Source organism: Streptomyces neyagawaensis, from assembly GCF_023516595.1.
GTDB classification, from domain to species: Bacteria; Actinomycetota; Actinomycetes; order Streptomycetales; family Streptomycetaceae; genus Streptomyces; species Streptomyces neyagawaensis.
The window spans coordinates 1-230686 of record NZ_JAMGBG010000029.1; the positions used below are offsets into that span (position 1 = coordinate 1).

The following is a 230686-nucleotide window of genomic DNA, read 5'->3' on the forward strand; positions in this document are numbered from 1 at the left end:
TGCGTGGCCGCGTACGCCCGCAGCCCGAGGGACCGCGCGGCGGCGACCAGCGCGGCGGGCTCGGCGCGGGCGGCCTCGCCGCCGGTGTGCAGGACGAGCCCGGCCCCGGCGACGGCGCGGATCAGCTCGGCGGCGGGACGGGGCGCCGAGGCGGCCGCGGACGCCCAGTCCGTGGTGTCGTCCTTGGGCAGGGAGTTCACGATCCGGGCGAGGCCGTCGGCGAGGCTCTCCTCGGCGAGGGCGTAACGCTCCAGGCCGACCAGGACCCGCACCGGGCGCTCCGGTTCCTCCTCGTCGTCCTCGGCGTCGGTGGCCGCCGCAGCGGGCGGGGCGTCGTCGAGCGCGTCCTGGAAGATCAGCGCCTCGCCCTCGGCGACGGCGCTCTGCACGGCCTCGTCCGGGTCCGGCACCGCACGCTGCGCGAGCGCGGCGGTGAGGGCAGGGACCTCCAACGCGGTGTGCCCGGCGACGGCGGCCTGTTCCAGCAGCCATACCGTGACCGCCCGGCCGCGCCGCTCGTCGTCCGGGCCGCACTCCGCGCCGAGCAGCGCCCGCGCGAAACCGTCGGCCTGTTCGGGCCGGACCCCGACGACCCGCAACAACTGCCAGGGGTCCTCGCGCAGTCGGTCACCGGCGCCCTCGCCGAGCGCCTCGGCGACCTGCGGGGCCAGCGACTCCGGGGCACCGCCCTCGGCCAGCACCGCGCGCACCGCCCCGACGGTCTCGCCGGACGGAGCCGCGGCCACGGGGGCGGCCACCGGCTCCGGCCGCCGCACCGGTTCCGGCGCGGGCCGCCGAGGCACGGGCTCCGGCTCCGCGAAGACGGTGGCCGAGGGCTTCTGGCCGCCCTCCACGGCCCGTACGGCCGCCAGCAGGTCGGCCGCCGTGCCGCTGAGCTTGGCGCCCGCCGTGATCGGCGCCTTCTTCTCGGCCTTCCGCCGCTCGATCCGCTCCCGCTCCAGCTTCTGCGCCGCCAACTCGGCCTGGGCCTCGGACAGGTCGGACGCGCCGTCGGCGCTCTGCGCGTCGGCAGCCGCCTCCCCCGTGGCTCCCGTGGCCTCGGTGGTCTCCCCGGTCTCCCCGTCCTCCGGGGTGCTGTCGTCCGTCGCCGCGGTGGCCCCCGTACCCCGCTCGTCGGGGGTGCCCTCGGCCTCCGGGGTCCCGGCGTCGGGAGTTCCGTCGGCCCGGCCCCCCGGCTCGTCCGGCTCCGTGGTCGCGGGCTCCGTGCTCACAGCGTGCTCCAGTCGTGATCGGGATAGCGGTGCACGGGCGCCGACACGTCGTCGAGCGCCCGGCAGATCTCGTCAGGAAGACTAAGGGTCTCCACTGACAACGCCGCCGTGAGCTGGAGCGCGTTGCGCGCGCCGACGATGGGCGCGGCGACGCCCGGCCGGTCCCGGACCCAGGCGAGGGCGACCTGGAGCGGTGTCACGGCGAGCCCGTCCGCGGCGGTCTGCACCGCGTCCACGATGCTGGTCGCCGTGTCGTCGAGGTACGGCGCGACGAACCGGGCCATGTGCTCGGAGCCGCCCCGCGAATCCGGCGGCGTGGCGTGCCGGTACTTGCCGGTCAGCACCCCGCGGCCCAGCGGGGAGGACGGGAGCAGCCCGACCCCGAGGTCCAGCGCGGCCGGCAGCACCTCGCGCTCGACGCCGCGCTGGAGCAGGGAGTACTCCATCTGCGTACTGGCCAGCCGGGTGCGTATCCCCGGTGCGGCGAGCTGCCAGGTGGCCGCCTTCGCGAGTTGCCAGCCGCAGAAGTTGGAGACCCCGGCGTAGCGGGCGCGGCCGCTGCTGACGGCCAGGTCGAGGGCGTGGAGCGTCTCCTCCAACGGGGTCTCGGGGTCGAAGGCGTGCAGGTGCCAGAGGTCGACGTGGTCGGTGCCGAGGCGGGCCAGGGAGGCGTCCAGGGCGGCGAGCAGATGACCGCGGGAGCCGTCGAAGCGGCGGTCGGGGTCGGGGACGCTGCCGGCCTTCGTGGAGATGACCAGGTCACGACGGGGAACGAGGCCGTCCATGAGCTGGCCGAGCAGATATTCGGCCTCGCCGTCGCCGTACACGTCCGCCGTGTCGACGAGGGTGCCGCCCGCCTCCCAGAACACCTTCAACATGTCCGCGGCGTCATGCTCGTCCGTGTCGCGGCCCCACGTCAGGGTGCCGAGCCCGATCCGGGACACACGCAGGCCGGTACGGCCGAGATGCCTCTGCTCCATGGACGCCGACATTACTGTCCGGAGTTCGCCGTGTGGGGGCCTGTGGACGACCGATTTCCCCAGCGCACCGCGCGAACGGTCCCGACGCACCCCGCACTGGCCCCTCTGCCGCCCCTCCCCGGTAGGGTCGGCGCGACAAGGACGTTACCGATCGGTAAGGGGAAGGCGGGTCTATATGAAGCTCGGGATCAACCTCGGCTACTGGGGCGCCGGAATGGACGGGGACAACCTGGCCGTGGCCCAGGAGGCCGACCGCCTCGGCTACGCGGTGTGCTGGGCGGCGGAGGCGTACGGCTCGGACGCCGCCACCGTGCTCAGCTGGGTAGCCGCCAAGACCGAACGCATCGACGTCGGCTCGGCCATCTTCCAGATCCCGGCCCGCCAGCCGGCGATGACCGCCATGACCGCCGCGACCCTGGACTCGCTCTCCGGCGGCCGGTTCCGCCTCGGCCTCGGGGTCTCCGGCCCGCAGGTCTCCGAGGGCTGGTACGGCGTCAAGTTCGACAAGCCGCTCGCCCGCACCCGCGAGTACGTCGAGATCGTCCGCAAGGCCATGACCCGCGAGCGCCTGTCCCACGACGGCGAGCACTGGACGCTGCCGCTGCCCGGCGGCCCCGGCAAGCCGCTCAAGCTCACAGTGCACCCCACCCGCGAGCACATCCCGCTGTACATCGCGGCCATCGGTCCGAAGAACCTGGAGCAGACCGGTGAGATCGCCGACGGCGCGCTGCTGATCTTCCCGTCGGCCGCGCACCTGGAGGACACCGCCATCACGCACCTGCGCGCGGGCCGCGAGAAGGCCGGCAAGACCCTCGATGGGTTCGACGTGTGCCCGACGCTGCCGCTCGCCGTCGGCGACGACAAGGACGTCACGACGCTCGCCGACACCTTCCGCCCGTACACCGCGCTGTACGTCGGGGGCATGGGCAGCCGCAAGCAGAACTTCTACAACCAGCTCGCCCAGCGCATGGGCTACGAGAAGGAGGCCGCCGAGATCCAGGACAAGTACCTGGCCGGCGACAAGGCCGGTGCCGCGGCCGCGATCCCGCACGAGCTGATCGACCAGACGACGCTCCTCGGCTCCGTGGAGCGCATCGCCGACCGGATGAAGGCCTACAAGGAGGCCGGCGTCACCACTCTCACGCTGGCGCCCGCGGGCTTCACGCTGGACGAGCGGATCGCCTCGCTGCGGGCCGGCACCGAGGCCCTGGAGCGGGCCGGGCTCGCATAAATCGGAGGGGGCCGGCGCCCGCGCGCCGGCCCCGAGAAGCTCTACGGCCGTGGTGGGGGCTCGGGGGTCTTCCCCGCCACGGCCGTCACGGGACACAACGCGCCGGCGGCCCTCTCGGTTACGCGTCTTCGCCGCCCTGTCGTCCTTCGTTTGGCGGATTTGTCCGACACAGCTGTTGCCCGACTCCTGGTACCCCATTTGACTCGATTTTCAGGGTCCTGCAGAGAGGTGCCTCAGATGCTTTCGGCCAAGAGCCTGTTCCAGGAGATCATCGACGACGACGAGTCGTTCCGGCTGTTCTGCTCCATCGCCGCCAGCGGCGAGTCCCAGGGCGGCTGGGAGAACGCGCGCATCGCCGCGCTCGTCCCGCGGAGCGAGCGCGCGCTCGCCCCCAGGATCACCCGCCACGGCGCGGACGAGGACAAGCACGGACGGATCTTCAACGCCTTGATGAGGAGACGTGGCCTCGAACCCGTGGAGGTCCCGCCGGACACCGACTACACGATGCTGCTGGAGCGCAACGGCATCGGACTGGCCCACGAGAAACTCAAGGCCGACCAGGCCCTCACGGAGCGGGACATCATCGTCTACCTGTCCCACAGCCGCGTCACCGAACAGCGCGCCTCCGAGCAGATGGTGCTGCTCCGCAAGCACTTCGCCGACCACCCGGAGATCGGCAAGGCCGTCCGGATGATCTCCGACGACGAGGACAACCACCTCGCGTACACCCACGAGGAACTCCTGCGGTTCGCCGCCGCCGGGCACGGCCGCCTCATCCAGCGGACCCTGCGCGAGTGCGCCCTCGCCGAGATCGCCGTCTACCGGGACGTCAGCCTCGCCGTGATGGCCCACATGGGGCGCGTCCTCGGCTGGTCGAAGGCCAAGTCCGCCGTGCTCGCGGCGGGCATTCACGCGGTGTACGCCTACGAGCGGGCCTTCGGCTGGCGCCGCATGGTCACCCTGGAGATGCCGGAGCGCCGCGACGCCCTCGGCGGACCGGCGACCGCGGCACCCGAGTTCGCCTGAGCCGCCGGGCACGAAACAGCCGCACGCGCGCGTGGAGCACCCCGCTCCACCCGGCCTCCCCGCGCGCGGCGGCCGGAACTCACAGCCGTCACAGCCACCCGCGCCGCTTGAACAGCCGGTACACCAGCACCTCCAGCACGGCCGTCACCGCGATCACCGCCGGATACGACCACACCCAGCGCAGCTCGGGCATGTGCTCGAAGTTCATGCCGTAGATCCCGGCGATCATCGTGGGGATCGCCGCCATGGCCGCCCACGCGGAGATCTTCCGCATGTCGTCGTTCTGCCGGACGCTCATCTGCGCGAGATGCGCCGACAGGATGTCGGACACCAGCCGGTCCAGGCCCTCGACGGACTCGTTCACGCGGGTGAGATGGTCGCTGACGTCACGGAAGAAGGGCCGGGCCCGCTCGTTCACGAACGGCACCGCGGAGCCGGTCGCGCCCTGGCCGGAGAGCCGGGTGAGGGGCACGGCCAGCGGGCCGGTGGCACGGCGGAACTCCAGCACCTGGCGCTTGAAGGCGTAGATCCGCGACGCCGTGTTCCGCGAGCCGCCGATGTCCGGGGAGAACACCTCCGTCTCCAGTTCCTCCAGGTCCGTCTGGAGCTCGGTCGCCACCTCCAGATAGTGGTCGACCGTGGCGTCCGTGATCGCGTACAGCACCGACGTGGGTCCCTCGTCCAGCAGCTCGGGCTCCTGCTCCAGCCGCCGTCGTACGGCGTCCAGGGGCGAGCCCTCGCCGTGGCGGACGGTCACCACGAAGGCGTCGCCGAGGAACACCATGATCTCGTGCGTGCTCACCGTGTCCCCGGCCGGCTCGTACACGACCGGCTTCAGCACCATGAACAGCGAGTCCTCGTACACCTCCAGCTTCGGCCGCTGGTGCGCCTTCAGGGCGTCCTCGACGGCCAGCGGATGCAGTGCGAACTCCTCGGTGACGAGGGCGAACTCCTTCTCCGTCGGCTCGTGCAGGCCGATCCACACGAAGCCGCCCGAGGCACGCGCGGCGGCCAGGGCGTCGGAGAGGTCCTCGGGCCCCTCGGTGCGGTGGCCGTCGCGATAGACGGCGCAGTCGACGATCACGGGGAGTTCCTTTCTCGACGGTGGAGCCACCGGAGGGGCGTCTAGGCTGGGCCGCATGCCCACGTTGATCCTTGTCCGGCACGGACGGTCCACCGCCAACACCGATGGGGTGCTCGCCGGGTGGACGCCCGGTGTCGCCCTCGACGAGCGCGGCACCGCGCAGGCCGCGGCACTGCCCGGCCGTCTCGCCGGGCTGCCGATCTCCGAGGTCGTCACCAGCCCCCTCCAGCGCTGCCAGGAGACGGTGCGCCCCCTCCTGGAGGCCCGGCCCGAGCTGAGCCCGCACACCGACGACCGCATCGGCGAGGCCCACTACGGCGACTGGTCCGGCCGCAAGCTCGCCGAACTCGCCGACGAGCCGCTGATGCAGGTCGTCCAGTCGCATCCGACGGCCGTGCAGTTCCCCGGCGGGGAGTCGATGCGGGAGATGCAGCACCGGGCGGCGGAGGCGGTACGGGAGTGGAACGCGCGCGTGGAGCGCGACCACGGAGCGGACGCCGTGTATGTGATGTGCTCCCACGGCGACATCATCAAGTCGCTCGTCGCGGACGCACTCGGACTTCATCTGGACCTCTTCCAGCGGATCTCTGTCGAACCGTGTTCCATCACCGCGATCCGTTACACACGACTGCGGCCTTTTCTCGTCCGCCTCGGCGACACCGGGGACTTCGCGTCCCTGGCGCCGCGCGAGGAACCCCCGAACGGCGACGCCGCCGTCGGGGGCGGCGCGGGAGCACCGTGATCGTCAACCGCAGTAGGGTGAAGCGGTCGCGAAGGCGCTGAACCCGTCAGCAGCCGGAGCGACCGGTCCCGACGTCGATTCCAATGGAGACAGGACGTGTCCCGTCAGGTGTTCCTCTACGACCCCCCGGACCGCTTCGTGGCCGGTACGGTCGGGCTGCCCGGGCGCCGGACCTTCTTCCTGCAAGCCTCATCGGGGCAGCGGGTCACCAGCGTGTCCCTGGAGAAGACCCAGGTCGCCGCGCTCGCCGAGCGCATGGACGAGCTGCTCGACGAGGTCGTGCGGCGCAGCGGCGGCAGTGCCCCGGTGCCCGCCGTCGCCCCCACCGAGGTCTCGGACACGGCACCGCTGGAGACCCCCATCGAGGAGGAGTTCCGCGTCGGCACCATGGCGCTGGCCTGGGACGGTGACGAGCAGCGCATGATCGTCGAGGCCCAGGCGCTGGTCGAGCTGGACGCCGACTCCGAGGAGGACCTCGCCGAGGCAGAGGAGCGGCTCCTCCAGGACGAGGAGAACGGCCCGCCGATGCTCCGCGTCCGCCTCACCGGCGCCCAGGCCAGGGCCTTCGCCAAGCGCGCCCTGGACGTCGTCAACGCGGGACGGCCGCCGTGCCCGCTGTGCAGTCTTCCGCTCGACCCGGAGGGACACGTATGTCCGCGCCAGAACGGATACCGCCGCGGGGAGTGACCTCCGACGGGCGGACCTCGGCCGCCGTGCTGCTGGCCGAGGGCGAGCTGACCGTGCGCGGCCAGGTGCGCGAGGCGTCCAACGCGGTCCTGTACTGCTCGGTCTCGTACGAGGGACGCGAGGCCGCCTGCGTCTACAAGCCCGTCGCCGGGGAGCGCCCGCTGTGGGACTTTCCCGACGGGACGCTCGCGCAGCGCGAGGTCGCCGCGTACGAGGTGTCCGAGGCGACCGGGTGGGGGCTCGTACCGCCCACGGTGCTGCGGGACGGGCCGTACGGGGAGGGCATGTGCCAGCTGTGGATCGAGGGGGTGCCCGGATCGGAGCTGCTCGCCCTCGTGGACGGTGAGGAGGCGGGGGAGGGCTGGAAGGCCGTCGGCTTCGCCGAGGTCGGCGACGGCGAGACCGCGCTCCTCGTGCACGCCGACGACCGGCGGCTGCGCCGCCTCGCCGTCCTCGACGCCGTCATCAACAACGCGGACCGCAAGGGCGGCCATCTCCTGCCCGCAGCCGAGGACCGGCTCTACGGCATCGACCACGGTGTGACCTTCAACGTCGAGAACAAGCTGCGGACCCTGCTGTGGGGGTGGGCGGGGGAGCCCCTCACGGACGAGGCCGTCGACGTGCTGAAGCGGCTGCGGGACGCGTTGGGCGACGGCGGGGAACTGGCGGCGAGGTTGTCGTCCTTGATCACGGCCGCCGAACTGGACGCGACCAGGGAGCGGGTCGCCACCCTGCTGAGGACCGGCCGCCATCCGGAACCGAGCGGGGAGTGGCCGGCGATCCCGTGGCCGCCGGTGTGAGACGGCGCGGCAGGGCCGACCGGCTGGAAGGACGGCATCGTGGACTGCCGACCCGTTGGGCGCCCCCGGCTTAACCCCGGAGGGATCGGGTTAGGCTCGTGACATGTATGCCTGGCCCGCTTCTGAGGTCCCCGTCCTGCCCGGCAAGGGCAGCGACCTGAGGATCCACGACACCGCGACCGGCGGTCTGGTCACCCTTGACCCCGGTCCCGTCGCCCGTATCTACGTCTGCGGTATCACCCCGTACGACGCGACCCACATGGGTCACGCGGCGACCTACAACGCGTTCGACCTCGTTCAGCGCGTGTGGCTCGACACCAAGCGGCAGGTTCACTACGTCCAGAACGTCACCGATGTCGACGATCCGCTGCTGGAGCGGGCCGAGCGCGACGGCATCGACTGGGTGGCCCTCGCCGAGAAGGAGACCGCCCTCTTCCGTGAGGACATGACCGCCCTGCGGATGCTGCCGCCGCGGGAGTACATCGGCGCCGTCGAGGCCATCCCCGGCATCGTCCCGCTCGTCGAGCGGCTCCGCGACGCCGGCGCCGCGTACGAACTCGAGGGCGACATCTACTTCTCCGTCGAGTCCGACCCCGACTTCGGCAAGGTCTCCGGCCTCGACGCCGACGCGATGCGGCTGCTGTCCGCCGAGCGCGGCGGCGACCCGGACCGGCCCGGCAAGAAGAACCCCCTCGACCCGATGCTGTGGATGGCCGCACGCGAGGGCGAGCCCAGCTGGGACGGCGGCTCCCTCGGCCGCGGTCGGCCCGGCTGGCACATCGAGTGCGTCGCCATCGCCCTGGACCATCTCGGCATGGGCTTCGACGTGCAGGGCGGTGGCTCCGACCTCGCCTTCCCGCACCACGAGATGGGCGCCTCGCACGCCCAGGTGCTGACCGGCGAGTTCCCCATGGCCAAGGCGTACGTCCACGCCGGCATGGTCGCGCTGCACGGCGAGAAGATGTCGAAGTCCAAGGGCAACCTCGTCTTCGTCTCCCGGCTGCGCCGGGACGGGGTCGACCCGGCGGCCATACGGCTCGCGCTCCTCGCCCACCACTACCGGGCCGACTGGGAGTGGACCGACCAGGTCCTCGAGGACGCCGTCGCCCGGCTGGGCCGGTGGCGTGCCGCCGTCTCCCGGCCCGACGGGCCGCCCGCGGAGGCGCTCGTCGAGGAGATCCGCGAGGCTCTCGCCGACGACCTGGACGCCCCGGCCGCGCTCGCGGCGGTCGACCGCTGGGCCGCGCTGCAGCAGGAGCAGGGCGGCACGGACGAGGGGGCACCCGGTGTCGTCTCCCGCGCCGTGGACGCCCTCCTCGGCGTAGCCCTGTGAAGTAACGACTCTGCAGAGGCGACACGGCACCGCACAGGCGGCGCGACTCTGCACAGGCAGCACGGCTGGGCACCGTCGGCACGGCTTCGCACCGAAGGAACCGGGATGACCGGCCGTCACACGTGACACGGGCTCAGGGCGGCGCGATGGTGTCGCAGCGAGGGGGCGCCTTCTCCGTTCGGAGGGGGCGCCCCTTGCGCGTACACGGGTGCCCTCGCGAGGACGAGGTCCTTTCCTCCGCGCACGCGGGGGGCGTCGAGGAGGCTGTCGTGGGGCTGTCGAGGCCCTGTCGGTCGGTTGTCGAAGGCTGCGGGGCGGGGCGGCATGTGATGGGGTGACACACGTCAGTCGAAGCCGGACCGGCCAGCCGCCGGTCCCTTCGTGGAAGGGACGCACAGTGGCACCCCCGCACTCCTCCTCCCGCTCCTCCCTCTCCCCCCACCCCGCCCAACGCCCCGTCAGCCGACGCGGACTGCTCACGGCATCGGCCGCCACCGCGGGCGCCCTGCTCGTCGGGACGTCGGCCGCCGGGACCGCGTCGGCCGCCGGGACCGCCGCCGCGGCCGGGAAGACCTGGCCGGACGTCATCCCGCTCCCCAACGGCTTCCGCCCCGAGGGCATCGCGATCGGCGGCGGCCCCTACGCCTACCTCGGCTCCCTCGGCGACGGCTCCATCTACCGCGCCGACCTGCGCACCGGACAGGGCCGCATCATCTCCACCGGGCCCGGCACCCCCTCCGTCGGCCTCGAACTCGACGGACGGGGACGGCTGTTCGTCGCCGGACGCGCCCAGGGCGCCCGCGTGGTGGACGTACGCACCGGCGCGGTCCTCGCCTCGTACCGGCTCACCACGACGACGCCCAGCTTCGCCAACGACGTCTTCCTGACCTCGCGGGCCGCCTGGTTCACCGACTCGTTCCAGCCGGCCCTCCACGCGCTGCCGCTCGGCAAGCACGGCGAGCTGCCGCACGCGGACGAGGTGGTGACGCTCACCCTGCGTGGCGACTGGGCCCAGACGCCCGGCGAGACGGTCAACGCCAACGGCGTCACCGGAACCCCGGACGGCAAGGCCCTGCTCGTCGTGCAGTCCGGCGCAGGGGGACTGCACCGGGTGGACCCGCGCACCGGCGTCACCCGACTCGTCGACCTCGGCGACTCCGCGCCCCTCACCAACGGCGACGGCCTGCTGCTCCTCGGACGGCGGCTGTACGTGGTGCAGAACCGTCAGAACGCGATCGATGTGTTCAGGCTCGCCGCGGACGGCCGCTCCGGCATCTTCGAGGGCCGGCTCACCGACCCGGACTTCGACGTCCCGACGACCGTCGCCGCCCACCAGAACCGCCTGTACCTGCCCAACGCCCGCTTCACCACGACCCCGACGCCGGACACGACGTACACGGTCGTCGCGGTGGAGCGCTGACGGCGGCCGACGGACCAGCGCGCGAAACGGACCAGCACGCGATATGGAGGCCGCCGCGCTGCCCGCTCCCTGTGGCAGGGAGCGGGCAGCGCGGCGGTGACGTCCTCTTACGGGACGGGTCGATCAGTCTGCCGATCAGTCCTCCGACGACTCCTCGTCGTCGCCGCCCGCCCGGGGCGGCTTGGGCGGTCGCGCCCGGCCACCGGGGTTGTCCTTCGGGTTCCAGGCGCCGGGGCCGGTCTCGCCCCCGTCGGCCGTGGCGTGCCCGCCGGCCCCACCGGTGGGGCCGCCGTCGCGGCGCCGCAGATACCGCTCGAACTCGCGGGCGATCGCCTCGCCCGACGCCTCCGGGAGCTCCGCGGTGTCCCGCGCCTCCTCCAGCGTCTGCACGTACTCCGCGACCTCGCTGTCCTCGGCGGCCAGCTGGTCCACGCCCACCTGCCAGGCGCGCGCGTCCTCGGGCAGCTCGCCCAGCGGGATGCGCACGTCGATCAGGTCCTCCAGGCGGTTGAGGAGGGCCAGCGTCGCCTTCGGGTTCGGCGGCTGCGACACGTAGTGCGGCACCGCGGCCCAGAGCGACACCGCCGGGACCCCGGCGTGCGTGCACGCCTCCTGGAGGATGCCGACGATGCCCGTGGGGCCCTCGTACTTGGTCTCCTCCAGGTCCATCCGCTGCGCGAGATCCGGGTCCGACGTGACCCCGCTGACGGGGACCGGACGTGTGTGCGGGGTGTCACCGAGCAGGGCGCCCAGGATCACCACCAGCTCCACGCCCAGCTCGTGGGCGAAGCCCAGCAGCTCGTTGCAGAACGAGCGCCACCGCATCGACGGCTCGATACCCCGGACCAGCACGAGATCGCGGGGCTTGTCGCCGCCGACCCGCACCACCGACAACCTTGTCGTCGGCCAAGTGATCTTGCGCACGCCGCCGTCCAGCCACACCGTGGGCCGGTTCACCTGGAAGTCGTAGTAGTCCTCGGCGTCCAGCGCCGCGAACACCTCGCCCTTCCACTCCCGGTCCAGGTGCGCGACCGCGGTGGAGGCGGCGTCGCCGGCGTCGTTCCAGCCTTCGAACGCGGCCACCATGACTGGGTCGATCAGCTCGGGAACCCCCTCCAGCTCGATCACCCAGCGCCTCCTTCCGACGTGCCCTCGCGTACGCCCCAACCTTACGGCGTGCCCAGGGGGCCTTCGCAGCCCCCTTGCACGGGGGAGTGAACGGATCAATGCCCCGTTCGCGCGGCGGAAACACGCTCCGCCCGCCGGGCGCGAGTGATCATCGCCTCACAGCGACGAGCGCAGCCACTGCTCGATGCTCGCGATGTGGACCGTCGCCCAGGAGCGGGCGGCCTCGGCGTCGCGGTCGCGGAGGGCGGCGAGGATGGCGCGGTGCTCGTGGAGGGTGCGGCTGACGGCGTTCTCCTGGGTGAGGCCCCGCCAGACGCGGGCCCGGGTGGTGGGGCCCGACAGGCCGTCCAGGAGGGAGCAGAGCACGGAGTTCCCGGAGCTCTGCACGATGCCCTTGTGGAACTCCAGGTCGCAGGCGACCAGTTCCTCCACCGACGGATCGTCGCCCAGCTTGTCCAACTGGGCGCCCAGCGCGTCCAGTTGCTGCTCGCTGATGCGCAGGGCCGCCATCGCCGTGGCGGCCGGCTCCAGGATGCGGCGCACGGCGAGGAACTCCAGGACCGTGTCGTCGCGGTGGAAGTCGACGACGAAGCTCAGCGCCTCCAGCAGGAGCTGCGGGTCGAGGCTCGTCACATACGTGCCGTCGCCCTGCCGTACGTCCAGGATGCGGATCAGTGACAGGGCGCGCACCGCCTCGCGCAGGGAGTTGCGGGACAGTCCCAGATCGGCGGCGAGCTCGCTCTCCTTCGGCAGCCGGTCGCCCGGGCGCAGCGCCCCGGAGACGATCATGTCCTTGATCTTCTCGATCGCCTCGTCGGTGACTGCCATGGCGCCGCCCTCCCTGCCGTTCCCTGCTGATCAGACATCCGATGTCTCAGGTCATTATGGGCCACCGCCGGGGAAGCGTTCCCAGGTCGCCGACCGCGCCCCCGCCCGGCGCCCGGCCCGGGGCTCCTCCAGCTGCAGTTCTCGGCCGTTTTCGCAGGTCGGGTACGGCCACGGGACCTCGGAACACCGGCGGTCCTACGCTGATCACACGATCCGGAGTCAGGAGGCACGGGGGTGGCGATGCGGATCCGACCGGCGCGCACGGACGAGGCGGCGGCGCTGACCGAGCTGGTGCTGCGCTCGAAGGCACACTGGGGCTACGGCGCGGAGTTCCTGGCGGCGTGCCGGGAGGAACTCACCATCCGCCCGGAGGACATCCACCGCCGCCGCGTGGTCGTCGCCGAGGACGCCGACAGCGGAGTCGTGGGGGTGGCGTCCCTGGAGGGCACGGCCCCCGAGGGCAGCCTCGGTCTGTGTTTCGTCGAACCCGCCGCCATCAGCCGGGGCGTGGGCCGCGCCCTCTACTTCCATGTGACGGGTGCCGCCCGCGAGCTCGGCTTCGCCCGGCTCACCATCGAGGCGGACCCGAACGCCGAACCCTTCTACCGCCGGATGGGTGCCCGCCCCGTCGGCTCCACACCCGCCGGCTCCCTCGCGGGCCGTGAACTCCCGCTCCTCGAAGTGCGTCTCCGGCCCCGGACCGAGGGCTGGACCCAGGCGTGGACGGCGGGGCGCCGTGCCGTCCACCTCGGCAACGTCGCCGGGTTCCAGTCCCAGTTCGGCCCCGTCTCCCCGCAGGCCACGCACTACTCCTGCCTGGCCGCGTTCCTCTCGCCCCACCCGGCCGTCCTGGTCCTGCCCGCCGCGGTCCCGCCCGACTGGACCGACCTGATCGGCCGCCCCCTGGGCTGGGGCCCCGTGGAGGTCTACGACGGCCTGACGGAACCACCCGGCCGGCCGGGCGGCCAGCCGGACAGCCAGCCGGACGGCCCCATGGCACGCGCGACTCGGCCGGCCCCGGAGGCTCAGGGCGACACCCTGACCCGGGCCGTCCTGTCCCGCCCGGCCCTGCTCCGGCGGCTGAACTCCCTCGACCTGCCCCTCCTCCCCTGGGGCCGCACCCCCGCCGTCGCCGAGCTGACCGGCGTACCCCTGGACCCCGAAGCGCTGCGGTACGAGTCGAAGCGGGCCTCGCACGAACTGTTCACCCGGCTCGCCCCGGACCACCCGGAGATCCGGGTGCCCGAGCAGTGGCAGCCGGCCACCCGGCGGGAGACGGCACGTCTGCTGCGGAGAAGGGCCCGCGTGGGACTGACGACGGTCGTCAAGACCGAGCACGGCGCCGGGGGTTCCGGCACCGTCGTGGTCCGGGACCAGGGCCGCGGCGGGCTGCCACGCCTGAGAAGACCTCCGCTGCCCCGAGGGCCCGTCCTGCTGGAGGAGTTCGTCGCCGGGGAGACCGAGCCGCGGGACGTGACCTTCGACGGGCTGGTCGACGCGGACGGCCGCGTCCACGGGGTGGGCGTCGCCGTCATGGACGTCCTCGGCACCGCCTACCGGGGCGCCACCGTGGGCCCCGGAGTCGTACCGCCGGCGCTCGCCGAGGCCGTGGCACGGTTCGGCGCCGCCGTGGGGGAGCGGATCGCTGCGAGCGGCCACCGGGGCTGGTACGACGTCGACTTCGTCACCGGCTCCGACGGCCGCCCGGCGCCCACCGAGATCAACCTCCGGATGACCGGACCGTCCGTCGCCTTCATGGTCAAGGCGCGGCTGGACGAGACCCGAGGGGGCGACCACTTTGTCCGCAGCGTCGACCACGTCCCCCTCGGCGCCCGGCTGCCCGGCCCGGCCCTGTCCGCCTTCCTGCGCGAGACCACCGTGCGCTGCGCCGGGATCGAGGCCGTCCTGCTGCCCTCGATCCCCACCGCCGCCTTCGCGCCCGCCCCCTACCTGGGCGTCGTCCTGGCCGCGCACACCCGTGAACGCCTCGACGCCGCCGAGGCCCTGGTGCGCACGGCGGCCCACGACACCGGCCGCCTGTTCACGACCCAGGGGTGACCGCCGCGGGCTCCGGTCGGCGGGTCACGTACACCGCCACCACCACCGCCGCGATCATCAGCGGCACGTTGAAGGCGTACACCAGGGCCGCCTGCCGTTCCCAGTCGTTCTTCGCCGCCAGCCGGTAGAAGTTGTCCTGCGGCCACCACGAGACGAGCAGCCACACCACGGCCAGATGCGCCGCCGTCGTCAGTCCGCCGGAGCGGCCCTGACGGCGCATCAGCGGGCGCCCGGCGATCAGGAAGGCGAGGCCGACACCGAACGCCAGCAACTCGGCGGCGTACAGCCCCCGAAACAGCCACGACCACGGCGTGGGCACATAGCTGAGGTCGGTCGAGCCCGGCCAGAGGACGTCGGTGAGAATCGCGGCGAGCGGCAGGACCACGACGAGCACCGCGCAGCCCACCCCGTAGAGGAACCCGGCAGGGCCCGCGGCCGCACCGCCGCCCTTGCCGTTCACGGGCGCGGACGTCCCGTGCCGCGCGGGCAGCGGCAGCAGCCGGCGGTCGATCCTCCCGGCCGGGTCACGGGGCAGGGCCTCCAGGGTCACCACGGCCGCCGGGATCTCCTGGTCCGGCACCGTGCCCCGCAGCCGGGCGCGTATCTCGTCGGCGCCCGGAGCGGCCGTCGGGGAGGCCGGGACGACGTAGGCGACGAGCCGGTCCCCGTCCACGGCAGCGATCACCGACTCCCGTATGCCGGGATGCGCGCCCAGCGCCGTCTCGGCCCGGTAGGGGTCGACGGTACGGCCGCGGACCCGGACCCGGTGCGCCAGCCGGCCGCCGAACTCCAGCAGCCCGTCCTCCCGCAGCGTCCCCGCGTCCCCGGTGGCCACCGCGTCACCGCCGCCCGAGCCGGCAGAGCGATCCGACCCACGGGAGCCGTCGGAGCCGCCCGAACCATCGGAGCCCCCCGAGCCGTCGGAGCGATCCGAGCCGCCAGTGCCGCCGGTTCCGCCGCTGCCGTCGGCGACGCCGTCCGGGGGTGTCAGCCAGATCTCGCCCTTGCGGACCTCGACCCGGCAGCCGGGGAAGGGGCGGCCGAGGAGGCTGACCCGGCCGGGCTCGGCGACCGGGCCGGTGAGCTGGTCCGTCTCGAACCAGGTGCCGCAGCCCGCGACCTCCACGGTCCCGTAGACGTTGAGCAGCCGCGCCCCCGGCGCCAGCCGCCCCTGGAGCCGTACCTGCTCGTCGAGCCCGAGCCGTTCTCCGCCGACCGCCACCAGCCGCAGTCCCGCGGGCGGCGCCGCCCGGTCGAGCAGCAGCCGGGCCGCGTACGGATCGGTGTCCAGCACTGTGACGCCCTCGGCGAAGGGCCGCTCCCACAGGGCGGGCCCCGTCTCGTCCTCCGGCAGCACCAGCGTGCCGCCGGAGCACAGGGCCCGGACCCAGCCATAGGTGAAGGCGGCGGTGTCGGCCGGCGCGGTCACCAGATGGACGTCGGAGGGCCGCAGCCCAAACGTTTCGGCCCAGGCCCGGTAGGCGTCGTGCAGCCGTTGGTGGCCGACCTCCACCGCCCGCCGCTCGCCCGCGGTACCTGCCGAGAACAGCACCGCCGCCGTCACCCCGCAGGGCGCGGCGGCGGGCTCGGGGGAGTGGGCGTCGATCAGCGCCGCGTCGGTGTCCAGGCAGACGACGGGCCGGCCGGTGCCGTCGTCCACGGCCGGCGCGTACCGCGCGTGCGTGAGGACGGTGCGCGCCCCGGACTGCTCCAGCGCCCGCCCGATGTCCCCCGTCGACTGCCGCGGGCCGATCAGGGCGAAGGCCCCGCCCGCCTTGAGCACGCCCAGCACGGCGACCAGGACGTCCGGTGTCCCGGAGGCGCACACGGCGACGGTCTCTCCGGTGGCGAGCCCCGAGTCCAGCAGATGCCGGGCCAGTCGGTTGGCCCGCCCCTCCAGCTCCCCGTACGTCAGCCGGGCCGTCGCGGTGGTCACCGCGGGCCGGTCGGGCGTCAGCCGCGCCCATGCCTCGAACAACCGATGCAGTTCGTTTGCCCCGTTCATGACCATTGATCATGGCAGAGGCAGGGCCCACCGGGTAGAAGGTGCGACCGGATGGAAATAGAAGGTGCCCAGGGGAAGAAGATGCCACCGGGCGGAAGGTGCCACCGGAAAGAAGATGCCACCGGGAGAAGATCAGACCGGGGCGAAGACCCGGCACAGGCCGAGGGGGCGGTCCCACCGATGTGGTGGAACCGCCCCCTCGATGTCCGGCCCCGGAGCGGCAGGGGCCGGTTCCCGGCCGTCCGGCCCCGGTCAGGGGAGAGGCCGGACCGGCAGGCGGGTCTACTTCTTGTCGAGCAGGTCCTGGACCTTCGTACGGACCTCGTCCGTCGCCAGACCCCGGATCGTCAGCGTCGTGCGGCGGCGCAGCACGTCATCGGCGGTCTCCGCCCACTCGGTGTCACGGGCGTACACGACCTGCGCCCAGATCTCCGGCGCGTCGGGGTGGACCCGCTCGGCCAGCTCGGGGCTCTCGTTGGCGAGACGGGCGATGTCGAAGGCCAGCGAACCGTAGTGCGTGGCCAGATGCCGCGCGGTGTCGGCACCCATGCGGGGGCCCGGCGCCGGGCGGTCGGTGAGCAGCCGGTGCGCGACCGCCCGCGGGTTGGCGATGCCCGGCAGCGGCAGCTTCCGCGGCAGCGTGGCGACCGGCTCGAAGTCCTCGCCCAGCGGGTGGCCGGGCAGGCTCTCCAGCTTCTTCATGATGGTGCGGCCGATGTGCCGGAACGTCGTCCACTTGCCGCCCGCGATGGACAGCATGCCGCCCCGGCCCTCGGTGACGACCGTCTCCCGCTTGGCCTTGGCGGTGTCGCCGGGGCCGCCCGGCAGCACCCGCAGACCCGCGAAGGCGTACGTGATCAGATCACGGTCGAGCTGCTGGTCCCGGACGGAGAACGCGGCCTCGTCCAGGATCTGGGTTATGTCCTTGTCGTTGACGGCGACGTCCGCCGGGTCGCCCTCGTACATCTCGTCCGTGGTGCCCAGCAGGAGCATGTCCTCCCAGGGCAGCGCGAACGTGATGCGGTACTTGTCGATCGGGGTGGCGAGCGCGGCCTTCCACGGGGAGGTCCGCTTCAGCACCAGGTGCGCGCCCTTGGACAGCCGGATCGAGGGGGCCGCGTTCGGGTCCTCCATACGGCGCAGGTGGTCGACCCACGGGCCGGTCGCGTTCAGCACCAGCCGGGCGCTCACGCCGAACTCGTCGCCGGAGAGCCGGTCGCGCAGCTCGGCGCCGGTCACCCGGCCCTTGGTGAAGCGCAGCCCGGTGACCTCGGCGTGGTTCAGGACCACCGCACCGGACTCGACGGCCGCGCGGACCGTCATCAGCGCCATCCGGGAGTCGTTCATCTGGCCGTCGCCGTACACGGCCACGGCCTTCAGGTTCTCGGTGCGCAGCTCGGGCACGTCCTGTGCGGCCTTCGCCGGCGACAGCAGATGCCCGACGCCGTCACCGAACGCCGACAGCGCGGAGTAGGCGAAGACGCCCGCCCCGAGCTTCGCCGCGCCGTGCGGCCCGCCCTTGTACACGGGGAGGTAGAACGTGAGCGGGTTCGCCAGGTGGGGGGCCACCTGGCGGGAGACCGCACGGCGCTCGAAGTGGTTCTCCGCCACCAGCTTCACCGCGCCGGTCTGCAGATAGCGCAGACCGCCGTGGAGCAGCTTGGAGGAGGCGGAGGAGGTGGCGCCGGCGAAGTCGCCGGCGTCGACCAGCGCCACCCTGAGCCCGGACTGCGCGGCGTGCCAGGCGGTGGAGATGCCCAGGATGCCGCCGCCGATCACGAGGAGGTCGTACGACGCCTTGGAGAGCTGCTCCCGGGTCTCGGCGCGGCTCGGGTTCGAGCCGGACGCCGGGCGCGTCCCCAGGGCAGGCAGGGCTTGCAGGGTGGACTGACTGGTCATGTCGGGTTCTTACTCCTCATCAGAGCCGGTACGGAGGCTTCGGGCCCCGGCTCAGCTCTCGTCCTCGAGCCAGCCCATGGTCCGCTCGACGGCCTTGAGCCAGCTCTTGTACTCACGGTCGCGGGTGTCCGCGTCCATGCGGGGGGTCCACTCGGCGGCCCGCCGCCAGTTGGCGCGCAGGTCGTCGGTGCTGGTCCAGAAGCCGACGGCGAGACCGGCGGCGTAGGCGGCGCCGAGGCAGGTCGTCTCGGCGACCATCGGGCGCACCACGGGAGCGTCCAGGAAGTCCGAGAGGGTCTGCATCAGCAGGTTGTTGGAGGTCATGCCGCCGTCGACCTTGAGGGCCGCGAGCTCGACGCCCGAGTCCTTGGTCATGGCGTCCGTGATCTCACGGGTCTGCCAGGCGGTGGCCTCCAGGACGGCGCGCGCGAGGTGCGCCTTGGTGACGTACCGGGTGAGACCGGCGATCACACCGCGGGCGTCGGAGCGCCAGTACGGGGCGAACAGACCGGAGAAGGCCGGCACGAAGTACGCGCCGCCGTTGTCCTCGACCGAGAGCGCGAGCGTCTCGATCTCGGCGGCGGTGGAGATGAGCCCCATCTGGTCGCGCATCCACTGCACCAGTGAACCGGTGACGGCGATGGAGCCCTCCAGCGCGTACACCGGGGCCTGGTCGCCGATGCGGTAGCCGACGGTGGTCAGCAGACCCGAGTACGAGTTGATGATCTTCTCGCCGGTGTTCATCAGCATGAACGTGCCGGTGCCGTAGGTGGACTTGGCCTCACCCTCGGAGAAACAGGTCTGGCCGAACAGGGCCGCCTGCTGGTCGCCGAGCGCCGAGGCGACCGGGATGCCGCCGAGCAGGTCGCCCAGTCTGCCGCCGGTGACCTCACCGTAGACCTCGGCGGAGGAGCGGATCTCCGGGAGCATCGACAGCGGCACGCCGATGGACTCGGCGATCTTGTCGTCCCACTCCAGGGTGTGGAGGTTCATCAGCATGGTGCGGGAGGCGTTGGTGACGTCGGTGTAGTGCTTGCCGCCGTTGACACCACCGGTGAGGTTCCAGATGACCCAGGTGTCCATGGTGCCGAAAAGGATGTCGCCGGCCTCGGCGCGCTCCCGCAGGCCCTCGACGTTGTCCAGCAGCCAGCGGGCCTTCGGACCGGCGAAGTACGAGGCCAGCGGCAGACCGGTCTCACGGCGGAAACGGTCCTGCCCGACGTTGCGGCCGAGTTCCTTGCACAGGGCGTCGGTACGGGTGTCCTGCCAGACGATGGCGTTGTGGACGGGCTCGCCGGTGTTCTTGTCCCAGAGCAGCGTGGTCTCGCGCTGGTTGGTGATGCCGATGGCCTTGATGTCGTCGCGGGTGATGCCGGCCTTCTGGATGGCTCCGGCGACGACTTCCTGGACGTTGGTCCAGATCTCGTTGGCGTTGTGCTCGACCCAGCCCGGCTTCGGGAAGATCTGCTCGTGCTCCTTCTGGTCGACGGAGACGATACGGCCGTCCCGGTCGAAGACGATGCAGCGGCTGGAGGTGGTGCCCTGGTCGATGGCGGCGATGAACGGGCCGGCGGTGTGGGCGTCGGTCACGGTGTGCTCCTGAAAGTCAACTGGTCGAAGGGCGGTACGTACGGCGCGTGCCGGGAGTCGGGTGACATCTGCGGCTCGTCGCTCGTAGGCGGCTCTTAGGCGAACGCGACGTTGTAGATGCCCGCGGCGATGGCGGCGCCGACCAGCGGACCGATCACCGGGACCCAGGCGTAGCTCCAGTCGGAGCCGCCCTTGTTGGGCAGGGGCAGAAGGGCGTGCACGATGCGCGGACCGAGGTCACGGGCCGGGTTGATCGCGTAACCGGTCGGACCGCCGAGGGACAGACCGATCGAGACCACGACGAGCGAGGTGATCAGGGCGCCGAGGGTGCCGAGGCCCTTGCCGCTGTCGTTGAGGCCCTGGGTGAGGACCGCGAGGACCAGCACGATGGTGCCGATGACCTCGGTGGCGACGTTCTGCACCGCGTTGCGGATCTCGGGACCGGTGGAGAAGATGCCGAGCACCGGACCGGCACCGGTCTCACGGGCCTCGACGGCCTTCGCCTTGGTGGTCTCCGCGCCCGGACCGCCGACGATCTCCTTGTCGGTGAGGTGGGCGTGGAACTGGCCGTAGTAGGCGACCCAGACCAGAGCGGCACCGATCATCGCGCCGAGCAGCTGCCCGCCCCAGTAGGTGGGGACCTGGCTCCACTCGATGCCGTTGTCCTTCAGCGCGAGCGCGAGGGTCACGGCCGGGTTCAGATGGGCGCCGGAGAGCGGCGCGGAGGTGTAGACGGCCGTCAGAACGGCAAAACCCCACCCGAAGGTGATGGCGAGCCAACCGGCGTTACGGGCCTTGGAGGCCTTCAGTGTGACGGCGGCACAGACGCCACCGCCGAGCAGGATGAGTATGGCGGTACCGATGGTCTCGCCGATGAAGATGTCGGAGCTGGACACCCGCGACTCCTTTGTCCTTCGTCCAGGGGAAGGCGAACCCCGGGTCCCATTCCGGGGGTCCGCGCCCTCGGGGGTGAGAGCAGTACCGGCCCTTGGCGTTGTCACACTCTAGCGCGTATTGCCGGTAGGTGTTCGACAATGCCGACCGATGGACGGGAGTCTTGCTGTGGCGTGAGTGGCTCGTCAAGGGTCCTGTTATCGAAAACCCGATCGTTATTGATCGAACTGCCTGATCGATCGCGCGTCGGCTGCTATGGGCGCGCACACCGAGACCGCCACGACCGCGTACGGCGAGGGCCGGGACACTCTCGGTGTCCCGGCCCTCGAAGGATCGGCGGCCGCCGCACGGCACGCGCACGGCGGCGGTGGGGCGCGGCGTCAGAAGCGGGCGGCGCCCAGGTCGCGCGAGACGGCACGCGCGCAGTCCCGCACCGCCGCGATCAGCTCGGACCGCAGCTCGCCGTCCCGGCGCAGCCGCTCCACGGCGCCCGTGATGCCGACCGCGCCGACGGGCATGCGCCGCCGGTCGTGGATGGGGGCCGCGATCGAGGCGACGCCCTCCCAGGTCTCCTCGACGTCCGCCGCGTACCCGCGGGCACGGGTGAGGTCCAGGACGCCCTCGAAGTCGTCCAGTTCGCACACGGTCCGCTCCGTGAACGGCTTGCGGTCGGTCTCCAGGACCTCGCTGTGCGCCACCGGGTCGTAGGCCGCGAGGACCTTGCCGAGGGCCGTGGAGTGCAGGGGCTGCATGGCCCCTATCTCCAGCACCTGCCGGCTGTCGTCGGGCCGGAAGACGTGGTGCACGATCAGCACGCCCTGCTGGTGCAGCACCCCCAGGTGGACGCTCTCGCCGCTGGAGCGGGCCAGGTCGTCCGTCCACACCAGCGCCCGCGCCCGCAGCTCGTGCACGTCGAGGTAGGTGGTGCCCAGGCGCAGCAGCTCGGCGCCCAGTTGGTAGCGCCCGGATGCGTCGTCCTGCTCGACGAAGCCCTCCTGCTGGAGGGTGCGCAGTATGCCGTGGGCGGTGCCTTTGGCGAGGCCCAGCGACGAGGCGATGTCCGACAGGCCGAGTCGTCGCTCGCCGCCCGCGAGCAGCCGCAGCATCGCGGCCGCCCGTTCGAGCGACTGGATGTTCCGTGCCATCGCCGTCCTGCCTCCGTCCCCTTCGACCGCCGCCCGCACATGAACTTCCAACGTTCGGCAATGTCGAACACTACCGGTCGTTGCCGACCTCTCGCTAATGGCCGGCAGCACCTTTTCGGCCGAACGGGCCCGAGCGGCGCCCTTCCGGTGCCGGTCCGGTGTCCGTCCGGTGCGCATCCCGTGGACACCAGGTGTCCGAGCGGTGTCGCCGTTCGTCCGTCGAGGGAGTAAACCGCACTCGACCGCTCACGCCACGCCGGTCCGCCCCGTGGACGCCCCTGACCTCGCCCGGCGCTCCGGGCTACCCTGACGGCGTGCGCCTTCCGTGGGAAGACGCAAAGCCGACAGCCGTCGCACTCCAGGGAGCACCTTCATGGCCTCGTCGCCGAATCCGTCCCTTTCGTCCGCCGCCGCAGGACGGGCCCGTTCCGACGCCCTGCGCGAGGCCCTCGCGACCCGTGTGGTTGTCGCCGACGGCGCGATGGGCACCATGCTCCAGGCCCAGGACCCCACCCTGGACGACTTCCAGCAGCTGGAGGGCTGCAACGAGGTCCTGAACGTCACCCGCCCCGACATCGTCCGCTCGGTGCACGCCGCCTACTTCGAGGCGGGCGTCGACTGCGTCGAGACCAACACGTTCGGCGCGAACCTCACCGCCCTCGGCGAGTACGACATCCCCGAGCGCACCGCCGAGCTGTCCGAGGCCGGCGCCCGCATCGCCCGCGAGACCGCCGACGAGTTCACCGCGCGCGACGGCCGGCAGCGCTGGGTCCTCGGCTCGATCGGCCCCGGCACCAAGCTCCCCACCCTCGGCCACACCACGTTCACCGCCATCCGCGACGCCTACCAGCAGAACGCCGAGGGCCTCCTCGCCGGCGGCGCCGACGCCCTGCTCGTGGAGACCACCCAGGACCTCCTCCAGACCAAGGCGTCCGTCCTCGCCGCCCGCCGCGCCATGGCCACCGCCGGCTACGACGTCCCGCTGATCGTGTCGGTCACCGTCGAGACCACCGGCACGATGCTCCTCGGCTCCGAGATCGGCGCCGCGCTGACCGCGCTGGAGCCGCTGGGCATCGACATGATCGGCCTGAACTGCGCCACCGGCCCCGCCGAGATGAGCGAACACCTGCGCTACCTCTCGCGGCACTCCCGCGTCCGGCTCTCCTGCATGCCCAACGCCGGTCTGCCCGTGCTCACCAAGGACGGCGCCCACTACCCGCTGACCGCACCCGAGCTGGCCACCGCCCAGGAGAACTTCGTCCGCGAGTACGGCCTCTCCCTCATCGGCGGCTGCTGCGGCACCACCCCCGAGCACCTGCGCCAGGTCGTCGAACGCGTCCGCGACCTCACCCCGGCCGAGCGCCGCCCCCGCCCCGAGCCCGGCGCCGCCTCCCTCTACCAGACCGTCCCGTTCCGCCAGGACACCTCGTACCTGGCCATCGGTGAGCGCACCAACGCCAACGGCTCGAAGAAGTTCCGCGAGGCCATGTTGGAGGGCCGCTGGGACGACTGTGTGGAGATGGCCCGCGACCAGATCCGCGAGGGCGCCCACATGCTCGACCTGTGCGTCGACTACGTGGGCCGCGACGGCGTCGCCGACATGGCCGAACTCGCCGGCCGCTTCGCCACCGCCTCCACCCTGCCCATCGTCCTCGACTCCACCGAGGTCGACGTCATCCAGGCGGGCCTCGAGAAGCTCGGCGGCCGCGCGGTCATCAACTCCGTCAACTACGAGGACGGCGACGGCCCCGAGTCCCGCTTCGCGAAGGTCACCCGTCTGGCCCAGGAGCACGGCGCCGCGCTGATCGCCCTCACCATCGACGAGGAGGGCCAGGCCCGCACCCCGCAGAAGAAGGTCGAGATCGCCGAACGGCTCATCGACGACCTCACCGGCAACTGGGGCATCCACGAGTCGGACATCCTCATCGACACCCTGACCTTCACCATCTGTACCGGTCAGGAGGAGTCCCGGGGGGACGGCATCGCCACCATCGAGGCGATCCGTGAACTCAAGCGCCGCCACCCGGACGTCCAGACCACCCTCGGCCTGTCCAACATCTCCTTCGGCCTCAACCCGGCCGCCCGCATCCTCCTCAACTCGGTCTTCCTCGACGAGTGCGTCAAGGCCGGCCTCGACTCGGCGATCGTGCACGCCAGCAAGATCCTGCCCATCGCCCGCTTCGACGAGGAGCAGGTGCAGACCGCCCTCGACCTCATCTACGACCGCCGCGCCGAGGGCTACGACCCCCTCCAGAAGCTCATGGAGCTCTTCGAGGGTGCCACCGCGAAGTCCCTGAAGGCGGGCAAGGCCGAGGAACTGGCCGCCCTGCCGCTGGAGGAGCGCCTCAAGCGCCGCATCATCGACGGCGAACGCAACGGCCTGGAGGCCGACCTCGACGAGGCACTTCAGACCCGCCCGGCCCTCGACATCGTCAACGACACCCTCCTCGACGGCATGAAGGTCGTCGGTGAACTCTTCGGCTCCGGCCAGATGCAGCTGCCGTTCGTCCTGCAGTCCGCCGAGGTCATGAAGGCCGCCGTCGCCCACCTCGAACCCCACATGGAGAAGAGCGCCGACGGCGAGGAGGCGGGCAAGGGCACCATCGTCCTCGCCACCGTCCGCGGCGACGTCCACGACATCGGCAAGAATCTCGTCGACATCATCCTGTCCAACAACGGCTACAACGTCGTCAACCTCGGCATCAAGCAGCCGGTCTCCGCGATCCTCGACGCCGCCCAGGAGCACCGCGCCGACGTCATCGGCATGTCCGGGCTCCTGGTCAAGTCCACGGTGATCATGAAGGAGAACCTGGAGGAGCTGAACCAGCGGGGCCTCGCCGCGAACTACCCCGTCATCCTCGGCGGCGCCGCCCTCACCCGCGCCTACGTCGAGCAGGACCTGCACGAGATCTACGAGGGCGAGGTCCGCTACGCCCGCGACGCCTTCGAGGGTCTGCGCCTGATGGACGCCCTCATCGGCGTCAAGCGCGGCGTCCCCGGCGCCAAGCTGCCCGAACTGAGGCAGCGCCGGGTCCGCGCCGCCGCCACGACCGTCGAGGAGCGCCCCGAGGAGGGCCACGTCCGCTCCGACGTCGCCACCGACAACCCCGTGCCCACCCCGCCGTTCTGGGGCACCCGCGTCAGCAAGGGCATCCAGCTCAAGGAGTACGCGACCTGGCTGGACGAGGGGGCCCTCTTCAAGGGCCAGTGGGGACTCAAGCAGGCCCGGACCGGCGACGGCCCCAGCTACGAGGAGCTCGTGGAGACCGAGGGCCGGCCCCGGCTGCGCGGTCTGCTGGACCGCCTCCAGACCGACAACCTCCTCGAAGCGGCCGTCGTCCACGGCTACTTCCCTTGCGTCTCCAAGGACGACGACCTCATCATCCTCGACGACGCCGGCAATGAACGCACCCGTTTCTCCTTCCCCCGCCAGCGCCGCGGCCGCCGCCTGTGCCTCGCCGACTTCTTCCGCCCGGAGGAGTCCGGCGAGACCGACGTCGTCGGCCTTCAGGTCGTCACCGTCGGCTCCCGCATCGGCGAGGAGACCGCCAAGCTCTTTGAGGCCAACGCCTACCGCGACTACCTCGAACTCCACGGCCTGTCCGTGCAGTTGGCCGAGGCGCTCGCCGAGTACTGGCACGCCCGGGTCCGCGCCGAGCTCGGCTTCGGCGGGGAGGACCCGGCGGCCATCGAGGACATGTTCGACCTCAAGTACCGGGGCGCCCGCTTCTCCCTGGGCTACGGCGCCTGCCCCGACCTGGAGGACCGCGCCAAGATCGCCGAGCTCCTGGAGCCCGAGCGCATCGGCGTCCAGCTCTCGGAGGAGTTCCAGCTCCACCCCGAGCAGTCCACCGACGCCATCGTGATCCACCACCCCGAGGCGAAGTACTTCAACGCGCGATAGGTCGTGCCAGGCGTCGCGGGGCAGGCGGGACCTCCCGGACACGGCCCAGGGCCACCGAACACCGCCGCGCCCCTGCGGCGACCCGGACGAAAGGTGTTTCGTCGCGCGGCGTCGTACACTGGTCGGTCCACCGCAGGCCGGTTCCCCACCCGGGAACCGGCCTGCTCGTCCCACAAGGAGGTGCGCCGGATGACCACGACGATCCCCGCGCTAGGAACCCGGACGGCCGAAGGCTCCGCCCTGCAGGCCGTGCTCCTCGACATGGACGGAACCCTGGTGGACACCGAGGGTTTCTGGTGGGACGTGGAGGTCGAGGTCTTCCGCTCCCTCGGCCACACCCTCGACGAGTCCTGGCGCCATGTCGTGGTCGGCGGCCCCATGAGCCGCAGCGCGGGCTTCCTGATCGAGGCCACCGGCGCCGACATCACCCTCGCCGACCTGTCCGTGCTGCTCAACGACGGCTTCGAGGCCCGGATCGGACACGCCCTGCCGCTGATGCCCGGTGCGGCGAGACTCCTCGGCGAACTCGCCGCGCACGGCGTCCCCACCGCCCTGGTCTCCGCCTCCCACCGGCGCATCATCGACCGCGTCCTGACCACCCTCGGCCCTCAGCACTTCGCCCTGACCGTCGCCGGCGACGAGGTGACCCGCACCAAGCCCTTCCCCGACCCCTACCTCCTGGCGGCCGCCGGGCTGGGCGCGGAACCGGGCCGGTGCGCGGTCATCGAGGACACCGCGACCGGTGTCGCGGCCGCCGAGGCGGCGGGCTGCCACGTCGTCGCCGTGCCCTCCGTGGCCCCCATCGCCCCCGCCGCCCGGCGTACCGTCGTGACCTCGTTGGAAGAGGTCGACCTGCCATTCCTGCACGGCCTGATCACGCTCTGACGGCGACGGAAATGGGTCCGCTCATGCACCCAGCGTGAACAATTGAAAGCGCAATAAAAGCCCAAGATCATTAGCGGGCTCCCCGTGTCAGGCGCCCGGAATTCCGGCCGGGAAAAACCTAATTCCCGCCATCGGGAAGCCCCTTCAGCCTGTGACGTTTACCACTCGGACCCGGCCCCCGCGGCCGGGTCCGGCACGTCCAAACCCCGCTTTCAGGGGCGATTGACGCGCCCATGTGTCCCGATTGGTGCAGGGTGCACCAAACATTCCGCCGACGCCCTCATCCGTGCGTCCACACCCGGCTCCACAGCGTGAGGGGAACTCAACTCCGGTGCGCGCGGGCGCCTTACACGGGGCGGGCTAATCTCGACGCGGAAACATCGCCGTACCGCCCGGGACCCGCCCGCACCACCCCGCAGGCACCCGCCCCGGAATTGAGCTCTGGAGAAACTCGAGCATGAACCGCAAGACCCTGGTGCTGCCGGCCGTCCTCGGCCTGCTCGCCCCGGTGATCGCCGCCTGCGGCGCCACCGACGGCGCGAGCAGCGACGGCGACGCGATCGTCGTCGGCACCACCGACCGGTTCACCGCCTCGAAGGAGGCCCCGGCCCCGATCGACCCGGCCTACGCCTACGACGTCGGCACCTGGAACATCCTCCGCCAGACCGTCCAGACCCTCCTCGTCCAGCCCAGCGGCGACGGCGAACCGGAGCCCGAGGCCGCCTCCCGCTGCGGCTTCACCGACACCGGCAGCGAGCGCTACGTCTGCACCCTGCGCGACGGCCTCAAGTTCGCCGACGGCAGCCCGATCACCGCCGAGGACGTCAAGTTCTCCATCGACCGCGCCCGCTCCATCAAGGCCGACAGCGGTGTCTTCGCCCTGCTGTCCACCATCGACCTCGTCGAGACCAAGGGCGACAAGCAGGTCATCTTCCACCTCAACGGCCCCGACGCCACCCTCCCGTACAAGCTGTCCACCCCCGTCGCCGGCATCGTCAACCCCGCCGACTACGACAAGGACAAGCTCCGCGACGGCTTCAAGGTCGACGGCTCCGGCCCCTACACCCTGGACGCCGAGGTCGAGAACAACGAACTCGTCAAGGCCGTCTTCACCAAGAACCCCCACTACCGGGGCCACTTGGACCCGAAGAACGACCAGGTCGAACTGCGTTCCTTCGCCGACCCCGACGCCATGGGCAGCGCCCTCGAGAACGGCGACATCGACCTGATGACCCGGACCATGACGCCGGCGCAGATCGACAAGTACGCCAAGTCCGAGGACAAGAACATCGACCTCGTCGAGTCCTCCGGCCTGGAGATCCGCTACCTCGCCTTCAACACCGACGCGGCCCCGGTCAAGAGCACCGCCGTCCGCCGGGCCGTCGCCCAGATCATCGACCGCGGCGCACTCGTCTCCAAGGTCTACGGCTCCCAGTCCGAGCCCCTCTTCTCGATCGTCCCGGCGGGGATCACCGGCCACTCCAACTCGTTCTTCAACAAGTACGGCGAGCCCAGCGTCTCCAAGGCCACCGAGATGCTGAAGCGGGCCGGCATCACCACGCCGGTCAAGCTGACCCTGCACTACACGACCGACCACTACGGCGCCGCCACGAAGACCGAGTTCGAGGTCCTGAAGAAGCAGCTCGAAGACAGCGGCCTGTTCGACGTCACCCTCAAGGGCGCCCCCTGGTCCACGTTCCGCCCCGCCGAACAGAAGGGCGAGTACGCCCTCTACGGCATGGGCTGGTTCCCGGACTTCCCGGACGCCGACAACTACCTCGCGCCCTTCCTCGACAAGGACAACTTCCTCAACTCGCCGTACGACAACAGCGAGATCCGCAGCAAGCTGATCCCCGAGTCCCGCCGCGAGGCCGACCGGCTCACGGCCTCCGAGAGCCTCACCGGCATCCAGGACATCGTCGCCGACGACGTTCCGATCCTCCCGCTGTGGCAGGGCAACCAGTACGTCGCCGCCCGCGACGACGTCACCGGCGCCGAGTACGCCCTCAACTCCGCCTCCACGCTCCAGCTGTGGCAGCTCGGCCGCGGCATCGGCGACTGACCGTCACTCTTCACCACGCGCGCCGACACCCGGGGGAGCCCGGCGCGTCCCGACACCCGACGACGACACAAGGCACTCACACGTGAACATGCGCACCCAGTGGTCCGTCCTGACCATCGCGACAGGGCTGGCCGCCGGCCTGCTGACCGGCTGCGGCTCCGAATCCGGGGGGACCGGGGACTCCGGCTCCAACGTGGTGCTGGGGATGTCCGACGACGTCCTGGCCACCGACCCCGCCTCCGGCTACGACCCGGGTTCCTGGCTCCTCTTCAACAACGTCTTCCAGTCGCTGCTGAGCTTCCCCAACGGCGCCACCGAGCCCGAGCCGGACCTCGCCGACGAGTGCTCCTTCGCCGACTCCAGGACCACCGTCTACGAGTGCACCCTGAAGAAGGGCCTCAAGTTCAGCAACGGTGAGGACCTCACCGCGAAGGACGTCAAGTTCTCCTTCGACCGCATGCTGAAGATCAACGACGACGCCGGCCCGGCGATCATGTTCCCCATGCTCGACAACGTCGAGACACCGGACGACACCACCGTCCGCTTCAACCTGAAGTACGCCGACGCCACCTTCCCCAGCAAGATCGCCTCCGGCGCCGGCGCCATCGTCGACGAGAGCTCCTACGACGCCGACGGCCTCCGCAAGGACGGCGAAGCGGTCGGCTCCGGCCCCTACAAGCTGGAGTCCTTCGGCAAGGACGAGGCCGTCTTCGCCGTCAACGACAACTACAAGGGCCCCGCCGAAGTCGACAACGAGGGCATCACCCTCAAGTTCTTCCACGGCAAGCAGGACGCCTTGAAGAAGGCCCTCCTGGAGGGCGAGGTCGACGTCGCCTTCCGCGGCCTCAGCGCCGGAGCCATCTCCGACATCGAGACCGACACCTCCACCGCCAGCGGCGTCGAACTCGTCGACGGCACCGGAGCCGAGGTCCAGCACCTGGTCTTCAACATGAACGACCCGGTCACCGGCAAGATCGGCGTCCGCCGCGCCATCGCCCACCTCCTCGACCGCGAGGCCCTCGTCGACGAGGTCTACCAGGGCACCGCCACCCCGCTGTACTCGATCATCCCGGCGGGCATCACCGGCCACAACACCGCCTTCTTCGACACCTACGGCGCCCGCCCCTCGAAGGCCAAGGCCGAGGCCGCCCTGCGCGCCGACGGCATCACCGACAAGGTCGAACTCACCCTCTGGTCCACGCCGTCCCGCTACGGCCCCTCCACCGACCAGGAGCTCGAGGCCATCGCCAAGCAGCTCAACGACTCCGGCCTGTTCGACGCCAAGGTCAAGTCCGTCCCGTTCACCCAGTACGAGAAGGACATAGCCGCCGGCAAGTACGGCCTCTACGTCAAGGGCTGGGTCCCGGACTACCCGGACCCCGACAACTTCACCAGCCCCTTCTTCGGCAAGGGCAACGTCCTCGACAACAACTACACCAACAAGACCATCACCGGTGATCTCCTGCCGAGCACGGCCGCCCAGAGCGACCGCTCCGCCACCGAGCAGGAATACGCCGAACTGCAGAACCTCGTCGCCGAGGAGGTCCCCCTCCTCCCCGTCTGGCAGGCCAAGCAGTACGCCGTCATCCGCCAGAACGTCTACGGTCTCGAGTACTGCCTCGACGCCTCCACCGTGTTCCGCTTCTGGGAGATCAGCAAGGACTGACGGCCCATCTCCTGACGGCCCATCAGCCGTCGACGGCGCACCAGCCGTCGACGCCCCCCGTCAACACCCGAGGGCGCCCCCTTCACCACGAAGAGGGCGCCCTCGGCGCGTCGTCGACCCCGCGTCCGCTACTGCGCTCCGGGACGCACCAGCCCGCTCTCGTACGCGTACACCGCCGCCTGCACCCGGTCCCGCAGCCCCAACTTGGTGAGCACATGCCCCACATGCGTCTTCACCGTCGTCTCGCTGACGAACAGATCGGCCGCGATCTCCGCGTTCGACAGCCCCCGCGCCACCAGCTTCAGCACCTCGACCTCACGGTCGGTCAGCGTGTGCAGGGTGTCCGGCACCGGCTCGTCCCCCGACGGCAGATGCTCCGCGTACTTGTCGAGGAGCCGGCGCGTGATGCTCGGCGCCAGCATCGCCTCACCGCCCGCGACCACCCGGATCGCCTGCACCAGCTCATGCGCGGGCGCGTCCTTCAACAGGAACCCGCTGGCCCCCGCCCGCAACGCCTCCACCACGTACTCGTCCAGATCGAACGTGGTCAGCACCAGCACCTTCGCCGGACCGTCCCGCCCGGGACCGGTGATCTGACGGGTCGCCTCCACCCCGTCCATGCGGGGCATACGAATGTCCATCAGAACCACATCGGGCTGCAACGCCCGCACCTGGTCGAGCGCCTGCAGGCCGTCTCCGGCCTCCCCGACGACCGCGAGATCCTGCTCCGCCTCCAGAATCATCCGGAAACCGGTACGCAGTAGCGGCTGGTCGTCGACCAGTAGGACGCGGATGGCCACGAAAATCTCCTTCGCTAGTCCGGGCCCATTCTGCCCTGCGTGTCAGCGGGAGACTCCGGCGACCTCACCTGCAAGGGATACGGCGGGGGAGTACCCCCGAATTCCGGGCACACCGCCTGGTGGTCGCACCAGCCGCACAGCTTCGTCGGCCGCGGCCGCCACTCACCCGTCTCCGTCGCCAGCCGGATCGCCTCCCACAGCGCGAGCAGCTTGCGCTCCACCCGCTCCAGATCCGCCATCACCGGGTCGTACGTCAGCACATCGCCACTGCCCAGGTACACCAGCTGCAGCCGACGCGGCACCACCCGCTTCAGCCGCCACACCACCAGCGCGTAGAACTTCATCTGGAACAGCGCGCCCTCCGCGTACTCGGGCCGCGGCGCCTTCCCCGTCTTGTAGTCGACGATCCGCACCTCACCCGTGGGCGCCACGTCCACCCGGTCGATGATCCCGCGCAGCCTGAGCCCCGAATCCAGCTCCGCCTCCACGAACAACTCCCGCTCGACCGGCTCCAACCGGGTCGGGTCCTCCAGCGTGAACCAGCGCTCCACCAGCCGCTCGGCCTCCGCCAGCCACCCCGCGAGCCGCTCGCCCTCCGGGTCGTCCGCGAACAGTTCGACGACCTCCGGCCGCGACTCCCGCAGCCGGTCCCACTGCGCCGGCACCAGCGACTTGGCCTTCGGCGCCGTCCGCTCCGCCGCCGGCGCGTCGAACAGCCGCTCAAGCACCGCGTGCACCAGCGTGCCCCGCGTCGCCGCCTCGCTCGGCTTCTCCGGCAGCCGGTCGATCACCCGGAACCGGTACAGCAGCGGACACTGCATGAAGTCACTGGCCCGCGAGGGCGACAACGAGGCCGGGGGCGCCGCCTCCCGCGCAGGGCGCGCGCCCTCTTCGCCGGTGCCGTCCACCGCGCCGGAGGGGGCGGTGTCGGCGCCGGAGCCGTCGGTGCTGGTTTCCATGACGACAGACCATACGGCCCACCACTGACAGTGACCGCCACGGGGCCGCAGGCGACGGACGCCGACCCGCCCGCACGTACCCGGACCGCCCCCGCCCACGGACAGGGCCGTGTGCCTGCTGCGACGCGGGGAAAACTGAGGGGGTGCCGGGGCGGAACCCATGACGGCGACCGCATAGCATCGACCACAGACCCTTCCGCCACTGGACACAGGCGCGGAAGACGCTTCGAACGAGGGGACATCGTGGAGACGAGCGGCGGGAGCGGGCAGCCGCGGTCGGGCAACGACGACGCGACCGAACACACGGACGGCGAGACCACCCACACCGCCGACCTCGCCCCCACCAACCCTGTCGAACCGACACCCGAGGGCACCCCCGCCCCCCGTCGAGACCCGCAGACCACGGAGGGCACCGAGGGCGCCGAGGGCATCGAACCCTCGGACCTCACGGACGAGTCCGGGGCGGACGCGAAGGCCGCCGGGGGAGCCGAGAAGCAGGGCGCCACCGAGGCCGCCCGGACGCCGGAGCCCGCCCGGACGCCGGAGCCCGCCGGAGGCACGGAGGAGCCCGGTGAGCCGACCGCTCCCGAGAACCCCCAGTCGCCCGCCGACGCCCAGCAGCCATCCGCCGACGCGCAGCCCTCCGGGCACCCCTCGCCCTCAGCGGACACGCAGCCGTCCGAGGAACCCCGCCCGGCCGACGGCCCCCGGCAGCCCGCGGACACCCTCCTTCCGGAGGACCACCCGCGAGCCGCAGACACTCCCTCCTCCGAGAGCCCTCAGCGGCCCGACGTGCCCCACTCGTCGGACGGCCCCGCCTCTCTCCGCAAGGACCCCTCGGCCGAGTCCTCCGCCGGCCCCTCCGCCGGCTCCGAGGACACCGCCAGTACCCCTCGGCCCTACGCACACGGCGGCGGACCCAAGCCCCCCGAGCGGCCCAAGGAGCCCGGGGGCGGCATCCTCATGGGGCGGCCCTTCGGCGTCCCCGTGTACGTCGCGCCCAGCTGGTTCCTCGTCGCCGCCCTCATCACCTGGGTCTTCGGCGGCCAACTCGACCGCGTCCTGCCCGAACTCGGTGCCCTGCGCTACCTCGTCTCCCTCTTCTTCGCGGTCGCCTTCTACGCCTCCGTCCTCGTCCACGAACTCGCCCACACCATCGCCGCGCTCCGCTTCAAACTCCCCGTACGCCGCATCCAGCTCCAGTTCTTCGGCGGTGTCTCCGAGATCGAGAAGGAGTCCGAGACCCCCGGCCGCGAATTCGTCCTCGCCTTCGTCGGCCCCCTCCTCTCCCTGATCCTCGCCGGCGTCTTCTACCTCGCCCTCCTCGCCGTCGAACCCGGCACCGTCCCCGGCGTCCTGCTGGCCGGCCTGATGATCTCCAACCTCATCGTCGCCGCCTTCAACCTCCTCCCCGGCCTCCCCCTCGACGGCGGCCGCATGCTCCGCGCCGTCGTCTGGAAGATCACCGGCAAGCCCATGAGCGGTACCGTCGCCGCCGCCTGGGTCGGCCGCGCCCTCGCCCTCTCCGTCCTCATCGGACTGCCCTGGCTCACCCAGTCGGGCCTCCTCGGCGCCGAAGCCACCGACAGCGTCGGCATGGACACCGTCCTCGACGCGCTGCTCGCCGCGATCCTCGCCGCCATCATCTGGACCGGCGCCGGCAACAGCCTCCGCATGGCCCGCCTGCGCGAACACCTCCCCGAACTACGCGCCCGCGCCCTCACCCGCCGCGCCGTCCCCGTCGAGACCGACACCCCCCTCTCCGAAGCCCTCCGCCGCGCCAACGACGCCGGCGCCCGCGCTCTCGTCGTCGTCGACGCCGACGGCGAACCCCTCTCCCTCGTCCGCGAGGCCGCCATCGTCGGCGTCCCCGAACACCGCCGCCCCTGGGTCGTCGTCAGCGGCCTCGCCCAGGACCTCACCGACGGCATGCGCGTCTCCGCGGAACTCGCCGGAGAAGAACTCCTCGACGCCCTCCGCGCCACCCCCGCCACCGAATACCTCGTCGTCGAGGAGACCGGCGAGATCTACGGCGTCCTCTCCGCCGCCGACGTGGAACGCGCCTTCGTCAAGGCCATGGCCAGGCCCTCCTGACCCGCACGACCCCCTCCACCACCCGGGCACAGCCATGGTCTCCGGCCCCTCCGGGGACCGGTAGGCTGGTCACATGTCCGAACCGACCGGTGCCGCCCGCCGACGCGGGCCCTTCAAGGTCGGGGACCAGGTTCAGCTGACCGACCCCAAGGGCCGCCACTACACGTTCACGCTCGAAGAGGGAAAGAACTTCCACACCCACAAGGGTTCCTTCCCGCACGACGAGCTGATCGGCGCACCCGAGGGCAGCGTTGTCCGCACCACCGGTAACGTCGCCTACCTCGCGCTGCGCCCCCTGCTCCCCGACTACGTCCTGTCCATGCCCCGCGGCGCCGCCGTGGTCTACCCCAAGGACGCGGGGCAGATCCTCGCCTTCGCCGACATCTTCCCCGGCGCGCGTGTCGTGGAGGCCGGCGTCGGCTCCGGCTCGCTCAGCAGCTTCCTGCTGCGCGCCATCGGCGACCAGGGCATGCTCCACTCGTACGAGCGCCGCGCGGACTTCGCCGAGATCGCCCAGCAGAACGTGGAACGCTACTTCGGCGGCCCCCACCCCGCCTGGCAGCTCACCGTCGGCGACCTCCAGGACAACCTGTCCGACACCGACGTCGACCGCGTCATCCTCGACATGCTCGCCCCCTGGGAATGCCTGGAGGCCGTCTCCAAGGCACTCGTCCCCGGCGGCATCCTCTGCTGCTACGTCGCCACCACCACCCAGCTCGCCCGGACCGTCGAGTCCATCCGCGAGATCGGCTGCTTCAACGAGCCGACCGCCTGGGAGACGATGATCCGCAACTGGCACATCGAGGGCCTCGCCGTCCGCCCGGACCACCGCATGATCGGCCACACCGGCTTCCTGCTCACCGCCCGCCGCCTCGCCGACGGCGTCGAGCCCCCCATGCGCCGCCGCCGCCCCGCCAAGGGTGCCTACGGCGAGGACTACGCCGGCCCCAACGCCGACGGCGGCAGCGCCCGCTGACCCCACCGGCAACCCACCCTTGCCGTGGCCGAGTTCCCCGCAGAGCCCGGGAACTCGGCCACGGCGCTCTCGCGTTGACACGCCACCGGAGAGCCCCGCGAACCCCGCACCCCGCCGTTCCACCCGGCTGTGACGTGTGGCACCATGCGGGCATCCCAACCGCCACAGCCCTCCCAGGAGACGCTCCTAGTGCAGCAGCCCGCGGTCCCGGAACTGGCACACGCGCACACCCGCCCGATCCACTGGCTCGCCACGGCCACCGCCCTCGCCGGAGTCGTGGCCCTGTCGTCGGCCCTCCAACCGGACGCGGCGAGAGCCGCCCAGCCCGGCCCCGGGCCCAAGCCCGCCCCCGTGGCGGTCGCCGCCCCCGACCCGGCCGACGTCGACCTGCCCCTGGACTGCGGCCCCGTCGACGTCGTCATCAAGGAGCAGGCCTCCGCAGACCTCGACGGTGACAGCCGCCCCGAGACCGTGGCCGTCGTCCACTGCGACGCCGCTATGGGCACCCCGCCCGACGCCGTCTACGTGCTCACCCGCTCCACCGACGCCGCACGGCCCCGCGTCGTGGCCACCCTCGTCGCCCCCAAGGACCGCATCACCGTCACCGACTTCGCCGTCCGTGACGGAGCCGTCACGGCCACCCTGCACGGCTACTCCTCGCGCAACGTGCCCAATTGCTGCCCCGACGTCACCGACGACGTCGAATGGCAGTGGAGGAACGGGGCGTTCGTACGCTCGACACCCGCAGGCACCCAAAGCGTGTGACACCCCGCCCAACGGGATGTGATCACCCGGCAAACCCGGTGTGAGAAAGCTGACACGGCATGGCGCGGAGTGGCCGCCCGGTCACTCCGCGTCCGGGCCGTACACCTCGACCCTGTCCGAAACCCGACGTACGTGGATGCACTCGCCCGGACACTCCTTCGCCGAGTCCACCACGTCCGTCAGAAGCGGCAGCGGAACCGGTGCCGTCGCCCCCGGAGCCTGCAGCAACTCGTCGTCCACGCTCTTCACATACGCCAGCCCGTCGATGTCCAGCTCGAACACCTCGGGCGCGTACTGGGCGCAAATACCGTCACCGGTGCACAGGTCCTGGTCGATCCAGACCTCGAGCGCCTCGCCCACGGTCCCGGACTCCTGTCGCACGGACATCTCTCCTGCCATTCCTCTCGCCACGGTCGGGAACCAAGCAGGCCCTGACGGGTGTTGAACACTTCGACCCTACCCGGACCGGCTTCCGAATCATGTTCCGTGGGTATTCCCCTGGCGTGAGGGAGAGCGCAAGGGTGAAGATCGGACACACCCCGACCGTCTTTGTGATCTAGGGGTTTCAATCGACACCCACCCAGGTAGGGTCTGGAAGCGTCCAGCTCCCCTTGGAGGAGGTGAGGACCGTGGCAGCCCACGACGACGACATGAACCGCGGCATCCGCCCGGGACGAGGGTCCGACGACCCGGCCGGGCAGATTGCCTACCTTGAGCAGGAGATCGCCGTCCTGCGACGCAAGCTCGCCGACTCTCCGCGACACACGAGGATTCTCGAAGAGCGGATCGTCGAGCTGCAGACCAACCTGGCCGGCGTGTCCGCACAGAACGAGCGGCTCGCCAACACGCTCCGTGAGGCCCGCGACCAGATCGTGGCCCTCAAGGAAGAAGTCGACCGGCTCGCACAGCCCCCGGCCGGCTTCGGTGTCTTCCTCACGGCGAACGAGGACGGCACGGCCGACATCTTCACCGGAGGCCGAAAGCTCCGCGTGAACGTCAGCCCGAGCGTCGACCTGGAAGAGCTCCGGCGCGGCCAGGAAGTCATGCTCAACGAGGCGCTCAACGTGGTCGAAGCCATGGAGTACGAGCGCGTCGGGGACATCGTCACCCTCAAGGAGATCCTCGAGGACGGCGAGCGCGCCCTGGTGCTCGGGCACACCGACGAGGAACGGGTGGTACGGCTCGCCGAGCCGCTGCTGGACGTCACCATCCGCCCCGGCGACGCCCTGCTGCTCGAACCCCGCTCCGGCTATGTCTACGAGATCGTCCCCAAGAGCGAGGTCGAGGAACTCGTCCTCGAAGAGGTCCCGGACATCGGCTACGAACAGATCGGCGGCCTCGGCGGCCAGATCGAGGCCATCCGGGACGCGGTCGAGCTCCCGTACCTCTACCCCGACCTCTTCAAGGAGCACGAGCTGAGGCCGCCCAAGGGCGTCCTCCTCTACGGGCCCCCCGGATGCGGCAAGACGCTCATCGCCAAGGCCGTGGCCAACTCACTGGCCAAGAAGGTCGCCGAAGTGACCGGCCAGGCCGCGGGCAAGAGCTTCTTCCTCAACATCAAGGGACCCGAGCTCCTCAACAAGTACGTCGGCGAGACCGAGCGGCAGATCCGCCTCGTCTTCCAGCGTGCGAGGGAGAAGGCCAGCGAGGGCACCCCCGTCATCGTCTTCTTCGACGAAATGGAATCCCTCTTCCGCACCCGCGGATCCGGAGTCAGCTCGGACGTGGAGAACACCATCGTCCCCCAGCTGCTCGCCGAGATCGACGGCGTGGAAGGCCTGCAGAACGTGGTCGTGATCGGCGCCTCCAACCGCGAGGACATGATCGACCCCGCCATCCTGCGCCCCGGCCGACTCGACGTGAAGATCAAGATCGAGCGTCCCGACGCCGAGGCCGCCAAGGACATCTTCGGCAAGTACCTCACCGAGCGCCTCCCGCTGCACTCCGACGACCTCGGCGAGCACGGCGGCAGCAAGGCCACCACCGTCCAGAGCATGATCCAGACGGCAGTGGAACACATGTACGCCGAATCCGAGGAGAACCGCTTCCTGGAAGTCACCTACGCCAACGGAGACAAGGAAGTCCTCTACTTCAAGGACTTCAACAGCGGCGCCATGATCGAGAACATCGTCGGCCGCGCCAAGAAGATGGCGATCAAGGACTTCCTCGAAAAGAACCAGAAGGGCCTCCGCGTCTCCCACCTCCTCCAGGCCTGCGTGGACGAGTTCAAGGAGAACGAGGACCTGCCCAACACCACCAACCCGGACGACTGGGCCCGAATCTCCGGAAAGAAGGGCGAACGGATCGTCTACATCCGTACCCTGATCACCGGAAAGCAGGGTGCCGACACCGGACGCTCCATCGACACGGTGGCGAACACCGGACAGTACCTGTAAAAGACAGGGCGGCTGCGGGTGCCCTCAGTGGGTACCCGCAGCCGACTGTTTTTCGGGTCACGGCTGGAGCAGTCAATGACGCAAATGATCTCCCCACCAGCGCGAAGCCGTTCTAGGCTCGTTCGTACCGCCGAGTCGCGCAGTGCGGGGACGGGCACCGCACACGCACCGGAGCGCCAGCGGTACTTGAGCAGCGTCCCCGACCGAGGGCGCCGCCGGGCAAGGAGGGCCGCATGACCGTACGGCGAGTAATGGGCATCGAGACGGAGTACGGGATCTCCGTCCCCGGCCACCCCAATGCCAATGCCATGCTCACCTCGTCCCAGATCGTCAACGCCTACGCCGCGGCGATGCACCGGGCCCGCCGGGCCCGCTGGGACTTCGAGGAGGAGAACCCGCTGAGGGACGCGCGAGGCTTCGACCTCGCCCGTGAGGCCGCCGACTCCAGCCAGCTCACCGACGAGGACATCGGCCTGGCCAACGTCATCCTCACCAACGGCGCACGCCTCTACGTCGACCACGCACACCCCGAATACAGCGCCCCCGAGGTCACCAACCCCCGGGACGCCGTCCTCTGGGACAAGGCCGGCGAACGGATCATGGCCGAAGCCGCCGAACGGGCGGCCCAGCTCCCCGGCGCGCAGCCGATCCACCTCTACAAGAACAACACCGACAACAAGGGCGCCTCCTACGGCACGCACGAGAACTACCTGATGAAGCGGGAGACCCCCTTCTCGGACATCGTGCGCCACCTCACGCCGTTCTTCGTCTCCCGCCAGGTCTTCGCCGGCGCCGGGCGCGTCGGCATCGGCCAGGACGGCCACGAACACGGCTTCCAGCTCAGCCAGCGCGCCGACTACTTCGAGGTCGAGGTCGGCCTGGAGACCACCCTCAAGCGCCCCATCATCAACACCCGCGACGAACCCCACGCGGACGCCGAGAAGTACCGCCGCCTCCACGTGATCATCGGCGACGCGAACCTCTCGGAGATCTCCACCTACCTGAAGCTGGGCACCACCGCCCTCGTCCTCTCCATGATCGAGGACGGCTTCATCGCCGTGGACCTCGCCGTCGACCAGCCCGTACGCACCCTCCACCAGGTCTCCCACGACCCGACGCTGCAACGGCTGATCACCCTCCGCAGCGGACGCACGCTGACCGCCGTGCAACTCCAGATGGAGTACTACGAGCTGTCGCGCAAATACGTGGAGGAGCGGTTCGGGGCGGACGCCGACGACCAGACCAAGGACGTCCTCAGCCGCTGGGAGGACACCCTGAACCGTCTGGAGAACGACCCCATGAGCCTGGCCGGAGAGCTCGACTGGGTCGCCAAGCGGGAACTCATGGAGGGCTACCGGCGCCGTGACGGCCTCGACTGGGACGCCGCCCGGCTCCACCTGGTCGACCTCCAGTACGCCGACGTACGGGCCGACAAGGGCCTGTACAACCGTCTCGTGGCCCGCGGCAGGATGAAGCGGCTCCTGGACGAGACGGAGGTCGAGCGGGCCCGTACGAAGCCGCCGGAGGACACCCGCGCGTACTTCCGTGGCCGCTGCCTGGAGCAGTACGCCGACGACGTCGCGGCCGCCTCCTGGGACTCCGTGATCTTCGATCTTCCGGGCCGGGATTCGCTCCAGCGGGTTCCAACCCTCGAACCCCTTCGCGGAACGCGAAATCACGTCAAGGAGCTCCTGGACCGCTGCCGCACGGCAGAAGACCTGGTCAAGGTCCTGTCCGGCGGCTGAACCGGGGTTCGAACCCGATCAGCCGGGCAGGGTGGAAACAGCGCTGTCCGGGAATCATCGAGGTGGTTCCCGGACGTTGTCGAAACAACGGGGCCAATGTCAGATCGGGCTTGTAGGGTCTGATCATGACCGATCGGCAGGAAAGCCGACCTGCCGACCATGTCGGGCGAACTGAGCGGGGTGAGGGTTATGGCGACCAAGGACACCGGCGGCGGACAGCAGAAGGCCACCCGTTCCACCGAAGAGGTCGAGGAGCAGGCGCCCGAGGCGCAGGCCGGCGAGGACCTCAAGGAACGACACGAGAAGCTGAGCGACGACGTCGACTCGGTTCTGGATGAAATCGACGATGTCCTGGAAGAGAACGCCGAGGATTTCGTGAGGTCCTTCGTTCAGAAGGGTGGAGAGTAGCTTCACCTTTGATTCGAAGGTGAAGTGGGAATCGTTCGGTGGAGGAGCAATCGGGGGTGCGGCGCTGTTCGCGGTGCAAGGAGTACTTACCGCGGGTGGCGTTCGCCAGTAACAAATCCATGTCTGACGGCCTTCAGGCGTACTGCCGGGAGTGCTCGACCGAGTACTACCGGCAGCGTCAGGAGGCCAAGGGTAAAAAGGTCCGGCCCAAGGTGCCGGTTCCTCGTGGGCACAAGCGATGCCCCCAGTGCGAACAGGTCAAGCCGCACTCCGAATGGGAGCCGAACAAGTCCGCGTCCGATGGGTGGGCGAGCTACTGCCGGAAATGCCGTGCGGAGCGTAATCGGATCAGCTACTTCAAGCGCAAGTACGGCCTCACCCCAGCCGAGTTGGACGCCATGGTGGCCGAGCAGCACGGCATCTGTTGTATCTGTCTCGCTGGTCCGGCCGAGCATGTGGATCACTGCCACCAGACGGGTAGGGTCCGAGGCGTACTGTGCTTCAGCTGCAACGCGGCGCTGGGGCAGTTCAAGGATCGGCCCGACGTCATGAGGCGGGCTGCGACATACGTGGAAGGAAACGCGTGGAAGCCAACACTCGTAGCACCGGGCGTCTACCAGCTGCCTTCCTGACGCCTGGGTCGTCGTCCTTCATGGACTTCCTGTCGGAGCACCAGCCGGAGCTGCTGCCCGGCAAGCGGCAGCTGCCGCCGACCCAGGGCGTGATCGAGGCCCCGCACGGCACGACGATCGTGGCCGTGACGTTCCCCGGCGGTGTGGTGCTCGCCGGCGACCGACGGGCCACGATGGGGAACATCATCGCGCAGCGGGACATCGAGAAGGTGTTCCCCGCGGACGAGTACTCGGCGGTGGGAATCGCCGGTACGGCCGGTCTGGCCGTGGAGATGGTCAAGCTGTTCCAGCTGGAGCTGGAGCACTTCGAGAAGGTCGAGGGGGCGCAGCTCTCCCTGGAGGGCAAGGCGAACCGTCTGTCGACCATGATCCGTTCCAACCTCGGCATGGCGATGCAGGGTCTGGCGGTGGTCCCGCTGTTCGCGGGCTACGACGTGGACCGGGAGAAGGGCCGCATCTTCTCCTACGACGTGACGGGTGGCCGTTCCGAGGAGTCCGGTTACGCGGCCACGGGTTCCGGCTCGATCTTCGCGCGCGGTGCCATGAAGAAGCTCTTCCGTGAGGATCTGACCGAGGAGCAGGCCACGACGCTCGTGGTGCAGGCTCTGTATGACGCGGCTGACGACGACTCGGCGACCGGTGGTCCCGATGTCGCCCGCCGGATCTACCCGATCGTCACCGTGATCACCGAGGACGGCTTCCGCCGGCTCACCGACGAGGAGTCGTCCGGGATCGCCCGCTCGATCCTGGAGCGGCGTCTGGAGCAGCCCGACGGTCCGCGGGCCGCGCTGCTCTAGCCGGTCCGGCGCAGACGGCCCTCTTATCAAGGTGATCCAGTGACTTCGACAGAAAGGGACGGATAACCGGTGTCGACGCCGTTCTATGTCTCACCCCAGCAGGCCATGGCCGACCGGGCGGAGTACGCCCGCAAGGGCATCGCCCGTGGCCGCAGCCTGGTCGTGCTGCAGTATGCCGACGGCATCGTGTTCGTCGGCGAGAACCCGTCCCGTGCGCTGCACAAGTTCAGCGAGATCTACGACCGGATCGGTTTCGCGGCCGCCGGCAAGTACAACGAGTACGAGAACCTGCGGATCGGTGGTGTGCGCTACGCCGACCTGCGGGGGTACACCTACGACCGTGACGATGTGACCGCTCGCGGTCTCGCGAACGTCTACGCCCAGACGCTGGGCACGATCTTCTCCTCGGCGGCCGAGAAGCCGTACGAGGTGGAGCTGGTCGTGGCCGAGGTGGGGGAGACGCCCGAGGGCGATCAGATCTACCGTCTGCCGCACGACGGCTCGATCGTCGACGAGCACGGTTCGGTGGCGGTGGGTGGTAACGCCGAGCAGATCAGCAGCTATCTGGACCAGCGTCACCAGGACGGTATGTCCTTGGCGGAGGCCCTGAAGCTGGCGGTTCAGGCGCTGTCGCGGGACACCAACGGCACGCAGCGGGAGATCCCCGCCGAGCGGCTGGAGGTGGCGGTTCTGGACCGTACGCGTCCGCAGCAGCGCAAGTTCAAGCGCATCGTCGGCCGTCAGCTGGCCCGTCTTCTGGAGACGGACGGCGCGTCCACGGAGGCCGAGAGCTCCGAGGAGGAGTAGGCCGGCAGTCCAGCGTCAGTCCGCCCGTAGTGCGCCCCGGCCGATCATGGCCGGGGCGCGCGGCGTTGGAGGGGGTGTGCCGCTCAGGGTGTGCCGCTCACCCCGATGGCGTGTTCAGGCCCGTGCGCGGGCCGTGGAGCCCCGTACGACGAGTTCCACGGGGATGTCTCCCTCCTGGGGTGTGCGGCCCTCCAGGACCGCCAGGAGGGCGGCCATGCCGCGTTCCCCGAAGGTTTCGGCGTCGAGGCGCACGGTCGTGAGCTCGGGGTCGAGTGCGGTGGCGAGGCCGAGGTCGTCGACGCCGGTGACGGAGATGTCGTCGGGGACCCGGAGTCCGAGGCGGCGCAGTGCCTTGTAGGCGCCGGCGGCGAGTTTGTCGTCGTCGCAGACGAGTGCGGTGGGCCGGGGGCCGTCGGGCCCGGTGAGCGCGGCTTCCGTGGCGGCCAGGGCGCCCTCGATGGAGATGGGTGCGGTCACCGTCCGCAGGGTGGTTCCGGCGACCGTGGCGACCCGTGTGGCGAGTTCCTGGGCGCGTACCTCGAAGGTCCAGGAGGGGACGTCGGCGGCGAGGTGCAGGAAGTGTCGGTGGCCCAGGGCGAGGAGGTGGTCGGCGACCTGTCGTGCGCCGTCCCCGATGTCGAGGTTGACGGTGACGGCGCCGTGGCTGCCCCTGGGGTCGCTGTCGAGCATCACCAGGGGCAGTTGGTCGCCGCGGATGGCGGTGAGTGCGTCGGCGGCCATGGAGGAGGCGATGACGCCGTCGAGGGCGGCCTGGGCGGAGGCGAAGGGGTCGCGGGCGGGGCCGATGCCTTCGGGGGAGGGGTAGAGGACGACGCCGAAGCCGTGCCGGGCGGCGACGCGGGCGGCTCCGGTGTAGACGCCGCCGAAGAACTCGGTGGTGAGGGCGGGGACGACGAGGAGGACGGTGCGGGTGCGGCCGAGGCGGAGGTTGCGTGCGGCGAGGTTGGGCCGGTAGCCGAGTTCGCGGGCGGCTTCGCGGACGCGTTCGGCGGTGGTCTCGGAGACGCGGCCGCGCCATTTGTCGCCGAGGACGAGGGAGACGGCGGCCTGGGAGACACCGGCGGCCTGGGCGACGTCACGGCTCGTGGGCCGTGTACCTGCTCGTGCCACCGTGTGCGTGCTCCTTCGTGGGACTCGTGCGTATGGACTCGTCGTCCGCGCTCATGGTACGTATGGCAGAGGACGTTATACGTAACACTTCCTCCGTCGGCCCGTGCGGACCGGTGAGGGCGACGAGTCGACGAGAGTCGTTCGAGGGGCGGAACATGGCAGCCGGATACCTGGAGATCCTCAGGGCGCGGCACGCCGCGCGTCTGTTGGCGGGCACCCTGGTGGGGCGGTTGCCGAACGCGACGGCCGCGATCGCGATCGTGCTGTTCGTGCGGGCGGAGGGCGGGACGTACAGCCTGGCGGGGGCGCTGGCCGCCGTGTACGGCGTGGCGAACGCGGTGGGGCAGCCGCTGCTGGGCCGTCTGGTGGATCTGCGCGGGCAGCCGCGGGTGCAGCTGCCCGCGGCGCTGGTGTCGGCGCTCGGCATGACCGTCTTCGCGCTCTCGGGGCTGGATCCGCTGCCCGTCGCGTATCTCTCGATGGCGGTCGCGGGGCTGTTCACGCCCCCGCTGGAGGGCGGGCTGCGGGCCCTGTGGTCGTCGGTCCTGCGCCGGGAGGACCAGGTGCACACGGCGTACGCGATGGACGCGGTGGCCCAGGAGATCATGTTCACGGTGGGGCCGCTGCTGGTGACGCTGTGCGTGGCGCTGTGGTCCGCGGCGGCGGCGCTGGTCGTGCTCAATGTCATCGGGGTGCTCGGCGCGCTGTGGGTGGTGGTCTCGCCGCCGTCGCGGGCCTGGCGGTCGGCGCCGCGGGAGGCGCACTGGCTGGGCGCGCTGCGCTCGCCGGGGATGCTGGCGCTGCTCGGGGCGTTCCTGTTCGTGGGCATCGCGCTGGGTTCGATCACGGTCGCCGCGGTGTCGTACGCGGATGGTCACGGCGGGGACGCGGTGTACGGCTGGCTGATGGCGGGCGTGGGCCTGGGCGCGCTCGTCGGCGGTACGGCGTACGGGGCGCGGCGGTGGAACGGGGCGCCCGAGCGGCGGTTGCAGGTCCTGGTGGGGCTGCTTGCGGTCTGCTATGTGCCGTTGACGCTGATGCCGGGTCCGGTCGGGATGACGGGACTGACGACGCTCGCGGGGGTGTTCCTGGCGCCGGCGATCGCGTGCGGGTTCGTGCTGGTGGACCGGCACGCGCCGCGGGGGACGGTGACGGAGGCGTTCTCGTGGATCGTGACGACGTTCACTGTGGGCCAGTCGGTGGGTACGGCGGTGGCGGGGCCGGTCGTGGAGTGGGGCGGGACGCTGTGGGGGTTCGTGGTGCCGGGTGCCTCGGGGGCCGTGTCGCTGCTGGTTCTGCTGGCGACGGGACGGGTTCTGGCTGTTCCCTCGGGGGGTGCGGTGGTAGCGGTCTCATCGGAAAATGATCCAAACCGTGCTGTCGAACCCCGTTTCAGGTCGGTGGATCGGGCGTAATGTTCAGTCATGGACCGCCGCATTTTCGGGCTGGAGAACGAGTACGGCGTCACGTGCACGTTCAGGGGACAGCGCCGTCTGTCTCCTGACGAGGTGGCGCGGTACCTCTTCCGCCGTGTCGTGTCATGGGGCCGCAGCAGCAATGTGTTTCTGCGGAACGGGGCCCGCCTCTATCTCGACGTGGGCTCACATCCGGAATACGCGACACCCGAATGTGACAACGTGACCGAGCTGGTCACTCACGACAAGGCCGGCGAGCGCATTCTGGAAGGACTGCTGGTCGACGCCGAACGCCGCCTGCACGAGGAGGGAATCGCGGGCGACGTCTATCTCTTCAAGAACAACACGGACTCGGCGGGCAACTCATACGGTTGCCATGAGAACTATCTGGTGGCGCGGCACGGGGAGTTCTCCCGGCTCGCCGACATCCTCATTCCGTTCCTGGTCACGCGGCAGTTGTTGTGTGGCGCGGGCAAGGTGTTGCAGACGCCGCGTGGTGCTGTGTACTGCGTGAGTCAGCGTGCGGAGCACATCTGGGAGGGCGTCAGCTCGGCGACGACGCGTTCCCGGCCGATCATCAACACGCGTGACGAGCCGCACGCGGACGCGGAGCGGTACCGCCGGCTCCATGTGATCGTGGGCGACTCGAACATGTCCGAGACGACCATGCTGCTGAAGGTCGGTGCCACCGATCTGGTGCTGCGCATGATCGAGGCGGGCACGGTGATGCGGGACCTGACGCTGGAGAACCCGATCCGGGCGATCCGCGAGGTCAGCCATGACATCACGGGCCGGCGCAAGGTACGGCTGGCCAGTGGCCGGGAGGCGTCCGCGCTGGAGGTGCAGCGCGAGTACTTCGAGAAGGCCGTGGACTTCTGCGAGCGGCGCGGTATCCGCACGGGCACCGTGGAGCAGGTCCTGGAGCTGTGGGGTCGCACGCTGGACGCGATCGAGGCCGAGGACCTGGACCGGATCGGTACCGAAATCGACTGGGTGATGAAGTACAAGCTCATCGAGCGGTACCGGGCCAAGCACAACATGACCATGTCGCATCCGCGGGTCGCGCAGATAGACCTCGCGTATCACGACATTCACCGTCGTCGTGGGTTGTACTACCTCTTGGAGAGGAAAGGTCAAGCCGCCCGGATCTGCAATGACTTGAAGATCTTCGAGGGCAAGTCGGTTCCGCCGCAGACGACTCGGGCGCGGCTGCGTGGTGACTTCATCCGGCGGGCGCAGGAACAGCGCCGGGATTTCACGGTCGACTGGGTGCATCTGAAGCTCAACGACCAGGCGCAGCGCACGGTGTTGTGCAAGGACCCGTTCCGTTCGGTGGACGACCGGGTGGAGAAGCTGATCGCCGGAATGTGAGCCGGAATGTTCCGGGTGTGTCACCCGCTCTGGAATTCACCGGGGCGGGTGGCCTCTGCGTCGGAACGCAACGCGGGGCGCCGTACGTTTGCCGTACGGCGCCCTTCTCACGCCGTAGAGTTGCGCGCACGCATCCGACAAGATCGACCGATACGAGGCCCTCACCGTGCGCCGACGCTCACTCCTCATCGCTGTCCCCGCTGGACTGGTCACGCTCGCCGCCTGTGGTGACGACAAGTCCGACTCGGCCAAGGCCAGCAGCAGCCCGTCCGCGTCGGCGAGTGCGGCGAAGCCGCCGAAGATCGTGGACGGTCCGCTGCCCGCGATCACGGACGGGGTGAAGTTCGACGAGAAGCCGACCGTAGCGAAGGGCAGTGGGGATCCGTCGAAGAACCTGGCCGTGAAGACGGTGATCGCGGGCACCGGCAAGACGGTCGCCGAGGGTGACTACATCCAGGCGAACTATCTGGGGCAGATCTGGAAGACGGCCAAGGTCTTCGACAACTCCTACGACCGCAAGACGCCGCTGGTCATCCAGCTGAGCCCGCAGGGCATCATCGACGGCTGGCGCTACGGGCTGACCGGCAAGAAGGCCGGCAGCCGGGTCGAGATGGCCGTGCCGCCGACCTGGGGCTACGGCACCCAGGGGAACCCCCAGGCGGGTATCAAGGGCGACGACACGCTGGTCTTCGTGGTGGACATCCAGAACACGTTCAACGCCAAGAGTTCCGCCAAGGGCAAGAACGTCCCGCAGAACGACGCGAAGCTGCCGAAGGTGAGCACGAACACCGACGGCAAGGCCCCCACCATCGACATCCCGAAGGCGGACCCGCCGGCCGGTCTGGCCTCGACGTACATCATCGAGGGCGACGGCCCGGAGGTCGCCGCCGACGACAGCCTGCTGGTGCAGTACAAGGGCGTCATCTGGGACACCGGCAAGGAGTTCGACTCCTCGTACAGCCGGGACGCGCTGAGCTCGTTCGGGATGCAGCAGGTCGTCAAGGGCTGGCAGCAGGGCATGGCGGGCAAGAAGGTGGGCAGCCGCCTTCTGATCGTGATTCCTCCGAAGCTCGGTTACGGCGACACGCCGCCGAGTGGCAGCGACATCAAGAAGGACTCCACGATGGTCTTCACCGTGGACATCCTCGCGAAGATGTGAGTACGCGGGATGCGAGACTGTCCCGCGTTGTCTTTTCGTACAAGAGCAGGAGCCTGAAGACGTGAGCATTGAGAAGCCCGAGATCGACTTCCCCGGTGGCGAGCCCCCGAAGGACCTTGAGATCAAGGACATCTGGGAGGGCGAGGGCCCGGTCGCGCAGGCGGGCCAGAAGGTCACCGTGCACTACGTGGGCGTGGCCTTCAGCACCGGCGAGGAGTTCGACGCCAGCTGGAACCGTGGTACGCCGTTCAGCTTCCCGCTGGGTGGTGGCCGTGTCATCAAGGGCTGGGACCAGGGCGTGCAGGGCATGAAGGTCGGCGGCCGCCGTCAGCTGACCATCCCCGCGCACCTCGCCTACGGCAACCAGAGCCCCACCCCGGCGATCAAGCCGGGCGAGACGCTGATCTTCGTGGTCGACCTGCTCGGGGTCTGATCATCGTACGACCGGAGCGGCCCGGTCCTGTGACCGGAGCCGACCACCTGGGGTCCATGCCTGTCCGGGCATGGGCCCTCGGCTTTTGCCGCGACGCTCGGTAGCGGTACGGTCGTGCCGCAGAAGCACCCATAGGGAAGGGCGTCGATGGCCATTGCCAAGGCCGAGCGGTTGATGAACCTGGCGCTGTGTCTGCTGGGGACGCGCCGACCGCTCAGCAAGCGCGAGCTGCGGGATTCCATCGAGGCGTATGTGGAGGCCGCCAGGCCGGGTATGGACGCAGCCGGGTCCGACGACTCCTTCAACCGCATGTTCGAGCGCGACAAGGACGATCTGCGCGAACTCGGCCTGGTCATCGAGACGGTGGAGAACCTCGACGGCGAGGTCGGCTACCAGGCCCGCCGCGACAGCAACAGCCTCCCGCCCATCACCCTCGACGCCGAGGAGGCCGCGGCCCTCGGGCTCGCCGCCAAGGTGTGGCAGCAGGCCCGGCTCGCCGGGGCCGCGAGCGGTGCCCTGCAGAAGCTGCGCGCGGCCGGCCTCCCCGAGGACGTCGACCCGTACGAGGCCCATGGGGCGCTGGAGCCGCGGATCCCGGTGCACGAGGCCGCCTTCGAGCCGCTGATGCTGGCCTGCCGGGACCGCCGCCCGGTGGTGTTCGAGTACCGCAAGGCCACCGCCGCCCGCCCTGAGCCCCGCCATGTGGAGCCGTGGGCGCTGGAGTGCTGGCGCGGCCACTGGTACCTCGCCGGTTTCGACCGGGACCGGGGCGCCGAGCGGGTCTTCCGGCTGTCGCGGATCACCGGCAAGGTGCGCAGCCGGGGCGGCGCCTTCACCGCCGAGGTCCCGGACGTCGTCACGGTGCGGGAGACCGTCGCGAGCTGGGCGGGGGAGACCGCCGACCGCTCCGCGCTGATCCGGCTCCGCACGGGCGCCGGCTATCCGCTGCGGGCCAGGGCCACCGCCGTGCGGGAACTCGGTGACGGCTGGGACGAGTTGGAGATTCCGTACGGGCACGGTCTGGACGCCTGGCTGGTCGAGTTCGGGCCCGACGTGGTCGTCCTGGACCCCGCCGAGCTGCGGGCCGACGTGGTGGACCGGCTGCGTGCCGTGGCCAAGGGTTGAGGGGACGTAAGAAAGTGGTGGGAAAACCGGCCCGGCCGGCGAACGCCATCGACCAGACCCGGCGGATGCTCTCCCTGGTCACGTATCTGCGCGAGCGCCCCGGCGCCCGTATCGAGGACGTGGCCCGCGCCTTCGGGATCACCGAGGACGAGCTGGTGTCGGACCTCGATGTGCTGCCCATGTGCGGGACCAGCTTCCGCGGCGGTGACCTGCTCGACATCGACACCGACGGCGAGCGGATCTGGTGGCACAACCCGGCCGCGCTCGGGGCGGAGGCCGCCGAGCCGCTGAGGCTGGCCGCCGACGAGGCCACCGCCCTGCTCGTGGCCGCCCGCGCGGTCGCCACGCTGCCCGGGCTGCGCGAGAGCGACCGGCAGGCGCTGCTGCGGGCCACCGCCAAGGTGGAGACGGCCGCGGGCGAGGCGGCCGGGGCCAGCTCCCGGCTGTCGGTGACCTTCGAGTCGGAGGGCGGTGTCTTCGCCGACGTCGACCGGGCCATCTCGGAGCGCCGACGGCTGTGGATCCGCTACTACTCGCCGGCCCGCGACGAGGTCACCGAACGGGAGATCGACCCGATTCGCCTGGTCAGCGTGGGTCACACCTATGTCGAGGCATGGTGCCGCCGCTCGGAGGCGCGCCGGACCTTCCGTCTCGACCGGGTCGCCGAGATCAAGATCCTCGACGAGCCGTCCGCGCCGCCCGAGATCGAGCTGCGGGATCTGTCGGAGGCGCTGGTGCAGCCGGCCGCAGAGGACCCGGAGGTCGTCGTCGAGGTCGGGCCCGGCGGACGGTGGGTCGCCGAGTACTACCCGCACGACAGCGCCGAGGAGCTCCCGGACGGCGGGCTGCGGATCACCCTGCGCACGCCCGACCCCGCCTCGCTGCGGCGGCTCGCGCTGCGGCTCGGGCCGGACGGGCGGATCGTCTCGCCCCAGGACCTGGCCGACAACGCCCGACGGGCGGCCCGGGAGGCCCTGGCGGCCTACGACGAGGCCGGACCGGCGTACGCCGGGCTCGACGCCCGGCTCGGTGCGCCCCGTGCGGTCGATGGAGCTCAGGAGCGGCGGTACGACAGACAGGAGCGAGGGCTGTGAACGGCGGGTCGGCTGTGTCTGGAGCTCAGGGCCTGCAGGGTGTGCAGGGTTTACAGGGCGTGCCGGAGATGTCGGCGGCGGTCGCGTTCGCGGGCATGAAGCGGGTGGTCGACGTGGTGTTCAGGGCCGGATGCCCCGACTGCCGGGCCAACTTCGAACTCGGCGCGAGCGCGCTGCGGCTGGCCATCGGCGCCACCAGCAAGACCACGTTCTACTCCTTCACCTGCCCCGAGTGCGGTGTGGCCGTCCGCAAGCCGGCCGGGGAGCGCATCGTCGAGCTGCTGACCGGGGGCGGCGTGCGGACGCTGCGGCTCCATTCGCCGGGCTAGGGTCGTCGCTATGTTCTGGCCGATGTTCGCTGTCGCTATGGGTTTTCTGGGGCTCTCCGTGCTGGGGGTGCTCGCCGTCCGGGTCTTCGTCGAGGCCCAGCGGCTGGGCCGGCAGGTCACCGAGTCGGCGCGGCGGATCAACAGGGCGGCGGAGGACCTGGAGCGGGCGACGGCGAGCGCGGCCCGCTCCGTGGACGCGCTGTGAGTGGCCGGCCTGCTCCACTGCGCTGTGCGTGGGCGGCCTGTTCCGTGGACGCGGCGTGAGCGGACCGCTGACCTGCTCTGTGGGCGCGGCGTGAACGAGCCGGCACACCTGCTCTGTGGACGCGGCGTGAGCGAGCCGCTGACCTGACCCGTGGCCGTGCTGTGAGCCGTCGGCCTGCTCCGTGGACGCGCTGTGAGCGGTCGACCCGCTTCGTGGACACGCCGTGAGGTAAGAGCGTGGCTGCGGTGCGGTGCGGGCGTGGCTGCTGTGAGTCGGTGGGCCTGTGCGGTTTGCGCCACTTCGCCCTGTCACCTTCATACCTTCGGCAGGTACGCTGCCTGTCGCGGCCCGGTGAACGAGGCCAGGGTCGCGCGAATCGGGAGTACGCACAGGGATTGCCTCTGATTCACCCCTGAGCGTTACGATCGCTGCCAGTGCGATCGTTCGGACACTTGTCCGACCGGTCGGACAGCCCTCACCCGCCCGCCTCGGTGAAGAAGGTAGACAGTTATGGGTAACCTCGGCCCCACCGAGATCATTCTGATCCTCGTCGTCGTCATTCTGCTGTTCGGTGCGAAGAAGCTCCCGGATATGGCGCGTTCGCTCGGCAAGTCGGCCCGCATCCTCAAGAGCGAGGCCAAGGCCATGAAGAGCGACGGCCAGGACGACACCACCTCGGCCGCGCCCGCGCACACGAGCGGCGAGGCCCAGACTCAGCGCACGATCCAGGCCGCCCCCGGTGACGTGACCAGCTCCCGGCCCGTGGCCGAGCCGACGGACACGACCAAGCGCTGACGCAAGGCCGGACGGGACGTCCGGCCTGCCGCACGAGATGAGGACGTGGGTTGCTCAAGTCTGCCCGCAAGACGGAGAAGGATCCGGAGGGGCGCATGCCCCTCGCGGAGCACCTGCGCGAGCTGCGAAACCGTCTGGTGAAGAGTCTGCTGGCGATCGTCATCGCGACCGTCTTCGCAGTCCTCTTCTACAAGGACATCATCCAGTTCTTCACGGATCCCATCCTCCGCGCGGTGGGATGCGACTACTCCTTCGCCGAGCTGGCGAAGAACACCAATGAGACGCAGTGCGCGCGCATCGTGCAGAACGGTCTTCTGAGCCCGTTCACCCTCGCCCTGACGGTCTCCCTGTCGTCGGGCGTGGTGCTGGCCGCACCGGTGTGGCTGTACCAGCTCTGGGCGTTCGTCGCCCCGGGTCTGCACCGGAACGAGAAGAAGTACAGCCTGGGTTTCGTGGCGGCGGGCTTCCCGCTGTTCGTCATGGGTGCGTACTTCGCGTACTGGTCGTTGCCCAAGATGGCCTCGGTGATGCTGCAGTTCTCCATCATCGGAAGCGACAACCAGCTCCCCCTCGACGACCTGCTGAACCTCATCATGCGGATGATCGTCGTCTTCGGCCTCTCCTTCGAGCTGCCGCTGCTGCTGGTGATGCTGAACTTCGGTGGGGTGCTCTCCGGTAAGAAGATGGCCGGCTGGTGGCGGGGCATGATCCTCGGCATCACGCTGTTCGCGGCCATCGCCACCCCCAGCACCGACCCGATCTCGATGCTGGCCCTGGCCGGCCCCATCTGGGTCCTGTACTTCGTGGCGTCGGCCATCGCCCTGCTCAACGACAGGCGCCGGGCCCGCATCGAGGCCCTGAAGCCGGGCGACGACGAGGCCTCCGAGCTTGATCTCACGCCCGAGGACATCGGCGAGGTCGAGACCGTGTCCGTGAGTACGGCGCTGCCGTCTCCCTCGCCGTCACCGGAGACGGAACGCGACCGGATCAACGGCTACGACGACGTCACCTGACGCACCGCACCACACCCATCCGTGACGTGACGTACACGCACCGCCACGGAACAGACCTCGCAAGGCCGGGAGCGGCCGGGGCGCCCACAAGGCGCACCCGGCCGCTCCCGTGCGCGGGGCAGTCATCCGGATAATGATCGTCCCGTTGTCAGTGGGGCCCGGTACGCTCGAAAGCACGATGACAGAGGATCTCTCACCGGCCGAGCGGTATGCGGCAGCACGTAGGCGCGCTGCCGAGCAGGCCACCGCGCTCGCGTCCTTCCGCGAGATGTACGACTTCGGCCTCGACCCCTTCCAGATCGAGGCCTGCCAGGCGCTCGAGGCGGGCAAGGGCGTCCTGGTGGCCGCCCCCACCGGCTCGGGCAAGACGATCGTCGGCGAGTTCGCCGTCCACCTCGCCCTGAAACAGGGCAAGAAGTGCTTCTACACGACACCCATCAAGGCCCTGTCGAACCAGAAGTACGCCGACCTGTGCCGCCGCTACGGCGCCGACCAGGTCGGACTCCTCACCGGCGACAACAGCGTCAACTCCGACGCCCCGGTGGTCGTGATGACCACCGAGGTCCTGCGGAACATGCTGTACGCGGGCTCCCAGACCCTCCGCGGCCTCGGCTACGTGGTCATGGACGAGGTGCACTACCTCTCCGACCGCTTCCGCGGCGCCGTCTGGGAAGAGGTGATCATCCACCTCCCCGAGTCGGTCACCCTCGTCTCCCTCTCGGCGACCGTGTCGAACGCCGAGGAGTTCGGCGACTGGCTGGACACCGTGCGCGGCGACACCGAGGTGATCGTCTCCGAGCACCGGCCCGTGCCGCTGTTCCAGCACGTGCTCGCCGGCCGGCGGATGTACGACCTCTTCGAGGAGGGCGAGGGCCACCGCAAGGCCGTCAACCCCGACCTCACGCGCATGGCCCGCATGGAGGCCAGCCGCCCCTCGTACCAGGACCGCAGACGGGGCCGCGCCATGCGCGAGGCCGACCGTGAGCGCGAGCGCCGCCAGCGCTCCCGCATCTGGATCCCGAGCCGGCCGGAAGTCATCGAACGGCTCGACTCCGAGGGCCTGTTGCCGGCCATCACCTTCATCTTCAGCCGCGCCGCCTGCGAGGCCGCCGTCCAGCAGTGCCTGCACGCGGGCCTGCGCCTCAACGACGACGACGCACGCCTGAGGGTGCGCGCCCTCGTCGAGGAGCGCACCGCGTCCATCCCCTCCGAGGACCTCCACGTCCTCGGCTACTTCGAGTGGCTGGAAGGCCTGGAGCGTGGCATAGCGGCCCATCACGCGGGCATGCTGCCGACGTTCAAGGAGGTCGTCGAGGAACTCTTCGTGCGCGGCCTGGTCAAGGCCGTGTTCGCCACCGAGACCCTCGCCCTCGGCATCAACATGCCCGCCCGTTCGGTGGTGCTGGAGAAGCTCGTCAAGTGGAACGGCGAGCAGCACGCCGACATCACCCCCGGCGAGTACACCCAGTTGACCGGTCGCGCCGGCCGCCGCGGCATCGACGTCGAGGGCCACGCCGTCGTGCTGTGGCAGCGCGGCATGAACCCCGACCACCTCGCCGGACTCGCGGGCACCCGCACCTATCCGCTGCGCTCCAGCTTCAAGCCGTCGTACAACATGGCGGTGAACCTGGTCGAACAGTTCGGCCGGCACCGCTCGCGGGAGCTGCTGGAGACGTCCTTCGCGCAGTTCCAGGCCGACAAGTCCGTCGTCGGCATCTCCCGCCAGGTCCAGCGCAACGAGGAGGGGCTCGAGGGCTACAAGGAGTCCATGACCTGCCACCTCGGGGACTTCGAGGAGTACGCCCGCCTCCGGCGTGAGCTGAAGGACCGGGAGACCGAACTGGCCAAGCAGGGCGCGGCCCAGCGGCGCGCCGAGGCCGCCGTGGCCCTGGAGAAGCTCAAGCCGGGCGACGTCATCCACGTCCCGACCGGCAAATACGCGGGGCTCGCCCTGGTGCTGGACCCCGGCCTGCCCGCCGGGCGGTCCAACGGCCACCGCGGCTTCGAGTACCACGACGGGCCGCGCCCGCTGGTGCTCACCGCCGAGCGGCAGGTCAAGCGGCTGGCGTCGATGGACTTCCCGGTGCCCGTCGAGGCGCTGGAGCGGATGCGGATCCCGAAGTCCTTCAACCCCCGCTCGCCGCAGTCCCGCCGCGATCTGGCGTCCGCGCTGCGCACGAAGGCCGGCCACCTGGTGCCCGACCGGCACCGCAAGCGGCGCTCCGCAGCCGCCGACGACCGTGAGATCGCACGGCTGCGCGCCGACCTGCGGGCCCACCCCTGCCACGGGTGCAGCGACCGCGAGGACCACGCCCGCTGGGCGGAGCGCTACTACCGGCTCAAGCGGGACACCACGCAGCTGGAGCGGCGCATCGAGGGCCGCACCAACACGATCGCCCGCACCTTCGACCGGATCGTCGCGCTCCTGACCGAGCTGGACTATCTGCGGGGCAACGAGGTCACCGAGCACGGCAAGCGGCTCGCCCGGCTCTACGGCGAGCTGGACCTGCTGGCGAGTGAATGCCTGCGCGCCGGCGTCTGGGAGGGCCTCGGCCCCGCGGAACTCGCCGCCTGTGTCTCCGCGCTCGTCTACGAGGCCCGGGTCGGCGACGACGCGATGGCGCCGAAGCTGCCGTCCGGCGCCGCGAAGGCCGCGCTCGGCGAGATGGTCCGGATCTGGGGGCGGCTGGACGCGCTGGAGGAGGAGTTCCGGATCACCCAGAGCGAAGGGGTCGGACAGCGCGAGCCCGACCTCGGCTTCGCCTGGGCCGCGTACATGTGGGCCTCCGGGAAGGGGCTCGACGAGGTGCTGCGGGAGGCGGACATGCCGGCCGGTGACTTCGTGCGGTGGTGCAAGCAGGTGATCGACGTACTCGGGCAGATCTCGGCGGCTGCCCCTTCCGGGTCGACCGTGGGCAAGAGTGCGCGCAAGGCGGTCGACGAGCTGTTGCGGGGGGTTGTGGCCTACTCCTCGGTGGGGTGACGCCTACGGGGGGTGGGGTGCGGGGTGTTCGGCGGGTGCGTGTGTGGCTGGTTGCGTAGTTCCCCGCGCCCCTCGCTGCTCTCCGGTCACATGGGACCCTCGGGTCCGCCGCTGGTCAGGAACGACCTCCAGCCGCCGTAGCGGGTGATGTCCTCGGCGTCCCGCAGGGCTGTCGGTTCGCAGAGGAAGCCGGGGGTGCTCGTGCCGTCGGCCAGCCGCACACTGCCCAAGGCCATGGGGTGGGGGAGTGCTGTCAGGAGGCGGCCCAGGCCCTCCGCCGGGAGGCGCCAGATCTCCGTCTCGATCGCGGCGCCGCCCTCGCCGACGTGGACCAGGCCCGGCTTCGGCGGGGACGTCCGCAGGGCGTGGAGGCGGTACACGGGGGCCGTGGTCGTCGTGCGCTCCAGGCGGGCCCCCAGCGAGAGGAGCTGGGGGTTCAGGGGCTGGCCCGAGAGATGGGCGCCGACCACGGCCAGCCGGGTCTCCGGCGGGAGGAGCGCGGCGATCCTGGCGAGCCGCTCGTCCGTGAACGCCGGGCCGATCAGCATCACACCGAAGGGCAGGCCGTTCACCTCGCCCGCGGGGGCGGCCACCGCCGCCAGGTCGAACAGGTTCGTCGAGTTGGTGAAGCGGCCCAGGCGGGCATTGGCGCCCAGCGGGTCGGCGGCCACATCGGCGAGGGTCGGGTGCCCCGGGGCCGTCGGCAGCAGCAGGGCGTCCGCGTCGGCCAGTTCGACGAGGGCGTGGGCGCGCAGCGCGGCCAACCGGTCCTGATCGGCGAACAGTTGATGGGCCGGGACCTCGCGGGCGCGGCTGATGATGCCTGCCACGGTGGGGTCGAGACAGTCCACACCGTCGGCGAGGGCCTTGTCGACGAAGGCGCCCACCGCCGTGTACCGCTCCGCCACGAACGCGCCCTGGTACAGCATCGCGGCCGCCTCGGTGAACGGGGTGAGGTCCAGGGCGCGGATCTCCACGCCCGCGTCGCCCAGTCGCGTCACCGCCGCCTCGTACGCCTCCGCCCAGCCGTCGTCCAGTTCGCCGAGCTGCTCGCGGGGCGGGACGGCGACACGCCACGGACCCGGGGCGCGCTGCGGGAGGGGCGGGAGGGCTCGGGCCGACGGGGAGGTCATGTGGGCGAGGGCCTGCTCGGCCTCCGGGAGGGTGCGGGCGAACACCGTCACACAGTCGAGGGAGGCGCAGGCGGGGACCACGCCGGTGGTGGGGACCTGACCACGGGTGGGCTTCAGGCCGACGATGCCGTTGAAGGCGGCGGGGACGCGGCCCGAGCCCGCGGTGTCCGTGCCGAGGGCGAGGTCGACGATGCCGAGGGCCACCGCCACGGCCGAACCGGAGCTGGAGCCGCCGCTGACCCTGGACGGGTCGTGGGCGTTGCGGACGGCGCCGTACGGGGAACGGGTGCCGACGAGGCCGGTCGCGAACTGGTCGAGGTTGGTGGTGCCCAGGACGATCGCGCCGGCCTCGCGGAGACGGGCGACGACCGGGGCGTCCGCGTCCGGCGGGTACGCGTAGGCCGGGCAGCCGGCGGTCGTGGGGAGGCCGTGGACGTCGATGTTCCCCTTGACGGCGAGGAGGCGGCCGGCGAGGGGGAGACGGTCCCCGGCGGCGAGGCGGGCGTCGACGGCCCTCGCCTCCGCTTCGACGTCCGGCCGGGCCCGCAGGTCGATCCAGATCTCGGGGCGGTCCACGGCGTCGATGCGCTCGTACGCCAGGCGAACTCGGGTCAGGGCCGGGGTGGGGGACGGGGTCGGGGACGGGTGCGGCATCGGTGCTCCTGGGATGGGACGGTCCGTCGGGCGTGCGGGTGAGCCCGTGTCAGTCGGCTGCGGGGCGAACCCGTGCCCCTCGGCGTGCGGGCGATGCCCCGCCCGTCGGCGTGCGGGGCGATTCCCCTGCCCGTCGACGTGCGGGGCGGGCCCCGATCAGTCGGTGTCGGGTGTCAGGACGAGGAGCGGGGTGCCCGCCTGGACCTGGGCGCCCGGGACGGTCAGGGTCTCGTGGACCACGCCGTTCAGCGGGGAGTGGACGCGGGACTCCATCTTCATGGCCTCCAGGGTCAGCAGGGGCCCGCCGGTGGTCACTCGGTCGCCGGGCCGGACGTGGAGCTGCCAGACCGACGCGGCGAACTCCGCCTCGATCACCCGCCCGCCCGCCGGGACATCGATCTCCGTCGAGGGCACCGGTGCGGCGGTGGCCGCCTCCGCTCGGGCGAACTCACCGGCGGCCTCCCACGCGGCTCGTTCCGCGGCGAAGGCGGACCGCTGGCGGGACCTGAACTCCGCTATGGAGTCGGCGTGTTCAGCCAGGAACCGCTGGTGGTCGGCGAGGGAGAACTCGCCCTCCTCGATCCGCGGGACGAAGCGGCCGGAGATGATGTCGGCCCGCAGAGCGAGGAGTTCGTCCGCGTCCACCGGATACCACTTCACCCGGTCGAAGAAGCGCAGCAGCCAGGGGGAGCCCGCCTCGAAGGCACCGCGCTGCTGCCAGGGGGACCAGACCTGGGTGGTGCGGCCGACGAACTGGTAGCCGCCGGGCCCCTCCATGCCGTAGACGCACAGATACGCGCCGCCGATGCCCACCGAGTTCTCGGCGGTCCAGGTGCGGGCAGGGTTGTACTTCGTCGTCACCAGGCGGTGACGTGGGTCGAGCGGGGTCGCCACCGGCGCACCCAGGTACACATCGCCCAGGCCCAGGACCAGGTACTCGGCGGCGAACACCGTGTCGTAGACGTCCGCCACCGATTCCAGGCCGTTGACACGGCGGATGAACTCGATGTTCCACGGGCACCAGGGCGCGTCGTCGCGGACACCGGCCATGTAGCGGGCGATGGCCTCACGGGTCGCGGGATCGTCCCAGGACAGGGGCAGGTGGACCGTGCGGGAGGGGACGACCAACTCGTCGGCCGGTGGGAGCGAGGCGACGATCCGCCGTACGGCGCCCAGGAGTTCGGGTTGGGGGAGCCGCGCCGGGTCGGTGCGGATCTGGAGGGAACGGATGCCGGGGGTGAGGTCGGTGACGCCGTCGGGGCCCGTCTCGGCCACCGCCTCCATCAGAGCGTGCACCCGCATTCGCAGGCCCAGGTCCAGCTGCATGGGGCCGAACTCGACGAGCAGGTTGTCGTCGCCGCTGCGGCGGTACGTGACCTCGCCGTCCCGGGCCAGGACACCGCCGTCGACGATCGCGGGCCGGGGTGAGGCGTCGTCGGCGACGGGCAGGAAGCGGACCGTGTCGCCCGGGCGGAGCTGCCCCAGCTTCCAGCGTTCCGTGGAGATCACCGTGGCCGGGCAGACGAATCCGCCGAGTGAGGGGCCGTCGGGGCCGAGCAGGACCGGCATGTCGCCGGTGTAGTCGACGGCGCCGACCGAGTACGGGGTGTCGTGGATGTTGGAGGGGTGCAGACCCGCCTCGCCACCGTCGGTCCGCGCCCAGCGCGGCTTCGGGCCGACCAGCCGTACGCCGGTGCGGGCCGAGTTGAAGTGGACCTTCCAGTCGGCGGCGTAGAACTCGTGGATGTCCTCCTCGGTGAAGAACTCCGGTGCCGCGTGCGGCCCTTCGAGGGCGGCCACCTGCCAGGTCGAGCCGAAGACCGGTTGGGCCTCGGCCGGTACGGGGCTGCCTTCGGTGACCCCTCCGCCGTGCAGCACGTCGCCCGTCCGCAGCTCCCGGCCGCCATGACCGCCGAAGCGCCCCAGGGTGAAGGTGGCCGCGCTGCCGAGGAACGACGGCACGTCCAGGCCGCCCCCGGCGAACAACACGTAGGTGCGCAGGCCGTGTTCCGTGGGGGCGCCGACGGCCAGTACGGCTCCGGCGGGCACCGTCACCGGCTCCCACTGCGGAACGGGGGAGCCGTCCACGGTCACGGGGGTCGGGGCGCCCGTCACGCACACCGTGGTGGCGTGCGTGAACCGCAAGGAGGGTCCCCGCAGGGTGCATTCGAGGCCCGGTGCGCCCTCGGGGTTGCCGAGCGCCGTGTTGCCGAGGCGGAAGGACAGGTCGTCCATGGGGCCGCAGGGCGGTACGCCGACCTGCCAGTACCCGGTGCGGCCGGGCCAGTCCTGCACGGTGGTGAGGGTGCCACCGGAGAGCACCTCGATACGGGGGGTCGGGTCGCTCACGCTCGCGAGAGTGGCGGTGGAGTGGGTGGCCCGCCGCAGATCAGGGTCGCGCAGGGCGGCTCTGAGCTGGCCGAGGTTGGTCTCGATGCCGTCGATCCGGGTCCGGGACAGCGCCTCGTCGAGCCGGCGCAGGGCGTGGGCGCGGTCCGGTCCGTGGGCGACGACCTTGGCGAGCAGCGGGTCGTACGACGTCGTCACCTCGGTGCCGGTCTCCACCCAGCCGTCCACGCGGACGCCCGGCGGGAACTCCACCCGCGTCAACAGGCCCGCGCTCGGCCGGTGTTCGCGGGAGGGGTCCTCGGCGTAGATCCGGGCCTCGACGGCGTGGCCGCGGGGTGGACCCGGGTCGCGGACGACGTCCGACTCGCCGCGTGCCAGGCGCAGCATCCAGGCGACGAGGTCGACGCCGTGGGTCTCCTCGGTGACCGGGTGCTCCACCTGGAGGCGGGTGTTGACCTCCAGGAAGTACGCCTCGCCGCGCTCCGGGTCGTACACGAACTCGACGGTCCCGGCGGAGCGGTAGGCGACGCTCGCGCACAGGTCGCGGGCCGAGGTGGCGAGCCGCTCGCGGACGGCGTCCGGGAGGTTGGGCGCCGGGGCCTCCTCGACGACCTTCTGGTTGCGGCGCTGGAGGGAGCAGTCCCGGTCGCCGAAGGTGACGACGTGGCCGGCGCCGTCGCCGAAGACCTGCACCTCCACGTGGCGTGCGTGCTCGACGAGGCGTTCGAGGAAGACACCGGCGGAGGAGAACGAGGCGGCGGCGACCCGCTGCACCCGCTCCCACGCCTCCGTGAGCTCGGCGACGGACCGGCAGGCCGACATGCCGATGCCGCCCCCGCCGCCGGTGGCCTTCAGCATCACCGGGTAGCCGATGGCCGCGGCGCGATCGAGGGCCTCGTCGAGGGAGGCCAGCAGGCCCGTGCCGGGAAGCAGTGGGACGCCCGCGGCCTCGGCGGCGGCCCGCGCGGTGTGCTTCGCGCCGAACAGCTCCAGCTGCTCCGGGGTGGGGCCCGCGAACACGATCCCGGCGTCCGCGCAGCGGCGGGCGAAGGCGGCGTCCTCGGACAGGAAGCCGTAGCCGGGGTGGACGGCGCCCGCGCCCGCGTCCTTGGCCGCCCTCAGCACCAGGTCGGCGTCGAGGTACGACTCCTGCGCGGGCGCCGGGCCGAGCCGTACGGCTGTGTCGGCGAGGCGGACATGGGGTGCGGCGCGGTCGGCGTCGGAGTACACCGCGACCGTGCGCAGGCCCAGGTCGCGGGCGGTACGGATGACGCGGACGGCGATCTCGCCCCGGTTGGCGACCAGCAGGGTGCCGAAGGTCATGCGGGGCTCCCTTGGGAGGGGGGTTCGGGGCTGGGGGAGGTGGCTCCGGTGGTACCGACGGGGAGTCCGGTGGCTGGGGCGGTGGATCCGGTCGTGGCGGCGGTGGGTCCGGTCGTGTCGGCGGGGGCTTCGGCGGTCGTGCCGGCGGCTTTGGTCGTGTCAACCTGGGCTTCGAGCAGTGGCTGGTCGATGGTCATCTCGACGGCAGTCGGGGTGAAGCCGTTGCAGGGGTTGTTGATCTGGGGGCAGTTGGAGACCAGCACGAGGACGTCGCGTTCGGCACGCAGGGTCAGGGACAGCCCCGGCGCGGAGATGCCGTCGACGATGCCGAGGGTGCCGTCCTTCTCGACCGGCACGTTCATGTACCAGTTGATGTTCGACACGAGGTCGCGTTTGCCGAGGCCGTGCCGGGCGCCCTCCGCGAGGAAGTTGTCCACGCAGGCGTGCTGCGACCAGGTGTGGTGCCCGTACCGCAGGGTGTTCGACTCCTTCGAGCAGGCGCCGCCCACCGTGTCGTGCCGGCCGACGTCGTCGGCGACCACGGTCATCAGCGGGGTGTGCTCGTTGGACATCAGCACACTGCCGGTGGTGAGGAAGATGCCGCCCTGCGCGTGGATCGTGTCGGGAGCGCTGTAGCGGACGGCTGTGTCGTGGGCGTCGTACACGAGGAAGTCGACGGCCTGGTTGCCGTGCAGATCGGTGAGGGTGAGGGTCCCGCCGGCCGGGACGACGGCGGACCAGGCGGCGCGGGCCGCGACGACCACGGAAGTCATACGGTCCCCCTCGCGGCTCGGGCCGCAATGATCACGGTTGTCATGCGGACCCCCTGGCGGTGTGGAACTCGGCGGTGTTGAGGAAGGCCCGGCGTCCCTCCGGGGTGGCGTTCCACAGCGGATCGTCAGGCTCGGTCGCTCGGGCCCGCCAGGCGAGCACCTCCAGCGCGGTGCTCACGTACTCCGGGCGCGGATCGGCCGGGTGCGGGACGTTGGCGATGAGGACGGTGACGTCCTGCTCGGTGCGCAGGGTGACGCTGGTGCCGGGGCCGGCGGAGCCGGTGAAGTCGAGGGTGCCGTCGTCGCGTACCTGGACGCCCTGGAAGAACGAGAGGGAGGGCGGCAGGTCGCGGGGGCCGAGGCCGTTCTTCGCGGCGGCGAGCTTGAACAGTTCGCGTCCGGCGGGGGAGGGGGACTGGGGGCTGCCGTCGCCGTAACGGGCGGTGTTGCGTACGAGGGTGGAGGTGCCGCACAGCGCGTCGTGCCGGCCGGAGGTGTCGGCGACCAGGGAGGCGAGGACGCGGCCCTGGTCGGACAGGAGCAGGACCCCTGCGCCGAGGTAGGCGTTCCACTGGACCTTGACGGTGTCGGCGACGTTCAGCCGCTCCCAGGGACGGTCGGCGACGTACAGCAGGACGTGGGCGCAGGCGTCGCCGTGCGGGTCGGTCAGGCGCAGCTCCGTGCCGCGGGCCAGCACCTTGTGCGTGTAGTTGCCGCCCGCGACGGTCTCGGCCCACACGAGGGGGCCGGCGTCGGGCGGCGGGTCGGGCCAGTCGCCGGCCGGGACGACCGGCATCGCCTCGGCGCGGGTGCCCTCCTGCGCGCGGGCGTGGTCGCGTGCTCCGTACGTGGTCGCTGTCGCCATGGCGGGACCTCCGGGTGCGGCGCTCATTTCTGTCGTGCGACAGAAATTAGGGGGGAGGTGGGTCGCCGCCATGTCCCACGTGTTGCGGGGCAGTTACTGGGGCCTCACCGGCCGGATGTTGGCGGGTGGGGTGGTGGGGGTTGATCGCCTTCCGGTGGGATGTCGCCGTGTGTGTGCGAGGATCGAACGCATGGGAAGCGCGGGTGGTGCGGGCGAACGCACGGGAGGCGCGGGTCGTGCGGGCGAACCCGCGGGACGTGCCGGTGGTGCGGGCGAACGCGCGGGAACCGGTGCTGCGGGCGAGCGCACGGGAAGTGCCGGTGCTGCGGGTGGGCGGCGGGTCGGGAGGCCCAGGGTCGCGCAGCGGCCGGACAGCGGGTTGTCGCCGCGCGGCGAACTCCTCGCGGCGGCGGCCGAGTTGTTCACCACGCGTGGCTATGCCGCCACCACCACCCGGGCCGTAGCCGAGCGGGCCGGGATGCGGCAGGCGTCCATGTATCACTACGTCTCCGGCAAGGAGGAGTTGCTGGCGGAGCTCCTGGAGTCCACGGTGACGCCGTCCCTGGGGTACGCCCGTGAACTGCTCACCCGGGACGCCGACCCGGCCGAGGAGCGGCTGTGGGAGCTGTGTCGCGCCGATGTGGAGTTGCTGTGCGGCGGCCCGCACAACCTCGGCGGGCTGTACCTCCTCCCCGAGGTCCGCGCCGAACGCTTCGCCGGCTTCCATGCCGTGCGGGCCGAACTGAAGGATGCCTACGGCCAGTTGATCGCGGCGACGGCCGTGGGCGCGGCGCTGGCCAAGAGTGAGCTGGAGCTGCGGACCGACCTCGTGTTCGGGCTGATCGAGGGGGTCATCCTCGTGCACCGCTCCGACCCGGACCGCCAGGTGTCCGCGTTCGCCGAGGCCACGGCGGACGCCGCGCTGCGTATTGTCGGCGCCTGACGCCTGACGCCTGACGCCTGACGCCTGGGGTCTGCTGTCTCGGCTTGGCCGTACGACCGACCTTCAGGGCCGGCCCTCGCCCCCTCGCCCCGCACGCCCGCGCTTTCGCACGCCCGTACCCCGTCACGCTATGCGTTCGAGTCACGCCTGAGCGTGTAAACGACCAGAGCGTACTCCTGTCGTGAGGGCGATTTCAGGCGGTTGCTGAATATGACACAGCGATGATCCGGTCGGACTAAGCTCGCCCGCAGCGCGCCGAGTTGAGGTGTATTCGTGCGCTTGTTCCAAAAATTACCGAAGATCCAGTTTGATTCCCGGATGAACCCCCAGCTAGTCCCAGAAGTCCCAGCAAGTCCCCCGACCTCCAGCCGATTTGTCGTTAGAGGGCATACATGGTGAGTGTTCAATCGCCTCCCGGTGGCCGTGACCTCCCCCACGGGCGCGTACTACTGCTGCCGGCGATACTGATGGCCGCGGCGACCGGGATCACCGTCGCCCTGGTGACAGGGCCGATCCGGCTCGCCGTCGGCTTGTCCGGAGCCGTCGCGACACTGCTGCTGATCGCGGTCGCGGTCGTGGCCGTGCGCGGCACCCGCCGCTCCGTGCGCGAACTGCGCGCCCAACAGGAACGGCGGACCCTCTCCCTGGAGCAGCGGATCGCCGCCCACGACCAGGAGTTCACCCGGCTGGCCAAGGAGATCCTGCCCGCCGTGCTGTACCGGCTGCGCGGCGGAGAATCCCCCTCAGAGGTGATTCGCCACGTCATCGACGGAGACGCGGAGTGGCGGGAACTCCCCGAGTCGCAGCGCGACTTGCTGCGCGCGGTGCTCGACATCGTGGACCGCGAGGAAGCGATGCGCGACTCCTCGCAGCGTTCCTTCGTCAACATCGCCCGCCGCGTCCAGGCGATCGTCCACCAGCAGAACAAGGAACTCCGAGAGATGGAGGAGGACCACGGGCGCAACCCCGAGGTCTTCGACGACCTGCTGCGCATCGACCACGGCACCGCGCTGATCGGCCGCCTCGCCGACTCCATCGCCGTCCTCGGCGGCAGCCGCCCGGGCCGTGTCTGGCCCAAGCCGGTCCCGCTGTACAGCTGTCTGCGCGGCGCGATGTCCCGCATCCTGGAGTACCGCCGCATCGAGCTGCACTCCATCGCCAAGGTCAACGTCAACGGCGTCTCCGTCGAACCCGTCATCCACGCCTGCGCCGAACTCCTCGACAACGCGACCCGCTACTCTCCGCCGCACACCAAGGTGCACGTCACGGCGGTCGAGGTGCAGACCGGCGTCGCCATCGAGATCGAGGACGGCGGCATCAGCCTCAGCGAGGAGGCACGGGCCAAGGTCGAGGACATGCTGGCGAAGGCGCAGCAGGGCATGGACATGTACGACCTGGGCGGCAGCCCGCGTCTCGGTCTCGCCGTTGTGGGCCGGCTGTCGACGATGTACAACATGCAGGTCTCGCTGCGGCCGTCCGCCTACGGCGGCGTCCGAGCAGTCGTCGTCGTACCTCGCGACATGCTCACGGAGGAGGCCGCCCCGGGTCTCGCCCACGGCATCGGTATCGGCGCCGTACCCACCATGGACACCGGTGGTGTCGAGGGCCCCAACCGCAAACCGAAGCGTCGTCGTCCGACCACCGGTCCGCGGATCCCGAGCTCGGCGGAGGAGATGGGGCCGGGCGTGGAGGACGACGTGCCCGTCGTCACCGAGTGGACCGCCAACGGCCTGCCGCAGCGCCGCAGCCGGAACAAGATCCCGCTCAGCCAGCGCTACGCCGAGGCCGCCGCCGCGGAAGCCGCGGCAGAGGCGGCGATGGCCGCCGCCCCCGTGTGGCAGCCGGAGCCGGAGCCGAAGAAGGAGCTGCCCCCGCCCGGTATGTGGGTGGAGGCGTTCATGGCCGGGCTCAAGGGCGACCCCGACCCGAACGCATTCAGGAACCCGGACGACTCGACCACGTCCACCGCTCTCACCGCGAACACCGAGCCGGCCCGTACGGAGGCCGACGACGAGGGGGACCTCAAGTGATCCAGCAACGAGCCAATTTCGACTGGATGCTGAAGGATTTGGCCGACGGAGTACCCGGCATCCAGCAGATCGTCGTGCTGTCCGCCGACGGTCTGCGGATCGCCCGCCACGGAGGCGACCCGGACGCGGCCGACCGGGTCGCGGCCGCCTGCGCGGGACTGCAGAGCCTCGCAGGCGCCGTGGCCGGGGAGATCCCGCAGAGCGACGGTCACATGCGGATGGTCATCATCGAGATCAACGGCGGCTACTTCTATCTGATGGCCGCCGGTTCCAACGCCTACCTCGCGGTGCTCGCCAATGAGATCGCGGAGCCCGGCCTGATGAGCAACCGCATGCGGGACCTCGTGGACCGGATCGGCGCCCATCTGACCAGTCCGCCCCGTCGGAACGGGCAGACCGTATGACGCCTCCGCAGCGCCAGCGGCGCCAACCCAAACACGAGCCGTCTCCCCCGCTCCACGAGGACGACCTTCCGAACGCGACGGGAGAGCGGCCCCCCGAGCGTCTCTACATCCTCACGGGAGAGAACGGCGAACGAGCTCCGATCGACCTCGTCACGTTAATCGTCGCGCGCGCCGATCCACCGCCGTCTGCCGCTCCGGAGCAGTCGGCGCTGATCCGAATCTGCCAGGCACCCCTGTCCGTGGCCGAGATCTCGGCCTATCTCAACCTGCCGATCAGCGTGGTGACCGTCCTGCTCACCGAGCTGCTGACGGCCGAACTGGTCCAAGCGCGCGCACCCGTCGTTCGCCAGGCGCGGGCCGACCGTTCCCTCCTCGAAGCGGTGATGCATGGACTTCAAAAGCTCTGACACCATCACGGGTCCACGGACCGAGGACCACCTGCCGCACACCGCGCAGGCCGCGGCGAAGATCGTGATCGTGGGCGGTTTCGGGGTCGGCAAGACGACCATGGTGGGCTCCGTCAGCGAGATCAGACCGCTGACGACCGAGGAGACCATGACCCAGGCCGGCATCGGAGTCGACGACAACTACGGCTCCAAGTCCAAGACCGCCACCACCGTGGCCATGGACTTCGGCCGCATCAGCATCACGGACCAGCTGGTGCTCTACCTGTTCGGAACCCCCGGCCAGGAGCGCTTCTGGTTCCTGTGGAACGGCCTGTTCGAGGGGGCTCTCGGCGCCGTCGTCCTCGTCGACACCCGCAGGCTGGAGGTCAGCTTCGACGTCATGGGCCGTCTGGAGGAGCGCAACGTGCCCTTCGTGGTCGCCGTCAACGACTTCCCGGACGCCCCCCGTTACGCGATCGAGGAACTGCGCCAGGCGCTCGACCTGGCCGAAGAGATCCCGATCATCCGGTGCGACGCACGGCGCCGCGCGTCCAGCCGGGACGTCCTGATGACCCTCATGCGTTTCCTGCACTCCCTGGCGATGTCGAGGGCGTCGGCCTGACCCCGGAACCCCTCCGAGTCCTCGTACCACGACTGCTCTGAGCCGCCCGCCGCACTTGTCCCGACCGGGAGCCGTGTCGTCCCGCACGGTGTCCCCTCTCGGTCTCATCGCACTACATACCGGATCCATTTCCGTTCGAAAGCGATCGTTGTGACGCCTGAATCCCACTCTCTGACCGACACGGACGACCCCTCGGCCGCGCCGCCCCCGGGCTGCCCCGCGCACGACCTCGGCCCCGGCGGCCTGCGCCGGCTCTACGGCCCCGGAGCGGAAGACCTGGGAGCCGTGTACGAGAAGCTCCGCGCCGAACACGGCCCGGTGGCCCCTGCCCTTCTCCACGGCGACCTACCGATCTGGGTGGTGCTCGGCCACAGCGAGAACATGCACATGGTGAGCACCCCCTCCCACTTCTGCCGCGACACCCGCCTGTGGACCCCGATGCAGGACGGGACGGCCAAGCCGGACAACCCGCTCATGCCCCACCTCGCCTGGCAGCCCCTGTGCTCGCACGCCGAGGGCGACGAGCACCTGAGGCTGCGCGGCGCGGTCAGCGGCGCCATGTCGACCATCGACTACCGGGCCATCCGCCGCCACATCAACCGCGCGACCCAGCACCTGGTCAACAAGTTCTGCGAGGAAGGCAGAGCCGACCTGGTCAGCCAGTTCGCGGAGCGCCTGCCCATGGTGGTCATGTGCGAGATCCTCGGCATGCCCGAGGAGTACAACGACCGGCTCGTGGAGGCCGCCCGGGACCTGCCCAAGGGCACGGAGACAGCCCTCGCCAGCAACGCGTACATCATGGACGTCCTGATGCGGCTCACCGCCCGACGCCGGGCCCAGCCCAAGGACGACTTCACCAGCCACCTCATCAACCATCCGGCGCGGCTCACCGACGAGGAGGTCGCCCAGCACCTACGGCTCGTCCTGATCGTCGCCTCCGAGAGCTGCGCCAACCTGCTCGCCAACGTGCTGCGGGTGGTGCTCACCGACCCTGGCTTCCGCGCCCAGCTCAACGGCGGCCAGATGACCGTGCCCGAGGCGGTGGAACAGACCCTGTGGGACGAACCGCCGTTCAGCGCCGTCATCGCCTACTTCGCCAAGCAGGACACCGAGCTGGCCGGTCAGCGCATCCGCCAAGGCGACGGCCTGCTTCTCGGAATCGCCCCCGGCAATGTCGACCCGCGGGTGCGCCCCGACCTCAAGGCCAACATGCAGGGCAACCGCTCCCATCTCGCCTTCAGCGGCGGCCCTCACGAATGCCCCGGCCAGGACATCGGCCGCGCCATCGCCGACGTCGGTGTCGACGCCCTGCTCAACCGGGTGCCGGACATCCAGCTGGCCTGCGACGAGCATGAACTGCGCTGGCGGGAGACCATCTCGAACCGGCATCTGGTCGAGCTGCCGGTGAAGTTCGCGCCGGGACCCCAGCAGGAGGTCACCCTCAGCTCCCAAGCCGAGTCGGTCCCGTCCCAGCGCTCGGGCTCCAGGGCCGCCGCCGAGCAGCCTCGGCCCACGGCTCCGGAGCCCGTCGGCACGCCCCGCACACCCCAGTCCACACAAGCACCGGGACAGGCCGGCCGTAGGGGTGTGTTCCACCGTCTCCTGCGCTGGCTCGGGGGCAAGTGAGGCGCCCCCTGGGCGCCACGGTCGCTACTGATCCGCTGTGTCGGTCGAGGACCAGGCTCGCAGCTCACGGCGGCTGACGAACCGGTGCTCGCGTCCGGTGACCGGGTCGGTGAACTCCAACTCTCGCGCCAGAAGTTGAAGAGGGTGCCGGAAATCACCGACCGCCACGGGCTCGGTCACCACGGGATAGAGGGGGTCGCCGAGAATCGGCAGCCCCAACGCGCTCATGTGTACGCGCAGTTGATGCGTCTGCCCGGTACGCGGCAGCAGCCGGTACCGGGCCACGCCCTTCCGCACCGCCAGCAACTCGATCCAGGTCTCGGCGTTGGGTTCGCCGTCGATCTCCTGAGCTGCCATGTGCCCGCGTGGCTTCACGATCCGACTCCGCACGGTGCGTGGCAGATCCACCGTCGTGTCGTACGGCGCCACTGCCTCGTACACCTTCTCCACCCGCCGGTCGCGGAACAGCGACTGGTACGCGCCGCGTTCCTCGGGGCGCACCGTGAAGAGGATCAGACCCGCGGTCAGCCGGTCCAGGCGGTGAGCGGCACTCAGTGTCGGTATCCCCAGCTGTCGCCTGAGTCGCGCCAGGGCCGTCTCGGCGACATGGCTGCCACGCGGCGTGGTGGCCAGGAAATGGGGCTTGTCGGCCACCACCACGTGCTCGTCCCGGTACACGACGTCGACCGGGAACGGCACCCGTTCCTCGTCCGGCAGCTCCCGATGGAACCACACGAACATCCCGGGCACATACGGCATGTCTCGCGGTACCGGGCGCCCCTCGGCGTCCACGATCAGACCCGCGTCGAGCATCCCGTCGATCATGCCGGGCCCGGCCGCGAGCCGCTCCACGAGATGGTCGCGTACCGTCGCCCACGCGTCCCCGGCCGGAAGCCGCACCCGTACCGGATCCACTCCTTCGCGCTGGGGCAGGGGAGAGGGCGGTGGCGGGGTGCGGCGTCTCATCAGGATCAAGCCTACGACCTCGCTCCGAGACGCCGCCGCGCACGCCGGACCCCGTCAGGGGATCACTTCCGCTCCGTTCCGACCGGCGAACAGCGAACTGCCGCTCCGTACGGCAGACGTACAGGCGAGAGCGAGCCGCTGCAGCTCCGCCACGTCGAAATGCGCATCCCAGCGGCCATGCAGCCAGCCACGAACGATGGTCGAGCTGTCGGCGTAGAGCCTGTCCAGTTCGGGGCCGACGTCGACCTGACCGGCCTCCTCCACGCAGGTGCATTCGGCCCGCGAGAAGTAGTCGGCCAGCTGGGGCGCGTACGTCCACTCCACGCTCGGGCGGAGCTTCTTGCGCACCGTGGTCCGGGTGCCGTCGTGCATGCGTTCCCGACCCCCACGCGCGTAGAGGCAGGTACCCACGACGAAGCCGGCGACGACGCGTTGCCATTGCTCGCCCCCGACGGCGCACGTGTGGCTCAGACAGACCTCCAGGATGTCCCAGAGCTGTTCCCGCTCCGACAGCCGCAGACCGAGGTTGTTGCGATTGCCGTTGTCGGCGTCGCGGCCCTGATCGATCAGGTCGTGGGCGAGGACGGCCACCATCGTGGTCTCATCGGCGATCTCCCGGTATCGGCCCGAGAGGTCGTCCTGGACGGTGTAGATGTGCACCCCTATGTCGGCGCCCCTGATCCGGATGTACTCCTCGGTCGTGAAGAGATAGGGCAGTTGAAGGATCCCGGTCAGGTTGTCGACGAGCTGGACCGACCCGCACTCCGCCTGGGCGGCGACCACGAGTTCGCCCCCTTCCCCGTGCGACTGGACACATTCCCGGGATGCGGCTATCGCCTCCCGGGCGAGGCGCCCGATCTCCCGCTCATGCGGCACCGTGCCCGCGTAGTACTCGCTGACCCCCGCCAGGACTCCCCAGAGGAAAGTGGTCCTGGCCTCGAGAGCACTGCTCGACCCGGGGGCGGTGCACAGAGCGGTGAAGAGACCGGACATCTCCATCGCGAACGAGTAGGAGGGCGTACCTCCCACAGCCCTTCGGCACCACTCCTGGGCCCGGTCGACCAGCAGTTCCTCCCGTACCCCGACCGTCGGCGGCCCCGACGGCGTCCGCATCAGCCGGTCACAGGCGGTGGACAGCAGCCCCCCTGTGTCCCTGCCGAGCAGAGCCTGCCAGTTCACCTGCCATTGCTCGCGACGCAGCAGGGCGCGTACCGCCCAGAGATCGGGAGACCGAACCACGTCCAAGGTCGAGCGGGGCGCTCGTAACGCGGAGCGACTGGCATTGGCGGCCCTGGCCTCGATCGCATGGCAGAGCATTCGGGACAGGGCGACGGCATCGGGGTCGGACAGGAGCCACGTGACCGAGTTGCGCCACCCACAGAACTCGTAAATCGGCGCAGCCCGGCGAGGAGGCCCGTGGCCCACCGTGGTCATCAGACTCGGCAGCTCAACCACTGGCTGCTCCCTCCTCGTGTGGCCTGCCTCCTCTTGCGCCTTCCTGTGACCGGCAGCCCATGGCCGTGGTCACAGGCGACGTAGGGCGGTGCTGAACCATCGGGTGACTGATCTCCCGTCGGGTGTTCAAGACCTGGCAGGAACGGTCATTTTCAGGCCTTTCGGCTTGAGAGGAACACGGCATCGACGGCTTCGGAGCTAAACTTGAGTCGCCACTGGGCGCACAAGATGACTGCGGGGTCACTGAGGCCCCGAGTGACTGAGCCTGAGCAGAGCTTTTCACGATGCCCTCCGGATGGCGGAGTCGACCAAAGTACGTGAACTACACGCTGTGCTCGGTGTGTTACGGCTAGCGGTGAGGTGGATTCGGGAGCGAATCCGGCCTCCTGGCGGAGCCCGGTCGAGTGGGTTCCGTCCATGGCGTAGCGGAGTGGGTGGCGTCGGCCGCAGTCGTTGGGGGCGACCGCCGATCCGCGCGCTGGATGGGTGGTCGCCACCGTTACGACCGCGCCGAAGGCGGTCAGGTCATGGATCGCATCCACCTTCCAGTGGCTGAATGGGTTTCGTCAACTGTTCGAAGTTGGAACATGTTCCGGCGGGCGCGTATTGGTGACGCATCGTCGTATGACCGCATCGGTGTGCTTTCGGGAGTCGTGTGGACCGCCGACCGTAGCGGGCATGGGGACACCCCCCTCCGGCGGGTCGCGGTGCGGCACCGTCTCGTGCCGTCAACTCACCTTCGGATCTCGCCACTTGGCACCATGCGATGGTTCGCGGATACCCAAAAGGGCGTATCGACCGGCGCACGGAGCGGATTCCACGGCGGCCGGATGCACGGTGTCACACCCGCCCTTCCCCGCGCGCCGCCGATGAGGGGCTCGTCCGTGACCTCCGTGCACGGTCATTAGGCCGGATGGGTGACATGGGGGTGCGCCCGCATGGTCAAAGGGTCGGGTCTGTCGGCGCGGGCCCCGCCGCGGACACACGGGAGCCGCGCGTCAGCCTGTACAACACCCCCACACCTACCGTGACCAGCAGGAACAACAGGGTGAACCACTGGAACCACCAGCCGCTTCCCGAGGGGTCGTAGACGTCGGCCCGGGGCCAGGCCAGGTTGATGGTCATGAACAGGCCGTAGGCGAGGGCGAGGGCGTTGACGGGGAGGCCCCAACGGCCCAGGGAGAACAGGGGCTTGCCCGTCTCGTCCGTGCCTCCGGCGGGGAACGTGCCCTTGAGACGCCGGACGAGCAGGGGGCCTGTGACCATCGCGTACGCCAGGTACAGCATCACGATGCAGGTCGTGCCGATGGCGAGGAAAGCGTCCGGCGAGACGAAGTTCAGGAGCAGCAGGGCCGCGGCGAGGGCGCCCACGACCACGGCCGGCGCGCCCGGCATGCCCGTGCGCGGGCTGACCCGCGCCAGCCGTGCGGAGAAAGGGAGTTGGCCGTCGCGCGCCATCGAGAACAGCATGCGGCAGGCCGACGTCTGGATCGCCAGCGTCGCCACCGCGATCGCCACCACCACATCGGCGAGCAGCAACCGGCCCACACCGTCGCCGAGGCTGCTCGTCAGGACGTAGCTCAGGCCGTCCACGGCCAGTCGGCCGTCGGTGAGGCTGGGCGCGGCGAGCAGCCCGCCGAGCACGATGAGACCGCCGAGCAGTCCCGCCGCGCCCAGAGCGGTGAGGATCGTCCGGGGCGCGGTGCGGCGCGGGTGGTGGGTCTCCTCGCTCATCTCGCCCGCGCTGTCGAAGCCGATCATCACGTACGCCGCCATGAACGAGCCCACCAGCAGCGCCCCGAGGAGGTCCGTGCTGCCCTCGGCGGTGTGGAAGGTGATGCCGGGGGAGCGCTCGGCGTGCGTCAGCAGGAGGACGATGATCAGGATCGCCCCGATGATCTCCGCGGTCACCCCCACCCGGTTCACCATGGACAGCACCCGGTTGTCCAGGACGTTCACCAGCGTGGTGAGCGCCAGCAGAACCACACCGAGCACGGCCGCGTTCGCCGCTCCCGTGGCGCTGGTCGGCGCCGGGTCGCCGCCCACCAGTTGGAAGCCGGACCAGATCGCGGGCATCACGATCTGCAGGGCGAGCGCGGCCGCCGCGACCACTACGATCTGCCCGATCACCATGATCCAGCCGGCGAACCAGCCGAACGTGGCGTTCGACAGTCGGGAGGACCACTGGTAGATGGCGCCCGAGATCGGATAGCGCGCCGCCAGCTCCGCGAAGCAGGCGGCGACCATGAGTTGGCCGAGCAGCACGGCCGGCCAGGTCCAGAAGAAGACCGGGCCGCCGAACGCGAACCCGAACGCGAAGAACTGGAAGACGGTCGTCAGGACGGAGATGAACGAGAAACCGGCCGCGAACGAGGCGTACCGGCCCAGGCTGCGGTGCAGTTCCTGGCGGTAGCCGAACGCGGTCAGTGAGCTGTCGTCGAGGGAGCGGGGCGGGTCGGGGCGGAGGTCGGCGGGGGAGGTGCTCGTCATGGCGGCAACCTGCTTTCGCAACAAGCGGCACGAGCGTTCGCGCGGCGGTGACGCGAATTCCTGTCGGGTGACAGAAATGAGGGGACAGAAGCTAGGGGAGCCTCGTGTCGTGCGTGTCACGCGACCGTGTCCACGGCGAGCCCAAACCCTCACGGGAGGGCGGATCGCGGGCGGCTGGGGTGGGTGGTGCGGCGGCAGGGTGTGGCGTGCGGCGGGTCGTTGGGGGTGGGGCGGGCAGGTGGGTGGCGCGCGCGGCGGGTTGCTGGGGGTGCAGCGGGCAGGGGGCGCACGCGGCGGGTGGGCGGGGGTGCGTGAGGCAGGGGGGCGTGGCGTGCGGTGGGCTGGTGAGGGTGCCTGAGGCGGGTGGGTGTGGTGCGTGCGGGCAGGGGTTGCCTCCGGTAGTCAGGTGTTGCACCGCCGTGGCCGCCGGTCGCGTGCGGCGGCCGGGATTCCCGTCGGCCTATGCTGAGCGGCCCTTGGACCACTCCCTGGACCACCCCACCGCGAGGAGCCGTGGATGACCGACGTGCCGCCCGCCCATCGGCTCTTTCCGGGCGCTCCGGAATCCCCCGTGCTCCTGCATGTGCCGCACGGTTCACGGGTGATACCCGCCGCCGTACGGGAGGGGATCGTCCTCGATGACGCCGTGCTGGAAAGGGAGTTGGACCACATCACCGACGCGCACACGGACCGGATCGCCGAGCGGGCCGCCGCCTGTGCGGGGGCCACGCCCTGGAGGTTCGTCAACCAGCTCTCGCGGCTGGTCGTCGACCCCGAGCGGTTCCCCGACGAGCGGGAGGAGATGCTGGCCGTGGGGATGGGCGCCGTCTATACGAGGACCACGCACCGGGAGGCCCTCCGCCCGGACGGGCACGACGGACGGCCCCTCGTCGACACATACTTCCTGCCGTACGCCGCCGCCATGACCGACGCCGTGGCGCGGCGCCTGGAAGCCGCCGGGCGTGCCGTGGTCGTCGACGTCCACTCGTACCCGAGCGAGCGCCTCCCCTACGAGCTCCACGGCGACGGGCCCCGGCCGCCGATCTGCCTGGGGAGCGACCCCTTCCACACGCCGCCCGCGCTTCTCGGCCTCGCGGAGGAGGCGTTCGCGGGGTTCGGCGGGACGGGCGTCAACAGCCCGTTCGGGGGTGCGTACGTACCGCTGGAGTATTACGGGAAGGACCCAAGGGTCACCGCCCTGATGATCGAGATCCGCCGCGACGTCTACATGGCCGAGCCGGGCGGCCCGGCGGGCCCCGGCCTGGAGCAGCTCGCGGACGCGCTGGCCCGGTTCGTCGACGCGGCGACGAACGCCACCTGAGCCGAGGTGGGCGCGGTGCGCGCGGCGAAGACGTGTGCACGCTCGGTGCGACTCCGGTGCGAGTTCGCGGTTATCGCGTGCGGGCCCGCGGAGTGGTCGGCGATCGCCTCACGCGGACGCCGTCGCGCCGTCCTGTTCCGCCTCCACGCGGGCGTTCCACTCCTTCTTCGTGGCCTGCCAGCCGTCCTCGTTGTGGCCGAGGCGCCAGTAGCCGGAGACGGACAGGTCCTCGCGGGGGATCTGGCGTTCGACGCGGAGCAGTCGGCGCAGTTCCTTGACGAAGCCCGCCTCGCCGTGGACGAAGGCGTGCAGTCGCCCCTCGGGGAACTCCAGCGCGCGGACGGCCTCGACGAGCAGGGAGCCGACGGGGCGGTCGCCGCGGTGCAGCCAGACCACGTCCACGTCGGAGTCGATCTTCTGTTCCTCCTCGGGGCCGGCGACCTCGATGAACGCGTAGGCGCGGGCGCCGTCGGGAAGGGACTCCAGGGAGGCGCCGATCGCGGGCAGGGCGCTCTCGTCCCCGGCGAGCAGATGCCAGTCGGCCTCGGGGTTCGGCGCGTACGCGCCACCCGGGCCCAGGAGCCGTACCGTTTCGCCCGGCTGGACGCGGGTCGCCCAGGGGCCGGCGAGGCCCTCGTCGCCGTGGAGCACGAAGTCGACGGTCAGCTCGCGCAGTTCGGTGTCCCAGGCGCGCACGGTGTACGTCCGGGTCACAGGCCACTGGTCCCGCGGCATCTCCGCCCGGATCCGCTCCAGATCGAACGGCTCCGGGTACGTCACGCCGTCCGGGCCGAACAGGAGCTTCACGTAATGGTCGGTGCTGCCCCGCGTGGCGAACTCGGCGAGACCGTCGCCACCGAGCACGACGCGCTGCATGTGCGGGGTGAGCCGCTCGGTGCGGACGACTCGCGCGGAGTGGGGCTTGGGGCTCCTGCGTACCGGACGCTCTGCCATGACGGCCTCCCGAAAACCTAGTAAGGCTCACCTAAGTTATCATCTCCCCCCGGAATGCACCCCATGCTCGACCGGTGGACGACAACTTCGTGATGTGAGTCGCGCCTCAACCTCCTCACCACCGAAGTGCCACCACACCCCCCGGCGTACGCCCCACCCGTACCGTCGTCGGCCCGGTCCCGTGGCCCTCACCGCTGGAGCGTGGTGAGCAGCCGTTGCAGCGACCCTCCCAACCCCCAGCGCGCGGCCAGGGCCTCCAGTGCGGCCGCGTCCCGCGGCGCCTTCGGCAGGGCGGTGTCGACATCGGGGAGCGGTACGTCCGAGGCGACCCGTACCACCTTCGGCGCGACCGCCACGTACGGACGCGCCCCGTCCAGCCGCTTGCGCTGCGACGGCGTGAGTCCCGCCGCCGGATCGTCGACCGCGGCCATGATCCCGGCCAGGTCGCCGAACTGCGCGAGCAGCTTCGCGGCCGTCTTCTCACCGATGCCGGGCACTCCCGGCAGACCGTCGCTCGGGTCGCCGCGCAGCAGCGCCAGATCCGCGTACCCCTGCCCGACCACCCCATACTTCTCACGCAGCAGCGCCTCGTCGGTGAGCTGGAGGGTGCCCACGCCCTTGAGGGGATACAGCACGCGGATGCCCCGCTCGTCGTCGACCAGCTGGTACAGGTCGCGGTCGCCGGTGACGATGTCCACCGGGTCCTTCGCGAGAGCCGTGAACGTGCCGATCACGTCGTCCGCCTCGTACCCGGCGACGCCGACGCGCGCGATGCCGAGCGCGTCCAGCACCTCCTCGATCACCGGTACCTGCGGCGACAGCGTGTCCGGCACCTCCTCCTCGTCCGGCCCCGCCTCGTGCTCCTCGGCCACGCGGTGCGCCTTGTAGGAGGGGATCAGGTCGACCCGCCACTGCGGCCGCCAGTCCGCGTCCATGCAGGCCACCAGGTCCGTCGGCCGGTGGTCCTTCACCAGGCGGTCGATGAAGTCCAGCAGCCCGCGCACCGCGTTCACCGGGGTGCCGTCCGGGGCCTTCACGGACTCGGGCACACCGAAATAGGCGCGGAAGTAGAGGGAGGCGGTGTCGAGAAGCATCAGACGTCCAGTCACGTCCCGCATCATGCCGTACGGCGCCGACAGCGGGCCCCTGACGCAACCGCCGCGCCCCCTGCATGGGAGGCGGGGTCCCGTTCCGTGAACACCTCTGACCAGCGGTGACGGCCCTGTGAAGCGGGCCACTGTCGCGTTTCGGGCGGTGCCGCCAGGGCAGGCGCGGCCCCGGAGCAGCGCCGGCCGCGTCAGCGGGACCGGCGCGGGCGGGCCGATCCCGCCGAGCTCCACGGTCGGCCCGAGCGTCGGGGAGGGGGCCGTTTCGTCACGATCCAAGAGGTGCATGTGTCAGCCAGGGAGTCATCCAGACTGGAAGCCGACGGCCTGTACAAGGTCTTCGGCAGGCGACCGGAGGAGGCGGTGGACCGGCTGCGGGCCGGCGCCGGGCGCGAGGAACTGCGCGCCGACGGCACCACGGCGGCCGTCATCGACGCCTCCTTCACGGTGGAACCGGGCCAGATCTTCGTCGTCATGGGCCTGTCGGGCTCCGGCAAGTCCACCCTGCTGCGCATGCTCAACGGGCTCCTGGAGCCCACCGCGGGACACGTCCGCTTCGACGGCCGGGACCTGACCGCGCTGAGCGACCGCGAACTGCGCGAGGTCCGCGCCCGCAACATCAGCATGGTGTTCCAGCACTTCGCGCTGTTCCCGCACCGCAGTGTGCTGGAGAACGCCGCCTACGGCCTGGAGGTCCAGGGCGTGCCGCGCGCCGAACGCCACGCGCGCGCCACCGAGGCGCTCGCCCTGTGCGGCCTCGCCGGGTGGGAGAAGTCCTGGCCCGACGAACTGTCCGGTGGGATGCAGCAGCGCGTCGGACTGGCCCGCGCCCTCGCCACCGACGCCGACCTGCTCCTCATGGACGAGTCGTTCAGCGCCCTCGACCCGCTGATCCGCCGCGACATGCAGGACCAGCTGCTGGAACTGCAGAAGACGCTGAAGAAGACCATCGTCTTCATCACCCACGACCTCAACGAGGCCATGCTCCTCGGTGACCATGTCGCCGTCATGCGGGACGGCCGCATCGTCCAGACCGGCACCGCCGAGGACATCCTGGTCCGGCCCGCCGACGACTACGTGGCCTCCTTCACCCAGGACGTCGACCGCTCCCGGGTGCTCACCGCCGGTGCCGTCATGGACACCGCCGTACGCGGCGACGAGGCCGACTGCGGCTGCGCCACCGCCACCCCCGACACCCCGTTCGCCGAGCTGTGCGCGCTGAGCGCCCGGCTCTCCCACCCGGTCGCGGTGGTCGACAGCGCCCGGTCGCCCGTCGGCGTCGTACCGCGGCAGCGGCTGGTCGGGTTCCTCGGCGACGAGCGGGGCGCGCCCGTGCCGTGCGAAGCCGCGCCAGGTGGAGCCGACGCATGCGCCGCACCTGTGGCCGGCACACCCCGGCCGGACGGTGCCCGGCGCGACGATGCCCGTCGTGGCGATGCCCCGCGTGGCGACGCCCGTCGTGGTGACACCGCGGGCGACGACGCCCCGAAGGTGGTGACCGCCCGTGCCTAGGGTTCACCTCGGCGACTGGGTCGCCAACGGCGTGGAGTGGCTGCGCGTCCACCTCGGCTGGCTCTTCGACGCCGTCAAGACCGTCGTCGAGCACATGTACGACGGGGCGAACGCGGTGCTCACCGCGCCCGAGCCCCTGCTCCTCGCCGGTATTCTCGGCGTGCTCGCCCTGTGGCTGCGCGGTCCGCTGCCCGCCGTGCTTGCCTTCGCCGGCCTCGCGCTGATCGACTCGATCGAGCAGTGGGAGCCCGCGATGAACTCGCTGGCGCTGGTCCTCGTCTCCTGCCTGATCATCTTCGCGCTCGCCGTGCCGATCGGAATCGCGGCGGCCCGCAGCCGCGCCGTCAGCGGCGCGGTGCGGCCGGTGCTCGACCTCATGCAGACCATGCCGGCGATGGTCTACCTCATCCCCGGCATCTTCTTCTTCGGTGTCGGCCCGGTGCCCGGCATGGTCGCCACCATCGTGTTCGCGATGCCGCCCGCCGTACGCCTCACCGAGCTGGGCATCCGGCAGGTCGACGCGGAACTCGTCGAGGCCGCCGAGGCGTTCGGCACCCACCCCCGCCGCACCCTGTGGCGCGTGCAGCTGCCGCTGGCGCTGCCCACGATCATGGCGGGCGTCAACCAGGTGATCATGCTGGCCCTGTCGATGGTCGTCATCGCGGGCATGGTCGGCGGTGGCGGCCTCGGCTCCACCGTGTACGACGGCATCAGCTCCGTCGACGTCGGCCTCGGCTTCGAGGGCGGTGTCGCCGTGGTCATCCTCGCGATCTACCTGGACCGGATGACCGGCGCCCTCAACCAGCGGGTGTCCCCGCTCGGCCGCCGCGCCCTCGCCAAGGCCGACGCGGCGCTCGGCGGCCCCCGCTTCCTCCGCTGGAAGCCGGCCACCCCCCTCGCCATGGTGGGCGTCCTCGTCCTCGCCCTGGTCGCCGGCGGCCTGAATGCCTTCGGCAGGGCCGACGAGGTGCCGAAGGTCACGGCGGACGTCGGCCACGGCCGCCCGGTCAGCATGGGCTACATCGACTGGCCCGAGGGCGTCGCCTCCACCTATCTGTGGAAGGAGATCCTCCAGCAGCGCGGGTTCACCCCCGAGGTGAAGTCGCTGGAGGTCGGCGCCCTCTACAACGGCCAGGCCCAGGGCAGCGTCGACATCCAGACCAACTCCTGGCTGCCGGCCACCCACGCGCCGTACTGGAAGAAGTACCGGGACCAGCTGGAGGACTACGGCGCCTGGTACGACCGGACCTCGCTGGAGATCGCCGTCCCCTCCTACGTCAAGGGCGTCAGGACGCTCGACGACCTCAAGGGGAAGGGCGGACTCTTCAAGGGGAAGATCTACGGCATCGAACCCGGCGCCGGCGAGACCAAGCTCTACGAGGACCAGGTTCAGAACGTGTATGGCCTCAAGGGCGAGTACCGGCTCGTCAAGTCCAACACCTCCGCCATGCTCGCCCAGTTGGACCGCGCGTACGCGAAGAAGGAGCCGATCGCGGTCTCCCTGTGGTCGCCGCACTGGGCGTACGACAAGTACCGGCTGACCAAGCTGGCCGACCCGAGGAAGGCCTTCGGCTCGGGCGACGGGATCCACACCCTCGGCCGCAAGGGCTTCGCCGCGAAGGAGCCGCGCGTCGCCCGGTGGCTCAAGGACTTCAAGCTCACCGAGGCACAGCTCACCGCCCTGGAGGGCGCCATCGAGGACGCCGGCAAGGGCCACCAGGAGGACGGCGTCAGGACCTGGCTGAGGAAGAACCCGGGGATCGTCGACAAGCTCGCCCCGGTAGGCGGGACCCGCTAGCCGACGAGCCGGATCGCCGAGGACCCTCCGGCAGGCGATCCGGACGTGACCGCCCCGCCCGCCCCGCCCGTGCCGAACGGGCGGGGCGCTCACGTACTGGCGTACGGGAAAGATCCGGACAACCGCTCCGCGGCGCGCGGCCGGGCCGGGCTCGAACTCAGCGACCGGTACCGGCACTCGTGCGCGACCCAGCGTCAACTACGGTCCGGCTGACCGCCCCGACCGGTGACGGGGCGTGTCGAGGGGATCACACCGCGCGCCCGGACGGGCGGCCGGAGCGGCTCCCTCGCTGGCGTGAACTGTGAGCATGGCCCCTCACCGGGTTTACGGGGATGTGACGGGCGCGTGAAACGGTTTGCCGAACATGCGTAGGGTGCAGAGAACTCATCAGGAGAACCGCGCCGGATGAGTGCCGGGCCGTCGGCCATCCGTATTCGGAGCCGTGGGCGCCCCTCGGCCCGACCTGTGAACGAAGACCCCGGACCAAGAGCGACGAGCGAAGGAGGGAGCCGGAGCTATGGGCGACCACAAAGAGCAGCCCCTTCGGGTGGGTGCGGCCGTCCGGCGGCGGCGCCGGGCACTGGAGCTCACGCTCTCGGCCGTGGCCGAGCGCAGCGGCCTGTCGGTTCCCTTCCTCAGCCAGGTCGAGAACGAGCGGGCCCGCCCCAGCAAGCCCTCCCTGGAACGCATCGCGGACGCCCTGCGCACCACCGCCGTCGAACTGCTCGCCGCGGCCGACCCGGCGTGCAGCGTCGATGTCGTGCGCGCCGACGACGACTCCCTCACGCCCCCCGTCTCCCGCCCGCGCTCCCTGGTGCGTGGTCACCACCAGTTGCACGCCATGGAGTTCACCGGCGACCACGACGAGGGCCGCGAGGTCCAGCACCGCAACGACGAGCTGATGTACGTCGTCGAGGGCGCCGTCGAGGTCGAGGCCGAGGGCCGCGCCCACCGGCTGGGGCGCGGCGACACGCTGTACATGTCCGGTGGCGTACGGCACCGCTGGCGGGCCACCGTTCCCGACACCCGTGTCGTCGTGGTCGCCGTCGCCGACCACATCGAGGCGCTGGAGGACCGGCATCGCAGGGGGAAGTGACGCCGTGCCGCGCGTTGTCTCCCTCGTCCCGTCGCTGACCGAGGCCGTCGCGGTCACGCTCCCCGGCGCGCTGGTCGGCGCCACCGACTGGTGCGACCACCCGGGTGATCTGGACGTCGTACGGATCGGCGGCACCAAGAACCCCTCGGTCGACGCGATCGTGAAGCTCGCCCCCGACCTGGTCGTCGCCAACGAGGAGGAGAACCGCCCCGTCGACCTGACCGCCCTGCGCGAGGCGGGCGTCGAGGTCCTCGTGACCGAGGTGCGCGGCGTCCCCGAGGCCTTCACCGAACTGGACCGCCTCCTGCGTGCCTGCGGCGCCCGGTCCCGGCCCGGCTGGCTCGACGAGGCCGAGTCCGCGTGGACCCGGCTGCCGGACCCGGGCCGCCGGACGAGAGCCGTGGTGCCCATCTGGCGGCGGCCCTGGATGGTCCTCGGCCGGGACACCTTCGCCGGAGACGTCCTCGCCCGGCTCGGCGTGGACAACCTGTACGGCGGGCACGCCGAGCGCTACCCGAAGGTGCCCGTCGAGGAGCTGCGCGCCGCCGACCCCGAGGTCGTGGTCCTCCCCGACGAGCCGTACCGCTTCACCGCCGACGACGGCCCCGAGGCGTTCCCCGGCCTGCCGTGCGCGTTGCTGAGCGGCCGCCACCTCACCTGGTACGGGCCGTCGCTGACCGAGGCACCACAGGTGCTCGGCGGGGCCCTGCGAGCAGCTCTCCGCTGACCAGCCCCCGCACGGTACGGACGGCGGCCGTCCCCCAGGCCGCCAGCAGCAGCGCGTACAGCGCGACGGCGAGGACCATGAAGGCGACGAGCCCCGTGTGCCGGGCCAGGCCCTCCGCGCCGGTCACACATGTGCCCACCGGGAAGGTGAACGCCCACCACGCCATCGAGAACCCCATGCCCCGCCGCCGCGCCCGCACCGCCAGCGCCCCCGCCAGGGCCAGCCACAGCAGCGCGAAACCCATGACCGGCACCCCGTACAGGACGGCGAGGGCGGGCCCGTACGGCGACGACGCGGGCAGGGCGGTGGGCGCCGCGTCCGCGAGGTTCCCGGCCGCGGTGGTCGACTGGCCGAGCGGCCCCAGCACCAGGAACAGGCTCGGAGTCACGGCGAGCGGCGGCGGCCCCGCCGTCACCAGCCGCGCCACGACCAGCGGCAGCATCAGCAGCGTGGCCAGCAGACTCAGCCCGAACAGTGCGAGACAGCCGAACAGCAGGGTCTGCCGGGCCTGACCGGGCGGCAGGTACGGCACGAGGAGCGGGCCGAGCGCGGCGGACACCATCGGCGCCACGAGGGGGAGCAGCAGGACGGGGGTGACCCGGCCGGGCTCCACACGGTGCCGGACGATCAGGAGATACGGCACGACGACCGCAGCGCCGACCCCGACGAGTGTGCCGGACCCGAACAGCACGGCGTCCAGGGCGACGGCCGCCCGCACGCCGATCCAGTCCCGGCCGACGACCAGGGCGCCGCCGCCCACGGCGAGCAACGCCATGGAGAGGCAGCCGTAGAAGGGGGCCACGGCGGGGTCGAGGAGATGGGCGCGGGCCTGGTCGCGGTGGTGGCGCCAGTGCAGGGCGCGGGCGCCGAGCACGGCGACCAGGGCGAGCAGCGCGAGGGCCCAGACCGCCGCGCAGACCGCCCGGACGCCCGGCAGGTCCCCGGGGAGCCCGGCACCGGCCGTGGCGACGATCGCGGTGCCCATGACCGGGGCGTACCACTGGGGGCCGAGGTGGCGGAACGACGCGGCTCGGAGGGCGGGGGAGAGGGGCGCTGAGGAGGTGGGGGCGGTGGCGGTGCTGGGTGGGCCTGCGGGGCTGGTGGCGGTGGGAGGAGTGCCTGCCGGGACGGTGGCAGTGGGAAGTGCGCCTGTCGCGGTGGCGGCCGGGGGTGGGCCTGCCGGGGCGGTGGTGGGGGAGGGGGCGTCCGTGGGGCGCGCCGGGGTGGCCGGCGGGGACGGGAGGACGCGGCGGACTGGGGTGACCATGAAGTGAGCGTCTCGCCGCCGGGGCGGGGCCACCAGGGAGTCCGTGTGTATGGGGACATAAGCTGGCGTTATGAGTGAGCTGGAGGAGCCACGGGGCGGGCTGGCCCATCGGGTGCCGGATCTGGGGGCCCTCGAACTGCTGCTGGCCGTCGCCCGGCTGGGCTCGCTCGGGCGTGCGGCGCGGGAGCTGGGGATCACCCAGCCCGCCGCGAGCAGCCGGGTCCGCTCCATGGAGCGGCAGCTCGGCGTGGCCCTGGTCGACCGGTCGCCGCGCGGCTCCCGGCTCACCGACGCGGGGGCGCTGGTCACCGACTGGGCCCGGCGGATCGTGGAGGCGGCCGAGGCGTTCGACGTGGGCGCGCAGGCACTGCGGGACCGGCGGGACTCTCGGCTCCGGGTCGCCGCGAGCATGACCATCGCCGAGTATCTGCTGCCGGGGTGGCTGATCGCCCTGCGGGCCGAGCGGCCGGACACCGCGGTGTCGCTCCTCGCGGGCAACTCCACGATCGTCGCGGAGCGGCTGCTGGCGGACGAGGCGGACCTGGGGTTCGTGGAGGGGCCGACGGTGCCGACCGGGCTCGACGCGGTCGTGATAGCGCACGACCACCTGATCGTGGTGACGGCGCCCGGGCACCCATGGGCGCGTCGGCGCCGGCCGTTGGACGCGGCGGAGCTGGCGTCGACGCCGCTGATCCTGCGGGAGAAGGGGTCCGGGACACGGCAGGTGCTGGAGTCGGCGCTGGGCGGGCTCGCCCGGCCGCTGATCGAGCTGTCGTCCACCACGGCGGTCAAGTCGTCCGCGCTCAGCGGGGCCGGGCCGGCCGTTCTCAGCGAGCTGGCGCTGGGGGAGGAGCTGTCCGCCCGCCGGCTCGTCCGCATCCCTGTCGACGGGGTCCGCCTCCGCCGTGCGCTGCGGGCGGTCTGGCCGACGGGCCACCGGCCGGCGGGGCCGGCACGGGACCTGTTGGGGCTGACCCGGGGCGGCACGTCGGCCGCCGACTGACGGTGAAATGCCGTGGGCGTAGCCCCGGCATTTCAGGGGCGCGGGGAAGTGCGCGACCAGCCACGACCGGCCTGCGGCGGACAGCCGACCTCATCCGCCGGGTGGACGGGCGCAGCCGCGAGGCACTGCGCCTTTGACCCCGTGGGGCCGGTCCTGTGTCGACCGCGGGTGCGTCGTGGCTTGTCGCGCAGTTCCCCGCGCCCCTGGATGCCCCGGGCTTCGCCCCGGGACATCCAGCCCCTCGGCGTCCCAGGCCCTCGGCGTCCCTGGCTCTCCGCGGCCGTCCGCCGTCAGGACGCTGCCCGGACGAGCGCGCGCATCACTCCCAGGTCCTCGCCCATCTCGGGGTGCCACTGGACGCCCAGGACCCACGCGGGGGCCGGCAGTTCGACCGCCTCCACCGTGCCGTCGTCCGTGGTGAACGCCGACGCCACCAGGCCCTCTCCGAGGCGGTCCACGGCCTGGTGGTGGTACGTCGGCACATCGGCCTCCTCGGGTGCGATCTCCGCGTAACGGGTCCCCGGCACCGGCTTCACGGAGTGACGGCCGAAGACCCCCACCCCGGCCACATGCCCGTCGATGTGCTGGACGAGCGTGCCGCCGAGCGCCACGTTCAGCAGCTGCATACCCCGGCAGATGCCCAGCAGAGGCGTCCCGGCCGCCAGGGCCGCGTGGATCAGGGCCAGCTCCCAGGCGTCCCGCGCGGGCGCGGGAGGCCCACAGCGCGGGGAGCGCTCCGCGCCGTAGTGGACGGGGTCCACGTCGGGGCCGCCCGCGATGACCAGGCCGTCGACACGGGCCACCGCCGCGGCGGCGTACGACGGGTCGTCCGGCGGCAGCATCGCGGCGACGCCGCCCGCCGCCTGCACGAGCCGGGGGTAGCCGACCGGCAGCAACGCGGCCTCCAGCTCCCAGACGCCCCAGCGCGCGCCGGACTCCAGATACGTACTCACACCGATCAACGGCCTGGTCACACGTGCTCCTGACTGATGAAATGCGTGGAACTGCGGGACGGAACGCGTCAGTCCCGTGCCAACTCTGCCTCGGCGGCGGCCAGGGCCGCGAATTCCTCCTCCGGTGCCTTCGCCACCAGGTGCTTACGGCTGTAGAGCCCGAAGTACGCCGCCGCGGCCGCGTACACGCCGAGCGCGATGAATGCCGCCGTCACGTCCACAAGGAACGTCGCCACCAGTGCCGAGCATGCGAGGACGAGAGCGACCGAGGAGGTCAGGATCCCGCCCGGCGTGCGGTAGGGCCGTTCGAGCCCCGGCTCCCGGCGGCGCAGCACGATGTGCGACAGGGACATCAGGGCATAGCTGATGGTGGCGCCGAAGACGGCGATGTTCAGCATCAGGCCGCCGTCCCCGGTGCCGGCGGCCAGGGCGAAGCCGATCGTGCCCGGCACCAGCAGCCCCAGGTACGGGGCCTTGCGGCCGCTGGTGAGGGACAGGACCCGCGGGAGGTAGCCGGCCCGGGACAGCGCGAAGAGCTGGCGCGATCCCGCGTAGATCAGGGAGAAGAACGAGGCCACGAGGCCCGCCAGGCCGGCGTAGTTCACGAAAAGGCTGAGCGCTGTGGCCTTGCCGTCCGGCTGGAGCGCCTCGACCAGCGGGTTGCCGGCGTCCTGGATGGCGGCCGAGCCGCGTGCCCCGGCCGCGGCGAAGAAGGTGATCACCGCCAGCACCACCAGGACGCCCATCGACCAGCGGATGGCCTTCGGCAGCGTACGGGCCGGGTCCCTGGTCTCCTCGGCGGCCAGCGGCACGCCCTCGACGCCCAGGAAGAACCACATGCCGAACGGGAACGCCGCCCAGATGCCCAGCAGCCCCATGGGCAGCCAGGAACTCGCGCCGAAGGCGCTCGTGTCGACCGGGATGTCGTCGAGCGCGGACACACTGAAGTCGGGCAGCGCGCCCAGGGCGAACACGATCAGGGCGAGGACCGCGAAACCGGTGACGACGAAGCTGGCGATCAGCGCCTCACCGACACCCCAGAGATGGATGCCGATGAAGAACGCGAAGCAGAACAGGTACACCGGCCAGCTCGACGTCAGACCGAACAGGCCCAGCGACTCGACGTAGTCGCCGATGAAGATCACGATGGCGGCCGGGGCGAGCACGTACTCGATCAGGATCGCCGTGCCGGTCAGGAAGCCGCCCCACGGGCCGAGCGCCCGGCGGGCGAAGCCGTAGCCGCCGCCCGCCGTGGGCAGGATCGCGGAGAGTTCCGCGAGGGCGAAGACCATGCAGGCGTACATGGTGCCCATGAGCACCGTGGCGATCGCCAGGCCGCCGAAGCCGCCCTTCTCCAGGCCGAGGTTCCAGCCGGAGTAGTCGCCGGAGACGACATAGGCGACGCCGAGGCCGGTCAGCAGGACCCAGCCGGCGCTGCCCCGGCGGAGCGTTCTGCGCTCCAGGTAATCGTCCGCCGCGTCGACGGTGTCCGTGGCTTTCAGGGACATGGGCACTCTCCCCACTCAAAGGAATGGATCCATACCTTTGTGGGGTCGGTGGCCGAAAAGCAATACCCCTGCGTTAAGCGGCCGTAAATCCGTGTCCGTCGGGCCTGCCCGCAGGGCCCCGGGTCTCACCCGAGGAAGCCGCGCAGCAGGGCCGCCGTGCCCGCGCAGTGCTCCCGCATGATCTCCCGTGCCGCCTCGGCGTCCTCGTCGAGCACCGCCTCCACCAGGATCGTGTGCTGCTGCTGCGAGTGCTCCAGGTTGCGCACCAGCAGGGGGATGCAGTCGAGCAGGTCGTTCACCCCGGCGCGCACACCGGCGTACTGGGCGGCGAGCGAAGGGGAGCCGGACAGCTCGGCGAGGGTCAGGTGGAACAGGGTGTCCAGGCGGCGGTACTCCGCGAGCGGCGCGTCACGGGTCCGGGACAGGGCCGTACGCAGCCGCTCGGCCTGCTCGTCGGTCAGGCTGTGCGCCGCGCACAGCCCCGCCGCGCCCACCTCCAGCACCTCGCGGAAGCGCAGCGTGTCCTCGACGTCGATGTCCTTCAGCCGCCGGCGCAGTTCGTCCTCGCCCGGGGTCTCGGCGCGCGGCAGCACGAACGTTCCTCCGTAGCGCCCGCGCCGCGCCTCGACCAACCCCTGATCCTGCAGCACCTTCAGGACCTCGCGCAGCGTCACCCGGCTGATCCCGAGCCGTTCGGCCAGGTCGCGCTCGGCCGGCAGGCGCTCGCCGCCCGGCACCAGGCCGAGCCGGACCACCTGGAGGATCTGCTCCAGGGCCTCCTCGAAGCCGTTGCCCGCCCGCACCGGACGCAGTACGGACGCCAGCCGGTCGTCGGCCCACGGACTCTCTGGTCCCGCCCCTGTCCGCGACATGTGGCGGTACCCCCTTCCCATAAAAGGTTCCGGGTAATACCTTATGGCTCCCGGATGGCCGAAGAAGCCCCTAGGAGGCTTTCCCGTGGCAGACCGCACACCCCCGCTCTCCGTCGAGGAACTGCACACCCTCGTCGCCGGCGGCGAGATCGATACTGTCGTCCTGGCCTTCCCCGACATGCAAGGGCGGCTCCAGGGCAAGCGGTTCGCCGCACGCTTCTTCCTGGACGAGGTACTCGCCCACGGCACCGAGGGCTGCAACTACCTCCTCGCCGTCGACACCGAGATGAACACCGTCGACGGCTACGCGATGTCCTCCTGGGACCGGGGCTACGGCGACTTCGCCATGCACCCGGACCTGTCCACCCTGCGCCGGGTGCCCTGGAACGAGGGCACGGCCATGCTGATCGCCGATCTCGCGTGGAACGACGGCTCGCCGGTCGTCGCCGCCCCCCGCCAGATCCTCCGCCGTCAGCTGGAGCGCCTCGCCGAACTGGGCTACACCGCCAAGGTCGGCACGGAGCTGGAGTTCATCGTCTTCAAGGACACCTACGAGCAGGCCTGGGACGCCGGGTACAAGGGCCTCACCCCGGCCAACCAGTACAACATCGACTACTCGGTCCTCGGCACCGGCCGTATCGAGCCCCTCCTCAGGAGGATCCGCAACGAGATGGCGGCCGCCGGGCTGACCGTCGAGTCCGCCAAGGGCGAGTGCAACCCCGGCCAGCACGAGATCGCCTTCAAGTACGACGACGCCCTGGTCACCTGCGACCAGCACGCCATCTACAAGACCGGCGCCAAGGAGATCGCCTCCCAGGAGGGCGTCTCCCTCACCTTCATGGCCAAGTACAACGAACGTGAGGGCAACTCCTGTCACATCCACCTGTCCCTCGCGGACGCCGACGGCGCCAACGTGATGGCCGACGGCCACGGGATGTCGCAGGTCATGCGGCACTTCCTCGCCGGCCAGCTCGCCGCCCTCCGTGACTTCTCGCTGCTCTACGCGCCCAACATCAACTCCTACAAGCGGTTCCAGCCGGGCTCCTTCGCCCCCACCGCCGTCGCCTGGGGCCACGACAACCGGACCTGCGCCCTCAGGGTCGTCGGCCACGGCCGCTCCATGCGGTTCGAGAACCGGCTCCCCGGCGGCGACGTCAACCCGCACCTCGCCGTCGCCGGGCTCGTCGCGGCCGGACTGTACGGCATCGAACAGAAGCTGGAACTGCCGGACGTGTGCGAGGGCAACGCCTACACCGGCGACTACGCCCATGTGCCGACCACCCTGCGCGAGGCCGCCGAGCTGTGGGCCAACAGCCCCATCGCCAAGGCCGCCTTCGGCGACGAGGTCGTCGCCCACTACCTCAACATGGCGCGGGTCGAGCTGGCCGCCTTCGACGCCGCCGTCACCGACTGGGAGCTGCGCCGCTCCTTCGAACGCCTGTGAACCACGCCCCGCGGAAAGGCCCTTACTTGTCCGGACAGTCCCCGCAGTACGAGCAGCAGCTCCAGGTACTGAACCCCGCCACCGAGGAGGTCGTCGCCACCGTCCCCGCCGCCACCCCGGCGGACGTCGACGCGGCCGTCTCCCTGGCGACGAAGGCCCAGCGGGCCTGGGCCGCGCTGGCCCCCGCCGACCGGGCCCGGCTGCTGCGCCGGTTCGCCGTCACCGTGGACGAGCACCTGGAGGAGCTGGCCCTCCTGGAGGTCCGCGAGGCCGGGCACACCATCGGCAACGCCCGCTGGGAAGCCGGCAACGTCCGAGACCTGCTCGACTACGCGGCCGGCGGCGTCGAACGCCTCACCGGACGGCAGATCCCCGTCCCCGGCGGCCTCGACGTCACCATCCTCGAACCCCTCGGCGTGGTCGGCGTGATCGCCCCCTGGAACTTCCCGATGCCCATCGCGGCCTGGGGCGTCGCCCCCGCGCTCGCGGCGGGCAACGCGGTGCTCCTCAAACCGGCCGAGACCACCCCGCTCACCGCCCTCCGCCTCGCGGAGCTGGCACGTGAGGCGGGACTCCCCGAGGGCCTGTTCCAGGTGCTGCCCGGACACGGCGCCGTCACGGGCAACGCCCTCGTCGAACACCCCGGCGTCGCGAAGATCGTCTTCACCGGTTCGACGGCCGTGGGCAAGCAGGTGCTGGCCAAGGGCTCGGCGCTCCTCAAGCGCGTCACGCTCGAACTCGGCGGCAAGAGCCCCAACATCGTCTTCGCCGACTCCGACCTCGAAGCCGCCGCGGCCGCCGCCCCCATGTCGTTCCTCGACAACTCCGGCCAGGACTGCTGCGCCCGCACCCGCATCCTCGTGCAGCGCTCCGTCCACGACCGCTTCCTCGACCTGCTCGCCCCCGGCATCGAGTCGGTCCGCGTCGGCGACCCGGCCGACGAGGCCACCCAGATGGGCCCGCTGATCTCCGCCGTCCAGCTCGACCGCGTCCGCGCCTACGTCGACCCGGACGCGCCCGGCATCCGCGGCAAGGCCCCCGAGGGCCCCGGCTTCTGGTTCCCGCCGACCGTCCTCACCGGTGTCGAACCGCACGCGCGCGTGGCCGCCGAGGAGGTCTTCGGCCCGGTCGCCGTCGTCCTCCCCTTCGACGACGAGGCCGACGCGATCCGCCTCGCCAACGACACCCCGTACGGCCTCTCCGGCTCCATCTGGACCCGGGACGTCGGCCGTGCCCTGCGCGTCTCGCAGGCCGTCCGCGCGGGCAACCTGTCCGTCAACTCCCACTCCAGCGTCCGCTACTGGACACCCTTCGGCGGCTTCAAGCAGTCCGGAATCGGCCGCGAACTCGGCCCGGACGCCCTGACCGCCTTCACCGAAACCAAGAACGTCTTCATCAGCACGGAGGGCCCCGCACTGTGACCCAGCCCCAGGACACCATCTGCCGCCGACTCGTCGGCCGTACCGCCGTCATCACCGGCGCCGGCAGCGGCATCGGCCTCGCCACAGCCCGCCGCCTCGCCTCCGAGGGCGCCCACGTCGTCTGCGGCGACGTGGACGAGGCGCGCGGCAAGGCGGCCGCCGAGGAGGTCGGCGGGATCTTCGTGAAGGTCGACGTCACCGACGCCGAGCAGGTGGAGGCGCTGTTCAAGACCGCGTACGACACCTACGGCAGCGTCGACATCGCCTTCAACAACGCGGGCATCTCCCCGCCCGACGACGACTCCATCCTGGAGACCGGCCTGGAGGCCTGGAAGCGGGTCCAGGAGGTCAACCTCACCTCGGTCTACCTGTGTTGCAAGGCGGCCATCCCGTACATGCGGCGCCAGGGCAAGGGCTCCATCATCAACACCGCCTCCTTCGTGGCCCGGATGGGCGCGGCGACCTCCCAGATCTCGTACACGGCCTCCAAGGGCGGTGTGCTGGCGATGTCCCGCGAGCTGGGCGTGCAGTTCGCCCGGGAGGGCATCCGCGTCAACGCCCTGTGCCCCGGCCCGGTCAACACCCCGCTGCTGCAGGAGCTGTTCGCCAAGGACCCGGAGCGGGCCGCGCGCCGCCTGGTGCACATCCCGGTCGGACGTTTCGCGGAGGCCGAGGAGATGGCCGCCGCCGTGGCCTTCCTCGCGAGCGACGACTCGTCCTTCGTGAACGCCACCGACTTCCTGGTCGACGGCGGCATCTCGGGCGCCTACGTCACCCCGCTCTAAAGCATCGGGACACCGCACCGGGAACACCCACCCTGCCGGTGTGATTAAAGTGCCGGGATGAGCAGTTCGCCGCCGCCCGGCTGGTACCGCGACCCGTCCTACCCGCTCACCGAACGCTGGTGGGACGGGTCCGCGTGGACCGACCACCGGCGCCAGCCGGAGCAGCCCGTCCCGCTCCCGACCCAGCCCCGGCCGCCCAAACGCCCCGGGCGCACCAAGCTGATCGCGCTGGCCGCCACCGGGGCCGTGCTGATCGCCGGAGCGGTCACCGGCGGCGTCCTCGTCCTGGGCGGCGACGGCGACGGGGGTCAGGAGACACGAACGGCCCCCACCACCCCGTCGTCCGGCGGCGCCGAGAGCCCGTCCCCGACCGCCCCGTCCGCGTCCCCCTCCGGCTCCGGGGGCGGCGGTGACGCGTCCGTCGTCGTGGACGACCTCAACGGCATCACCTTCCCGGTCCTCGACGGCTGGACCGACGGCGCGGACGCCGACGAGGACGCCGTCCTCGTCACCGACGGCACCTACGACTGCCCCGGCGACGACGGCCTGTGCCGCAGCGGCTGGGTCTACTCGCGCACCGTCACCCAGAGCGACGAGACGTCCCCGAAGGCCCTCGCCGAGAACGACATCGAGGACGCCGCGAACGACGCGTACGACCGCGACGACCTGGACCGGCGTCCGTACGACGGCATCACCGGCCACGAGGTCGTCGGCTCCGGCTCGGTGGCCGTCGCGGGGCGCGCCGGCTACTTCGTGCGCTGGCGGGTCACCACCGACGCCGGGCCCGGCGGGTACGTCCAGTCCCTCGTCTTCCCGTCCAGCGTCGGCTCCGAGGCGCCGGTCCTCGTCCGGTTCGCCGTCGACGCGGGGGACGACGGCCCGCCGGTCGGCGACATCGACCGGATCGTCCGGGGCATCCGGGCGGTCGGCGACGAGAAGACCGGCGGGGGAGTGGGCAGCAGCCTGGGCCCGCGATGACATGCAGGGCCCGGGCGCACCACCGGGTCCTACAGGAAGGTGTGGCCCTCGCCCCGGTACGTCGGGACCGTCGCCGTCACCTCGTCGCCCTCCACCAGGTGCAGCACGTCGAACCGCTCGCACAGCTCCCCGGCCTTGGCGTGCCGGAACCACACCTTGTCGCCGAGCAGCAGATCGTCCGCGGGGGCGCCGAGCAGCGGGGTCTGCACCTCGCCCGGCCCCTCCTGCGGGTCGTACTTCAGCCCCTCCGGCAGATACGGCACCGGCAGCCGGTCCGGCCCCGCGGCACCGGAGGCGGGGTACCCGCCGCCGAGCACGGTGACCACACCGACACCGGGGCGCCGGACCACGGGCATCGCGAACAGCGCGGCCGGACGCCCGCTGAACGACGTGTAGTTGTCGAAGAGGCGGGGCACGTAGAGCCCGGACCCGGCGCCGATCTCGGTGACCGCGTCCTCCGCCGCCGTGTGCTGCACGCTGCCCGTGCCACCGCCGTTGACGAACTCCAGGTCCGGCGCCACCCGCCGCACGGCACGGACGACCTCCGCCCGGCGGGCGGCCAGTTCCTTCTTCGCGGTGGCCTGCATCAGCCGCACCGCCCGCGAACGGAGGGGCCGCCCGGCCACCGAGTCGCCCACACCGGCGATATGGCCCTCGTACGCCATGATCCCGACCAGCTTGAACCCCGGCCGCTCGGCCACGGCGCGCGCCACCTCGGCGACCTGCTCGGGGGAGTGCAGCGGCGAACGCCGCGCCCCGATCCGCACCCGGCCTCCGAGAAGCTTCAGCGAGGTGTCCAACTCCAGGCAGACGCGCACCACTTCGGTGCCGCCGCGCCGTGAGTTCTCGATCAGCTGGAGGTGGGCGGGGTCGTCGACCATCACCGTGACGGCGGCGGCGAGCTTGGGATCGCCCGCCAGTTCCGCGAAGGCGTCCTGGTCGGCGGACGGATAGGCGAGGAGGATGTCGTCGAACCCGGAACGGGCCAGCCACAGGGACTCGGCGAGAGTGAACGACATGATGCCCTGGAAGCCCTCACGGGCCAGGACCCTCTCCAGCAGTGCCCGGCAGCGAACGGACTTGCTCGCGACGCGGATCGGCTTGCCGCCGGCCCTTCGGGCGAGGTCGTCGGCGTTCGCGTCGAAGGCGTCGAGGTCGACGATCGCCAGAGGTGCGTCGAGATGAGCGGTGGCCCGGTCGTAGCGGGCCCGGTCGGCGGCGCGCGCAGTCATGAACGAAGCCTGCCAGACATGATTACCGCAGGGTAGGGGGACGTTCCGGGCTAAAGCCCCGGTGCCGCCGACTGGTTCCCGCTCGACCCCGGGCAACCCGTAGAGTGACGCGAACGCAGGGGACGACCTCGACGGGGATGCCGATCCGCTGCCACGGGTATGGCTTGCGTGTGGTGTGACCACGGGTGCGGTCGGCCCGTGGTGTGGCGCATGTCCATGGGAGCGAACCCGTCGCATGCGTGCCGGTCGCTCCCCGTGGGTGGCCGGGACCCGGACGTTTTCCGGGTCGGCCCGGGCTCGAGGAAACGGGGGGTGCATGAGCACGGAAGCGCGTCGCGCCTCCATCCCCCCACGCCCACCGGGGCGCCCCTCCACACCGCCGCACATCCCCGCGCCGCCCACCACCCCACCCCAGAGCACCGTGCCCCCCACCGACACCCCGCCGCCGCGCCGCGAGTCCACGCCCACCGCCGACACCCCGCGAGGCGGACGCCCGCCCGGCGACGGCACTTCCGGCCCGCGCCCTGGTGGTGCGCCGGGGGGACGCCCCTTCCTCGGCAGTGGCTCCGGCGCACGCCCTACGGGCGACAGCGCCTCCGACGCGCGGGCGAACGGCGGACGGCCGTCCAGGACGCCCATGACGGGGGAGAGTGCGTTCGGACCACGCCCGTTCTTCGGGGCCGCCGGTCCCGCCGGCCGTCCGCCCACCGGGAACACCACGTCCGGTTCAGGTGGTGCACGAGCTTCTGCCGAGAACGCGTCCGACGGGAACGTATCCGGTGGGAAGGTGCCCGACGGGAACGTGTCCGGCGGCGGTGCCTCTGCCGGGGGTGACTCCGCGGGAGGTGCCTTCATCGGGGGTGCTTTCGACGGGCCGTCGTCGGTGCGCTCTGACGGATCGGTGCCTGCCGGCCCACGCGGGGGCGAGTCGGGGACGCGGCCTTCGAACGGTTCCTCGTCGACCCTGCCGCCGCGGCCGGGCCGGGCGCCGTCCACCGGGGAGACGCCCGCCGTGCCCCGGCGTCCGCAGCGACCGCCCACGACAGGGATGCCCGCACGGCCCACCGCTCCGCCCCGCCCCTCCTCGGCACCCTCCACGACCCAGGGCGCCCCCAGGGACGACCGGCGCGGGGACCCGGCGGACGCGCAGCGGCCTCCGCACGGCTCCGACACCGCCAGGACGACACGCGCGCACCGGAGTTCCGGTGAGCGGGCCGGCTCGACGCCCGCACCTGCGCAGGGGTCCGGCCCGTTCCCCGGCCGGCAGCCCTCGCAGGCGTCCGGCCCGTTCTCCTCCGGTAGGGAACCCTCGCAGGGCTCCGCGACGGACGGCGGCCCGGCCGCACGGAACCGTGCGGAAAACCCGCGCTTCTCCGACTTCCGCAGGACCGCCGCGGCGAGCGGCGCGACCCCGCCACCCCCCGCGGCCTCGGCCCGCTTCCCCGACACCCCGCCCAGCTCCACCCCCCGCCAGGCCGACCGGCTGACGGGCCGGCAGCCCAGCGGCGCCGCATCCCGTCCCGGAGGTCAGCCGCCCGTCGCCCCCGCTGCGCGTCCTGCCGCGCGGCCTTCCGGTGGTACTCCGCACCCGTCCCGGCTCCCCGGGCAGTCCTCCGGTGGTGTTCCGCCGCGCCCCGAGGGGGCGCCCTCCGCTTCCACGGTTCGCGGGGGTGTGCCCACGGGGGCCGGGGGCTCCGTCTCCGGGGCGAAGGGGGAGCCGCGTGGTTCTCTGTCCGGGGACGGCGGTGCCGAGGCCGGGCGGCGGTTGCGGCCCGGGGATCCCGGTCATCCGGGGGCCTGGCAGCCGCCCTCCGGGGCCTCCCGGCGCTCCGTCGACGCCATCGACGACGCGCTCGGCGGCAGTTCCGGGCGGCCCTACGTGACGTTCGCCGAGCCCGACACCTCGCCGTGGACCTCGGCCGAGTCGGACGGCGACGTACGGCGCAGACCGCGCCCGACCGGCGCCCGCGCGGCAGCCATGGCCGCCTGCGTGGTGCTCGGCGTCGGCCTCATCGGCGGTGCGGCGGCGGGCAGTTGGCTCACCGGCGACTCGGGTCCTGACGGCACCCGCGTCGGCTTCGCCGCGGCCGGCGCCCTCTGGCACGGCGTACCCGTCGACGAACTGTTCCCGCCCACCGTGCAGGGAGAGGGCGCCGGCCCCGGCAGCACCGACCGCACCTGGACCCGCGTCGCCGTCGCCCCCGACAGCGGCTGCGCCGACGCCTTCGACCCCCTGCTGCGCCAGGCCCTCGCCCCCGTCGGCTGCCTGCGTCTGCTGCGCGCCACCTACACCGACGCGACCCGCAGCAACGTCACCACCGTCGGCCTGATGTTCACCAAGGCCGACGCCACCGCCATGGCCACCCTCAAGGCCCATTTCGCGCGCGACGGCCTCGACCGGCGCACCGACCTGATGCCCCGCCCGTACGCGGCCAAGGGCACCGTCGCCGCCGGCTTCGGCGACGCCCAGCGGGCCTCCTGGACCATCTCCGTCCTCACCGACGTCCCCGTCGTCGTGTACGCGGTCTCCGGTTTCGCCGACGGCCGCACCGTCACCGAACCGCAGCCCGCCGCCGACGCGATGCAGGCCGACGCCACCACCGCCGCAGCCCAGGCCGGTCTCGGCCACGAGGCCCAGGGCCTCGCCGACCGCATCGAACGCGGCCTCCGCAAGACCGCCGCGTCCGCCTCGGAGCAGCCTTCATGACCGCCGAGGGGACCGGGAGCGCCGACACGGCCGAGGGCATCCGGCAGGCCCGCCTCTCTCCGACCGCCGCGTACCCACAGAAGGTCCCGACCCGCGTGACGTCGTACCCCGAGCCGGGGGAACCGGCACCGACCCTCGCCGTGGCGGGGGACCCCGCACCCGCCGCCTGCACACCCGCGCGGACCCGCCCTGCCCGCCACCCCCGGCGCACCGCCCTGCTGGCTCTCCCCCTCGCCTTCTCCCTGGCCCTCCTGCCCTCCACCGCCGCCCACGCCGACGGCATCCGGGACCAGCAGTGGGCGCTCGACGCGATGCACACCGAGGAGGCATGGCGGACGACCAAGGGGGAGGGGATCACCGTCGCGGTGCTCGACACCGGCGTCGACGACGAGCACCCCGACCTCGTCGGGAACGTCCTCCCGACCAGGGACCTGGTCGGCTTCGGGGCCTCGCGGGGCGACCGCTCCTGGGCCCGGCACGGCACCGCCATGGCCGGCATCATCGCCGGTCACGGCCACGGCGTGAACAACGACGACGGCGTCCTCGGCATCGCCCCCGAGGCGCGGATCCTGCCCGTCCGCGTCATCCTGGAGGACGGCGACTCCGCCCGCTCCAAGGCCCGCAGCACCCGCGGCAACGCCCTCGCCGAGGGCATCCGCTGGGCCGCCGACCAGGGCGCCGACGTCATCAACCTCTCCCTCGGCGACGACTCCGAGTCCGCCCACCCCGAGCCCTCCGAGGACGCGGCCGTCCAGTACGCCCTGAGAAAGGGCTCGGTCGTCGTCGCCTCCGCCGGCAACGGCGGCAAGAAGGGCGACCACGTCTCGTACCCGGCGGCCTATCCGGGCGTCATCGCGGTGACCGCCGTCGACGAGGACGGCGACCGCGCCCCGTTCTCCACCCGCCGCTGGTACGCGACCGTCAGCGCGCCCGGCGTCGATGTCGTCATCGCCGACCCCGACCGCAAGTACTACGAGGGCTGGGGCACCAGCGCCGCCGCGGCCTTCGTCTCCGGTGCCGCCGCCCTCGTCAAGGCGGCCCACCCCGGCCTGACCCCGGCCCAGGTGAAACGGCTCCTGGAGGACACCGCTCGCGACGCCCCGGTCGGCGGCCGTGACGACTCCCGCGGGTTCGGCTTCGTCGACCCGGCCGCCGCCATCAAGGAGGGCGGCAGGCTCAGGCCCGACGACCTCACGTCCGCGGCGTACGGCCGCAAGTACTTCGGGCCCGGCCCCGACCCCGTGAAGGAGAAGGACACCTCCTCCGGCTGGGCGGCCCCCGCCGCCGGCGGCCTCGGCGTCGCCCTCCTCATCACGGCCGTCGTCATCTGGCGCGGCGACCGCCGACGGCCGGACGAGTTCCTGATCTGACAGGACGGGGGTGTGGCCCGCCGCGCGCTCCTCGCGGACGTCACCCGGTGCCCGAACCGATCGCTACGACGAGAACACCGACACCCCGGCCCTGGCCGCCGCCTCGACCAGAGCGATCCCCTTCGCCTTCGTCGTGTTGCCGTGCGACACCACCGCGACCAGGTAGTCCCGCCCGTCCACGGTGACCCGGCCGACGCTGTTGATCACCCACAGCCCGGTGGCCGTACGCGGCAGCCACCCGTTCTTCAGCGCGAACCGCACTCCGGAGGAATCCGTGGAGCCGTCCGCTGCCGCTGCCGCCGACACCCCCCAGTCCTGGCCCACCGCGACCTGCCCCATCAGCCGCCGCACATACGTCCGCGAGGCCCCGCTCAGCTCCGACTCGTCGTCGTCCCCGAACACCTGGCGGAGCAGGACCAGTTGGTCGGCGGCCGTGGTGCGGGTCAGGCCCCAGTACAGGCCGTCGCCGCCCTCCGTCTCCGTCAGACCGAACCGTTCGTTCGCCGCGTCCAGGCCCCTCGCCTCACCGACGGCCTTCCACAGCGCCGTCGCGGCCGTGTTGTCGCTGTCGCGGATCATCGTGGCGGCGTACGCCTTCTCCCGCGCCGTGAGCCCCCGGCCCGCGTCCTGCGCCTGGAGCAGCAGCGCGGCCAGGATGTCCATCTTCACGATGCTCGCGGTCTCGAACCGCCCGTCCCCGTACACCGCGGCGTCCCCGGACCCCACGTCCAGCACGGCGACCGAGAAGGCCGCCCCGTCCTCGACCGGAACCTCCGCCAGGGCCGTCGCGAGCAGCGCGTCGTGATCCACCTCGGGCACCGCCACAGGTTCCACCGACGCCTCCTCCACGTCCGCGCCCGGCGTGGTGGAAGCGGAGGCCGAGGGCGATACCGACGATGACGCCGCCGACGATACGGCCGGGCCCCCGCCGTCCTGCGCCCGGGCCGTCACGTACACGGTCCCGGCGGCGGTCCCGCACACCAGGAGGGCGGCGGCCAGGAAGGCACGGAGGAGGGGGCGGCGCACGGCCGGGCGGGCCGGGCGACGGGCTCTGCGAGGAGGCATGCCGCGATGGTGGCGGGCCGTGCTGTGCGGTGGGTTAGGCGGATGTTAGAGCCAGGTCAGGACCCGCTGAGAAAGCTGTGAGTGAGGTGACGGTCACGTTTCCTGCCCGGCGAACGCCCCGGAGCCCTCCCCCGGTAGGGTCGACAACCGTGGCGAACAAGAACATCCCCGACCCCGGCTACTCCGACGACGACGGCTCCGCCGACCCCCGGCTGAGCGCCGCGCTCACCGCCTGGGCCGAGGACCGCACCGCCGTCGGCCCCGTCCTCGAAGCGCTCAAGGAGGCCCGGCTGCTCGTGCCCGTCGTGGCCGTGCTCGGCGAGGTCGAGGAGGACGAGAACGGGCTGCGCCGCGAGAAGACCAGCGACATGGCCGTACCCACCCTGAAGGCCGGCCACCGCACCGCCCTGCCCGCCTTCACCTCCACCGACTCCCTCGCCCGCTGGGACCCCGCCGCCCGCCCCGTCGCCGTACCGACGCACCAGGCCCTCCAGGCCGCCGCGCACGAGAAGGCCGACACCCTTGTCCTGGACCTGGCGGGGCCCGTGCCGTTCGAGCTGACCGGATCCGCGCTGCTCGCGCTCGCCGAGGGACGTACGACGGCCGACCCGCTCGCCGACCCCGCCGTCCTCGCCGCGGTGCGCGCGGCCGTGGCCGCCGAGCCCTCCGTGCTCCGCGCCCACCTCGGGCCCGGACAGTCCGACGGCACCCTCGCCCTGGTCCTCGACCCCGCCGCCGCCCCCGCCGAGGCCGCCCGCGCGGTCGCCTCACGGCTGGCCGCCGACGAAACACTCAGGGCCCGCCTGGTGCGCGGCCTCGACCTGGCACTCCTGCCGGCCGGAACCACGCCTCCGGGCGAGCCCCTGTACGTGAAGGACTGACTCAGCCGTAGATCGGGCCGGTGTACTTCTCGCCCGGGCCCTGGCCCGGGTCGTCCGGTACGACCGACGCCTCGCGGAACGCCAGCTGGAGCGACTTCAGACCGTCGCGCAGTGGCGCCGCGTGGAACGAGCTGATCTCCGTCGTGGACGCGTCGAGCAGACCGGCGAGGGCGTGCACCAGCTTCCGGGCCTCGTCCAGGTCCTTGTACTTGTCGCCCTCCTCGGTCAGACCCAGCTTCACCGCGGCAGCGCTCATCAGATTGACGGCGACCGTCACGATCACCTCGACCGCCGGGACCTCGGCGATGTCACGGGTCATCGAGTCGAAGTCGGGGGACTCGGGGGACTCAGGAGGGGTGTCACTCATGCCCCACACGATAGGCCCCGGCGCGTACGCTCCCACCTGCGGGAGTCCGCTGCGCCCCGATTGGCACCCCAGGTTTGAACCCGCTATGGTTATGTCTACGACCGGCTGGACACTTGTGTGCCCGGCCCGCAAGTGGAGGCTCCGAACTCCCACCTGACCATCCTTCGGGACGGCAGGTCACCGGTCAGACGGCCCCCACCGTTCCGTACGGACGGTGGAGTCGTCCGAATCGCGCCCCGCGGCTGCCGCGGCGGTGCTCCGGCAGTCATTGGAGCCCCGCCTGTGTCCCGTCCGGGGCATTTTTCATGCGCCGCGATGGTTGGTCCTTATGTCAACCAGACATGACGCGGCGGTCCGCCAGACCGTCGTGGGGTGCTACCGAGGAGGATCCATCAGCGCCGAGCCCCGCATCAACGACCGGATTCGCGTTCCCGAGGTGCGACTTGTCGGTCCCAGCGGCGAGCAGGTCGGAATTGTTCCGCTTGCCAAGGCCCTGGAGCTTGCGCAGGAGTACGACCTCGACCTGGTCGAGGTGGCCGCGAACGCACGTCCGCCGGTCTGCAAGCTCATGGACTACGGGAAGTTCAAGTACGAGTCGGCCATGAAGGCCCGTGAGGCGCGCAAGAACCAGGCGCACACGGTCATCAAGGAGATGAAGCTCCGGCCGAAGATCGACCCGCACGACTATGACACCAAGAAGGGTCACGTCGTCCGGTTCCTCAAGCAGGGCGACAAGGTCAAGATCACGATCATGTTCCGTGGTCGCGAGCAGTCCCGGCCCGAGCTGGGCTACCGACTGCTGCAGCGTCTCGCGGAGGACGTCCAGGACCTCGGGTTCGTCGAGTCGAACCCGAAGCAGGACGGCCGAAACATGATCATGGTTCTCGGTCCGCACAAGAAGAAGACCGAGGCGATGGCCGAGGCCCGTCAGGCTCAGGAAGCGCGGAAGGCGGAAGCGAAGGCCAACCCTGGCAAGTCGCAGAACGCCGCCGACGCCGAGCACGTCGAGGTCGAGGCGCCGGCCGAGGAGCCTGCCGAGGCGTAAGTCCCCGGGACGAGAGTCCTGGGGAAGCCCTGGACGCGAGTCCGGGGTGTCAACCGATAGAAATGACGTTCCGTCGTGCCCGGTTTAGCGACCGGGCACCGGAGCGCCACTGACGAGGAGAGAACGGCGCTATGCCGAAGAACAAGTCGCACAGCGGTGCCAGCAAGCGCTTCAAGGTCACCGGCTCCGGCAAGGTGCTCCGTGAGCGCGCCGGCAAGCGCCACCTGCTCGAGCACAAGTCGTCCCGCGTGACGCGTCGCCTCACCGGCAACGCCGAGATGGCCCCGGGCGACGCCGCGAAGATCAAGAAGCTTCTCGGCAAGTGACGAAGCGGCGCTGATCGTCCGTCGATCACCCAGCGCCGTACGTCTGGACCGGGACCCAATCGATTTCGGGTCGTGTGAGGACAACCACGACCCCGCTACAAGGAGTTAAAAAGTGGCACGCGTCAAGCGGGCAGTCAACGCCCACAAGAAGCGCCGGGCGATCCTCGAGCAGGCCTCCGGCTACCGCGGTCAGCGTTCGCGCCTGTACCGCAAGGCCAAGGAGCAGGTCACCCACTCGCTGGTCTACAACTACAACGACCGCAAGAAGCGCAAGGGCGACTTCCGTCAGCTGTGGATCCAGCGCATCAACGCCGCTGCCCGCGCCAACGGCATCACGTACAACCGCTTCATCCAGGGTCTGAAGGCCGCGAACGTCGAGGTCGACCGCAAGATCCTCGCCGAGCTGGCCGTCAACGACGCCACCGCGTTCGCCGCGCTGGTCGAGGTCGCGCAGAAGGCGCTGCCGGCGGACGTCAACGCGCCGAAGGCCGCGTGACGCTGCGCTGGCCTTGAGCCGGATGTCGATGTGAACCCCGGACCCGTGGGCCTTTCGAGGCTTGCGGGTCCGGGTGTTTGTTGCGCCTGCCAGCTCGGGGGTGCGGGTTCTCTTGGCGGGTGCGGGTTCGTTGTGGTTTCTCGCGCAGTTCCCCGCGCCCCTGAAGGCTTGGGCCTGCGGCCCGGCCTTCATCCTGAAAAGCACGGGGCGTAGCCCCGGTCGCTTTTCAGGGGCGCGGGGCGGTGACACATGCGGCTGTGCCGCGTGGGCGCGAACAACCCCCACTAGCCCGCAGCCGCCAACGCACCCGTACCCCCGAGTTCCAAGGCGCCCCCTCCACCACCCCCCGCCCGACCCGAAGGTGATCCATGTCCGCCGCCCCCGAGTTGATCTCCCCCCGTTCCGCCCGGGTCTCCGCCGCTCGGCGGCTCGCCAAGCGGAACTTTCGGGGCAAGGACCGCCTGTTCCTCGCCGAGGGCCCCCAGGCGGTGCGGGAGGCGGCGGCGCACCGCGCGCCGGCCGACGGCACGCCCACCCTCGTCGAACTGTTCGCCACGGTCGACGCCGCGGAGCGGTACGCCGACATCGTCGGCGAGGCCCGCGCCGCGGGCGCCCGCGTGCACCTCACCGACGAGACCGTCATCGCCGACATCTCCACGACCGTCACCCCGCAGGGCCTCGTCGGGATCTGCCGCTTCCTCGACACCCCGTTCGAGGAGATCCTCGCCGCCCGCCCCAAGCTCGTCGCCGTCCTCGCCCACGTCCGCGACCCCGGCAACGCCGGCACCGTCCTGCGGTGCGCCGACGCCGCCGGCGCCGAGGCCGTCGTCCTCACCGACGCGTCCGTGGACCTCTACAACCCCAAGGCCGTCCGGGCCTCCGTGGGGTCGCTGTTCCATCTGCCCGTCGCCGTCGGCGTGCCCGTCGAGCAGGCCGTCGCGGGGCTCAAGGACGCCGGCGTCCGCATCCTCGCCGCCGACGGCGCCGGGCAGGACGACCTCGACGACGAACTGGACAAGGGCACCATGGGCGGGCCCACGGCCTGGGTGTTCGGCAACGAGGCATGGGGGCTCCCGGAGGAGACCCGGGCGCTCGCCGACGCCGTCGTACGGGTTCCCATCCACGGAAAGGCGGAGAGCCTGAACCTCGCGACCGCCGCCGCCGTATGTCTCTACGCGTCCGCCCGTGCACAGCGCGCCTTCGGAGGGTGCCGCACCGTCACTCCCAGCTAGTAGGGTGACGGGCTCGGGGGCCCACTGCACAACGGAAGAGGTGGGGTACGGGGATGAGGGTCGGCACGAGCAGCACACTGGGGGGCCGCGATGTGCGCGCCACACCCACGGCGCCGCACGCCGAGATCGCCGGACTCGGCATCGACCCCGACGACCTCCCCGACGGGCTCGTCGTCGCCGACGAGCAGGGCCGTGTGATCTGCTTCAACGCCGCCGCCGCCCGGATCACCGCCGTCCCCGCCGCCGACGCCCTCGGACTGCCCCTGGAGCGGGCGCTGCCCCTGGAGGACCTCGAAGGCCGCCGCTGGTGGCAGCTGACCGACCCCTACGGAGGCCTCGCCATCCGGGTCGGCCAGCCCGAACGGAACCTGCTGCTGCCCGGCGCCCGCGAGGTCCTCGTGTCCGCCCGGTACATCCGCACCGAACCCACCGGACCCGTCCGCCGTGTCGTCGTCTCCCTCCGCGACACCGAGGCCCGGCGCCGCACCGAACGCAGCCACGCCGAACTGATCGCCACGGTCGCCCACGAACTGCGCTCGCCGCTCACCTCGGTCAAGGGGTTCACCGCGACCCTGCTCGCCAAATGGGAGCGGTTCACCGACGACCAGAAGAAACTGATGCTGGAGACCGTCGACGCCGACGCAAACCGCGTCACCCGGCTGATCGCCGAGCTGCTCGACATCTCCCGCATCGACTCCGGGCGGCTGGAGGTGCGCAGGCAGCCCGTCGACATAGGCGCGGCCGTCGGCCGGCACATCCAGGCGTACGTCGCGGCGGGACAGCCCGCCGACCGGTTCCTGCTCCGCATCGAGCAGCCGCTGCCCGACCTGTGGGCCGACCCCGACAAGATCGACCAGGTGCTCAGCAACCTGCTGGAAAATGCCGTGCGGCACGGCGAGGGAACCGTCACGATTGACGTCACGCCCACGGCGTCCCCGCGCGAGGGCGAGGACACCGGCACGTCGGTCACGGTGAGCGACGAGGGCACCGGTATCCCGGAGGAGTCCATGAACCGCGTCTTCACCCGCTTCTGGCGGGGCAGCAAGCGCGGTGGCACCGGCCTCGGGCTGTACATCGTCAAGGGCATCGTCGAAGCCCACGGCGGCACCATCACCGTCGGACGCGCCCCGAGCGGCGGCGCCGAGTTCCGATTTACGTTGCCCGTGGGGGCCCCGGCCTATCTGGCCTAGCCGCCCCGCGGGCGCGTTCGCACACCTCAACCCCGTTAGACTCGGCCTTTGGCACCTTTGCGTCCCATGACGGAGACGATTCGTCCACGAGTCGGTGTGACGGGGACCTTCAGCCAGCCAACCGGAAGCACGGGAAGAGATGTCGGCACCGAATAAGTCGTACGACCCTGTAGAGGTCGAGGCGTTGAAACCGGAAGAGATCGAGCGCATGCGGGACGAGGCGCTCGCCGCCTTCGCCGCCGCGGACTCCCTCGACGCGCTCCAGGAGGCCAAGGTCGCCCACACCGGCGGCACCTCCCCGCTGTCGCTCGCCAACCGCGAGATCGGCGCGCTGCCCCCGCATGCCAAGGCCGCCGCCGGCAAGCTCGTCGGCCAGGCCCGCGGCGCGGTGAACAAGGGCCTCGCCGCCCGCCAGGCCGAACTGGAGGCCGAGCGCGACGCGCGTGTCCTCGTCGAGGAGGCCGTGGACGTCACGCTGCCCTACGACCGCGTACCGGCCGGCGCCCGCCACCCCCTCACCACCCTCTCGGAGCGCATCGAGGACGTCTTCGTGGCCATGGGCTACGAGGTCGCCGAGGGCCCCCAGGTCGAGGCCGAGTGGTTCAACTTCGACGCTCTCAACATCGGCCCGGACCACCCGGCCCGCGGCGAGGCCGACACCTTCTTCGTCAAGGGGCCGGACGGCGGCACCGAGTCCGGTGTCGTCCTGCGCACCCACACCTCGCCCGTCCAGATCCGCTCCCTGCTCGACCGCGAGCTGCCGGTGTACGTGATCTGTCCCGGCCGCGTGTACCGCACCGACGAGCTGGACGCCACGCACACCCCGGTCTTCCACCAGGTGGAGCTGCTCGCCGTCGACGAGGGCCTGACCATGGCCGACCTCAAGGGCACGCTCGACCACATGGTCCAGTCGCTGTTCGGCGAGGGCATGAAGACCCGGCTGCGGCCGAACTTCTTCCCGTTCACCGAGCCGTCCGCCGAGATGGACATGGTCTGCTACGTCTGCCGCGGCGAGTCCGTCGGCAACCCCGACCGGCCCTGCCGCACCTGCTCCAGCGAGGGCTGGATCGAGCTCGGCGGCTGCGGCATGGTCAACCCCAAGGTGCTCACCGCCTGCGGTGTCGACCCGGAGAAGTACAGCGGCTTCGCCTTCGGGTTCGGCATCGAGCGGATGCTGATGTTCCGCCACAACGTCGAAGACATGCGAGACATGGTCGAGGGTGACGTCCGGTTCACCCGGCCGTTCGGGATGGAGATCTGATGCGGGTCCCGCTTTCCTGGCTGCGGGAGTACGTCGACCTGCCGGCGACCGAAACCGGCCGTGACGTGCAGGCCAAGCTCGTGTCGGCCGGCCTCGAGGTCGAGACCGTCGAGCAGCTCGGAGCCGACCTCAAGGGCCCCCTCGTCGTGGGCCAGGTGCTGACCATCGAGGAGCTGGAGGGCTTCAAGAAGCCCATCCGCTTCTGCACCGTCGACGTCGGCACCGCCAACGGCACCGGCGAGCCCCAGGAGATCGTCTGCGGCGCCCGCAACTTCGCCGTCGGCGACAAGGTCGTCGTGGTCCTCCCGGGCGCCGAGCTGCCCGGCGGCTTCGCGATCTCCGCCCGCAAGACCTACGGCCGCAACTCCCACGGCATGATCTGCTCCAGCGACGAGCTGGGCATGGGCGACGACGGCACCAAGGGCATCATCGTGCTGCCGCCGGAGACCGAGGTCGGCAAGGACGCGATCGAGCTGCTCGAGCTGGTCGACGAGGTCCTCGACATCGCCGTCACGGCCAACCGCGGCGACTGCCTGTCGATCCGCGGCGTCGCCCGCGAGACCGCCATCGCCTACGGTCTGCCGCTGCGCGACCCGGCGCTCCTCGACGTGCCCGGCCCGAACGCCTTCGGCCACCCCGTCCAGGTCTCCGACCCGCTCGGCTGCGACCGCTTCACGGCCCGCACCGTCACCGGTCTCGACCCCGAGGCGCGCTCCCCGATCTGGCTCAAGCGCCGGCTCCAGAAGGTCGGCATGCGCCCGATCTCCCTCGCCGTCGACATCACCAACTACGTGATGATGGAACTGGGCCAGCCGCTGCACGCCTACGACCGCAACCTGGTCCAGGGCACCATCGGTGTCCGCCGGGCCGCCGAGGGCGAGAAGATCGTCACCCTCGACGGCGTCACCCGGAAGCTGCACGCCGAGGACCTCGTCATCACCGACGACCGCGGCCCCATCGGCCTCGCGGGCGTCATGGGCGGCGCCGACACCGAGATCGCCGACCACGATGCCACCGAGGACGGGGCGAACGCCTCCACCGAGGTCGTCATCGAGGCCGCCCACTTCGACCAGGTCTCCATCGCGCGCACCGCCCGTCGGCACAAGCTGTCGTCGGAGGCGTCCCGCCGCTTCGAGCGCGGCGTCGACCCGCTGGCCGCGTCCGCCGCCGCCCAGCGCACCGTCGACCTGCTGGTGCTTCTCGCGGGCGGCACCGCCGACGCGGGCGTCACCGAGGTCATCGCCCCGTCCGCGCCGCACACCATCGCGGTCCCGGCGGACCACCCCGACAAGGTCGCGGGTGTCGTCTACGGCCGCGAGACCGTCGTACGCCGCCTCCAGGAGATCGGCTGCGACGTCTACGGCCAGGACGAGCTGATCGTCACCGTGCCGTCGTGGCGGCCCGACCTCGCCGACATCAACGACCTGGCGGAGGAGGTCATCCGCCTGGAGGGCTACGAGAACCTGCCCTCCACACTGCCCAGGCTTCCCTCGGGCCGCGGCCTCACCCACCGGCAGCGGCTGCACCGCCGGGTCGGCCGGGCGCTCGCCGGCGCCGGGTATGTCGAGGCGCCGAACTACCCGTTCATCAGCGAGCAGGTCTTCGACCAGCTCGGGCTGGACGCCGACGACCCGGCCCGCCGTGTCGTCCGGCTCACCAACCCGCTGAACGACGAGGAGCCCGCGCTCCGCACGTCGCTGCTCCCGGGCCTGCTCGGCGCGCTGCGGCGCAACGACGGCCGGGGCTCGCACGACCTGGCCCTCTTCGAGACCGGCCTCGTGTTCCACCCCCGTGCGGAGCAGGGCGTCGCCGTTTCGCCGCCGGTCGACCGCCGACCCACCGACGAGGAGATCGCGACGCTGGACGCCGCGCTGCCCGAGCAGCCGCGCCATGTCGCCGTCGTTCTCGCCGGGGCCCGTGAGCAGGCCGGCTGGTGGGGCAAGGGCCGTCCGGCGGACTGGGCCGACGCGGTCGAGGCCGGGCGCGCCGTCGCCCGTGAGGCCGGCGCGGAGCTGATCGTCCGCAAGGGCCAGTACGGGCCCTGGCACCCGGGCCGCTGCGCCGAGTTCGTGGTCGTCGTCGACGGCGCCGAGCGCGTCGTGGGGCACGCCGGTGAGCTGCACCCGCGTGTCGTGAAGGCCCTGGGGCTGCCCGCGCGCACCTGCGCGGCCGAGCTGGACCTGGATGTGCTGGAGCGGGTGGGGGACGACACCCCGCAGGCGCCGAGCATCTCCTCGTTCCCGGTCGCCACGCAGGACGTCGCGCTGGTCGTCGACGAGTACGTGCCGCACGCCGAGGTCGAGGCCGCGCTGCGTGAGGGCGCCGGTGAACTGCTGGAGGCCATCCGGCTGTTCGACGTCTACGAGAACGCGGAGCAGCTCGGCGAGGGGCGGAAGTCGCTGGCGTACGCGCTCCGCTTCCGGGCCGGGGACCGGACGCTGACCGTGGACGAGGCGTCAGCGGCGCGCGACGCGGCGGTCGCCCTCGCGGGTGAGCGTACGGGGGCGGTTCTGCGGAGCTAGGACGCCGGGGGCGCCTGGGGTGCCGAGGGTGCCTGGGGTGCTGAGAGCGCCGAAGGGGTGGGGAGCTGCGGGTGTTTGGCGGCTGCGGGTTGTCCGTGGCTGGTCGCGCAGTTCCCCGCGCCCCTTTCAGGGCTTCGCTCCTGATCGGGGCTCGGCCCCACCCCCCTCTCCTCTTCTCACTCATTCGAGTGAGAACTTCGGGCGATCTGGCCCGAACGGGGCATTCGGTCGACAGAATCGGACCGGCCTCTCTGGGCCGTACCGCTGTCAGGGCCTGATGGGGGGCCAACGGCATGATTCGAATCAGGACTGGGGCGCCTCCACGGGCATGGGTCCGAAGGCGCCGCCCGTCCGACCGGCGGTCTGTCCGACGGGCGCTCGCGCTGGGGTTGCCGGCGGTGTGGGGGGCGACAGCCGTCACCTACAAGTGGGCCTGCCCGATGGCGCAGAACAACGGGCTCGGGGCCCGGCTCGCCAGCAGCGCCGTGTTCCTCGCGGTCGGCGCCGGGCTCGTACTGCAGGTCAGACAGGTGATGCTGCAAGAGGTGCGGCAGGCACGCCGGATCGCCGGCGCCGCGCAGAGCGTCCTGCTGCGGCCCCTGCCCGCCCGGGTCGACGGACTGGCCACCGCCGCCGCACAGCTCTCCGCCGACCGGGGCGCGACCGTCGGCGGCGACCTCTACGAGGTGATCGCCACCGAACACGGCGTACGCGTCGTGATGGGAGACGTGCGCGGCCACGGCCTCTCCGCCATCGGCACCGTCGCCGCCGTGCTCGGCAGCTTCCGCGAGGCCGTCCACGACGAGGCCGAACTCACCGGCGTCCTCGCCCGCCTCGACCGCGCCCTCGCCCGGCATGTGCGGGACCGCGCCCGCGCCGAGGACACCGAGGAGTTCGTGACCGTGCTCCTGCTGGAGATCGCCCCCGACGGCGAGGTCCACGCGCTCAACTGCGGGCACCCCTGGCCGTATCTGCTGAGCGCCGGCCGGGCGGAACTGATGGCCGGCCCGGACCCGCTGCCCCCGCTCGGGGTGTTCCCGCTGCCGGCGGAACTGCCGGCCACCCCGTGCGGCCGGCTCCTCCCCGGAGAGGCCCTGTTCCTCCACACCGACGGCGTGGAGGACGCCAGGGACGGCGACGGCCGCTTCTTCCCGCTGCCCGCGGCCCTGGCGGAGGCCGTGCGGGGCCGCCCCATCTCGCCGCACTCCGTCCTGCGTGCCGTCTTCAGCCAGCTCCTGCGCCACACCGGGGGCCGGCCCAAGGACGACATCGCCATACTGATCATCCGCAACGACCGGCTCCTGAGGGCCGCCGCCGCTTACCAACCCGCGGGCACCTGCACGATCGGCCCACCCGGCCCCGCGACCGACACCCCACCGGTCGTCCCCGGGCCGTAGCCGCCGAGCGGCCTCACGGCCGAGCGCCCTCGGCCTGTCCGTCCCGACGGGGCCACCGCGCTGTACGAGGGGGAGCCGGTGGCCCAGTCGGCCTCTTGCGAGGCATTCCAGTCAAGCGGTCCGAAACTCTCCGCAACAGAGCGCGTACAGCCCGAATTCGGGCATTCCCTTCACACCCCGTGTGAAGACGGAGGCGCTACGCTGCCAAACGCCGGCACCGAGCCACCGGAGGGCCTTCCATGCAGCCCAACACCCTGCTCGACGCGATCCTCGACGAGGCCGGTATCTCGCACGCCGGACTCGCCGCGCACGTCAACCAGGCAGGGCGGGCACGCGGTCTGGCGCTGAGATACGAACACACCGCAGTGGCCCGGTGGTTGAAGGGGCAGCGACCGCGCGGCCAGGTGCCCGACCTGATCTGCGAAGTGCTCGCCCGGCGGCTGCACCGGACCGTCACCCTCGACGACATCGGTCTCGGAGTGCCGGGCGAGGCGATCTCCCAGCACGGCGCCGGACTCTCCGGGTTCGTGGAGCGCGCCACCGCCCTGTGGCGCTCCGACGAGCTACAACGCCCCCACGTCCTCGGCGCCCCCGCCGTCACCGGAACACCCGCCGTGATGCCGGTGTGGGAGTGGGAGAACCCGCCGGAGGACGTCGACGTCTCCCGCGGCGGACGGCATCGCGTCAGCATGGCCGACATCGAGATGCTGCGCGCAGCCCGATCGCACTACGAGCAGCTGTACCGCAAGGCGGGCGGCATCGTGACCCGCGCCCGTATCGTCGGATTCCTCAACGCCGAGGCGGCCCCCCTGCTGCGCGGCAGCTACACCGACGCCACCGGACGCCAACTCCACCGGGCCACCGGCGGACTGGTCGCCATCGCCGGCATCTGCGCGTACGACTCCGACGCGCACGGGCTCGCCCAGCGCTACTTCCACCAGGCGCTGCGGCTCGCCAAGGCCAGCGGGGACCGGGGACTCGGCGCGTATGTGATCGCGCTGCTCGTCAACCAGTCGCTGTTCATGCGGGAGTACCGGCAGGCCGTCGCCTTCGCCGAGGCCGCACTGCGCGCCGCCGGCAAGCACATCACCCCGGCCCTCGCCGCGGACCTGTACGCGATGCAGGCCAAGGCGTACGCCCACCTCGGCGACGGCACGAGCGCGCTGTCCTGCATCCGGCGGGCGGAACAGGCCGCCGAGCGCATCCGGCGCGGCCATGAACCCGACGAGACCGGCTATGTCCAACCCGGTCTGGTCAATGTGCAGGTGGCGGAGGCGCTGCTCAGCCTCGGCGACCTGACGGCCGCGGCGGAGCACGCGGCGGCGGCCGTCGACACCCCGGCGCACGACCGGGGCCGGGTGCACCGGCTCGCCATGCTCAGCCAGATCGAACTACGGCAGGGCAACGCCGACAAGGCGGTCGAGACCGCCGTGGAAATGGCCGAGCGGGCGCGCGGAATGGAGTCCATGCGCCTGCGCGACAGACTGCGGGCGGTACGCGAACATCTCGTGCGAAACGGCTGCGCGGGGACCACGGAGGCCGCCGAACTCATCGACGGGGCACTGCGCGTACCGCTCTGACACCGCGTCCACGGCCCGGCCGTGCACCGCCTGTGCGCCTGCTGTCACCACGCTCCTGCTGCGATATTGCCACTTACTCGGCGGAAGGTGGCAGAACCGTGCAGTGGACGCAACAGAGCGAACAAACTGTGTATTCGAACCGCTGGTTCAGCGTCAATCTCGCAGATGTCGCATTGCCGGACGGGCGGCACCTCGATCACTTCCTGATACGGCTGCGGCCCGTCGCCGTGGCCACCGTGGTCAACGAGGCCAACGAGGTGCTGCTGCTGTGGCGGCACCGCTTCATCACCGACAGCTGGGGGTGGGAGCTGGCGGCCGGCGTCGTCGAGGACGGCGAGGGCATCGCCGACGCGGCCGCCCGGGAACTGGAGGAGGAGACCGGATGGCGGCCGGGACCGCTGCACCACCTGATGAGCGTCGAGCCCTCCAACGGGCTCACCGACGCCCGGCACCACATCTACTGGGCCGACGAGGGCGCGTATGTCGGTCACCCGGTGGACGACTTCGAGTCGGACCGCAGGGAATGGGTTCCCCTCAAGCTCGTGCCTGACATGGTCGCCCGCGGCGAGGTCCCGGCCGCCAACATGGCGGCCGCACTGCTTCTCCTGCACCACCTCAGGCTCGGACAGGACGCGGGGCTCTGACCCCTCCGGGCGTCCCGCCCGTACCGGTCAGCGGCCCACGGCCTGCCAGATGGCCACCACCAGTGCTCCCACGGCTGCGAGCGCCGCGACCGCGGGCAGCGGCCAGCGGGAGTGCTCCAGGGTGACGACCCGTGTGCTCAGGTCGTCCAGTTCCTTGGCGGTCTGTTCGGCACGGTGACTCAGCAGGGTGAGCCCTCCCTCGACGCGTGCGTGCGCCACGTCCAGGCGGCGGCGTAACTCTGCGAGTTCACCGTGGGCCACGGGATGCTCGGGGTCGATGGCCACGAGTCCGCTCCTTTCTGTAGTCGTCTCGGTAGTCGTCACATCCCTTGCATGCGCACGGCAAGTCAACTCGCCTGGTGGGCGCGTGGGGAGCGTGTGCGAGCGGCATATGCGTGTCCGCCGCGCACACGGTGTGTGAATACGACGGGCCCGGCGCCCTTTCCGGCGCCGGGCCCGTACGAGGGGCTGCTCCTCACGTTCCGTAGCGGACATCGGCGATGTCAAGCCGTGTGCTTGTGCGGTGCGGAGAGGTAGTTCCGGGTCCCGGTGCGGCACGGGGCGGTCGCGCGCGGGCACGCTGAAGACGTCCGTCAAGGTCACGAGACCGATATCGCCTGGCGGGCCGGTGACGACGTCGGGCAGGGTTCCGGGTGATGAGCGACGCATACGCGATGACCTACTCGCCCCCCGATTCCGTCGAGGGCCTCCTGCAACGGGGGCGTGGCCTGGGCGCGGTACGAGCGCTGCGGGACCCCGGGGGAGCCGCCGCGTTCGTGTACGACGGGATCCGTCGTGACTGGCGATGGGACGGGACCGACGACCGGTCCCTGTATCTGGCGCGGCTCGTCCAGGACCTGGACCTGTCACTGACGCCTGTCGTGGACCAGCTGGCGGGGGACGAGGATTCCTGCCTGCGGGCCTGCGATGTCCTTGAGCTGCTGGCCCTCGCCGGATCGGAGGAGGCCCGGGACGGGCTTCGCGCCCATGTCCGGGAAGGCGAGCACTGGGCCCCGGTACTGGAGTCGGTGTCGGCCGGCTGGCCGGCCGAGTGGTGGGACGACCTCGGTGACGTCGCACGCGCTCGTATCGGCGGGGAAGCGGAGCTGCCGTGGTGCTCCGAGCCGTGGACGCGGTTCGGCATCGAGGTACGGAGCCGCCCGTCCGTTCCGCGTCCGTCGCTTGCCGGGTTCCGCACGGAGGAGCTCCTCACTCTCCTCGCCGACGACTCCGCGGAAGACATGACGAAGTTCGACGCGTTGCGTGTGCTGAACAGCCGAGCGCCCGCCGAGGAACTGATCCCGTTGGTCCCCTCCCTGGGCACGGCGGACGACCGTCGGCCCCTGCCCCCGCTCCGGCGGGCCGTCGAGCGCCTCGGAGCCTCCGCCGTACCGGCGGCGCACGGCTGGGCGCAGGACGAGCGCCCCTGGCTGGCTGAGCTGGGAGCGGACGTCCTGGCCGAGCATCCCGGCCCCGAGGCGCTGCCGGGACTCGTGGAGGAACTCGCCCGGCAGTGGGCGGCGCGGACCTGGTGCGGTCCCGACCGGACAGCCCGCCGCCTGGCCCGGTTCGGGCCCGACGCGGCCGAGGCGGTGCCCCACCTGCGGCGGTTCTGGCTGCGCACCCCGCACTCGTACGAGCGGACTGCGTACCTGGAAGCGCTCGCCGCCATCGACCGGGGCGGGCTGGACCACGTGTACACCGAGTCGCTCTGGGACTGCGAGGAGAAGGCGCGGTTGGCGGCGATCACCTCGGCGCCCGACGGCCCGGAGGCCCGGGAACGGATCGCGGTACTGCGCGACGACCCGATGGAGACGCCCGAGGTACGCGCCGTCGCCCGAGCGCGACTCGCGGCCGACGCGACGATCTCCTCGTAGGCCCACTCCCGGATGACGGAAAGACCCGCTCCCGGGAACATCCGGAAGCGGGTCTCTCGCGTCGCGTGCGGGTCAGGGGTACGTGTAGAAGCCCGACCCGGTCTTGCGGCCGAGGCGGCCCGCGTCGACCATGCGCTGGAGGAGCGGGGGAGCGGCGTACAGGGGCTCCTTGTACTCCTCGTACATCGAGTTGGCGATCGAGACGATCGTGTCCAGGCCGATCAGGTCGGACAGCTTCAGCGGGCCCATCGGGTGGGCGCAGCCCAGCTCCATGCCGTTGTCGATGTCCTCGCGGCCGGCGATGCCCGACTCGAACATGCGGATGGCGGAGAGCAGATACGGCACGAGCAGCGCGTTGACCACGAAGCCCGAGCGGTCCTGCGCGCGGACCGCGTGCTTGCCGAGGACCTTCTCGGCGAACAGCTGCGCCCGGCTGAGCGTGCCCTCGGAGGTGGTGAGGGCCGGGATCAGCTCGACGAGCTTCTGCACCGGGGCCGGGTTGAAGAAGTGGATGCCGATGACCTGGTCCGGACGCGAGGTGGCGACCGCCAGCTTCACCAGGGGGATGGACGAGGTGTTCGAGGCGAGGATGGCGTCGGGGCGGGTCAGCACCTGGTCGAGCACCTGGAAGATCTCGGTCTTCACCTGCTCGTTCTCCACGACCGCCTCGATGACGAGATCGCGGTCGGCGAACTCCCCGAGGTCGGTGGTGAAGCTCAGACGCGCCTGGGTGGCGTCCCGCTCCTCCTCGCTGATCTTGCCGCGCTCGGCCGCCTTGGACAGGGAGTTGAACAGCCGGGTACGGCCGATCTCCAGGGCTTCGCCGGTGGTTTCGGCGACCTTGACGTCCAGACCGGCGCGGGCGCACACCTCGGCGATGCCCGCTCCCATCTGGCCGCAGCCCACGACTCCGACTCGCGCGAGATCTCCCGTTGGGAAGTCCGTCACATCGTCCCTTTCACTGGTCTACGTGGCCGGCAGACACCCGGGGTGTGGGCCTGCGCCAAACCTGCACGTTACCTCCGGCCGCTACCGATCAGTATCGCGGGTACCACATGGAAGGCTGGCTCCACGAACGGTCCGCGACGAGGCGGGCACGAAGCGGTACGCGGAGGTACGAGGATGCATCGGAAGCCACGGATGTCGCGGAGGGCGTTCTGGGCGACCGCGGTGACCACACTCGTGGCGGCGGGCGGTGTGGCGGCGGGCACCGCCATCGCCGGTCAGGGTCCCGACCGCCGCAGACGGGCCTCCGGTGAGCTGCGCGGCATGTGGCTCGCCACCGTCGTCAACCGGGACTGGCCCTCCAAGGCGGGCCTCACCGCCGACGAGCAGCGCGCCGAGCTGCTCGCCCATCTCGACACCGCCGTGGAGCGCCGCCTCAACACGGTGATCTTCCAGGTCCGCCCCACGGCCGACGCGCTCTGGCCCTCCCCGTACGAGCCCTGGTCGCAGTACCTCACCGGCACCCAGGGCAAGGACCCCGGCTGGGATCCGCTGGGCACGGCGGTCGAGGAGGCCCACGCGCGGGGGCTGGAGCTGCACGCCTGGTTCAACCCGTACCGGGTCGCCAACCACACCGACCCGAGCCGTCTGGCGGACGGCCACCCCGCCCGCGAGAACCCCGGCTGGGTCGTCCCCTACGGCGGCAAGCTCTACTACAACCCGGGCCTCCCCGCCGTGCGCGCCTTCGTCCAGAAGGCCATGCTCGACGCCGTACGGAAGTACCCGATCGACGCGGTGCACTTCGACGACTACTTCTACCCGTACCCGGTCGCCGGTCAGGTCTTCGACGACGACGCGGCCTACGACACCCACGGCGGGAGCTTCCCCAACCGGGCGGACTGGCGGCGCGACAACATCGACAAGCTGGTGAAGGAGATGGCGGCGCAGATCAAGGCGGTCCGGCCCGGCACCCAGTTCGGCATCAGCCCCTTCGGAGTGTGGCGCAACATCGCCACCGACGCGCGCGGCTCCGACACCCGGGCCGGTGTGCAGACGTACGACGACCTGTACGCCGACACCCGCAAGTGGGTCCGGAAGAACTGGATCGACTACCTCGTCCCCCAGCTGTACTGGAACATCGGCTTCGCCGCCGCCGACTACGCCAAGCTGCTGCCCTGGTGGGCCGAGACCGCGCGCGGCACCGGAACGCGCCTCTACATCGGCGAGGCCCTCTACAAGGCAGGCGACCCGGCGCAGCCCGCGGCCTGGCAGGACCCGGCCGAGCTGTCCGGGCACCTGTCACTGGCCCGTGACGTCCCGGAGGTGCGCGGGCATGTGTTCTTCTCGGCCAAGGAGGTGACCGTCGACAAGATCGGGGCGATGGCCCGCGTGGTCGCCGACCACTACCAGAAGCCGGCGGAGCCACCGAGCTGAGCCGCCGTGGCCCTCTCCCGGTCTACTGCTGTGCTTCCCTGTGCCGGATCTCCGTGTCCGGGCCGGGCGAGCACACACCCTCGTGCCCGTCCTCGAACCGGACGCGGTACGGGGGGTTGCCCTCCTGGCCGATGACTTCGACGATCTCGCCGATCTTGTCGTGTTGCCCGACCACCCTGCCGTGCTGGACAAGCTGGTCGCCCACGGTTGCACGCATCTTCGGGGCCTCCTCACCAGGCGCGGGAGCATCGGTCCGTGGCCTGAGTCTACGGCGGGCGGGCCCGATCGGATCCTGCCCGGACTCCGCTCAGCCCCGCGCCCGTTGGGTGACGGCGATGCACACGAGCACCGCCGCGGCCGTCAGGGGGGCGGCCACTGTCAGGTGCTCGCCCAGCAGCAGCACCGACCACACCAGTGTGAGCAGGGGCTGGGCCAGCTGCAACTGGCTGGCCCGGGGTATGCCGATGGCCGCCATGCCCCGGTACCAGACGACCAGGCCGAGGAACTGGGACCCGGCGGCCACCCACAGCAGCCCCGTCACACTGTGCGCGGTCAGCTGGACCGGCTCGTACGACAGGGCCAGCAGCGCGCCCGGCACGCTGAACGGCAGGCAGAACACCAGCGCCCAGCCGATGACCTGCCAGCCGGGCATCACCCGGGCCAGCCTGCCGCCCTCGGTGTAGCCGGCCGCGCACACCAGGAGCGCGGCGAAGAGGTAGAGGTCGGCGGTGCCGAGGGCGCCGCCGCTCTGCGTCACCGTGAACGCGAGGACGGCCGCGGCCCCGGCGAGCGCCGCGCACCAGAACGTGCGCGAGGGCCGTGAGCCCATGCGCAGCGCCGAGAACAGGGCGGTGGTCAGCGGGAGCAGTCCGACGACCACGGCGGCGTGCGCGGTGGTCGAGGTCTCCAGGGCGAGCGTGGTGAGGAGCGGGAAGCCGACGACCACTCCCGCGGCGACCACGGCCAGCCCCGCCCAGTGCCGGCGGCCGGGCAGCGGCACTCGCAGCGCCAGTAGACAGCCGCCCGCGATGACGGCCGCGAGGACACTGCGCACGGCGACGAGGGACCAGGGGCCGAAGCCCTCCAGACCCCAGGCCGTCGCCGGGAACGTGAGGGAGAAGGCGACCACACCGAGCGCCGCCTGAAGGGTGCCGCCTCGGCCCACGGGACGGCGGAGGTCGGCTGGGCCGGTGGCGACCGCTACTGTTCGCTGGTCGATAGCGCTACTCTGTGCTCTCATGCAAGAGCGTAGCAGCGTCGCGGAACTGGCGGAACAGCTCAGAAAGGAGCTCGACCGCTACTCACCCGGTGGAAAGCTGCCGTCGAGCCGGGCGCTCGTGGACCGCTTCCGGGTGAGCCCGGTGACCGTTTCGCGGGCCCTGGCTCAACTGGCCGCGGAGGGCCTGGTGGTGACGCGGCCCGGCGCGGGCGCGTTCCGGGCGCGGCCGCGCGAGACCGGGAGGGCGACCGTGGGGGACACCTCCTGGCAGGAGGTCGCGCTGAGCGCGGACGGCACCGCCGAGCCGACCCCGCGCACGGTCGACGCCTCGGGCGTCCTGGTCTCCCTCGCCTCCCCGCCGCCCGGCGTGATCGAGTTCAACGGCGGCTATCTGCACCCGGCGCTGCAACCGGAACAGGCCATGGGCGCCGCCCTGTCGCGGGCCGGGCGACGTCCCGGCGTCTGGGCGCGGCCCCCGGTCGAGGGCGTCCTGGAGCTGCGCGAGTGGTTCGCGCGGAGCATCGGCGGGGAGATCACGGCGGCCGAGGTGATCGTGGCGGCGGGCGGCCAGTCCGCGCTCACCACGGCCCTGCGGGCGCTCGCGTCGCCCGGCGCGCCGGTGCTGGTCGAGTCGCCCACGTACCCCGGCATGCTGGCCATCGCCCGGGCCGCCGGTCTGCGGCCGGTCCCGGTGCCGGTGGACCCGGACGGCGTGCGGCCGGCCCTCCTCGCCGACGCGTTCAAGGCGTCCGGCGCCCGTGTCTTCGTCTGCCAGCCCCTCTTCCAGAACCCCACCGGGGCCGCCCTGTCCGCCGAGCGGCGGGGCGAGGTGCTGCGGATCGCACGCGAGGCGGGGGCCTTCGTGATCGAGGACGACTTCGTGCGCCGGCTCGTGCACGAGGACGCGGGGCCGCTGCCGCCGCCGCTGGTCGCCGACGACCCGGACGGCGTCGTCGTCCACGTGTCCTCGTTGACCAAGGCGACCTCGCCCAGCTTCCGGGTGGGCGCGCTGGCCGCCCGGGGACCGGTCCTGGAACGGCTGCGCGCCATCCAGGTCGTCGACACCTTCTTCGTGCCGCGCCCCCTCCAGGAGGCCGCCCTCGAACTCGTCGGCTCGCCCGCCTGGCCCCGCCATCTGCGGGCGGTGTCCAGGGAGTTGAAGAACCGTCGGGACGCGATGACCTCCGCGCTGCGGCTGCACCTGCCCGAGCTCGCCCTGCCCCACATCCCCTCCGGCGGCTACCACCTGTGGCTGCGCCTCCCCGACGGCACCGGCGGCACCGACCGGGCCCTCGGCTCCGGGGGAGAGGCCGCGCTGGTCGCCGCCGCCCTCCGCGCGGGGGTCGCCGTCACCCCCGGCCGCCCCTACTTCAGCGCCGAACCCCCGGCCGCGCACCTGCGGTTGAGCTTCGCGGGGGTCAGCGGGACGGGGGAGATCGTCGAAGGGGTCCGGCGGCTGCGGGCGGCGGTAAACGGTTCGACAGCGGGGCTCTGACCTGCGGACGTCCAGCCATGAACGACGCATTCCCGCTGCCCGAGGGCTACGAGATCTCCACCGACCCGACCCGTCTCGACGTCGGACGCGTCCACCGCTGGCTGTCCGCCGACGCGTACTGGGCCCTCGGCCGGCCCCGCGAGAAGCAGGAGCGTGCCATCGCCGGATCGCTCAACTTCGGGGTGTACGAGACCCCTTCGGGCGGGCAGGTGGCGTACGCGCGCGTCGTGACCGACGGGGCGACGTTCGCCTGGCTCTGCGATGTGTACGTGGATCCGGCCCTGCGCGGCAAGGGGATCGGCAAGGCGCTGGTGGGCGCCGTCCGCGCCCACCTGGAACCGCTCGGGCTGCGCCGTGTCCTGCTCGCCACCCAGGACGCGCACACCGTCTACGAGCAGCTCGGCTTCCGCCCGCTCGTGGAACCGGACCGGTGGATGGCCCTTGTGTTCGAGTGAGACGGCGGGGGCCGCCAGGGAAAGGGTACGACCCGCCAGGGAAGGGGTGCGGGTGGCTGACGGGGGAGGGGCGCCGGGTAACCACCGGGGACGGTGCGGGGGTTGCCGGGGAGGGTGCGGGCCGTGTCCCGTGAGGGGCCGGGGGCCGCTCGTAACCTCTGGGTAACACCTCTTGACCTGCTCACTTCCGGCCACCACGATCTCCGCATGCATCTTCGGGTCACGTTCGTCGCCGCGGCGCGCTGCTCCTCGCTGCTCGCTGAGCGTTTCGAGGACGACCGGCCGCTGGACCAGGCCGGCTGGGACGAGGTGCAGCGCGCCGCCCACGAACTGGTGCCGTTGGCGGCGGCCGAGCTGCGCTACTGCTCGCCGACGCCCCGTAGTCGGGCCACCGGCGACGCCCTCGGATACGCGCCGCTGGCGCAGCCCGCGCTGCGCGACTGCGACATGGGCCGCTGGCGCGGCTTCACCCTCGGCGAGGCCATGGCCAGGGAGCCCTCGGCGGTGGACGCCTGGCTCGCCGACCCGCGCTGCACCCCGCACGGCGGTGAGTCCCTTCTGTCCTTCATCGCCCGGATAGGGAGCTGGCTCGACACCCGGCCGAAGGACGACGGCGGCCGGATCGTCGCCGTGGCCGAGCCCTCCGTGCTCCGCGCCGCGCTGGTCTACGCGCTCCAGGCGCCGCCGTCGGCGTACTGGCACATGGACGTCCGCCCCTTGTCGACGCTCACCGTCGCGGGCCAGCCGGGCCGCTGGAACCTGCGGCTGGGCGCAGCCTAGGCGCCCACGTGCGGGCCGTGGCGCAACCCGGGCGTCAGGTCCGGCGTCCCGTGGTGTCGTCCGGCTAGGCGTCGCGGGTCCGGGTGTAGTCGGTGACCAGGAGTTGCTCCTTCGTGGGGCCGCCGACGCGCCATGTCGTCCGCCAGTGGTCCTCGTCGTACACCTCGAACTCGCCCCGGTAGAGGTCGGCGGCGCACGGGTGGTCCGTGCGCCAGTGGCCCGAGGTCAGGTCCAGGTCGTGGAAGGGGCGGCCGTCGCCGAAACGGACGTCCGCCGAACCGGGGGTGGGGCCGGGCAGGAAGCGCAGGGTGCGTTCGGCGGGGCGCGGGACGCCCTGCCAGACGAAGATCCCGGTCTCGCGATGGAGCAGGCCGCCGCCGTCCAGTGGGCCGAAAACCGTCGTCCCGGAGAACTCGCCCGTCGCGCCACTCGCGAGATCCCGCACCGAGCGGGTGACCTGCCAGCTCCCGGACAGATAGCCCAGCACATCGGGTACTGACCGGAACTCGCCCATACGGGGCCTCCCTTGAGTCGCATGGGTGGCCGCACGCCCCATTGACGCCTCCCGGCCTCCTCCCTATCTTGCCGTTCGATGTGCTGACCATTGTCTGATATTTCGAACCACTCTCCGACCCCCACCACGAGCCGCGGAGTATCCATGTCACACAGCACCCGCACCCGTTGGAGACTCGGTCTCACCGCCACCGCCTTCCTGGTGGCGGCGGCCTCGGTCCCGGCCCCCGCCCACGCCGAGGACGTCAGCGACTACACGATCACCGTCGACCCCACCGCCAAGGGCGCCAGGATCGACGACACCATGTACGGCGTCTTCTTCGAGGACATCAACCGGGCCGCCGACGGCGGCCTGTACGCCGAACTCGTCCAGAACCGGTCCTTCGAGTACTCCACCGCCGACAACCGCGCGTACACCCCCCTCACCTCCTGGACGGCCGACGGCTCGGCCCACGCACGGAACGACAGCGGCCGGCTCAACGACCGCAACCGCGTCTACCTCTCCCTGGGCGCCGGTTCGGCCGTCACGAACACGGGCTACAACACCGGCATCCGCGTCGAGAAGGGCAAGAAGTACGACTTCTCGGTGTGGGCGCGGGCCGAGAGCGGTACGACCCTGACCGTCGCCCTGAAGGACGCCGACGGCACGTTGGCGAAGGCCCGCCGGGTGGCCGTCGCGGGCGGCGGCTGGGCCAAGTACCGCGTCGTCCTCAAGGCGACCCGGACCAGCTCCGACGGCCGCCTCGCCGTCGCCACCTCCGCCGCCGCCGCCCTCGACGAGGTGTCCCTCTTCCCCCGCGACACCTACAAGGGCCGCCGGAACGGTCTGCGCAAGGACCTCGCCGAGAAGATCGCCGCCCTGAAGCCCGGCTTCCTGCGCTTCCCCGGCGGCTGCCTCGTCAACACCGGCTCCATGAAGGACTACAGCGAGGCCTCCAACTGGGAGCGCACCCGCGCCTACCAGTGGAAGGACACCATCGGCCCGGTCGAGCGGCGGGCCACCAACGCCAACTTCTGGGGCTACAACCAGTCCTACGGCCTCGGCTACTACGAGTACTTCCAGTTCGCCGAGGACATCGGCGCGATGCCGCTGCCCGTCGTGCCCGCCCTCGTCACCGGCTGCGGCCAGAACAAGGCCACCGACGACGAGGCCCTGCTCCAGCGGCACATCCAGGACACGCTCGACCTGATCGAGTTCGCCAACGGGCCCGCGACCAGCGAATGGGGCCGCGTGCGGGCCCGGATGGGCCACCCGAAGCCCTTCCACCTCACCCACCTCGGCGTCGGCAACGAGGAGAACCTGCCGAACGAGTTCTTCGCCCGCTTCCAGAAGTTCCGGGCCGCCATCGAGGCGAAGCACCCCGACATCAAGGTCGTGTCGAACTCAGGCCCCGACGACGCGGGCAGCACGTTCGACACCGCCTGGAAGCTGAACCGCGAGGCGAACGTCGACATGGTCGACGAGCACTACTACAACAGCCCCCAGTGGTTCCTCCAGAACAACGACCGCTACGACTCCTACGACCGCAAGGGCCCGAAGGTCTTCCTCGGCGAATACGCCTCCTGGGGCAACGCCTTCAAGAACGCCCTCGCCGAGGCCGCGTTCATGACCGGCCTGGAACGCAACGCCGACGTCGTCAAGCTGGCTTCCTACGCACCGCTCCTCGCCAACGAGGACTATGTGCAGTGGAGCCCCGACATGATCTGGTTCAACAACCACGCGTCCTGGGGTTCGGCCAACTACGAGACGCAGAAGCTGTTCATGAACAACGTCGGGGACCGGGTCGTCCCCTCGAAGGCCACCGGAACCCCCGCGGTCAGTGGCCCCATCTCGGGAGCCGTGGGCCTGTCCACCTGGGCCACGACCGCCGCGTACGACGACGTGAAGGTCACGGGCGCCGACGGGGCGACCCTCCTCAGCGACGACTTCAGCGGGGACGCCTCGCAGTGGACCCACACCGGTCGCGGCAGCTGGCCCGTGCAGGACGGGCAGTACGTGCAGACCGACGTGGCCGCCGAGAACACCATGGTCTCCGCCGGTGACCCCTCGTGGCACGACTACGACCTGAAGGTGAAGGCCACGAAGACGTCCGGCAAGGAGGGCTTCCTCGTCGCGTTCGGCGTCAAGGACACCGGCAACTACTACTGGTGGAACCTCGGCGGCTGGAACAACACGACCAGCGCGGTCGAGCAGGCCGTCGACGGCGGCAAGTCGTCGCTGATCTCCAAGCCGGGGACGATCGAGACGGGCCGCGCGTACGACATCGAGGTCAAGGTGCGGGGCCGCGAGGTGACCCTGCTGCTCGACGGCGAGGAGTGGGGCACCTTCACCGACGACAAGCCGGCGGAGCCGTTCCGGCAGGTGGTGACGCGGGACGCCAGGACCGGTGACCTGATCGTCAAGGTCGTCAACGCGCAGCCCGTCGCGGCGCGTACGGCCGTCGACCTCGGGACCGCGAGGGTGCGGGGGACCGCGCGGGTGACCACGCTCGCGGCGGCGCCGGACGCCGTGAACACGGAGACTGCTACGCCGGTCGCGCCGGTGACGTCGACGTTCCGTGGGGTGGCGAGGGAGTTCAGCTATACGTTTCCGGCCAACTCGGTGACGTTCCTTCGGATCAAGAAGCGGTGAGGAAGGGCGGCCGCCGGGTCTGAGGTCCGGCTGCGGGTGCGTGGGGGCTGGTCGCGCAGTTCCCCGCGTCCCTTTTCGGGCCTGCGCCCGGTCCAGGGGCCTGCGGCCCATCTCGGGGCCGCGGTTTACGAGCGGCGGCGGGGCTTTCCTGGTCTGCCGCCGCTCTTCGATGTTCTGGTGCCGCCGGAGCCGGACCGGGGGTTGCGGGCGGTCGGCTTTCCGGTGGTGGGCTGGCGGCGGGTGCCCCCGGTGGGCTGGCGCTTCGGCTTCGGCTGCTGCTTTTCCTCGGGGGGCCTGGGACGGCCCCGGGAGCTGTTGACCGTGCGGCCCCGGACGATGCCGATGAAGTCCTCGACCATGTCCGTGGTCGCGTCCTGCGGCCAGGACAGGGCGACCCGGGACTCGGGGGCGTCGGTCAGCGGGCGGTACGTCAGGTCCTTGCGGTGGTGCAGGCGGGCCAGTGACTGCGGGACGACGAGGAGTCCGATCCCGGCCGCCACCAGCTCGATCGCGTCCGCCGTGGTGGCGGGACGCTCGAACGCCGGCTGCCCCGGCGGGCGCTCCCAGCCGAGGGTGTCGTCGAGGGGGTGCAGCACGATCTCGTCCCGCAGATCCTCCGTGGACACCTCGTCGACGGCCGCGACGACATGGTCCTTCGGGACCACGACCACCGTGGCCTCGGTGTAGAGGGGGATCGCGCTGAGGTCGGCCCCGTCCACCGGCAGCCGGACGAACCCGGCGTCCGCCTCGCCGCCCCGCAGCGCGCCGAGCGCCTCGGCGGCGGACACCTGGACGAGGGTGAGGGGAATGTCGGGCAACCGCTCGTTCCAGATCCGCACCCACTTCGTGGGCGTCACTCCCGGAACGTACGCGAGCCGGAACGAGGGCGATGCATCCGAACCTGTCACACGACCAGGCTATCGGGCCGGGCCATTGCCCCCGCTCTCCGGGCGTGGTCGGCGATGGCTCACATGCTCGATACCCTGGACACCATGACGTCGCACCAGACCGCACCCCAGACCATGAAGCCCGCGACCGCGGCGAAGAAGCTGGGTGTGTACCTCGAAGCCACCCCCGCCGAGTTCCGGGACGGCGTCGTCTCGCGCGCCGAACTGAACGCGCTCCAGGCCGACCCGCCGGCCTGGCTGCAGGAGCTGCGCCGCAACGGCCCGCACCCCCGCCCGGTCGTCGCGGCCAAGCTGGGCGTCTCCATCGCGGGGCTGGCCCGCGCCGGAGTCACCGAGCCCCTCACCACCGAGCAGATCGAGGCGCTGAAGGACGAGAGCCCCGAGTGGCTCCAGCGCGAGCGCGCCACCCAGGCCGAGGTCCGCAAGGAAGGCGCCCGCATCAAGAAGCGCAACGCGGAGCGGGCGGCAGAACGCCCCTGAGCGCCCGGAGAACGCGGGCCCGGCAGTGGGCTGCTCTCGGTCGGGCCGCTCTCGGTCGGGCTGCTCTCGGTCGGGCCTCTCGGTCGGGCCGCTCTCAGAGCGTGAGCACCGGTCGTACGGTGAAGTCCTCGTAGAGGTCCTCGCCGTCCTCCCCGTACACGAACTCCGCCATCGACGGATTGACGTTCGCCGTGGCCAGGGGTAGCCAGCCGAGCAGACGGCCGTAGCCGCCGCACACGGACTCGCCGCCGTCGCCGCCGCGCACCACCGAGCGATCGCTCGTCAGCTCCGTCGTGTACGTGTCGTACGCGATGCGCAGGCCGAAGGCGTTCGGTTCGTGCTGGGGGCCCGTGGGGTCGTCGTAGGGGACACGGTCCAGGGGGCAGTCGTCGCCCCAGCGGAACAGGGTGCGGGCCCCGGCACCGCAGGCGTGCTCCCACTCGTCCGAGGTGGGCATGCGCAGACCGCGCGCCGCCAGGACGGCCGGTGTCTCGGCGGGCGGCTCCGTCAGATGCTCGCCCTCCACCGCCATGAGCACGGCGTCCAGCACCACGTCACGGCGCGGGCTGAGCACCTGCGCGAGGTGTTCTCGAAGATCGTTGTCGTACCCGTATCCCTCGGCCACGCTCCGGGCGTAGTCCGCCGACTGCTCGGACGTCGGCCGCCAGGCGGCGGCGTCGAAGCCGAGCGTGACCCGGCCGCCCGGTATCAGGGCGAACTCCTGCCCGTCCCGCTCGATCAGGACCCGGTGCAGTGGAGCACCGAGGTGCTCGACGGTGTCGACGCGGACCACCCGGCCTCCCACCCGGGCGGCGGCGTCCTGGGCGACCTGCCGCGCGATGGTCGGCGCGAAGGAGCGCCATGCGTCGAGAGTGAGACCGGCGAGAGACATGCGACGCAGTGTGACATGGGGGTCTGACAATGCCCCTGCGGACTGTTAGAGGCCGCGATCGGTCGGTCGGTCAGTCGGTCGGTCGAAAAGTCGTTCGGCGGCGGCCGTGCTCGGTGACAGGATGACCGCGGGGACACGGATGAACACCAGGCACGAGGGTCCCGAGAGTCACGGGGTCACGGGGTCATGGGGGCGCGGGTGGCGGGTTTCGCGGTGGAGGCGTTGGACGACGTGCCGTGGGAGCGGCTGGAACCGGTGCTCGAACAGCGTCCGACGACGGGGACGCGCGCGGTCCTGCGGAGGCTCGCGCTGAAGGGCGAGGCGGCGACCGAGGAGGACTGCTACCCGCTGTACGACCGCCTCGCGCTCGGCACTGGACGCCTGCCCTCCCTCAGAACCGCCGCGCTGCCGTTCGTCGCCGCCCTCGCCGGTGATCCGGCCTGCGGCGCGCGGCGAGAACTCGTCGGGCTTCTGGTGAGCTTCGCCCGGTTCGCGGCCGAAGCCGAGGCGGGCCAGGTGGACGAGGCGTGGCATGAGGCATGGCGGCTCCAGCGTCCCGTGTTCCTGGCGCTGCTGGCGGACCCGGACCCCGAGGTGCGCAGGGAGGCCCTGCCCCTCGCCGGGGACGTCGGCCCGCTGCTGGACCGCTGGCGGGCCGAGACGGACCCGACGGTGCGGCCCGCCGTCCTGTTGGAACTGGGGACCGCCGCCGGCTCCACCGGCCCGGAGGCGGCGGACCGGGTACGGGCGGTGGTGACCGAGGTGCTGCGGACGGACGACCCCGTCCTGCGGGTCGCGGCCGTGCACGCCTGGGCCGCGTTCGATCCCGAGGCACCGGTGCGGGAACGGGACCTGCTGACGGAGATCCTCACCGACCCGGCGGTGCGACCGCTGTTCGAGGCGGCGTGGTACGTCTCCGACGTCGAGACGGCCTTCACCCGCGAGGACGTCGTCTCCTGGACGGTCGGCCTGTTCGCCCCCGTACCCCCGACGATGTTCGACTTCGTCCTCGACCTCATCGAGGCGGCCCGCCGCAACGGCGATGCCCCGCTGTGCCGCGTCGCGCTGGACGAGGCGTGGCAGCTGCTTGTCCGCCGGCCGTCCGTGGCCGAGCGGCTGCTGCCGCACGTCGGCGCGCTGCTCGCCGACCGGGACGACGGCGTCCGCTACCGGGCCGCCCACCTCCTCGCGGTACTGGGCCCCCGCGCGGCCCCCCACGCCGACGAACTCGCCGCCCTCCTCGACGACCGGGGCGAGGACCAGCACGCCTTCCTGGAGGGCACCGTGGGCGACCACGCCCGCTGGGCGCTGACCCGCATCGGAGACCCGCGCGCCCTGCCGGGCCTGATCGCGCGACTGTACGCGCCCTACGAGGGGCAGTACTCGCGCTCCTACTGTTCGGGCGACCCCCGCCTGCCGGAGGTCGAGGACGTCCTGACCCCGCTCGCGGCGCACGCGGAGACCCTGGTGCCGGACATCCGCGCACTGCTCCGCAAGGACGGCAAGGGCGGCGGGCTGACCAACTGCCTGCTCGGTGTCCTCACCGCGTGGGGGGAGGCGTCCGCGCCCGCCCTGCCCGAGGTGGTGGCCCTGCTGGACGACGCCCGCTACTCACTGACCGCGATCGACGCGCTCGTGGCGATGGGACCGGCCGCGGCGTCCGCCGCACCCGAGGTGCGCCGCGCCACCGTCCTCGACCACCCGGGCAACCACCAGAAGGTGGCGTGGGCCGCCTCGGCACTCGACGGTGACAGCGCGGCGGCGCTGCGGCTCGTGGGCGAGGCCGTGCTGACCGAGGAGGAGCCCTTCTACGGCCCCGTCCACCTGATCGGTCGCTTCGGCCCGGCTGCCGCGCCCTACGCCGACCGGGTACGACAGCTCATGGAGCGCGGCGACGGCTGGCTGCGGCTGTGGTCCGCGATCGCGCTCGCGTCGATCACGGGCGAGCCGGAACCGAGCGTGTCCGTCCTCGGGGAGCACCTGCGGCCCCTGGCCGACGGCGACGACTCCTACGGCTACTTCGTCGACGCACTGCGCGCCCTCGTCGCCATCGGCACGGTCACCGACGAAACCCGTGAGGTGCTGCGCCGGGTGCGGGACACCGACCGGAGGCTGGCGCCCCACGGGGACTACCGGACGATCCTGTTCGACGAGGAGATGCGATCCCTGATCGACGCGGTCCTCGCTCTGCCGTGACGTGGGGGAGGGGGAAACGCCGTCCTCGTCCCGCAGGCTCCCCCGCCGTGCCGCGTGACGCGGGGGCGGCCGGGCCGCCCGTCGCTCAGGACGCCGCCTCGCTCCAGCGGGCCAGCGTGCCGCTCCCGTCGTCGTAGGTGAGCCAGGTCCCGTCCCCGAGCGGGCGCACATGGCTGTCGACGTGGCCGGTGGGATACGTGATCGCGCCGCGTATCTCCAGGGTGTGCGCGTCGAGCAGCCAGTGGCGGCCCTCCGCCGGGTCGTCGTCGGCGTCGGTCGTCGAGGCGATGACCGTGTCGGCGTCGACGAAGCCGCCACCGTGGTCCCAGCGGAGCGGCTCGTCTTCGTCGTCCTCGGCGTATGCGTTGTCGAGGTCCTCCTCGCCGCGCGGCTCCGGCCGGGCCCCCGCCGCTTCGCACTCGGCGAGCACCGTGCCGTCGAGGGCGTGCAGCCTCAGGTCCATGCCGTCGTGCTCGGCGGTCAGGAAGCCGGGATGCGCCGGGTGGACGTCCGTCAGGTCGCGGTCCAGGGTCTCGTTCAGGTCCCAGGCGGTCAGCTCCTCGCCGTCCCAGCGGGCCCAGTGCAGCAGGAGGCCGTCCTGGCCCATGCCGATGCTCAGCCCCATGTGGACGCCGTCAGGGTGGGAGAGGTGGTGGGAGCCGGAGGCCGCGCTGTCCAGTGGCAGCCGGGCCGGCTCACGCCCGTCCCGGGCGTCCAGGACGGCCCAGTACTCCTGCCCGCCGTGCTCCTCCGGCGCCACGACGTGCGCCCAGACGAGCCGGCCGTCGTCGGATATCCGGCACGACCCGTGCTCCGGCCCGTCGCACACCTCCTGTTCGTCCCCGGTGTGCGGGTGCCCGAGGAGCGGGCCCCAGCAGCCGTGCCGGTACTCCCACAGCGTCGCTCCGCCGGGGGCCACGGCCCGCACCGAGCGCTGGCCCGAGAACACCGCGAACGACGCGTCGGCACTCACCGAGTGGACGCCCCCGCGCCAGCCGGGCCAGGGCAGTGGGAAGACGGCGGTCGGCGCGCGGTCGGCGGCGAACAGCCCGGCCAGGTCGTGGACCTCCAGCGTGGGCCCGTTCCTCAGGAGGGCGCGATGCGGGCGGTCGGCACGACTGTCGAGGGCGAAGCCGTTGACCAGGGATCCACCGTTCGGCAACTGCACCGAGTCGCGCAGGCGGGCTGTGATCGACATGGCCCGAAGGTACGGCACCCCACTGACATCGGTGCCGGCCCTCAGGTCTCGGCCTGCGCGGACACCGCGCGGAAGCGGGTCAGGAGGGCCAGGGCCGGCGGGGCCGCCGGGTCGAAGAACTGCTTGGCCAGCGGGGGCGGCACGGCCGGTCCGTGCATCCGGACCTCCTGGCACGTGAAGCAGAACGCGGCCTCGAACAGGGCCGTGTCGAGGGCGTCCCCGTAGGCCCGGACGCTCCACCCGGGCGAGAACCCGCACCGGTGCTGTTCGCCTCCCGACAGTTCCTCGATCAGCGCCAGGGTGTCGGCGACCTCGCCCCCGGCCCAGTGCGCGATCACACGGCCGGGCCAGGGGTCGTCCCCCTTCGCCGGAAGCGCGGAGATCCTGACGACCTCGATCAGTGCGGTGAGGGCGACGGCCTCGACGGGGAGCTGCATGCGCGCAGTCTGCCGTGGCCGGCCCCCCACGGAGAACCGGCGTGCGTGCTTGACACAACGTCCGAACCTTCTGTCCGCAATGGACAGTTCACGCATGGGCTCCGAGCGGGGTCCCGGGGACACTCGACGAGCCGGTCGTTCCGGCACTTCGTGGCGCAGTCCACACCCACCTGTCCGCGGTAAAGGAAAAGCATGTCGCTCCTGAAGACCATCGACACCGACCCGTCCTTCGCACCCAAGGAGTCCGGTCCGCTGCCGGAACGCCTGATCTCCGGCGACCCGACGTACAAGACCTGGGCACAGGACGACGCCCGTGGGGAAACGATCCACACGGGCGTCTGGGAGGCGACGCCCGGCGAGACGCGCTCGATCAAGGGCGAGACCTTCGAGTTCTGCCACATCCTTTCCGGCGTCGTCGAACTCACGCCGGAAGGCGGCGAGCCGGTGATCTACAAGACAGGCGACAGCTTTGTCATGAAGCCCGGCTTCGTCGGTGTCTGGAAGACGATCGAGACCGTGCGCAAGATCTACGTAACCGTGTCCTGACCCTGGCGGCGCAGGTTGCCCTCGCCCGTAGAGACTTGCCTCCGGCGAGGGCAACCCCGTCGGTGGTCGTTGCGCCCATCTGCCGGCCCGCCTCGGCGACGGCCGCGCCGACTGCTCGGCCGAGCACTGCCGCCACGGGGTCGACGTGCAGGTGGCCGGCGCCTGGGTGACCACACCGGCCAGACGGCCTCCCGGAGGCGAAGCGATGCGGTGACACCCGCTCAAGGGGAAGAGGCAAGCTGCCCTTGCTGCCGGTATTGCGATGGCGCGCATCCCACGTGCTTACGGAACACGCGGGCGAAGTGCTCCGGGTTGGGGAAACCGCAGCGCCTACCGACTTGAGATACCGGGTCATTGTCCACTGCGAGCAGATGGCAGGCAGCTTCGAGGCGCAACTCGGTGAGGTATTGCAGAGGTGTCTTTCCGGTGGCTGCGGAAAAACGACGCAGGAAGTGGTACCGGCTGAGTCCTGCTTCCTTGGCAAGCTGATCAAGCGTGATGTTCGAGGAGAAATTCGCGCTCATGAATGTTGTCACCGTTTGCAGCTGTTCCGGGCTGAGACCTCCGGTGCGCGGTGAGGCGTCGCGGCGTGGATGGAGTAGATACTCAGCCAGGTAGTGGGCTGCACTCATGGCATAGCGCTCTCCCGCACCTGTCTTTCGGGCGTGAAGGAGAGCCTGCGCCATGGATGCGACATGTGGATCGAAGGCGCGCAGGGTCTGTAATTCCGAAACATCACGGACAGGAGCGGTGGTGTGCGTGTCCAGTGCTCGCTGAAGGACTTCTACGGAAAGCTGGATATAGACGACTTCGAATGGGAGACGTCTGGGTGGCGTCCTGCTGAGCCTGATCAGGTTGTTGGGTGCGACCCGGCAGACCTCTCCAGGCCCGAGCGTGGTACCTAGCCAACCGCCGCCATTCTCTCGACCTTCAATTTGACACACGCCTCGTATTGGCGTGACGATGCCGAACCACTGATCCGGCAATTGGTATGTCCAGGTGCCGCTGTCGTGTCCAGCGGCTCGCTCTTCTACAACGAGTTCCCGATAGGATTGGTCTCGGCACGTCTTGATCACGTAGTTTTCCCTTGTGTGGGGTAGGGGAAACGAGGAGTGACAGGAGCCAGGTCCGTCAGCCTCAGGGCTGCAAAAAACGGAACGGTCCACCTCTGTCGCTGGGCATCTCCGGCGCCAACTGCACGACAGCCTCGGCGTGAAGCCGCTCGTGCGCGGGATGCCACCGATCCGCTCACGCCGCGGCCCGCGCCGGCTCCGTAAGCGAGGCATCCGCCACCGCATCGCCCGCGAAGGCATCGGGTCCTTGCAGCTGCTGGATCGTCACCGTTGGGTCGTTGAGCGGACGGTGTCCTGGCTCACCGGGCTGCCGACGCCTGCAGCGCCGCTACGAGCCCAAGGTCGAGCACTTCCACGGGGCTGCCAGCCCGCGGCGATGCAATCGTGCTCTTATGCACCGATCCGTTACGTTTTCAATCGCATCTCGTTTGTCCGTGTTCATGGTGTTTCCTCGGCGTTTCCTCAGGTCCGAGCGCGAGCCAGCATGCGCCGTCGAATGCCAAGGCTGCTGCGGGTGACCATGCTGGCAGGAGTGATCGGCGATTCCGGCGGTTCTGGTCGTTCGGCGGCTAAGTACAGGGAAACTGATCGCGAACCGTCGGGTCCGCTTGTCAGAGGGAGTCGAGGGTGCCCGTGAGGACGGCGGTGACGAGTTCGGTGCGGGAGCGCTTTCCGGTGCGGGCGAGCAGCCGGGTGAGGCGTCCGACGACCGCGTCCTCGTTGAGTCGCAGCATGGTGGAGATCTGGCGGGTGGTGAGCTGTTCGGCGAGCAGGGTGGCGAGCAGGTGGTCGTTCTCGGCGGTGGCCTGCTTGCGGCCGGGGATGGTGAGTCCGGCCTCGCGCAGCTTGGTCCTGGTGTGGAAGCGCCACAGGGCGGCACCGGTCATGTCGAACAGTTCGTATGCCTCGTACAGGGGCTTGCCCGGGCCCGCGCCCCCGTCGGCGGCTTCCAGGAGGGTGGTCGCCGTCTCGAAGGGCAGGCCGCGGGAGCGGGCCAGGTTCACCGCCTCGCGCAGGTGGTCGCGGGCGGTGTCGGGGGCCTCCTGGCGCAGGACCCGGGCCGAGGCCAGCAGGTACCTGAGCTGGGTCCTTCCGCTGTCCGTGCGGGAGGAGAGCTGCTTCAGGCTTTCCAAGCAGGTCGCCGCCTCTGCGGTGCGTCCGGCCTCGACCGTCACCTCGGCCAGCAGGGCCCACAGCTCCTCTGTGGCGTAGGTCTGGTCGTGCTCCCGTGCAGCGGCGAGCCCGCGGCGCAGTGTTTTCTCGGCTGCGTCCATGTCGCCGAGGGCCATGAGCACTTCTGCTTCTGATGCGTTGAGCGCGCACTGCAGCGGACTCGTGCCGGGGCCGCGCATTTCCTCGACTATCTGCAGGGCGCTGGTGACGCGGCCCCGGGCGAGGAGGATGGCCGCGGTCCGCGCGGACAGCAGAGAGCTGTCCGATACCGGGGTGGACTGGATCTCGTTGTTGGCCAGCAGTCGGCGGGCTGACTCCAGTGCCTGATCCCACCGGCCCGTAAGGTGGTCGAAGAGGAACTGGCTGAGCGGGGGCAGCGCTTGTACGGGCAGGCCGGCGGTCTCCAGCAGGTTGTGGGCGGCGTTGAGGTCGTAGCTGGTGAGCAGTTCGTCGAACATGCCGCTCGCCAGCGAGTACACCTTGCCAGGGGGCAGCTCGGGGGCGTCGTACATGGTCAGTTCGCGCCCGTAGGGTTCTGGTCGGCCCATGGCCAGGTCGGCCACGGCTCTGAACCGGGCGGGCGCCGCGCGTGCGCGTGGGCTGGTGTTCCACAGGGTCTCGGTATCCCGGAGCAGGTGCGCTGCCTCCTGCCATCGCGAGAGGTGGCACAGGGCCAGGACCTGGCCGCTCACCTTGGCCAGGGCGGGCACCGGCAGCCCGTCCCACCAGTACGCGGTGGCGAGCCGGGACATCGTGGCCCAGTCACGTTGGTTGGCCGTGACCGCCACGACCAGAAAGGCGGCCTCCTGCAGGTCGAGGTCGCTCAGCGCAGGCCCCGGGTTACGCAGCAGCGATTCCCCGGCGGCCCGTGCCGTGGCGTAGTCGCAGGCCAGGTAGGCGATTGTCCCGTACTGCTGGAGGACGAGATCGCGGGCGTCGGCGTGCTCGGTCAGGTCACAGGCGGCCCGCAGCCACCGCAGGGCCCGCTCGTCATCGGTGCCGGGCCTCATCCGCCGCGCGGCAGCCGTCAGTTCGGCCACCGCACGCTCCCGGTCCACCAGGCTACCCGCGTCCGCGACCCGGTCTGCCCGGTAGGCCGCCGCGTTCGCCTCGTCGAGAAGACCCGGCGCCGGGCGGATCACACATCCGGAGCTCTCCGCGTCCGCGTCCTTCCAGAGGACCTCGACCGCCGTGGCGGACAACCGGCTGCGGTCCACGGGGCTCAGCCGCTCCCGGACGGTGTGCCCTGTCAGCGGCAGCCGGAACGTCCAGCCCTCTGCCGTGGCGCCGTCCGGTCCGGGCTGTTCCTCGATGATGCCCGCCTCGACCAGGCGGCGGACACCGTCGTAGGCGGCGTCGGCGGACAGGCCGGCCCACGCCGCGGTCAGCTGCAGGGCCGGTCGGCCGAGCGGCCCCAGGATGCTCAACGCCGCGGCCACCGCACGACACGGCTCGCCCAGCGCGTCCACTGCCGTGACGAATCTGTCGCCGTCGGGCAGCACCGGTACCGGCGTGCTCGCGCCCAGGAATGCGTGGCCGTCGGCGACCCGGATCCCGTCCCGGCGAGCCCAGCCCGCGAGCAGGGCGTCGACCGCCCCCGGGATGCCACGGGTCAACTCGCCGACCTGCCGGGCGAGGACGGCGTCGGGCTTTGCCCGCAACCACCGCGCGACCAGCGCGGTGACGTCATCCGGTCCCAGCGGGGACAGCTCCACCGTGCGGGCCCCCTCGACACCGGACAGCCGCTCCAGGAGGCCGGCCGGACCGTCGCAGCCTGATGCCCGGGCCTCTCCGGCCTTCCGTCCCTGGCCTGAGGTGCCCAAGCCGACGGCGTCCGGCGCGCCCTCTCTCATGCCCCTTGGGCCCGGTGCGACGTGCCGCACTGCCGACACCACCAGCCGGACACCGGGCGCGAGCCGTGAGAATTCGATGCGGCACAGCACGGCCAGGGAGTCGGGATCGGCATGCTGGACGTCGTCGACCATGATGGTGAGCGACGTGGCCTGGGTGAGGGAAGCACGAAGCAATGCGTGCATCGCTGCGGGGTCACCCTGGTCGACGGCGGACAGCGCCCGCGCAACCAGCTTCCCGGCCGGCCGCTGCCGTGGCGAGGCGGATCGGTGCTCTTCGAGTGCCATGACCAGCCGCAGCGCCAGCAGTAGAGGCCGTTCACCGTCGCCAGGAACACAGTCCACCGCCAGCACGGCGGTCCCTTCTGGACGCAGCCGTCCGCCGACCGCCTTCAGGAACGCACTGCGGCCCACACCGGTTTCGCCTCGGACAAGGACCAGGCGGGGACCGTCAGGGTCGCTCAGGAAGTCGTGGCTCTGCTCCAACTCGCGCTCGCGGCCGAGCAGACTGTCGCCGGTACGGTCCAGGCGTGCGGGCGTACCCCAGCTGATCAGTTCGTTGGTTGCAGCCACTGTGCGGTACATCCTTGTTCAGAGATATGCCCGGGCGGACAGAGAACACGGCCACCGGCTGTGTGCCCGCACCCGGCCTTTCGTCGGTGCGCGGACATTATGAGCGTCGTCGCCACGCCATGAACCGTCAGGCCCTGTACGCGCCAACCTCCGGTGCGCCAGGAGCGCCGTACATTTCCAGCCGGGTAAAGGCAACGCAAAGTGGCGAGGAGCCGTCTCTCCTCGGGGTTGAGGAGAACGAGAGGAGCGGCACCATGCGGCACCAGCGTGGAGCGGTCATCGGCAGAGACGGCGCGGTCCGCGACGTAGCGGAAGCCCTGCGCGCCACCGGGGAAGCGGCCCGGATCCTGCTGGTCACCGCAGAGGCCGGAATGGGCAAGACAACCATCCTGGAACAGGCTCGGCGTGCGGCAGCCCAGGCCGGCGCCGCAGTGGTGCGGCTCGGCTGGGAAGACGAAGACGCCGAGGACACGGCCGACGCGACGGTCCTCGACGCAGGCTGCGGCCTGACAGTCGAGGATCCCGACGGCTGCCTGCCGCCGCTCATGGCAGCCCGCCGAGCACCGTTGCGCGCCGCCGTGCGGGAGGGCGGGGCGAGCGCGCTGTCCGCCTTCTCCGAGGCACTGACGGAGGCATCCCGCCAGACCCCGTTCGCGCTGGTTGTCGACGGCGTCGAGCGGATGCCGCAGCGCAGTGCCGATGCTTTGGCGCTGCTGCTGCGGGTCTTCCGCCCGCGAGGCGTACCCGTGGTGATGGCCGGGCGGCCGGGGCCCGCGGCGGAACCCGGCCGCGCCCGGCTGACGGCCGCGGCCGACCAGGTCCTCGAACTGCCCCCTCTGCAGCCTGCCGATGTTGCCACGCTCGTCGACATCCACGTCACACGGCGGTTCGGCCGTCCGGCCGAATCCGCGTTGGCGGATGCTGTGTCGCGGGCGCTGGGCACGCTGGCGGGCAACCCCCGCGCCGTGTTGTCGGTGCTCGGCGCGCTGGACGAGCAGGACCTGGTGGAACTCGACGGTCGGTTGTGCCTCACGCTGCCGGACAAGCGGCTGCGCTTGACCGCCGGGGCGCCCGAGCTGCTCCGGTTCGGCTGGCCCGACACGCCCGCGGACTCCAGGACCATCAAGGCGGCGATCGTCACCGCCTGTGTACTGGACCACGCCGAAGTGCACGTCGATGACGCGTTCACGATGATGCCATCCGCCGGAGCCCGGTCCCTTGAGTACACACTGGACCGCCTGATCAAGGACGGGATCCTGACCGTGGACCCGCAGGGCCGCCTGTCATTCGCCGTCCCGGCGCTCGCCGCGGCCTTGCGGACCCTGCCCATCCATGGCGACGTGCAGGGCAACTCCGCCCGGTACATCAAGCGGTTGGCGGACGAGTTCGGTGCCGAAGCCACCGGCCGCGGCTACCCGAGGCTGGCCGATCGCGTCGCGGCCTCCGGCCCGCTCCTGGACGATGCCCTCGCCGTCCCGCTGCTGCTGGCCGCAGCCCGCCAGGACGCCCGGACGAACTGGCCCCGATCGGCCCGCGCTTACGCGGCCGCGCTTCACCGGCTCACACCACAGGACCAGCGCACCCATGGTGTGCTCCACGAGGCGAGCAGCCTGAGCCTGCGGCACGGCGACCACGAAGGGCTCCTGGCGCTCGGTAAGCCGCTGCTCGCCCTCCTGGACCCACCGCATACCGAACACACCGAGGACGTCGAGAAACCGGCCGGCCTGTCGAACATTGCCGCCGCATGGGTGTGGGCAGCCCTTCACGAACACCGAGCCCCTTGCGCCGACAGCGTCCACCGTCGTCTGGGCAAGGTCGCCGGCCGGTCTCCCGCCGGGGCCGGGCTTGCGGCACTCGGCGGCCTCTACGGCATCGGCCCGCTGTCAGCCCGGCCGACAGCGGCCTCCCTCCACATTCTGGACACCTCCGGTCCCGGACACGTCCGCATGCCGCTGCCCAAGCCCACCGAACTCCGCCTGATGACCGCCGCGGTGGGCAGCCACACCGAACTGAGCCGCGCGCGGCAGCACATGCCCCCCGAGGCCATCGACGACCACACCCTGGACCAGCTGCGCGGCGCCGCCGCCTACGCAGACCTGGCCGGCGCTCTCGCAGCAGTCCTCGGCGACCGGTATGTCGCGGCACCCGAGGGCATCGCCGTCCAGTACCGGGGCATGGTGCGCGACTATCTGGCCGGGGATTGGGACGCCGCTCTGGCGGCCGCCCGCCGTATCGAGGTGCGCAGCCGCACCCACGCGGCGGCGGGCACCCCTCACCTGCCACGGGCGCTGGCCGCGGAGATCCACTGCACGCGCGGGGACGTCGCACGCGCCACGGCGTGGCTCGACCTGGTCCCCGACACCGCCACTCATCCCCTGGCCGCCCGGGCGCGGCTGGCGGTCCGGTACTGGTCGGGCCGACGAGAGGAGGCGCTGGAGGAAGCCTGGCACGACGCTCGGCTGGCACGAAAGAACGGCCAGCTCGCCGGTGTCGAGCGGCTGCTGCTGCGCATCCTGTCGCTCGCCGCCCGCTCGGATCAGCCGTACACGGTCCAACAGGCCCTGGAGGAAGTGGAAACCCTGCACGACGAGGCAGCCACCCCCATGACCCACGAGGCCCTCCTTCTCGCACGCGGCATCGCGCACCACGACGCGGACAGCGCGCTGACCGCCCACCGGTTGATCAAGCTCCGAGGCGACGTCTACCTGAGCGTCATCAGCTGCCTGTGCCTGACACACGTCGCCGACGACCCCCGGCGCTGGCTGACCGAGGCCATGGGCAACGCTCACACCCTCGGCCTGGGAGGCCCCTTCCGCACCGCAGTCACCCGTGCCGCGCAGCAGCGCAACATCCCCGTACCGAGACTTCGCCAAGGCCAACAGAAGCTGACCGAACTCGACATCAGACTGGTGCGCATGGTCACTGACGGCGCGACCAACCGGCAGATCGCCGCAGAACTCGCCTGCAGCCCCAAAACGGTGGAACAGCGCCTGACACGACTGTTCCAGCGCACAGGCTCCCGCTCCCGGAGGGAACTCACCGCCGCCTGGCTCAACGGAAGCCTCACCCAGACCGCCTCCGGCCCCTCCCGCCTGGACGACCACTGAACCCTGTGAACACCAACCCATGTTCCCTAGCCGACCCACACTGCCTTGTCCGGGCGCACAGCGGCCCGGGCCTTCGGTATCAGAAACCGCCTGAGCGCCGATGGCGCAGTCAGCCGGCTGGTTGGGCGGCCCCCGCCGCCACGATCAGTCGGGCCGCGTTGGTGACTGAGGAGTCCACGAAGAACTCGGCGATCGGGACTTGCACCGTGAACTCACTCTTGAGGCGGGAAATGAGCCGCAGCGCGGCCAGAGAGTGGAAACCCAGCGCAAAGATGTCTGTCCGCAGGTCGATCGTCGGTACTTTGAGTACCTCGCAGTAGATCTCCGCGACCTTGATCTCGAGCTCGCTGCCCTGCGCTTCCTCGGGGACGACACGCTCGCGGCTCTGCAGCGCGAGCAACGCTGCCTGGTCAACCTTGCCGTGCGAAGTGAGCGGGAACCGTTCAACTACGGAGATGCGAGCCGGAACCAGGTGTGGGGGAAGCTGGGTACGCACGTACGCCGCGACTGCTGCCTCGTCGGCGTACGCACCGATCAGGAACGCGATCAGCTCAAGCTCGGCCGCTGGATCAGCCTCGGTGCGCCGAGGCACGACCAGGCTGCGCTCCACGTCCGGATGGCCGTCGAGTACCGATTCGATCTCGGCGAGCTCGACCCGATGGCCGCGCAGTTTGAGCTGACGGTCCACGCGGCCGAGAAATTCGAGGTCACCTTCGGTGGTCCATCGGCCTTGGTCGCCGGTGCGATACATACGTGCGCCCGGCTCGACCGCGAAAGGGTCCGCCACGAAGCGCTCGGCGGTCTGCTCGGGCCGGTTGAGAAAGCCGTCGGAGACGCCGGGGCCGGCCAGGTAGATCTCCCCTGGTACGCCGCGTCCAACCGGTGCGAGCAAAGCGTCGAGCACGTAGACGGCGGCGTGCGGCATGGGCCGTCCGATCGGCAGCGCCTCGCGGTCGAAGTCAGCACCAGGCTGGTAGGTCGTGCTGGTCACCGCCGTTTCGGTGAGCCCATAGACATTGGTGAGCGGAATCCCGAAGTCCAACCAGCGCTGGTAAACCTCGATCGGCGCGCGTTCGCCGCCGACCAGCACTCGCCGCATGGTTTTCGGAATGGGGACAACAGCCGGGTCGATCAGGCGCACTACTTCCATCCAGTAGGCGGTGGGGAGCTCACATATGGTGATCTCGCGCTCTCCGAGGAGGCGCAGCAGTTCCTCCGGGCCGGTCCGGCCGAGCACGCCATCGAAAAAGACGACGCAGCCACCGGCAAGCCAGGTGGGGAAGAACTCCTCGACATGTACGTCGAAGGTCATCGCGGCGATCTGCAGCATCCTGTCTTCCGGGCCCAGATCGAACGTGTCCACCGCGGCACGGGTGAACGCGGTCAGGTTGACATGGCTGACGAGGGTGCCCTTGGGCACTCCCGTCGAGCCGGAGGTGAACGGGACATACGCGACCTGACGGCCTGTCACAGCGATGTCCTCGAGATCCTCACCGCTCTGGGCCTCGATCGAGGAAGCAACCGCCGGATCGTCGAGGGCGAGCACCTGGTGGGCCCCGGCGAAGTCCTCGGCAAGGGCCACGACCGTGAGCACCAAGCGGGGCGCGGTCTCGGCGAGGACGTGGGCCTTGCGGCTGCCGGGCGCGTCCGGAGCCACAGGGACGTAGGCCCCGCCCGCCTTCAGCACGGCGAGCACGGCGGCCGGCCAGGAGGAGCCATGGGGCAGGGCGAGCGCCACCCGCTCGCCCGTGCGCAGACCCAGCTGACGCAGATGCCGCGCGAGCCGGTTGGCCTGGCTGTTGAGCTGGGCGTAACTGACAGGAGTACCGTCTTCACGCTCGATCGCCGGCGCGTCTGGGCCCTGCCGGACCCGCCGCTCGAACAGCGCGTGCAGGGTGGCCGGCTCGTCCCCCGGCACGGGCCGGCCGGTGAGCTCCCGATCGGGCGCGGCGTCGGTCGACGTGCGAAGCGCTCCCAGTGGGAGCTCGGGGTGGGACACGGCCTCGCCGAGCAGCGCCAGGTAGCTCTCGGCCATTGCCTCGAGGGTGCCCGGGTCGAACAGCTCACTGTCGTACTCAAACTGAAGGCTCAGCTCCCCGAGCGCGTCCACAGCGCTGAGACTGAGACGGAACCGGGCTCCGCCATTGGACACCTCGTACAGCTCCGTCACCGCGCAGCCCGGCAGCGTGGCCTCGAACTCCGTGGACTGCTCGAAGGAGAACATCGTCTGGAAGAGCGGGGTCTCACGCGAGGTGCGTTTGGAGTCGACCCGTTTGACAAGCTCGGTGAAAGGCGCGTCCTGTGAGGAGAGCGCGTCGAACGTACTCAGCTGGAGTTCGCGGACCAGCGAGGCGAAGGACACGTCCGCGTCCAGCCGCAGTCGCAACGGCATGGTGTTGACGAACAGCCCAATGAGCGACTGGTACTCGGGCCGGGTCCGGCCGGCCAGAGGCGTTCCGATCAGCAGGTCGTCCTGACGGGTGTAGCGGGCCAGCAGCACGCCCCAAACACCGCCGAGCATCGCGAAGGGCGTGACCCCGAGCCGCTTGGCGCAGGCGTAGGTATCGGCCCGAAGCTGCTCTGGCACCACTGTCGTGAACTCGTCCCCCCGGTAGTCCCGGGACGCTCCTGAACTGTGATCGACCGGCAGTGCGAGGATCGTCGTCGCACCGGCCAATTCCCGAGCCCACGCGTCGAGCACGTTGTCATACCCGCCGTCCTCGGTGATGCGCCGCTGTTCGGCAGCGAAGTCGCGGTACTGCATGGTGAGGTCAGGCAGATCGGGCTCGCCGCCCGCGTGCCATGCGGTGTAGAGCGCGACGAACTCGGTCCAGAACAGACGCAGCGACCAACCGTCCGCGACGATGTGGTGCATGTTGAGGAAGAACGCGTAGGCGTCATCCTCAAGACGTAGCGCGGCAGCCCGCAGCAGCGGACCGTGCACAAGGTCGAAGGGCTCGCGAGCGGCGGTCTCGACGAACACACGCCAGTCGTCGGGCCGGGAGCGAAAGTCGAACACAGGCAGCGCGAAGGGCTGCGGCGGATCTGTGATGAGGCACAGTTCACCGTCTTCCTCGACCACCCGGGAGCGCAGCACCTCATGCCGACGCACGATCTCGGTCACGCAGCGCGCGGCGAGCTCCGTGTCCAACGCGCCACGCAGTCGGATCACCATGGGTATTCCGTAAACGCTGCGGCCCGGGGCGAGTTGTTCAGCGAACCAGATCTGCTCCTGCAGGAGGGAGATCCTCTCGATCTGTCGGTTGCCCATGGGTGCTCCGGTCGGGTGCGTGGCCTGCGGAGTAGTGGTTGGCTCGGTCATCGTGACCCGCTCTTCCTGACAGTCGGCTAGTAACCGAGTTCCCGGTCGACCAGGCCGATCGGCTCAAGGCCGTTCGCCAGTCGACGAATGTTGCGCCGGACCAGGTCGACGAAGGGTCCGAGTGCGTGATCCAGATCGCCCGCGCAGTGCGCGGTGATCACACAGGTGGGAAGGGACCACAGCGGGTGCTCCGGAGGAAGCGGCTCGGGGTCGGTGACGTCCAGGCCGGCGCCGGCAATCCACCCGGAGGTCAGCGCACGAACGAGGTCATCGGTGATGACAAGCCCGCCGCGCGCCACGTTCACCAGGCACGTGTCCCGACGCATGGACCTGAGCCTGACTGCGTCGATCAGCCCGGCGGTGTCCGCGGTCAGCGGCGCCGCGAGAAAGACCACACGGGCCTCGGGCAGCCATTCGTCGAGGCGATCGGGCGTGCCGACCTCGGCGCCCGCTATCGGGGCGCCGCCGCGGCACACCACCTTGGCGCGGACCCTGAACGGGCGCAGCAGTGCGAGCAGTGCCCGGGCAACCCCGCCGCCGCCCACCACGAGGACCTCGGCGTTCGTCAGCCCGATGGCGGGGCGCGGCAGCCACGTACCGGCTCTCACGGAGGCGGTTCCCTGACGCAGCACGGTCAGCGCGAGCATGAGGGCGTGTTCAGCCACCAGCTCGGACTGGACGCCCACGGCCCGGCTCCAGCGGATCCGCTGATCCATGAGCGGCAGGTAGCTTTCGACGCCGGCGCTCGCCAGTTGAACCCAGCGCACCGACGGCGCGCACTCCAGTGCGGCTGCCAGCTCCGAGGGCTGCTCGCCGGTCCAGATCAAGCCCTGAGCCCGGGCCAGCGGAGCCAGGCGAACGCCTGAAGCATGCAGCGTTGTCATGAGATCGGCGGGCGCCGGTTGCGGAAGCACTGCCACGGGGAGGTCGGGAAGCATGGTCACCAGCCACTGCCCGGCTTGCCCACCGCCGTGACGTCCGCCTTCGCCTCGGCCAGCGCTGCCACTCCGCGTACCGAATACGTGTCGAAGACCTCGCGGAAACCGAGGCTGATGCCCAAGTCTGTGCGGATCCAGCTGATCAGCCGCAACATGAACAGCGAATCCCCACCCAGGTCAAGCAGGTTGTCGAGCACACCGATCTCGTCGAGTCCCAGTAGCTCCGCCGCGGCGGCGCCGACGCGTCGCTCGATTTCACCTGTCGGCGGCACGAACTCGGTGGGCAGGTCGGGCCGACGCTTCGGCGGCTGCGGAAGCATCGCGTGGTCGATCTTCCGATGCGTCGTCAGCGGGAACTCGTCCAGCCGGATCAGCGCGGAAGGGATCAGATGGGCCGGCAGTTCGTCGGCGAGGAAGGAACGCAGCTCACCGACGCTCACCTTGTCCCGGTCAGCAGTCACGTAGCCGATCAGACGCCGCTCACCCGACGCGTCCTGCCCGGTCGTGACCAGGGCTTGACGCACCGCAGGGTGCCGGTCGAGCGCAGCCTCGATCTCGCCTGGTTCGACGCGATATCCACGTACCTTGACCTGCTGGTCGCCGCGTCCGAGGAATTGCAGGCGACCGTCGGGAAGACGGCGTACCCGATCGCCGGTGCGGTACAACCTGGCCCCCGGAATCCCCGAGTAGCGGTCGGCGACGAACCTCTCCGCGGTGACGTCGGGTCTGCCCAGGTAACCGCGTGCCAGCGAGTCACCACCAATGAGCAGCTCGCCCTCGGCATCTGCGGGAACGAGTTCGAGCCGCTCGTCGACGACGAACATGCGGGTTCCGGCGATGGCATCGCCCATGGACAACACCCCGTCCTTGGGTGCTTGTCCGGGCGGCACGGTCCAGTACGACGCGGTCGCAGTGGTCTCGGTCGGCCCGTAGACGTGCACCAGCGGAAGGCGGAAGCGGTTCCACTGCTGGACCGCTTCGGGCATGGCGCGGTCTCCTCCCATGACGAGCAGGCGCAGCGACGGGGGCAGTGCCCCGCCGGTGTCCACGAGGTGGCGAACCAGCACGTGCCAGTGCGCGGTCTGCATCTCCAGCAGCGTGACCTCGTGCGCGGTGAGGTAGTCGAGCAGGGCCTCCACCGGGGAGAGCGCAACCCGGTCGGCCGGGAACACGCTTGTCCCGCCCTGCACGAGTGGGGGGAACAGCTCCTCGAGTGAGGCGGAGAACGCGGAGGCGGCCAGCATCAGGTAGCGATCACGCGGCCCCATGCCGAACTCGGCACTCGCGGCGGCTGCGAGATTCGCCAGGCCGAGATGGGTGATCATGACGCCTTTGGGCGCTCCGGTGGAACCTGAGGTGTAGATGACGCAGGCCAGATCGTCCGGCGCGGCCGCGGGGGCGCCCGGGCGGGGAGGCAAGCGCCCCCGGTCCGGCGCAAGCGTCGTGACAGGCAAGCTGGTTGGCGTCCCCTGCGCTCCTTGCGCTCCGTCCACGATGAGAATCTTGATACCGGAGTCCGCCGCGAGGAAACCCTTGCGCTGGTCGGGGTAGTCCGGGTCGATCGGCACGTACGCCGCTCGCGCACGCAGCACGCCGAGAATCGCGACAAGCAGGTCAGCGGAGTGACGCATCATCACGCCGACGCGATCGCCGGGAAGCACTCCCATCTCCGCCAGGCGCGCCGCCATGTGCTCGGCTTCGGCGGCGAGTTCGGCGTACGTCAGCGCCCGCTGCGCATCCTCGGTGGCGGGGGCGTGCGGTGTCACCCTTGAGTGCTGCTCAAGCAGGTGCGGGATGAGCTTCGGCGCGTCGTTTCGCGCTGATTGAACGTCGGCGTTCACGCGGCAGACTCCTCAGGTTCGGGCGACGTGGACGTCAGGGGGCCTGCGGCGACGTCAACCTGCTCTGCCATCAGCTTCACGACGGGTGTGACGCCACTGCCCGGCAACACCGGGGCGCCGAGGGCTGCCAACCCGGTCTCGAGCGCGGCCAGCGCGGTGACCAGGTCGAGCGGGTCGGCGTGGCCGCAGTGACCGATCCGTACCACTTCGTCGGCCAGTTCCCCGTTGCCGGTGGTCAGCTGGACGCCTGTGTGCTCGACCACCGCGTCGACGAGAGCTTGCGCGCTTACTCCGGGCGGTGTGAACGCGGCCGTCACGATGCCGTTGCGCGCCACTTCCGGGGTCAGCAGCCGGAGTCCGAGGCCGCGCAAGCCCGCTCTGGCCATCCGACCGAGCTCCGCATGCCGCCGGTGGCGCCGCTCCATGCCCTCAGCGAGTACCTGCTCGAGCGCCGCGGACAACTGGAGCAGCACGCCGACCGCCGGCGTCCAGGGGGTACGCGGGATGGACTGGTTCAGGTTGTCACGCGTGATCGTCCAGTCGAAGTAGTACCGCAGATGCCTGGCCTTGGCGTGCCGGCGCCAGGCGCGCTCACTGACCGAGACGAAAGAGACCCCCGGCGGCGCCATCAGCGCCTTCTGACTCCCGCCGACCACGACGTCCAACCCCCACGCGTCGGCCTGCATTTCGCAGCCGCCGACCCCGGAGGCCGAGTCCACTATCGTCAGCACACCGCGGGTCGCGCGCCCGATGGCCTCAAGGTCGGTGACGACGCCTGTGGAGGTCTCGCAGTGCACGACGATCGCCGCGACGATGTGCGGGTCGGCCGCCAGGCAGGCTTCGACAGCTGCGGGGTCCGGCTCGCAACCCCATGCGACGTCGAGCACGACGGTCTCCAGGCCATAGGCGCGGCAGAGCTCCACCCAGCGCCTTCCAAAGGCACCGTTGTCCACCACGAGTACCTTGTCCCCTGGACTGAAGAGGTTTTGCACCGCGCTCTCGAACGCGCCGGTGGTGCTTGACGAGAAGATCAGCACGTCCCCCGCGGTACCGAGCACATGCCTGAGCCCGTCGATGATGCGTGTGAATATGCGTGCGAAGTCCGCGGTGCGCTCGTCGACCATGGGATGCGTCGCCGCCGCGATGACCGCGGGCGGCAGCGGGGTCGGACCGGGGATGGCCAATCTGTCCTTGTAAATCATCTTCCTGATTCCTTCGTGCCGCGGTGGTCCGGCTTCGTCAAAGGCTCGTCTGCGGTCGAGTACCGCTCAGCTGACCGGCACCTCACTGCCGCTGTCCGGCACGTGCGGTTCGATGGCGGACTTGCGGAGCCCGGCATCGTCCGGCTCGTTCTGGACCTGTAGCTCTGGTTGCTCAACCCTGGCCAGGGCAAGGGCGAACAGTGCCGTACCCACCACCGCGACCACAGCACAGCCCACCAGCACCGGGCGCAGGCCGAACAGGATGCCCAGTGGGCCGGCCACGGCGAAGCCGACCGGCTGGGCGATCTCCGAGGCCATCAGGTCGAAGGCGGCCACCCGGCCGAGTACCGCGCTCGGTACGGCTCGCTGCATGAGGGTCTGGAAGAACACTCCTTGCAGGCCGATCGCACAGCCGGAGAGCAATGCGGCACCCGCCACCACCACCGTCGGCACGCCAGAGCCGAGGGCCAACGCCTCGAAGACGATCAGCGGTGGCAGCCACGCTATGAAGACCACCGGTCGCTTCGGCTTGATCCGCCCGGAGGTGAACTCCGCGCAGAGCACACCGATGGTCATGCAGGTGCCGATGACACCCCAAGCTGCGGCACCGCCCAGATGGGTGTCGGCCACCAACGGGCCGAGGACCGCGAGGGGAGCCAGCAGGACCAGCGAGAACAACGTCCACTGCAAGGTGAGCAGCCATAGCCAGGGGCGCATTCGAAACTCCCGCCAGCCTTGCTTCAGCTGCGTGAGCGTCCCGCCTTCGTGATCCGGCTCGACTTCGCCCCGGGCGGGGATCTTGGCGAATATGAGACAGAGAGTGATGAAAGCCATCAGCACGCTCTCCACCAGGAAAGCGGCTCCCGAACCGTACGCCGCCACGACCACTCCTGCCGTCGCAGGGGCCACCGTCCAAGCCAGCGAGGAAAAAGCGCCGACCAGCGCATTGGCCTCGTCCAGGTCTTCTTTCGCAACGACGTCCGGCATGATCGCCATGCTGGCCGGACCGAACAGCGCGTCAGCGCCGCCGTACACGACTGCCAGAGCGAAGAACCAGGCGAGGGTCGCAGTATCCGTGAGGAGTCCTATTGCCAAGGTCGCCGCTGCGGTCAGGCGTACGATCGACGAAACGATGAGCAACGGGGCACGCGGAAAGCGGTCCGCCGCGACGCCGGCAAACAGCGACAAGGCGAGCGAAACCGCCGCCTGAACTCCGAGGACAAGGCCGAGGTCACTCGCAGAACCGGTGGTGTGGAGGATACCGAAGCTCTCCGCGACCGGCAGGAAGCCGTTGGCCATGCTGGAGCCCAGCCGGGCGGCCAATAGGCAGGTGAAGTTTCGGTCGGTCAGCAGCCTTCTGCGTTTGCTTCGGCGTCCTTTTTTGTCGGAGACCTCTACATCGCTCATTGCGTCTCTTTCCGCGCGTGCTGGTTTCAGGTCCCGGCACGAGGGCTAGGTGATGGTTTCTCCGGGTCCAGTCGGGCGGCGGTGCCACGCCGACGGGCCCTCAAGAGGTTGTCGCCTCGACCAGGGACTTGGGCCGCATGTCCGTCCAGTTCCGTTTCACGTACTCCAGGCAGTCCTCTCGCCCGGCTTCGCCGTGTACTACGGTCCAGCCCTTGGGCACAGTGATGGCGGCGGGCCACAACGAGTGCTGTCCCTCAGCATTGACCAGCACCAGGTACACGCCGTCTTGGTCCTCGAATGGATTCGCCACTGCTTTCACTCCCGTACGTAAGTAGTCGTCATTCGTCAGCGGCCGCGCAACTCGATATGCGTGCCGAATTCATGGGTAATAGGGAACCTATGCAACCCGCAGCACATCGACTGTGCTGATCGGAGCATCCGGGTCCGCGGCAAGAGCGGCCAGCATCCGCCGGTAACCGTCGGCCACGTGCTGTGCGGTCTCCCGTTCGAACATGTCGAGCTGGTACTCCAGGAACGCATCCATCCCAGCCGGCTCCTTGTTCGGGCCGAAGTTCTCCCGCAGACTCAACGCCAAGTCGAACATGGAGCTGCCACCGTCTATGTCCAATGGCACGTCGGTCAATCCGTCGAACTCGAGCCCGGCGTCGGTGTTGTTCTCCAGGGTGAACATGACCTGGAAAAGCGGGTGACGGGTCCGCGAGCGGGCCGGATTGAGTTCCCTGACCAGGCGATCGAAGGGGATGTCCTGGTTGTCGTAGGCATCAAGGGCGACGGCCTGGACCCGCTTGACCAGGTCTCGCAGACTCGGGTCGCCGGAGACGTCAACGCGGAACACCAGCATATTGACGAAGTACCCGACGAGATCGGTCAGCGCATCATCCACGCGGCCGGCCACGGGTGAGCCGATCGGAATGTCGGTGCCCGCACCGAGCTTGCTCAGCAGCGCCGCAAACCCGGCCTGCAACACCATGAACATGGTCGCGTTCTCGGTGCGGGCGACCTCGGTCAGTGCCGTGTGCAGATCGGCGTCCAGGGTGAACTCGATCGCGCCCCCGGCGAAGTCGGACATCGCCGGGCGCGGGTGATCCACCGGCAACCGCAGTTCCTGGGGAATGCCGTCGAGCACCGAACGCCAGTGCGTGAGCTGTCTCGACGCCAGGCTGTCCGGGTCCTCCTCGCGGCCCAGCAACCGCCTCTGCCAGAGCGCGTAGTCGGCGTACTGGACAGGCAGCGGCGGCAGATTCGGCTCGGCACCACGGCGCCGCGCCGCATAGGCCCGGGCGAGGTCTCGGGTGAGCGGCCCCAACGACCAGCCATCGCTGACGATGTGGTGCATCGACAGCAGCAGCACGTGCTCCTGCGGCCCTAGTGCGAACAGCCATGCCCGAAGGGGTAGGTCGTGCACAAGGTCGAACGGGCGTTCCGAGGCCTCGTACAACGCCTCATACAGCCCTTCCTCGGCAAGCTCCTCGTACTCCAGTCTCACCACGCATTCCGAGACGTCCAGAACAACCTGTTGCGGCTCGCCCTCACCGTCCCGGATCACCGTGCGAAGCGATTCATGTCGCTGCACGACGTCTCGCAGTGCCTCTTCCAGGGCTGTTCTGTCCAGCTGCCCCGTCAGCCGCGAAGCGAGCTGCATGGTGTACATCGAACTGCCCGGATTCATCTGATGGATGAACCACAGTCCGAGCTGTCCGAACGACAGAGGGATCATGACTGGTCCCACATTGAGATCCTCACTGCTCTGTGCGGGCCCACCCGACCGCGCGGAAGTCATCCGCCGCCCGCCGTGGGTCAGCGGACCATCGGGAGGAGTGCCGGCCGGGTGATGACGGCGATCCGACCAGAGTCGATCTGCGCCGCGAGCAACGCCGCGGTAGGCGCCTGGAACAGGGTCTTGATACCGATCTCCACACCCATGACACTGCGGATCCGGCTCAGCAGACGCACCGCGTGCAGAGACTGGCCGCCGAGTTCGAAGAAGCTCTCGTCCACGCCGACCTCGGCGAGGTCCAGCACTTCGCCGATCAGCTTGCACAGTTGCTGCTCGCGCGCGGTGCCCGGGCCGCGATCGGTGACAGACGCACGATCATCCGGAGCGGGCAGGTTACGCCGGTCCACCTTCCCGCTCGTGGTCAACGGCAGGTTCTGCAAGCGCACCACGGCGGACGGGACCATGTAACCGGGCAACTGTGCCGCGGCGTGGACGAGGATCTCCTCGTTGGGCGCCTGGGCCACTACGTAGGCGACGACTTGCCGCAGCCCCGGCCTGTCTTCGCGTACCACGACGGCGGTCTGTTCCACATCTGGGTGCGCTGCGATCACGTTCTCGATCTCGCCGAGCTCGATCCGGAAGCCGTTCATCTTGATCTGGTCGTCCCGGCGCCCGACGAACTCAAGAGTCCCGTCGTCACGCCAGCGGGCCCGATCTCCGGTGCGGTACATCCGCCCCCCGGCCGGACCGAAGGGACAGGCGACGAAGCCGGCCGCAGTGAGGTCGGGTCGGCCGAGATATCCGCGGGCCAGCCCAGCGCCGGCAAGGTACAGCTCGCCCGCCACGCCCACCGGCAGCGGCCGCAGGCCCTCGTCCAGGACGAAGATCTGGGTGCCGGCGATCGGTCGGCCGATGGGTGGCGGTTCGTTCCCCGTCAGCGGGCCGATCAGCGTCGCGCACACCGTGGCCTCGGTGGGCCCGTAAGCGTTGAACATGCTGCAACGCCCGGACCAGCGTGCGGCGAGGTCGGCGGTCAGGCTTTCCCCGGCGACCACGATGGTCAGGTCCGCGGGCAGATCCTCGTCGGGGGAGAGCGAGGCGAGCACCGAGGGCGGCAGGGTTACGTGCGTCACGGTCTCTCGGACGAGCACTGCTTCGAACGAACCCCCGACGAAGTCGTGAAGACCCGGGACGAACACCGCCGTAGCGCCGCTGAGCAGGGCCATACAGAGCTCCGAGACGGAGGCGTCGAAACTTGGACTGGCGAATTGCAGGACCCTGCTGTCGGACCGTACGCCGAATGCCTCGATCTGCGCCCCGGAGAGCCCGGCGAGGCCCTCGTGCGTGACCGACACGCCCTTCGGTGTCCCGGTCGAACCGGAGGTGTAAATGACGTATGCCGGGTGCGCGAGGGTGAGTGGGTGCGACCGCTGTGCGTCGGAGACGTTCGATGCGTCCGCGTCCGCCTCCCGCCCGGTCTGCTGTTCGTCGAGGACCAGGATCGGCGTCGTCCAGGGCTGGGCCGTGGCGCCGGCGGCATCGGTCAGCAGCAGGGCGGGACGCGCGTCGCCGACGATGTACTCGAGTCGCTTGGTCGGATAGGCCGGGTCGAGCGGTAGGAACGCGGCACCCGCCTTGCTGATCGCGAGGATGGCCAGGACGAGGAGCGGGCCGCTGGGCAACGCAACCCCCACCAGCTTCTCGGGTCCCATTCCGCGGGCAATCAGAGCTCTGGCAAGCCGGTTGGCCCGCTCGTTGAGTTGTCGGTAGCTCCACCGCAATGCGCCGCAGGAGACCGCGCATGCGTCGGGGCGCCGCGCGACCTGGGCCTCGAAGAGCGAGGGGAGGACGACGGGATCGAATGATGCGCCGTCTCCGCTCTGCTGCCTTACCAGCAGAGCGTGCTCCTCCTCTGAGGCCATTGGAATCTCGCACAGCGGTCGGTTCGGCGAGCGGAGCGCGTTGGCGAGGAAGGTGGTGTAGTGCGATGCGATGCGGCGGATCGTCTCCGGCGCGAACAGGTCGGTCGCGTACTCGATTTCCGCTTCGAGTCGGCCGTCCTGCTCAACCACCTCGATACTCAGGTCGAGTTTGGCGGCGGTGCGCGGCGGCGGTGCGGCGCCCTCGATCGTCAGTCCCGCGACGCGTATGGACTCCTCAAGCCCCTCGTCGTAGACGAACGCCGTCTGGAACAGCGGATTGCGGCTCGGGTCGCGTGGCGGACGAAGTCGCTCGATGACCTTCTCGATCGGCGCTTCCTGATGGGCGAGACCCTCGATGGAAGCCCGGCGTGTCTGGTTGACCAGGCCGTGAAAGGTCTGATCGCGCTCTGGGCGTACCCGGAGGGGCACGACATTGACGAACATGCCGATCATTTCCTCGGTGCCGGGCTCGGTCCGACCGGCCATGGGGGTACCCACCAGCAGGTCCTCTTGGCCTGCGTAGCGGCCGAGAACGGCAGCCCAGCCGGCGAGCATGACCGCGTAGGGGGTGACGCTCCAGCGGCGGGCCGCCGCCGCGAGTTCGTCGCGCAGCGAAGCCGGCAAGGTGAAGGAGTGACTGGCGCCATGGAAGCTCATGCGCGCGGGACGCCGGTAGTCGGTGGGCAGTTCAAGTGCGAAGGACGCGTCCCTGAGCTGGGTGCACCAGTGCTCGACCTGACTGTCCAACAGGCCCTCGTCGAGCGAGCGACGTTGTGCGACGGCGTACTGCCCGTAGGCGAAAGGCAGCACGGGGAGCCCGGGTGTGCGGCCCTCGGCCCCCGCGGCAAGAAGTTCGGCAAGCTCCTGGACCAACACGCCGGCCGAGACTCCGTCGAAGACCAGGTGATGTATGTCCACCAGCAGGCGGTGGTCCGCGGGACCAAGGCGGTACAAGCCGAACCGCACGAGCGGCCCATGCAAGAGGTCGAACGGAGCTGCCGTCGCGGCGCTCACGTGCTCAGCGATCTCCTGCTCCGAGGCCGCGTCCTGTGGATCAAGTCTTACGGGGTGTGCGGGGACGACGACGAACCGGGGCGAGCCAGACGCGTTGGACACCACGGAGTGCAGCACCTCGTGTCGTTCAACGATCCGGGTCAGAGCCGCCTCAAGCAGCCCGAGGTCCAGCTCGCCGCGCAGGGCGAACACAACAGGGGTCCCGTAGTGCGAGCCCCCATCGGCGAGTTGCTCGGAGACCCAGATCCGCTCCTGTGCCAGGGAAAGGGGGAAACTCCGGTCAACGCGGCGGTCCTGGCTGTCTTTCGGTTGCATCGCAGAGTCTTGGGTGGTCGACACTGACGTCTCCCAGTCCTTTCCGGGTAGGGTCCGTCCGGCCGCGAGGGCCGAGGTGCTGTAGTTCGTTAATAGATCACTCGCGCGTCGTGGCTGATTCTGCGATCGCGCGACTTCCGCAGGTCGCGCGCCACGTTCAGCCTCTTGAGCCAGCGGTCCGTGCCGTCGAAGCGGGCAGTGAAGGGCACCCTGCCGTGCACGATCTTGTAGTTGTCCAGGAAAAGCAGTTCACCCGGTTCGAGCACGTAATCTCGTATGTTGCGATCGACCTCCGCCTCGACAGCCTTCATTGCGCGGGCGCTGTCCGGGACGGCGTATGCGTCCTCCATGAAGAATGGATCGATGCGTAGATAGGGTGCTTCGCGGTCGCCGAAGAGGATGGCGACTCGGTCGGGCTCGCTGTCCTTGGCCATGATCCATTCATAGCTGCGCGAGAGCAGCTCGCGTTCGCGTGTCGACATCTCCCGGTTGTCTTCGTGGTGATGCGGCAGATGCGAGCGGTCGGGCTTGATCGGGTACCGCTCCTGACAGAGCAGGTCCCTGATCTCATCAGTGAGCTCGAGGTCGTCGACCGAGGCGAAGGTCGTTGCCACCCGGTCGTGGTTGCGCAGACAGGCCAGGCCGAGGTAGTCGGCCCGCAGCGGGTGGAAGGCCTCCTCGGTGTGCCAGGTCAGCAGTTCTTCGCTGCCCGAGCCGAGCTGCTCCTTCTCATGTCCCTGGATCGGAAAGATGTCGTGCATGATCCGGCCGTCCTGCTGCGTCGCCCAGGCGATGGGGTCGCCCAGCAGGGATGCGCAGAGCATGAAGTACATCTCCGCAGGGAGCGTGGACGCCCGGCCGAGGTGGGTACGCCAGTGCTCGGGAGTGGGCCCGATGGCAACGTCGTCGATCCGGAAGCCGCGGATGGACAGCGCGCCACCGGAAGCCTCCAGGCGGAACGCGTTCAACTCAGCCCGCAGCCGTTGCGGCAGTTCGTGTGCGTACACCGGGCACTGCCGGACGAACTCCGGGTCACTGACCGAGTGGAACTTCGCCGTGAGCGAAGTGAGTACTTCGTTGACTGTCTTTAGCTCAATGTCCGAGAGTTCAATGCTCTGCATGTTCGTCAGGGTTCCTTTCCGCCTCATGGTTGGAGGCTCGCGGCGAACTCAGCGCCCAAAATGTCCAGGCCTTTGCTTAGTTGGCTGCGATCGCCGCCGAAACCGAGCCGGACGCGGCACGGGTGGTCGAATGCCCGGCCGGGGACGAGCAGTATGTTGCTGGTCTCTCCCAGCCGCCGGCAAAGGTCGGTCGTGTCCCGCCACGGGCGCAGTTGCGGGAACGCCGTCACTCCGCCGAGGGGCAGCGGGAGGTCGACATGATCCTCGTGCCGCGCGGCCCAGTCGGCCAACAGGCGTCGGTTGGCCTTGGCGTTCTTCAGCCTGGGAGCGATGAAGACGTCCGCACGTTGTACGACGCGCAGCGCTATGTACTCGAGAAGGGGAGAGAGGCTGAGGGTGATGCGGTCGCGCAGGTTGGTCATCGCCCGCAACAGCTCCGGGTCCGCCATGCACCACCCGAAACGCATGCCGGGTAGACCGAAAGCTTTTGAAAAGGTTCCGATCGACACAGTGCGCGGATAGGTCAGTCCGGGGTCCGGCAGGGGTGCGTCATCGTAGACCAGGTCCGTGAAAGCGCCGTCCCACATGAGATATGCGCCAACATTGTCAGCAATCTCAAGCAGGCGATGGAAACCAGCAAGGTCGAGTGTCGCGCCGGTCGGGTTGTGTGGAAAGTTGACCACAATAACCTTAGTGCGCGCAGTGACGAGCCTCGCGAGTTCCTCCACGTCAGGCCGAAACTTGTCCTCCTCGCGCAGCCGCCAGCGCAGAACTTCGCACCCCATGGACTCTGCGACGGATACGTGCGAGTGGTAGGCCGGGTGCAGGGCGACGACTTGGTCACCTGGCTCAAGGAGGGTCTGGAGCGCGACGTAGATGGCCTCGCTGCCGCCGTGCGTAAGCATGACCCTGCGCGGGTCACCGTCCCCCCAGCGCGAGGCGATGGCCTCGCGCAGGTCGTCCCGACCCAGGCACGGACTGTCCCGGAAAACGACCTCGTCCAAATCGCCGGGCTCGATGCCGGCGAGCTTTCGCACCTCTCCGAGCGAGTAGTCAAGAACCCCACTCGACCCGATGTCTATCGCAGCGTCATGATAGTGGTCGCGCATCCAGTCTTCGAGCAATGCCCCATCAAAATTCATCGTTCTCCAGAACCTTATCCTCGCGACCCAAGAACAACGAAACGGCTCGTGGGGATGTCTGACTCTCGTGCTCAATGTGCTCGGCAGGAAACGAAATATCTCCCCGGTCGGTGATCAATCTCCCGGACCGAGGGGCGAGGTCTTCTATGGAGCAATGTACGTCCTCTTCGATATGGGCAGTTGACAGATATTGCCCGCTCCGGGATCTGCATTGCTGCCCATGCGTCGATGAGTCGGGTGCCCCGTCTGTCGATAACCGGCATCGCGGAAGAGGAGGACTTCCGTGGCGTGGTGAGCGGCACGCTCCGGACACCACCGATCCTCAAGTGGTGTTGCAGGTCAGGGCGGTTCGAGTGTGAGGCATGTTCAGGCGAGGCACCCCTCGACGGTGTCGGGCCGGTACTGGATCGGTCTCGGCTTGCTCTTCACCGCAGGGTTGTTGGCCCGGGTCCAGGGTGCCGCGGTGCGGCTTGAGCGCCACGACACAGGGCAGGACGGCCTCGCGCAGCGCGAGGTACCGGGCCGTTGTCGGTCTTGCCGTAACCGGCCCAGCCACTGCCGGCCCACATGCGCGGTCGCCGTGGCTGCTGCGATTGACGTCAAGCACCGGGGGCTGTACCGCGGGACGCGGAGCCAGGGACGGGGGATGACCCCCGGCCCCGCGTCCTGGGCGGCAGGTCAGTGGTTGACGGGGCCGCCGGTCATGGGGCGCCCCGCTGTCATCAGGTTCTTCAGGTCCCGGGCGTACTTGGCGACGAGGTCGCGCGTGAGGCTCGGGATGTCCCCGTGCCCGGCGATGGCGCCGGCCCGGACGGCGGCGCGGAACCGGTCGGAGGGGATGACGGATCCGGGTACCGGGTCCTCGGGCTCCTTGTAGGCGTGCCGGATGGGCAGCGCCGAGTACTGCCGCTGTGCCTCGGGCAGGGCGCGCATCGCCGCCTCGAACCGCAGGTACCACTCGGCGTAGTCGTCCACGCGCTTGATGGCGTGGCCGTCCTGCGCGAGCCAGTCGACGATGGCGTCGAGGGAGACGCCGTCGTCGTTGGGGTTCACGAGGCTGAACGTCCGGTAGCCGGACGGGGCTTCAGAGGTGCCGCGGCCCCCCAGCGCCACCATGGCCGTGGCGGTGAAGTCGACCGGCAGGCCGTCGTAGTGGGCGCGTTCGCCGTCCGCACGGTAGAAGCTGCGCGGCGCGACCCCGGTGGCGAGCACGCTGAACAGGAGGCGGCTGAACACATCGGTGACGTTGAGCTGTCCGCCGTACCGGCTGTGCGCGAGGATCATGCTGGACCGGAAGGTCGTGACCGGCAGTCCGCACAGGTCGTGCGCCTCCCGCAGCAGCACTTCTCCGGCCCATTTACTGGTCGCGTACCCGTTGGCGTAGCCATCGTCGACGTTCAGGGCCGGTATGGCGACGCGGACGTCGGTGTCCTCGTCGAGGGCCGGCCGGCAGGAGTCGGCGACCCCGACGCTGGAGATGTAGGTGATCGGCTTCACCCGGCAGGTGAGGGCCAGCCGGACGAGTTCGGCGGTGCCGACGACGTTGGCCTCGAAGAGGTGCGGGTACGGCAGGAGGTGGTTCACCAGCGCACCGGCGTGGACGATCAGGTCGACCTCGTCGGCCAGCCGGTCCCAGACCGCCTCGTCCAGGCCGAGCCGCGGTTCCGCCACGTCACCCGCCACGACCTCGAGATGGACCGCGGCCAGTTCCTCGTACGTCCGCACCAGCTCCGGGTCGCCGCTGTCGAAGGCCGCGTCCAGCCGCTGCCGGGCCGCGGCGGCGTCCTTGCCGCGCACCAGGGCGATCAGCCGGCCGCCGGCCGGCGCGAGGGTGCGCAGCCATTCCAGGGCGAGGAAGCGGCCGAGGTAGCCGTTCGCGCCGGTCAGCAGCACGGTGCGCGGCTCCCGCTCGGCGCGGGGCAGCGCGGGGGCGTCGGCGAGGAGGTGGGCGTCGAGGAACTTGTCGAGGGTGAGGTCCTTCGCGTGAACCTCGGTCACGCCCTCGCCGTGCACCGAGGCGAAGGTGGTCCGCCGCACGGCCGCACCTCGGCGAGCAGGGTGCCCGGCGCCCTCGCCGCCTTCCTTGATCCCCACGATGCGGATCGTCATCTCCTTGAGCGTCACCGGTTCCAGGAACAGTTCGATCGGTACGTCGATGTCCAGCACGTCGCGGAGCCGTCCGGCCAGATGCACGGACGTCAGCGAGTCGCCGCCCGCTTCGAGGTACGTCTTCTCCAGACCGGCGGGGCCGTCGAGATCCAGCGCCTCGATCACCAACTCGGCTACCTCGGCCTCCAGTTCGCTCCCCAGTGCGGGCGCCGCACTCTCGACGGGCGCCTGAGCGGCCGGGCCGTGCGGCGTCAGGGCGCCGTAGCTCTCGCCCGCGAACGGGTACGACGGGAGCAGTACCCGGCGCACCTCGCCGTCGAGCGTCGGCCAGGTCACCTTCTCGCCGCGCAGCCACGCCTCCCCCGACGGGTCCCGCACCGCATCCGGGTGGCCCTCGGCCAGTGCCATGAGCTTGTCCGACGCCTCCTGCACGCCGGCGGCGACCACGTAGGCACGCACGGGCATCCCGACCCGGCCGGTGCGCAGGGTGTGCGCGACATCGGCGAGGGCGGGGGCGTCGGCCTCGCGCAGACGTGCCGCCAACCGTGACGCCACGAGAGCGAGTTGGTGCTCGGTGCGGGCCGACAGCGGCAGGACCGTCGGGCGGGCGTCGGTCTTCGCGCGCGGCTCGCGTGCCGGTGCCTCCTGCACCACCACGTGCACGTTCGTGCCGCCCATGCCGACCGACGTCACGCCGGCCAGCCGGGGCAGGTCCGGCCTGCGCGGCCAGTGACGGGTCTCGGTCACCAGCCGCAGCGGCGAGTCCCGCAGGGCGGCGACCGGGCTCGTGACGTTCACCGTCGGCGCCAGGGTGGCGTGCTCCAGCATCAGGATTGTCTTGATCAGCGCCGCCACACCGGCCGCCGTGTCGGCGTGCCCGATGTTCGACTTCACCGAACCGAGCGCGATGCCCACGCCGCCGTCGAGGCCCGCTCGGGCGGTGAACGCCGCGCTCGCCGCCTCCAGTTCGATCCGGTCGCCCAGCTCGGTCCCGGTCCCGTGCGCCTCCAGGTACTGCGCCGCCGACGGCTCCAGCCCCGCCGCCGTCCACGCCTCGGTGATCGCGGCCGTCTGCCGGTTCACGCCCGGAGCGGTGAAGCCGACCTTGCCGGCCCCGTCGTTGGTGACGGCCGTGCCCCGGATCACCGCGCGCACCGGGTCGCCGTCGGCGAGCGCGTCCTCCAGCCGCCGCAGCACCAGCACGCCCACCCCGCTGCCCGGCACCGTGCCGGCCGCCTTCTCGTCGAAGGGGCGGCAGCGGCCGTCGGGGGAGGAGGTCCCGCCCTGGTAGTAGACGTAGCCCTCCTTGCGCGTGGTGCCGATGGCGACGCCGCCCGCGAGCGCGGTGTCGCACTCGCCGAGCAGCAGAGCCTGGACGGCGAGATGGACCGCCGTCAGCGAGGTCGAGCAGGCCGTCTGGACCATCATGCTCGGCCCGTCCAGGCCCAGCCGGTAGGAGATCCAGGGCGCCAGGAACTCGCGGTCGGTGAGGATACGCAGCTGGAGCGCGCCGATCGACGCGGCGAGCGCCGGGTCCATCTCGGCGGCCAGCGCGTGGTCCGTCGAGCTGCCGCCCATGTAGACGCCGGTGCGGGGCGGTGCGTTCAGCGGGGCGTACCCGGCGTCCTCCAGCGCCGACCAGGCGGTCTCCAGGAGCACCCGGTGCTGCGGGTCCAGGGCGGCCGCCTCGGCGCGGTTGAAGCCGAAGAGCTCGGCCTCGAAGCGGTCCGCGTCAGCGAGATGCCCCGCCACCGGGACGAACGCGGGATTGCGCAGTTCGGCCGGGTCCGCCCCGTCGGCGAGCAGTTCCTTCTCGGTGAACTCGGAGAGCGAGCAGACGCCGTCGCGCAGGTTGGCCCAGTAGGCGTCGAGGTCGGGGGCGCCGGGGAAGCGTCCGCTCATCCCCACGACGGCCACCGTTTGCTCAAGGTCGTGCTGTGCGGCTTCCTCGGTCGTCATCGCGTCGTGCCCTTCCTGGAACGGAGCTTGTGCAGTACGGCCCGGCGGTCGCTGCCGCGCCGGGCCGGTCGGTCTGGGTGATGAAGTCCTCGTACTCCGGGTGTTTCTGGAGCGCCGCGAGGACGGCCGGCAGCCTTGTCGAATTGCCGCCCAAGTCGAAGAAGTTGTCGTGGCAGCCGACCCGGTCCAGGGTCAGCGGCTGCTGCCACACCCGGGCCACGCGCCGCTCGGCCGCTCCGGGGCGGTGTACGACCGGCTCGGAGCGGGGCGGACAACGATGGCCGCCGGTATCTTGTGCGCGGGCACGGAATCAGAAAGCCCCAAGTCGTTCTCGGCCTTGGCGGGCGGTGGGTAGCCGGCTGCGTTGCGGGTTCCCGAGGCGAAGGGATGCGCCGCTCGGGTGCCGAGCGCCTGGAAGACGGGATGATTGAGGTCGCGCCGGAACCAGGCCAACTCCACCGTCACCGCCGTTCCCCGCCCTCCAAACGCTGGCGCCGTGCTCGCAGCGCGCGAGCGCGCCTGTCCGATGCCGCTCGCCCGACCGCAGCCGAACCCTCGTCCGAGGGCACGCCGTCACGGATCAGCGTTGCCTGCGCCGCCACCGTGGTATGCGAGAACAGGGCAACAACCGAGAGTCGAACTCCCGCATGCCGCTCAAGGGCGTTCTGAAGCTCGAAGAGCTTGAGCGAGTGGCCGCCCAGATCGAAGAAATTCACCTCGATCGGAACGTCTTTCCGCTTCAGTACCTCGGCCCACGCGGCGGACACCCGTCCAGTAGTGTCGTCCGTGGGGGCGGCGACTTCATCCTCTGTCTGGGAGCCCGGATAGGTTTCTGCCAGAGTACTGAGGCGTTTCCGGTCGATTTTGCCGTTGACAGTCACAGGAAACCGATCGAGCACGTGAATCCAGTTCGGAACCATGGCTTGCGGCAGCCTGCGGGCCACATGCTCGCGGATTGGTTCTGGAGAAATGTCAGGAGGCGACAGGACGAACCCGACAAGCTGGGTCCGCTCCGCGTTCGTCACCACGACCGCGTCGCTGACGCCTGGTGCAGTACGCAGATGAGCCTCGACTGCGCCGAGCTCGATCCGATGGCCACGGATCTTGACTTGTTGATCGCGGCGGCCGAGGAATTCCAAATCACCATCGTCGTTCCACCGGGCGAGGTCCCCCGTGCGGTACATCTTGGCGCCCTCGACGTCGGTGAAAGGGTCGCCGATGAAAGCCTGGGCAGTCGCTTCGGGGCGACCGAAGTATCCTCGAGCCACCCCTGAGCCGCCGATGAACAACTCGCCGCTTACACCGCGTGGGACCGGCTCCAGCTCCTCATTCAGCACGTACAGGCGGACACCAGGCACCGGCCCGCCGATGGATATCGGTCCAGGGGCCTCATAACGGCGGAAGCTGGCCCACACAGTGGCCTCGGTCGGGCCGTACTCATTGACCAGGGCGACTCTGCGGCCGAGCAAGGCGAAATGGCGTTCCACCAATGCCTCGGCCGGCGACTCGCCGGCCACGATCACCGTATCCAGCGCATCCAGCCGCCTGCCCTGCCGTGTCGCCGCGTCCAGCAGTGCGCTGTAGAGGAGCGGTACACAGAGCAGCCGGGTCACCTGCCAGCGTTCCACCAGGCCGACCAGCCGCTCAGGATCACGGATCTCATCAGATGCGGCTACGACCAAGCATCCCCCCGCGGTCAAGGTCCCCCACACCCCGGCAACCGAGGAATCGAAGGCCAAGGGGGACACCAGCAAGAAGACTGGAGCGCCGGGATACACCGCGCGGCGTGCCCACGTGGAAGCGGACAGCTGACCGTGCTCGACCAGGACGCCTTTGGGCTCGCCAGTGCTGCCCGAGGTATAGATGAGGTATGCGGCGTCATTGGGTGTCACCGCGACTGCCGCCGCCGTGGTCTCTTCTCCTTCTCGGGCGTCCTCCGCTCGAATGACCGGGCATGTGAGCGTGGGCAGTCGGCCAGACGTGCCGTCTGCGACGATCACGGCAGACACGCCCGCGTCAGCGAACACATCGGCGATCCGCTGATCGGGGTGGGCCGGGTCTGCCGGGACGTACGCGGCACCGGCGTACAGGATTCCGAGTGCGGCGGCAATCATCGCGTTCGAAGGTTCAACGAGCACACCGATTCGCTCGCCTCTGCCCGCACCTGCCGCACGGACAGACGCTGCGATGCGCCTGGCCCAGGCGTCGAGCTCGCCGTAGCTCAGCTCGGTGCCCCCGCTCCGAACGGCGACCCTCAGCGGATCACTGCCGGCTATCCGGGCCACGACTGCATGGACTGGGCTGAGCTCGTCGTGTGGAGCGTTCGACGCAAAGTTCTCTTCTGGCAAAGTCATCAAAATTCCCACACTAATTCGCGGCTGATGCTGCTCGGTTCATGGCGTGCCAACAGGCCAAGGACGACCTCGGCTTGCCGCCCCAGCGCGCGAGCGGGCGTCGAAGTCGTCACGGAGATCGGTGTGTCCAAGCAGTACTACCGGTATCAACTCCCGACAACAGAATGCATTCCTACGGACAGGAGTGGCGGGCGAACATGAGCCGTACACGCTCATCGGACGGTCACTGAACTCCGCTCAGACCGGAGAGGATTCACTTTGGCATCCGTTCACCCCAGCGTCAATGCCGCAAGAAGGGCCGGCGAGGCGGCGCGCAATATGGGTCCAGAAGAGCGCAATAACTGTCAACCGTGCTTTGCTGGCGACGCTTGACGCCGGCTCGCGGACATCGCTAGCCTGCTCGATATTCCATTACGGGCGAAGTGCTTGAGTCCCGTAGATTATTCATGATCCGGCGGTCCGTAAAGGGAGGATCCGGCGCACGAGCGAGAAGGATATTCTGCCGCTGAGTTTGCGTCTCTTCATTCCTGAAACCCTGGGTGGAACGGAGCTGGCGGTGCCCATCGACCACAGCGCCGACCGCCGGTGTCAGACCGATGCTGGGGAATTCCGTTACCGCAGTATTCGACGCGGAGTCAACAATGAAGGTCGACTCCTGTCGATCTGTACCCCCACTAGAAGCCTCGGGTTTCGACTTCTTCGATGCGGTGGACTGGAGGATCTTCCATGCGCACTCTCCATACGACGAATCTTTCTCACCTGCTCGATCCCGAACATGCGGCGGAGCCATACTCGTTCTATGCCGAGGCGCGTACAAAATCACCGGTGCAGTGGGATGAATGGATGCAGACCTGGGCGGTGTTCGGCCATCCAGAAATCCTTGATCTCTCGAAGGACAGGCGTCTTTCTGTAGCCAGAATCCCGGATTTCTACGAGAGCCTCCCCGAACAGGCCCGTGGCGATGTTGCACTGCTGGCTCGCACACTGTCGGACATGATGCTGTTCAATGATCCGCCGCATCACACCCGGCTACGCCGACTGATCAGGCCGAGCCTTTCTCCCCGCCTCGCCCGGGAAATGCGCTTCCATGTCCAGGAGTTGGCCGAAGAACTGCTCGACAAGGTCCTGCCGAGCGGGCGCATGGACATCATTCACGACTTCTCGGAACCGCTCAGCCGTGGCGTCATCGCGAAACTGGCAGGCGTATCCGGCGACGCCACGCACCTCCTGGAGAGCTGGCAGGGGCTGTTGCATGAGTTCTTTACCCAGTCCGACTCCCAGAACGCGCGGATAGAGGCACTGAGGGAGTCCTTCGACCGCACTGCCACCGCTCGTCGAAACGGCACGGCCGACGACTTCTTCAGCCGGATGATCAGTCCCCAACTCCGGGCGGCCGACTACACCGAGGACGAAGTCTTCGCCAACCTCCTGCTGCTCATCGACGCGGGGCAGGCGACTACCACACATCTGATCGGGAACGCGGTCCTCGCCCTGTTGAACAACGACGAGCAAACTCAGCGGCTGCGCAGAGATCCTGAACTGATGACACCCGCCACGAACGAACTGATGAGATACGACAGTTCGGTCCAGTTCACCACTCGGAAGGCGCTCGCCGACATCGAACTCGGTGAGCACCTGATCCGAGCCGGCCAGTCGGTGACCCTGGTTCTTGGTTCGGGGAATCGTGACCCGCGCCGTTACACCGACCCTGACATATTGGATGTCTCCCGACCGGCCGCTGATCACCTGTCGTTCGGGCACGGCATCCACTACTGCCTGGGCGCCTCACTGGCTCTCACCGAGATCGACGTCGCACTGCGGGCGCTGCTGCGCCGGACCACCAACTGGAAGTGCGAGGTGGCGCAGCCCGAGTGGCTCGAAAGTCTCAACTTCCGCTTCCTTGCATCTCTTCCGATCACTTTTGAGGCAATCGCCTGAATATGGCATTCGCCTCGGCCGAGGGAGAGTTCCTTGGGACATGATGGCGTGTTCGATGTTCATGAGAAGTGACGGCGGCCGTGTGGCGGTTGGCCGAGCAGTCGGCTCCGCCGGTCGAGGACTGAGCCACGGTCACGGCCTGGTGGCCAACCAGACGGTCACGGCCGCGGTGGCGGTGAGTGCGACATTGAGTGTGATCCGGCGGTCTTCCCCGGTCAGGTGAACGGCGATCGCACCGGTCTGCAGAAGTACGAAGCCGATGGCTGCGGCCGACGCCAGCCAAGGAGCGGTACCGGTCAGCGGTGGCAGGACCAGACCGGCCGCGCCGAGTATTTCGACCGCCCCCAGCGCCCTGAGGGCGGGCAGGGGAATACGGTCGACCCAAGCCATCATCGGTCGGAGTTGATCGCGGGTGCGGATCACCTTCAGCGTGCCTGCGTAGAAGTAGAAGAGCGCGAGCAGACCCGCGACGATCCAGTAGGCGATGTTCATGGTTTCCGTTCACGGGGGCCCCGGTTAGCGGGGTCCTGTCGATTGCGTCGAGTGCCAGGGAAGCCCCTGGAGACGGCCGGTCCGTCGTCCGAGGGGTTCGGACGCGAAGGCGGGAGCGCCACGGCCCCAGAGGCCGAAAGGAGGGCGGCCGGGCCGTTCCGTCCCGCCGACCTCAGGCGAGGTCGGTCGCGGGCTGTGTCGCGTAGCGGCTCATTGTGTCGATGTTGGCCTGTGGCGTCAGCGGCTGTCCGGATGCGAGCACCTCATGAAGGTCTCGGAAGTACTGCACATACAGGTCGGGTGTGAATGTGCTGAGCATGACGGCGGGTTGGTCGGTCAGGTTGGCGAAAGTGTGCGGGGTGCCGGGCGGAACCATGACGAGCGTCCCTGCGGCGGCGTCGTAGTCCTCGTCCCCGACGGTGAACCGCACGGTGCCGGAGAGGACATAGAAGCCCTCGTCGTGTTGGCCATGGCGGTGCTGCGGCGGGCCCTGCGTGTGCGGGGCGAGGACGGACTCGGCGATCGCGAGGCGGTGCCCGGTGTGGCTGCCGTCCTCCAGAACGCGCATGCGCGTGGCGCCCAGAACGATCGTCTCGCCGTCGTGGGGACCCACCACCGAAACGGCGGGGTCGGCCTGCGGCTCGCTGGTCTTCGCTTTTTCGGTCATGGTCACGAGTGCACCGCCGGGACCTCGCCGGTGTCCAAGACCCATTCAGCAGAGCCGATACCTCATGGGTATCGTTGCAGCGTGGAGCTACGGACCTTGCGCTACTTCGTGGCGGTCGCCGAGGAACTCCACTTCGGCCGGGCCGCCACCCGACTGCATATGAGTCAGCCGCCGCTGAGCCGGGCGATCAAGCAGTTGGAAGCCGAGGTCGGGGCCCTGCTCCTCGCCCGCTCAACCACCGGCGTCACGCTCACTCCAGTGGGCGCGGTGCTGCTCGACGAGGCGCGCGCCCTACTCGACCACGCCGACCGCGTCCGGGTACGTGTGAGCGCAGCGGCCGGCGTCGCGACTATCACGGTCGGCATCCTGGGCGACGGCACCGACCCGGGAGTGGCCAGGCTGGCCGCGGCCTACCGCCGAAACCACCCCGGAGTCGACATCCGCATCCGCGACACCGATCTGACTGACCCGACGTGCGGACTGCGCGCTGGACTGGTCGACGTCGCCCTCACCCGGGCACCGTTCGACGAGACCGCCCTGACGGTGCGTGCGCTGCGGACCGATCCGGTCGGCGTCGTCCTGCGCGCCGACGATCCGCTGGCCCACCGCGATGAGCTGCGGCTGGCCGAGCTGCGCGACCGCCGGTGGTTCCAGTTCCCGCAGGGCACAGACCCCATCTGGCAGTCGTACTGGAACGGTGGCAGGCCGCGGGAGGGACCAGTGGTGCGCGCCGTCCAGGAATGCCTGCAGGCTGTGCTGTGGAACGGCACGGTCGGCCTGGCCCCGCTCGGACACGACCTGCCCGCGGAGTTCACCGTGGTGCCGCTGATCGACATGGCGCCGAGCCGAGTGGTGGCTGTGTGTAACGAAGGAGACACCAACCCGTTGACCCGATCATTCATCAAGATCGCGACGGCCGCGTACCGCCACTGAGGATCTGGCAATGGCGCTGCCGCAGCTCGTGAACAATGCGAACGCTGCGGCCCTCGTGACCGCCTCCGGAAATGGTGAGTGTCGGCTGTCGCTTCTCGTAAACAAAGCCAGGGTGGCCTCCCGCAACGCACGAGGCTCCTGTGCCGTTGAGAGAGGTGTTCGACGTCTCAACTCATCAGCGCAGGAGCCTCGTTGGTTCCCTATCCTGCCGCACTCGACCTCCCGCATGCCCTGGTCGAGTGGGCAACCATGCTCATCGTCACCCGTGAGGGTGACCGCCGCTGCAAGCTCCCGCCTCACCAGCGTGCTCTCGTCGCCCTGGTCTACCTTCGCCGGCATGACACGCTCGCGCAGATCGCCGCCGGTTTCGGTATATCCGTCGGCACCGCCCACGCCTACGTCACCACCGTCGTCAGCCATCTGTCCCGCCGGGCGCCCGGGCTGCTGCGGGTCCTGCGGGAAACGGATCCCGGTCACGTCCTGCTCGACGGAACTCTCGCCGAGTGTGACCGGGTGGGTGACAGCCGGGCCGACTTCTCCCACAAGCACCGCCACCGCGGCGTGAACCTCCAGGTTGTTGCCGACCCTGCGGGCAGGCTGCTGTGGATCTCGCCCGCACTGCCCGGCCGCACCCACGACCTGACCGCGGCCCGCACCCACCGCATCATCCGAATCTTCGAACGCCAGGGCGTTCCCGTCCTCGTCGACCGCGCCCACATCGGGGGCGGTTCGTGGGTGACCACGCCGATCAGACGTCTTCCCCACCAGGACCTCACCGCGACCCAGCGGACGATCAACCGGGCCCTGTCAGCGGCACGAGCACCGGTCGAACGAAGCGTCGCGAGACTGAAGTCCTGGCGTGTCTTCCGCAGAGCCCGCTGCGGCCCTAACCGCATGACGGTCATCGCCGCCGCCGTCCTCACCCTGGAGCGTCAACGCTGAAAACGCTCAGTGAGCTGTGGCGCAAGGGACAGCCCAGGCAAACGCCGAGCTCGCGGTGTCAGAGCAGCCGGACGATGTTCGCCCGGCCGACGGAAGGCGCGCCGGTCGCCTCCGTCAGGTCGGAGAACGTCCTCGCCTGCCCCTGCTGCCCGCTGGTAACGGTGAGCGGCTGCTCGCGCATGCCGAGAAGGTCCCTCGCCCGCCGCCGGCGCGAGGACAGTTGGTCGAGGACGCTCCAGACGTGTGGCCGCCGGCCCGCGACCACGAGTACCGCCAGCCGCAGGCGGCCGCCACTTCCCTGGCCGCCGCGAACTCCAGCGCGGCCTCTTCCTTGATCAGCTTTATCGGGCGGACGTCCAGCAACCACATCCCACCGCCGATCACGGCCAGGAAGTCCGGGATGTGCCACGCATGCCCACCCGCGTGCCCGCATGCTCGAAGTCCAGCCGGAACGGAAGTCCAGCCGGAACGGCTGCGACAGCACTTCCGACGCCCTCAAGAAGTCCAGCGCGACCAGCACGCTCACTTTCCTTCAGCGACTCGAAGCCATGATTCCCGCCCGCTGACGCCATCGCCTCCGGGCCGGGGCGATGCCGCACTTCGCCCGCCACGTGAACCCCCGCATCGGCCGGGACGACATCACCGGCACGTGAGCCACATCCCGGACCGGCCAACAGACCTCCTCGGCACCCACCTGCCACGTCGAACTCCACCGACGTGGCCAGTCGTCCCCGAGCCGCAGCCGATCCCGCAGTCCGGTGTCCCTCCGTCGCGGACGCGAAGCACCCACCCCCGCGATCACTGATTGCATAAACGTGCAGCGAAACGTATAGTCATGCCATCCAGGAGGAGGGTTTTCCATGGCGGTACGTGCAGCGGTGGCGGGAGCGAGCGGGTATGCGGGCGGCGAAGTGCTGCGCCTGCTGCTCGCGCACCCCGAGGTCGAGATCGGCGCCCTGACCGGCAACTCGAACGCCGGCCAGCGCCTCGGCGCCCTTCAGCCGCACCTGCTGCCGCTGGCCGACCGGGTCCTCCAGGAGACCACGGCCGAGGTCCTCGCCGGACACGACGTCGTGTTCCTCGCCCTGCCCCACGGGCAGTCCGCCGCCGTGGCCGAGCAGCTCGGCCCGGACGTCCTCGTCGTCGACATGGGCGCCGACTTCCGGCTGAAGGACGCCGCCGACTGGGAGAAGTTCTACGGCTCCCCGCACGCCGGGACCTGGCCCTACGGCCTCCCCGAACTGCCGGGCGCCCGCGCCGCGCTGGAGGGGTCCAAGCGCATCGCGGTGCCCGGTTGCTACCCCACGGCCGCCACCCTGGCCCTCTTCCCCGCGTACGCGGCGGGCATCGCCGAGAACGAGGCCGTGATCGTCGCCGCGTCCGGGACGTCCGGCGCCGGCAAGGCCCCCAAGACGCACCTGCTCGGCAGCGAGGTCATGGGCTCGATGAGCCCGTACGGCGTCGGCGGCGGCCATCGGCACACCCCCGAGATGATCCAGAACCTCGGCGGGGTCGCCGGCGAGCAGGTCTCCGTGTCCTTCACCCCGACCCTCGCGCCGATGTCCCGCGGCATCCTCGCCACGTGCAGCGCCAAGGCCAGGGCGGGCGTCACCGCCGAGTCCGTGCGCGCCGCGTACGAGAAGGCCTTCGCCGACGAGCCCTTCGTCCACCTCCTCCCGGAGGGGCAGTGGCCCGCCACGGCGTCCGTCCACGGTTCGAACGCTGTTCAGGTGCAGGTCGCGTACGACGAGGCGGCGGGCCGCATCATCGCGATCAGCGCCATCGACAACCTCACCAAGGGCACCGCCGGCGGTGCCGTCCAGAGCATGAACATCGCCCTCGGGCTCCCCGAGTCCACCGGGCTGACGACGATCGGAGTGGCGCCGTGAGCGTGACGGCAGCACAGGGATTCACGGCGGCCGGGATCGCCGCCGGAATCAAGGAGAACGGCAACCCGGACCTGGCCCTCGTGGTCAACAACGGGCCCCGCCTCGCCGCCGCGGGCGTCTTCACCTCCAACCGGGTCAAGGCCGCGCCGGTGCTCTGGTCCGAGCAGGTCCTCAAGGGCGGCCGGGTCTCGGCCGTGGTCCTCAACTCGGGCGGTGCCAACGCCTGCACCGGCCCGAAGGGCTTCCAGGACACGCACGCCACCGCCGAGAAGGTGGCCGACGTCCTCGGTCTGAACGCCGCCGAGGTCGCCGTCGCCTCCACCGGCCTCATCGGCGTCCTGCTCCCCATGGACAAGCTGCTCCCCGGCGTCGACACCGCCGCCGCCCAGCTGTCCGAGCACGGCGGCGAGAAGGCCGCCATCGCCATCAAGACCACCGACACCGTGCACAAGACGTCCGTCGCACAGGGCGAGGGATGGACCGTCGGCGGCATGGCCAAGGGTGCCGGCATGCTCGCCCCCGGCCTCGCCACCATGCTCGTCGTCCTCACCACCGACGCCGACGTCGACGCCGAGACCCTCGATCAGGCCCTCCGGGCGGCCACCCGGGTCACCTTCGACCGGGTCGACTCCGACGGCTGCATGTCCACCAACGACACCGTGCTGCTGCTCGCCTCCGGCGCTTCCGGCGTCACCCCGGAGTACGCGGAGTTCGCCGAGGCCGTACGCACCGTCTGCGACGACCTCGGACAGCAGCTGATCCGGGACGCCGAGGGCGCCAGCAAGGACATCAAGATCGAGGTGATCAACGCCGCGTCCGAGGACGACGCCGTCGAGGTGGGCCGCTCCATCGCCCGCAACAACCTCCTCAAGTGCGCCATCCACGGCGAGGACCCCAACTGGGGCCGGGTGCTGTCCGCGATCGGCACCACGCAGGCCGTGTTCGAGCCCGACCGGCTGAACGTCGCCATCAACGGCGTCTGGGTCTGCAAGAACGGCGGCGTCGGAGAGGACCGCGACAACGTCGACATGCGCTACCGCGAGGTGCACATCGTCGCCGACCTCGCCGCCGGGTCCGAGACCGCCACCGTCTGGACCAACGACCTCACCGCCGACTACGTCCACGAGAACAGCGCCTACTCCTCATGAGCACCACGCGGAAACACACCGCTCTCCCCAAGGCCCAGATCCTCATCGAGGCGCTGCCCTGGCTGACCCGCCACAACGGCAAGACGGTCGTCATCAAGTTCGGCGGCAACGCCATGATCGACGAGGAGCTGAAGGCGGCGTTCGCCCAGGACGTCGTCTTCCTGCGGCATGCCGGCCTGAACGTCGTCGTCGTGCACGGCGGCGGCCCGCAGATCAGCGCCGCCCTCGACAAGCACGGCATCGTCAGCGAGTTCAAGGCCGGACTGCGCGTCACCACCGAGGACGCCATGGACGTCGTACGCATGGTGCTCGCCGGACAGGTGCAGCGTGAACTGGTCGGCCTGCTCAACCAGCACGGACCGCTCGCCGTCGGTCTGACCGGCGAGGACGCGCACACCATCACCGCCATCAAGCACCAGCCGGAGATCGACGGGGAACTCGTCGACATCGGGCGGGTGGGCGAGATCACCGACATCGACACGGGCGCGATCGAGGCGCTGCTCGCCGACGGCCGCATCCCGGTCGTCTCGTCGATCGCCCGGAGCGAGGACGACGGACATGTCTACAACGTCAATGCTGATACGGCGGCTGCGGCACTCGCTGCCGCGCTGGGCGCCGAGACCCTCATGGTCCTCACCGATGTCGAGGGCCTCTACGAGGACTGGCCGAACAGCGACGAGGTGATCAGCCGCCTCACCGCTTCCCAGCTGGAGAAGCTGCTGCCGGAGCTGTCCTCCGGCATGGTGCCGAAGATGGAGGGCTGCCTGCACGCCGTGCGCAACGGCGTCAACACCGCCCGCGTCATCGACGGCCGGGTCCAGCACTCGATCCTGCTGGAGATCTTCACCGACGAGGGCATCGGCACGATGGTCGTGCCCGACGCCGTGACCGAGGGGGACGCCGAATGACCGGGACCGCGAGCAACGCAGAGCTGACCCAGCGGTGGCAGGGCTCGCTCATGAACAACTACGGCACCCCGAGACTGCCCCTCGTCCGCGGTGAGGGCAGCAGGCTGTGGGACGCCGACGGCAAGGAGTACCTGGACTTCGTCGGCGGAATCGCGGTCAACGCCCTCGGCCACGCCCACCCGGCGATCGTCGAGGCCGTCAGCAAGCAGATCGCCTCCCTCGGCCATGTCTCCAACCTGTTCGTCGCCGAGCCGCCCGTCGCGCTCGCCGAACGGCTCCTGGAGGCCTTCGGCCGGGACGGCAAGGTCTTCTTCTGCAACTCCGGCGCCGAGGCCAACGAGGGCGCCTTCAAGATCGGCCGGCTCACCGGGCGGACCCATATGGTCGCCACCACCGGCGGCTTCCACGGCCGGACCATGGGCGCCCTCGCCCTGACCGGCCAGCCCGGCAAGCAGACCGGCTTCCACCCGCTGCCCGGCGACGTCACCCACGTCCCCTACGGCGACGCGAAGGCCCTGGCCGCCGCGGTCACCAAGGAGACGGCGCTCGTCATCATCGAGCCGATCCAGGGGGAGAACGGCGTCGTCGTCCCGCCCCCCGGCTACCTGAAGGCGGCCCGCGCGATCACCGCGGCCACCGGGTCCCTGCTGGTCCTCGACGAGGTGCAGACCGGCGTCGGCCGGACCGGGCACTGGTTCGAGTACCAGGCCCACGAGGGCGTCCTGCCCGACGTCGTCACCCTCGCCAAGGGCCTCGGCGGCGGACTCCCGCTGGGCGCGACCGTCGCCTTCGGCCGGGCGGCGGAGTTCCTGCAGCCCGGTCACCACGGCACCACCTTCGGCGGGAACCCCGTCGCGTGCGCCGCCGGGCTCGCCGTCCTGGAGACCATCCGGGCCGAGGGCCTGCTGGAGAACGTGAAGCGGCAGAGCGAGCGGCTGCGGGAGGGAATCGAGTCCCTCGGCCACCCGTTGATCGCCCATGTCCGTGGCGCGGGCCTCCTGCTGGGTATCGTGCTCACCGAGCCGCTCGCGCCCCAGGCGCAGCAGGCGGCTCAGGACGCCGGTCTCCTGGTGAACGCGCCCGCCCCCGATGTCGTACGGCTCATGCCGGCGCTGAACATCGGTGAGGCCGAGGTGGACGCCTTCCTCAGGGCGCTGCCCGGTGTCCTGGACGTGGCCAAGGGGGACGGATGATCCGGGGAATGGGACGACGATGAGCCAGGCGCAGGAGCACGACCAGGCGGGGCCCGCGGTGCCGCAGACCCGTACGGCACGCCATCGGCGGATCGTGGACATCCTCAACCGGCAACCGGTGCGCTCGCAGAGCCAGTTGGCGAAGCTGCTCTCCGACGACGGGCTGAGCGTCACCCAGGCGACGCTCTCCCGGGACCTGGACGAGCTGAACGCGGTGAAGATCCGCAACACCGACGGCGACCTCATCTACGCGGTGCCCAGCGAGGGCGGTTTCCGTACGCCCCGGGCGCCGCTCGGCGAGTCGGCGAAGGAGGAGCGGATGCGGCGGCTCTCCGCGGAGCTGCTGATCTCCGCGGAGGCGTCCGCGAACCTGGTGGTGCTCCGCACCCCGCCGGGCGCGGCCCAGTTCCTGGCCTCGGCCATCGACCAGGCGGAACTGCACGACGTGCTCGGCACCATCGCCGGCGACGACACGCTGCTGCTGATCAGCCGTGACCCGGTGGGCGGGCAGGCGCTCGCGGACCACCTGCTGCGGCTGGCCCAGAACGGCCACTGAGCGACCGGCCACCGGGCCGGAAGCAACGGAGAACGGGGAAGCCTCCCGCGCACGCCGACGGCGTACGCGGGAGGCTTCCCCGCTTCCAAGTTGCCCGGTCCGGCGCCCCCGCCCCGGGCGCAGTCCGGGGCCGGTCTCACCCCAGGCGGGAGGCCAGCCCTCCCGTGCACCGCACCTCGTCGCCCGCCGTGATCAGCAGGGCCTCCACGTCCGGCAGCGACTCCAGCCAGGCCAGCCCCTCCCGCGACCCCATCGCGAACGCCGCCGTCGCCCAGCAGTCCGCCCAGGTCAGCCGGGGAGCGACCACCGTCACCGACACCAGGTCCGTGACCGCGGACTTCCCGGTGCGCGGGTCGACGATATGGGCGCCCCGTTCGGCCGTGCCCGAGGTGGCGACGGCCAACCGGTCCGCCCCCGCCGCGGTGACGACCGCGGCCAGCCCGCCCGGCCGCAACGGATCGGCCACGCCCACCCGCCAGGGCCGGTCGGGGCCGGGCACACCGCACAGCTGGACGTCGCCGCCGCCGTTGACGCTCACCCCGGCCGCACCCGCCTCGACCAGACGCAGGGCAGCCCGCTCGGTCGCCCACCCCTTCACCAGGCCGGTCGGATCGAAGCGGCCCTCGTAGGTCGCGCTGAACCAGCCGTTGCTCACCCGCTCCGCCTCGGCGCACAGTCCGAGCACCTCGGCGACCTCCGGGTCGCACTCCTCGATGGTGGTCTCGGCCCGCGCCAACCGGGAGATCTGGCTCTGCTCGCGATAGGTGCTGAACACCTCGTTCACGGTGTGCAGCCCGGCCACCGCCTCGTCGAGCGCGGCCCTGATCGCCGCCGGCTCGCCTCCCCGGACGTCGAAGGAGAAGACGGTGCCCATGACCTCCTCGGCGTGCCGCAGCTGGGCGGGCGCGGCCGCCCCGGCGGGTTCGGCCACAGGATCAGCCCGCCTGGTCGAGGGCGGACTGCACGGACTTCTTGTACCCCTCGCTGGTGTACGTGGCACCTGAGACAGCATCGATGTCGGCGCTCCCTGCCGCGACGGCGTTCTGGTTGAGCTTGGGGATGGCGGTGCCGCTGATCTGGGTGGAGCGGCCACCGCTGGGCTGCTGGAGAGCCTCGGCGTTGGTGATCCTGCCGTCCGTGACGGTGATACGGACCTGGACCGGCCCGTACTCCGTCTTGACGGCCGAGCCCGTGAGCACCTGGGTGCCCGTCGACTTCCCGGCCCCGGAGTCCGCCGTGCCGCCGCCCGCGTCCTGCGAACCGCCCGCCTCGGCCCCGCCGCCCGAGCCCTGCCCACCCGAGCCCTGCGCCTTGCCCGCCTGGTCGAGGGCGGACTGGAGCGACTGCTTGTAGCCGTCGCTGGTGTAGGTGGCGCCGGAGACGGCGTCGATGTCGGCGGAACCGGCGGCCACGGCCGCCTGGTTGAGCTTCGGGATCGCGGTGCCGCTGATCTGCGTGGACCGGCCGCCGCTGGGCTTCTGGACGGCCTCGGCCTTGGTGATCTTGCCGCCGGCCACGGTGATACGCACCTGGACCGGACCGTAGTCGGTCTGCACGGTCGTACCTGTGAGCGTCTGCGCCCCCGAGCCCTGCCCGCCCGAGCCCTGGGCGCTGCCGGCCTGGTCGAGGGCGGACTGGAGGGACTTCTTGTAGCCGTCGCTGGTGTAGGTGGCGCCCGACACCGCGTCGATGTCGGCGTTGCCCGCGGCGACGGCCGCCTGGTTGAGCTTGGGGACGGCGTCGTTGCTGATCTGCGTGGACCGGCCGCCGCTGGGCTTCTGGACGGCATCGGCCTGGGTGATCTTGCCGCCGTCCACGGTGATACGGACCTGGACCGGGCCGTAGTCGGTCTGCACGGCGGTGCCCGTGAGGGTCTGCGCGCCCGCCGCCACCCCGCCCTGGGCCGACGGAGCGCCCCCGGCCGCTCCGGCCTGTACCGATCCGGCCGGGTCCGAGGCGGGCTTCAGCGACAGCAGCAGCACGATGCCGGACACGGTGGCGGCGGTGGCGAGCAGGGTCCGCCGGATGGGGTGGCTCTTCTTCATCGCTCCTTCAGCTCCTGAAGTGAGAAGGCAGGTAGGGGGAAGCCCTGTGGGCGGTCCCATGGGCAGGGGTCGGTGGGGGACGGCCCCGTGGTGCGTGCGCGACGGCTTGCGGGCCCGTCGCTCACATCTCGAACGACTCGTGGTGGATGCGGCGGGTGGGGACGCCCGCCCCGCGCAGTGCCTCGTACACGCCCTGGGCGAACCCGGGTGGACCGCACAGGAAGACGTCGTGGCGCTCGATGTCCGGGATCTTCCGGCGCAGGGAGTCCGCCGAGATGTCGGGGCGCTCACCGTCCGGGCTGTTCACCGCGTACATCAGCCGTGCCCCGCGCTCCTCCGCGATCTGCGCGAGCTCGTCCCACAGCGCCAGGTCCTGGGTGCTGTTGGCCCGGTAGAGCAGGGTCAGATCACCGGCAGCGCCGGGCAGCGTCTCGAACAGGGCCCGCATCGGTGTGATACCCACGCCGCCGGCCACCAGCAGCACCTTGCCCCGGCTGCGCTTGGCGGCCGTGAGCGCCCCGTACGGGCCCTCGGCCCATACCCGGGTGCCGGGCTCCAGGTCGCGCAGGGCGGAGCTGTGGTCGCCGATCGCCTTGACGGTGATGCGCAGCATGTTGGGGCGCGGCGCCGCCGACAGCGAGTACGGGTGCGAGCTGAACCGCATACCGGGGGCCAGGAACCGCCAGCGGAAGAACTGTCCGGCCTCCGCGCCCATCCGGTGCAGCTTGCGCCCGCTCATCAGCACCGACACGATGCCGGGCGACTCCTCGATGACGGCCTCGACGCGCAGCCGGTGCCGCATGTTCAGCCGGATCGGGGTGAGGATCCGGTACCAGACGACCAGCGCGGTCACCGACCCGTACAGCGCGTACCAGCCCGTCTTCGCCTCGGGGGTGGCGGCGAACTCGTTGCCGGTGGTGATCTGGTGCCAGAACGTCAGGAACGTCGCCGCGTACGTCAGCAGGTGGGTGTGGTACCAGAGGTCGTACGGGATCCGCTTGCGGACCGGGCCGATCGAGATCAGCCCGATGAACACCAGCAGACCGGTGCCGATGGCGGCCTTGCCCATGTCCGGCAGCTGGTTGATGGAGTCGATGGTCTGCTGGAGGATCGCGGTGTGGGTCAGACCGGCCTGGAGGGCGTACCCGTACATCGTGAGGACGACGTGCGCGACGACCAGGCAGAGCGTGTAGCGGCCGGTCATCGCGTGCCAGCGGGCGACCCGGTCGGAGCCGACCCGGCGTTCCAGTGCGGGCACCCGCGCCATCTGGAGGACCACGAGCGCCATCAGGTATCCGCCGAGCAGGCCCGTGATCCGGCCGGCGTTGACCATCTGGCTGCCCTGGTCCGCGATGGAGGGCGTGTTGTCCCACCACAGCCACACGACCGCCGCCGCGCCCGCCCAGAAGGCGATCAGCAACGGGACGGCGGGGGAGCGGCGAGGTCGGATGCGGCGCATCGTCTGGCGGCGCGCGGCGCGACCTCCGGCGATCGTGGACACGGTTCCTCCGTGGTGGGCTGGACCCTTGGCCCACACGTACGTGCAGGGAGTGCCGTGTGTTCAACGTGGTGGGGAAACCGCTCGGCGAACGGGATGTTCCGTTTCAGCCGGTCGAGGGCGGCAGCGGCAACGGCAGCCCGGGCAGCCCGTCCAGGCTGGTCTCGACGTGCTCCTTGGAGCGGAAGTACGCGGTGAGCGAGTCGTCGTCCTCGCGCGCGAAGCGGCGCCCGTGCAGATCCCGGTCCTCCTCGTACGCCATGAAGGGCACCGCGTAGCCGCAGCTGTCGCGGACGAGTTCGGCCCGCACGACGACGACGGCGCGCAGACCGTGCAGGCCGGGGTCGATGTCCGGGAAACGCGCCAGGAGCTCCGGGAAGCGCGGGTCGTCACGGAAGACGGCCTCGCCCTTGCCATGGACGCGCACGATGGTGGGCGGGCCCTGGAAGGCGCACCACATGAGGGTGATCCGGCCGTTCTCCCGCAGATGCGCGATGGTCTCCGCGTTGGACCCCGCGAAGTCCAGGTAGGCCACGGTCTGTTCGTCGAGGACGGCGAACGAGCCCCGCAGGCCCTTGGGGGAGAGGTTGACCGTGCCGTCGGCGGACAGCGGGGCGGTCGCGGTGAAGAAGAGGGGCTGGGCCTCCATGAAGGTGCGCAGGCGGCCGTCTATGCGCTCGTAGGTCTTTCCCATGACTCATGATTCTCGGCGTACATCGTTCGCCTGGCTGAGGAAATACGAATTCCGGGTGGATCACCATTGCTGGGATCCACCCGGAATCGGAGCCGTCACTCGCCGGGCGAGCGGGTCGTCATGAGCGGCCGACCCGAACGGTGCCCACCCGGTGAGTTCGCGGCACGGCTCACTTGTTGAGCTGGCAGGGGGCGAGCTTCTCCAGGCCCTCGGGCTTGGCGGCGGCGCGGCCGATGGCGGTCTCGATGCGGTTCAGCGCGGCGACGCGCTTGTCCTCCAGCGGGCCGAGGATCGCGTTCTGGACGAAGTTGGGGCCACCCTGGCCGACCGTGTCGACGAGGCGCTTGTTGGCCTCCTGGATCTGGGTGTCGAGCAGCTCCAGGTTGCGCGTGACCTCGGCCTGCGCGGACGCCGGGATCGCGGGGAGGCTGCCCTCGACGGCCGGGCAGGAGATGGTGCCCGCGGCGCCCGCGTTGTTCTCGGCACCGGCGTTGCCGGCGTCGCCCGCTTCCTCGCCCGCACCGGCCTCGGCGCCAGCTCCGGCCTCGGCTTCCTCGCCCGCGCCCGCCTGGTCACCTGCGCCTGCGGCGCCGCCCTGGTTGAGCTGGCAGGGGGCGAGCTTCTCCAGGCCCTCGGGCTTGGCGGCGGCGCGGCCGATGGCGGTCTCGATGCGGTTCAGCGTCGCGATGCGCTTGTCCTCCAGCGGGCCGAGGATGGCGTTCTGGACGAAGTTGGCGCCGCCCTGGCCGACCGTGTCGACGAGGCGCTTGTTGGCTTCCTGGATCTGGGTGTCGAGGAGGGCGAGGTTGCGGTCGACCTCGGCCTTGGCGGAGGCGGGGATCGCGGGGAGGCTGCCCTCGACGGCCGGGCAGGAGATGGTGCCCGGGGCACCCGCGTCCTCGCCCGCACCGGCCTCGGCGCCGGCTCCGGCTTCCTCGCCCGCGCCCGCCTGGTCACCTGCGCCTGCGGCGCCGCCCTGGTTGAGCTGGCAGGGGGCGAGCTTCTCCAGGCCCTCGGGCTTGGCGGCGGCGCGGCCGATGGCGGTCTCGATGCGGTTCCGCGTCGCGATGCGCTTGTCCTCCAGCGGGCCGAGGATGGCGTTCTGGACGAAGTTGGGGCCACCCTGGCCGACCGTGTCGACGAGGCGCTTGTTGGCCTCCTGGATCTGGGTCTGCAGCAGGGCGAGGTTGCGGTCGACCTCGGCCTTGGCGGACGCGGGGACCGCCGGAAGGCTGCCCTCGACCGCCGGGCACGCAATGGTGCCGGGGGACGCGGCGCCGTCCTGCCCGTCGTTGTTGGCACCCTCACCGGCGAGAGCCGAACCCGCGATGACCGCTCCGGAGAGCACGACCGCGGCGGCGCCGCCGATGATCCCTACGCGACGCTTGTTGTACTTCGGAAGAGCCCTGGACATGCGGATGCCTCACTCGGGTCAGGTGTGGTCGGTGTGATCTAACGCGGCGCCTGCGTTCGGGGAGAGGTACGGGTAAGCGGTTTCGAGTGTTCAAGGCTTCTTGCTTTTCTCTTGAACTTCTCTCACGTTGACGATTCATGCAGAGTTCTGCATAATCATGCATGGCAAGCGTCGGCCGCCGACGGTCGCGGCGGACGCCCGTGGAAGATCCACACCTCTCTAGGAGCAGCGCAAGTGAGCAGCAACAGCGGTGACGTTCGGCTCTGGGGCGGCCGTTTCGCCGACGGTCCCGCCGAGGCCCTGGCGAAGCTGTCCGCGTCCGTCCACTTCGACTGGCGGCTGGCGCCCTACGACATCGCGGGCTCCCGCGCCCACGCGCGCGTGCTGCACAAGGCGGGCCTGCTCACGGACGGCGAGCTGACCGACATGCTGGCCGGCCTCGACCGGCTCGAGGCGGACGTCGCCGACGGCTCCTTCACCGGCACCATCGCCGACGAGGACGTGCACACCGCCCTGGAGCGGGGTCTGCTGGAGCGCCTCGGTCCCGACCTCGGCGGCAAGTTGCGCGCCGGCCGCTCCCGCAACGACCAGGTCGCCACCCTCTTCCGTATGTACCTGCGCGACCACGCCCGGGTCATCGGCGGCCTGATCGCCGAACTCCAGGACGCGCTGGTCGGACTGGCCGAGGCCCACCCGGACGTGGCGATGCCCGGCCGCACCCACCTCCAGCACGCCCAGCCGGTGCTGTTCGCCCACCACGTCCTCGCGCACGTGCAGTCGCTGTCGCGCGACGCGGAGCGGCTGCGTCAGTGGGACGAGCGCACGGCGGTCTCCCCGTACGGCTCCGGTGCCCTCGCCGGCTCCTCCCTCGGTCTCGACCCGGAGGCGGTCGCCAAGGACCTCGGCTTCGAGCACGGCAGCTCCGGCAACTCCATCGACGGCACGGCCTCCCGTGACTTCGTCGCCGAGTTCGCCTTCATCACCGCGATGATCGGGGTGAACCTCTCCCGGATCGCCGAGGAGGTCATCATCTGGAACACGAAGGAGTTCTCCTTCGTCACGCTCCACGACGCGTTCTCCACCGGCTCGTCGATCATGCCGCAGAAGAAGAACCCGGACATCGCCGAGCTGGCCCGGGGCAAGTCCGGCCGCCTCATCGGCAATCTGACCGGTCTCATGGCGACCCTGAAGGCCCTCCCGCTCGCTTACAACCGCGACCTCCAGGAGGACAAGGAGCCGGTCTTCGACTCCATCGACCAGCTGGAGGTCCTCCTGCCCGCCTTCACCGGGATGATGGCCACCCTCACCGTCCACCGCGAGCGCATGGAGGAACTGGCCCCCGCCGGCTTCTCCCTCGCCACCGACATCGCCGAGTGGCTGGTCAAGCAGGGCGTGCCGTTCCGGGTCGCGCACGAGGTCGCCGGCGAGTGCGTCAAGGTCGCCGAGTCCGAGAACAAGGAGCTCGACGAGCTGACGGACGAACAGTTCGCCAAGATCTCCGCCCACCTCACCCCCGAGGTCCGCACGGTCCTCAACGTCCCCGGCGCCCTCGCCTCGCGCAACGGCCGCGGTGGCACGGCCCCCTCCGCGGTCGCCACCCAGCTGGCGGAGGTCAAGGAGAACCTGGCCGTCCAGCACGCCTGGGCGACGGCGAAGCAGGGCTGACGCCGACGCGGGTCACCCCCGCACCGCACAACCAAGGTCATCGCGGGTTACGTTGGTCGGAAGCCGTAAGGAGCCGACCGAACGGAGCCCGTGATGCCCTTCGCGCGACTGGCCTCAGCGACCACCCCCACTTGCCACATCGGACTCGGCCTCGCCGCCGTCGGCCGCCCCGGCTACATCAACCTCGGCCGGGACGAGGACCTCGGGCCCGACCGAGGCGTCGACGCGCTGCGCACCCGCACCCATGAACTCCTCGACGCCGCCTACGCGCAGGGCGTCCGCTACGTCGACGCGGCCCGCTCCTACGGCCGGTCCGAGGAGTTCCTCGCCGACTGGTTGAAGGCCCGCCCCGACATCGACGACATCGTCGTGGGCAGCAAGTGGGGCTACACGTACACCGCCGACTGGACCACCGACGCCGAGCACCACGAGATCAAGGACCACGGCGTCGCCACGTACGAGCGGCAGCGCGCCGAGACCGCCGAGCTGCTCGGCGACCGGCTCGACCTCTACCAGATCCATTCGGTCACCCCGGACAGCCCGGCCCTCACCGACAAGGAACTCCACGCCAAGCTGGCGGAAGCGGCCGCCCGGGGCGTCACGATCGGCTTCTCCACGAGCGGCCCGGCGCAGGCCGACGCCATCCGGGCCGCCCTCACCGTGACGGTCGACGGCGAGCCCCTCTTCCGTACCGTCCAGTCGACGTACAACGCGCTGGAGACCTCCGCAGCCCCGGCCCTCGCCGAGGCGCACGACGCCGGGCTCACCGTGATCGTCAAGGAGGGCATGGCCAACGGCAGGCTCGCCGAGCCGCACGCGCCGGACGCGCTGCGAACCGTGGCCGCCGAGACCTCTCTCGGCTGCGACGCGGTCGCCCTCGCGTGGATCCTCCGTCAACCGTGGGCGGGCGTCGTGCTGTCCGGCGCGGCGACCGTCCACCAGCTCGCCTCCAACCTGCACGCGGCGGTGGTGGACCTCGACGAGGACCAGCTGACCCGGCTCGCGACACTCGCCGAGGAGCCCCGCGCCTACTGGGAGAAGCGCGGCAGCCTGCCCTGGCACTGAGCGGCACGGGCCGAGCGGTGCGTCGGCGCAGACGGGGCAGTACGCCGGTCGGGCGGCGCGCCGACCTCCACGCACGCACACCTGAGACGTGAGACACGTATGCCCGTGTTGAGACAAAGATGTCTCACATGGTCTATGGTTGTCTCATGGCTGTCGATCGTGACCATGTGCTGCGCAGTGCCGCGGCCCTGCTGACCCGCAAATCCACCGCGACCATGGACGAGGTCGCCAAGGCCGCCGGGATCAGTCGCGCGACGCTGCACCGCCACTTCGCGGGCCGGGACGCCCTCGTCCTGGCACTGGAGGCGCTCGGCATCGCCGAGTGCGAGGCCGCGCTGGACAGGGCCCGCCTGGACGAGGACCCGGCGCGCGACGCCGTACGACGCCTCGTCCGCGAGATCGAACCGGCCGCGGGCCTGCTCGCCTTCCTCTACACCGAGAACCAGCTGTTCGAGGGGGAGGGCCAGAACGAGGGCTGGGCCAGGATCGACGACCGCATCGCGGCCCTGTTCAGACGCGGCCAAGCGGCCGGCGAGTTCCGCATCGACCTCACCCCGGCATGGCTCACGGAGGCGCTGTACGGCCTGCTGGCCTCCGGCGCCTGGGCGGTCTCGGAGGGCCGGGTCGCCGGCAAGGACTTCACCCACATGATCGCCGAGCTGCTGCTCGGCGGCGCGGTACGGAGAGAGGAATCATGACCAGCACCCTGCAGCCGGCGTCCACGACCGAGGCGGTGAAGCGGCCGGGCCGTTGGCTCGCGCTCGGCGTCCTCGTGCTCGCCGTGCTGCTGGTGGCCGTCGACGCGACCGTCCTCGGCCTCGCGACCCCCTACATCAGCGAGGACCTCAACCCCTCCGGCACCCAGCTGCTCTGGATCGGCGACGTCTACTCGTTCGTCATCGCGGGCCTGCTGGTCTCGGCCGGCAGCCTCGGCGACCGCATCGGCCGCAAGAAGCTGCTGCTGATCGGCGCCACCGCGTTCGGCGCGATATCCGTGCTGAACGCCTACGCGACGACCCCCGAGATGATGATCGTCGCGCGGGCGCTGCTCGGTGTCGCGGGCGCCACCCTGATGCCCGCCACCCTCGCCCTGATCCGCAACCTCTTCCACGACCCGCGGGAGCGCAGTCTCGCCATCGGCATCTGGGGCGCCACCGCATCCGCCGGCACGGCGGTCGGCCCGGTCGTCGGCGGTTTCCTGCTGGAGCACTTCTGGTGGGGTTCGGTCTTCCTGATCAACCTGCCCGTGATGATCGTGCTGGTCGTCGTCGGCAGCAAGCTGCTCCCCGAGTCCCGCCACCCGAACCCCGGCCCGTGGGACCTGCTCAGCGTCGGTCTGTCCCTCGTCGGCATGATCGGTGTGGTGTACGCCGTGAAGGAGATCGCCAGCCACGGCGTCGACGGCAACGCGCTCGCCGCGGGCCTGTTCGGCGTCGCCACCCTGTTCTTCTTCGTGCGCAGGCAACTGGCCCTGCCGCAGCCGCTGCTGGACATGCGGCTGTTCCGCGACCGCGGGTTCTCGGGCGCCGTCCTCGCCGACCTGCTGACCGTGTTTGGCCTGTCCGGACTCGTCTTCTTCCTCTCCCAGTACCTGCAACTCGTCCAGGGCAGGCGGCCCTTCGAAGCGGGCCTCGCGGAACTCCCCGCCGCCGTGGGCGCGGTCGTGGCCGGTCTCGTCGCCGGTCGCGCCGCCCGACGCTTCTCGGTACGGTCCGTCGTCGCCGGTGGTCTGGCCGCGATCGGGCTGGCCCTGGGCGTCCTGACGATGATCGACGAGTCGACCGGCTATCCGCTGCTGGGTGCCGCCCTGTTGGTCGTCGGCGTCGGCGCGGGCTTCTCCTTCACGGTGACCGCCGACGTCATCCTCTCCTCGGTCCCCAAGGAACAGGCCGGGGCGGCCTCAGCGGTCTCCGAGACCGCGTACGAACTCGGCGCGGCCCTCGGCATCGCCCTGCTCGGCTCGATCGTGACCGGCGTCTACCGGGGCTTCGCGGCACCCGCGGACACCCCGGCCGGGGCGCACGAGTCGCTGGGCGGAGCGGTGGAGGTGGCCGCCGGTCTCCCGTCGGACAGCGCTCAGGCCCTGCTGGCATCCGCCCGGGAGTCCTTCGTCGACGGCCTCACCCTCGCGTCCGGCGTCGGAGCGGCGGTCCTGCTGGCGACGGCGGCCGCGGCCTGGTTCATGCTGCGCGGGCAGCGACTGGACAGCAAGGCGTAGATCCCGCCGGGACGGCCGGGACAGGCACGACGGCCGGGACAGCCGGGGCGTCGCCGCGCATGAGCAGCGGCCCGGCGACGCCCCGGCTCACGTGATCGCGCGCGCCACGCACGCACGCCCCGGCTCATGCGCGGCGAGAGCCGACCTCGGGCTCACGCCCCCGGCGAGCCCGCGTTCCCCTCACGGCCGCATCAGATGGAGATCCTCGCCCCACGCGTCCAGTACGTCGCCGAGCCCCGCTTCTCGTGCCGCCGCCTCGACACGGGCGAAGAGCCGCCGTTGCGGGGCCGCGGCGCCGGTCGCCGCGATACGGCCCACGGCGTCGAGCAACGCGGCCGTGTCCCAGCCCGGCAGCGGGTGCCGGACGAGTTCCCACTCCAGGTACTTGTTGTACGGGCGGGGACGGCGGTCGAGAGCGAAAAGCAGTTCGAGCAGGTACCGCACGCTGTCGGCGGCGTCGAGCCGCGCGGCGAGTGCCTGGCCGTCCCGGTGGTTCTTGACGGAGCGGTAGAGGGAGTTGGCGTAGGCGTCGAGCCACTCGCCGGCGGCCCGGAACGCCTCGTCGGCGTCCAGCCGCGCCTTGTCGGCGAGGATCCGGGCGATGCCTCCGTCGAGGCGGTCGAGCACGATCCGGGCGCGGGCCAGGGCGTAGCGCTCGAAACCGGGCATGCCGACGGCCCGGAACGCTGCGAGGGAGAGGACGACGAGGTCCAGTTCGGGGGTGCGACGGCCCGAGAACCGGGTCAGATCGGTTGTCGCCCCGTCGGCGAGGACCACGTACAGGTCGTGGTCGGAGTGCTCGGTGGTCATGCCGTCATGGGCCCGGGAGCCCTTGAGGACGAGGCCGACGACCGCCGGATCGGCGGTGGCCAGCCGGACGAACGCGTCATAGGTGAGCGGCTGCTGCGCGGTCATGGTGCGGATCTCCGGTGGTGTGACGACGGGTATGCCCGAGGGCGGCCCCCGTCAGGGAGCCGCCCGCACCGTCTGCGGCAGCACACGGCTGCCGCCCGGAAGATCAACGCACACCGGGACCCTATCGCCCGACCGGGCGCCGGGTCGGGTCCTTTAGAGCTCCGAACAAAAGGGGAGCCCGGCTCGCGGCGTCTGGTACGCACGCTCGCCGCGTTGCCGAAAGCTCCTAGTAGCTCCTCCCCCACTCTCGGCTCCGCTCGAGCGGGGGGACCCCCATCGAGGAGCTTCCGGCGCCTTGCGATCGCACGCACCAGACGCCGCGAGCTGATCGGACTCCCCTTTTGTTCGGAGCTCTTACGCCGCTTCCTTGGCCTTCGAGGCGTACATGTCCACGTACTCCTGCCCGGACAGCCGCATGACCTCGGTCATCACCGAGTCGGTCACCGCCCGCAGCACGTACCGGTCCCGGTCCATGCCCTCGTAGCGGGAGAACTCCATCGCCTCACCGAACCGCACGGTCACCCGGTGCGGCCGGGGCAGGCCCGCGCCCCCCGGCTGGATCTTGTCCGTGCCGATCATCGCGAACGGCACCACCGGCGCGCCGGTCATTAGGGTCAGTCGGGCGATACCTGTACGCCCCCGGTACAGGCGCCCGTCGGGCGACCTCGTGCCCTCGGGGTAGATGCCGAACACCTTGCCCTCGTCGAGGATGCGCCGTCCGGTCATCAGGGCGGCGACACCCCCGCGCCCGCCGTCGCGGTCGACGGGGATCATGCCGACGCCGGTGAAGAACCACGCCATCAGCCGCCCCTTGAGGCCCTTGCCGGTGACGTACTCGTCCTTGCCGATGAAGCAGACCTGCCGGTCGCAGACCAGCGGCAGGATCATCGAGTCGATGAAGGTCAGATGGTTGCCGGCGAGGATCACCGGGCCGTCCCCCGGAATGTGCTCCGCACCCTCCACCCGGGGGCGGAACATCAGGCGCATGATCGGTCCGAGCACTGCCTTGATGAGCACGAAGCGGGACAACGGGCCCTCCCATGTCAAGCGTTCCGGAACAAGTCTGTGCAGGTGAGGACGATACTCCCGCGTCGGGGGCTCCCGCACACCGGGTTCACCGAGTGGATACGCACTGTTGACATACCTTTACCTGCGGTATCGCCCGGATGGCCGCTGGTCACCGCCCCGGAGCGTGTGACGGACATCGCGCCCCGCCTCCGACACTCCGTCAAATTCCGCCACTCGTACGACACGAGGCGTCACCCGTGTGTTCGGTCCCAGGTCTCCCGACGGTCACCTCGTGGCACCTACGATCAACCCGGTTTGACAGGTGCAGGGCACAGCGGTGGGAGGAGCCGACATGGGGACGCAACAGTCGCGTCAGTCGCAGGACCCGAGCGGACAGGGGCGCGGTACGGGCAGGCGGGCGCTGCTCGGGGCCGCGGTGCTCGGCGCGGGCGGAGCCGTCCTCGGGCTGCCGGGCACGGCGGGGGCCGAGGAGGCGAAGGCGCCCGGCGCGTCGTCGCACGGCGGCTACCGGAGCCTGCCGGTGCCGACGATCATCGCGCACCGGGGGGCCAGCGGCTACCGCCCGGAGCACACACTCGGCTCGTACCAGCTCGCCCTCGACATGGGCGCGCACGTCATCGAACAGGATCTCGTTCCCACCAAGGACGGCCACCTGGTGTGCCGCCACGAGAACGACATCACCGGCACCACCGACGTGGCGTCCCACACCGAGTTCGCCGACCGGAAGACCACGAAGGTCGTCGACGGCGTCTCCTACACCGGCTGGTTCACCGAGGACTTCACCCTCGCGGAGCTGAAGACCCTGCGCGCCAAGGAGCGCATCCCCGGCACCCGGCAGGAGAACACCCTCTACGACGGCCGCTGGGAGATCCCCACCTTCGAGGAGGTCCTGCGCTGGGCCGAGAAGGAGGGCAGGAAGCGCGGCCGACGGATCTGGCTGCACGTCGAGACCAAGCACCCCACCTACTTCCGCAAGCTGGGCCTCGGCCTGGAGGAGCCGCTCGCCAAGCTGCTGCGCAAGTACGACCGCCACCGGAAGAACTCGCCGGTCTTCCTCCAGTCGTTCGAGCCGAGCAGCATCCAGCGCCTCAACCGCCTGGTCGACAGCCCCCTCGTCGTCCTGCTGTCCGGCGCGGCCACCCGCCCCTGGGACTTCGTCGAGGCCGGTGACCCGCGCACCGTCGCCGACCTGGTCAAGCCGGAGGGCCTGGCCTGGATCGCCTCCTACGCCAACGGCATCGGCCCCACCCTCGACCTGATCATCCCGCGCGACTCCGGCGGCCGGCTCACCACGCCGACCACCCTTGTCCCGGACGCGCACGCCAAGGGCCTGATCCTGCACCCCTACACCATGCGCAACGAGAACAGCTTCCTGCCCGCCGACTTCCGCAAGGGGACCGACCCCAACGCCTACGGCGACGCCTTCGGCGCGTTCAAGGTGTACTTCGACACCGGCATCGACGGCATCTTCACCGACAACACGGACACGGGCCTGCTGGCGCACGCGGACTTCGTGGGCGACTGACCCGCGCCCCCGCGCCCCCTCCCGCTCCTGACGCGCTCCGCGTCAACGGAGGCGGCGCATGCCCCGATTGGGGTGACACCCGGCCGCCCCGGCAACCCTCCGCCGGGGCGGCGGCGTCCCGGCGCATATGACACCCGACATGCTCACCACCCTCCGCCCCCTGCTCGTCGCGGAGGCGTCGGCCGAGGCGCACGCCGCCGGCGCCGAGGCGGGGGACCTGGAACAGGCGGTCTGGCTGCGTCTGCTGGAACGGCTCGACGCCGACGGCCCGCCCACCGACCCCGAGAGCTGGCTGCGCAGCGCCGTCCGCTTCGAGGCCCGGCTCAGCCGCCGGACGGCCCGAGCCGAACAGCCCTACGCGGCGGAGCCCGCGGACGACCACGCCCCCGGTCCGGAACAGCAGGCGCTCACCGCGGCCCGCCGCCGGGCCCTGTACGCCGCCGTCCGCCGGCTCCCCGGCCGCTGCCCCCGGCTGCTCGCGGCGCTGCTGTCACCACGGGACCTCACCTATCGCGAGATCGCGGGCGAGTTGGGTATCTCACAGGGCAGCCTCGGACCGGAACGTTCCCGATGCCTGGGATGTCTTCGGCGAATGCTGACGACGGAGATTGCGGCGCGCGAACCGCGGGGATAGGAGTGGGGGACAACAGGTGAGCAGGTGAGCGGGAGGCGTGCACACATGGGCATGAGCGTGACCATCTCGGTGGCGACCGAGCAGGACGCCGAGCAGATCTTCAGGCTGCAGTACCTGTGCTTCCAGAGCGAGGCGGCGCTGTACGGCAACTACCGCATCGATCCGCTCGTCCAGAGCCTCGACTCGGTCCGCGCGGAGGTCGCCTCGGACTGCGTGTTCGTGGCCCGCCTCGGTGACGAGGTGGTCGGCTCCGTACGCGGAGCCCTCGACGAGGACGGTGCCGCCGCCATCGGCAAACTCTGCGTCCACCCCCGCCTCCAGGGCCACGGCATCGGCGCCCGCCTGCTCCGAGCGGCCGAGTCGGCCCTCGTGGAGGAGCGCGGCGCCACCAAGTTCCGCCTCAGCGCCGGTCACCGCAGCGAGGGCAACCTCCGGCTGTACCGCAGGGTGGGCTACGAGGCGGTCGGCACCAGCCAGGGACGCGACGGCGTGCCGATGGTGATCCTGGAGAAGCCGGCCCAGGCGTACGTGGCCACGGCCTGACGGACGCCGGCGCCCGGCTGGAGCCGCCTGACGCAGGTCAGGCGGCGGCTTCCTGCCGCGCGCTCTTGCGCAGCCAGTACATGGCGGTGATCGGCAGGATCACCGGGATGAACAGATAGCCGATCCCGTAGTCCGACCACACCGTCTTGTCGGGGAACGCCGACGGCTCGACCAGTGTCCACGTCCCCACGATCAGCACGCCCGCCAGCTCGACCGCGCAGCACACCCGCGCCGCCTTCCGGGCGAACTCCCCGCCCCGCACCAGCGAGTACGTGATGAACCCGTACACGACACCCGCGACCGCGGACAGCGAGTAGGCGAGCGGCGCGTGCTCGAACTCGGTGGAGATCTGCACGACGGACCGCGACACCGCGCCGACGACCATCACGCCGTACAGCCAGACGAGCAGCATGCCGGGCCCGCCGATGAGGCGGGTCCGCTTCTTCTCCGCCGGCGGCTCGTCGTTCTGCCGCGGCTCGTCGTCGGTGCCGCGCTGCTCGTCGCTCGTGCCGCGCGGCTTGTCGTCCGTGGCCGTCACCTCAGCCTCCCCAGATGTCGTAGAGCCGTACCTGCAGCACCGCGAGCACCACACCGCCGGCGGCGACGGTCACGCTGCCCCAACGGGTGCGCTCCGCCAGCGACATGAACCCCGCCACCGGGACGCAGGCGAAGGAGCCGAGCAGATAGGAGACGAAGATCGTGGTGCCCTGCTCGGGCTTCTCACCGCGCGCCAGCAGCACGATCCCGACCACCAGCTGCACCAGGGTCAGCACCGTCACCACGGCCATCCCGATGAAGTGCCAGTCCTTGGTCGGCTGGTCCCGGTACGCGGCCCAGCCGCACCACGCGGCGAGCACAAGCGCGGCGACGGCGGTCGCCACCGTCAGGGCAACAAGCATGCCGCGACCCTATTACGGCGAAAAACACCCGCCGCGCCCGGCCCCGCACGATAACGCGCCCCCACCGGACGCCGTGGCCTTCACCACAGTCACCGGTGCCCAAAGAGTGGACAGGGCAGGCTTGACCTGCTGGTCCGTCGACTCGAGCTGTCCGTAATGCGGACAGCCGTCTCCTGCCCCCGGTATACGTCTGCTTTACTGACCTCATGACCACGACGAGCTGCCGCATCTGTGCGACCGAGGCGACCATGACGCCCGGTGCTCGTTGTATGTGTCGAATGTGCGCCTTCTAGAGGGCCCCCGCACCACCCCCTGAGCCTCGCGCCCCGAAGCGAGCACCTGTGGCACGTCCGTACGCCGCACGCCGTACGCGACCTTGATGCCCCGCGCACACCTTTGTCTCCCGTACCCGGGCACATCCACGCCCGCGTACTCGACAGTGATGGAAACCCAGTGATCACCACATCGGGCCTCACCAAGGTCTACCGCGGCCGTGGCCGCGAGGTCACCGCCCTCGACGGAGTCGACCTGCACGTACGCGAGGGCGAGGTGTACGGCGTCATCGGCCAGTCCGGCGCCGGCAAGTCCTCGCTGATCCGCTGCGTCAACCTCCTCGAACGCCCCACCTCCGGCACCGTCACGGTCGACGGCCAGGACCTCACCGCCCTCGCCGGCCGCGGCCCCCGCGCCGGCCGGGAGCTGCGCCGGGCGCGCAGCCGCATCGGCATGGTCTTCCAGCACTTCAACCTGCTGTCCACGCGCACCGTCCAGGACAACGTCGAACTGCCGCTGGAGATCCTCGGCACCTCCGGCAAGGAGCGCTCCCGCAAGGCCCTGGAACTGCTCGACCTCGTCGGCCTCGCCGACAAGGCCAAGGTCTACCCGGCCCAGCTCTCCGGCGGCCAGAAGCAGCGCGTCGGCATCGCCCGCGCCCTGGCCGGCGACCCGAAGGTGCTCCTCTCCGACGAGGCCACCAGCGCCCTCGACCCGGAGACGACCCGCTCGATCCTGACGCTGCTGCGCGACCTCAACCGGCAGCTGGGCCTGACCGTCCTGCTCATCACGCACGAGATGGACGTCGTCAAGTCGATCTGCGACTCGGCCGCCCTCATGGAGAAGGGTCGCGTGGTCGAGTCAGGCACCGTCAGCGAACTCCTCGCCACCCCCGGCTCCGAGCTGGCCGCCGCGCTCTTCCCGGTCACCGGCGAGGCGTCCGGCGACGACCGCACCGTCCTCGACGTCACCTTCCAGGGCGAGGCGGCCACCCAGCCGGTCATCTCCCAGCTGTCCCGCACCTACAACATCGACATCTCGATCCTCGGCGCCGCCATCGACACCGTCGGCGGCCTCCAGATCGGCCGGATGCGCATCGAACTGCCCGGCCGCTACGAGGACAACGTCGTCCCCATCGGGTTCCTGCGCGAACAGGGCCTCCAGATCGACGTGCTCGGCCGCGCCGGCCAGGAGTCCGTACTCGCGAAGGAAGGTGCCAAGTGAACTGGACCGAGATGCGTCCCCTGCTGGAGCAGGCGTGTTGGGACACCCTCTACATGGTCGGCTGGTCCACGCTGATCGCGGTCGCCGGCGGACTCCCGCTCGGCCTGCTGCTCGTCCTCACCGAGCGCGGCGGACTCCTGCAGAACGTCCTCGCCAACAAGGTCGTCGGGCAGATCGTGAACATCGCCCGCTCGATGCCCTTCATCATCCTCATGGTCGCGCTGATGGGCTTCACCCGCTGGATCACCGGCTCGACCATCGGCCGTGAGGCCGCGATCGTGCCGCTCGCCATCGGCGCCATCCCGTTCTTCGCGCGCCTCGTCGAGACGGCCGTCCGCGAAGTGGACCACGGGCTCGTCGAGGCCGTGCAGGCCATGGGCGGCAACACCTGGACCGTGGTCCGCAAGGTCCTCGTCCCGGAAGCCCTGCCCTCGCTGATCTCCTCCGCGACCACCACCGTCGTCGCCCTCATCGGCTACTCCGCGATGGCCGGCACCGTCGGCGCGGGCGGCCTCGGCGACATCGCCATCCGATACGGCTACCAGCGTTTCGAGACCGACCTCATGTGGATCACCGTGGCGGTCCTGGCGGTCGTCATCTCCGTCATCCAGTTCGCCGGCGACTACGCGGCCCGCGCCCTCCACCGCCGCGGCGGCCGCTCGGGAGCCGCCCCGAGGCTCCGGCTGCTGAGGGCCGAGGCCGCCGCCCCCGAGGTCACCAAGGTCTGACCTCCGCGTACCTCTCCCGGCACCCGCAGACTTCCCGTCCCACCCACGACGGGACAGCTCCACCCAAAAGGAAAGGCACTTTTCGTGCGTAACACCGCAAAGCTCACCACCGCCGTCCTCGCCGCCGGAGCCCTCACCTTCGGGCTCACCGCCTGCGGCTCCGGCGCGGCCGACACCGCGTCCGACACCAGCGGACCGCTGGTCGTCGCCGCCAGCCCCACCCCGCACGCCGAGATCCTCACCTTCGTCAAGGACAACCTGGCGAAGAAGGCCGGGCTGGACCTGGAGGTCAAGGAGTTCACCGACTACGTCCTGCCGAACACGGCCACCGAGGACGGCTCCGTGGACGCCAACTACTTCCAGAACCAGCCCTACCTCGACGACTTCAACAAGAAGCAGGGCACCCACATCGTGCCCGTCGTCACCGTGCACCTGGAGCCGCTCGGCCTCTACTCCGACAAGGTCAAGAGCAAGGACGACCTGAAGACCGGCGCCACCGTCGCCGTCCCGAACGACACGGTCAACGAGGCGCGGGCCCTCAAGCTCCTCGACGCCGCCGGGATCATCACGCTCAAGGACGGCGCCGACAACGCGGCGACCCCCGCCGACATCGCCGAGAACCCGAAGAAGCTGAAGTTCAAGGAGTTGGAGGCGGCCCAGACCCCGCGCTCCCTGGAGGACGTCGACGCGGCCGTCATCAACGGCAACTACGCCATCGAGGCCGACCTGTCGCCCGCCGACGACGCCCTCGCCGTGGAGCCCGCCAAGGACAACCCGAACGGCAACTTCCTCGCCGTGAAGGAGGGCAACGAGGACGACCCGCGCGTGAAGAAGCTCGCGAAGCTCCTGACCTCACCCGAGGTGAAGAAGTTCATCGAGGAGAAGTGGAGCAACGGCTCGGTCATCCCGTCCTTCTGAGCCGTCCCGTCCTCCGTTCGAACCGTTCCGTCGAATCGGCGGCACGTATACGGCGTATCGCCACGCATGGGGTCCGCTCCCTCACAGGGAGTGGGCCCCGCGGTGCGATTCAGTGCTTTCATGCTGCATGCTGGGCAGTTCAGCAGCCCCCCAAGGTTTTCGAAGGTTACGGAGCGGCGCATGACGAACACCTTCCCCGACATCTCCATCAGCACGGAGCGGTTGGTCCTGCGCCCGTTCGACGAGGACGACGTCCAGGCGCTCACCGAGATGATGAACGACGAGCAGGTGATGGCCTGGACCGACGTCCAGCAGCCCTTCACCGAGGCCGGCGCCCGCACCTGGATCACCGAGTACGCGCCCGCCGAACGCACCTCCGGCCGCGGCCTCGACCTCGCCGTCACCGAGTTCCTCACCCAGCGCCTCGTCGGCGTCATCCAGCTGACCAGCACGAACTGGCACGTCCGGTCCACCGAACTCTCGTACGTCGTCGCCCCCTGGGCACGCGGTGAGGGCTACGCCTCCGAGGCAGCCCTCGCCACCGCCCAATGGCTCTTCCGCGAGCAGAAGTTCGAACGGATCGAGCTGCGCACCGCCGCCGACAACACCGCCTCCCAGCAGGTCGCGCAGAAGATCGGCTGTATCAGCGAGGGAGTCCTGCGCAACGCCTGCATAGCGCGCGCCCGCACCCCCGAGGACGGCTGGACCGAGGTCCGCACCGACTACATCGTGTGGAGCCTCCTCCCGGAGGACATCGAGGGCGTCAGCGAGGAACTGGCCGACAGCGGCGGTTTCGGCGCCTACTCGGACTGGAACTGAACGACCCACGGGCGCACACGGCCGCCGCCCGGCCGACGGGCCCCGATCCGTCACCAGGTACGCTCACGGGACCCCGTGCGGGCTTCCCTGACGAGCTGCGAAAACCCTCTGGAGACTGACGACGATGGCCGACCGGGTCACGGTGATCGGCTGGGACGGCTCCCCCCTGACCGCCGCGGCGCGCTCCGCCCTCGCCGCCGCGACCCTCGTCGCCGGCGCCGCCCACCATCTGGCCCTGCCCGAAGTGCCCCCGGCCGCCGAACGCATCCGGCTCGGCAGCGTCGCCCTCGCCGCCCGCCGTATAGCCGGCCACCGCGGCACCGCCGTGGTCCTCGCCGACGGTGATCCCGGCTTCTTCGGCGTCGTCCGCACACTCCGGGCCCCCGAGTTCGGCCTGGAGGTCGAGGTCGTCCCCGGTGTCTCCTCCGTGGCCGCCGCCTTCGCCCGCGCCGGCATGCCCTGGGACGACGCGCAGGTGGTCGTCGCGCACCGCCGCACGCTCCGGCGCGCCGTGAACGTGTGCCGCGCCCACACCAAGGTCGCCGTCCTCACCTCACCCGGCGCCGGCCCCGCCGAACTCGGCCTGCTCCTCGAAGGGGTTCACCGCACCTTCGTGATCTGCGAGGAACTCGGCACCGCACGCGAACGCGTCACCGTCGTCACCTCCGACAAGGCCGCCGACCACACCTGGCGCGACCCCAACCTCGTCATCGTCATCGGCCCGGCGGGCGCCACCGAGGACGGAGGCTGGATCGCCGGCCGCGATCCCGGCGCCGGACCCCGCGGCTGGTCCCTGCCCGCCGACTACTACGGCGGCGCCCTGGGCGAGGGGGAGGGCGAACTGCTGCGCTCGGCCCAACTGGCCCGTCTCGGACCGCGCGTGGGCGACCTCGTGTGGGACATCGGCTCCGGCAGCGGGGCCTTCGCCACCGAGGCGGCCCGCTGCGGCGCCGGTGTCATCGCCGTCGACCGCGACCCCGGGGCCTGCGGCCGGACGACCCTCGCCGCCCGCCGCTTCGGCGTACAGCTCCAGGTGGTCCACGGCATCGCCCCGCACATCCTGGAGAACCTCCCCGAACCCGACGTCGTACGCGTCGGCGGCGGGGGAGCGGCGGTGGTCTCCGCCGTCGCCGACCGGCGCCCCAGGTGCATCGTCACCCACGCCCTCACCCGCCCCGCCGCCGAGCGCGTCGGACGCGACCTGACCGAGCACGGGTACGACGTTCGGTGCGAGTTCGTTCAGTCCGTCGAACTCGACACGCGGGCCTGGACGGAGCGGGAGCGGAGCGTCGCGTTCCTGCTCAGCGGGACTTTGCCCGATCGTTCCCAGTGATCCGGTTGTCGTACCGGCGCGGTAGGCTGGCCGACTGTCGTACTGCACTCCGGCACCCGACAGTTCGTCGGTCAATGTCCGGAAAGCGCGCCCGTTTTGAGGGCGTGTGTGGTACGGCGCAACCGGAGGGCGCGCAACGTGGCGCAGTCCACAGCGGACCGTCGCCGATCAAGCTGTCGCGACGGCGGGACGACCGCGACAATGGCCGTTGAACGGTTTCACCGAATGGCTTTGTCGACATGCAGGCGGGTCGTCACGTGCCGCTGGGCACGCACGCTCGTTCTCCACATGTGGAACGGTCGGTGCGCCGTTCCGGGCCAGCTGGCATAGAGGCACTAACCGATGGGCGAGGGGTACGCATGACCGACACCGGCCAGGTCCCGGGCGAGGGGCAGCCGGAGAGCGCAGGCATGGTGGAACAGCCGGGCGTCGCCGCGCCGGGTGCGTACACCTACCTCTCCGAGACCCCCGTCGAGGACGACGAGCTGCTGCTGCCGGGTGCCCAGGGCGCATGGGGCAACGAAGTGCCCCCACCCGCCCCCGAACCCGTCGTCCAGGTCGTCCACGAGCCCGGCCCGCACGAGACGTCCGGCCGGGACAGCGGCTCCATCGACCTCGGAGCCGTACGCCAGCCCGTCGCCACCGCGGTGCCGCAGCCGCCGGTGGCCCGCCGACCGCTGCACCTCGGCCCGCCCACCCCGGACGCCTCCGCCAGCCCGGTCCGCTCGCTCGCCGACCGCGGCCCCGCAGGAGCCCCCGTTCCGCCCGCCGCCGCACGCCACTCCGGTCCGCCCACCACCGGGCCCGAGTACCTCGACGTGCCCCCGCAAGGCGTGACCCCGTGGGGCACCCCTGTGTCCGGGGCCGTGACGACGCAGCCCGCGCCCGTCGCCCAGGGGCAGGCTGCAGAAACGGTCGTTCCGCAGGAGGCGCAGCCCGGCGCGGTCGCCGCCGAGACGCCGCAGGCCACGGAGTCCTCCCAGGTCACGGAGGCGGAACAGGACGCCGAAGCCCTCCATGACGCCCAGGACGCCGCCTACGCCCAGGCCCAGGAAGCCGCGGTCGCCCAGTTCGCCACCGGTCAGGTGCAGGTCGCGGAGGCGGTCGCCCAGGCCACGGCCCCGCAGCCGGCCGAGGTGCCGGCCGCCCCCGAGGCCGCCGAGGCCCAGCCGGTCGAGGCGGTTGCAGTGCCGGAGGGTGCGGAGGCCCAGCCGGTCGGGGAGGCCGTTGAGGGCCGGCCCGTCGCCGAGGCCGCCGAGGTCCAGGCGGTCGCCGAGGCCCAGTCCGTCGTGGAGGAGGTGCCTGCCGCCGAGGCGGAGACGGGTGGGCCCGCCGCCGACGCCCCTGTGGTGACGGAGCCCGTGGCCGACGCCCAGCCTGTGGCGGAGCCCGCCGTCGACGCCGCGCAGAGCCCCGTGCCCGCGGAGTCGGCATCGGACGTGCAGGGGTCGGAGGAGGTCGCCGCTGCCGCTCCGGCCGCTGCTGAGTCGCCCGCCGTCGGGACTCCCACCGAGTCCGCCCTCGACGCCCTTGTCGCCCGTGAGGCCCAGGTCCCGGAGGCCACGCCGTTCCCGCCCGCCGCGGAGGGCCCGGAGCCGATCCAGGCCCAGGTGCCCGCCGACGCACAGGATGTCTCCCCGGTCCCGCAGCAGAACGAGGACGCCGCCCAGCCGGTCGACGTCCCCGCCCCGCCACAGGCCGAGGCCGGGACCACGGCACCGGAGGCTGCACCGGGCGACGCCGCCGAGCAGGTCGCCGAGACCCCCGCCCCCGAGACGACGCCTGCTGCCACCGAGGCCCAGGCCGCGCCCGCTGCTCCGGTCGACGAGGCGGCCGCCCTCGCCGACGAGCAGCCGGCCCCCGCCGCCGAGGACGAGCAGCCCGCGGCCGACGGGTCGGGCGAGCAGGCCGCCGGTGAGCCCCCGCTCGCCGCCGACGCGCAGCCGCTGCCCGACACGCCGAACGTCCAGGACGTCCAGCAGCCGGCGGAACCGCAGGAGGGGCAGGAGCCGCAGGCGGCCGAGGCCCCGGCAGCGGAAACCGAGGAGCCGCAGCCGGCCGACGCCGCCGAGCCGGTCGCGGCCGAGGCCGCAGCCGCCCCCGCCGAGCCCCAGCCGGCCGAGCCCTCGGCGGCGGAGCCCGCACAGGCCGAGCCGCCGGCGGCTGTCGGGGAAGAGGCCGCCGCCGAGCAGGCCGTCGTCGAGGAGGCGCTGACCTCGGAGCCCGGGCAGGCCGAGCCCGAGCACCCGCAGCCCCCTGTACAGGGCCCCCAGGCCACCGAGCCGGTCGCCCCCGCTGCGGACGCCGCCGAGCAGAGCCCCGAGACCGCCGCCGCTCCCTCGGAGAGCGAGGCGGAGGCCGCAGACGTAACCGTGGAAGCGCAGCAGTCCGACCAGCCCGGCGAGGCCGTTCCCGCCGAGCCCGTCACCGCCGGGGAGCCCACCGCCGAGGAGTCGCCCGCCGACGAGTCTGCCGTCACGCAGCCCGCCGAGCCGGCCGTCGCCACGGCCGCCGAGGCCCCCGCGCAGCCCGCCGAGCCGGTCGACGTCGACGCTGTGGCGGCCGACGCCCCCGTGGCGGTGACGGTCTCCCCGCTCGACGCGCCCCAGGGCGCCGTCCTCCAACCCTCGGCGGGGACCCCGGCCGACGCTCCGCGCGCCGCCGACGCGGCCCAGGAGCCCGGTACCGAGCAGCCGATGGGTGAGTTCGTGCCGGTGGACGGCTCGGTGCCGACCACCCCGCACCTGGCCCCGACCCCGCCCCAGGGCATGGTCGTACCGCCGCTGCCCGCCGACGACCGGTCGGCGCCCGCCACCGCGGCGGCGCCCGGCGGGACCGCTGACGAGGCACCGGAGCAGGAGCCGCAGGCGGAACCCGTCGCCACGGTCCCCGCTCCCCGCGACTCCGAGGCCGAGACGATCGTCGTACCGCAGCCGGTCGCCGCCGCGGCCGAGGCGCATCCCGACGTCGTCCAGAACGCGGAGGACCTGGACACCAGGGCCGCCGACCAGGAGGACGGCGAGGAGGCCGAGGCAGTGGAAGCAGCCGACGAGAGCGTGGCCGAGGTGGACGAGGCGTCCGAAGAGACGGAGGCAGGTCAGCCCGCCGGCCCGGCCGCGCCGCCCTACGACGACGCCGAGCGCGAGGCCGTCCTCAAGGTCATGCGCGAGCGCCGCGACATCCGCAACGGCTTCCGCAGCGACCCCATCCCGCACGACGTCCTGCTCCGCGTCCTGGAGGCCGCCCACACAGCACCCTCCGTGGGCCACTCCCAGCCCTGGGACTTCGTCGTCATCCGCTCCGCCGAGACCCGCCGGACCATGCACGAACTGGCCCAGCGCCAGCGTGAGGCGTACGCCAAGTCGCTGCCGAAGGGCCGGGCGAAGCAGTTCAAGGAACTGAAGATCGAGGCCATCCTCGACACCCCGGTGAACATCGTGGTCACCGCCGACCCGACGCGCGGCGGCCGGCACACCCTGGGCCGCCACACCCAGCCGCAGATGGCCCCGTACTCCTCGGCCCTCGCCGTCGAGAACCTGTGGCTCGCGGCCCGCGCCGAGGGCCTCGGCGTCGGCTGGGTCAGCTTCTTCGACGAGCGCGAGATGGTCCGCGCCCTCGGCCTGCCCGAGCACCTGGAGGTCGTGGCGTACCTGTGCGTCGGGTACGTCGACGAGTTCCCGGCGGAGCCCGAGCTGATGCAGGCGGGCTGGGCCAAGCGCCGCCCGCTGTCCTGGGTCGTCCACGAGGAGACGTACGGCCGTCGCGCACTGCCCGGTGCCGAGCCGCACGACCTGCTCGCCGAGACCGTCGCCGGGATCCGCCCGCTGGACGCCAAGGCGCTCGGTGAGGCGTGGGAGCGGCAGAAGCGCATGACCAAGCCGGCCGGTGCGCTCGGCATGCTGGAGATCATCTCCGCGCAGCTGTCGGGCCTGTCCCGCCAGTGCCCGCCGCCGATCCCGGAGCCCGCGGCCGTCGCGATCTTCGCCGGGGACCACGGCGTCCACGCCCAGGGCGTCACCCCCTGGCCGCAGGAGGTCACGGGCCAGATGGTCGCCAACTTCCTCGGCGGGGGAGCGGTCTGCAACGCCTTCGCCAACCAGGTGGGCGCCGAGGTGTGCGTCGTCGACGTGGGCGTGGCGAGCGACCTGCCCGCGACCCCGGGTCTGCTGCCGCGCAAGGTGCGCGCCGGTACGTCCGACATGACCACCGGCCCCGCGATGACCCGCGAGGAGGCCAAGAAGGCCATCGAGGTCGGCATCGAGACGGCCCGCGATCTGGTCGCCGCCGGGAACAAGGCTCTGCTCACAGGTGAGATGGGCATCGCCAACACCACGGCGTCCGCCGCGCTCATCTCCGTCTTCACCGGCGCCGACCCCGCCGAGGTCACCGGCAGGGGCACCGGCATCAACGACGAGACGCTCGCCCGCAAGACCGAGGTCGTCCGCCGGGCCATCGAGTTGCACCAGCCGGACCCTGCCGACCCGATCGGTGTCCTGGCCGCGATCGGGGGTTTCGAACACGCGGCGATCGTCGGTCTCCTCCTCGGCGGCGCCTCACTGCGCACCCCGGTGATCCTCGACGGCGTCAGCGCCGGCGCCGCCGCCCTGGTCGCCCGTGCCATCGCCCCCGAGGTCCTCGCGGCGTGCATCGCGGGCCACCGCAGCGCCGAACCCGGCCATGTGGCGGCCCTGAAGAAGCTCGGCCTCCGTCCCCTGGTCGACCTCGACCTCCGCCTCGGCGAGGGCACCGGCGCCCTGCTCGCCCTGCCGGTCGTCCAGAGCGCGGCGAGGGCGATGCACGAGGTGGCGACCTTCGACTCGGCGGGCGTCACCGAGAAGTAGAGGCCTGCCGCCAAAGCTGAACGGACGGGGGCGGGGACGGGGAGACATATCCCACCCCGCCCCCGCCGCACCCTCGCCCGCGCAATAAAATCGCACGTCAGGGGCCGCTCCAACGCCGCAGGGGCTCCGTCCCGCACCGCCGCCACCAGAGGAGCCGCACCCTCATGGCCGAACATCCCGCCTACCCCGTGGGCCTCCGCCTCACCGGCCGCAAGGTCGTCGTCCTCGGCGGTGGCCAGGTGGCCCAGCGTCGTCTGCCCGCCCTGATCGCCGCAGGCGGTGACATCCTCCTCGTCTCGCCGACGGCCACCCCCTCGGTGGAGGCCATGGTCGACGCCGGGGAACTGACCTGGGAGAAGCGGCCCTACGCGGAGGGCGACCTCGCCGACGCCTGGTACGCGCTCATCGCGACCAGCGACACCGAGGCGAACACCCTGGCCTCGGCGGAGGCGGAGCGGCACCGCGTGTGGTGCGTCCGCGCCGACGACGCCGACGCGGCCACCGCCTGGACCCCGGCCACCGGGACCAGCGAGGGCGTCACCGTCGCCGTCCTCACCAGTGATGCCAAGGGCCGCGACCCCCGGCACACCGCCGCGATCCGCGACGCCGTGGTCGAGGGCCTCCGGGACGGCACCCTGGTCGCCCCGCACCATCGCACCCGTACGCCAGGAGTGGCCCTGGTCGGCGGCGGGCCCGGCGACCCGGACCTGATCACCGTGCGGGGCCGCCGTCTCCTCGCCGAGGCCGATGTGGTGATCACCGACCACCTCGGCCCGCGCGACCTGCTCGCGGAACTGCCGCAGGGCGTCGAGGTGATCGACGCGGCGAAGCTGCCGTACGGACGGTTCATGGCCCAGGAGGCCATCAACGACGCCCTGATCGAGCATGCGCGCAAGGGCAGGTCGGTGGTCCGCCTCAAGGGCGGCGACCCCTTCGTCTACGGCCGTGGCATGGAGGAGGTCCAGGCGCTGGCCGAGGCGGGCATCCCCTGCACGGTCGTGCCCGGCATCTCCAGCTCGATCTCGGTCCCGGGCGCCGCCGGCATCCCCGTCACCCACCGGGGCGTGGCCCATGAGTTCACCGTGGTCAGCGGGCACATCGCCCCCGACGACGAACGTTCCCTGGTCGACTGGCCGGCTCTGGCCAGGCTCACCGGAACACTGGTGATCCTCATGGGCGTCGGCACGATCGGCAAGGTCGCCGAGACGCTGATCGCGCACGGCAAGTCCCCCGACACGCCCGTCGCCCTGGTCCAGGAGGGCACCACGGCGGCCCAGCGCCGGGTCGACGCCACCCTCGCGACGGTCGCCGAGACGGTCGTCGCCGAGGAGATCAAGCCGCCGGCGGTCATCGTCATCGGCGAGGTCGTGACCGTGGGCCCGAACCCCAGCAAGTAACCGCGGGTAACCCAACCCGTACCGAGCCGTTGGCACCACACCCAGGACAAGGCAGTATCACCCTGTGGCCGAACTCATCACCGTCGAGGACCCCGCCGACCCGCGCCTGCGTGACTACACGGGCCTGACCGACGTCGAACTGCGCCGCAGACGCGAGCCCGCCGAGGGCCTTTTCATCGCCGAGGGCGAGAAGGTCATCCGCCGGGCCAAGGACGCCGGGTACGAGATGCGCTCGATGCTGCTCTCCGCCAAGTGGGTCGACGTCATGCGCGATGTCATCGACGAGCTCCCGGCCCCCGTCTACGCGGTCAGCCCGGAGCTCGCCGAGCAGGTCACCGGCTACCACGTGCACCGTGGCGCCCTCGCCTCCATGCAGCGCAGACCGCTGCCGACGGCGGTGGACCTGCTGGGCTCCGCCCGCCGGGTCGTGATCATGGAGTCGGTCAACGACCACACCAACATCGGTGCGATCTTCCGCTCGGCCGCCGCCCTCGGCATGGACGCGGTCCTGCTCTCCCCGGACTGCGCCGACCCGCTCTACCGCCGCAGCGTCAAGGTCTCCATGGGCGCGGTCTTCTCCGTGCCGTACGCCCGCCTGGACGCCTGGCCGAGGGGGCTCGACGCGGTACGCGACGCCGGCTTCACCCTTCTCGCCCTCACCCCGGACGAGAAGGCCAAGTCCCTCGACGAGGCGGCCCCGCACCGGATGGACCGTGTCGCCCTGATGCTCGGCGCCGAGGGCGACGGCCTCTCCACCAAGGCGTTGATGGCCGCCGACGAGTGGGTCCGCATCCCCATGGCGCACGGCGTCGACTCCCTCAATGTGGGCGCGGCGGCGGCCGTGGCGTTCTACGCGGTGGCGACGGGCCGACCGCAGGCGTGACGGCGCGGCCGGATGGCTGCGACCGGTACGCGGGGGCCGCGCTGTACGACGAGGCCGCGGCCCCGGCCGGTCCGTCCGCCGGGACCCGCGCGACGGTCAGTCGCCGTCCGGCTCCGCGACCGTCCGCTCGTGCCGCACCTCGTCCACGCCGAGTCCGCGCGCCGGACCCTGACATCCCTGAGCCGTGGCGATGCCGAGCGCGGCCAGCAGCGTCACCACGACGAACACGACGAGCCGCTGACGCAGCAGCCGCGGATTGGCGGGCCTGCGCCCGGTGCCGTTGGTACGGGGACCCGGACGGCCGGCGCCGCTGCGGGGCGCGGGCCGCTTCCCGGAGCCGGTGGCGCCGCGGCCCGGCGCGGGCCGGCCTCCGGGCCGGGAGCCGCCCCCGGTCCGTGCATCCCCGCCGGTCCGGGAGCCGCCCCCGGTGCGGGGCCCCGGCGTCCTCGGCTGCGCCGCACGGGTCTCCGGCGGCTGCCGCAGCGCGCGCTGCTCGACGTACTGCTCGGCGAGCCGCCCCGAGGGCCGGTCCGGGTCGGTGCGCGGCGCGGGCGGCCGTACGTCCGACAGCCCCTGTGCCTCACGGGCGGCGATCTCCTTGAGCCGCAACGACAGTTGCAGGGTGCTCGGCCGCTCCTCCGGGTCCTTCGCCAGGCAGGCCCGGACGAGCGGAGCGAGCGCGTCCGGCACCCCGCGCAGCTGCGGCTCCTCGTGCACGACCCGGTAGAGCATGACCTCCGAACTGCCGTGCCCGAAGGGGGAGTCGGAGGTCGCCGCGTAGGCGAGCGTGGCGCCGAGGGAGAAGACGTCGGTGGCCGGGGTGACGGCGGCACCGCGCACCTGCTCGGGGGCGAGGAAGCCGGGCGACCCCACGGCCGTACCGACATGGGTCAGCGTCGAGGCGCCGGTCGCCCACGCGATGCCGAAGTCGATGATCCGCGGTCCCTTCGGGGACAGCAGGATGTTGGACGGCTTCAGGTCGCGGTGGACGACACCGGCCTCGTGCACCGCCACCAGTCCCTCGGAGAGGGCGGCACCGACCGCGGCCACCTCGGCGGCCGAGAGCGGCCCCTCCTCGTTGACCTTGTCATGCAACGAGGGCCCCGGTACGTACTGGGTGGCGAACCAGGGCCGCTCCGCCTCCAGATCGGCGGCGACCAGCCGGGCCGTGCACCCGCCCCTGATCCGCCGTGCGGCCGACACCTCGCGCGCGAACCGTGACCGGAACTCCTGATCCTCCGCCAGGTCCGGCCGGATCACCTTCAACGCGACTCGCTGTCCACGCCGGTCGGAGCCCAGGTAGACAACGCCCATCCCGCCCGCGCCCAGCCGTCTGTGGATCCTGAACGAGCCGACGACGCGCGGGTCCTCGCGCCTCAGGCGCATCATCGCCATGTTCATCCCCGCTGCCCGTTCCGTCTGACGAGCCACAGCTTACGTTTCCACGGCCGGGCGCGCGCAGAGGCCGCGCCCTCGCGACCCGATCGATTGTCGGCCCACCGCCCGCGACATGAAAGACGGTCAGGGAACAAGAGTTCGGGCGGGTGTTGGGTCCTGGGTGATCTCAACGTCGCGACGGACAAAGGGGATTGGTGGACTGGTGGGAGGCCGGGTGAAGAGGATGAAGGACGTCGGGAACATGACATGCGGAGGCCGGGTGATCGTCTTCGCGCCGGGCCACCGGACGGCGTCGACAGAGCGGCCGGGCGCAGGGGAAGTGAGCGAAGTCACCCTCTTCGGCGCTCGCTCCCACCCTCCCGTGGTGAGCCCCTGACAGAAGGGACACTCCAGGCATCTCCCGGCCGTCCCCTCCGGGAACACCCCGAGACCTAGGACCTCGTCTCCACCCTGGGGAGTACGTCGCAGGTCATCGCTCATCCTCCGGGAGGCCCGCCAATCGGTACGAGGGCATGACGACCCCTGCCCGCCGCGCGCCTAGATTTGAGGTCAAGCGGCGGGTGCAGCACTCGTCCCCCGAGGTCAGGCACCCGCCGCTGCCCACGACAAGCACCACAGACAAGATCGGTCAGGAGGAGGGACCATGGCCCACACGGCACCGCGGACGGCGCTCCGCACGCGAGAGCGCAGGGTGTTCACCGCCGAGCGCGGGGCGGGCCGCCGCCACCCCTTGGTGGCGACCGCGATGGTCCTCCCCCTGGCGGCCCTGCTCGTGTACGCCTTCGGCGGCTGGGAGGCAGTGGTCACACAGGCGTCGTCCGTGGGTGTGATGCTGGGGCGCTGAGCGGCGACTCCAGGCCCGGAAGAGCGGTCCGGGTGGGGACATCCATCCATGAAACCCCGTGGGGACGGGGGTGCGGCGGACGGCAAATAGACGCCCGCGCAGCTGGGGAGCTGCGCGGGCGTTGTCTTTTCCCCCACGGACCCCGCTTGCCCCCGGACCCCGAGGACCCACGGCCCCCGAGTACCCGCGCCCCCGAGGACCCCGCCGGGGTCGCGGCCGCCGTGGGTCTCATGGAGCCGGGCGCTTCAGTCCGTCCCCGCGGCGGACCGTCGTGCCGCCGGCACTCGACTGCGTAGTCTCACCGGCAGCGTGCCGTACCTTCCGCAGGGGGAGCCCATGACCACCACCGACGTCCTGCCCGCCCTCAGGGCCACGGTGCGGGGCGCGGCCCATCCGCAGGCGGCCCCCTGTTCCCACCCCGACAGCGTTCTCGCGGAACGGGAGGACGGCACGGTCGTCCGCCACGCGGACACGGTCGCCAAGGCCCACGCCCCCGACACGGACCCCGCCCACCTCGCGCTCCGTCTGACCGTCGCCACGGCCCACCCCGACCTCCTCCTGGCTCCCCTCCGCCCCGGCCCGTCCGCCCTCCACGGCCGCCTGATCACGTTCTGGCCGTACGGCACCCCGGTCGACCCCGAGACCCCCGACGACGCCCCCTGGGAGGAGGCGGCCACCCTCCTCGCCCACCTCCACCGCCGCCAGGCACCCCCGGGCCTCCCGCCGATGCGGGGTCCCGCGAAGGCGGCCCGAGCCGTCGCGCGGCTCAGCAGGACCGCGCCGGACCACCCCGCCGCATCCCCCGTCCTCCGCGCCTGGCGCACGCTCCCCGCCTGGGCGAGAGGCGAGGCTCCCATGCCCGGCCCGACCACCCTCTGCCACGGCGACCTGCATCTCGGCCAGCTCGTCCGCCACCCGGCGAGCACCGGCCCCTGGCGCCTGATAGACGTCGACGACCTCGGGGTCGGCGTCGCCGCCTGGGACCTCGCCCGCCCGGCCGCCTGGTACGCCTGCGGTCTCCTCCCGCCCGACGTCTGGGCCCGTTTCCTGGCCGCCTACCAACGGGCGGACGGCCCCGCGGTCCCCGCCGACGCCGACCCCTGGCCGGTACTGGACGTACCGGCCCGCGCACTCACCGTGCAGACGGCCGCGCTGGCCATCGCCAAGTCCGTGGCGGCCGGCCGCCACGTCGACGACGTGGAGGGGGCCGTTATCGACGCATGTGACCGAATGAGTGCCGTCCCGCCGGAGTTGGCGAGCGATTTCCCGAAGTAGGGTGCAACCGACCGCCGCCGGGCAGTGTCTGTCCTGGCGTAACGCGAAGCAGCACCAACGGCGAGGAGTTGAGCCGAACCATGCACATGCAGTGTCCGAAGTGCCATGCGCCGATGCACACGTACAACCGCAACGGTGTCCAGATCGAGCAGTGCAGCGGCTGCCGCGGGATCTTTCTCGACTACGGCGAGCTGGAGGCGCTGACCCGTCTGGAGTCCCAGTGGGGCGGCCCGGCCGTTCCGCCGCCCCCCGCCGCCCCGCAGTACCCGGCCGGCGGCCACCACTCCGCTCCCGCCTGGGGCGCCCCGCACGGCGGCCACCACGGGGGTCACCACGGCGGGCACCACAACCGAGGCTTCGGTCACATGCTGTTCTCCAGCTGAACCCACGTACGCCGAAGCCCCCGGCCGCAGAGACGGCCGGGGGCTTCGAGGTGTGGACGATACTGGGATTGAACCAGTGACCTCTTCCGTGTCAGGGAAGCGCTCTCCCGCTGAGCTAATCGTCCTCGGGATGTGATCCGAAGATCACGGTGATACCGCGTGCGCGATACTGGGATTGAACCAGTGACCTCTTCCGTGTCAGGGAAGCGCTCTCCCGCTGAGCTAATCGCGCGGGTCAGACCTTCGATGATCTGTCGAAGATCCAGTGGACGATACTGGGATTGAACCAGTGACCTCTTCCGTGTCAGGGAAGCGCTCTCCCGCTGAGCTAATCGTCCTTGGAGGTGGAGACGGGATTTGAACCCGTGTAGACGGCTTTGCAGGCCGTTGCCTCGCCTCTCGGCCACTCCACCAGGAGTGAGGGGTTCGGGAAGATCCCCTTGTTCCTTCGAGCGGACGACGAGGCTCGAACTCGCGACCTCAACCTTGGCAAGGTTGCGCTCTACCAACTGAGCTACGTCCGCTTGTCGTTTCGGTTCGCTCTCGCGTCCCGGCGACGAGTTGAACTCTAGCGGATTCCGGGGCCAGCACAAAAACGCGTTTGTGCAGCGTGCTGGGGTGCGTCCTCTCCGCCACCCGGCCGGGGCCGCCCGGCGGGCGCCCGTCCTAGACTCGACTGCGTGTCCGACCTGCCTCCTCTCGCCCGCTTCGGCAACCTTGTCGCCACCGGCCTCGCCGATGTGACCAGCGATCCCGCCGCTCTGGACTCGTCCGGTTTCTGGGCCGTCCGCGCCGATTTCGAGGGTGGCGTGGTCTGCGCGCGCTTCAGTGACGTACGGCACGAGCCGGTCCCGCGGCCGGTGCCGGGGCAGTGGCGCGGTCCGGCCGTCGACGACTGGACGTCGTCGCTCGACCGCGCCGCGTACACGGCGGGCGTCCGCCGCATCCGGGAGCACATAGCCGCGGGCGAGGTCTACCAGGCGAACCTCTGCCGGGTGCTGTCCGCGCCCGTCGCGCCGGACGCCGACGTGGACGCGCTGACCGCGCTGCTGGCCCGCGGCAACCCGGCACCCTTTGCCGGAACGATTCGCCTGCCTGGTCACGGTGTGGAGATAGCCACCGCTTCGCCCGAGCTGTTCCTGCGGGTCGACGGCCGGAGCGTCGAGTCCGGCCCGATCAAGGGGACCGGACGGACCGAGGCGGACCTCCTGGAGAAGGACTACGCCGAGAACGTGATGATCGTCGACCTCGTCCGCAACGACATCGGGCGGGTCTGCGCCACCGGTTCCGTGACCGTCCCGGACCTGTGTGTCGTGGAGAAGCACCCGGGGCTCGTCCACCTCGTCTCGACCGTGCGGGGCGAACTCGACGCGGACGCCGGCTGGCCGGAGCTGCTCGCCGCGGCCTTCCCGCCCGGCTCGGTCACCGGCGCCCCGAAGTCCAGCGCCCTGCGGATCATCGACGCCCTGGAGACGGCGCCCCGCGGCCCGTACTGCGGGGGCATCGGCTGGGTCGACGCCGACCGGGGCACCGCGGAGCTCGCCGTCGGCATCCGCACCTTCTGGATCGACCGGCCGTCGGGCGAGCTGCGGTTCGGCACCGGCGCCGGCATCACCTGGGGGTCGGACCCCGAGGCGGAGTGGCGGGAGACCGAGCTGAAGGCCGCCCGGCTGCTCGCGGTAGCGTCGGGAACGTACGAGGCGAGTGGGAGGACCCTTACGTGAAGATCTGGCTCGACGGCGGACTGCAGGACATCGACTCCGCACGTGTCTCCGTCCTCGACCACGGGCTGACCGTGGGCGACGGCATCTTCGAGACCGTCAAGACGGTCGACGGGCGGCCGTTCGCGCTCACCCGCCATCTCGACCGGCTCACGCGCTCGGCGCGCGGCCTCGGGCTCCCCGAGCCCGACCACGACGAGGTGCGCCGCGCCTGCTCCGCCGTCCTCGACGCCAACCCGATGCCGCTCGGCCGGCTGCGCGTCACGTACACCGGAGGTGTCTCCCCGCTCGGCTCCGACCGCGGCGACCACGGCCCCACCCTCGTCGTCGCCCTCGGCGAGACCTCCCGGCGCGCCGACTCCACCGCAGTGATCACCGTCCCGTGGACCCGCAACGAGCGCGGCGCCCTCACCGGCCTGAAGACCACCTCGTACGCGGAGAACGTCGTCGCGCTCGCCCGCGCCCACGAACAGGGCGCGAGCGAGGCCCTGTTCGCCAACACCGTCGGGCGGCTCTGCGAGGGCACGGGCTCCAACGTCTTCGTCGTCCTCGACGGCGAGATCCACACCCCGCCGGTCGCCTCCGGCTGTCTCGCGGGCATCACCCGCGCGCTCGTCGTCGAATGGACCGGCGTCCGCGAGACGGACCTGCCGCTGGACGTCCTTCAGAGCGCCGACGAGATCTTCCTGACGTCGAGCCTGCGCGACGTGCAGGCCGTGCACCGTGTCGACGGCCGCGAACTGCCCGGCGCGCCCGGTCCGGTCACCGCCAAGGCCATGCGGATCTTCGACGAGCGGTCGGGGAACGACCTCGATCCGTAGACCCGGCGATATTCGGCAGACATGGGGCGGTGAGGCGGGTAGAACACCCGTGATGACCACCACCCTGCGGCCCATCGAGCCGCTTCAGTACGCAGCCGACGGGTCCCGTTCGCGCCGCTACCAGGTGTGCGTGAACAGCCGTCCCGTCGGCGCCATACACCTCGGCACCCGCCCGGAGCCCAGCTCCTCGGCCGCCCGGATCCTGGACCTGCGGATCGACGAACCGGACCGTCGGCGCGGCCGGGCCACGGTGGCCGCGCTGGCCGCCGAGGAAGTCGCCCGCGGCTGGGGGTGCCGACGGATCGAGGTGTCCGTCCCGGCCGGCGCGGAGCCCGCCCTGCGGCTCGCCGAGACCCTCGGCTACGTCCTGCGCAACCGCCACATGCGCAAGCCCCTCGACGGCGCGCCGCCCGAACTGCCGGAGGGCAGCCGCGGCCGCCCCATGACCGAGGACGAGTTCGGCCCCTGGAAGGAGGCCGGGCTCGACGGCTACGCCCAGGACCTGGTCGCCCACGGGGTGCCCGAGGAGGAGGCGTACGCGCGGGCCCCCGAGAGCTACGCACAGTGCCTGCCCCACGGACCGGCCTCCCCGAACAACGTGTGCAGCGTGCTGGAGCACGAGGGCACCAGGGTCGGCACCCTGTGGGTGTGGCTGACCGCCGACGCCGCCTGGGTCTACGACGTGGAGGCGGACGCCGCGCACCGGGGCAGGGGGCACGGCCGTTCCCTCATGCTGCTGGCAGAGGCCCAGGCGATGGCGGCCGGCCGCAACGTCCTCATGCTCAACGTCTTCGCCGGGAACGTCCGCGCCGAATGCCTCTACGAGTCCCTCGGCTACGAGACGACCACCCACCACTTGTCCAAGCCGCTGCTCTGAGGAGGCTGCGGGCGCGTGGCCGACGGCAGGGGGTGCCCTCCACCGGGGGCGCGTCGGACGGCCCTGGACCGGCTCTCTGCCGGGTTCCGTGCGCGGGGCCTCACGCAAGCGCGCGACACCGGGCTTTCGCGCGGACGACCTTCCCGACGTCGGCCCACGCCGGGGCGGCAGAGGTGGCGCCCGTCGGGCCGGACGTGGAGCCCGTGGGGATGGACGTGGCGCCCGTGGGGATGGACGTGGCGTTCGCCGGGTCGGACGTGGCGTTCGTGGTCCGTGCCGCGCGTGAGGGTGGTGCCGGGGTGTCAGGCCCCCTCGGCCAGCAGGCGGTCGGCGATCTCCTCGATGCGCTCGCGCAGCCCTTCCTGGCTCTTGCCGCCGTCGAGGCGCTCGCCGCCGATGACGTACGTCGGGGTGCCGGTCACGCCGATCGCCTTGCCCTCGGCCTGGTCGGCGTCCACGATCAGGATGTGCCGGCCGTCGATCAGCGCGGTGTCGAACTCCTCGGCGTCCAGGCCCAGTTCCCGGGCGGCCTCCACCAGGAACGGCTCACCGGCACGGTCCAGCTGCTCCACCCGGCCCAGTACGGCCTCGACGTACGGCCACGCCTGTCCCTGCTCCGCGGCCTCCTCGGCGGCCTGCGCGGCGGCGAAGGCGTGCTTGTGCTTCTCCAGCGGGAAGTGCCGCAGCCGGATGTCGAGTCGGTCGCCGTAGCGGGCCCGCAGCGCCCGGATGTCGTCGAGGGCCTGGCGGCAGTCGGGGCACTGGAGTTCGCACCAGACGTCCAGGACGACGGCCGACGGCACGGGGGAGGAGTCGCTCATGCGATCAGTCTTCCAGCCCGGGACCGCACCGGCCCAATCGGCCGTCCTCATGCCGGCCGCGCCACCCACTGCGCACCGGCCCGCCCGGCCCGGTCGGGCCGCCCTCGTCGGTGGCGACCCCGAGACGACCCGGAGATCTCCCTGAGGTCTCCCCGGACCATGGCATATCGGGCGCGGGGCGGTGCAGGATGGAAGGGACGGATCGACCCGCCCGACCGCGCTGCGCCTTGGAGGCCCCGATGATTGCCGAGACAGTTTGCGCCGCCGTCTCAGCGGCCGGCCTGGGCCTCGCCGCGATCACGGCGTACCGGAAGCGGTTCCTCAGGGCCACGCGCATCGCCGCCTACGCGCTCGTGCCCATCGGCCTTGTGATGACCGGAGTCGTCGAGTGGGCGGCGGACACCGCGTTCAGCCCGACCGCATGGGCAGGCTTCGGGGTGCTGGGCGCCGCCTGGTTCCTCTTCATGACCACTCGCGCCGTGGAGCGGCGCCGGGGCGACACCGGCAAGGACCGCAAGGCGGCCAAGGCGTCCCGCACGGAGGCGATAGCCCCGGCCGCCTCGGGACCCTCCTTGGGTGGTAGCGCCCGCCCGGCGGGCCGCCCCACCACCGGATCCCGGCCGACGAGCCCCGGCGCGTCCGCCGCGGACGACTTCAGCGACATCGAGGCGATCCTGAAGAAGCACGGCATCTGACCACACGTCCCGTATCGGCCGCCCTTCACCGGTACCGCACCGAACGGACTGAAACGACACAGTAGGTCGACCGGCGGCGCCGAAGTGATCACGATCGCTCTGGAGGTTGTGGATATTGGCGAACTCTCCGTCAATCGGGGTCGGTTGATCGCGCGGAGGGTCTCCGCTGCGTCATCATCGCCGCGAGATGCTGGATACAACAGAACAGAGCGACACCACCGCCCCGCCCGAGGAGCGGCGAGGTTGTCTCTTCGCGCTTTCCCAGCCGCCGCTGATGATCTTCCTTGCGGTGATCGGCTGCCTGCTGCTCATGGCGTCACTGCACGACCTGCTGATGCTCTGAGCCGTAAACGGAGCCCCTGACGTCACCCGTCGAGGGCTCCGTCACCCCCCAGCACCACCCGCCACCTGACTTGCCCCGGCCCGGCACTGCCACGGCCCTGCACTGCTACGAGCAGCCCTCCGGGCGTCCCGTCATCCCGCGGCTTCCTTGCGGCGCGCCCGGTACGCGGCCACATGCAGGCGGTTACCGCAGGTACGGCTGTCGCAGTAGCGGCGCGAGCGGTTGCGGGAGAGATCGACGAAGGCGCGCCGGCAATCCGGGGCCTCGCAGCGGCGAAGCCGCTCCTGTTCCCCCGCGACGACGAAGAAGGCGAGAGCCATGCCGCAGTCGGCCGCGAGATGGTCGGCGACGGACGCGCCGGGCGCGAAGTAGTGCACATGCCAGTCGTAGCCGTCGTGGTTCGTGAGCCGGGGCGTGGTGCCCGCCGCGGCGACGAGGTCGTTGATGACCGAGGCGGCCGAGCCGGGGTCCGGCGCCGAGAAGACCTCGGCGAACCTGCCGCGTACCTTGCGCACGGCGGCGAGATCGAACTCCGACAGCGTGCCGACATCGCTGATGTCGTGCTCCTGTACGAAGGCGTCGAGCGACGCGACATCCGTGAGCCCGTCCGTCGCCGTGTCGTTCTCCGGTGCGGTGTTCACCAGATCCACCACGGTGTCGAGGGCACACCGGGTGTCGTGGGTGATCAACACGTTTCGCTCCCTGGCCTGCGAGGGTCGGGCAGCCGCCCGCCGATGCTGGCCGATGGTAACGGCTCCCCGCACCGGACGGACCGGACGGACCGACCCAGAGCCCGGGAAACCGCGGGGTGTGTGGTCAGAGGGGGTGCCGGGGCCGAAGTGATCGGAAAGGGTCCGCTCGGCGGTCGGACCGACCGCGCTCCGTCACCCGGCGCATACGGACGCCGCCGCGCGGGGACCCGCTGCGACGGCGTCGATCGGTCGGCCTGAGCCGTATGCGGTTGTCCTGGCCCGAGCCGTCTCCCCGAGTGGACGGCGCCGGGCGGCTCTGTGGGGTCTCGGTCTAGCTCTCCGCCAGGATGTGCGAGAGCTCCTGATCGAGGTCGAAGTGCCGATGTTCCGTGCCGGGTGGCACGGCGGCGTCTGTGCGCTTCAGGAAGGACTCCAGAGCCCGCGCCGGGGCTTCGAGCAGTGCCTCGCCCTCCGGAGAGCTCAGGGCGATGCAGACGACGCCCTGACCGTGACTGCGCGACGGCCAGACACGGACGTCGCCGGTGCCGGTGGGCCGGTGGAGGCCCTCGGCGAGGAGGTCGCGGGCGAACACCCATTCGACCGTTTCCTCGGCTCCGGTGTGGAAGGTGGCGTGCACGGCGTAGGGATCGGCCGTGTCATACCGCAGTCCCGCGGGAACAGGCAGTGAGGACTCGCTCGACACAACGAGGCGCAGGTGCAGCTCGCAGCTGACCGTGGTGTTCATAAGCGCCAAGGCCTTTCGCTCAGTGTGCGCTCGGGGATTCGCACGTCGGCGAAATCGACATGCCACCTACGGTGCCGTTGTAAACCCCTCTGGGAGTTTTGCGTCGCTTTTGGTAGCTCATCCGGCCGAGCCCGACTTCGTCCGGTACGACCATTCCGGTGACTGGTTTCTCTCCGGTAGGGTTTGGCCGTATGGACACGGGGAGTGACGGAACGGGGGAGGTCGCGGTGGCGGCCGACGGAACGAACAGAGAGACGGACGTAGCGAACAGCGAGGCCGATGTGGCGAAGAAGGAAGCGCCGCTCGGATCCCGTGCGCCGGAATTCGTCAAGGCGCGCCGGATGCTGCACCTGAGCTGGCAGGTGGCCGTCTTCGTCATCGGGCTCGCGGTGGTCGTGGCCGGCGTGATCATGCTTCCCCTCCCGGGCCCCGGCTGGGTCGTGATCTTCGGCGGCATGGCGATCTGGGCGACCGAGTTCGTGTGGGCCCAGCTGGTGCTCCGCTGGACCAAGCGGAAGGTCACCGAGGCGACCCAGCGCGCGCTCGACCCCCGGGTCCGGCGCCGGAACCTCATCCTGACGACGATCGGCCTGGTGATCGTGGCCGTCCTCATGGGGGTCTATCTCTGGAAGTTCGGCTTCGAGATGCCCTGGAACATCAAGAACCAGTAGGCGCGGGCCGGACCGCCACCGGGCATCCGCTCAGTGTCCGAGGCACCCCCTGACATGGGGTAATGTTCTTCCTGCGCCCGGGCGATTAGCTCAGTGGGAGAGCGCTTCGTTCACACCGAAGAGGTCACTGGTTCGAACCCAGTATCGCCCACCAGCCGAAACGACCTGGTCCACGAACTCCGTGGACCAGGTCGTTTCGCGTATACGGACAGCGCGCGTACGCGACGGCCTGGCGGCGCGCGCTGGTGGGTTCCGGTGGGGCAGGGGTTCCATCAGGGGCAGGGGCAGGGGCAGGGGCAGGGGCAGGGGCAGGGGACCGAGCCGCTGGCCAGGCACCGGAGGCTGAGGGCCGGCGGCGGGGAGCCCAGGAGCCCGGGACCGGCGACCATGCCCAGGAGTCCAGGGGCGCCGACCCTCACCTTCCCGGGCCTCACCCCACCGACCTCCGTGCGCCGACCTCAAGCGTCCCGCGACAGACGCGCACCCACCCCCGATGGGCGCCCGAAGCCTGCCACCCCACCCCCATGAAACCCCTGCTCAGTGCCTGGCCGGACAACCCACAGCCACCTCCCACCCCACCCTCCCGCTACCCTCGTACGCCCTCGCAGCCGGCGCATCCATCGCCCACCACCGGCCCCCTCAACCCGCCCCGCCCCCCGCCGACCAACAGTGCGGCACCCCCAACCCCAGCCGCCCTCACCCGCTCCACCCCAGCCCCCTCCCGCCCCCGGTACTTGGCCATTTCCAGCCCCTCCGGGCCTCTCGCTCCCCTCGCCGCAGTCCACCCCAACCGCCCTCACCCAGAGTCAGATCGCGCAGTCGGCGGGGGCCGAGCCTCTCTCCCGGCATGGCGGCGCCTGACTCCTTTCGGCCTCTCTGCGGCGTCGGCCGACGGCCCGTCTCGCGTTCGATGGGTCGGCCACAACTCGGCCACCTGCACGTTTACTTGACGACCGGTCACCGCAGCCGCCCCGCCGCCCCGCCCAGCGCTCCCTCCGCTTTCCATCAATTCCTGTCCGAATCATTGACGTCTCCTGGGGCGCTCCGTACCTTGTGCCAGCAAGCGCTTACTTGAAACGATTCATGAGGCGAACGCAGCGTCGCGGGGAGGCCCAATCATGCACCAGGACAAGAATGTTGAGAGGCGGACTGTCCTCAAGGCGGCCGGAGCCTCACTGGCCGTCGCGGGGCTCGGGGCGACGGCCACGGCCTGTGGCGGCGGCAGCGGGTCGGGGGACGGGACGGTGACGATCCGTTACGCCTGGTGGGGTGCTGAGGATCGGGCGGAGCGCATCAAGAAGACCATCGCTCTTTTCGAGAAGAAGTACCCGAAGATCAAGGTGAAGACCGACTTCCAGGTGTATCCGGACTTCTGGAAGAAGTTCAACACCCAGGCCTCCGGTGGAAATCCGCCGGACGTCTTCCAGAATGCCATCGGATTTCTGCGGAAATATGATGCGAAGAATGTGCTGCTCGATCTCAACGCACAGGTCGAGGCGGGCAATCTCTCCCTGGACGGCTTCCGGGCGGGGCTGGAGAAGTTCGGCGAGGTCGACGGAAAGCTGCTCGGTGTCCCGGTCGGTTCCAACTCGATGGCCCTGGTGATCGACAAGCCCGTGTACACCAAGTCCGGGGTGAAGCCGGAACAGGGCTGGACCTGGGACGACTTCGACGCGGCGATGAAGAAGATCCGCGACAAGTCGGGACGGGCCGGCGACAGCGGCATGTACGGCGTCATGTACCTCTACGACCTCTACCTGCGTCAGAACGGCAAGGCGTTCTTCACCGAGGACGGCCTCGGCTTCACCGAGGCGGACCTCAAGGAGTGGTGGACGAAGGCGGAGAAGGGCGTCAAGCAGGGCATCTACGCCGACCCCAAGAAGGTCGCCCAGACCAAGCCCAAGTCGGCGGTCGCCGCGGAACTCGCCGCCGGTGAGTTCACCTGGGACAACTTCACCGTCCGCTACACCTCCGAGGGCAAGAGCGAGTACGGCCTGGCCCCCATCCCGACCACCGACGGCAAGAAGACCGGCCAGTACCTCGGCTCCCTCATGCTCAGCGCGTCCAAGCGCACCCAGCACCCCAAGGAAGTCGCGCAGTTCATCAACTTCATGGTGCACGAGCCCGAGGTCGCCAAGATCATGGGTTACGACCGCGGTGTTCCCGCGACACAGGCCCAGTACGACGCGTTCAAGCCGACCGACCCGGTCAACAAGGCCATCGCCGAGTACGAGGAGTCCCTCGTCACGGCCGGCGTCCTGGAGCCCATCACCCCGCACCCGAACGGCGCGGACATCTGCGAGGCCGGTTTCATGCGCATCGCCGAGGAGCTCGCCCTGGGCAAGCGGTCGGTCGACGACGCCGTCAAGCAGTTCTTCACCGAGTCGAAGACGGCTCTCGGCAGCTGATGGGAACCGCCGTGACACACGCCCCTGCGATGGAGGACCTGACCCGGGACTCCGAGCCGCGGCACCGTCCGGCCAAGTCCCCCCGCCCCGCCGCACTCAAGCGGCGGGGTCGCCGGGAGACCCTGGCCGGCTATCTCTTCATGTCCCCGTGGATCGCCGGGTTCCTGCTGCTGACAGCGGGCCCGATGATCGCCTCGCTCTACTTCGCCTTCACCGACTACAACCTGTTCGACCCGCCCCGGTGGATCGGCCTCGACAACTTCTCCGAGATGTTCGCCGATCCGCGCTGGCAGAACTCGGTGAAGGTGACGCTCTGGTACGTCGCCGTCGGCACGCCGATCAAGCTGATCGCCGCTCTCTCGGTGGCGCTGCTGCTCGCCCAGAAGCGGCGCGGCCAGGCCTTCTACCGGGCCGCCTTCTACGCGCCGTCGCTGATCGGCGCCAGCGTCTCCATCGCGATCGTGTGGAAGGCGATCTTCTCGGACGACGCCGTCGTGGACCGTACGCAGAAGCTGTTCGGGATCGACGTCGGCGGCTGGACCGGTGACCCGGACCTGATCATCTACAGCCTCGTGGCGCTCACCGTCTGGCAGTTCGGCGCCCCGATGGTGATCTTCCTCGCCGGTCTCAAGCAGGTCCCGCGCGAGCTGTACGAGGCGGCCGAGGTCGACGGGGCGGGGACCTTCCGGCGGTTCTGGAACATCACCCTCCCGATGATCTCCCCGGTCCTGTTCTTCAACGTCCTGCTGGAGACGATCCACTCCTTCCAGATCTTCAGCTCGGCGTACATCGTCGGCGGCGGTGCCGGCGGCAACGCCTGCGGTCCGGCCGACGGTTCGATGGTCTATACCTGTTATCTGTACGTCCAGGGCTTCGAGAACAGCCGCATGGGCCTGGCCTCCGCCATGGCCTGGGTGCTGCTGGTCGCGGTCGCCCTGGTGACGGCGGTGCTGTTCTGGTCCCAGAAGCGCTGGGTGCACTACGAGGAGGGCGCCTGATGAGTGCACAGGCCAGCGAGATCACCCCGGCGTCGACGGCGAAGGGCGGCGCCCTCCGGCGCAAGCTGCCAGGCTCCCTCGCCTGGCACATCGGCTCCCTGCTGATCCTCGCGGTGATCCTCTACCCGGTGATCTGGGTGGTGGGAGGCTCGTTCAAGAAGAGCGACGACATCGTCGGCAGCCTGGATCTGTTCCCGAGCGACCCGATCATGTCCAACTACACACGGCTCTCCGAGGGCATCGCCGACATCCCCATTTCCACGTTCTTCCTGAACTCGCTCACGCTCGCCGTGGGCTCGGTGATCGGGATCCTGGTGTCCTGCTCGCTGACCGCGTACGCCTTCGCGAAGATCAAGTTCGTGGGCCGGAACCTGCTGTTCACGCTGATGATCGGCACGCTCCTGCTGCCGTACCACGTACTGCTCATCCCGCAGTACGTGCTGTTCCGCAACATGGACATGATCAACACCAACACCCCGCTGCTGCTGCCGAAGTACCTGGCCACGGAGGCGTTCTTCGTCTTCCTGATGGTGCAGTTCATGCGGAACCTGCCCAGGGAGCTCGACGAGGCGGCCCGGCTCGACGGGTGCGGGCACTTCCGGATCTACTGGTCGATCGTGCTGCCGCTGTCCCGGCCCGCGCTCATCACCAGTGCGATCTTCACCTTCATCAACGCCTGGAACGACTTCATGGGCCCGCTGATCTATCTGAACGACCCGGAGAAGTACACCGTCTCGCTCGGTCTGAAGATGTTCGTGGACCAGGACGCCGTGGCCAACTACGGCGGCATGATCGCGATGTCGCTGGTGGCCCTGCTGCCGGTGCTCGCCTTCTTCCTCGCCTTCCAGCGCTATCTGATCGACGGCATGGCCACGTCCGGCCTGAAGGGCTGAGGTGAACCGATCATGGACCGGGCCCGCGCGAAGGCCGCCAAGCCCCGAGGGGAGTCCCCGCTCGCCGAACGGTTCGCGCTGTTCGCCGAGTGTCTGCTCACCGGGGTGTGGATCGCGGTGGCCGCGCTGCCGCTCGTGACGTACCCCGCCGCGTTCGCCGCCGGGTCCCGGCACCTGCGCCGCCGTACCGCCCATGTGGGCGGCGGACTGCGCGAGTTCATGGCGGACTTCCGGGCGGCGCTGCGCGGCGGGTGGCTCGTCGGGCTCGCCGGCTGGGCCGCACTCGCGGCGGTGTGGGTCGACATCCGGGCCGTACGCGCCGGGATCCCGGGCGGGCCGCTGGTCGGCGCCGTCGGCGTCCTCGCGCTGATCGGCGCCGCCGTCGCTGTGCTGCGCGCGGCGGCGGTCTGGGAGCCCGGCGCCTCCTGGCGAGCGCTGCTCGGGGCGGCCGGGCGACGGACGGTGCTCGACCCCGCCGGGTCCTTCCTCGTCGTCGGCGGACTGGCCGTGGTCGTCTGCTCCGCCTGGTTCACCGCCCCGCTGGCGGTGCCGGTCCTCGGGGCCGTCGCCGCGGCGGCCCTCGCCGTGGAGGAGAGGTACCGGCGCCGCCGCTGACCGACCGCGGTGCCTCGCACAAGGTCGGCGCTCCGGGCGCCGCACCTCTCTCTGTCATGCCCCTGACCACCCCGCACGCAAGACTTCCCGTACGGAAAGGAAAGGCCATGTCCCCCATCGACCGCAGGTCCCTGCTCAAGGCGGCCGCCGTCGCCGGAGCCGCCGCGCAGTTCAGCTGGGCGCCAGGGAGTACGGCCGCCCAGGCGGCACCGAGAGCCGAGGCCGCAGAGGCGGACCCGGTCACCCTGGACTGGCTGGAGGACGGCTGCCTGGGCGCCGCGCCCGGCTCCACCGTGGGCGTGCCCTGGCCGAAGGGCGCGTACGAGAAGGAACAGTCGTTCTCCTTGAAGGACGAGGACGGCAAGGAGATCCCCGTCCAGTCCTGGCCCATCGGCTACTGGCCCGACGGCTCCCTGAAGTGGACCGCCCACGCGGTCGGCGCGGGCGCCGGCTCCGGAAAGCTCACCCTGACCGCGGGCACCCCCGCCGCCCCGGCGAAGAGGGTCACTATCGACAAGCGCGGCGGCACCATCGACGTGTCGACCGGCGTCATCACCGCCAGGATCGGCAAGAGCGGCTCCACCCTCGTCAAGTCGGTGCTGCGCGGCTCCACCGAGGTCGCCCGCACCGGCCGCCTCGTCCTTCTGCGCCAGCCCGAGATCGAGGACGGCGACCACGGCACGGTCAAGTACGAGCGCTTCGAGAGCGCCATCGACGAGGTCGAGGTCGAGCAGGAGGGCCCCGTCCGAGCCGTGGTCCGCATCGACGGCAAGCACCGCAAGGGCGGCCGCAGCTGGCTCCCCTTCTCGATCCGCCTCTACTTCTACGCGGGCGCCGAATCGTTCCGCATGATCCACACCGTCACCTTCGACGGCACCCAGGAGCCCGGGAAGGCGAGCGGCGACTTCATCCGCGGTATCGGCGTCCGCTTCAAGGTCCCGATGCGCGACGCCTCGTACGACCGGCACATCCGTATCGGCGGCGAGGGCACCGGTCTGCTCCGTGAGGCCGTCAAGGGCGTCACCGGACTGCGCCGGGACCCCGGCTCCGCGGTGCGCACCGCCCAGTTCGAGGGCAGGAAGCTGCCGGACCCGTCGACCTGGGACCAGCGGGTCACCACCCGCCTGCAGTACATCCCCGAATGGGGCGACTACACCCTCTCCCAGCTCTCCGCCGACGGCTTCTCGGTCCGCAAGCGGACGAAGAAGGGTCACGGCTGGATCCCGGCGGGCGGCGGCCGGCGCGCCGGCGGCTTCGGGTACGTCGGCGGGGCGAGCGGCGGATTCGCCGTCGGCCTCAGGGACTTCTGGGAGAAGTTCCCCGCGCAGCTCGACATCCGGGACGCCCACACCGACGAGGCCGAGGTCACCATGTGGCTGTGGTCTCCCGAGGCACAACCCATGGACCTGCGCTTCTACCACGACGGCATGGGCCAGGACACCTACCCCGAGCAGCTCGAGGGCCTCAACATCACCTACGAGGACTACGAGCCCGGCTTCGGCACCCCCTACGGCATCGCCCGCACCAGCGAACTCCTCTTCTGGGCCCATGAGTCGACGCCCGCCGCCGACGCCATGGCCCGGCAGGTCGAGGCGGTCCGCACACCCCCGCAGCTCGCCGCGCCGCCCCAGCAGCTCATCAAGGCCGGTGTCTTCGGCAAGCTGTTCTCCCGGCCGGACCGCTCCACCGCGGCCAAGGCGAAGATCGAGGACCACCTCGACTTCCTCTTCACCTACTACAAGGACCAGGTGGAGATGCGCCGTTGGTACGGCTTCTGGGACTACGGCGACATCATGCACAGCTACGACCCGAGCCGCCACCAGTGGTGCTACGACGTAGGCGGCTACGCCTGGGACAACTCCGAGCTCTCGCCCGACCTGTGGCTGTGGTTCGCGTACATGCGCTCCGGCCGCGCCGACATCTTCCGCTTCGCGGAGGCCATGACCCGCCACACCGGCGAGGTCGACGTCTACCACCTCGGCAAGTGGGCCGGCCTCGGCACCCGCCACGGCGTCCAGCACTACGCCGACAGCGCCAAGCAGCAGCGCATCGCCAACACCACCTACCGCCGCTACTACTACTTCCTCACCGCCGACGAACGCGTCGGCGACCTCATGCACGCCAACGTCGACTCCGACGAGACGTTCCTCGTCCTCGACCCCATCCGCAAGATCCGCACCGAGCCGTACACGCCCGACCGCAACGCCCTGTCGATCGGCTTCGGCACGGACTGGTCGGGCCTGGTCTCCGCGTGGCTGACCGAGTGGGAGCGGCGCGGGCCGAAGTGGGAGAAGGCCAGGGCGCGCGTGCTGTCGACCATGGAGACCATCGCCGCCCAGCCCAACGGCTTCGTCCAGGGCACCGGACTGTACGACCTGGACACCGGGAAGTTCGCGGTCGCGGAGAAGCCGGTCGTCGGGGTCTCGCACCTGTCGGCGATGTTCGGCCTGGTCGAGATGTGCGCCGAACTCATCGACCAGATCGACATGCCGAAGTTCAAGGAGGCATGGCTGGACTACTGCCGCTACTTCAACGCCACGAAGGCCGAGCAGGCCGCCCGCTACGGCTCGAACTTCGGGACGCTGCTCCTCTTCCAGGGGCACTCACGGCAGGACGCCTACGCGGCCGTGCAGTTGGGCGACGACAAGCTCGCGGCCCGCGCGTGGCGGCAGTTCTACAACAGCGCCGACACCTGGGACTACAAGGAGTCCACCGACTGGTCCACGAAGAAGGTCGAGGGGCCGACGGGGCTCGTCCCCGGCAGCGAGGCCGCGTGGGTGTCCACCAACGCGACCGCGCTGTACGGGCTGGCGGCCATTCAGAACCTGGCGCTCGTCGGCGACAAGATGCCGTAACGCTCCGCCGAGGGAACCGGGGGCGTCACGGGGGTGGGGAATTGCGGGTCCGCTGTGGCCGGGCGCGCAGTTCCCCCGCGCCACCTGGGGAGGCGCGGGGAACTCGGGAACGTCAGGTCATCCTGCCCAGGACGTCCCGTACGCGGCGCGCGTCGCGCAGGCGCTGCTCGTAGGTGGCGCCCGCCGCCAGCAGGACCAGGCCGGCCAGGGCCGGAGGCGCCCAGCGGGGGAGGGCGTCGACCACCTGGGCGATGTACGGGGCCAGTTCGTGCAGGGTCACCAGCGCGAGGGTGACACCGCCGAGCAGGAGCGGGGCCTGGAGGCGGTGGCGGGCTCCGACGAAGGTGAGGGCCAGCGCCGCCGTGCCGAGCAGCAGGGGGCGCAGCCAGTGCGCGTCGCCCCAGGCCGCCGCGAGGCTCGGCAGGAGGGTGGCCGCGAGGCCCGGCCCGTACGCCGTCCAGGACGAGGCCGCCGGGTCACGACGGCGCCGGAGGAGGCCGACGGCCAGCGCCGGGACGGTCACCGGGAGCGTGTAGGCCTCCGGGGATGCGACCTCCCAGGCCGCCAGCCGCACCCAACTGGCCAGCACCAGGAGCACGGCGGCCGCGTAGCCGACGTCGCGTCGCTCCGGGCGTACCGCGGTCCCCGCCGTGATGACTCCGCAGAGCGCGAGGGTCAGGGCCAGCATGGGCGCGTCGGTGGCGGAGAGGGCGACGGCCAGGAGGCCCGCCGCGGCGCCGGTCGCCTCGACCGGGACGGTCATGGGGGAGGCGCCGAGGCGCGCCGCGAGCAGCGCGGCGGTGGCCGGTACCGCCAGGACCAGCAGGGCCGTGTGCTGCGGCGCCCAGCCGGCCGACGCGCCGATCGCGCAGGCCAGCGCGGTGCCATGGACGAGCGCGGCGGGCGCGGTGAGCGGACCGAGGTCCGTGCGCCAGGCGGCCAGGGCGAACAGGACGGTCGAGGCGGCGAGCACCGTGAGCGTCGCGGACTCCGTCGCGAGCGCTGCCAGGGCCAGGGCGACCGACGTGACGAGGGCCAGCAGCGCGGCCGTGAGCGCCACCGGGTCCTGGAGGCACTTGCCGGCCGCGGGCCGTACACGGGCCGCCACCACCAGAGCCGCCACCGCTACCGCTCCCTGGACCACCAGCCCCGCCAGGTACGGGAGTTCCAGCACCGCCGGGAACACCAGGCCCGTCGCCCAGCCCAGCACGAGCGCGCCCACCAGCGCGGGGGTGCGCCACGCGGTCGTACGCCCGGCCAGGGCCAGCACCCCGGCGAGCACGGCCAGGACGAGGGGGACCGTCGCGGTGAGCGGCGGCCACGGGGCGCCCACCGTCACCACGGCACGGGCGTCGTCGGGAGCGCCGGACCAGATCCACTCGACCCAGCCGGCCGGGCCGAGCAAGGTGACGACGACCGCCGGAAGGGCGGTCACGGCGGTGATGGCCTGGACCACCGCGGAGGACAGGACGAGACCTCGCCGTACGGGATCGGGCACACCGGTCCGGACGACCGCCATCAGGGTGACCCCGCACAGCAGGTAGCCGGGGACCGTCCACACGTCCGGCAGCACGGACCGCAGGACTCCGCCGAGCGCCGCGACCATCAGCAGACCGCCGGTCAGGGCGGTACCGAGGGCCAGGCCCGGCTTCGGCGCGAACCGGGCGACGGCCAGGGCGGTCGCGGCGGCGAGGGCGAGGAGCGCCGCCGCACGGGCGGCGGCGCCCGGGCCCGCGGCGGCCCACGAGAGCCACCCGGCCGCCAGAACACCCCAGGCGCCCCAGCCGAACGCGCCCACCAGGGCGACGATCCGGACGGGCGTCATCCGCGCCCGGAGCGCGACCGCGCTGTCCGCCGCGGCCGTCACCAGCACCACGGCCGTGACCGTCTCCACACCCGCGCCCAGCGCCGACACCCAGAGCAACAGCGGCAGTTGCGCGGCGACCAGGGCGAAGGGCAACGGCAGACGGAGAGCGACACGCACAGCGCCCGCCCCCGCGCCCGCCGAGGGACGGTCCTCCGCGTCACCGGCGGTCGAACGGTCCCGTGAGCCGTCGACGACCGGCGGGGCCACGGCGCCCATGGCCAGGCCGTACGCCGCCCAGGTCGCCGCCAGCACCGCCGAGGCGGCTGCCGCGAACCCCGTGCCGCCCGTCCCCGGGAGGGCCACCTCGTGCAGGGCGTACGCGTCGAGCACCGTCAGGGCCATGCCGAGGCCGGCCACCGCCTCCGCGGTGGCGCGCAGCCCCCGCCGCAGGAGCGCCACGGGCGTGGCGAGGGCGGCGAGAGTCACCCCGCCGAGGACCAGCGAACGGCCGGCGATCCCCAGGTGCCCCCAGCTGACCAGAGTGAACGCGATCGCCGCGACGGTCAGCAGGACACCGCCGAGGACCAGCAGCACATTCTGGACACCGGGCGCCGTCGCCTCGGGGCCCCGGGCCGGCGGACGCGTGGACGGGTGGGACGGCACGGCGGCCTGGGCGTACAGCGCGTTGACCAGCCAGGCACGGCGGGTCAGCAGAACGGCGCGGCGGGCGTCGAGCTGCCGCAACTCGGTGTCGAGGAGGCGCAACTCCTCGGCAGGGGACGGAAAATGCGTCATGTTCCGCAGTGTGGTCCGGGTCACGCCGCGACGGCATGAGCACACATACTCAGGGCAGTACTCAGATCCAGCCACCACGAGCCCAGTACGAGGCCCGTCGGCGGGCACAATCCGAGCATGGACTGGTGCCACTACCGCTTCCGCAGCCTCTGGGCCCTGCCCGCGCCGCCCTCCACCGTGTACGACGCGCTCCAGCGGGCCGAGGACTATCCGCGCTGGTGGCCCCAGGTGCGCGAGGTGACCCCGGCCGACGACACCAGCGGCACCCTCCGCATCCGCTCGGTCCTGCCGTACGACCTCGTCATCACCGCGCGCGAGGTACGGCGCGATCCGGCCACCGGGATCCTGGAGATCGAGATGAGCGGGGACCTCGACGGCTGGGCCCGCTGGACGCTCACCGCCCACGGGACCGGCACCCTCGCCCGCTACGACCAGGAGGTCGACGTCACCAAGCCCCTGATGCGACGGCTCGCCGTGCCCGGCCGGCCCCTGTTCCGCGCCAACCACGCGTTGATGATGCGGGCGGGACACCGAGGGCTCGTCGGGTACCTCGCGGCCGACGGACAAGCGGTTTGAACCAGAGCCGTCGGGACCTGTATTGTTCAGTCCGTTCCCGGGCGATTAGCTCAGTGGGAGAGCGCTTCGTTCACACCGAAGAGGTCACTGGTTCGAACCCAGTATCGCCCACCCGGAAGAGAACCGGTCCGACACAGTCGGGCCGGTTCTTTGTTGTGCCGCTGCCTCTCCGCTGTGCCGCCGCCACCGGCGCGCCCTCGGCCGGTGGTTCTGCCGCTCACGCCGCCGCGGCCAGCCCCGGGCGCAGGGGCCACGCCGGATCCACCGACTCCTCCGAGCCGCTGCGCGCGAACCACGCCTGCAGACCGCGGGCCTGCGCCGCGTGCCACACGGCCTGGAGGGTGTGCAGCTCGGCGGGGGAGAGGCGGGCCAGCCTCGTGGCGAAACGACGCCCCACGGCCCGTACGACGTCCATCGCCGCCTGCGCGTCGGCCGCCGCGTCGTGCGCGCCGTCCAGCACGACCTCGTAGTGCGCGCACAGATCGGTCAGCGTGCGGCGGCCCTTGCGGTACCGGTCCAGGTGCTTGTCCAGGACCCGGGGATCGAGCACCCGCAGCGGCGTCGTCTCGAACCACTGGTCGAGCGACGAGGCGCGGTGACGCCTCAACTCCCGGTCCAGCAGCGTCAGATCGAACGGCGCGTTCATCACCACCAGCGGGCGGCCGCGCGACGCCTGCTCGGCCAGCAGCCTGGCTATCTCCTCCATCACCGGCGACGGCCAGCGGCCCTCGCGCTGCAACCGCTCGTCCGTCAGCCCGTGCACCGCCGTCGCCCCGGCCGGCACCGGCACCCCCGGATTCACCAGCCACCGGGTCACCCGGGGGCGGGTGCCGGGCGCGTCCTGGACGACGACGGCGGCCGACACGATCCGGTCGGTCTCGACGTCCACACCCGTGGTCTCCGTGTCGAACGCCGCCAAGGGCCCCTCGTACCAACACGTCATGCGTCCTCAACTCCTCGTTCACCCACAGCAGCTGACGTCCCGTCTTCTGCCCGTTTGGTGATACCCGGGCTGTTTGCGCCGTACGCCGGAAGGAGACAACAGAAGTACGGGTCTGCGCAGTTCAGGGGCTCGCACGAAGGAAGGACCTGTAGGGGAAGGCTGTTGGTCATGGCCATAGCGCAGCCCGAGCGGGGCGGGCTGCTGCCCGAGCACGCGGAGTCACACCGCGGCTCCCTCGCCACCACCGCCTGCATGGAGACACTGCAGGTGGGATATCTGCACGCGGTGGCCGCCGCGGCCGGCTGCTCGCTGTCCCAGCCCTTTCCGGACAACGGCATCGACTGGCACGTCAGCCACGGCTCACCCGGGCACACGGTCGACGACGAGGTCACCATCAAGGTGCAGCTCAAGGCCACCTACCAGGTCGCCCCCAACCCCTCCGGACGCACCTTCTCCTTCACGCTCGACAACGACCACCTGGCGAAGCTCGCCCGCACACCCGTCACAGTGCACAAGATCCTCGTCGTGATGATCGTCCCGAGATCGCGGGAGCAGTGGCTGCGGGCCGGCCACGACCGCCTCGACCTGCGGCACTGCTGCTACTGGATCAACCTCGCCGGACACCCGATCACCGGCCGGCACCGCACGACCGTGCGCATACCGACCTCGCGCATCTTCGACGACCGAGCGCTCTGCGAGATCATGACGCGGGTCGGAACGGGAGGCAGACCGTGACCCACGGGCCCATCGACCAGCCCCTACGCCCGGTACGGCCCCACCCCGTCGAACCCGTCTGGACCCAGCCGCCCGACCCCACCCGCGTCGACCCCGCCGTGCTCGGCGCCCTGCTGCTCCGGCACGGCTGGCAGCGGCGCGGCGGCGCCGCCGGACGCTACGGCCGCTGGACCCCACCGGGGCCCGGCGGAAGGGGCATGAGCCTGCTCGTCCCCGAGAACCGGGCCTTCCCCGACAGCGACGACCTGCTCGGCGAGGCGCTGACGGCCCTCTTCCGCAGCGGATCGCCGGCCGCACGCGACGTCCTGGTCGGCCTCGCCGTCCCCAGCGACGAGATCCGCTGGTGGCGGGATGTACCGACCGGACCCGTGGGCACCGCATCCTGGGCCGTCGAGGACCAACTCCGCTCCGCCGCGCGCCAGATGCTCCTCGCGGCGGCCCTGGCCACCCGCGCGCGAGCCGGCTACTACGGCGCACGCCACCGCCTGTCCGCCGCCGCACTCCTCGACGGCGTCCTCGTCGGCGCCGCACCCGGCGGCCGCAGCCTCACCGCCTTCGTGCCCGTCGCCGGCGGGCGCCCCCTCGCCGTACGCCTCCAACAGGCCCTGTACGCCACCCGCGAGGCCATCGACTACCAGCGCGCCACCGGCGGCATGGACGCCTTCGACGGCGCCGTGGAGGCCGGGGTGAGCCACGAGTTGACCGAGGCCCTCGTCGCCCTCGTCCGCGGCACCGAGGGCGCCCGCGTCGCCGTCGAGTGGGCGCCCGCCGCCGGGGTCCCCGAAGGCGGCACGACCCCGCCCGAACCCGTCGAGTTCTCACCCGGCGACCTGCCCGTGCTGCGCGAGGCCGGCGCCCGCTACCTTCGCGAGGAACCCTCCGTGCCGGTCTGCCTCACCGGGGCAGTGGTCCGGATGCGCCGGTCCGCCGCGCGCGGCGAGGGAACCGTACGGCTGCGCGTCCTCGCCGGGGCCGAGGTCCCGCACGTCCGGATGACCCTCGACGAGGAGGCGTACCGGATCGCGGGGCACGCTCATCTCGTGGGGCTGCCCGTACGGGTCCACGGACGGCTGGAGAGCCGGGGCGGCTTCCGGCGGCTCACCGACGCGGGCGGCGTCGCCCCCGTGGAGGTCGACGAGGCGGAGCGGGACCGCCTGATGAAGTCCCTCCAGGAGACAGCGGAGATCACGGCCTTCTTCGAGGAGGCGTGCGGAGGAGAGTGAGAGGCCCCTGCGGGGCGCAGACGAGCGAGAGCCCGCGCGGGGCGGAGACGAGTGAGAGCCCCCACGGGCGGGTCGCGGCGCAGACCCCCGCGGGGGAGCGAGCGGCGGCCGCGTCCGAGCCTTCGGCGTCCCTCGTCGGGCGACGGGGACCGGCGAGGGCGTAACCGTTTCGCAGAGGGCACCCCCGGCTCGGTACGATTCCTGTCTGCGTACGCGGACGCGTGCGCGACCACCATCAGGCAGGAGAGACCGGTGTCAGACGTCCGTGTGATCATCCAACGCGATTCCGAGCGGGAAGAGCGCGTGGTGACGACGGGCACTACGGCCGCCGACCTCTTCGCCGGCGAGCGCTCCATCGTCGCGGCCCGCGTGGCCGGTGAACTGAAGGACCTCGCGTACGAGGTGATGGACGGCGAGACCGTCGAGGGCGTCGACATCTCCTCCGAGGACGGCCTGAACATCCTGCGCCACTCCACCGCGCACGTCATGGCCCAGGCCGTCCAGGAGCTGTTCCCGGAGGCCAAGCTGGGCATCGGACCGCCGGTCCGGGACGGCTTCTACTACGACTTCGACGTCGAGAAGCCGTTCACGCCCGAGGATCTCAAGGCCATCGAGAAGAAGATGCAGGAGATCCAGAAGCGCGGCCAGCGCTTCTCCCGCCGCGTCGTCACCGACGAGGCCGCCCGCGAGGAGCTCGCGGCCGAGCCGTACAAGCTGGAGCTGATCGGCCTCAAGGGCTCGGCGTCCTCCGACGACGGCGCGGACGTCGAGGTCGGCTCCGGCGAGCTGACGATCTACGACAACCTCGACGCCAAGACCGGTGACCTGTGCTGGAAGGACCTCTGCCGCGGTCCGCACCTGCCCACCACCCGGAACATCCCGGCGTTCAAGCTGATGCGCAACGCCGCCGCGTACTGGCGCGGCAGCGAGAAGAACCCCATGCTCCAGCGCATCTATGGCACCGCCTGGCCCTCGAAGGAGGAGCTGAAGGCGCACCTCGACTTCCTCGCCGAGGCCGAGAAGCGCGACCACCGCAAGCTGGGCAACGAACTCGACCTGTTCTCCATCCCGGACGAGATCGGCTCCGGTCTCGCCGTCTTCCACCCCAAGGGCGGCATCATCCGCCGGGTCATGGAGGACTACTCGCGGCGCCGCCACGAGGAGGAGGGCTACGAGTTCGTCTACACCCCGCACGCCACGAAGGGGAAGCTCTTCGAGGTCTCGGGCCACCTGGACTGGTACGCCGACGGCATGTACCCGCCCATGCAGCTCGACGAGGGCGTGGACTACTACCTCAAGCCCATGAACTGCCCGATGCACAACCTGATCTTCGACGCGCGCGGCCGCTCCTACCGTGAACTGCCGCTGCGCCTCTTCGAGTTCGGGACCGTGTACCGGTACGAGAAGTCCGGTGTCGTGCACGGGCTGACCCGGGCCCGCGGCTTCACCCAGGACGACGCGCACATCTACTGCACCCGCGAGCAGATGGCGGAGGAGCTCGACAAGACGCTCACCTTCGTCCTGAACCTCCTGCGGGACTACGGCCTCACCGACTTCTACCTGGAGCTGTCCACCAAGGACCCGGAGAAGTTCGTCGGCTCCGACGAGGCGTGGGAGGAGGCCACCGAGACCCTGCGCCAGGTGGCCGAGAAGCAGGGCCTGCCGCTGGTGCCGGACCCGGGCGGCGCCGCCTTCTACGGTCCGAAGATCTCCGTGCAGGCTCGTGACGCCATCGGCCGTACCTGGCAGATGTCGACGGTCCAGCTCGACTTCAACCTGCCCGAGCGCTTCGACCTGGAGTACACCGGCCCGGACGGCTCCAAGCAGCGCCCCGTCATGATCCACCGCGCGCTGTTCGGTTCCATCGAGCGCTTCTTCGCGGTGCTCCTGGAGCACTACGCGGGCGCGTTCCCGGCGTGGCTGGCGCCCGTCCAGGCCGTCGGGATCCCGATCGGCGACGCGCACGTCGAGTACCTGCAGAGCTTCGCCGCGGAGGCGAAGAAGAAGGGGCTGCGCGTCGAGGTCGACGCGTCCTCCGACCGCATGCAGAAGAAGATCAGGAACGCGCAGAAGCAGAAGGTGCCGTTCATGGTCATCGTGGGCGACGAGGACATGAACGCGGGCACGGTGTCGTTCCGCTACCGGGACGGCTCGCAGGAGAACGGCATCCCGCGTGACGAGGCGCTGGCGAAGCTCGCCGACGTGGTGGAGCGCCGCGTCCAGGTGTGAGCCGCCCTCGCGGATGAGCGAGTGAGAAGGAGGCCCCCGGGGGTTCGGATCCCCGGGGGCCTCCGCTCGTCTGCCCCGCCCCGGCACCCGGCGACACGCCGAGAACGGACGAAGCCATATGCTGCACTGCATGACGAGTGAGCCGGAACAGCAGATCGGAGTGGGAACGCAGGACGCGTTCCAGCGCCTGTGGACGCCCCACCGGATGGCCTACATCCAGGGCGAGAACAAGCCGACCGGTCCGGGGGCCGACGACGGCTGTCCGTTCTGCTCCATCCCGGCCAAGTCGGACGAGGACGGCCTGATCATCCGACGCGGTGAGCATGTGTACGCGGTGCTCAACCTCTACCCGTACAACGGCGGCCACCTCATGGTCGTGCCGTACCGGCACGTCGCCGACTACACGGACCTGACCGTCCCGGAGACCGCCGAGCTGGCCGAACTCACCAAGCAGTCCATGACCGCCCTGCGCACCGCCTCCGGCGCGCACGGCTTCAACATCGGCATGAACCAGGGCACGGTCGCCGGCGCGGGCATCGCGGCCCACCTCCACCAGCACATCGTGCCCCGCTGGGGCGGCGACACGAACTTCATGCCGGTGGTGGGCCACACGAAGGTGCTGCCGCAGCTGTTGGCCGACACGAGGAAGATGCTTGCGGAGGCATGGCCCAGCGTGTGAGCCGGGGGCGCCTGTTCGTCTGCCAGGTGAGGGCGCGTGCGCGTCTGCGGGTGCGTGGGGCTTGTTCGCGCAGTTCCCCGCGCGCCTGAAGGGAACGGGCCTGCGGCCCGCCCTTCATGAGAAGCACGGGGCGCAGCCCCGGCCGCTTCTCAGGGGCGCGGGGAACTGCGCGAGAAACCACGACGCACCCGCACCCGCCGGCGAATCCGCACCCCCGACCCACCAGGCGCCCGCCCAAGCGAGCGCAGCGCTCACGCGTCGTAGACGTCCGCCTTACGCGGCGTAGGATCCTGCACCGCCCCGCTGAGGAACGCCGAGCGGGAGCCGAACTTCTCCGTGTCCACGCCGTTCTCCGCCAGCACCTTGATCGCGGCGTTGTGGACGACCCGCAGCACCGGCGTCGCGGCGCGCAGCGCGTCGTCGGCCATGAACCGGTGCCGCCACGGCTGATCCGCCCAGGCGTGCCGCAGACCGAACGGCTCCGGCAGGCCGATGGAGCCGCCGAGCCAGTTGAGCAGCGGCGGGTACCAGGTCAGCGGGGCACGCGCGGCGAGCCGTACGACCTCGTCGGCGTCGACGAGGGGGAGCTTGACCTTGCGGGTCTCCCAGAACCTGACCGACTTCTGGACTTCCTTCTCCTTGGCCGCCGGCCCGGTCGTGAACAGACCGTGCACCGGACCCAGGGCGTGCCCGGTCACCTCGATGCGGAGCGTCTGGTGCAGGACGGTGACCGTCACCAGCATGGTGATGATCAACTGTCCGTCCCAGAGCGTCCACTGGACACCCAGGTAGTGCCGGTTGCCGCTGCCGAAGTGCTGCTTGTTGCAGATCTCCTGTATGGCGTGCGTCTTGTACTGGTACGCCTCGACGTCGGTGCCGTCCGGCCGGGCCACGGCGCCGGCGCCCTCACCGATGGGGCTGACGATCCAGTGCTTGATGGAAGGGGCCGTGAAACCACCCGTGTTGAGTGGGGTGCGCTCCAGCATCCGCAGCTGGTCGTGGATGGCCCGTATGACGTCCCAGCTGCGGAACGGGTGGATCTCCTTGCCGGACTCGGCGGGCACCAGGTCCTCGGCGAGCTGCCAGCTGCCCCACCGGGTGCCCATGCCGAGGATGCCCTTGGGGCCGGCGTAGAAGACGAGGTTGGAGCGCTGCTCGGCGCTGAGCCGGGCGAGCTCCTTGCGCAGCTGCTCTGCCTTGGTCTCGCCGGGGCTGCCGGGCACGGCCTCGGGGACCTTCGCGCCGATGCCGCCGCCGGACAGCAGACCGGACCAGCGGTCCCGCAGGTCCTGGGCGGTGCGCTCGCAGATCTGCTTGGCCCAGAACCAGCCGACCACCGGCAACACCACGCACGCACGCGCGTACCAGGCCCAGAAGCCGTCGAACGGCATCCTGAGCAGGAAGATCACCGCGAGCGCGCCCACGGCGACGAGCAGGGTGGTGCCGAGCGCACCGGCCCGCTTGTCCTCACGCTTGGCGATCGTCGTGCGGATCTGGAAGACCAGCAGCCACAGCAGCAGGCCGGGCAGGAAGAGCAGGCCGCACAGGACCATCACCGCCGACAGCCAGTTGTCGCGCTCCCGGCGGATGTTGGTCGCCGCCAGGCAGTGCTCGACGACGACCTGCGGCTCCATGCCGAAGGACTGGATGAGCGGATTGCGGCCCGCGCCGACCATGCGGTCCCGCACCGCGAGGGAGAACGCCTCCCCGAGGTTCGGCCGGAAGATCGTCGCCCACTTGCGGCCGGGTTTCACCGAGGACTTGTGCCACTCGTTGTTGGCCTTGAGGATCTCGTCGACCTCGTTGTCCCGGTAGGCCGCGGACGCCAGGGCGTACGTCGCCGCCGTCTGTCCCGCGGTGCCCGTCAGCGGGACCTGTGCCCCGGGAGTGAAATCGAATTCGTCCGCCACCGCCGCCCCCATCGCCGCACACTCGCTCCTGCGGCTCTTCCCGACTTCCGTGCTCCGCACACCTGTTGATCAGGTCATCACCCGATCCGGAGCTGATCAAGCCCCACTTGTCGATCAGGTGATCAGCGTATCCGCAGCGACGGACATCGCGCGGCGCGAAGAACGGACATTCACGGAACCCACCGGCCCTGCCCTCCCGCGCGGGCGGACGGGGCCCCCGGCACCCGTCGGCGGGCGGCCGCAGCCGCCCGCCGACATGCCGGCAGTCCCTTCCGCCGAACCCGAACCGTCAGTGCTCCCTCAGCGCTCCCTCAGTTCTCCTTCGCCCGTTCCCGAAGCCGCTCGGCCACCTGGGGCGGCATCGGCTCGTGCCGGGTGTAGCGGCGGCCGAAACGCGCGGTGCCGTGGGAGAGCGAACGCAGATCGACGGCGTAGCGGTCGATCTCGATCTCGGGGACCTCGGCGCGCACCAGGGTGCGCCCGCCGCCCGCCTGCTCCGTGCCCACGACCCGTCCGCGCCGTCCCGACAGGTCGCTCATGACCGGGCCCACGTACTCGTCGCCGACCAGCACCGACACCTCGGCCACCGGCTCCAGCAGATGGATCTTCGCGTCGGAGGCCGCCTCGCGCAGCGCCAGCGCGCCCGCCGTCTGGAACGCGGCGTCGGAGGAGTCCACCGAGTGCGCCTTGCCGTCCCGCAGCGTGATCCGCACGTCGATGAGCGGATAGCCGGCCGCGACTCCCTTGGCGGCCTGCGCCCGCACACCCTTCTCGACGGACGGGATGAACTGCCGGGGCACCGCCCCGCCGACGACCTTGTCCACGAACTCGATGCCCGAACCGCCGGGCAGCGGCTCCACGTCGATCTCGCAGATCGCGTACTGCCCGTGCCCGCCGGACTGCTTCACATGGCGGCCCCGCCCGGCCGACTTGCCCGCGAACGTCTCCCGCAGGGAGACCTTGTGCGGGACGACGTCGACCTGGACGCCGTACCGGCTGCGCAGCCGCTCCAGCGCCACGTCGGCGTGCGCCTCGCCCAGGCACCAGAGCACCACCTGATGGGTGTCCGGGTTCTGTTCGAGCCGCATCGTCGGGTCCTCGGCGACCAGTCGGGAAAGGCCCTGGGAGAGCTTGTCCTCGTCGGCCTTGCTGTGTGCCTGGATCGCGAGCGGCAGCAGCGGGTCCGGCATCTCCCACGGCTCCATGAGCAGCGGGTCGTCCTTCGACGACA

General features: G+C 70.9%; 185 protein-coding genes, 7 tRNA genes and 3 pseudogenes (1 of these 195 cut by a window edge). 116 read left to right on the plus strand and 79 right to left on the minus strand.

The window, feature by feature from the left end; translation table 11 throughout:
- Together M8J73_RS14995 and M8J73_RS15000 are read right to left on the minus strand one after the other, a co-directional pair.
- A partial coding sequence (locus M8J73_RS14995; RefSeq protein ID WP_308408348.1) for a helix-hairpin-helix domain-containing protein occupies positions 1-1232 on the minus strand: 1232 nt, incomplete at its 3' end.
- A complete protein-coding gene (locus tag M8J73_RS15000; protein ID WP_055537289.1) occupies positions 1229-2212 on the minus strand; it encodes an aldo/keto reductase in 984 nt (327 codons plus the stop codon). The genes M8J73_RS15000 and M8J73_RS14995, both read right to left, overlap by 4 nt.
- Positions 2213-2387: 175 nt before the next feature.
- Here M8J73_RS15000 and M8J73_RS15005 point away from each other — a divergent pair, with 175 nt between their 5' ends.
- Both M8J73_RS15005 and M8J73_RS15010 read left to right on the plus strand, forming a co-directional pair.
- Entirely contained in the window at positions 2388-3443 is a 1056-nt protein-coding gene (locus M8J73_RS15005; protein WP_055537282.1) for an LLM class F420-dependent oxidoreductase, read from the plus strand.
- Positions 3444-3680: 237 nt separating this feature from the next.
- The gene (locus tag M8J73_RS15010) at positions 3681-4469 is read left to right on the plus strand and encodes a hypothetical protein (protein WP_055537283.1); all 789 of its coding nucleotides are present in this window, start codon (positions 3681-3683) and stop codon (positions 4467-4469) included.
- An 88-nt stretch (positions 4470-4557) separates the two neighbouring features.
- Here the strand turns inward: M8J73_RS15010 and corA are convergent, their stop codons facing one another.
- A complete protein-coding gene (gene corA / locus M8J73_RS15015; protein WP_055537284.1) occupies positions 4558-5553 on the minus strand; it encodes a magnesium/cobalt transporter CorA in 996 nt (331 codons plus the stop codon).
- Positions 5554-5608: 55 nt separating this feature from the next.
- Between corA and M8J73_RS15020 the strand changes: the two genes are divergently transcribed.
- The 5 genes from M8J73_RS15020 (at position 5609) to M8J73_RS15040 (ending at position 10535) form a co-directional block, all read left to right on the plus strand.
- Complete coding sequence (locus M8J73_RS15020) at positions 5609-6295, plus strand: histidine phosphatase family protein (RefSeq protein WP_055537285.1); 687 nt, start codon at positions 5609-5611, stop codon at positions 6293-6295.
- Positions 6296-6391: 96 nt separating this feature from the next.
- Positions 6392-6982 (plus strand): DUF3090 domain-containing protein, encoded by a 591-nt coding sequence (locus tag M8J73_RS15025; RefSeq protein WP_055514112.1) that lies wholly within the window; start codon positions 6392-6394, stop codon positions 6980-6982.
- The gene (locus M8J73_RS15030) at positions 6946-7782 is read left to right on the plus strand and encodes an SCO1664 family protein (protein WP_055537286.1); all 837 of its coding nucleotides are present in this window, start codon (positions 6946-6948) and stop codon (positions 7780-7782) included. Before M8J73_RS15025 ends, M8J73_RS15030 begins: the two co-directional genes overlap by 37 nt.
- A gap of 103 nt (positions 7783-7885) precedes the next feature.
- A complete protein-coding gene (mshC, locus tag M8J73_RS15035; protein ID WP_055537287.1) occupies positions 7886-9115 on the plus strand; it encodes a cysteine--1-D-myo-inosityl 2-amino-2-deoxy-alpha-D-glucopyranoside ligase in 1230 nt (409 codons plus the stop codon).
- A 397-nt stretch (positions 9116-9512) separates the two neighbouring features.
- The gene (locus tag M8J73_RS15040; RefSeq protein WP_249828711.1) at positions 9513-10535 is read left to right on the plus strand and encodes an NHL repeat-containing protein; all 1023 of its coding nucleotides are present in this window, start codon (positions 9513-9515) and stop codon (positions 10533-10535) included.
- Between the two features lie 135 nt (positions 10536-10670).
- On the opposite strand, the gene M8J73_RS15045 is transcribed toward M8J73_RS15040, so the two are convergent.
- Both M8J73_RS15045 and M8J73_RS15050 read right to left on the minus strand, forming a co-directional pair.
- Positions 10671-11663, minus strand: coding sequence for a PAC2 family protein (locus M8J73_RS15045; protein WP_055539904.1), 993 nt, complete (start codon positions 11661-11663; stop codon positions 10671-10673).
- Positions 11664-11819: 156 nt separating this feature from the next.
- Entirely contained in the window at positions 11820-12491 is a 672-nt protein-coding gene (locus tag M8J73_RS15050) for a FadR/GntR family transcriptional regulator (RefSeq protein ID WP_055539903.1), read from the minus strand.
- Between the two features lie 240 nt (positions 12492-12731).
- Between M8J73_RS15050 and M8J73_RS45255 the strand changes: the two genes are divergently transcribed.
- Positions 12732-14549 (plus strand): GNAT family N-acetyltransferase, encoded by a 1818-nt coding sequence (locus M8J73_RS45255; protein ID WP_079054963.1) that lies wholly within the window; start codon positions 12732-12734, stop codon positions 14547-14549.
- Here M8J73_RS45255 and M8J73_RS15060 read toward each other — a convergent pair.
- The 5 genes from M8J73_RS15060 to M8J73_RS15080 all read right to left on the minus strand — a co-directional run bounded on the left by M8J73_RS15060 (position 14533) and on the right by M8J73_RS15080 (position 22082).
- Entirely contained in the window at positions 14533-16554 is a 2022-nt protein-coding gene (locus M8J73_RS15060; RefSeq protein ID WP_055539902.1) for an AMP-binding protein, read from the minus strand. The genes M8J73_RS45255 and M8J73_RS15060 overlap by 17 nt on opposite strands.
- Positions 16555-16836: 282 nt before the next feature.
- The gene (locus M8J73_RS15065; RefSeq protein WP_055539901.1) at positions 16837-18453 is read right to left on the minus strand and encodes a glycerol-3-phosphate dehydrogenase/oxidase; all 1617 of its coding nucleotides are present in this window, start codon (positions 18451-18453) and stop codon (positions 16837-16839) included.
- 51 nt (positions 18454-18504) lie between these two features.
- A complete protein-coding gene (gene glpK / locus M8J73_RS15070; protein WP_055539900.1) occupies positions 18505-20043 on the minus strand; it encodes a glycerol kinase GlpK in 1539 nt (512 codons plus the stop codon).
- A gap of 95 nt (positions 20044-20138) precedes the next feature.
- The gene (locus M8J73_RS15075; protein ID WP_055539899.1) at positions 20139-20939 is read right to left on the minus strand and encodes an MIP/aquaporin family protein; all 801 of its coding nucleotides are present in this window, start codon (positions 20937-20939) and stop codon (positions 20139-20141) included.
- Between the two features lie 378 nt (positions 20940-21317).
- Entirely contained in the window at positions 21318-22082 is a 765-nt protein-coding gene (locus M8J73_RS15080) for an IclR family transcriptional regulator (RefSeq protein WP_055539898.1), read from the minus strand.
- Between the two features lie 373 nt (positions 22083-22455).
- Between M8J73_RS15080 and metH the strand changes: the two genes are divergently transcribed.
- The 4 genes from metH (at position 22456) to M8J73_RS15100 (ending at position 30599) form a co-directional block, all read left to right on the plus strand.
- On the plus strand, positions 22456-25986 hold the full coding sequence (gene metH / locus M8J73_RS15085) for a methionine synthase (RefSeq protein WP_249828712.1): 3531 nt from the start codon (positions 22456-22458) through the stop codon (positions 25984-25986).
- Between the two features lie 189 nt (positions 25987-26175).
- Positions 26176-26871, plus strand: a complete 696-nt coding sequence (locus M8J73_RS15090) for an HAD family hydrolase (protein WP_249828713.1) — start codon at positions 26176-26178, stop codon at positions 26869-26871.
- 457 nt (positions 26872-27328) lie between these two features.
- Positions 27329-28933, plus strand: coding sequence for an ABC transporter substrate-binding protein (locus M8J73_RS15095; protein WP_249828714.1), 1605 nt, complete (start codon positions 27329-27331; stop codon positions 28931-28933).
- Positions 28934-29015: 82 nt separating this feature from the next.
- Positions 29016-30599 (plus strand): ABC transporter substrate-binding protein, encoded by a 1584-nt coding sequence (locus M8J73_RS15100; RefSeq protein WP_055543181.1) that lies wholly within the window; start codon positions 29016-29018, stop codon positions 30597-30599.
- Positions 30600-30727: 128 nt separating this feature from the next.
- Here M8J73_RS15100 and M8J73_RS15105 read toward each other — a convergent pair whose 3' ends face one another.
- Together M8J73_RS15105 and M8J73_RS15110 are read right to left on the minus strand one after the other, a co-directional pair.
- On the minus strand, positions 30728-31399 hold the full coding sequence (locus M8J73_RS15105; protein WP_055523022.1) for a response regulator: 672 nt from the start codon (positions 31397-31399) through the stop codon (positions 30728-30730).
- 14 nt (positions 31400-31413) lie between these two features.
- A complete protein-coding gene (locus M8J73_RS15110; RefSeq protein ID WP_249828715.1) occupies positions 31414-32358 on the minus strand; it encodes a RecB family exonuclease in 945 nt (314 codons plus the stop codon).
- Positions 32359-32601: 243 nt separating this feature from the next.
- Between M8J73_RS15110 and M8J73_RS15115 the strand changes: the two genes are divergently transcribed.
- From M8J73_RS15115 to M8J73_RS15125, 3 genes are all read left to right on the plus strand, one after another.
- The gene (locus M8J73_RS15115; RefSeq protein WP_249828716.1) at positions 32602-34452 is read left to right on the plus strand and encodes a site-2 protease family protein; all 1851 of its coding nucleotides are present in this window, start codon (positions 32602-32604) and stop codon (positions 34450-34452) included.
- Positions 34453-34525: 73 nt separating this feature from the next.
- Entirely contained in the window at positions 34526-35428 is a 903-nt protein-coding gene (locus M8J73_RS15120) for a tRNA (adenine-N1)-methyltransferase (protein ID WP_055537862.1), read from the plus strand.
- Positions 35429-35617: 189 nt separating this feature from the next.
- Positions 35618-36193 carry a hypothetical protein gene (locus M8J73_RS15125; RefSeq protein ID WP_249828717.1) on the plus strand — a complete coding sequence of 192 codons (576 nt, stop codon included), beginning with the start codon at positions 35618-35620 and terminating at the stop codon, positions 36191-36193.
- 81 nt (positions 36194-36274) lie between these two features.
- Here M8J73_RS15125 and M8J73_RS15130 read toward each other — a convergent pair whose 3' ends face one another.
- The gene (locus M8J73_RS15130) at positions 36275-36580 is read right to left on the minus strand and encodes a ferredoxin (protein ID WP_055540793.1); all 306 of its coding nucleotides are present in this window, start codon (positions 36578-36580) and stop codon (positions 36275-36277) included.
- A gap of 242 nt (positions 36581-36822) precedes the next feature.
- Between M8J73_RS15130 and arc the strand changes: the two genes are divergently transcribed.
- The 6 genes from arc (at position 36823) to prcA (ending at position 42978) form a co-directional block, all read left to right on the plus strand.
- A complete protein-coding gene (gene arc, locus M8J73_RS15135; protein WP_055521104.1) occupies positions 36823-38589 on the plus strand; it encodes a proteasome ATPase in 1767 nt (588 codons plus the stop codon).
- Between the two features lie 233 nt (positions 38590-38822).
- A complete protein-coding gene (gene dop, locus M8J73_RS15140; protein WP_338060032.1) occupies positions 38823-40334 on the plus strand; it encodes a depupylase/deamidase Dop in 1512 nt (503 codons plus the stop codon).
- A 189-nt stretch (positions 40335-40523) separates the two neighbouring features.
- Positions 40524-40742 carry a ubiquitin-like protein Pup gene (locus M8J73_RS15145; protein WP_055540795.1) on the plus strand — a complete coding sequence of 73 codons (219 nt, stop codon included), beginning with the start codon at positions 40524-40526 and terminating at the stop codon, positions 40740-40742.
- A 95-nt stretch (positions 40743-40837) separates the two neighbouring features.
- On the plus strand, positions 40838-41374 hold the full coding sequence (locus M8J73_RS15150) for an endonuclease VII domain-containing protein (RefSeq protein WP_372503948.1): 537 nt from the start codon (positions 40838-40840) through the stop codon (positions 41372-41374).
- Entirely contained in the window at positions 41326-42171 is an 846-nt protein-coding gene (gene prcB, locus M8J73_RS15155) for a proteasome subunit beta (RefSeq protein ID WP_055540796.1), read from the plus strand. The genes M8J73_RS15150 and prcB overlap by 49 nt, the downstream gene beginning before the upstream one ends.
- 69 nt (positions 42172-42240) lie before the next feature.
- Positions 42241-42978: a proteasome subunit alpha gene (prcA, locus tag M8J73_RS15160; RefSeq protein ID WP_055540797.1), complete on the plus strand. Its 738-nt coding sequence runs from the start codon at positions 42241-42243 to the stop codon at positions 42976-42978.
- Between the two features lie 114 nt (positions 42979-43092).
- Here the strand turns inward: prcA and M8J73_RS15165 are convergent, their stop codons facing one another.
- Positions 43093-44109 carry a LacI family DNA-binding transcriptional regulator gene (locus M8J73_RS15165; protein WP_249828718.1) on the minus strand — a complete coding sequence of 339 codons (1017 nt, stop codon included), beginning with the start codon at positions 44107-44109 and terminating at the stop codon, positions 43093-43095.
- 155 nt (positions 44110-44264) lie between these two features.
- On the opposite strand from M8J73_RS15165, the gene M8J73_RS15170 reads away from it, so the two are divergent.
- From M8J73_RS15170 to M8J73_RS15220, 11 genes are all read left to right on the plus strand, one after another.
- Positions 44265-45524, plus strand: coding sequence for an MFS transporter (locus tag M8J73_RS15170; protein ID WP_249828719.1), 1260 nt, complete (start codon positions 44265-44267; stop codon positions 45522-45524).
- A 9-nt stretch (positions 45525-45533) separates the two neighbouring features.
- Positions 45534-46895, plus strand: a complete 1362-nt coding sequence (pafA, locus tag M8J73_RS15175) for a Pup--protein ligase (protein ID WP_055517796.1) — start codon at positions 45534-45536, stop codon at positions 46893-46895.
- Positions 46896-47061: 166 nt separating this feature from the next.
- On the plus strand, positions 47062-48054 hold the full coding sequence (locus M8J73_RS15180) for an FKBP-type peptidyl-prolyl cis-trans isomerase (protein ID WP_055537726.1): 993 nt from the start codon (positions 47062-47064) through the stop codon (positions 48052-48054).
- Between the two features lie 61 nt (positions 48055-48115).
- Positions 48116-48487 carry an FKBP-type peptidyl-prolyl cis-trans isomerase gene (locus M8J73_RS15185; protein WP_055537727.1) on the plus strand — a complete coding sequence of 124 codons (372 nt, stop codon included), beginning with the start codon at positions 48116-48118 and terminating at the stop codon, positions 48485-48487.
- Positions 48488-48634: 147 nt separating this feature from the next.
- Complete coding sequence (locus M8J73_RS15190; protein WP_055537728.1) at positions 48635-49612, plus strand: helix-turn-helix transcriptional regulator; 978 nt, start codon at positions 48635-48637, stop codon at positions 49610-49612.
- 14 nt (positions 49613-49626) lie between these two features.
- Positions 49627-50706 carry a helix-turn-helix transcriptional regulator gene (locus M8J73_RS15195; RefSeq protein WP_107423928.1) on the plus strand — a complete coding sequence of 360 codons (1080 nt, stop codon included), beginning with the start codon at positions 49627-49629 and terminating at the stop codon, positions 50704-50706.
- 68 nt (positions 50707-50774) lie between these two features.
- Positions 50775-51035 (plus strand): hypothetical protein, encoded by a 261-nt coding sequence (locus M8J73_RS15200; protein ID WP_055537729.1) that lies wholly within the window; start codon positions 50775-50777, stop codon positions 51033-51035.
- A gap of 10 nt (positions 51036-51045) precedes the next feature.
- Positions 51046-51240: a hypothetical protein gene (locus M8J73_RS15205; RefSeq protein ID WP_055537730.1), complete on the plus strand. Its 195-nt coding sequence runs from the start codon at positions 51046-51048 to the stop codon at positions 51238-51240.
- 510 nt (positions 51241-51750) lie between these two features.
- Positions 51751-52035: a Sec-independent protein translocase subunit TatA gene (gene tatA, locus M8J73_RS15210; RefSeq protein ID WP_055537731.1), complete on the plus strand. Its 285-nt coding sequence runs from the start codon at positions 51751-51753 to the stop codon at positions 52033-52035.
- A gap of 50 nt (positions 52036-52085) precedes the next feature.
- A complete protein-coding gene (tatC, locus tag M8J73_RS15215; RefSeq protein WP_055537732.1) occupies positions 52086-53048 on the plus strand; it encodes a twin-arginine translocase subunit TatC in 963 nt (320 codons plus the stop codon).
- 133 nt (positions 53049-53181) lie between these two features.
- Positions 53182-56031: a DEAD/DEAH box helicase gene (locus M8J73_RS15220; RefSeq protein WP_249828720.1), complete on the plus strand. Its 2850-nt coding sequence runs from the start codon at positions 53182-53184 to the stop codon at positions 56029-56031.
- 86 nt (positions 56032-56117) lie between these two features.
- Here M8J73_RS15220 and atzF read toward each other — a convergent pair whose 3' ends face one another.
- The 4 genes and pseudogenes from atzF to M8J73_RS15240 all read right to left on the minus strand — a co-directional run bounded on the left by atzF (position 56118) and on the right by M8J73_RS15240 (position 63128).
- Positions 56118-57818 carry an allophanate hydrolase gene (atzF, locus tag M8J73_RS15225; RefSeq protein ID WP_249828721.1) on the minus strand — a complete coding sequence of 567 codons (1701 nt, stop codon included), beginning with the start codon at positions 57816-57818 and terminating at the stop codon, positions 56118-56120.
- Positions 57819-57974: 156 nt separating this feature from the next.
- Positions 57975-61490, minus strand: coding sequence for a 5-oxoprolinase/urea amidolyase family protein (locus tag M8J73_RS15230; RefSeq protein WP_249828722.1), 3516 nt, complete (start codon positions 61488-61490; stop codon positions 57975-57977).
- A gap of 188 nt (positions 61491-61678) precedes the next feature.
- Positions 61679-62263, minus strand: a pseudogene (locus tag M8J73_RS15235) (urea amidolyase associated protein UAAP2); the annotation flags it as partial.
- Positions 62264-62303: 40 nt separating this feature from the next.
- The gene (locus tag M8J73_RS15240; RefSeq protein WP_055538141.1) at positions 62304-63128 is read right to left on the minus strand and encodes an urea amidolyase associated protein UAAP1; all 825 of its coding nucleotides are present in this window, start codon (positions 63126-63128) and stop codon (positions 62304-62306) included.
- Between the two features lie 379 nt (positions 63129-63507).
- Between M8J73_RS15240 and M8J73_RS15245 the strand changes: the two genes are divergently transcribed.
- The 6 genes from M8J73_RS15245 (at position 63508) to M8J73_RS15270 (ending at position 69139) form a co-directional block, all read left to right on the plus strand.
- A complete protein-coding gene (locus M8J73_RS15245) occupies positions 63508-64071 on the plus strand; it encodes a TetR/AcrR family transcriptional regulator (protein WP_055538140.1) in 564 nt (187 codons plus the stop codon).
- Between the two features lie 392 nt (positions 64072-64463).
- Positions 64464-66101, plus strand: a complete 1638-nt coding sequence (locus M8J73_RS15250; RefSeq protein ID WP_055538139.1) for a sensor histidine kinase — start codon at positions 64464-64466, stop codon at positions 66099-66101.
- The gene (locus M8J73_RS15255; RefSeq protein ID WP_055538138.1) at positions 66098-66505 is read left to right on the plus strand and encodes a roadblock/LC7 domain-containing protein; all 408 of its coding nucleotides are present in this window, start codon (positions 66098-66100) and stop codon (positions 66503-66505) included. The genes M8J73_RS15250 and M8J73_RS15255 overlap by 4 nt, the downstream gene beginning before the upstream one ends.
- Positions 66502-66912 (plus strand): DUF742 domain-containing protein, encoded by a 411-nt coding sequence (locus M8J73_RS15260; RefSeq protein WP_055538137.1) that lies wholly within the window; start codon positions 66502-66504, stop codon positions 66910-66912. The genes M8J73_RS15255 and M8J73_RS15260 overlap by 4 nt, the downstream gene beginning before the upstream one ends.
- Positions 66893-67513, plus strand: a complete 621-nt coding sequence (locus M8J73_RS15265) for a GTP-binding protein (protein ID WP_055538136.1) — start codon at positions 66893-66895, stop codon at positions 67511-67513. Before M8J73_RS15260 ends, M8J73_RS15265 begins: the two co-directional genes overlap by 20 nt.
- A 150-nt stretch (positions 67514-67663) precedes the next feature.
- Positions 67664-69139 (plus strand): cytochrome P450, encoded by a 1476-nt coding sequence (locus M8J73_RS15270; RefSeq protein ID WP_055538135.1) that lies wholly within the window; start codon positions 67664-67666, stop codon positions 69137-69139.
- A gap of 24 nt (positions 69140-69163) precedes the next feature.
- Here M8J73_RS15270 and M8J73_RS15275 read toward each other — a convergent pair whose 3' ends face one another.
- From M8J73_RS15275 to M8J73_RS15285, 3 genes are all read right to left on the minus strand, one after another.
- Positions 69164-70105 (minus strand): RluA family pseudouridine synthase, encoded by a 942-nt coding sequence (locus tag M8J73_RS15275; RefSeq protein ID WP_055538143.1) that lies wholly within the window; start codon positions 70103-70105, stop codon positions 69164-69166.
- Positions 70106-70159: 54 nt separating this feature from the next.
- On the minus strand, positions 70160-71284 hold the full coding sequence (locus tag M8J73_RS15280) for a hypothetical protein (RefSeq protein WP_240501166.1): 1125 nt from the start codon (positions 71282-71284) through the stop codon (positions 70160-70162).
- A 1218-nt stretch (positions 71285-72502) separates the two neighbouring features.
- Positions 72503-74050: an amino acid permease gene (locus M8J73_RS15285; protein ID WP_249828723.1), complete on the minus strand. Its 1548-nt coding sequence runs from the start codon at positions 74048-74050 to the stop codon at positions 72503-72505.
- Between the two features lie 517 nt (positions 74051-74567).
- Here M8J73_RS15285 and M8J73_RS15290 point away from each other — a divergent pair.
- Entirely contained in the window at positions 74568-75371 is an 804-nt protein-coding gene (locus M8J73_RS15290; protein ID WP_055542808.1) for an N-formylglutamate amidohydrolase, read from the plus strand.
- A gap of 108 nt (positions 75372-75479) precedes the next feature.
- Here M8J73_RS15290 and M8J73_RS15295 read toward each other — a convergent pair whose 3' ends face one another.
- Positions 75480-76325, minus strand: a complete 846-nt coding sequence (locus tag M8J73_RS15295; RefSeq protein WP_055542807.1) for a siderophore-interacting protein — start codon at positions 76323-76325, stop codon at positions 75480-75482.
- Positions 76326-76513: 188 nt separating this feature from the next.
- Positions 76514-77443 (minus strand): 5'-3' exonuclease, encoded by a 930-nt coding sequence (locus M8J73_RS15300; protein WP_240501747.1) that lies wholly within the window; start codon positions 77441-77443, stop codon positions 76514-76516.
- A gap of 270 nt (positions 77444-77713) precedes the next feature.
- Between M8J73_RS15300 and M8J73_RS15305 the strand changes: the two genes are divergently transcribed.
- The 4 genes from M8J73_RS15305 (at position 77714) to M8J73_RS15320 (ending at position 82564) form a co-directional block, all read left to right on the plus strand.
- Positions 77714-78943, plus strand: a complete 1230-nt coding sequence (locus tag M8J73_RS15305; protein ID WP_372503949.1) for a quaternary amine ABC transporter ATP-binding protein — start codon at positions 77714-77716, stop codon at positions 78941-78943.
- Positions 78936-80741 (plus strand): ABC transporter permease/substrate binding protein, encoded by a 1806-nt coding sequence (locus M8J73_RS15310; RefSeq protein WP_055542805.1) that lies wholly within the window; start codon positions 78936-78938, stop codon positions 80739-80741. Before M8J73_RS15305 ends, M8J73_RS15310 begins: the two co-directional genes overlap by 8 nt.
- 517 nt (positions 80742-81258) lie before the next feature.
- Complete coding sequence (locus M8J73_RS15315) at positions 81259-81837, plus strand: helix-turn-helix domain-containing protein (protein WP_249828724.1); 579 nt, start codon at positions 81259-81261, stop codon at positions 81835-81837.
- A gap of 4 nt (positions 81838-81841) precedes the next feature.
- Positions 81842-82564: a helical backbone metal receptor gene (locus M8J73_RS15320; protein ID WP_249828725.1), complete on the plus strand. Its 723-nt coding sequence runs from the start codon at positions 81842-81844 to the stop codon at positions 82562-82564.
- Here the strand turns inward: M8J73_RS15320 and M8J73_RS15325 are convergent.
- Positions 82491-83549, minus strand: coding sequence for a TDT family transporter (locus M8J73_RS15325; RefSeq protein WP_249828742.1), 1059 nt, complete (start codon positions 83547-83549; stop codon positions 82491-82493). The two genes, M8J73_RS15320 and M8J73_RS15325, sit on opposite strands and share 74 nt — an antisense overlap.
- A 352-nt stretch (positions 83550-83901) precedes the next feature.
- On the opposite strand from M8J73_RS15325, the gene M8J73_RS15330 reads away from it, so the two are divergent.
- Positions 83902-84834 carry a LysR family transcriptional regulator gene (locus M8J73_RS15330; protein ID WP_249828726.1) on the plus strand — a complete coding sequence of 311 codons (933 nt, stop codon included), beginning with the start codon at positions 83902-83904 and terminating at the stop codon, positions 84832-84834.
- A 290-nt stretch (positions 84835-85124) separates the two neighbouring features.
- On the opposite strand, the gene M8J73_RS15335 is transcribed toward M8J73_RS15330, so the two are convergent.
- The 3 genes from M8J73_RS15335 to M8J73_RS15345 form a co-directional block, all read right to left on the minus strand.
- Positions 85125-85808 (minus strand): gamma-glutamyl-gamma-aminobutyrate hydrolase family protein, encoded by a 684-nt coding sequence (locus M8J73_RS15335; protein WP_055537959.1) that lies wholly within the window; start codon positions 85806-85808, stop codon positions 85125-85127.
- Between the two features lie 47 nt (positions 85809-85855).
- Complete coding sequence (eat, locus tag M8J73_RS15340) at positions 85856-87295, minus strand: ethanolamine permease (RefSeq protein ID WP_055537960.1); 1440 nt, start codon at positions 87293-87295, stop codon at positions 85856-85858.
- A gap of 125 nt (positions 87296-87420) precedes the next feature.
- Entirely contained in the window at positions 87421-88167 is a 747-nt protein-coding gene (locus M8J73_RS15345; protein ID WP_055537961.1) for a FadR/GntR family transcriptional regulator, read from the minus strand.
- A gap of 85 nt (positions 88168-88252) precedes the next feature.
- Between M8J73_RS15345 and M8J73_RS15350 the strand changes: the two genes are divergently transcribed.
- The 4 genes from M8J73_RS15350 to M8J73_RS15365 are packed head-to-tail and all read left to right on the plus strand — an operon-like array spanning position 88253 to position 92795.
- Positions 88253-89611 (plus strand): glutamine synthetase family protein, encoded by a 1359-nt coding sequence (locus M8J73_RS15350; RefSeq protein WP_055537962.1) that lies wholly within the window; start codon positions 88253-88255, stop codon positions 89609-89611.
- Positions 89612-89637: 26 nt separating this feature from the next.
- The gene (locus M8J73_RS15355; protein ID WP_055537963.1) at positions 89638-91032 is read left to right on the plus strand and encodes an aldehyde dehydrogenase family protein; all 1395 of its coding nucleotides are present in this window, start codon (positions 89638-89640) and stop codon (positions 91030-91032) included.
- A complete protein-coding gene (locus tag M8J73_RS15360) occupies positions 91029-91817 on the plus strand; it encodes a 3-oxoacyl-ACP reductase (RefSeq protein WP_055521998.1) in 789 nt (262 codons plus the stop codon). The genes M8J73_RS15355 and M8J73_RS15360 overlap by 4 nt, the downstream gene beginning before the upstream one ends.
- Positions 91818-91874: 57 nt before the next feature.
- Positions 91875-92795 (plus strand): DUF2510 domain-containing protein, encoded by a 921-nt coding sequence (locus tag M8J73_RS15365; RefSeq protein ID WP_249828727.1) that lies wholly within the window; start codon positions 91875-91877, stop codon positions 92793-92795.
- A 29-nt stretch (positions 92796-92824) separates the two neighbouring features.
- On the opposite strand, the gene M8J73_RS15370 is transcribed toward M8J73_RS15365, so the two are convergent.
- Entirely contained in the window at positions 92825-94027 is a 1203-nt protein-coding gene (locus tag M8J73_RS15370) for an amino acid deaminase/aldolase (RefSeq protein WP_249828728.1), read from the minus strand.
- A gap of 1672 nt (positions 94028-95699) precedes the next feature.
- On the opposite strand from M8J73_RS15370, the gene M8J73_RS15375 reads away from it, so the two are divergent.
- Together M8J73_RS15375 and mycP are read left to right on the plus strand one after the other, a co-directional pair.
- Positions 95700-96734, plus strand: a complete 1035-nt coding sequence (locus M8J73_RS15375) for a hypothetical protein (RefSeq protein WP_249828729.1) — start codon at positions 95700-95702, stop codon at positions 96732-96734.
- On the plus strand, positions 96731-98104 hold the full coding sequence (gene mycP, locus M8J73_RS15380; RefSeq protein WP_249828730.1) for a type VII secretion-associated serine protease mycosin: 1374 nt from the start codon (positions 96731-96733) through the stop codon (positions 98102-98104). Before M8J73_RS15375 ends, mycP begins: the two co-directional genes overlap by 4 nt.
- Positions 98105-98167: 63 nt before the next feature.
- Here the strand turns inward: mycP and M8J73_RS15385 are convergent, their stop codons facing one another.
- A complete protein-coding gene (locus M8J73_RS15385) occupies positions 98168-99169 on the minus strand; it encodes a serine hydrolase (RefSeq protein WP_249828731.1) in 1002 nt (333 codons plus the stop codon).
- Between the two features lie 149 nt (positions 99170-99318).
- Between M8J73_RS15385 and M8J73_RS15390 the strand changes: the two genes are divergently transcribed.
- The gene (locus M8J73_RS15390; protein ID WP_249828732.1) at positions 99319-100050 is read left to right on the plus strand and encodes an SseB family protein; all 732 of its coding nucleotides are present in this window, start codon (positions 99319-99321) and stop codon (positions 100048-100050) included.
- Between the two features lies 1 nt (position 100051).
- On the opposite strand, the gene M8J73_RS15395 is transcribed toward M8J73_RS15390, so the two are convergent.
- The gene (locus M8J73_RS15395; RefSeq protein WP_055521885.1) at positions 100052-100417 is read right to left on the minus strand and encodes a DUF1844 domain-containing protein; all 366 of its coding nucleotides are present in this window, start codon (positions 100415-100417) and stop codon (positions 100052-100054) included.
- A 367-nt stretch (positions 100418-100784) separates the two neighbouring features.
- Here M8J73_RS15395 and infC point away from each other — a divergent pair, with 367 nt between their 5' ends.
- The 10 genes from infC to M8J73_RS15445 all read left to right on the plus strand — a co-directional run bounded on the left by infC (position 100785) and on the right by M8J73_RS15445 (position 112110).
- Positions 100785-101462, plus strand: coding sequence for a translation initiation factor IF-3 (gene infC / locus M8J73_RS15400; RefSeq protein ID WP_079049634.1), 678 nt, complete (start codon positions 100785-100787; stop codon positions 101460-101462).
- A gap of 131 nt (positions 101463-101593) precedes the next feature.
- Positions 101594-101788 (plus strand): 50S ribosomal protein L35, encoded by a 195-nt coding sequence (gene rpmI, locus M8J73_RS15405; RefSeq protein WP_004933563.1) that lies wholly within the window; start codon positions 101594-101596, stop codon positions 101786-101788.
- A gap of 112 nt (positions 101789-101900) precedes the next feature.
- Positions 101901-102284 carry a 50S ribosomal protein L20 gene (gene rplT / locus M8J73_RS15410; RefSeq protein ID WP_004933571.1) on the plus strand — a complete coding sequence of 128 codons (384 nt, stop codon included), beginning with the start codon at positions 101901-101903 and terminating at the stop codon, positions 102282-102284.
- A 368-nt stretch (positions 102285-102652) separates the two neighbouring features.
- Positions 102653-103516: a TrmH family RNA methyltransferase gene (locus tag M8J73_RS15415; RefSeq protein WP_249828733.1), complete on the plus strand. Its 864-nt coding sequence runs from the start codon at positions 102653-102655 to the stop codon at positions 103514-103516.
- A 53-nt stretch (positions 103517-103569) separates the two neighbouring features.
- Positions 103570-104706, plus strand: coding sequence for a sensor histidine kinase (locus M8J73_RS15420; RefSeq protein WP_055539723.1), 1137 nt, complete (start codon positions 103570-103572; stop codon positions 104704-104706).
- A 139-nt stretch (positions 104707-104845) separates the two neighbouring features.
- Complete coding sequence (gene pheS, locus M8J73_RS15425; protein ID WP_055539722.1) at positions 104846-105967, plus strand: phenylalanine--tRNA ligase subunit alpha; 1122 nt, start codon at positions 104846-104848, stop codon at positions 105965-105967.
- The gene (gene pheT, locus M8J73_RS15430; RefSeq protein ID WP_055539721.1) at positions 105967-108489 is read left to right on the plus strand and encodes a phenylalanine--tRNA ligase subunit beta; all 2523 of its coding nucleotides are present in this window, start codon (positions 105967-105969) and stop codon (positions 108487-108489) included. The genes pheS and pheT overlap by 1 nt, the downstream gene beginning before the upstream one ends.
- 398 nt (positions 108490-108887) lie before the next feature.
- Complete coding sequence (locus tag M8J73_RS15435) at positions 108888-109886, plus strand: PP2C family protein-serine/threonine phosphatase (RefSeq protein WP_372503951.1); 999 nt, start codon at positions 108888-108890, stop codon at positions 109884-109886.
- Between the two features lie 239 nt (positions 109887-110125).
- Entirely contained in the window at positions 110126-111466 is a 1341-nt protein-coding gene (locus M8J73_RS15440; RefSeq protein WP_055539720.1) for an NsdA family TPR-like regulatory protein, read from the plus strand.
- 98 nt (positions 111467-111564) lie between these two features.
- Positions 111565-112110 (plus strand): NUDIX hydrolase, encoded by a 546-nt coding sequence (locus M8J73_RS15445; RefSeq protein ID WP_055539719.1) that lies wholly within the window; start codon positions 111565-111567, stop codon positions 112108-112110.
- Positions 112111-112137: 27 nt separating this feature from the next.
- Here the strand turns inward: M8J73_RS15445 and M8J73_RS15450 are convergent, their stop codons facing one another.
- Positions 112138-112395, minus strand: a complete 258-nt coding sequence (locus M8J73_RS15450) for a hypothetical protein (protein ID WP_055539718.1) — start codon at positions 112393-112395, stop codon at positions 112138-112140.
- A gap of 371 nt (positions 112396-112766) precedes the next feature.
- Between M8J73_RS15450 and M8J73_RS15455 the strand changes: the two genes are divergently transcribed.
- Complete coding sequence (locus M8J73_RS15455) at positions 112767-113987, plus strand: hypothetical protein (protein ID WP_157873171.1); 1221 nt, start codon at positions 112767-112769, stop codon at positions 113985-113987.
- Positions 113988-114059: 72 nt separating this feature from the next.
- On the opposite strand, the gene M8J73_RS15460 is transcribed toward M8J73_RS15455, so the two are convergent.
- Positions 114060-114935, minus strand: coding sequence for a 3-hydroxybutyryl-CoA dehydrogenase (locus M8J73_RS15460; RefSeq protein WP_079054939.1), 876 nt, complete (start codon positions 114933-114935; stop codon positions 114060-114062).
- Between the two features lie 174 nt (positions 114936-115109).
- On the opposite strand from M8J73_RS15460, the gene M8J73_RS15465 reads away from it, so the two are divergent.
- Positions 115110-116366 carry a glycoside hydrolase family 10-like protein gene (locus M8J73_RS15465; protein WP_372503952.1) on the plus strand — a complete coding sequence of 419 codons (1257 nt, stop codon included), beginning with the start codon at positions 115110-115112 and terminating at the stop codon, positions 116364-116366.
- 22 nt (positions 116367-116388) lie between these two features.
- Here the strand turns inward: M8J73_RS15465 and M8J73_RS15470 are convergent, their stop codons facing one another.
- Positions 116389-116583: a DUF1918 domain-containing protein gene (locus M8J73_RS15470; RefSeq protein WP_055539715.1), complete on the minus strand. Its 195-nt coding sequence runs from the start codon at positions 116581-116583 to the stop codon at positions 116389-116391.
- Positions 116584-116673: 90 nt separating this feature from the next.
- Positions 116674-117606, minus strand: coding sequence for a DMT family transporter (locus M8J73_RS15475; protein ID WP_055539714.1), 933 nt, complete (start codon positions 117604-117606; stop codon positions 116674-116676).
- Here M8J73_RS15475 and M8J73_RS15480 point away from each other — a divergent pair.
- The 3 genes from M8J73_RS15480 to M8J73_RS15490 all read left to right on the plus strand — a co-directional run bounded on the left by M8J73_RS15480 (position 117605) and on the right by M8J73_RS15490 (position 120315).
- Positions 117605-119080, plus strand: a complete 1476-nt coding sequence (locus tag M8J73_RS15480) for an aminotransferase-like domain-containing protein (RefSeq protein ID WP_249828734.1) — start codon at positions 117605-117607, stop codon at positions 119078-119080. The two genes, M8J73_RS15475 and M8J73_RS15480, sit on opposite strands and share 2 nt — an antisense overlap.
- 17 nt (positions 119081-119097) lie before the next feature.
- Entirely contained in the window at positions 119098-119535 is a 438-nt protein-coding gene (locus tag M8J73_RS15485; RefSeq protein WP_249828735.1) for a GNAT family N-acetyltransferase, read from the plus strand.
- Positions 119536-119742: 207 nt separating this feature from the next.
- A complete protein-coding gene (locus M8J73_RS15490) occupies positions 119743-120315 on the plus strand; it encodes a histidine phosphatase family protein (protein WP_055536633.1) in 573 nt (190 codons plus the stop codon).
- Between the two features lie 64 nt (positions 120316-120379).
- Here M8J73_RS15490 and M8J73_RS15495 read toward each other — a convergent pair whose 3' ends face one another.
- Positions 120380-120829, minus strand: coding sequence for a DUF6314 family protein (locus tag M8J73_RS15495; RefSeq protein WP_055536634.1), 450 nt, complete (start codon positions 120827-120829; stop codon positions 120380-120382).
- 144 nt (positions 120830-120973) lie between these two features.
- Here M8J73_RS15495 and M8J73_RS15500 point away from each other — a divergent pair, with 144 nt between their 5' ends.
- Positions 120974-123460: an alpha-L-arabinofuranosidase family protein gene (locus M8J73_RS15500; protein WP_055536635.1), complete on the plus strand. Its 2487-nt coding sequence runs from the start codon at positions 120974-120976 to the stop codon at positions 123458-123460.
- Positions 123461-123585: 125 nt separating this feature from the next.
- Here M8J73_RS15500 and M8J73_RS15505 read toward each other — a convergent pair whose 3' ends face one another.
- A complete protein-coding gene (locus M8J73_RS15505; protein WP_079054616.1) occupies positions 123586-124368 on the minus strand; it encodes a LysR substrate-binding domain-containing protein in 783 nt (260 codons plus the stop codon).
- Between the two features lie 84 nt (positions 124369-124452).
- Here M8J73_RS15505 and M8J73_RS15510 point away from each other — a divergent pair, with 84 nt between their 5' ends.
- Positions 124453-124848, plus strand: a complete 396-nt coding sequence (locus M8J73_RS15510; RefSeq protein WP_055536666.1) for a DUF5997 family protein — start codon at positions 124453-124455, stop codon at positions 124846-124848.
- Between the two features lie 94 nt (positions 124849-124942).
- Here M8J73_RS15510 and M8J73_RS15515 read toward each other — a convergent pair whose 3' ends face one another.
- Positions 124943-125740, minus strand: coding sequence for a hypothetical protein (locus M8J73_RS15515; RefSeq protein ID WP_055536637.1), 798 nt, complete (start codon positions 125738-125740; stop codon positions 124943-124945).
- Between the two features lie 186 nt (positions 125741-125926).
- On the opposite strand from M8J73_RS15515, the gene M8J73_RS15520 reads away from it, so the two are divergent.
- Complete coding sequence (locus tag M8J73_RS15520) at positions 125927-127936, plus strand: hypothetical protein (protein ID WP_055536638.1); 2010 nt, start codon at positions 125927-125929, stop codon at positions 127934-127936.
- Between the two features lie 85 nt (positions 127937-128021).
- Here M8J73_RS15520 and M8J73_RS15525 read toward each other — a convergent pair whose 3' ends face one another.
- Together M8J73_RS15525 and M8J73_RS15530 are read right to left on the minus strand one after the other, a co-directional pair.
- Positions 128022-129134 (minus strand): hypothetical protein, encoded by a 1113-nt coding sequence (locus M8J73_RS15525; protein WP_055536639.1) that lies wholly within the window; start codon positions 129132-129134, stop codon positions 128022-128024.
- 41 nt (positions 129135-129175) lie between these two features.
- Positions 129176-129571, minus strand: coding sequence for a hypothetical protein (locus M8J73_RS15530; protein WP_055536640.1), 396 nt, complete (start codon positions 129569-129571; stop codon positions 129176-129178).
- 192 nt (positions 129572-129763) lie between these two features.
- On the opposite strand from M8J73_RS15530, the gene M8J73_RS15535 reads away from it, so the two are divergent.
- Entirely contained in the window at positions 129764-130117 is a 354-nt protein-coding gene (locus tag M8J73_RS15535) for a cupin domain-containing protein (RefSeq protein ID WP_055536641.1), read from the plus strand.
- Between the two features lie 221 nt (positions 130118-130338).
- On the opposite strand, the gene M8J73_RS45260 is transcribed toward M8J73_RS15535, so the two are convergent.
- Complete coding sequence (locus M8J73_RS45260; RefSeq protein ID WP_157873012.1) at positions 130339-131193, minus strand: helix-turn-helix domain-containing protein; 855 nt, start codon at positions 131191-131193, stop codon at positions 130339-130341.
- Between the two features lie 77 nt (positions 131194-131270).
- Between M8J73_RS45260 and M8J73_RS15545 the strand changes: the two are divergent.
- Positions 131271-131588: pseudogene (locus tag M8J73_RS15545) on the plus strand (transposase family protein); the annotation flags it as partial.
- 213 nt (positions 131589-131801) lie between these two features.
- On the opposite strand, the gene M8J73_RS15550 reads toward M8J73_RS15545, so the two are convergent.
- A complete protein-coding gene (locus M8J73_RS15550; RefSeq protein ID WP_249828736.1) occupies positions 131802-134786 on the minus strand; it encodes an AAA family ATPase in 2985 nt (994 codons plus the stop codon).
- 62 nt (positions 134787-134848) lie between these two features.
- Here M8J73_RS15550 and M8J73_RS15555 point away from each other — a divergent pair, with 62 nt between their 5' ends.
- Positions 134849-137893 carry a LuxR family transcriptional regulator gene (locus M8J73_RS15555; protein ID WP_249828737.1) on the plus strand — a complete coding sequence of 1015 codons (3045 nt, stop codon included), beginning with the start codon at positions 134849-134851 and terminating at the stop codon, positions 137891-137893.
- A 109-nt stretch (positions 137894-138002) separates the two neighbouring features.
- Here M8J73_RS15555 and M8J73_RS15560 read toward each other — a convergent pair whose 3' ends face one another.
- The 13 genes from M8J73_RS15560 to M8J73_RS15620 all read right to left on the minus strand — a co-directional run bounded on the left by M8J73_RS15560 (position 138003) and on the right by M8J73_RS15620 (position 160208).
- Entirely contained in the window at positions 138003-141164 is a 3162-nt protein-coding gene (locus tag M8J73_RS15560) for a non-ribosomal peptide synthetase (RefSeq protein WP_055536644.1), read from the minus strand.
- Between the two features lie 77 nt (positions 141165-141241).
- Complete coding sequence (locus tag M8J73_RS15565) at positions 141242-142153, minus strand: NAD(P)-dependent oxidoreductase (protein WP_063799133.1); 912 nt, start codon at positions 142151-142153, stop codon at positions 141242-141244.
- 2 nt (positions 142154-142155) lie between these two features.
- A complete protein-coding gene (locus M8J73_RS15570) occupies positions 142156-143994 on the minus strand; it encodes a non-ribosomal peptide synthetase (protein WP_079054620.1) in 1839 nt (612 codons plus the stop codon).
- Entirely contained in the window at positions 143991-145196 is a 1206-nt protein-coding gene (locus tag M8J73_RS15575) for a pyridoxal-phosphate-dependent aminotransferase family protein (protein WP_055536647.1), read from the minus strand. Before M8J73_RS15575 ends, M8J73_RS15570 begins: the two co-directional genes overlap by 4 nt.
- Positions 145197-145262: 66 nt before the next feature.
- A complete protein-coding gene (locus tag M8J73_RS15580; protein WP_079054621.1) occupies positions 145263-146603 on the minus strand; it encodes an MFS transporter in 1341 nt (446 codons plus the stop codon).
- A 100-nt stretch (positions 146604-146703) separates the two neighbouring features.
- Entirely contained in the window at positions 146704-146913 is a 210-nt protein-coding gene (locus tag M8J73_RS15585) for an MbtH family protein (RefSeq protein ID WP_055536649.1), read from the minus strand.
- A gap of 87 nt (positions 146914-147000) precedes the next feature.
- Complete coding sequence (locus M8J73_RS15590; protein WP_055536650.1) at positions 147001-148341, minus strand: condensation domain-containing protein; 1341 nt, start codon at positions 148339-148341, stop codon at positions 147001-147003.
- Between the two features lie 80 nt (positions 148342-148421).
- Positions 148422-151616, minus strand: coding sequence for a non-ribosomal peptide synthetase (locus M8J73_RS15595; protein WP_055536651.1), 3195 nt, complete (start codon positions 151614-151616; stop codon positions 148422-148424).
- Positions 151617-151681: 65 nt separating this feature from the next.
- Entirely contained in the window at positions 151682-152713 is a 1032-nt protein-coding gene (gene gntD, locus M8J73_RS15600) for a guanitoxin biosynthesis L-enduracididine beta-hydroxylase GntD (protein ID WP_055536652.1), read from the minus strand.
- A 23-nt stretch (positions 152714-152736) separates the two neighbouring features.
- Positions 152737-153855, minus strand: a complete 1119-nt coding sequence (gene vioD / locus M8J73_RS15605; RefSeq protein ID WP_055536653.1) for a capreomycidine synthase — start codon at positions 153853-153855, stop codon at positions 152737-152739.
- A gap of 678 nt (positions 153856-154533) precedes the next feature.
- Positions 154534-157923 (minus strand): thioester reductase domain-containing protein, encoded by a 3390-nt coding sequence (locus M8J73_RS15610; RefSeq protein ID WP_055536654.1) that lies wholly within the window; start codon positions 157921-157923, stop codon positions 154534-154536.
- A gap of 192 nt (positions 157924-158115) precedes the next feature.
- Positions 158116-158388: a hypothetical protein gene (locus M8J73_RS15615; protein WP_157873013.1), complete on the minus strand. Its 273-nt coding sequence runs from the start codon at positions 158386-158388 to the stop codon at positions 158116-158118.
- Positions 158385-160208, minus strand: coding sequence for a non-ribosomal peptide synthetase (locus tag M8J73_RS15620; protein ID WP_240500852.1), 1824 nt, complete (start codon positions 160206-160208; stop codon positions 158385-158387). Before M8J73_RS15620 ends, M8J73_RS15615 begins: the two co-directional genes overlap by 4 nt.
- Positions 160209-161003: 795 nt before the next feature.
- Between M8J73_RS15620 and M8J73_RS15625 the strand changes: the two genes are divergently transcribed.
- A complete protein-coding gene (locus tag M8J73_RS15625) occupies positions 161004-162215 on the plus strand; it encodes a cytochrome P450 (protein ID WP_157873014.1) in 1212 nt (403 codons plus the stop codon).
- Between the two features lie 132 nt (positions 162216-162347).
- Here M8J73_RS15625 and M8J73_RS15630 read toward each other — a convergent pair whose 3' ends face one another.
- Both M8J73_RS15630 and M8J73_RS15635 read right to left on the minus strand, forming a co-directional pair.
- A complete protein-coding gene (locus M8J73_RS15630; protein ID WP_055536656.1) occupies positions 162348-162707 on the minus strand; it encodes a DoxX family protein in 360 nt (119 codons plus the stop codon).
- A 172-nt stretch (positions 162708-162879) separates the two neighbouring features.
- Positions 162880-163374, minus strand: coding sequence for a cupin domain-containing protein (locus M8J73_RS15635; RefSeq protein ID WP_206187736.1), 495 nt, complete (start codon positions 163372-163374; stop codon positions 162880-162882).
- A gap of 81 nt (positions 163375-163455) precedes the next feature.
- Between M8J73_RS15635 and M8J73_RS15640 the strand changes: the two genes are divergently transcribed.
- Together M8J73_RS15640 and M8J73_RS15645 are read left to right on the plus strand one after the other, a co-directional pair.
- Positions 163456-164307, plus strand: a complete 852-nt coding sequence (locus M8J73_RS15640; RefSeq protein WP_240500854.1) for a LysR family transcriptional regulator — start codon at positions 163456-163458, stop codon at positions 164305-164307.
- 192 nt (positions 164308-164499) lie between these two features.
- Positions 164500-165249 (plus strand): IS5/IS1182 family transposase, encoded by a 750-nt coding sequence (locus M8J73_RS15645; RefSeq protein ID WP_055536659.1) that lies wholly within the window; start codon positions 164500-164502, stop codon positions 165247-165249.
- Positions 165250-165307: 58 nt separating this feature from the next.
- On the opposite strand, the gene M8J73_RS44805 is transcribed toward M8J73_RS15645, so the two are convergent.
- Positions 165308-165430: a hypothetical protein gene (locus M8J73_RS44805; protein WP_274757595.1), complete on the minus strand. Its 123-nt coding sequence runs from the start codon at positions 165428-165430 to the stop codon at positions 165308-165310.
- Positions 165431-166109: 679 nt separating this feature from the next.
- Here M8J73_RS44805 and argC point away from each other — a divergent pair.
- The 5 genes from argC to M8J73_RS15670 are packed head-to-tail and all read left to right on the plus strand — an operon-like array spanning position 166110 to position 170943.
- Positions 166110-167138 (plus strand): N-acetyl-gamma-glutamyl-phosphate reductase, encoded by a 1029-nt coding sequence (gene argC, locus M8J73_RS15650; RefSeq protein WP_055536660.1) that lies wholly within the window; start codon positions 166110-166112, stop codon positions 167136-167138.
- Positions 167135-168286 (plus strand): bifunctional glutamate N-acetyltransferase/amino-acid acetyltransferase ArgJ, encoded by a 1152-nt coding sequence (gene argJ, locus M8J73_RS15655; RefSeq protein ID WP_055536661.1) that lies wholly within the window; start codon positions 167135-167137, stop codon positions 168284-168286. The genes argC and argJ overlap by 4 nt, the downstream gene beginning before the upstream one ends.
- Positions 168283-169194 carry an acetylglutamate kinase gene (gene argB / locus M8J73_RS15660; protein ID WP_055536662.1) on the plus strand — a complete coding sequence of 304 codons (912 nt, stop codon included), beginning with the start codon at positions 168283-168285 and terminating at the stop codon, positions 169192-169194. Before argJ ends, argB begins: the two co-directional genes overlap by 4 nt.
- Positions 169191-170387: an acetylornithine transaminase gene (locus tag M8J73_RS15665; RefSeq protein ID WP_055536663.1), complete on the plus strand. Its 1197-nt coding sequence runs from the start codon at positions 169191-169193 to the stop codon at positions 170385-170387. The genes argB and M8J73_RS15665 overlap by 4 nt, the downstream gene beginning before the upstream one ends.
- Before the next feature lie 19 nt (positions 170388-170406).
- Positions 170407-170943, plus strand: a complete 537-nt coding sequence (locus M8J73_RS15670) for an arginine repressor (protein WP_055536664.1) — start codon at positions 170407-170409, stop codon at positions 170941-170943.
- Between the two features lie 136 nt (positions 170944-171079).
- On the opposite strand, the gene M8J73_RS15675 is transcribed toward M8J73_RS15670, so the two are convergent.
- The 5 genes and pseudogenes from M8J73_RS15675 to M8J73_RS15700 all read right to left on the minus strand — a co-directional run.
- Positions 171080-171874: an FAD:protein FMN transferase gene (locus M8J73_RS15675; protein ID WP_055536665.1), complete on the minus strand. Its 795-nt coding sequence runs from the start codon at positions 171872-171874 to the stop codon at positions 171080-171082.
- Between the two features lie 4 nt (positions 171875-171878).
- Complete coding sequence (locus M8J73_RS15685) at positions 171879-172988, minus strand: FMN-binding protein (RefSeq protein WP_308408349.1); 1110 nt, start codon at positions 172986-172988, stop codon at positions 171879-171881.
- Between the two features lie 121 nt (positions 172989-173109).
- Complete coding sequence (locus M8J73_RS15690; protein WP_055540216.1) at positions 173110-174447, minus strand: ferredoxin reductase family protein; 1338 nt, start codon at positions 174445-174447, stop codon at positions 173110-173112.
- Between the two features lie 145 nt (positions 174448-174592).
- The gene (locus tag M8J73_RS15695; RefSeq protein ID WP_055540201.1) at positions 174593-175180 is read right to left on the minus strand and encodes a pyridoxamine 5'-phosphate oxidase family protein; all 588 of its coding nucleotides are present in this window, start codon (positions 175178-175180) and stop codon (positions 174593-174595) included.
- A gap of 595 nt (positions 175181-175775) precedes the next feature.
- Positions 175776-176594 (minus strand): annotated as a pseudogene (locus M8J73_RS15700) (hypothetical protein); the annotation flags it as partial.
- A gap of 234 nt (positions 176595-176828) precedes the next feature.
- On the opposite strand from M8J73_RS15700, the gene argH reads away from it, so the two are divergent.
- From argH to M8J73_RS15720, 4 genes are all read left to right on the plus strand, one after another.
- Positions 176829-178259 (plus strand): argininosuccinate lyase, encoded by a 1431-nt coding sequence (gene argH / locus M8J73_RS15705; protein ID WP_055540202.1) that lies wholly within the window; start codon positions 176829-176831, stop codon positions 178257-178259.
- A gap of 93 nt (positions 178260-178352) precedes the next feature.
- The gene (locus M8J73_RS15710) at positions 178353-179324 is read left to right on the plus strand and encodes an aldo/keto reductase (RefSeq protein ID WP_055540203.1); all 972 of its coding nucleotides are present in this window, start codon (positions 178353-178355) and stop codon (positions 179322-179324) included.
- Positions 179325-179470: 146 nt separating this feature from the next.
- Entirely contained in the window at positions 179471-180022 is a 552-nt protein-coding gene (locus tag M8J73_RS15715) for a TetR/AcrR family transcriptional regulator (protein WP_055540204.1), read from the plus strand.
- On the plus strand, positions 180019-181542 hold the full coding sequence (locus M8J73_RS15720) for an MFS transporter (protein ID WP_055540205.1): 1524 nt from the start codon (positions 180019-180021) through the stop codon (positions 181540-181542). The genes M8J73_RS15715 and M8J73_RS15720 overlap by 4 nt, the downstream gene beginning before the upstream one ends.
- A 180-nt stretch (positions 181543-181722) precedes the next feature.
- On the opposite strand, the gene M8J73_RS15725 is transcribed toward M8J73_RS15720, so the two are convergent.
- Positions 181723-182457, minus strand: a complete 735-nt coding sequence (locus M8J73_RS15725) for a hypothetical protein (RefSeq protein WP_055540206.1) — start codon at positions 182455-182457, stop codon at positions 181723-181725.
- 354 nt (positions 182458-182811) lie between these two features.
- Positions 182812-183486 (minus strand): lysophospholipid acyltransferase family protein, encoded by a 675-nt coding sequence (locus M8J73_RS15730; protein WP_055518690.1) that lies wholly within the window; start codon positions 183484-183486, stop codon positions 182812-182814.
- Between the two features lie 331 nt (positions 183487-183817).
- Between M8J73_RS15730 and M8J73_RS15735 the strand changes: the two genes are divergently transcribed.
- The 3 genes from M8J73_RS15735 to M8J73_RS15745 all read left to right on the plus strand — a co-directional run bounded on the left by M8J73_RS15735 (position 183818) and on the right by M8J73_RS15745 (position 186188).
- The gene (locus M8J73_RS15735) at positions 183818-185011 is read left to right on the plus strand and encodes a glycerophosphodiester phosphodiesterase (RefSeq protein WP_107424027.1); all 1194 of its coding nucleotides are present in this window, start codon (positions 183818-183820) and stop codon (positions 185009-185011) included.
- Between the two features lie 127 nt (positions 185012-185138).
- Positions 185139-185645: an RNA polymerase sigma factor gene (locus tag M8J73_RS15740; RefSeq protein WP_055540208.1), complete on the plus strand. Its 507-nt coding sequence runs from the start codon at positions 185139-185141 to the stop codon at positions 185643-185645.
- Positions 185646-185690: 45 nt separating this feature from the next.
- Entirely contained in the window at positions 185691-186188 is a 498-nt protein-coding gene (locus tag M8J73_RS15745; RefSeq protein WP_055540209.1) for a GNAT family N-acetyltransferase, read from the plus strand.
- A 37-nt stretch (positions 186189-186225) separates the two neighbouring features.
- Here the strand turns inward: M8J73_RS15745 and M8J73_RS15750 are convergent, their stop codons facing one another.
- Both M8J73_RS15750 and M8J73_RS15755 read right to left on the minus strand, forming a co-directional pair.
- A complete protein-coding gene (locus M8J73_RS15750) occupies positions 186226-186600 on the minus strand; it encodes a hypothetical protein (protein WP_206187920.1) in 375 nt (124 codons plus the stop codon).
- Positions 186601-186727: 127 nt separating this feature from the next.
- The gene (locus M8J73_RS15755) at positions 186728-187087 is read right to left on the minus strand and encodes a hypothetical protein (protein ID WP_055540210.1); all 360 of its coding nucleotides are present in this window, start codon (positions 187085-187087) and stop codon (positions 186728-186730) included.
- Positions 187088-187540: 453 nt separating this feature from the next.
- Between M8J73_RS15755 and M8J73_RS15760 the strand changes: the two genes are divergently transcribed.
- The 8 genes from M8J73_RS15760 to M8J73_RS15795 all read left to right on the plus strand — a co-directional run bounded on the left by M8J73_RS15760 (position 187541) and on the right by M8J73_RS15795 (position 199503).
- Positions 187541-188584: a methionine ABC transporter ATP-binding protein gene (locus M8J73_RS15760; protein WP_055540211.1), complete on the plus strand. Its 1044-nt coding sequence runs from the start codon at positions 187541-187543 to the stop codon at positions 188582-188584.
- A complete protein-coding gene (locus M8J73_RS15765; RefSeq protein ID WP_055540212.1) occupies positions 188581-189312 on the plus strand; it encodes a methionine ABC transporter permease in 732 nt (243 codons plus the stop codon). The genes M8J73_RS15760 and M8J73_RS15765 overlap by 4 nt, the downstream gene beginning before the upstream one ends.
- Positions 189313-189396: 84 nt before the next feature.
- A complete protein-coding gene (locus M8J73_RS15770) occupies positions 189397-190230 on the plus strand; it encodes a MetQ/NlpA family ABC transporter substrate-binding protein (protein ID WP_055540213.1) in 834 nt (277 codons plus the stop codon).
- Positions 190231-190410: 180 nt separating this feature from the next.
- Positions 190411-191049 (plus strand): GNAT family N-acetyltransferase, encoded by a 639-nt coding sequence (locus tag M8J73_RS15775; protein WP_055540214.1) that lies wholly within the window; start codon positions 190411-190413, stop codon positions 191047-191049.
- Positions 191050-191173: 124 nt separating this feature from the next.
- Entirely contained in the window at positions 191174-192382 is a 1209-nt protein-coding gene (gene cbiE, locus M8J73_RS15780; protein WP_249828738.1) for a precorrin-6y C5,15-methyltransferase (decarboxylating) subunit CbiE, read from the plus strand.
- A 359-nt stretch (positions 192383-192741) separates the two neighbouring features.
- On the plus strand, positions 192742-197223 hold the full coding sequence (gene cobT, locus M8J73_RS15785) for a nicotinate-nucleotide--dimethylbenzimidazole phosphoribosyltransferase (protein ID WP_249828739.1): 4482 nt from the start codon (positions 192742-192744) through the stop codon (positions 197221-197223).
- Between the two features lie 164 nt (positions 197224-197387).
- Positions 197388-198620, plus strand: coding sequence for a uroporphyrinogen-III C-methyltransferase (gene cobA, locus M8J73_RS15790; RefSeq protein ID WP_055540879.1), 1233 nt, complete (start codon positions 197388-197390; stop codon positions 198618-198620).
- A 64-nt stretch (positions 198621-198684) separates the two neighbouring features.
- Positions 198685-199503 carry a TrmH family RNA methyltransferase gene (locus M8J73_RS15795; protein WP_055540878.1) on the plus strand — a complete coding sequence of 273 codons (819 nt, stop codon included), beginning with the start codon at positions 198685-198687 and terminating at the stop codon, positions 199501-199503.
- Positions 199504-199599: 96 nt separating this feature from the next.
- Here M8J73_RS15795 and M8J73_RS15800 read toward each other — a convergent pair whose 3' ends face one another.
- Positions 199600-200904 (minus strand): serine/threonine-protein kinase, encoded by a 1305-nt coding sequence (locus tag M8J73_RS15800; protein WP_055540877.1) that lies wholly within the window; start codon positions 200902-200904, stop codon positions 199600-199602.
- Between the two features lie 640 nt (positions 200905-201544).
- Between M8J73_RS15800 and M8J73_RS15805 the strand changes: the two genes are divergently transcribed.
- The 3 genes from M8J73_RS15805 (at position 201545) to M8J73_RS15815 (ending at position 203403) form a co-directional block, all read left to right on the plus strand.
- The gene (locus tag M8J73_RS15805; protein WP_055716924.1) at positions 201545-201745 is read left to right on the plus strand and encodes a hypothetical protein; all 201 of its coding nucleotides are present in this window, start codon (positions 201545-201547) and stop codon (positions 201743-201745) included.
- Positions 201746-202081: 336 nt separating this feature from the next.
- Entirely contained in the window at positions 202082-203020 is a 939-nt protein-coding gene (locus M8J73_RS15810) for a phosphotransferase family protein (protein WP_249828740.1), read from the plus strand.
- A gap of 86 nt (positions 203021-203106) precedes the next feature.
- Complete coding sequence (locus M8J73_RS15815; RefSeq protein ID WP_099965768.1) at positions 203107-203403, plus strand: TFIIB-type zinc ribbon-containing protein; 297 nt, start codon at positions 203107-203109, stop codon at positions 203401-203403.
- 53 nt (positions 203404-203456) lie between these two features.
- On the opposite strand, the gene M8J73_RS15820 is transcribed toward M8J73_RS15815, so the two are convergent.
- From M8J73_RS15820 to M8J73_RS15840, 5 genes are all read right to left on the minus strand, one after another.
- Positions 203457-203528: transfer RNA gene (locus tag M8J73_RS15820), tRNA-Val, on the minus strand.
- 35 nt (positions 203529-203563) lie between these two features.
- Positions 203564-203635: transfer RNA gene (locus tag M8J73_RS15825), tRNA-Val, on the minus strand.
- A 34-nt stretch (positions 203636-203669) separates the two neighbouring features.
- Positions 203670-203741: transfer RNA gene (locus M8J73_RS15830), tRNA-Val, on the minus strand.
- A gap of 1 nt (position 203742) precedes the next feature.
- Positions 203743-203816 (minus strand) — tRNA-Cys (locus M8J73_RS15835).
- A gap of 38 nt (positions 203817-203854) precedes the next feature.
- Positions 203855-203927 (minus strand) — tRNA-Gly (locus tag M8J73_RS15840).
- 156 nt (positions 203928-204083) lie between these two features.
- Between M8J73_RS15840 and M8J73_RS15845 the strand changes: the two genes are divergently transcribed.
- From M8J73_RS15845 to M8J73_RS15855, 3 genes are read left to right on the plus strand one after another with little or no spacing between them, the layout of a single operon-like run.
- Positions 204084-205127, plus strand: coding sequence for a chorismate-binding protein (locus tag M8J73_RS15845; RefSeq protein ID WP_055541989.1), 1044 nt, complete (start codon positions 204084-204086; stop codon positions 205125-205127).
- Entirely contained in the window at positions 205124-205945 is an 822-nt protein-coding gene (locus M8J73_RS15850; RefSeq protein WP_055541990.1) for an aminotransferase class IV, read from the plus strand. Before M8J73_RS15845 ends, M8J73_RS15850 begins: the two co-directional genes overlap by 4 nt.
- A gap of 52 nt (positions 205946-205997) precedes the next feature.
- Positions 205998-206822, plus strand: coding sequence for a GNAT family N-acetyltransferase (locus tag M8J73_RS15855; RefSeq protein WP_055541991.1), 825 nt, complete (start codon positions 205998-206000; stop codon positions 206820-206822).
- 302 nt (positions 206823-207124) lie between these two features.
- Here M8J73_RS15855 and M8J73_RS15860 read toward each other — a convergent pair whose 3' ends face one another.
- The gene (locus M8J73_RS15860; RefSeq protein WP_055541992.1) at positions 207125-207643 is read right to left on the minus strand and encodes a DsbA family protein; all 519 of its coding nucleotides are present in this window, start codon (positions 207641-207643) and stop codon (positions 207125-207127) included.
- 239 nt (positions 207644-207882) lie between these two features.
- Here M8J73_RS15860 and M8J73_RS15865 point away from each other — a divergent pair, with 239 nt between their 5' ends.
- Positions 207883-208338, plus strand: a complete 456-nt coding sequence (locus M8J73_RS15865) for a hypothetical protein (protein ID WP_055541993.1) — start codon at positions 207883-207885, stop codon at positions 208336-208338.
- A 187-nt stretch (positions 208339-208525) separates the two neighbouring features.
- Complete coding sequence (locus M8J73_RS15870; RefSeq protein ID WP_167738881.1) at positions 208526-208681, plus strand: hypothetical protein; 156 nt, start codon at positions 208526-208528, stop codon at positions 208679-208681.
- A gap of 131 nt (positions 208682-208812) precedes the next feature.
- On the opposite strand, the gene M8J73_RS15875 is transcribed toward M8J73_RS15870, so the two are convergent.
- Both M8J73_RS15875 and M8J73_RS15880 read right to left on the minus strand, forming a co-directional pair.
- A complete protein-coding gene (locus M8J73_RS15875) occupies positions 208813-209373 on the minus strand; it encodes a CGNR zinc finger domain-containing protein (RefSeq protein WP_055541994.1) in 561 nt (186 codons plus the stop codon).
- A gap of 331 nt (positions 209374-209704) precedes the next feature.
- Entirely contained in the window at positions 209705-210118 is a 414-nt protein-coding gene (locus M8J73_RS15880) for an SsgA family sporulation/cell division regulator (protein ID WP_004002642.1), read from the minus strand.
- Positions 210119-210309: 191 nt separating this feature from the next.
- On the opposite strand from M8J73_RS15880, the gene M8J73_RS15885 reads away from it, so the two are divergent.
- From M8J73_RS15885 to M8J73_RS15915, 7 genes are all read left to right on the plus strand, one after another.
- A complete protein-coding gene (locus tag M8J73_RS15885) occupies positions 210310-210789 on the plus strand; it encodes a TIGR02611 family protein (protein WP_055541995.1) in 480 nt (159 codons plus the stop codon).
- A 79-nt stretch (positions 210790-210868) separates the two neighbouring features.
- Positions 210869-210943: transfer RNA gene (locus M8J73_RS15890), tRNA-Val, on the plus strand.
- Between the two features lie 964 nt (positions 210944-211907).
- Positions 211908-213197, plus strand: a complete 1290-nt coding sequence (locus M8J73_RS15895) for an ABC transporter substrate-binding protein (RefSeq protein WP_055541068.1) — start codon at positions 211908-211910, stop codon at positions 213195-213197.
- Positions 213197-214195 carry a carbohydrate ABC transporter permease gene (locus M8J73_RS15900; RefSeq protein WP_055541067.1) on the plus strand — a complete coding sequence of 333 codons (999 nt, stop codon included), beginning with the start codon at positions 213197-213199 and terminating at the stop codon, positions 214193-214195. The genes M8J73_RS15895 and M8J73_RS15900 overlap by 1 nt, the downstream gene beginning before the upstream one ends.
- Complete coding sequence (locus M8J73_RS15905; protein ID WP_055541066.1) at positions 214195-215088, plus strand: carbohydrate ABC transporter permease; 894 nt, start codon at positions 214195-214197, stop codon at positions 215086-215088. Before M8J73_RS15900 ends, M8J73_RS15905 begins: the two co-directional genes overlap by 1 nt.
- 12 nt (positions 215089-215100) lie before the next feature.
- Positions 215101-215703: a hypothetical protein gene (locus M8J73_RS15910; RefSeq protein WP_055541065.1), complete on the plus strand. Its 603-nt coding sequence runs from the start codon at positions 215101-215103 to the stop codon at positions 215701-215703.
- A 107-nt stretch (positions 215704-215810) separates the two neighbouring features.
- Positions 215811-218558, plus strand: coding sequence for an exo-rhamnogalacturonan lyase family protein (locus M8J73_RS15915; protein WP_055541064.1), 2748 nt, complete (start codon positions 215811-215813; stop codon positions 218556-218558).
- A 112-nt stretch (positions 218559-218670) separates the two neighbouring features.
- On the opposite strand, the gene M8J73_RS15920 is transcribed toward M8J73_RS15915, so the two are convergent.
- Positions 218671-221160, minus strand: a complete 2490-nt coding sequence (locus M8J73_RS15920) for an SCO7613 C-terminal domain-containing membrane protein (RefSeq protein ID WP_055541069.1) — start codon at positions 221158-221160, stop codon at positions 218671-218673.
- Between the two features lie 117 nt (positions 221161-221277).
- Here M8J73_RS15920 and M8J73_RS15925 point away from each other — a divergent pair, with 117 nt between their 5' ends.
- Positions 221278-221736 (plus strand): SRPBCC family protein, encoded by a 459-nt coding sequence (locus M8J73_RS15925; RefSeq protein ID WP_055541063.1) that lies wholly within the window; start codon positions 221278-221280, stop codon positions 221734-221736.
- Positions 221737-221775: 39 nt separating this feature from the next.
- Positions 221776-221847: transfer RNA gene (locus M8J73_RS15930), tRNA-Val, on the plus strand.
- Positions 221848-221953: 106 nt separating this feature from the next.
- Here M8J73_RS15930 and M8J73_RS15935 read toward each other — a convergent pair.
- Positions 221954-222679 (minus strand): 3'-5' exonuclease, encoded by a 726-nt coding sequence (locus M8J73_RS15935; RefSeq protein ID WP_055541062.1) that lies wholly within the window; start codon positions 222677-222679, stop codon positions 221954-221956.
- 168 nt (positions 222680-222847) lie between these two features.
- Between M8J73_RS15935 and M8J73_RS15940 the strand changes: the two genes are divergently transcribed.
- The 4 genes from M8J73_RS15940 to M8J73_RS15955 all read left to right on the plus strand — a co-directional run bounded on the left by M8J73_RS15940 (position 222848) and on the right by M8J73_RS15955 (position 227545).
- The gene (locus M8J73_RS15940; protein ID WP_055541061.1) at positions 222848-223414 is read left to right on the plus strand and encodes a DUF4365 domain-containing protein; all 567 of its coding nucleotides are present in this window, start codon (positions 222848-222850) and stop codon (positions 223412-223414) included.
- Positions 223411-224637, plus strand: a complete 1227-nt coding sequence (locus M8J73_RS15945) for a hypothetical protein (RefSeq protein ID WP_249828741.1) — start codon at positions 223411-223413, stop codon at positions 224635-224637. Before M8J73_RS15940 ends, M8J73_RS15945 begins: the two co-directional genes overlap by 4 nt.
- A 252-nt stretch (positions 224638-224889) precedes the next feature.
- On the plus strand, positions 224890-226866 hold the full coding sequence (gene thrS / locus M8J73_RS15950) for a threonine--tRNA ligase (protein ID WP_055538359.1): 1977 nt from the start codon (positions 224890-224892) through the stop codon (positions 226864-226866).
- Between the two features lie 118 nt (positions 226867-226984).
- On the plus strand, positions 226985-227545 hold the full coding sequence (locus M8J73_RS15955) for an HIT family protein (RefSeq protein WP_055538358.1): 561 nt from the start codon (positions 226985-226987) through the stop codon (positions 227543-227545).
- 251 nt (positions 227546-227796) lie between these two features.
- On the opposite strand, the gene M8J73_RS15960 is transcribed toward M8J73_RS15955, so the two are convergent.
- Both M8J73_RS15960 and M8J73_RS15965 read right to left on the minus strand, forming a co-directional pair.
- Positions 227797-229467 (minus strand): AbeC-like domain-containing protein, encoded by a 1671-nt coding sequence (locus tag M8J73_RS15960; RefSeq protein ID WP_055538357.1) that lies wholly within the window; start codon positions 229465-229467, stop codon positions 227797-227799.
- Between the two features lie 299 nt (positions 229468-229766).
- A protein-coding gene (locus tag M8J73_RS15965) for an elongation factor G-like protein EF-G2 (protein ID WP_055538356.1) crosses the window boundary here: on the minus strand, positions 229767-230686 show its 3' end. Its footprint extends 1279 nt past the window's final position; only the last 920 of its 2199 coding nucleotides appear in the window; the start codon falls outside the window, past its right edge; its stop codon occupies positions 229767-229769.

Bases quoted from the DNA above. Each gene is read 5' to 3' on its own strand.
- M8J73_RS15365 (WP_249828727.1), top strand. From the start codon at position 91,875: ATGAGCAGTTCGCCGCCGCCCGGCTGGTACCGCGACCCGTCCTACCCG.
- M8J73_RS15005 (WP_055537282.1), top strand. From the start codon at position 2,388: ATGAAGCTCGGGATCAACCTCGGCTACTGGGGCGCCGGAATGGACGGG.
- rpmI (WP_004933563.1), top strand. From the start codon at position 101,594: ATGCCGAAGAACAAGTCGCACAGCGGTGCCAGCAAGCGCTTCAAGGTC.
- M8J73_RS15190 (WP_055537728.1), top strand. From the start codon at position 48,635: ATGGCCATTGCCAAGGCCGAGCGGTTGATGAACCTGGCGCTGTGTCTG.
- atzF (WP_249828721.1), bottom strand. From the start codon at position 57,818: ATGCCGCACCCGTCCCCGACCCCGTCCCCCACCCCGGCCCTGACCCGA.
- M8J73_RS15755 (WP_055540210.1), bottom strand. From the start codon at position 187,087: ATGCTTGTTGCCCTGACGGTGGCGACCGCCGTCGCCGCGCTTGTGCTC.
- M8J73_RS15775 (WP_055540214.1), top strand. From the start codon at position 190,411: ATGACGAACACCTTCCCCGACATCTCCATCAGCACGGAGCGGTTGGTC.
- M8J73_RS15325 (WP_249828742.1), bottom strand. From the start codon at position 83,549: ATGGGCACCGCGATCGTCGCCACGGCCGGTGCCGGGCTCCCCGGGGAC.
- M8J73_RS15230 (WP_249828722.1), bottom strand. From the start codon at position 61,490: ATGACCTTCGGCACCCTGCTGGTCGCCAACCGGGGCGAGATCGCCGTC.
- M8J73_RS15395 (WP_055521885.1), bottom strand. From the start codon at position 100,417: ATGAGTGACACCCCTCCTGAGTCCCCCGAGTCCCCCGACTTCGACTCG.
- M8J73_RS15695 (WP_055540201.1), bottom strand. From the start codon at position 175,180: ATGGGAAAGACCTACGAGCGCATAGACGGCCGCCTGCGCACCTTCATG.
- M8J73_RS15050 (WP_055539903.1), bottom strand. From the start codon at position 12,491: ATGGCAGTCACCGACGAGGCGATCGAGAAGATCAAGGACATGATCGTC.
- pafA (WP_055517796.1), top strand. From the start codon at position 45,534: ATGGACCGCCGCATTTTCGGGCTGGAGAACGAGTACGGCGTCACGTGC.
- M8J73_RS15220 (WP_249828720.1), top strand. From the start codon at position 53,182: ATGATCGTCCCGTTGTCAGTGGGGCCCGGTACGCTCGAAAGCACGATG.
- M8J73_RS15810 (WP_249828740.1), top strand. From the start codon at position 202,082: ATGACCACCACCGACGTCCTGCCCGCCCTCAGGGCCACGGTGCGGGGC.
- M8J73_RS15940 (WP_055541061.1), top strand. From the start codon at position 222,848: ATGGCCATAGCGCAGCCCGAGCGGGGCGGGCTGCTGCCCGAGCACGCG.
- M8J73_RS15485 (WP_249828735.1), top strand. From the start codon at position 119,098: ATGAACGACGCATTCCCGCTGCCCGAGGGCTACGAGATCTCCACCGAC.
- M8J73_RS15955 (WP_055538358.1), top strand. From the start codon at position 226,985: ATGCTGCACTGCATGACGAGTGAGCCGGAACAGCAGATCGGAGTGGGA.
- M8J73_RS15455 (WP_157873171.1), top strand. From the start codon at position 112,767: ATGAGCGACGCATACGCGATGACCTACTCGCCCCCCGATTCCGTCGAG.
- M8J73_RS15470 (WP_055539715.1), bottom strand. From the start codon at position 116,583: ATGCGTGCAACCGTGGGCGACCAGCTTGTCCAGCACGGCAGGGTGGTC.
- M8J73_RS15060 (WP_055539902.1), bottom strand. From the start codon at position 16,554: ATGAACGGGGCAAACGAACTGCATCGGTTGTTCGAGGCATGGGCGCGG.
- M8J73_RS15240 (WP_055538141.1), bottom strand. From the start codon at position 63,128: ATGGCGACAGCGACCACGTACGGAGCACGCGACCACGCCCGCGCGCAG.
- M8J73_RS15855 (WP_055541991.1), top strand. From the start codon at position 205,998: ATGACCACCACCCTGCGGCCCATCGAGCCGCTTCAGTACGCAGCCGAC.
- vioD (WP_055536653.1), bottom strand. From the start codon at position 153,855: ATGAATTTTGATGGGGCATTGCTCGAAGACTGGATGCGCGACCACTAT.
- M8J73_RS15415 (WP_249828733.1), top strand. From the start codon at position 102,653: ATGTCCGCCGCCCCCGAGTTGATCTCCCCCCGTTCCGCCCGGGTCTCC.
- mycP (WP_249828730.1), top strand. From the start codon at position 96,731: ATGACCGCCGAGGGGACCGGGAGCGCCGACACGGCCGAGGGCATCCGG.
- metH (WP_249828712.1), top strand. From the start codon at position 22,456: ATGGCCTCGTCGCCGAATCCGTCCCTTTCGTCCGCCGCCGCAGGACGG.
- M8J73_RS15910 (WP_055541065.1), top strand. From the start codon at position 215,101: ATGGACCGGGCCCGCGCGAAGGCCGCCAAGCCCCGAGGGGAGTCCCCG.
- M8J73_RS15805 (WP_055716924.1), top strand. From the start codon at position 201,545: ATGGCCCACACGGCACCGCGGACGGCGCTCCGCACGCGAGAGCGCAGG.
- M8J73_RS15440 (WP_055539720.1), top strand. From the start codon at position 110,126: ATGCAGCCCAACACCCTGCTCGACGCGATCCTCGACGAGGCCGGTATC.
- M8J73_RS15740 (WP_055540208.1), top strand. From the start codon at position 185,139: ATGACACCCGACATGCTCACCACCCTCCGCCCCCTGCTCGTCGCGGAG.
- M8J73_RS15750 (WP_206187920.1), bottom strand. From the start codon at position 186,600: ATGCTGCTCGTCTGGCTGTACGGCGTGATGGTCGTCGGCGCGGTGTCG.
- M8J73_RS15735 (WP_107424027.1), top strand. From the start codon at position 183,818: ATGGGGACGCAACAGTCGCGTCAGTCGCAGGACCCGAGCGGACAGGGG.
- M8J73_RS15670 (WP_055536664.1), top strand. From the start codon at position 170,407: ATGAGCCAGGCGCAGGAGCACGACCAGGCGGGGCCCGCGGTGCCGCAG.
- M8J73_RS15265 (WP_055538136.1), top strand. From the start codon at position 66,893: ATGGACTTCAAAAGCTCTGACACCATCACGGGTCCACGGACCGAGGAC.
- M8J73_RS15720 (WP_055540205.1), top strand. From the start codon at position 180,019: ATGACCAGCACCCTGCAGCCGGCGTCCACGACCGAGGCGGTGAAGCGG.
- M8J73_RS45255 (WP_079054963.1), top strand. From the start codon at position 12,732: ATGCGGATCCGACCGGCGCGCACGGACGAGGCGGCGGCGCTGACCGAG.
- M8J73_RS15925 (WP_055541063.1), top strand. From the start codon at position 221,278: ATGGACTGGTGCCACTACCGCTTCCGCAGCCTCTGGGCCCTGCCCGCG.
- M8J73_RS15030 (WP_055537286.1), top strand. From the start codon at position 6,946: ATGTCCGCGCCAGAACGGATACCGCCGCGGGGAGTGACCTCCGACGGG.
- M8J73_RS15090 (WP_249828713.1), top strand. From the start codon at position 26,176: ATGACCACGACGATCCCCGCGCTAGGAACCCGGACGGCCGAAGGCTCC.
- tatA (WP_055537731.1), top strand. From the start codon at position 51,751: ATGGGTAACCTCGGCCCCACCGAGATCATTCTGATCCTCGTCGTCGTC.
- M8J73_RS15020 (WP_055537285.1), top strand. From the start codon at position 5,609: ATGCCCACGTTGATCCTTGTCCGGCACGGACGGTCCACCGCCAACACC.
- M8J73_RS15490 (WP_055536633.1), top strand. From the start codon at position 119,743: ATGCATCTTCGGGTCACGTTCGTCGCCGCGGCGCGCTGCTCCTCGCTG.
- M8J73_RS15205 (WP_055537730.1), top strand. From the start codon at position 51,046: ATGTTCTGGCCGATGTTCGCTGTCGCTATGGGTTTTCTGGGGCTCTCC.
- argC (WP_055536660.1), top strand. From the start codon at position 166,110: ATGGCGGTACGTGCAGCGGTGGCGGGAGCGAGCGGGTATGCGGGCGGC.
- M8J73_RS15580 (WP_079054621.1), bottom strand. From the start codon at position 146,603: ATGAGCGATGTAGAGGTCTCCGACAAAAAAGGACGCCGAAGCAAACGC.
- M8J73_RS15880 (WP_004002642.1), bottom strand. From the start codon at position 210,118: ATGAACACCACGGTCAGCTGCGAGCTGCACCTGCGCCTCGTTGTGTCG.
- M8J73_RS15520 (WP_055536638.1), top strand. From the start codon at position 125,927: ATGGGGGCGCGGGTGGCGGGTTTCGCGGTGGAGGCGTTGGACGACGTG.
- M8J73_RS15480 (WP_249828734.1), top strand. From the start codon at position 117,605: ATGCAAGAGCGTAGCAGCGTCGCGGAACTGGCGGAACAGCTCAGAAAG.
- M8J73_RS15665 (WP_055536663.1), top strand. From the start codon at position 169,191: ATGACCGGGACCGCGAGCAACGCAGAGCTGACCCAGCGGTGGCAGGGC.
- pheT (WP_055539721.1), top strand. From the start codon at position 105,967: ATGCGGGTCCCGCTTTCCTGGCTGCGGGAGTACGTCGACCTGCCGGCG.
- M8J73_RS15495 (WP_055536634.1), bottom strand. From the start codon at position 120,829: ATGGGCGAGTTCCGGTCAGTACCCGATGTGCTGGGCTATCTGTCCGGG.
- M8J73_RS15120 (WP_055537862.1), top strand. From the start codon at position 34,526: ATGTCCGAACCGACCGGTGCCGCCCGCCGACGCGGGCCCTTCAAGGTC.
- dop (WP_338060032.1), top strand. From the start codon at position 38,823: ATGACCGTACGGCGAGTAATGGGCATCGAGACGGAGTACGGGATCTCC.
- M8J73_RS15385 (WP_249828731.1), bottom strand. From the start codon at position 99,169: ATGCCTCCTCGCAGAGCCCGTCGCCCGGCCCGCCCGGCCGTGCGCCGC.
- M8J73_RS15860 (WP_055541992.1), bottom strand. From the start codon at position 207,643: ATGAGCGACTCCTCCCCCGTGCCGTCGGCCGTCGTCCTGGACGTCTGG.
- eat (WP_055537960.1), bottom strand. From the start codon at position 87,295: ATGTCCCTGAAAGCCACGGACACCGTCGACGCGGCGGACGATTACCTG.
- gntD (WP_055536652.1), bottom strand. From the start codon at position 152,713: ATGCAGAGCATTGAACTCTCGGACATTGAGCTAAAGACAGTCAACGAA.
- M8J73_RS15510 (WP_055536666.1), top strand. From the start codon at position 124,453: ATGACGTCGCACCAGACCGCACCCCAGACCATGAAGCCCGCGACCGCG.
- M8J73_RS15535 (WP_055536641.1), top strand. From the start codon at position 129,764: ATGTCGCTCCTGAAGACCATCGACACCGACCCGTCCTTCGCACCCAAG.
- M8J73_RS15295 (WP_055542807.1), bottom strand. From the start codon at position 76,325: ATGGCAGAGCGTCCGGTACGCAGGAGCCCCAAGCCCCACTCCGCGCGA.
- M8J73_RS15895 (WP_055541068.1), top strand. From the start codon at position 211,908: ATGCACCAGGACAAGAATGTTGAGAGGCGGACTGTCCTCAAGGCGGCC.
- pheS (WP_055539722.1), top strand. From the start codon at position 104,846: ATGTCGGCACCGAATAAGTCGTACGACCCTGTAGAGGTCGAGGCGTTG.
- M8J73_RS44805 (WP_274757595.1), bottom strand. From the start codon at position 165,430: ATGCGCGAGCAGCCGCTCACCGTTACCAGCGGGCAGCAGGGGCAGGCG.
- M8J73_RS15725 (WP_055540206.1), bottom strand. From the start codon at position 182,457: ATGACCGCGCAGCAGCCGCTCACCTATGACGCGTTCGTCCGGCTGGCC.
- cbiE (WP_249828738.1), top strand. From the start codon at position 191,174: ATGGCCGACCGGGTCACGGTGATCGGCTGGGACGGCTCCCCCCTGACC.
- M8J73_RS15170 (WP_249828719.1), top strand. From the start codon at position 44,265: ATGGCAGCCGGATACCTGGAGATCCTCAGGGCGCGGCACGCCGCGCGT.
- M8J73_RS15960 (WP_055538357.1), bottom strand. From the start codon at position 229,467: ATGGGGGCGGCGGTGGCGGACGAATTCGATTTCACTCCCGGGGCACAG.
- M8J73_RS15575 (WP_055536647.1), bottom strand. From the start codon at position 145,196: ATGATTTACAAGGACAGATTGGCCATCCCCGGTCCGACCCCGCTGCCG.
- M8J73_RS15345 (WP_055537961.1), bottom strand. From the start codon at position 88,167: ATGTCGCGGACAGGGGCGGGACCAGAGAGTCCGTGGGCCGACGACCGG.
- M8J73_RS15685 (WP_308408349.1), bottom strand. From the start codon at position 172,988: ATGAAGAAGAGCCACCCCATCCGGCGGACCCTGCTCGCCACCGCCGCC.
- M8J73_RS15465 (WP_372503952.1), top strand. From the start codon at position 115,110: ATGCATCGGAAGCCACGGATGTCGCGGAGGGCGTTCTGGGCGACCGCG.
- M8J73_RS15530 (WP_055536640.1), bottom strand. From the start codon at position 129,571: ATGCAGCTCCCCGTCGAGGCCGTCGCCCTCACCGCACTGATCGAGGTC.
- M8J73_RS15515 (WP_055536637.1), bottom strand. From the start codon at position 125,740: ATGTCTCTCGCCGGTCTCACTCTCGACGCATGGCGCTCCTTCGCGCCG.
- M8J73_RS15815 (WP_099965768.1), top strand. From the start codon at position 203,107: ATGCAGTGTCCGAAGTGCCATGCGCCGATGCACACGTACAACCGCAAC.
- M8J73_RS15315 (WP_249828724.1), top strand. From the start codon at position 81,259: ATGGGCGACCACAAAGAGCAGCCCCTTCGGGTGGGTGCGGCCGTCCGG.
- M8J73_RS15800 (WP_055540877.1), bottom strand. From the start codon at position 200,904: ATGAACATGGCGATGATGCGCCTGAGGCGCGAGGACCCGCGCGTCGTC.
- M8J73_RS15870 (WP_167738881.1), top strand. From the start codon at position 208,526: ATGCTGGATACAACAGAACAGAGCGACACCACCGCCCCGCCCGAGGAG.
- M8J73_RS15915 (WP_055541064.1), top strand. From the start codon at position 215,811: ATGTCCCCCATCGACCGCAGGTCCCTGCTCAAGGCGGCCGCCGTCGCC.
- mshC (WP_055537287.1), top strand. From the start codon at position 7,886: ATGTATGCCTGGCCCGCTTCTGAGGTCCCCGTCCTGCCCGGCAAGGGC.
- M8J73_RS15080 (WP_055539898.1), bottom strand. From the start codon at position 22,082: ATGGCACGGAACATCCAGTCGCTCGAACGGGCGGCCGCGATGCTGCGG.
- M8J73_RS15065 (WP_055539901.1), bottom strand. From the start codon at position 18,453: ATGACCAGTCAGTCCACCCTGCAAGCCCTGCCTGCCCTGGGGACGCGC.
- M8J73_RS15370 (WP_249828728.1), bottom strand. From the start codon at position 94,027: ATGACTGCGCGCGCCGCCGACCGGGCCCGCTACGACCGGGCCACCGCT.
- M8J73_RS15290 (WP_055542808.1), top strand. From the start codon at position 74,568: ATGACCGACGTGCCGCCCGCCCATCGGCTCTTTCCGGGCGCTCCGGAA.
- M8J73_RS15590 (WP_055536650.1), bottom strand. From the start codon at position 148,341: ATGATCCCTCTGTCGTTCGGACAGCTCGGACTGTGGTTCATCCATCAG.
- M8J73_RS15250 (WP_055538139.1), top strand. From the start codon at position 64,464: ATGGTGAGTGTTCAATCGCCTCCCGGTGGCCGTGACCTCCCCCACGGG.
- M8J73_RS15500 (WP_055536635.1), top strand. From the start codon at position 120,974: ATGTCACACAGCACCCGCACCCGTTGGAGACTCGGTCTCACCGCCACC.
- M8J73_RS15635 (WP_206187736.1), bottom strand. From the start codon at position 163,374: ATGACCGAAAAAGCGAAGACCAGCGAGCCGCAGGCCGACCCCGCCGTT.
- M8J73_RS15285 (WP_249828723.1), bottom strand. From the start codon at position 74,050: ATGACGAGCACCTCCCCCGCCGACCTCCGCCCCGACCCGCCCCGCTCC.
- argB (WP_055536662.1), top strand. From the start codon at position 168,283: ATGAGCACCACGCGGAAACACACCGCTCTCCCCAAGGCCCAGATCCTC.
- M8J73_RS15200 (WP_055537729.1), top strand. From the start codon at position 50,775: ATGTCGGCGGCGGTCGCGTTCGCGGGCATGAAGCGGGTGGTCGACGTG.
- cobT (WP_249828739.1), top strand. From the start codon at position 192,742: ATGACCGACACCGGCCAGGTCCCGGGCGAGGGGCAGCCGGAGAGCGCA.
- M8J73_RS15095 (WP_249828714.1), top strand. From the start codon at position 27,329: ATGAACCGCAAGACCCTGGTGCTGCCGGCCGTCCTCGGCCTGCTCGCC.
- M8J73_RS15565 (WP_063799133.1), bottom strand. From the start codon at position 142,153: ATGCTTCCCGACCTCCCCGTGGCAGTGCTTCCGCAACCGGCGCCCGCC.
- M8J73_RS15610 (WP_055536654.1), bottom strand. From the start codon at position 157,923: ATGACGACCGAGGAAGCCGCACAGCACGACCTTGAGCAAACGGTGGCC.
- M8J73_RS15710 (WP_055540203.1), top strand. From the start codon at position 178,353: ATGCCCTTCGCGCGACTGGCCTCAGCGACCACCCCCACTTGCCACATC.
- M8J73_RS15275 (WP_055538143.1), bottom strand. From the start codon at position 70,105: ATGAGACGCCGCACCCCGCCACCGCCCTCTCCCCTGCCCCAGCGCGAA.
- M8J73_RS15010 (WP_055537283.1), top strand. From the start codon at position 3,681: ATGCTTTCGGCCAAGAGCCTGTTCCAGGAGATCATCGACGACGACGAG.
- M8J73_RS15560 (WP_055536644.1), bottom strand. From the start codon at position 141,164: ATGGGCAACCGACAGATCGAGAGGATCTCCCTCCTGCAGGAGCAGATC.
- cobA (WP_055540879.1), top strand. From the start codon at position 197,388: ATGGCCGAACATCCCGCCTACCCCGTGGGCCTCCGCCTCACCGGCCGC.
- M8J73_RS15145 (WP_055540795.1), top strand. From the start codon at position 40,524: ATGGCGACCAAGGACACCGGCGGCGGACAGCAGAAGGCCACCCGTTCC.
- M8J73_RS15745 (WP_055540209.1), top strand. From the start codon at position 185,691: ATGGGCATGAGCGTGACCATCTCGGTGGCGACCGAGCAGGACGCCGAG.
- M8J73_RS15000 (WP_055537289.1), bottom strand. From the start codon at position 2,212: ATGGAGCAGAGGCATCTCGGCCGTACCGGCCTGCGTGTGTCCCGGATC.
- M8J73_RS15715 (WP_055540204.1), top strand. From the start codon at position 179,471: ATGGCTGTCGATCGTGACCATGTGCTGCGCAGTGCCGCGGCCCTGCTG.
- M8J73_RS15865 (WP_055541993.1), top strand. From the start codon at position 207,883: ATGATTGCCGAGACAGTTTGCGCCGCCGTCTCAGCGGCCGGCCTGGGC.
- M8J73_RS15935 (WP_055541062.1), bottom strand. From the start codon at position 222,679: ATGACGTGTTGGTACGAGGGGCCCTTGGCGGCGTTCGACACGGAGACC.
- M8J73_RS15625 (WP_157873014.1), top strand. From the start codon at position 161,004: ATGCGCACTCTCCATACGACGAATCTTTCTCACCTGCTCGATCCCGAA.
- M8J73_RS15130 (WP_055540793.1), bottom strand. From the start codon at position 36,580: ATGTCCGTGCGACAGGAGTCCGGGACCGTGGGCGAGGCGCTCGAGGTC.
- M8J73_RS15630 (WP_055536656.1), bottom strand. From the start codon at position 162,707: ATGAACATCGCCTACTGGATCGTCGCGGGTCTGCTCGCGCTCTTCTAC.
- M8J73_RS15110 (WP_249828715.1), bottom strand. From the start codon at position 32,358: ATGGAAACCAGCACCGACGGCTCCGGCGCCGACACCGCCCCCTCCGGC.
- M8J73_RS15300 (WP_240501747.1), bottom strand. From the start codon at position 77,443: ATGCGGGACGTGACTGGACGTCTGATGCTTCTCGACACCGCCTCCCTC.
- M8J73_RS15525 (WP_055536639.1), bottom strand. From the start codon at position 129,134: ATGTCGATCACAGCCCGCCTGCGCGACTCGGTGCAGTTGCCGAACGGT.
- M8J73_RS15885 (WP_055541995.1), top strand. From the start codon at position 210,310: ATGGACACGGGGAGTGACGGAACGGGGGAGGTCGCGGTGGCGGCCGAC.
- M8J73_RS15260 (WP_055538137.1), top strand. From the start codon at position 66,502: ATGACGCCTCCGCAGCGCCAGCGGCGCCAACCCAAACACGAGCCGTCT.
- M8J73_RS15905 (WP_055541066.1), top strand. From the start codon at position 214,195: ATGAGTGCACAGGCCAGCGAGATCACCCCGGCGTCGACGGCGAAGGGC.
- M8J73_RS15900 (WP_055541067.1), top strand. From the start codon at position 213,197: ATGGGAACCGCCGTGACACACGCCCCTGCGATGGAGGACCTGACCCGG.
- M8J73_RS15690 (WP_055540216.1), bottom strand. From the start codon at position 174,447: ATGCGCCGCATCCGACCTCGCCGCTCCCCCGCCGTCCCGTTGCTGATC.
- M8J73_RS15420 (WP_055539723.1), top strand. From the start codon at position 103,570: ATGAGGGTCGGCACGAGCAGCACACTGGGGGGCCGCGATGTGCGCGCC.
- M8J73_RS15330 (WP_249828726.1), top strand. From the start codon at position 83,902: ATGAGTGAGCTGGAGGAGCCACGGGGCGGGCTGGCCCATCGGGTGCCG.
- M8J73_RS15920 (WP_055541069.1), bottom strand. From the start codon at position 221,160: ATGACGCATTTTCCGTCCCCTGCCGAGGAGTTGCGCCTCCTCGACACC.
- M8J73_RS15475 (WP_055539714.1), bottom strand. From the start codon at position 117,606: ATGAGAGCACAGAGTAGCGCTATCGACCAGCGAACAGTAGCGGTCGCC.